This window comes from Caballeronia concitans (genome assembly GCF_001544615.1).
Taxonomy (GTDB): domain Bacteria; phylum Pseudomonadota; class Gammaproteobacteria; order Burkholderiales; family Burkholderiaceae; genus Caballeronia; species Caballeronia concitans.
In genome coordinates, this window is the sequence record NZ_FCNV02000005.1 from 113834 (window position 1) to 289802 (window position 175969).

Sequence of the window (175969 nt, forward strand, 5' to 3'; positions counted from 1 at the left end):
GCGACGCAAGCGGCCAGCCCAGCGCGATACGGCGCCCGAGCGCGCTACGCAGCGATCTCACCACGTCGATGTTGTTCGGCGTGCCTTCGGCCGCCCAGCCCGCGCGCACGTTCTTCCATGTGGGCACGGCGAGCAGTTGCGTCTTCACGAGGCGCGGCAGTTCGAGATCGTCGAAGAAGTACTGCATGAATTCTTCGCGCGAGAGTTCGAAGACGAAATCGTCCTGGCCTTCGCCCTCGTTGCTCGCACTCTTTCCGCCGCCGCCCGAGCCGCCCGGCGGACGCGGAATCTTGTCGCCGCGAATGTAGTCCGCGTTGCCCGGATGGACGTACTCGCGCTTGCCGCCCGGCCCGTGCCTGAACGACGGCTCCGCGATGTCCTTCTTCGGAATCGTGATGCTCTGCGTGCTTTGAATGTCTTTGATGCTGCGATCGCGCACCGCGTCGGAAACGGCGCGGCGGATGTAGTTCTTGACGCGTCGCAGGAAGCGCTCGCGGTTCGCGATGCTCTTGTTCTTGCCGGCTAGCCTGCGGTCGATGATTTGGTGCAGCACATCCAGTCTCCCGCGTAATTGGCGAGGTGCGAGGCGCTGCATGAGTCCTTGGCGCACCGCGCGCGGCTTCGCCAGCGTCTCTCACTCGCAACATGCCCGCCTTGTCGCCGGGTCCGGTGCTTGAACCGGGCGGCGCGGGCCTGAGACAACCTTTCTGCTTACGACTTACACTCGCGAACTTACGACGACTTGCGCACGCGCAGATACCAGTCGCACAACAGACGCACCTGCTTCGGCGTATAGCCCTTCGCGACCATGCGATTGACGAAGTCCTCGTGCTTCCTCTGCTCTTCCGCCGATCCCTTCGCATTGAACGAGATGACCGGCAGCAGTTCTTCGGTATTGGAGAACATCTTCTTCTCGATCACGACACGCAGCTTTTCATAGCTGATCCACGCGGGATTCTTGCCCCCGTTCGCGGCGCGCGCACGCAACACGAAGTTCACGATCTCGTTACGGAAGTCCTTCGGGTTGCTGATGCCCGCGGGCTTCTCGATCTTCTCCAGCTCCGCATTCAGCGCGGCGCGGTCGAAGCTCTCGCCGGTGTCGTGATCGCGGAATTCCTGGTCCTGAATCCAGAAGTCCGCGTACGTCACGTAGCGATCGAAGATGTTTTGTCCATACTCGGAATACGACTCCAGATACGCGGTCTGAATCTCCTTCCCGATGAATTCGGCATAACGCGAAGCGAGCACGTCCTTAATGAACGAGAGATACTTCTGCTCCGTTTCCGGCGGGAACTGCTCGCGCTCGATCTGCTGTTCGAGCACGTACATGAGATGCACGGGATTGGCCGCGACTTCGGTCGAATCGAAGTTGAAGACGCGCGACAGGATCTTGAACGCGAAGCGCGTGGAGACGCCCGTCATGCCTTCATCGACACCCGCGAAATCGCGATACTCCTGATACGACTTCGCCTTCGGATCCGTGTCCTTCAGGTTTTCGCCGTCATACACCTGCATCTTCGAGAAGAGACTCGAATTCTCCGGTTCGTGCAGGCGCGTGAGGACGGCCATCTGCGCCATCATCTTGAGTGTGCCAGGCGCGCAGACCGCATCCGCCAGCGAGGAATTGCGCAGGAGCTTCTCGTAGATCTTCACTTCTTCGCCATAACGCAGGCAGTACGGCACCTTCACGACGAAGATACGATCAAGCAGCGCCTCGTTGTTCTTGTTGTTGCGGAAGGCCTTCCATTCCGATTCGTTCGAGTGCGCGAGGATGATGCCGTCGAACGGAATCGCGCCGAAGCCTTCGGTGCCCTTGAAGTTGCCTTCCTGCGTGGCGGTCAAAAGCGGGTGCAGCACCTTGATCGGCGCCTTGAACATTTCGACGAATTCGAGCAGGCCCTGATTCGCGAGGCACAGACCGCCGGAATAGCTGTACGCGTCGGCGTCGTCCTGCGAGTAAGTTTCGAGCTTGCGGATATCCACCTTGCCGACGAGCGAGGAGATGTCCTGATTGTTCTCGTCGCCCGGCTCCGTCTTCGCGATGCCGATCTGGCGAAGTATCGACGGATAGCGGCGCACGACGCGGAACTTGCGGATGTCGCCGTTGTATTCATGCAGGCGCTTGACCGCCCACGGCGAGAGAATGCTTTTGAGGTAGCGCCGCGGAATGCCGTATTGCTCTTCGAGCACGGGGCCGTCTTCGTCGTAATCGAAAAGGCCGAGCGGCGATTCGTTGACGGGCGATCCCTTCAGCGAGTAGAACGGCACGCGTTCCATGAGTTGCTTGAGACGTTCGGCGATCGACGACTTGCCGCCGCCCACCGGGCCCAGCAGATACAGGATCTGCTTCTTCTCTTCGAGACCCTGCGCCGCGTGCCTGAAATACGACACCACGTTCTCGATCACCTCTTCCATTCCGTAAAACTCACGGAACGCGGGATACACCTTGATGACCTTGTTTGCAAACACACGCGACAGGCGCGGATCGAGACGCGTATCGACCATTTCGGGTTCACCGATGGCCGTCAGCATGCGTTCGCCCGCAGTTGCGTATGTGGCAGGATCTTCCTTGCAGAGCGCGAGATACTCTTCCAGCGAGAACTCTTCCTCGCGCGTTTTTTCGAAGCGGGTCGCGAAACTGCTGTAGATATCCATGCTACCTCCTCGCCGAAGTCAGAAAGCCTTGGTCGTCTCAACGCGCGTTATCGAAACGACATCGCTTGAATTCATCCTAAACCCTTTCGAATTTTTTTTCACGCACTAGCTAAGGTGATTTGCCAGGAAGCCGCTTGGAACTATCACTAGCTTGGTGAGTTATTTTCGTTCACCTACAATCCTCAGTCCCAATGTCGGTAACGTCGTGTTCGTTGTATCGCGCTTTCCATGCGTCTTTGCAGCGTCGTTCCGCCAAAGCCGCAACGTTGCGCGAATGCATCGCTCGCGATCGCTTCTAAAAGCCACTCGAGCAGCGCTCAATAAGTGTTCCCGATAGTGTTCCCGATACGCGCGAATGACATCGCTCAAGTCAGCACGAGTTCGAGTTCGCCGATGCGATCGATCGCGCCATGCACCATCGACGGTCCTTCCACGCGATACGCGCCCGTATAGGAACCGGTGGTGATGGTCCAGAAAGGCTCGACGGTCAATCCCATACGAGAACAATGGTTGACGAGCCAGGGCAGCAATTCGCGAGGATCGCCCGCGGGATTGCCCAAGGTAGCCGGAGCAATCCCCACGCCATCGAGCGTGAGTTCCAGTCGCGGCGCAAGAAAATCGAAGCCCGGCGCGACCACGTCGTAGGGTTCCATCCCGCTCGTGATCAGCGCGCCGTTGTTCTGCGCATCCGCAAGCTGCGCGAGCGGATCGAGATTGGGCCACTGCGCGAAACGGCTGTCGACCACTTCGAGCGCCACTGCAATGCCGCCGATCGCGGCGAGCACTTCGGCGCGCGTGTAAGCATCGGATTTCGGGGGCAGTGCGTACGCGAAGCGAAACGCGATCTCCAGTTCCACCAGCACGCGAAAGAAGCCGTTGCATGGCAGGCGCGCGGGCGACACGTACACGCTTTCGGCATCGATGGGCGCGCCCGTGGCGAGCGCATCCGGTGCGCGCGCGCCGATCTTCCATGCGCCGATGCGCGCTTTCATGTCGCGCAGGACTTCGTGCTGGATGGCGTAGGCGGTGTGCGCGTCGGGAGGAAGATCGCGCTCTTCGAGGGCGTCGATCAGTTGATGCTGACGCCGGGCTGCGGCGAGCTTCGCGGCGAGTGTCGATCCGGTCATGTCGCTAACCTCGTATGAACGATGACGCACAGTGCATCAGTGTACGGGCTAGCGGATCAAAGTTGCGTTTGCCCTTGCGAGCGTCATGTAGCCACACGTCGCACGGCGTGTGAAGGAACGATGACATCGCGGGAAACGGTCGCGTGAGACGCGCACGATTGCATGAGGTGCAACGAACGGCATCAGCCAAGCGTCGCGCCTTGCTGGAATGTGCGCGCTTACGCCGTCACTTCGGCGCGATGCGGAATGGACGGCTGCGCGCCTTCGCGCGTCACCGCGATGGCGGCTGCGCGCTGACCGAAGGCGATCGCATCGGCGACGGCGCTGCCGCGCGCGAGCTCTGCCGCGAACCCGCCTATAAAGGTGTCGCCGGCGGCGGTGGTATCGACGGCATCGACTTTCGGCGACGGAAGATGCTTGCCGTCGACGTCGCCGTCGAGCAGCGCGAACACGCCCTGCCCGCCGAGCGTGATGACGACATTGCGGGCGCCTCTCGCCTTCAGCGCATGCGCGGCGCGGCGGGCATCGTCGGGTGTGGCGATTGCCATGCCCGTGAGCGTGGCCGCTTCCAGTTCGTTCGGGATCAGGTAATCGATGAGCGCGAACCAGTCGCCGGGCAACGCGTTCGCCGCCGGTGCGGGATTGAGAATCGTCGTGCGGCCGAGCCTGCGTCCGGCGGCGAGCGCGGCGCGCACCGTTTCGGGCGGCGTTTCGAGCTGGCACACAATGACATCCGCGCGCGCGAGCATCGCTTCCTGTGCGTCGATGCTCGCGGGCGTGACTTCGGCGTTGCTGCCCGCGACGATGACGATCGCGTTCTGGCTCGCATCGTCGACGATGATGAGCGCCACGCCCGTCGGCGCATGTTCGCTCGTGGCGAGCGCCGCGCAGTCGATGCCCTCCGCTTCGAGGCTCGCGCGCAGCGTCGCGCCGTTCGCATCCTGGCCGACGCAGCCGATCATCGCGACCTGTGCGCCGAGGCGTGCCGCCGCGACCGCCTGGTTGCCGCCCTTGCCGCCCGGCACCTGCGCGAACGTGTGTCCCGCGAGCGTTTCGCCGGGCATCGGCAGACGCGGCGCGCGCGCGACGAGATCCATGTTGAGACTGCCGACCACGGTCACGCGGCCGCGCGGGGCCGCCTGCGTGGCGTTGCTGGCGTCGGTGGACTTGGCGTTGTCGCTCATCGCGCTGGTTTCCGTCGGGTTTCCGTCGATAAGAAAAATTATTCCGCGTTTTCCGCGACCGGACGGCAGCACGTGGCGTGCGCCTCCCGCACCACTGCGGTCGATTCGCGGCGCACGAGGCGCGGCGGCACCACACGGCGGCGCGTCGTGCCCGCGAGCTTGCCGATGATGCGCTCGATCAGCGTTTGCGCCGCCATCTCGCCGAGCGAGCGCACCGAATGGCCGACCGTCGACAGCGCGGGATACGTGTAGCGCGAAAGTTCGACATCGTCGAAACCGATGATCGAGCAATCGTCCGGCACGCGGATCTTGCGTTCCGCCGCCGCCCGCAGCGCGCCGATGCCCATCATGTCATTGCACGCAAAGATCGCCGTGGGCTTCATCGAGTCGAACAATTGCGAGGCCGCCGCGTAGCCGCCGGTCGCCGAGAAGTCGCTCTGGACGATCGCGTCGCGGCCAATCTCGACGCCGCGCTCCGCCATCGCGCGGATGAAGCCGTGCAGGCGCATCGCGCTCACCGCCGTTCCCGCCGGCCCGGTGATGCAGCCGATGTCCGAATGCCCGAGTTGCAGCAGATGCCGCGTGGCGAGATACGCGCCCTTTTCGTGGTCGATCTGCACGAGATCCGCCGAAATGCCCTCGATGTTGCGATCGACGATCACGAGCGGCTCGCGCGCGCTCGCGAGACACTGCGCGAGCACGGCATCTTCGCCCGCCGATGCGATCACCAGCCCGTCGATGCGCTTTTCCTGAAGCACGCGCAGATAATTGCGCTGCTTGGCGGGATCGTCGTCGGAATTGCAGAAGAACACGCAGTAGCCGTTCTTCGCGCAGCCGTCCTCGACACCGCGCGCCAGCTCCGCGAAGTACGGATTCGTCGCGTTCGGCACGAGCAGGCCGATGGTCGCCGTCGAGCGCGCCTTCAGCGAGCGCGCCACCGCGGACGGCACGTAGTCCAGCTCGCGGATCGCCCGCTCGACCTTCGCCCGCACGTCCGCGGACACCGGCCTCGAATTGTTCACTACGTGAGACACCGTCGTAAAAGACACCCCGGCAATCGCCGCCACGTCTTTGATCGTCGCCATACATCGTCCTTCGCTTTTCTGGTCCAACTGCTCTTGTCGATCGGATGCGTTCCGCGCGCACGGCCCTCCCGCGCGCCCTTGCCGCTCCCCGTTGCTTCCTTGCCGCAAAACGGATCGCCCGATCTCTCTTTTTGCCTGCTTCGCCGCCCGCTTTCCCGAGCCGAACGACGTCCTGCCTTTCATGCCGATGCTGCCGGCCCTGCCTTCATGCGCGCTTGCGCCTGCTGCGATACGTGTCCAGCACCACCGCGACCACGATAACCGCGCCCGTGATGATTCGCTTGGTCGGCTCGTTCGCGCCGATCTGCGCGAGTCCCGCCGCCAGCACGGAGATGATGAGAACGCCAAAAAAGGTGCTGATGACCGAGCCGCGCCCGCCCATCAGGCTCGTCCCGCCGATCACCACGGCCGCGATCACCTGCAGCTCCAGCCCCGCGCCCGCGTTGGGATCGGCGGCTTCGAGGCGTGAAATCTGAAACAGCGCGGCAAGCCCCGACAGCGCGCCCATCAACGCGAACACGATCACCTTGTACGGACGCGGATCGACGCCCGCGAGCCGCACCGCTTCCTCGTTCGTGCCGATGCCTACGAGATATCGGCCAAAAATCGTCCGGGTCAAGACCCAATGTGCAACGATCATCACCGCGACCGCGATCAGAAACGCCGGCGAAATGCCGAACGCGATCGGATTCGAGAGGAAATCGAAGGCATCGCCGATATAAGCGGTGCGCGAGTTCATCATCTGATACGCAAGCCCGCGCGCCGCTTCCAGCACGCCAAGCGACACGATGAACGACGGAATGCGCCACGCGACCGTCACGAGCCCCGTCACGGTGCCCGTCAGCGCGGCGGCGGCGAGACCGATCAGCGCAGCCGGCAGCGCGGGCCAGTGCCACTTGAGCGCCGCGACGCTCACCACCGATGCGCCCAGCGCCAGCACCGATCCCACCGACAGGTCGATGCCCGTGATGATCAGCACGAACGTCATGCCCACCGACATCACGACGAGATCCGGAATCTGGTTCGCGATCGTGCTGAACGTGTCGTACGTCAGAAAGTGCGAGCTGAGCACCGAAAACAGCGCGATCATCGCGGCGAGCGCGCCCGCGAGACCGAGATAATTCGAAAAGCCCAGGCGCGTGCCTGCGCCCTTGGCGGTCTTGGGTGCGTCGGCTGGGAGATTCGCTTCGGTCTGACCCGTCATTCAATGCTCCACGAGATCGTCTTGTTCGGGCGGCTTCGCGTCCGGCGCGAGCGGCTCGTGCAGAATTTCATCGCGCTTCGCATAGCCCGCGAACGCGGCGGCGAGCAGCGCGTCCTGCGTCCAGCTTTCGCGCTCGAAAATGCCGGTCATGCGCCCCGCCGACATGACGCCGATGCGGTCGCAGATCAGCATCAGCTCGCGCAGATCGCTCGACACGACCACGAGCGCGCGGCCTTCGCGGGCGAGCGCGCCCATGAGTCCGTAGATGTCGAATTTCGCGCCGACATCGATGCCGCGCGTCGGTTCGTCGAAAAGCAGCACGCGGCACGCTTGGCGCCCTTCGCGCGCGAGCCAGCGGCCGATCACCACTTTCTGCTGATTGCCGCCCGACAGTTCCGACACCGCCTGCGCCGGGCCGGACGTCCGCACGCGCATCGCGTCGATTTGTCCCTGCGCGACCGATGCCTCGCGGCGCGTGTCGATCACGCCGTGCCGCGCCACCGCGCCGACGTTGCCGAGTGAAACGTTCGCCGCGATCGGCAGGCCGAGCAGCAGGCCTTCGCCCTTGCGGTCCTCCGTGATCAGCGCGATGCCGTGCTTCACCGCATCCGACGGCGAACTCACGCTGACCGGCTGCAACGTTTGCCCGTCGCGTGCAATCGACACCGTGCCAGCATCCGCGCGATCCGCGCCGTAAATCAGGCGCATCAGTTCGGTGCGGCCCGCGCCGATCAGCCCGCTCACGCCGAAAATTTCGCCTGCGCGCACGTCGAAGGAAACGTCGCGCACCGCCTGACCGCGCGTCAGGCCTTCCACTTTCAGCGCGACGCCGCCCAGCCGCTTTTCTCCCAGATCGATGCGCTCGCCCAGCTCGCGGCCCACCATCAGCGTGACGAGTTGCTCGCTCGAGAGCGTGTCCATCGGGCCGATATGCACGAGGCGTCCGTCGCGCAGCACGGCCACGCGCTCCGCGATGCGCCGCAATTCATCGAGCCGGTGCGAGATGTACACGAGCGCCACGCCGCGCGCTTTCAGCCGCGCGATCTGCTCGAACAGCAGATCGACTTCGCGGGCGGTGAGCATCGCGGTGGGCTCGTCGAGAATCAGCACGCGGCAATCGCCGATCAGATTGCGCGCGATTTCCACCATCTGCTGATGACCGATGCCGAGATCGCCGACGAGCGTGTCCGGATCGATCGCATCGAGCCCGACTTGCGCCATCGCGTGACGCGCGTCGTCGGCAAGACGCTTGCGGTCGATCCAGCCGAATTTCAGGCGGCCTTTCTGCGGCAGCCGGTTCAGAAACAGGTTTTCCGCGACGGAGAGCGTCGGCAGCAGGTTCAGCTCCTGCATGACCATCCGCACCCCGAGCGCTTCCGCGTCCGTGCGGCTCGCGGGTGCGTACGGGCGGCCGGCGAGCGTCATCGTGCCCGTGCTCGGGTCCGTGAGTCCGCCGATGATCTTCGAGAGCGTGCTCTTGCCCGCGCCGTTTTCGCCCGTCAACGCGAGGACCTCGCCGGGCGTGAGCCCGAGCGAAACGTCGGCCAGCACCGGCTCGACGTAGGTCTTGCCGATGCCCGCGACTGTCAGCACGCTGGCGTGGTCCGCATCGTTCATGTTGGCGTTCGGTCGGTCAAGGCTGGGTGAGCCTCCTCGCGTTGAATACGTTCCGGGCGGCGGCTGTCGTCCGCGCTCGTTCGTGTCTTAACGGCACGATGACCGCGAACTTGAGGACGGACGGTTCGGCGCCCCACGCTCGCGGTCGCGGCCGGTCCTTCGCCGCGCCTGCTTTACTTCGTGACGAGATCGACCGGCGTTTCGACCACCGTCGACAACTGCGACTGCTTCTGATGCCCGGCGATCGCCTTCAGCGCCACGTCGATGCCGAACACCGCCTGCTTCGCCGCGTACTGGTCGGCGGTGGCGAGCACGCGGCCGTCCTTCAACATCGGCTTGATCGCGTTGATGTTGTCGTAGCCGACCACCTGTACCTTGCCCGCCTTGCCTGCCGCGCGCACCGCCGACACCGCGCCGATCGCCATGTTGTCGTTGCCGCACAAGAGCGCCTTCACGTTCGGATTCGCGTTCAGAATCTGCGACGCCACCGCGTTGCCCTTGTCGATTTCCCAGTCGCCGGATTGCAGCGCGACGACCTTCATGCCCGCCGCGTCCATCGCGTCCTTGAAGCCGGCGGTGCGCTGCTGCGCGTTGGTCGTCGTCGAGACGCCTTCGATGATGCCGACTTCATCGCCCTTCTTGAGCCGCTTGGCGAGATAGTCGCCGACCAGGCGCGCGCCCTTGCGGTTATCCGGGCCGACGAACGGCACGTTGAGGTCCTTCGACTTGAGCACGTCCTGGTCGAGCCGGTTGTCGATATTGACAACGATGATGCCCGCGTCCGCCGCCTTCTTGATGACCGGCACGAGCGCCTTGGAATCCGCCGGCGCGATGACGAGCGCATCGACCTTCGAGACGATCATCTGCTCGACGATGCGGATCTGCGCGGCGGTATCGGTTTCGTCCTTGATGCCGTTGGTGATGAGGTCGAACTTCGAGGAGTTTTTCTGCTGATAGTCTTTCGCGCCGGTTTCCATGGTCAGGAAGAACTCGTTGGCGAGCGACTTCATGACGAGCGCGACCTTCGGCTTGCCGCCGGCTTGCGCGAACGCGGGCGACGAGGCGAACGGGAACGCGGCGCACACCGCCAGCGCGACGGCAGCCGAGAGGACGCGGCGGCGAACGGTTGATTCCATGAGATCTCCTCCAGTGCTTTCGTTTGTGTTGTAAAACGGGCGGAGGGCGCGGGCGGGCGCGGTCATGACGCGTCGTCGTCGTCCTCGTGGCTGCGGGGTGCAACGTTTGCCCGCCGTCGATTCTCGTAGCTGCCACGCGCGCGGTCAAATGGGACTAACGTGTAGTGAATGCTGCAGAACGCGCTCAAAGATTCTCGACCGATTCGCCTTCGATCTCGTTGTCGATGATCTTTCTTCCATATTCGATGCCCGCGCGCGTCGCATCGATCGGGCTTTCGAACGGCTCCTGATCGGGCACGCCGAACATCGCCTCGCGGCCGCTCTCGCCCGCCGCGCTGCGCGAAATGGTGACGAAGATATCGAAGTGGCGCGGGCCGTCGTCGGGTTCGTCGCGCTCTTTCGCGCGGCGCATGGCCTGCACGCGGATTTCGAAGCCCTTGTAGTGATCGGCAAGCGGTGTGGACATGAGGTTCCTCGTTGAAAAGACGGCGCACGATGCGCCCGGAATCGATGTGTCGAGCTTAAAAACCCCTGCTCGCTTATTCCCGCGAAAGCACGATGCAAGCACGGCGTTGCGTCGGCGAGCAATGTGACCTTATCGCACACTTCGTGCTGACCCGGTTTGCCATAATGCGCGGGCGAGTCATCGATACTCGCTCTCCACACAAAACGTCACTTACTCAGGGAGCGTCCCATGAACATGCGAGCTACTGTCCTCGTCGCCGTGCTGAGTTTCACCTTCGGCGCGAATGCGGCTTTCGCGGCCAACACCCAGCAGTCGAAGATGACCGAATGCAACAAGCAGGCAGCCGATAAAAAAGGCGACGACCGCAAGGCCTTCATGAAGAGCTGCTTGTCGGCATCGTCGGCTGCGTCGGCGCCGGCAGCGGCTTCCACGCCGATGACCCAGCAGCAGCGCATGACCGCGTGCAACGCGCAGGCATCCGGCAAGAAGGGCGACGACCGCAAGGCGTTCATGAAGAGCTGCCTCTCGACGTCCGCCGCTCCGGCTGCCGCCGCTTCCGCACCGATGACGCAGCAGGAGCGCATGACGGCGTGCAATACGCAAGCGACCGGCAAGACCGGCGACGACCGCAAGGCGTTCATGAAGAGCTGCTTGAGCAACAAGGGCTGACGTCGCATCGTTGTAAAAGCGCGCCGCGTGCCCGCGCGGCGCGTTCTGCATCGCCCCTTTCCCGCCGATATTGCACTGCACCCAAGCAATTGATTCGCGCCGCTGCCTTTTTCTCCTAAGATGGCGCGAAGGCGGCCTTCCGACAATACAAGAAACACGCCATCGGCCGCCGCTCATGTAGCGGGGCGTCATGCTTCGCAAGGAGGCATCGGATGGCATGGAGACACAAGAACCGCTGGTTCCGCCGGTGGCTCGTCACGATCACGTTCTGGGCCGTGCCCGTGATGATCGTCGCCGTGAACGAGGCGCGCGAGGAAATGGCCTACAACACGGTCGATCTCCAGAAGTCGCTCTCCACCTGGGAGCTGACCGACGCGCAGCGCGCGGGCGGCGCGGCCGAACGCTGTCACGGCGTCCCCGACGAGGCGCGCGCGGCCGGGTGTCCCACGGAAATCCTTCTCGCCAACGCCGCGAAACATCAGGAAGCGCTCGACGAATACGCGCATCGCAAGGCGACGCTCGCAGATTATCTCTGGCATGCGTTCGTCGGCTACTGGATCGCGCCGGCGGCTTTTCTGCTCGTCGTCGGCATGACGATTGGCGGCATCAGGCGTGCGCTAAGACGGCCGCAGCCAGCCGCGCACAAGAGCGAACGCACTCATCCGACGGAAGTAAAAACGACGAGCCACCCGTGAGCGAACCCCGGGTACGGTCGTTGCTACTGCGTTTCGCGGCAGTACCGCAACATGCGCCACGGGTGCGGCGCAATTACTGCACGGCGTCACGCGACACGCGGGTTGAAATGGCCAGGCGGCTCTCGAGCTTTCAAACAGCGTTCGGAAAACTTGACGTTTCAGCGCTGTCGGCATGCAATGAATGGATGCTTCGATGTCCTGGCTTGCGTGTTGTTTTGCCGAATGGCCGAGTCTCGCGTTTCGTTGTCGCTGTGCTATAACTTGGCGTGCCTCACCCTCCCGCTCTATGGGGTTTCCCAATTCCACGATGGAGAACAATGATGCAAAGACGAAACTTCATGCTCAAGTCGACGGCTGTGTTGGCGCTGGGAGGCCTCGCGCTTGCCGGTTGCACGACCAACTCGAACACGGGCGCTGAAAAAGCCGCCGGCACCGCCGACGACCGCCGGTCCATCGACGCCGACGTCGACGGCACCATCCAGCGGCTCTACGCCACCGTTCCTGGCTCCCGCGAACTGGTCGCGAAGTCGCGCGGCATTCTCGTCTTCCCGTCTGTGATTCAGGCAGGCTTCATTGTCGGCGCCCAATACGGCAAGGGTTCGCTGCGCGTGGGCGGCAGCACGGTCGGCTACTACAGCACGACGTCCGGCTCGTTCGGCCTGCAGGCCGGCGCGCAATCGAAGGCGATCATCTTCCTGTTCATGACACAGGACGCGCTCGACAAATTCCGCAATTCCGACGGCTGGTCCGCCGGCGCGGATGCGTCCGTCGCACTCGTGAAGATGGGCGCGAACGGCGCGGTCGATACGACCACCGCCACCGCGCCGGTCGAAGCGTTCGTGCTGACCAACGCAGGGCTGATGGCCGACGTGTCGCTCCAGGGCACGAAGGTATCGCGCCTCAAGATGTAACACGCGTTCGATCTGTTTCGAGCGGGAAACAGGCCGCCGTGCGACGCGACTCGAGGATCGCGCCACACGGCGGTTTTTTATTGCTCAGGCGACCGCGCGACGGCTTAGGTCGCGGCGCTGTCGATCAGCTTGAAACGCGAGCGCTTTTGCGCACGCACGACGGCGCGATACGCTTCGAGATATTGACGCGCCATGCGATGCGACGTGAAGCGATCTTCGAAGCGCCGCCGCACGCCTTCGCGCGACAGCGTGTGCAGGCGATTCACCGCCGCGACCGCGCCAATCTCGTCCTCGACGATGAAGCCCGACACGCCCTCGTCCACCACTTCCGGCACCGCGCCGCGATTAAACGCGATGACGGGCGTGCCGCAGGCCATCGCCTCGATCATCGCGAGGCCGAAGGGCTCCGGCCAGTCGATCGGGAATAGCAAGGCCCGCGCGCCGGACAGGAAATCGGCCTTCTGACTGTCGTTGATCTCGCCGATGAATTCGACATACGGCAGTTCGAGCAGCGGCGCGATCTCGCGCTCGAAATATTCATGATCGGCGGCATCGACCTTGGCGGCGATCTTGATCGGCAGGCCGCAACGCCCGGCAATGCGAATGGCCGTATCGACGCGCTTTTCCGGCGAAATGCGCCCCAGAAACGCGAGATATTTGTGCTCGACGGGCTGCGGCATGTACAGCTTTTCCGGCAAGCCGTGATAGACCGTCGATACCCACTTCGCCTGCGGCAACGGATGCCGCTGCGAATCCGAAATGGATACGACCGGCGCCGTGTTGAACGTATCGAACACCGGCTGCTGCTCGGGCAAGTCGAGCCGGCCGTGCAGCGTCGTGACGAACGGCGTGTCCTGCCGGTTGAACAGCGAGAACGAATAGTAGTCCATGTGGAAATGCAGGACGTCGAACTCTTCGGCGCGGCGTCGCACGAGTTCCATCAGCAGCATGTGCGGCGCGATGCGGTCGCGGATCGCGGGATCGAGCCGCAGCGCGCGCGGCCAGACGGCTTCGAGCCTGGCCGTGGTTTGCGAATCGCCGGTTGCGAAGAGCGTGACTTCGTGTCCGAGCTCGACGAGCGCCTCGGTCAGATACGACACGACGCGCTCGGTGCCGCCGTACAGTTTCGGCGGCACGGATTCCGTGAGCGGGGCAATCTGGGCAATTCTCATCGTTCGTCTCCATGCGTATTCAACGTGTGCGACGTGGGCGACGTGTGCGCGCGTCGAGTATGACAGCACGCTGTAAGCGGGCTAACGAGGTTTTGCCCTAGTGCCTCGCCCGGCGCGGAATTCACGCGATGAGCCATTATCGGCGGCGATCGATGCCGAATCGCCGCTTCCTTGCACTTTCACGGCTCTGTTACACGCAGGAAACAGTCGTTTCGCGCGGCGGTTACTTGCGCCGCACGTTGCGAAGGTCCGCGAGAAAGTTGTCGCGCCATACGCCGAGATCGTACTTGCGCAGCGCGGCCATGTTCGCTTCGTAGCGCTGACGCCGCTCGGCGACGGGCATCGCGAGCGAGCGCGCCAGGGCGTCGCTCATGCCGACGACATCGTGTGGATTCACCATCACCGCGCCCGACAACTCACCCGCCGCGCCCGCGAATTGCGAGAGGACGAGCACGCCGGGATCTTCCGGATTCTGCGCGGCGACGTATTCCTTCGCGACGAGGTTCATGCCGTCGCGCAACGGCGTCACGAGCCCGATCTGCGATTCGCGGAACAGCGACATCAGCTTCCAGCGGTCGTATCGCTGGTTCAGATAGCGGATCGGCGTGTAGTCGAGGCCGGAGAAGCGCCCGTTGATGCGCCCCGCTTCGTATTCCAGGTTCTGGCGGATCTGCTGATATGTCTCGACGTCCGAGCGCGTCGGCGGCGCGATCTGGACGAGCGTGACATTGCCGCGCCATTCCGGCGACTTCTCGAGAAAGTGCTCGAATGCGCGAAAACGCTCGACGAGTCCCTTCGAATAATCGAGCCGGTCCACGCTCATGATGAGCTTGCGGCCTTCGAGGCTTTGCTTCAGGTCCATCACGTCCTGGCGCGCCTCGCCGCGCTCGGCCTGTTCCGCGATCTCGTCCGGAAACACGCCGATCCGATACACGCCCGTCTTCAGCTTGCGTCCGAACGCTTCGACCTGGCCGTCGTCGGTCGCGGTGCCGTGCGCGTGCCGCTTGATGTAGTCGTGGAACGCGATCTGATCGCCTTCGGTCTGGAAACCGACGACGTCGTAGCAACACAGCGACCGCACGAGTTCCTCATGCGGCGGAATGTTCAACAGGATCTGCGGCGACGGAAACGGAATGTGCAGAAAGAAGCCGATGCGGTTCGTGATGCCCGCGCTGCGCAATGCTTCCGCGAACGGGATGAGGTGATAGTCGTGGACCCAGATGACGTCGTCGGGTTCGAGCAGCTTGATGAGCTTGTGCGCGAGCCACGAATTCACGCGCCGGTAGCCCGCATACTCTTCGCGATCGTAGACGGCGAGATCGTTGCGATAGTGGAAGACGGGCCACAGCATCGCGTTGGAAAAGCCGCGGTAGTACTGGTCGTAGTCCTTCTTCGGCAGGCCGACGGTAGCGAAGGTGACGGCGCCGTCCTGCTCGAGCGACGGCCCCTGATTCGCGACGCTCTCGGTCACCACGTCCCCGCTCCAGCCGAACCAGACGCCGCCGCTGTCCTTCAGCGCGCCGAACACGCCGACGGCAAGCCCGCCAGCGGAGCCTTTGGTTTCGGTCGGCGTGGCGACCCGGTTGGATACGACGACGAGACGGCTCATATGCATTCCTCTTGCGTTTTATTGTCTGATTCCGGATACCGTTGCAGTCCCGGTTCTCGATTTTCGACTAGGAAATGCGGTTCGGGTTTCAATGCGATGAGCAACGCGCGCGAGGAATCGCGACGAATTGCGAGGAATCGCGGGGAGACGCCCGCAAGAGCGGGCACGCTGTGGAAGAAAGTAAAGAACGGCGCGGCGATCCTGAACGCCGCCAAGCCGCCCGCTATTTGAACCTCAACGCTCCGCCTTGCACGGAAACGCCTTGCCGAGCCCGAGCGATACCATCGTGGTCGCGTTGAAGCTCGCCTTGTCCGGGTTATCGGCGATGTACTTGCGCACTGCATCGGTCAATTGCTGCGGCTTCACGTCCGCCGGCAGGCAGAAGTACTGGCCGACCTGCGGGCCGGTGGTGCCGCCGATCGCTTCGATCGTGTTGTAGACGCCGTCCGCCGCGCCTTCGATATAAGCGGCGCAGGCCGTGCGCGAGTTGGGATCGGTTTTGGTACAGAGCGTGTTGAGATCGTTGCCGGTGAATGCAAACGCGCAAACCGGCGTTGCAAGTACACAGGCGATGACGAATTCCCGCAGCATGATCTTCCTTTTGTGTAAAGCGGCGGCTTGATGGACGAAGGCGGTCAGGCCTGACCGCCTTCGCCCGGATTAATGTCGGCGTGACGTTGCGGTGTGTCGATCCGCGTTATTTTGACCCATTTGCGCCGCTTTGCGGAGCGCCGCCTTGCATCGCGTCGAGGCGCGCCTGAAGCCCTTCCGCGACGTCGCGCTCGTTGTACTTGCGCGCGAAATCCACCGCCGTCATGCCGAGCTGATTCTTCACGCGCAGGTCCGCGCCTTCGTCGAGCAGCAGCTTGCAGGTCGACAGATGCCCGCCGCGCGCAGCCATCATCAGCGGCGTCGTGCCGTTCGGCGATCCGGCGTCGATATACGCCGAATGATCGAGCAGAATCTTGACGATGTCGTCATGGCCGTTGGTCGCCGCGTAATGCAGCGGCGTCCAGCCCTTCTTGTTCACTTCCGCCTCTTTCGCGATCAGCAGATTCACGAACGTGGCGTCGCCGTTGAGCGCGGCGAGCATCATCGCGTTTTCGCCGGCGGGGTCGACTTTTTCAAGGTCGATATTCGGGTTATCGGCAAGTAACTGGCCGACTTTATCCGACTTTTCGCGAGCCGCGATCACGAGGATCGGCGCGCCGGTGTTGTCGACGGTATTCGGGTCCGCGCCCTGCGCCAGCTGCTTCTTGACGGAGGATACGTCGTCGAACTTCACGGCCTTGATGAGCGAATCCACGGAAGCCGCCCACACCGGCTGCGCGAACGCGCACGCCGCGACGAGCGCGCCCGCGAAAAGCCCGCGCATGGCCGCGCGTTTGCGGCTGCCGGACGCGCGTGCGCCGTTGTGTTCGCTTGCCGTGGACTGAGTGAAAACGGTGGTGGATGTGTTCATGATGGACCTTCGAATTGCCTTTGAAACAGGGGTTCGCCGGGCGGCTTTCGTGCGCTCGTTGAAACGAAGCTCAGGCCGAAGCCGCAGGCCGCGCGATCTTGAAAAGCCGGAAGAAGTTGTCGGTGGTGGCTCGTGCGACCGCTTCGTCCGTCTGCTCGCGCAACTGCGCGATGAAACGTCCGACATAACTCACGTAAGCAGGTTCATTCGGCTTGCCGCGATACGGCACCGGCGCGAGATAAGGCGAGTCGGTTTCGATCAAGAGCCGGTCGAGCGGCACGCGCCGCGCGACGTCCTGCACGTCCGTCGCCTTCTTGAACGTGACGATGCCCGACAGCGAGATATGAAAGTTCTGCGCGAGCGCGGCTTCGGCCACGTCCCACGGCTCGGTGAAGCAATGCATGACGCCGCCCGGCACGCTCGCGCGTTCCTCTTCCATGATGCGCAGCGTATCTTCCGACGACGACCGCGTATGGATGATGAGCGGCTTGCCCGTCGCGTGCGCGGCGCGGATGTGCGTGCGGAATCGCTCGCGCTGCCATTCCATCTCCGCGATGCTGCGCCCGTCCAGCCGATAGTAATCGAGCCCGGTTTCGCCGATGGCGCACACTTTGGGATGCGCGGCCAGTTCGACCAGTTCCGCGACGCTCGGCTCTCTCGCGTCCTCGTGATCGGGATGCACGCCGACCGACGCGTACACGTTCTCGCATTGTTCGGCGATGGCGAGCACCGAGGGCAGCGTTTCGAGATCGACGGATACGCACAGCGCATGCGTCACGTCATGCGCGCGCATCTTGTCGAGCACGTCGGGCAGACGGTCGGCCAGGCCTTCGAAATTGATGTGACAGTGGGAATCGACGAACATCGGTGCTCCTTTCCTGCGAGTGCGTGTCAGGCTGCGGCGGCCATGCCGGGCTTCGCCGCGCCGTCGAGCCGCAAGCCGAGAATGACGAGATCGCGCTCGACGCCGTCCAGCATCGCGACGCGCGGCAGCGTGCCCCACGCCGTGAAGCCGAAGCTCGCGAAGAGCCGCATGCTCGGCTCGTTGTGGCCGAAGACGAAGCCGAGCACGGTATCCACGTTCAGCGACGGCGCCTTGTCGAGCGCCTCCTGCAGCAGTTTCTTGCCGAGGCCCTTGCCGCGCGCACGCTCGTCCAGATAGATGCTGACTTCGACGGTGCGCGCATACGCGGGCCGGCCGTAGAAATCTGAAAAACTCAGCCACGCGATCACTTCGCCGCCTTCTTCGACCACCCACAGCGGCCGCGCGTGCGGACCGTGCGAGTGAAACCACGCGAGACGGCTTTCGATGCTGACCGGATCCAGATCGGCCGTCACCTGGCGCGAGGCGACCGTCGAATTGTAGATGGCGACGATGGCGGGCAAGTCGTCGAGCGTGGCGTCGCGGTACGTGAGGCTCATGGGCGTGCGGGTCGGTGAAGGCAAGGTCAGGCGGCGAAAATGCCGCGATAAGCGAGGAACAGCTCCTCGAACACGAGCCGCGCGTTCAGCGGATGGTTCTCCACCGCGCGCTGGCGCGTGACCGTCTTGATGTAACGGGCGAGCGCGGCCGGATCGGCGGTTTGCGCGCAGCGCGCGAGCGCCTTGCCCGCGCCGGGGAAATAACGCGGCCGCCCGGCGGTGCGCTCTGCGAGCAGGTCGTACAGCCAGCGCTGCAGCCAGCCGAGCACGAGCGGCACCGGCAGTTTCTGCAGATTTTCGCCGCACGCGAAGGCATCGCAATTGGGGCCGGCGGCCAGTTGCGCGAGCGTGAAGTCGCGAAGCGGGCGATTTTCGTCCTTCGCCAGCGCAAGCGCGGCAAGCGGTGCGCCGCCCGCTTCGGCGAGCAGACCGGCGGCATCGTCGATGCCCTGCGCGGCGAGCCAGGCGCGCGCGTCGCCGGCGTTGGGGACGCTCATCGGCCATTGACGGCAGCGGCTGATGATCGTCGGCAGCAGTCGGTCGATGCGCGCCGACACCAGCAGGAACACGACGCCCGACGGCGGTTCTTCGAGCGTCTTGAGCAGCGCGTTCGCCGCCGCGACGTTGAGCGCCTCGGCGGGATAAAGCAGCACCACGCGCAAGCCGCCGCGATGCGAGCCGACGCCGCAGAAGTCGAGCAGCGCACGCACCTGCTCGATCTTGATTTCCTTGCTCGGCGCGCGCGATTTCTTGCTGTCGCCGTCGTCGGCTTTATCGGCGGAGGCGTCGTCGGCGGCGAGGCCCGCGAGCGCTTCGGGCAGCACGGCGCGGTAATCCGGGTGATTGCCCTGCGAGAACCACAGGCACGCGGGGCACGTTCCGCACGGCTCGCCGTTCGCGGCCGGCGTCTCGCACAAGAGGCCCTGCGCGAGATGCTGCGCGAAATGCAGCTTGCCGATGCCCGCTTCTCCGTGCAGCAAGAGCGCATGCGGCCAGTGCGCGCGCAGTTGCTGAAGGCGTTGCCAGTCGTCGGTTTGCCAGGGGTAGATCATCGTTGAATCGGAATAAGGAATCAGAGCGCCGCGACGACGTCTTCGAGCCGCTTGCGGATGGTGTCGATGGGCTGTGTCGAATCGACGATCACGAAGCGCTCCGGCGATTCCGCCGCGCGCCGCAGATATTCGGCGCGCGTGCGCTCGAAAAACGCCTCGGATTCGCTCTCGAACTTGTCCGGTGCGCGCGCAGCCGAGCGGCGTTCGCTCGCGGTCTCAGTCGGAACGTCGAAAAGCACGGTCAGATCCGGATGGAAACCGCCCTGCACCCAGCGCTCGAGCGCTTCGAGCTTGTCTCGCGGCAGGCCGCGCCCGCCGCCCTGATACGCGAAGGTGGCATCGGAAAATCGGTCGGACAGCACCCAGTCGCCGCGTGCCAGCGCCGGTTCGATCACTTGCGCGAGGTGCTCGCGGCGCGACGCGAACATCAGAAGCGCCTCGGTTTCGAGGTCCATCGGCTGATTCAGCAAAATGCCGCGCAGCGTTTCGCCGAGCGCGGTGCCGCCGGGTTCGCGCGTCATCACGACATGACGGCCGCTCGCGGCGATCTTGTCGTAGAGCTGCTGGCGAAACCAGTCGAGATGCGTGGTCTTGCCCGCGCCGTCGATGCCTTCGAATGTGATGAACTTGCCCCGCGCCATCATTGACCCCGGATGTACTTGTCGACGGCCTTGTTGTGGTCGCCCAGATTGTCGGAAAAGAAGCTGCTGCCGTCGCCGCGCGAGACGAAATACAGCGCGTTGCTCGCGGCGGGGTTCAGCGTGGCGGTCAGCGCGGCCACGCCCGGCAGCGCAATCGGCGTCGGCGGCAGGCCCATGCGCGTGTAGGTATTGTACGGAGTGTCCGTCTGCAGGTCTTTTTTCTTCAGATGACCGCCGTAGGCCGGGCCGAGCCCGTAGATCACGGTCGGGTCCGTCTGCAGCGGCATGCCGATGCGCAGCCGGTTCGCGAATACCGCCGCGACGAGCGGCCGGTCCGCCGCGCGACCCGTCTCCTTCTCGACGATCGACGCCATGATCAGCGCGTCATACGGCGTCTTGTACGGCAGATTCGGCGCGCGCGTGCTCCACGCTTCTTCGAGACGGCGCTGCATCGTGCGATATGCGCGCTTGTAGACGGCGAGATCGCTCGTGCCCTTGTCGAAGAGATAGGTGTCGGGGAAAAACAGCCCTTCGGCGGAAGTCTTGTCGGTTTCGGCCGCGCCGATCGCCTTCAGGATGTCGATGTCGCTCATGCCGGCGGTGTCGTGCGCGAGCGCCGGATTGCCGTCCAGCTCGCTGCGCATTTTCTGCAGCGTCCAGCCTTCGATGACGGTCGCCACGTACTCGTTGACATCGCCACGGGCGATTTTCTGCAGCACTTCGTAAGGCGTCACGCCGCTCTTGAACGCGTAGTTGCCGGATTTGAGCTGCGCGGACAGGCCGAGCGCGCGCGTCATCAGCACGAAAAGCTCGGGTTCCACGGGCACGCCGCCACGGTTCAGTTGCGCGCTCACGCTGCGCAGGCTGCTGTGCGGCTTGATCGTGACGTCGAGTTCGGCGGGCGTAAGCGTCATCGGCCGGTTGGCCCAGAAATAGACGCCGCCTGCGAGGGCCGCTGCGAGCATCGCGACGAACACCGCCGCCACGATGCATTTCTTCAAAAAAGTCATGCGAAACACGCTTGGAGTAAGACCAATATAATAACTTGCCCGCCTGCGCGGAGGCCGGATCGACCGGCCGCACCGCCGGCATCGACTCTTCCCGACACATGAATCTTCAGACCCCTTCCCTCGCCGCCGCCGATTTCGAAGCCGTCCGGACCGCGGGCGTCTACATTCCGCTCACGCAATTCGGCGTGATCGACGTCAGAGGCGAAGACGCCGCCACGTTCCTGCACAGCCAGTTGACGAACGACGTGCAGCACCTCGACGCATCGACCGCGCGGCTCGCGGGCTACTGCTCGGCCAAGGGCCGGCTGCTCGGCTCGTTCCTGATGTGGCGCACGTCCGACGCGTTCCGCATGCTGATTTCGAGCGATATCCAGCCGCCCGTGCAGAAGCGTCTGTCCATGTTCGTGCTGCGCGCGAAGGCGAAACTCTCCGACGCGACCGCCGAAGTCGCCGCCGTCGGCTTCGCGGGCGATGTACGCGCCGCATTGTCCGGCATCTTCGACGCGCTGCCCGATGGCGTCCACGTGAAGGTCGAAGGTCCGCATGGCGCGCTTATCCGCGTGCCGGACGCGGCGAATCGACCGCGTTTTCTGTGGGTCGGCCCGAAAGCGGATGTCGAAGCGCGGCTCGCGAGCCTCGGCAACACGCTGCATCGCGCGCCCGCGCAGTTGTGGGACTGGCTCGATATCCACGCGGGCGAGCCGCGCATCACGCAGGCGACGGTCGAGCAGTTCGTCCCGCAGATGGTCAATTTCGACGTGCTCGGCGGCGTTAATTTCAAGAAAGGCTGCTATCCGGGTCAGGAAGTGGTCGCGCGCAGCCAGTATCGCGGCACGATCAAGCGGCGCACGGCGCTCGCGCGCGCCGAAGCCGCGACGGCCGGCGCGGAGCTGTTCCATTCCGCCGATCCGGGGCAGCCGTGCGGACTCGTCGTGAACGCGGCGCCGTCGGAACGAGGCGGCGTGGATTGTCTCGTCGAGATCAAGCTCGCCGCGCTCGATGACGGCTCGGTGCACGTCGGTTCCGCCGATGGGCCCGCGCTCGAATTCCTGCCGCTGCCCTACGCTTTCCCGTCGGACGCTTGAGCGCATGTGCCTGATCGTCTTCGACTGGCAACCGGACGCCGCGCCGCACGGCGAACGCGCGTTGCTGACGCTCGCAGCGAACCGCGACGAATTCTTCCGCCGCGACGCCGAACCGATGCACTGGTGGACCGACGCCCCCGGCGTGCTCGCGGGCCGCGATCTGACGGGCGGCGGTACGTGGCTCGGCGTGAGCCGCGATGGCCGCTTCGCCGCGCTGACGAACTATCGCTCGCCCGCCGAGCTACGCGCCGATGCGCCCACGCGCGGCACGCTCGTGAGCGCGTTTCTGGCGGGCGAACGCATGGCGCCGCTCGACTATCTGACGCGCGTGGCGGAGCAAGGGCATCGCTATAATGGTTTCAATCTGCTTTGCGGCGATTTCACGCGGCGCGAACTCGGCTGGTACGGCAATCGCGCCGACACGCCGCCCGCGCTGCTCGAAGCGGGCGTGCACGGTCTTTCCAACAGCCTGCTGAACACGCCGTGGCCGAAGCTCGTCGCGCAACGCGAGGCGCTCGCCGATCTGATCCACGCCGACGAACAACCCGCGCTCGATGTGCTGATCGACACGCTGCGCGATCCGCGCATCGCCAACGACGACGTGCTGCCGTCGACGGGCATTTCGATCGAGCGTGAGCGCGTGCTGTCGGCGGCGTTCATAGAGACGCCCGAGTACGGCACGCGCAGCACGACGGCGTTGCGCGTCGCGCCGACTTCACGCGGGCTTGCGCTGGAAATCAAGGAACGCAGCGACGATGACGGCTCGCATCGCATCGTGCGGCCCGGACACTTCGAGCGGGCGTTCGATTTCGTGATCGAGCGATCAGCCTGAAACGCCGAACGCTTCCTTGAGCGCCCGCACCGCGTCCGCATGCGCGCGGGCCACTTCGGGCACGAAGCCGCCCATCTTGAAGAACTCGTGGATCATGCCTTCGTAGCGCGCGAGCGTCACGCGCACGCCGGCGGCTTCGAGCTTCGCGGCATAGGCCAGGTCTTCGTCGTAGAGCGGGTCGTGGTCCGCCGCCGCGATCCACGCCGGCGCGACGCCCGCGAAATCCGGCTGGCCGATGGCGCCATCGAGCGGTGCGAAGCGCCAGTCGTCGCGATCGCGTTCATCGCGCAGATATTGGGCGAAGAACCATTGGATCGTCTCGCCCGACAACAAGTAGCCCTCCGCGAGCCGCGCATGCGATGCGCTCTCCTGACGCGCGCTCGTGCCGGGATAAATTAGCAATTGCAGCCGTAAGTCGATGCCCGCATCGCGCGCGAGCACGGCGCAGACGGTCGCGAGCGTGCCGCCCGCGCTGTCGCCGCCGATCGCAAGCCGCGCCGGGTCGATGCCCAGAAGCGGCGCTTCGCGCGCGAGCCATTGGAGCGCGTCGAAGGCATCGTGGACGGCGACGGGAAACTTGTGCTCGGGCGCGAGCCGGTAATCGACCGATACGAGCGCGCAGCCCGCATCGTGCGCGAGCTTGCGGCACAGCGCGTCATGCGTCGCGATGCTGCCCACCGTGAAGCCGCCGCCGTGCAGATACAAGAGCGCCGCCGCCGGCTCCGCCCAGCTCGGCGCGGCCGGATGATAGACGCACACGCCGATCTCGCCGCCATCGCGCGTCGCGATGCGCATGGGCTCGACGCTGTGCATCGGCAGCGGCGCGATATCGAGAATCGGCGCGCTCATCGCATAGGCGGCGCGCGCCTGTTGCGGCGTCAGCGTGTGATACGGCGGACGATTGGCGCGCGCGACCATCTCGAGGATTTGCGCGATTTTCGGATTGAGCGGCATCGGTGAAAGAAGTCATGTAAGCGCACAAGGCGCACGATGATGCCACGTACACGCTAGTCCGGCCGTTTCGTCTCGCGCCTGAGCGACATCGGATCGGTCGGATTGCGCAATTGCGCGATGTCGTCGAGCCGCAGTTGGATCGACGGCATGATGTTCGGATGCGTGATGACGTAAAAGCGCCCTTCCCGCACGGCATCGAACGTGAGCAAGGCGACGTCGCGCGCCGAAAGCCGGCCGCCTTCCACCGCGCGCGTCAGTTGCCGCGCCGCCATTTTCTGCGATGCGGTCAGCGGCGCGTCGTTGGCGAGCGCGTCGGGGCGGTTGCGTTCGGCATCGGCGATGCCGGTCGGCACGAACGCCGGACACAGGAGCGAGACGCCGATCGGCGCGCCCGTGAGCCGCAGGTCGTGATAGAGCGTTTCCGTCAGCCCGACGACCGCGTGCTTCGATGCGTTGTAGACGCCCATCGCGGGCGCGGCGAGCAGGCCCGCCACCGACGCCGTGTTGACGATATGCGCGGGCTCGCCCTGCGCGAGCATGATCGGCGTGAAGGCGCGCAGGCCGTTGGCCACGCCCATCACGTTGACGCCGAACACCCATTGCCAGTCCTTCGCGCTGTTCTCCCACACGAAGCCGCCCGCGCCGACGCCCGCGTTGTTGAAGAGCAGATGCACGCCGCCATGGGCATCGAGCGCTGCGCGGGCGAGCGCATCGACCTGGCTCGCGTCCGATACGTCCGTCTGCACGCCGATCGCTTGCCCGCCCTGTGCGCGCACGGCGTCGACGGTGGCGGCGAGCGCGGCGGCGTCGATATCGGCGAGCACGAGCTTCATGCCGCGCGACGCGCCCTCGAACGCGAATTCACGGCCAAAGCCGCTGCCGGCGCCGGTGATGACGGCGACCTTGTTGTCGAAGCGATCCAACGGATTCTCCTGTCGGCGAGAGTGGGCGTACTGATGCAACCGCAGCGATGACTCTCCTGCGATGCATCGGCGGTCTAGCAGTGTACGCGACAGGGCGCGCGCGGGAGCGTCCGTTACGACGTGGCGCCGATAGCCGCGCGCAGCAGTTCGACGAGCTTTTCGTTTTCTTCGATGCGGGTCTGCTCGATCGCGATGTCGTCGGTGCTTCCGGCGTGTTCGGCCCAGCGCCGCCGTTGCTGCGCGAGGATGATGCGCTCGTGCACGGCGCGGATGGCGCTCCAGATGGCGTCCTCGGTGCGCTTCTCGTTGCCTTCTTCGAGCGACAGGCTCGTGAACGCGTGACCGGTATGGCAGCGAAAGCGCAGCGGACGCTCGTCCCGCATGCGCCAGAGCGCGCCGGAACAGTTGGGACAGGTGAGCGCGGAACGTTCGCCGATGCGGTCCAGTTCTTCGGGCGTGACCACGCCCCGGTTGCCGATCTGCGCTTCCTGGTCGAGGTCGGGGCGGATACTCACGGTAGCCTCCTCACTGCGTCTTGCGCCTTTCACGGCAGCGTCGATGGCGTGCGCGAGCCGGTCCGCGGACACGACGGCATCGGCGGACGTGGCGGCGAGCGCGCTGCGCGGCATCGATGGCGCTTCGCAATCGAGCGGGTCCTGCACGACGCAGTAGCCGCCGCGTGCGCGGACGGCGGCGAGTCCGGCGGCGCCATCGTCGAGATCGCCGCTCAGCACGACGCCGACGACGCGCGGTCCGTACTCCATGGCAGCGGAGCGGAACAGCGGATCGGCGGCGGGCCGTGCGAAGTTTTCGGCGGCGGTGTCGAGTAGACATATTTCGCCGTGCAGCAGTACCATGTGCCGATCCGGCGGCGCGACATAGACTTCGTGGCGCGCGAGTGCCTCCCCTGATGCGGGATGCCGGGCCGGCAAGGCGCCCCATTGGGACAACATGTCGGGCAAGACGCTTTTGTGCCGGCCTACGTGCAGGACGATGAAGATGGCCGCGGGAAAGTCACGGGGAAGCGCCGATACCAGTCGTTTAAGCACTGGAATGGCGCCACGGGATGCCGCGATGACCACAATGTCTCGATGATCCATACGCCCTCCTTCTTGGCTCTGCAGCAATCGCCGCGCCGCGGCCGCGGATCCTGGAGAAGTCTATGGTGAGCTTGCAGGAAGAACTCGCGAGGCTCGAGCAGGCGGACCGGCATATCGCGGAGGCGACGGTGCGGATTGCCACGCACGAGGCGCTGATCGGGTCCGGCGATCTGCCGGATGCTGAGAAGCGACGCGCCGAAGATTTGCTCGCCGCCATGCAGGCAACGCTTGCACAGTTTTTATTGCATCGCGAGGCTATTGTTGAGGTCGTCGGGCAGTTGATGAAGCAGTCGCACGAGGAGAAACGTGAATAGGGTTCTTTTCTAGGGTGTCCCTAGCGACCCTTTTTCCTTTTCTTATTTTCGTGTCGGTCTATTAGGTCGCCCCTCCCCGGGGCGGGGGTCACTTTCTTTGCTGCTGCAAAGAAAGTAACCAAAGAAAGCAGCTTTTCTGGCCCGAAGCACTGACTGTGTAATCACTCCGTAGAACCAGATTGGCACTCAGCTTGAAACAGCCTTGAATCACCTTCCACGCCCGCTGAGCGCCACCCCATGCGAGCCCCCGGGCTCGTCAACACCAGCGGTGTGCAACGCGCCACGCGACAGCCCAACTTCTAGAAAAGCCACCCGCCACCGCTAACGTATGCAAACCTAACTTGTTTGTCGACGGTTTGCTGCGCACGGTTCATAGTTCGTGGTTTTCAGTATGTGCTTTGTGATTGTCGTGGGGCGTCTTTTATTCACTGCGTGGGCGGTAGTGCCCGACGGTGTTGACGAGCCCGAGGGCTCGCATGGGGTGGTGCTCAGCGGGCGTGGAAGGTGATTCAAGGTTGATTCAAGCTGAGTGCCAACGTGGTTCTACGGAGTGCTCCGTTATCCAGAACAGCGGGCGAAAAAGCTGCTTTCTTTGGTTACTTTCTTTGCAGCAGCAAAGAAAGTGACCCCCGCCCCGGGGAGGGGCAACGCAGATAGACCGACGCGAATACAAGCTTCCCGAAACAAGAAGAGCCAGATAACCCCCACGCGGGTACCGCAAAATCACCGTGCGCTTTGAGAACGCTGATCATCCCGTGTAACGAACGAACACAACGTCTCGAGCAACTGATCGAAATCGAGCGGCTTGGCGAGATGCGCATCGAACCCCGCGTCCATCGCGGCCTTGACGTCTTCCTCACGGCTATGTCCCGTGAACGCCACCGCCGACACTGCCGCCCATCGGCGATCCGCCCGCATGCGACGCATCAGCTCATACCCGTCCATGCCGGGCAACGCAATATCCGACAGCACGACATCGATCGATTGCTCCACCTCCAGCCCGAGCGCCTCCGCCGCGTTCGTCACGCCCGTCACCGACGCGCCTTCGAGTTCTAGCAACGTAGTCAGTGAAGCAGCCGCTTCACGATCATCGTCGACGAGCAAGATCTGCAAGCCCGCAATCGACTCCCTGCCGGAATCGCGGCGCTCCGTATCCGCACCTTCTTCCTCGGCCCTCGGCAGCCACACGGTCATCGTCGCGCCGAGATTGGCGCCGCCCGAACGCGCCTGCACACGCCCGCCCTGCATCTCCGCCAGTTGCTTCACGAGCGCAAGACCAATCCCCAGACCATTGCGCGACCGGTCGCGCGTGCCCTGACGGAACATGTCGAAGATAAACGGCAAGGTATCCGCCTCGATGCCCTGCCCGCTATCGGTCACGTCGATACGATGCATGCGCCCCTCGCGGCTCAGACGCAAATCGATTCGCCCGCCGTGGTCGGTGAACTTGATCGCGTTCGAAACGAGGTTCCAGATGATCTGCTCGCAGCGCGTCGGATCGGCGATGGTCGTGGCAGGACGCGCCGGGATGTCCGTATTCAACGTGATGCCGCGCGCGTGAGCGTCCTGTTCCACGGTATCCGCCACGCTCACGAGTATCGCGGCCAGATCCACGCGGCTGAAGTTCAGCGCCAGCTTGCCCGTCTGGATGCGCGACCAGTCGAGCAGATCGTCGATGATCTGCGCCTGGCTGCGCACCGCCTGACGTATCCACCACGCGGCGTCGCGCACGGCCTCGATATTGCGCGTCTGCGGCAGCCGCGGCAGCATCTCCGCCTTCACGCCGATCAGATTGAGCGGATGCTTCAGCTCATGCGACAACACCGCGATGAATTCATCCTTCAACTGATTCGAATTCGACGCCTGTTCGCGCGCTGCCTGTTCCTGCATCAACGCTTCGCGGTTCGCGTCCTCGCTCAGCTTGCGTTCGGTCAGATCGCGGATGATCTTCGCGAAGCCGGTGAACGACGCATCGACGATCGGCGTCACCACGCCGCTGCAATAGATGCGGCGGCCGTCCTTCGTCTGATGCCAGCGTTCGTCGTCGGCGCGGCCTTCCCTCGCGGCGGTCTCGCGCTCGCGCGCGGGCATCATCGACTGGCGGTCGTTCGGCTCGTAAATGAGCGCGATGTCCTGGCCCGTCACCTCGCTTTCGCTGTAGCCGAAGATGCGTTCCGCGCCCGCGTTCCAGCTCACGATCACGCCGTTGCTGTCCTGCACGATGATCGCGTAGTCCTTCGTCGATTGCGCCACGAGCCGCAGGCGCTGCTCGTTCGCGCGTGCGGCTTCCTCGGCCTGATGGCGCGCGGTGACGTCGATCAGCGTGATCACCGCGCCGTCGATATGATCGTCCGCCGTTCGATACGGCAAGAGCCGCATCAGATACCAGCGGCCCGTCTCGCTCTGGATTTCGCGCTCGGTCAACTGCAGCGACTGGAACGACTGCCTGACATCGTCGGCGAGCGTCGGATAGCGCAGCGAATGCGTGATGTCGAAAAGCGAGCGGCCGAGGTCGCTGTCGATCAGCTTGAAAATAGCGGTCGCGTTCGGCGTGAAGCGCTTCACGCGAATTTCCTTGTCGACGAAAACCGTCGCGATCTCGCTCGACGCGATGATGTTGTGCAGGTCGTCGTTGGCCTTGGCCGTGTCCTCCATGCGCGCCTGCATTTCGGCGTTGGCGGTCGTGAGTTCCTCGTTGACCGATTGCAGCTCTTCCTTGCTGCTCTCCAGTTCCTCGGACGTCGATCTCAGTTCCTCGTTGATCGCCTGCAATTCTTCGTTCGACGCCTTCAGTTCCTCCACCGACGTTTCATACTGCTCGATGACCGTCGCCAGTTGCTCGCGGCTGTGCTGCAACTCGTGCTCGAGTTGCAGCAGGACGGGGTCCTGACCGGCTTCGGTCTGCTCGTCGTCGGTCATGTGGCCGGCGACTTCATCGAAGACGACGAGCAGGAATTCCGCGCCGGCGACCTGATCGAAGAACGGCCGCACCGCCATGCTGAGCCACGACACGCGCGAGTCGCGAACCCATTTCACCCGCCGCGCTTCGACGCTCGTACCGGTCTGAAGCGCGCGGAAAATCGCGGTGCGCAACTCGAGGCGCAAATCCGGCAGCACCAGCGCGATGATGTTGCTCGTCAACTCGCCGCCCGTATGCCGCAGGAACGCGCCCGCGTTGTCGGAGAGATGGACGAGGTTCGAATCGCGATCGATGACCACGCTCGGCGGCGCGTATTGCTCCAGCGCGCGCTGATGCAGTTCGGCGTACGAAAAGCTGCGCTGCGCGGGGCTCGGCGGCGGCTGCAGCAGCGTCGCGGCGCCGGCACGGTCTTCCGTGCGGACCGCTCCCGCCTGAAGCGGCGGGAAACTGACAGCCGGCTTCGCGCGGTTCGCGACGGCCTTCGCGCGATAGATCCGGTTCTTCTTGTCGACGACGGTGAAGAGGTCGTCGGCTGCATCGGCGGATTCGGCCGTGCCGAGAAACAGGAAGCCGTTCGGACGCAGCGCGAAGTGAAACAGTTCGAGAATCTGCCGCTGCACGGCGCGATCCAGATAAATCAGCACGTTGCGGCAGGAAATCAGGTCGAGATGCGAGAACGGCGGATCGCGCATGAGACTGTGCGCGGCGAACAGAATGCGCTCGCGCACCGCCTTGACGATCTGATAGTGGCTGCCCTCTCGCGTGAAATAGCGCTGCAGCAGATCGGGCGGGACGTCGCTCGCAATCGACGCCGGATAGGTCCCGGTGCGCGCCCGCACGATCGCGACGTCGTCGATATCGGTGGCGAACACCTGGATCGTCCGGCTCGACGAAGCGGCATCGCGCGCACGCGCCAGCTGCAGCGAGACCGAGTACGCCTCCTCGCCCGTGGAGCAGCCCGCCACCCACACGCGGACCTGCGTTTCGCCGGACTGCTCGTTGAAGAGCGTGCTGATGACATCGCGTTCGAGCGAATCGAATGCTTCGCGGTCGCGGAAGAACTGCGTCACGCCGATCAGCATGTCGGCGAGCAACGCGGTGGCTTCGTCGGAATTCGAGCGCAGGAAGTCGCGATACGCGAGCAGGTCGCGCTGGCCGTTGACCTGCATGCGCCGCTCGATACGCCTCAACACGGTCGCGCGTTTGTAAGGCCGGAAATCGTGGCCGGTGCGCACGCGCAGATGCATCAGGATGTCGGCGAGCGCGCGCTCCGGGCCTTCGATGATCGAACGGCGCGCGTCGGCCGGCGCGTCGAGCGCTTCCATCTGCTGCGAGCGGATGAGCTGGGCGTCGCTCCAGAGATCGAGCAGGCGTTGCGGCAATTCGGCGGCGGGCAATGCAATATCGACATGATTCGTCGCGATCGCGTTGCGCGGCATTTCCGGGTACTCGGCGTCGTTCGGCGTCTGGGCGAGCGTGATGCCGCCTGCTTCCTTCACGCGGCTCAGGCCCGAAGCGCCATCGGCTCCCGAACCCGACAGCACCACGCCGATCGCGTGCGCGCCGTGCGCGTTGGCCAGCGTGCGGAAAAAGTGATCGATGGTGAGCGGCGGCTTGTCCGATGCGTCGCGTTCGCTGACGCGCAGGCAGCCGTCGGACATCTCGAGCTGCTTGCCGGGCGCGATCACGTAAACGTGATTGTTTTCGATCGCCATCGTCGCGTCGACCTGATGCACCGGCATGCCGGTCGTGCGTTGCAGGATGTCGTGCAGATGGCTGACTCTTCGCGATGCCAGATGCACGATCACCACGAACGCCATGTTCATGGTGCTCGGCGCGTTCTCGAAGAAGGTCTGCAAAGCCTCGACACCGCCGGCGGACGCCCCGAGTCCGACCACCGGAAACGGCAGATCGCTCGTGACAACCTTCGGCTCGGCTTCGGTCCCTCGACCCGTCGGATTCTGACGTGCCATCCCTGCATCTCCTCGTTCGTATTCGTGCACCGCGCCGTGATCGCCTTAAGGCCGCGCCAAACGTTCGGCATCGGCGTCGCGCCGCCAACGTCCTGTATAAAGACGCGTGATCTTACCCCCTGGAACGGCGCGTTTCGGAAGTGCCCGTTTTCGCAGGAATTCTTTTCGTTATACGACTATGTTAGTTGGCGCAGGAATAACGTTGTCACCTTTCTGACGGGGGCGCGCGAATCGCCCGCGCAGCCTTTCAATGCCTTGCGCGGGCGGCAAGGCATTAAAAACCATACGATCGGTCGATGTCGTACGCGCGCGATGAAAAGTCGGCTTACTGTACGAAAGGTGTCCATCGGAATCGGCGCGTCATTCTGCGCGGTTCCGGCGTGCAGGAAGGTCAGGCGTCGCTCGGTCCGGGCGTCGCTTCAGGATCGGAACGCAGCTTCTGCCTGACGACATCCCGCCCGACCGCCAGCCGCTTCATGTACTTGAACGTTCCGAGCGCCTTCGCGACGAAATGCCCTTCGCTGTCGCGGATTTCGCCTTCGCAATAGGCCATCGTCGTCGAGCGATGCAGCACGCGTCCGTAACCGCGCAGCTCGCCGCGTCCCGGCTGCATGAAGTTGACCTTCATTTCGACGGTGACGACGCCGATGCCATCGCCCGCCAGACTGCGCGCCGCAATGGCGAGCGCGGCGTCGAGCAGCGTCATGGTCACGCCGCCGTGCGCAATGCCCCAGGTGTTCAGATGCGCGTTGCCGAGCGGCAGGCGCACTTCGCTTTCGCCATCGACGGCTTTCACGAGCTCCACGCCGAGCATGTCGATGAACGGGCTTTCGAGCGCCAGGCTGTGAGTTTTCGAGGGTTCGGTCATGGCGGTCACACCTCGTAGTCGACGCACTGGCGCGCTTCGCGGATCGCCGCGACGAAGTCCTTCAGGGCGACATGCTTCGGATGGTTCTGGTAAGCATCGAGCGAGGCTTTGTCGTCGAAATCCGAGACGAGCACCACGTCGTACGTGCAATCGAAGCCCGGTTGCGCCGTGCCGACTTCGAAGTGCCCTTGCCCTTTCACGATGCTCCGGCAGGTTTCGAGCTTCGCCTTGAGCTTCTGCGCGTTTTCCGCGCGGTCGGCGCCCTCGGCGAAGTCTTTCAGTTTCCACATGACGATGTGACGCAGCACGGCGACTCCTGTTCTTGAACGAAGCTGCAAGCGTAACAAATCCCCGGCGGCTATCGATGCGTCACGCCGCTTCGATCTGCGCCGACTGCACGCGTGCGACCCCCGCCGCGCGCATGTCGTTCCAGGCTTTTTCGAGCGAGCCGTTCAGATCGATCGCGCGGCAGGCGTCTTCGATCACGTTTGCCTCGAAGCCCGCGGCGCGCGCATCGAGCGCGGACCACGCGACGCAATAATCGGTGGCGAGGCCCGCGAGCCAGATGCGTTTCGCGCCCACTTCGCGCAAGTAGCCGGCGAGTCCGGTGGGCGTCGCGCGGTCCGCTTCGACGAACGCGGAATAGCTGTCCACGTGTTCGTGATGCCCCTTGCGCACGAGCAGGCGCGCGTGCGGCGCATCCAGATCGCGATGCAGCGCTGCGCCTTCGGTGCCCTGCACGCAATGAACCGGCCACAGCACCTGTTCGCCATAGGGCAGCGTGAGCGTTTCGAACGGCGCGCGGCCTTCGTGATTCGCCGCGAACGACACGTGCGACGCCGGATGCCAGTCCTGCGTCAGCACCACGTGCGAGAACGCGCGCGCGAGCCGGTTGATGACCGGCACGACTTCATCGCCATGCGCGACGGCAAGCGCGCCGCCGGGCATGAAGTCATATTGCACATCGACGATGAGGAGCACATCTTCCACGGGTTTCATATCGGCGGAAATCAGGCGTTGATCAGGCGTTGAAGCGGCCGTTGGAAGCCGCGAGTCGGGTGAGGCGCGCGGCCGGTTGCCATGCGTCGCCGTTGGCTTGGCCCGCGTAGTGGCGCACCGCGCGTTCGACGTTCGGCAGGCCGACGGCATCGGCATGGAACATCGGGCCGCCGCGCCAGAGCGGAAAGCCGTAGCCGGTCAGATAAACCATGTCGATATCCGACGCCTTGCTCGCGATGCCTTCGTCGAGAATCTTCGCGCCTTCGTTCACGAGCGCATACACGAGCCGCTCGACGATCTCGTCATCGCCGATACTGCGCCGCTCGATGCCCCGCTCCTTCGAATACGCGACGATCATGTCGTCGACCGCGCGCGAGGGCGTGGCGTCGCGCGAGCCGTCGCGATAGTCGTACCATCCCGCGCCGGTCTTCTGCCCGAAGCGGCCCGCTTCGCAGAGCCGGTCCGCGATGCCCGAGTAACGCATCTGCGGCTCGTCGCGATAACGCCGCTTGCGAATGGCCCAGCCGATGTCGTTGCCCGCGAGATCGCTCATGCGAAACGGCCCCATCGCGAAGCCGAACTGCTCGATCGCGCGATCGATCTGCGCGGGCAGCGCGCCTTCTTCGAGCATGAAAAGCGCCTGCCGCACGTATTGCTCGATCATCCGGTTGCCGATGAAGCCGTCGCACACGCCCGCGACCACCGCCGTCTTGCGTATCTTTTTCGCGAGTTGCATGACGGTCGCGAGCACGTCTTTTTCCGTCTTCGCGCCGCGCACCACTTCGAGCAGCTTCATGACGTGTGCGGGACTGAAGAAGTGCATGCCGATGACATCGCCCTGCCGCTTCGTGAATGCGGCGATGGCGTCGACATCGAGCGTCGATGTGTTCGTGGCGAGAATCGCGCCGGGTTTGGCGATGTCATCGAGTTGACGGAACACTTGCGCTTTCACGTCGAGCTCTTCGAAGACCGCTTCGACGATGAGATCGGCCTGCGCGAGATCGCCGTACGCGAGCGTCGGCGTGATGAGGCGCATGCGCGCATCGACTTGCTCGTGCGAGAGCTTGCCCTTGTTCGCTTGCGCTTCGTAGTGGCGGCGAATGTTGGCGAGGCCGCGATCGAGCGCGTCCTGCTTCGTTTCGAGCAGCACGACCGGCAAGCCCGCGTTGAGGAAGTTCATCGCGATGCCGCCGCCCATCGTTCCCGCGCCGATCACGCCGACGCGCTGAATGTTTCTCGTCGGCGTGTTCGATGGCACGTCGGCGATCTTGCCCGCCGCGCGCTCCGCGAAGAACGCGTGCCGCAGCGCGCGGCTCTCGGGCGTCTGCACGAGCGCCAGAAAACACTCGCGCTCGAACGCGAGACCGCGCTCGAAGCCTTCCTTCACGCCGCGCTCGATGGCATCGATGCACTTGTGCGGCGCGGGGAAATGCTTCGCCGTCCGCGCGATGTGTTCGCGCGCCGAGCGGATGAAGCCATCGGCATCGGCATGATCGATTTCGCGGTCACGCACTTTCGGATGCGGCCCATTGTGCGACGCGACGCGCGCGGCGAAGCGCACGGCGGCGTCGAGCAGATCGCCTTCGGCCATTTTGTCGAAGAGCGCGGTGTGCGCGAGCTTCTCGGACTTGACCGGCGTGCCCGACACGATCATCTCGAGCGCGGTTTCCAGCCCGACCGCGCGCGGCAGACGCTGTGTGCCGCCCGCGCCCGGCAAAAGCCCGAGCTTCACTTCGGGCAGCGCGATCTGCGCGCCGGGCGCGGCCACGCGGTAATGCGCGCCGAGCGCGAGTTCGAGACCGCCGCCCATCGCGATGGCGTGGATCGCCGCGACGACCGGCTTCCCGCTGCCCTCGACGGCCTTGATGACGGTCGCGAGCGTCGGTTCCTGCGTGGCTTTGGGCGTGTTGAATTCGGTGATGTCCGCGCCGCCCGAGAACGCCTTGCCCGCGCCGATCATGACGATGGCGGCGACGCCCGCATCGTCGCGCGCGCGCTCGATGCCTTCGACGATGCCCGCGCGCGTCGAATGTCCGAGCCCGTTCACGGGCGGGTTGTCGAGCGTGATGACGGCGACGTTGTCGCGGATGGTGTACTGCACGGCCATGAATGGCTCCTCTGTGTCTCGCACCGATGGCCCATTGTGGGCGATCGGTCGAGAATACACAAAGGAAAACGGGCGTTCAATTCGCGTCCGGGCGATTCCACTTCGATGCCGCTAGACCGCCTTTTCCGCGACGTCCGGCAGCACGTGCCCGCGATACAGCTCCCGCAAGCGCACCTTCTGCAGCTTGCCCGTCGCGGTGTGCGGCAACTCGTCGGCGAACACGACGTCGTCGGGAATCCACCACTTCGCGACCTTGCCTTCGTAGAACGCGATCAGCTCTTCGCGCGTGAGCGTTGCGCCGGGCTTGAGCACCGCGACGATCATCGGCCGCTCCGTCCACTTCGGATGCGAACACGCGATGCACGCTGCTTCCGCCACCTGCGGATGCGATACCGCGATGTTCTCCAGATCGATCGAGCTGATCCATTCGCCGCCCGACTTGATCACGTCCTTGCTGCGATCGGTGATGTTCATGAAGCCGTCGGCATCGATGGTCGCAACATCGCCGGTCGGGAACCAGCCGTCCACGAGCGGGGAATCGTCGCGGCGGAAATAACGGTCGATGACACACGGACCGCGCACATGGAGATCGCCGAACGACTGGCCATCCCACGGCAGTTCGCGGCCGTCGTCGCCGACCACTTTCATATCGACGCCGAAGAGCACGTGTCCCTGCTTCTCGCGTGAAACACGCTGCTCTTCGGGCGTGCGCTGCTTCTGCCGGAAACTCAGGCGCGCGAGCGTGCCGAGCGGCGACATCTCCGTCATGCCCCACGCGTGAATCACTTCGACGCCGTATTCGTCTTCGAACGTGCGCAGCATCGCGGGCGGACAGGCCGAGCCGCCGATCACCGTGCGCTTGAGCGTCGAAAAGCGCTTGCCCGCCTGCTTCACGTAAGCGAGCAAGCCGAGCCAGACCGTCGGCACGCCCGCCGAATACGTGACGCCTTCCGCTTCCATCAATTCATAGAGCGACTTGCCGTCGAGGTCCTTGCCGGGAAACACGAGCTTCGCGCCGACGAGCGGCCCCGCGTGCGGAATGCCCCACGCGTTGACATGGAACATCGGCACGACGGGGAGAATCGAATCGCTCGACGATGCGCCCATCGCGTCCGGCAGCGCGGCGCTATATGCATGCAGCACCGTCGATCGATGCGAGTACAGCGCGCCCTTCGGATTGCCGGTCGTGCCAGACGTGTAGCACAGAAACGAAGCCTGGCGCTCGTCGAGCAGCGGCCAGTCATAGACGCCGTCGTGCGGCGCGATGAGACTTTCGTAGCTCATCACCGGCACGCTCATGTCGCCGAGATGTTCGGCGATGCACGACGCGTCGCCGAGCGCGATCCAGCCTTTCACGTTCGGACATTGCGGCGCGATGGTTTCGACGAGCGGCCCGAAGGTCATGTCGAAGAACACGTAGGCGTCGTCGGCGTGATCGACGATGAACGCAATCTGATCCGGGAACAGGCGCGGGTTGATCGTGTGGCACACCGCGCCCATGCCGCTCACGCCGTAATAACACTCGAGATGCCGATAGCCGTTCCATGCCAGCGTGCCGATGCGCTCGCCCTGTTCGACGCCCAGCGCGACGAGCGCCTGCGCGAGCTGCTTCGCGCGTTTTTCGCAATCGCGGTAGGTGTAGCGATGAATATCGCCTTCGATGCGGCGCGACACGATCTCGGTGTCGCCGAAGTGGCGTGATGCGTGAGACAGGAGGGACGACGCGAGCAGCGGAACTTCCATCATCTGACCGTAAAGCGGTGCCGCCATAGGTGAATCCTCGACGAGTGGAATGCTGTTGGCTACCTGATCGGGGGCCGTCCTGCAGGCCCGCGGGCGCGGAATTACAATATCGTTTAACTCTGAGGCGCTCAATATGTCGTTTTCCCCAAGCAATGCGGTGCGCGTAACGACCGACGAAGCCGATGAACTTCAGCCGCGCGCCGCGTCCATGCAGGCAATCGCCGACGCGATCCAAAGCGGTCGCCCCGGCTCCTTCGCCGCGCTCGGCGACGCCTTCCTGACGCGCCTTCCGGCCACGCCGGTTCCCTCGCCGTATGTCGTCGCCGTGTCGCGCGAAGCGGCCGATTCGCTCGGCTTCGATGCGGACGTCGCGACCGGGCCTGAGCAGGCCGCGTTCGCCGCCTACTTCGCGGGCAATCCGACGCCCGACTGGCCGCGCGACGCCCTGCCCTATGCGGCCGTCTACTCGGGACACCAGTTCGGCGTATGGGCGGGTCAACTGGGCGACGGCCGCGCGATCACGTTAGGCGAAGTCGAACACGCGAAGGCGCGTCTCGAAGTGCAGCTGAAGGGCGCGGGCCGCACGCCGTATTCGCGCATGGGCGATGGCCGCGCCGTGCTGCGATCGTCGATCCGCGAATTTCTCTGCTCCGAGGCGATGCATCACCTCGGCATTCCGACGACGCGCGCGCTCGCCGTCATCGGCTCCGACTTGCCGGTGCGTCGCGAGACTATCGAGACCGCCGCGATCGCGACGCGTATCGCGCCGAGCTTCGTGCGCTTCGGCCACTTCGAGCATTTCTATTCGAACGATCGCGTCGTCGAACTGAAGGCGCTGGCCGATCACGTGATCGACCGCTTCTATCCACAGTGCCGCGACGCGGACGATCCCTACCTCGCGCTGCTCGACGAAGCCGTGCGCCGCACCGCCGAACTGATGGCGCAGTGGCAGGGCGTCGGCTTCTGTCACGGCGTGATGAACACCGACAACATGTCGATCTTGGGGCTCACCATCGACTATGGTCCGTTCGGTTTCATGGACGGCTTCAACGCGCATCACATCTGCAATCACTCGGACACGCAGGGCCGCTATTCGTATAGCCGTCAGCCGCAGGTCGGCTACTGGAACCTCTTCTGTCTCGCGCAGGCGCTCGTGCCGCTCTTCGGCGAAAACCTGCCGGAAGAAGGCCGCGCCGAGCGCGTGGTGGAGGAAGCGCAGAAGGTGCTCGAACACTACAAGACGGCGTTCGCGCCCGCGCTCGAAGCGAAGATGCGCGCGAAGCTCGGCCTCGAAACCGCGCGCGACGGCGACGACAAGCTCGCCAACGGCCTCTTCGAAATCATGCACGCGAACCGCGCGGATTTCACGCTGACGTTCCGCAATCTGTCGAAGGTATCGAAGACGGATGCATCGAACGATGCACCCGTGCGCGACCTCTTCCTCGATCGCGCCGCGTTCGATGCGTGGGCGGTGCAGTATCGCGAGCGTCTTGCGCATGAATCGCGCGATGACGCGTCGCGCGCGGCGGCGATGAATCGCGTGAATCCGAAGTACGTGCTGCGCAATCACCTGGCCGAACAGGCCATCCGCCAGGCGAACGAGAAAGACTTCACGGAAGTCGCGCGTCTTCTGGACGTGCTGCGCCGCCCTTACGACGAGCAACCGGAATACGAGGCCTACGCCGGCCTTCCGCCTGACTGGGCGAGCGATCTCGAAGTGAGTTGTTCTTCGTAGAAACGCCCCCACTTTCGCTGTCCAAGAGACGCACCGATCGACCACGGATCGACAAAGGAAACGATATGAACAGAGACGACACTCCCGGCACCACCGACTATCCGCTGAAGAAAGACGACGACGCCTACCGCAGCGAACTCAACGAAACGCAGTACCGCGTGACGCGCCACGCCGCGACGGAACGGCCGTTCACCGGCGAATACTGGGACCATTTCGAGCGCGGCGTCTACGACTGCGTATGCTGCGGCACGCCGCTGTTCGAGTCGGATACCAAGTTCGATGCAGGCTGTGGCTGGCCGAGCTATTTCAAGCCGATCAACGGCGAAGTCATCCAGGAAAAGACCGATCGCTCGCACGGCATGCTGCGCATCGAAGTGGTGTGCAAGAACTGCGGCGCGCACCTGGGACACGTCTTCGAGGACGGCCCCGCGCCGACCGGCCTGCGGTATTGCATCAACTCGGCTGCGCTACAATTCGAACCCAAGTAAAGGGCGCGCAGGCACCGATTTGCAACGCACACGCTCACGCGTGCATGCCGTTCCATACGACGCCCGCTTTCCGAGCGGGCGTTCGTTTTGATTGCCGGGTTCCCGCCTGCGCCCGCCCCTCCGATGCCATCACTTCCGGACGCCAATGAAATTTCTGTTCGATCTGTTTCCGATCATCCTTTTCTTCGTCGCATTCAAGATCTGGGGCATCTACACGGCGACGGCCGTCGCCATCGCGGCGACGCTCGTGCAGATCGCATGGGTTGCGTTCCGTCACCGCAAGGTCGATCCGATGCTGTGGGTCAGCCTGGGCGTGGTCATCGTGTTCGGCGGCGCGACGCTCGTCCTGCACAACGACACCTTCATCAAATGGAAGCCGACCGCGCTCTACTGGCTGTTCGCGTTCGCGCTGATCGTCGCGCAGATCGGCTTCAGGAAGAACCTCATCGAAGCGATGATGGGCAAGCAGATCGTGCTGCCGCATCGCGTTTGGGGACAATTGAACGTCGCGTGGGCGGTGTTCTTCGCGCTGCTGGGCGTCGTGAATCTGTTCGTCGCGTACAACTTCACCACGGATCAGTGGGTCAACTTCAAGCTCTTCGGCGCGACCGGGTGTCTCGTGCTGTTCATCGTCGCGCAGAGCTTCTGGCTTGCGAAATACATGAAGGAGGACAACCAGTGACCGACACCTTCGACTTCATGAGCGCGGGTGCGCAGGAAAAAATCGCGCATCTGGAAGCGCGTCTTTCGGCGGCGCTCGACCCGCAAGCGGTGCATATCGAAGACGACAGCGCGGCGCACGCGGGCCATGCGGGCGCGGCATCCGGTAGCCATTACACGGTGACGATCGTTTCGGAACGCTTTGCCGGCAAGGCGCGCGTGGCGCGGCATCGGCTGGTGTATGATGCGCTGGCCGATGAAATGCGGCGCGGCGTGCATGCGCTCGCCATCCGCGCCTTTACGCCGCAAGAGTTCGCAGAACAATTCGAATGAATTCGCGGCCTGCCGGTCCGCTCGGACCGGCGCCTGGTTTATCTTCGCTAATCTCGCCTTTTGAAGGCGTCAGTTTGCTCAGTTAGGAACCTCCGATGACTTTGAAAAAAACCCGCGTCTGGGTGTTGCTGGCTGCATTCGCGGCGGCTCCCGCGTTTGCGCAAAACATCGCCGTGGTCAACGGCACGCCGATTCCCACGTCGCGCGCCGATGCGCTCGTGAAGCAACTCGTCCAGCAGGGTCAGCAGGATTCGCCGCAATTGCAGCAGGCCGTGCGCGAGGAACTCATCAATCGCGAAATCCTGATGCAGGAAGCCGCGCGCGAAGGCATCGCGACGCGCCCCGACGTGAAGGCGCAGATCGCCGTCGCGCAGCAGACCGTGGTGCTGCGCGCGCTGATCGAGGACTACGTCAACAAGAACAAGCCGAGCGATGCCGAGATCAAGGCGCGCTATGACCAGCTCGTGAAGCAGACGGGCGGCGGCAAGGAACTGCATCTGCATCACATTCTCGTGGAAGACGAGGCTCAGGCGAAGGACCTGATCGCGAAGATCAAGGGCGGCGCGAGCTTCGAAGACCTCGCGAAGCAATATTCGAAGGACCCGGGATCGGGCAAGAATGGCGGCGATCTCGACTGGTCGTCGCCGTCGGCGTACGTGCCGGAATTCGGCGCGGCGGCGGAGAAGCTGCACAAGGGCGAAGTCACCGCGACGCCGGTGAAGACGCAGTTCGGCTGGCACATCATTCGTCTGGACGACAGCCGCGAGGTCGCCCCGCCGCCGTACGATCAGGTGAAGGCGCAGATCGCGCAGCAGATGCAGCAGCAAAAGCTGCAGGACTTCGAGGAGCAGTTGCGGAAGAAGGCGGTGGTGAAGTAAGGGCTGAACAGCTCCGCTTTAATTTCGCTCCTTCGACGCGCCCCAGATCGCGAGTTCTGGGGCGTTTCTTTTTGATGGTCTCATCTGCCGTTCGGCTAACCAAGCTTCTTTTCGGATAATTCGACTATCGCAGTTCCTGCGTCGTCCTGAAGATTGTTCCGTTAGCGTTGATGGGGTGCAAACGGTATGACAGACGAAAAATTCAAGATTGACCAGGAAGACGGCATGGATGCGATGGTCGTCGGCAGTTGGTCCGGCCACAAGCACGATATGCTGGTCGACTATGTTGGCGCATCTCGCGGAGCCAGGATGAGGTGGCCTCATGCGTCATACATCGATCTATTCTGCGGCCCGGGCAGAGTCGTTGAGCGGCAAACGAATGCATTTCGCGATGGCGGCGCGTTGGCAGCGTGGAAGGCGTCGTGCGCCAACGGTGGTCCGTCCTTCTCGGACGTATTCATTGGCGATCTGGACCAGCGGTCCGTGGAATTTTGCCGGAAACGGCTGGAGACGTTCGGCGCTTGCGTGCATGCCTATGTGGGTGCGGCGTCGGAGACGGTGCACCGGGTCATTTGCGATTTGCCTCGCGGATTGAACCTTGCTTTTCTCGATCCGTTTAGCGCGGAGCATCTCGACTTCGAGATCATCCTTGCGCTTTCCCGCCTTAATCGAATCGATATTCTGGTTCATTTCAGCGTCATGGACATTCAGCGGAACATCGAACGGGAAGCGGTCGCATCTGGCGCGCGACTCGAACGCATTGCCCCCGGTTGGCGGGAGGCGATCGAACTCAGTCACTTGCCGAAGAGCGCCTTCATCAACGCCTTCCTTGACTATTGGAAGGCTCTCGTTGAACGGACGGCGAATATGACTGCTGCAGACATGATGCCGTTGATAAAAAATAGTAAGAATGGTCCCTTGTATCGCCTGATCATGTTGAAACGTCATCCTCTTGCGGAGAAGTTATGGAACGACGTAGGACGAGACGACAAGGCGCAAAAGGACTTGTTCTAGGAGGGACAGGCTCCTACACTCCGTCGAACTAACCTAGGCAGGCAATCCGATGGCGACCAAGACAGGAATCGAGTGGACAGAGATGACGTGGAATCCCGTTACGGGATGTGTGAAGATCAGTCAGGGCTGCAAGCATTGTTATGCTGAGCGGATGGCCAAGCGGCTGAAAGCGATGGGCAGCGCGCGCTATGAGTTCGAGTTCGCCCCGACGCTGCATGAAGACTTGATCGGTTTGCCTCTGAAATGGAAGAAGCCGCGCACCGTGTTCGTTAACTCGATGAGCGATCTCTTCCAAGATGCCGTTCCACTCGATTTCATTCAGCGCGTCTTCGAGACGATGGTGGCGACACCGCAGCACACCTATCAAGTGCTGACGAAGCGCTCCCGTCGTCTATTTGAGCTTGCCCCTCTTCTTCCATGGCCTTCGAACGTCTGGATGGGGGTTAGCGTGGAAAATGAGCGGGTGGTCGAGCGTGTCGATCACCTGGCAGCCACCCCTGCAATGGTCAAGTTCTTGTCGTGTGAGCCGCTGATAGGACCTCTTGATAACCTGCCGCTTGCTGGCATCGACTGGGTAATCGTCGGGGGCGAATCAGGCCCCGGAGCGAGACCTATCAACGAAAAATGGGTCCAATCCATTCGTCGACAGTGCCATACGCAGCGCGCAGCATTCTTCTTCAAGCAGTGGGGGGGCGTACGAAAGGACAGAACCGGGCGGCTGCTCAACGGGCGCACGTACGACGCGATGCCTCAGAACAAGGGCATTTTGCTTACGCTCGTGACCTGATTGCTTCGGTGGTGGAATGCTGGGGCGAATAGCAGCAGCGTCGCCCCGCACCAGCAAAAACACCCCGAAGCGCAAGCTCCGGGGTGTCTTCGATCTACTTCACGTCAGCGCCCGACATTACCCCAGGAACCGCCGCGCATTCTGGAATACGCGCAGCCACGGGCTCGCGTCGGTGGCCCAGTCATCCGGCGTCCAGCTCATCTGCACATTGCGATGCACGCGCTCCATATGCGGCATCAGCACGGTGAAGCGGCCATCGGGCGTCGTCACCGACGTAATGCCCTGCGGCGAGCCGTTCGGGTTGAACGGATAGCTTTCCGTCGCGTTCCCGCGATGATCGACGTAACGCATCGCCACGAGCGCGTGGTTTGCATCGCCCTGTTGCGAGAAGTCCGCGAAACCTTCGCCGTGCGCGACCGCGACCGGAATGCGCGAACCTTCCATGCCCGCGAAGAAGATCGACGGCGAGTTCTGCACTTCGACGAGTGAGAAGCGCGCCTCGAACTGCTCCGACTTGTTGCGCGTGAACTTCGGCCACGCTTCCGCGCCCGGAATGATCGACGCCAGGCTCGACATCATCTGGCAGCCATTGCAGATGCCCAGCGCGAAGGTGTCCGGGCGGCCGAAGAACGCCGCGAACATGTCCGCGAGACGCGGATTGAAGCGGATGGTCTTCGCCCAGCCCTCGCCCGCGCCGAGCACGTCGCCGTACGAGAAGCCGCCGCACGCCACCGCGCCCGCGAAATCCGCGAGCGTCGCGCGGCCTTCGAGCAGATCGCTCATGTGGACGTCGTGCGCGTCGAAGCCGGCGCGATCAAACGCGTACGCCGTTTCCAGATGCGAGTTGACGCCCTGCTCGCGCAGGATCGCCACGCGCGGGCGCTTGTTCGTCGCGATGAAAGGAGCCGCGACGTCATCCGCCGGATCGAAGGTCAGCACCGGCGAGAGGCCCGGATCGGCCGCATCGAGCAGCGCGTCGTATTCGGCGTCGGCGCACGCAGGGTTGTCACGCAGACGCGCGATGCGCCAGCTCACCTCGCTCCACGCGCGATACAGCTCCACGCGCGGCGCACCGTAGATCTTCTTCGCGTCGCGATAGATTTCGATCGCGTCGTTCTCGTTCGGCTTGCCGATCACATGCGAGCACGCCGACAGCCCATGCGCGCGCAACGCGCCGAGCACCGCGTCGCGGTCCGATGCGCGCACCTGCACCACCGCGCCCAGTTCCTCGCTGAAGAGCGCGCGCAGCGTGCGATCGTCGCGGCGGCCGCTCGTCTGCTTGGCCCAGTCCTTCGCGTCGCCGTAATCGGATTCGTGGTTCGCGTCGAGCGTCAGCATGTCGACGTTCAGCGACACGCCCACGTGCCCCGCGAACGCCATTTCGCAGACCGTCGCCCACAGGCCGCCGTCGGAGCGGTCGTGGTACGCGAGCAGCTTGCCATCGGCGTTGAGCGACTGGATCGCGGCGAAAAAGCGCTTCAGGTCTTCGGGATCGTCGACGTCGGGCGTCGCGTCGCCGACTTGCTGCGTCACCTGCGCGAGAATGCTGCCGCCCAGGCGATTGCGCCCGCGGCCTAGATCGATCGCGATCAGCACGGTGTTCGTATCGGCGGCCAGTTGCGGCGTCAGGTGGCGGCGCACGTCCTCGACCGGCGCGAACGCCGAGATGATCAGCGACACCGGCGACACCACTTCCTTCTGCGCGCCGCGCGCGTCCTGCCACTTCGTGCGCATCGACAGCGAATCCTTGCCGACCGGAATGCTGATGCCGAGCGCCGGGCACAGTTCCATGCCGATGGCCTTCACCGTGTCGTAGAGCGCGGCGTCCTCGCCCGCGCTGCCGCACGCGGCCATCCAGTTCGCTGACAGCTTGAGCTTGCCCAGCGACTCGATCGGTGCCGACGCGATGTTCGTCACCGCTTCGCCGACCGCCATGCGGCCGGACGCGGGCGCGTCGATGACGGCGAGCGGCGTGCGCTCGGCCATCGTCATCGCTTCGCCGCGGAAGCCCGCGTAGTCCATCGTCGTGATCGCGCAATCGGCGACCGGCACTTGCCACGGACCGACGAACTGATCGCGCGCGGTCGTGCCGCCCACCGAGCGATCGCCGATGGTGATGAGGAACGACTTGCTCGCGACGCTCGGATGCTTGAGCACATCGACCGCGACTTCCGACAGCATCAGGCCGGTCACATCGACGGGCTCGAAGCGCGCCGTTTCGCGCGTCACGTCGCGATGCATCTTGGGCGGCTTGCCGAGCAGCACGTCCATCGGCATGTCGACGGGTTCCTGGCCTTCGTTTTCATCGTCGATGAGCTTGAGCTGACGCTCGTCGGTCGCGACGCCGACGACCGCCACCGGGCAGCGCTCGCGCTCGCAGATCGCCTCGAACGCGGGCAGATCGGCCGGCGCGATGGCCAGCACGTAGCGCTCTTGCGCTTCGTTCGACCAGATTTCGCGCGGCGACAGACCGGTTTCCTCGAGCTGAACCTTGCGCAACTCGAAGCGCGCGCCCTTGCCCGCGCCATCGACGAGTTCCGGGAACGCGTTCGAAATGCCGCCCGCGCCGACGTCGTGGATCGAGAGAATGGGGTTGCGCTCGCCTTGCTGCCAGCACGCGTTGATCACTTCCTGCGCGCGGCGCTGAATTTCAGGATTGCCGCGCTGGACCGAATCGAAATCGAGTTCGGCGGTGTTCGCGCCGGTCGCCATCGACGATGCCGCGCCCCCGCCCATGCCGATGCGCATGCCCGGCCCGCCGATCTGGATCAGGAGCGTGCCGGCCGGCAGATCGTGCTTGTGAGTGTGCTGGTCCGAGATATTGCCGATGCCGCCCGCGATCATGATCGGCTTGTGATAGCCGCGCACGCGGCCCGCCACGTTCTGCTCGTAAGTGCGGAAGTAGCCGCCGAGGTTCGGGCGGCCGAATTCGTTGTTGAAAGCGGCCGCGCCGATCGGGCCGTCGATCATGATCTGCAACGGCGACGCGATGCGCTCCGGGCGGCCATACGGCTCGTGCTGATCGGCGGGATTGCGCGACGGCAGCGGCGTGGCGCTGTCGCGGGCGTTTTCCCACTTCTGACGCGCGTCGGGCAGATCGAGGTTCGACACAGTGAAGCCCGCGAGACCGGCCTTCGGACGCGCGCCGCGTCCCGTCGCGCCTTCGTCGCGGATTTCGCCGCCCGAGCCCGTCGCCGCGCCCGCGAACGGCGAAATGGCGGTCGGGTGGTTGTGCGTCTCGACCTTCATCAGCGTGTGCGTCAGTTCGACGTGACGCTCGTAGTGCTCACTGTCGCCGCGCGGGAACCAGCGCTCCGCGATGCCGCCCTGCATGATCGCCGAGTTGTCCGAATAAGCGACGATCGTCCCTTCGTGATTCAGCTTCTCGGTGTTGCGGATCATCTGGAACAGCGACATGTCCTGCTTGTCGCCGTCGATGGTCCATTCGCCGTTGAAAATCTTGTGGCGGCAGTGCTCGCTGTTGGCCTGCGCGAACATCATCAGCTCGACATCGGTCGGATTGCGCTTCAGGCTTTCGAACGCATTCACCAGATAGTCGATCTCGTCTTCGGCCAGCGCGAGCCCGAGTTCCGTGTTCGCGGCTTCGAGCGCCTTGCGCCCCGTGCCGATGATATCGACCGTCTGCAACGGCTTCGCGGGCAGTTCATCGAAGAGATGCAGCGCCTGATCGCGCGAGGCGACGACGTTTTCCGTCATGCGGTCGTGCAGCGCGGCGGCCACGCGGGCGCGCGCTTCGTCGGTCAGCACCTTCTTGCCGCCGAGCAGACCGCTCTTCACGATGACCGAGTACTCGACGCCACGCTCGATGCGCCGCACCGTCGCAAGCCCGCAATGATGCGCGATGTCGGTCGCCTTGCTCGCCCACGGCGACACCGTGCCGAAGCGCGGCACGACCATGAACGTCTCGACATGGCCGCGTTCCTTCGGCTCCTCGAACGGTGCGCCGTAGTGCATCAGCGCGTGGATGCGGTTCGTTTCCTCGTCGGCGAGCGGCTCGGACGAGTTGACGAAATGCAGGAATTGCCCGCGCACGCCGACGATATTCGCGTCGATCTTGACGAGCGTTTCGAGAAGACGGGTCTGACGGAAATCGGAGAGGGCCGAAGCGCCGGGGAAACACGAGAAGTGGGCCATTGTGACGATGCGTCGATGACGTCTGTGAGCCGCTCGACGGCACTCGGAGCGCCGAGTGTGCAAAGCGGCGTGAGGCGAAAAGGAAGACCGCGATTATAACCCGGATACGTCTCGAAATCGGACGGGGCCGGTGCGGCCGGCCCGTCGCGTCCGCGCGCCGCGCGTAGCGCTTCTTTCATGCCTTATCCTGAAATGCCGGTGGGCCGGGAAAGCGTGCGCGCGGCGTCCCGGCCGGCGGTCCCTTTGCGGCGAATTTGGCGCTATCATGGCGCGCTTTCTTCGGGCGCGGCACGCCGCCGCGCCTGCCGTTTTACCGTGAGAACATGCGGCTCTCCGGCGCCTTTTGCGTCGTTCCGCCGTGCAATGTCCCGCCTTCGGGCACGAAAAAGTCATGGATGTCATCGTCATCGGCGGAGGAATCGCCGGCATCGCCACTGCCTATCAGTTACACGCGGCCGGGCATCGCGTCTGCGTGATCGAACGTCACGCGACCGTTGCCCAGGGCGCGACCTATGGCCAGGGCGGCGCCTTGCTGCCCTCGCCGCTCGACGTCTGGTTCGGTCCGACGTTCATGGCGTCGAATCGCGCCAAGCAGAGCGGGATGCTCGTCAAGACCGGTTTCGACGGCACCGCGCGCGCTTTCCTGAAGCAGCTCGGCCGGCTGCGCGACAAGGACGCGTTCGCCGCGCAATGTGGGCTGTTGCGGCCGCTCGTCGAAGTTTCGCATCGTGCGATCGTCGAGATGGAAACGACGCACCAGCTCGATTGCGAGCAGCGCGCCGGCATGCTGCACGTGTTCCGCCATGCGCGGGAACTGGAAGAGGCGCAGCCGGCCATCGACCTGCTCAAGAGCTTCGGCGTGCCATACCGGCTGTTGTCGCCGGAGGAATGCGTCGCGGCGGAGCCTTCCGTGCCCGACGATCCCGCGTTCGCCGGCGGCGTGCTGCTGCCCGAGGCGCGCACGGCCAACTGCCCGCTATTCACGAAGCAGATCAAGCAGATTCTCGACGACGGCGGCGTGCAGTTCCACATGAATCGCGAAGTGGCGTCGGTGCGGCTGGAGGAACGGCGCGCGGTGATCCAGCTGTCGGGCGCGAAGGACGACAAGAAGCGCGCGAGCGACGTCGAAACCATCGCCGCCGACGCGATCGTCGTTGCCGCAGGCGCCGACACGCCCGCGCTGCTGAACGGCTCGAAATCGATGTCCGCGCTGTATCCGCTGCGCTTGCACACGCTCACCGCGCCCGTCGCGTACGAGGAGCGCGCGCCGCACACGACGGTCGTGGATTCGGTGAAGCGCATCACGATGACGCGTGTGAACCAGCGCCTGCGCGTGGGCGGCGCGGGCGTCTTTCAGAGCGTGTCCAAGGCCGACAAGCCGATCGACGCCGCCCTCGCCCGCCGCGCGCTCGACGTGCTCAGCCAGGGCACGCACGACTGGATTCCGGGCGCGGCGCGCGTATCGGCCGCGCGCGCGTGGGACGGCTTGCGGCTGCTTTCCGTCGATGGCCTGCCGGTCGTCGGCGCGACGCGGCATCCGCGTCTTTTCGTGAACGCCGCGCACGGCCCGGCCGGCTGGGGCCTCGCGTGCGGGTCTGCTAAAGTGGTCGCGGATCTCGTCTCCGGTCTCACGCCCGATATTCCCGCCGATGCGCTCGCGGCGCTCAGCATCGAACGCTTCTGACGCGCGGGGTGGCACGAATGGTGCGGGCCGGAGCGCTCGCCGATTCGTCGATCATTGACCCACGCCCCCGCGCCAACATGACCGCTCCCTACTTAACGCCCGACGACGACGCCATCGCGCTCTTCACGCTCGCCGAACTGCGCACGATCGAGGCGCGCGCCGCTTCCGCGCTGCCGCCGCATACGCTGATGGGGCGCGCGGGCGCGGCGGCGGCGCACTATCTGCTCGACGCCATCGCGCGAGATCCCGATTCGCCCGCGCTGCCCGTCTGGATCGCGGCGGGCCCCGGCAATAATGGCGGCGATGCGCTCGTCGTCGCGGAGCAACTGCATCGCGCGGGCGTGGCGGTGCGCGTGTGCATGCCCATCGAAGTCAAACCCGACGACGCGCGCTGGGCGCTCGAAGCGGCGCGCGCGGCGGGCGTGAGCATCGAAGGACAGCCGCCCGCATCGTTCGATGAATACGGCTGGCTCGTCGACGGCATGTTCGGCATCGGCCTCACGCGCGCGCTCGACGGCGTGTTCGCGACTATCGCGGCCCGCATGGCACGTCGCGCCCGCGGCTCGGGCCGCGTGCTCGCGCTCGACATTCCGAGCGGCCTCGACAGCGATACCGGCGCGCGCGTCGGCGGCGGCGAAGCGGTGCGCGCGAACGTCACGGTGACGTTCATCGGCGCGAAGCCGGGCCTGATGACCGCCGAGGGGCGCGATCTGTGCGGCGAACTGAAAGTCGCGACGCTCGATGTCGAACCGCTCGCCGCGCCGTCCGTCGTGCTAAACGCGACGTCGCTGTTTCGCGGGCACATGCCGCCGCGCGACTACGCGACCAACAAGGGCACGTTCGGCACGCTGGCGGTCGTCGGCGGCGATACGGGCATGTGCGGCGCGCCGATTCTCGCCGCGCGCATGGCGCTCTACGGCGGCGCGGGCAAGGTGCACGTCGCGTTTCTCGGCGAAGGCGGCCCGCCCTACGATCCGCCGCATCCGGAACTCATGCTGCATCACGTCGACGGCTTCGCGCTCGACAAGATGGATGCGCTCGCCATCGGCTGCGGAATGGGCAAAAGCGATCGCGCGAAGAAAATCCTCGCGGACGTGCTCAAGCTCGACATGCCGAAGCTTCTCGATGCCGACGCGCTCAATCTCGTCGCCGAGGACGACGCGCTCGCCGCCGAAGTCGCCGCGCGCGGCCAGGCGGGCGATCCGTGCATTCTGACGCCGCATCCGCTCGAAGCCGCACGCCTCCTGGAGACGGACGCCAAGGCCGTGCAAAGCGATCGCATCGATGCCGCGCGACGGCTTTCGGCGCGCTTTGCCGCCGTCGCCGTGCTGAAAGGCTCGGGTACGGTGATCGCATCGCCGGACGGCCGCGTCGCCGTGAATCCGACGGGCAATGCCGGGCTCGCGACCGGCGGCACCGGCGACGTGCTCGGCGGATTGATCGGAGCATTGCTGGCCCAGAAACTTCCCGCGTACGAAGCCGCACTCGCGGGCGTCTATCTCCACGGGCTGGCGGCACAGACGCTGACCGCGCAAGGCATCGGTCCCGCGGGTCTGACTGCGGGCGAGCTTGCGCCCGAAGTGCGCAGTCTCATCAATCGCCGTTTTTATGCGGACCGCGCGTGACGCGTTGCAAGCATCCGTTCACGCATCGTCGCTATACTCCCTTTTGATTCGGGCAACCGCAGCGGCGCCGGCTGCATTCGACGAACATCCGATGATCGTCGCACGCCGCCGCGCCGAACCGCATTCGCACGGACGTTTTCTCCTGTCACTCTCGACTATCAGACCGCTATGACGCTCAATTCGCTTCCTGCCTGGTCGGCGCTCCAATCGCATTACGATGCCATCTCCGGCGAGCGCCTGCGCGACTGGTTCGCGCCGCAAAACGACACCGCGCCGACGCGCGCCGAGCGCCTGACGTTCGAAGGCGGCGGACTCACGATCGATTTCTCGAAGAACCGCATCACCGACGCCACGCTCGAGCTATTAATCCAGCTCGCCGAAGAAGCCGGCGTCACGAAGCGCCGCGACGCGATGTTCAATGGCGATATCGTCAACATCACGGAAGGACGCGCGGTGCTGCATACCGCGTTGCGCGCGCAGTCGCCTGACGCGCCCTTCCACGAACAGGTGCAGAAAGAAAAGGCGAAGATGGCCGCGTTCGCCGACAAGGTGCGCGACGGCGCGTGGACCGGCTATACCGGCAAGCGCATTCGTCACGTGGTGAACATCGGCATCGGCGGATCGGATCTCGGGCCGAAGATGGTCGTGCACGCGCTGCATCATCTCGCGTCGAAGGAACTGGATACGCATTTCGTTTCCAACGTCGATGGCGCCGATCTTTACAACGTGCTCGAGCAGATCGACGCCGAAGAGACGCTCGCGATCGTCGTCTCGAAGACCTTCACCACGCTCGAAACCATGACCAACGCGCACTCGATGCGCAACTGGTTCATCCAGCAAGGCTGCCCGGAAGATCAACTGTCGAAGCATTTCGTCGGGGTGTCGGCGAATCCGGCGGAAGTCGTGAAGTTCGGCATCGCGAAGGAGAATGTCTTCGAGATGTGGGACTGGGTCGGCGGGCGTTACTCGCTGTGGTCGGCGGTCGGTCTGTCGATCATGCTGTCCGTCGGTCCGAAGAACTTCGATGCGCTGCTCGAAGGCGCGGACCAGATGGACCGCCATTTCCGCGAAGCGCCGCTCGCCGAGAACCTGCCCGTGCTGATGGGCATGATCGGCATCTGGTATCGCAATTTCTTCGGCTCGCAAAGCGATCTGATCGCGCCGTATTCGCAGGCGCTGCACTATCTGCCGTCGTATCTCCAGCAGCTTGAGATGGAAAGCAACGGCAAGTCCGCGACGCTCGACGGCGGCATGGTCGACTACCCCACCGCCGCCGTGATCTGGGGCGAGCCGGGCACGAACGGCCAGCACGCGTTCTTCCAGATGCTGCATCAGGGACCGACGCTCATCCCGATCGACTTTATCGCCGTGCTGACGCCGGAGCATCCGCTCGTCGATCATCATGCGAAGCTGCTCGCCAACTGCTTCGCGCAAAGCGAAGCGCTGATGCTCGGCCGCACGCTCGAAGAAGCGAAGAAGGTCGCGGGTCCGGGCAAGGAAGAACTCGCGACGCATCAGAGCTTTCCCGGCAACCGGCCGACCACGACCATCATGCTCGACGCGCTCACGCCGCAAACGCTGGGCGCGCTGATCGCGCTCTACGAACACAAGGTGCTCGTGCAGGGCACGGTCTGGAACGTCAACTCGTTCGATCAGTGGGGCGTGGAGCTGGGCAAGATTCTCGGCAAGGTCGTCGAAGCGGATATCACCGCGGCGAGCGTCGATGCATCGAAGCACGATTCGTCGACGTCCGCGTTGATCGAGCGCGCGCGCAAGGCGCTCAAGCGCTGAATTGGGAACGGTTCGTTGATGGCTAGACGCTCAGGCCGTTGACGAGCCGCCCTGCTTCGATCGTCACCGTCGCATCGCAGCGTTCGGCGAGTTCGGGATCGTGCGTGACGAGGACGAGCGTCGCACCGTTGCGCTTGTTCATCTCGAACATCAGATCGATGATCGCGTAACCCGTGGCGGCGTCGAGGCTGCCGGTGGGTTCGTCGGCGAACAGCACCGCCGGATGCGTGACGAACGCGCGCGCGAGCGCCACGCGCTGCTGCTCGCCGCCCGACAGCAGCTTCGGATAATGCCGCGTCCGCGCGGCAAGGCCGACTTGGTCGAGCAGCGACCGCGCGCGCTCGGCAATCTGATCGTGCGGCATCTCGGCGCGCAATTCGAGCGGCAGCATCACGTTCTCGAGCGCGGTCAGATGCGGCATCAACTGGAACGACTGAAACACGAAGCCAACCGCGCCGCTCCTGAGCGCGGCGCGCTGGTCTTCATCGAGCGTCGATAGCTCCTTGCCCAGCAGGCGAACCGAGCCCTCGCTCGCGCTGTCCAATCCCGCGAGCAGGCCGAGCAGAGTCGACTTGCCCGAGCCCGATGCGCCGACGATCGCCACGCTGCTGCCCTTCGCGATGGAAAGATCGATCTGGTCGAGAATCGTGAGCTCGCCCGTTGCGTCCTTCACCCGCTTGCTTAATCCCCGTACTTCGATGACCGGCTCGATATTGTTTTGCATGGACACCTTGAAAAAGAACTGGAGCGCGCGCGGTTTCATCCGGGCCGCCATGACGAGCGCGATGCTCGCGGCGGCGGCGTCGAACGTCGATGCAGCCGAGGCGCAGGCGGCGCTTGCGCCTCAAACGAAGCCCGCGATCGTCGTGCTGGGCGACAGCCTCTCGGCCGAATATGGCTTGCCGCGCGATACGGGCTGGGTCAATCTGCTGCGCGAGCGGCTGGCAAAAGAGCGCTTCGATTATAGCGTCGCCAATTCGAGCATCAGCGGCGACACCACGAGCGGTGGACGCGCGAGGCTCACTGCCGTGCTGACGCGCATCAAGCCGGCGGTCGTGATCGTCGAACTCGGCGCGAACGATGCATTGCGCGGTGTGCCGCTCGCGACCACCGAGACGAACCTTCGCGGCATCGTCGATGCGTCGCTCGCCGCGCACGCCAAGGTTCTGCTCATCGGCATGTACGTTCCTTCCAATTACGGCCCGGACTATTCGCAGAAGTTCCACGCGGTGTATGAGCGCATCGCAAAAGACAAGAAGGTGGCGCTCGTGCCTTTTCTGCTGGCGGGCATCGCGGACAAGCCCACGATGTTCCAGTCCGACCAAATTCATCCGACGGTGCAGGCTCAGCCTTTGCTATTGAACAATGTCTGGCCAACGTTGAAACCTTTGCTGGGCGCCGGCGCGTCCCAATAACCAGGACGCCGGCCGCGTCAGCGCTTCGACTAAACGCGGAAAGACGGCCACGATTCAGTTATCTGAGACTTTCGCGTCACTCTAATAACCCCGCTCACCAGAGAGCGAATCATTAAGGAGGTCACGTGAAATACTTCTCCCTGCTCGCATTGACCGTCGCGATTTCGGCTTGTGCGGCCCAGCCGCCTGCGGGCGTGCAGCAAGTCGGCACGAGCCAGAAAGCGCCGAAGGCGGTCGCGCAATGCATTTCCGAGAAATGGGCGCAGAAGTCGCAACAGCAGGTCATTTCGCAGGACACGCTCGCGAACGATCAGGCGCTCGACGTGTTCGTGCCCGGCCAGCAGCCGCCGAACGGCGCAGCGGCCGTGGTGCGTCCGTCGTGGTCGGGTCCGGGCACGTGGGTCGGCTTCCGCGCGGCGGGTGCAGCCGGCAGCGACGCCACCGGCGATATCCAGGGCTGCCTGTAAGCACAGCGATACCCGCGCGCCGGTGTTCCGAGACATCGGCGTGCGCGGTTCAGGCGTGCTGCAAAACAAAAACCCCGCTTCGTTTCCGAAGCGGGGTTTTTTACGCTGATGCGATCACGCCTTAGTTTGTCGACGCCACGGACGCGTGACTCAGCTTCACCTTCGAACGCGCCTTGAGCGCATCGAGATACGCGTCCATCTCGGCTTCCGCGTAGCGCTGCGCGATCTGCTGCTGCGCGCCCGCGAGACGGTCCGCCGCGACGGGCGCCGCCTTTTCGATACCGTTCACGCGATAGATCGCGTAACCGTCCGCGCCGAGATCGACGCCCACGTAAGTCGGCAGCTTCGATGCGTCGGCCTTGAAGACGGCGCTCAGCGCCGCGGGCGGCAGGCCTTGCGCGTCGTTGCGCGAAACCGTGATCGGCGACGTAAAGCCTTCCGTCGACTTCGACTTCTGCAGGTCGGCCAGCTTCGCCTCGCCTTCCTTGCGCGCCTGGGCGCTCGCCATTTCGGCGACGACCTTGCCGCGCACCGCGTCCTTCACCGCGTCGAACGCGGGCACGGTGGACGCCTTGTAGTCGGTCACGCGCGCCGCGATCAACGTGTTGTTGCCGACGTCGATGGCTTGCGTGTTGTTGTGCTCCTTCACCGAATCCGGCGCGAAGACGGCGGCGAGGAACTTCCCGTTGTTGAGCGGGTTGTCCTGCGGCAGTTGCGGATTCGCTTTCGGCGTGACAGTCGCGGTCTGGATCGTCAGCTTGTACTTGTCGGCGGCGGGCTGCAGCGACTTCGCCTTCTCGTAGACGATATCGTTCAGGCCTGTCGCGGCGGCTGCGAACGCGTTCGAGCCTTCCTGCGCGGCGTAGTCCTTGGCGATCGAATCCTTCACTTCGTCGAACGGCTTGGTGACGGCCGGCTTTACGTCCGTCGCCTGGATGATGTGATAGCCGAAATCGGATTCGACGATGTTGCTGACCTCGCCCTTCTTGAGGCCGAACGCGGCGTCGTCGAACGCCTTGCCGCCCGCGATCTGCCCGCGCGCGAAGTAGCCCAGATCGCCGCCCTTGCTCGCCGAGCCGGGATCGTCCGAATTCTTCTGCGCGATTTCCGCGAACTGGTCCGGATGCGCCTTCACTTGCGCGAGCAGCGACTCGGCCTTCTGCTTGGCCTTCGCCTTGTCGGCGGCGCTGGCGTCCTTCGGCGCGTTCACGAGAATATGGCTTGCGCGCACCTGGCCTTCCGTGCGATAGCGCTGGATGTTGTCGTCGTAGAACTTCTTGAGATCGGCGTCGCTCGGCTTGGATGCCGCCGCGAGCGTCGCCGGCGACAGCACCAGATACTGGATCGTGGCCGTCTCGGGCGTCGCGAATTCGTTGCGATGCGCGTCGTAATAGGCGTGCAACTGCGCGTCGGTCGGCTGCACCTTGGCGGCGTAATCGGCGGTGCGCAGCAACATGCCCTGCACGGCGCGGCGCTGCTCGGCAAGCTCGGTCAGGCTCTGCGCCAGCGACTTGGACGTGAACGAACTCTGCTGAATGCTCGCCGGAATCTGCTGATTCGCGATGGTGTAGCGCATGCGCTCGTCGTACTGCGCGGGCGTCATGCCCTGCATCGCGAGGAGCTGCTTGTAGCGATCGACGTCGATGGTGCCGTCCGGCTTGCGCAGCGACGCGATGCCGGGGTCGGCCAGGAGCGCGCGGCGCACGGCGTCGTCCGAAGCGGTGAGATGCAGCCGCTGCGTCTCGTCCGACATGGCGCGCTGCTGCACGAGGCTGTCGACCATCGCGCTACGCGTTTCGGGCGTATCGAACATTTTGGGATCGAACTGCGCGCCGAGCATGGAGCGGGCGCGGTCTACTTGCTGCCTGAAGGCGCTGTCGTATTCGGCGCGCGTGATCTTGTGACCGTTCACGCTGGCGACGTAAGCGCGTTCGTCGAAGAAGTTGCTGAAGCCCTGAATCCCGACGATACCCAGTCCGGGCACGATCAGGAGGATCAGCAAGGCCATCATCAGGCGCTGGTGATTGCGGAAAAAGTCGAGCATGCTGAGCGCTGCGTGTAGACAAAACGCTCGATATTACAACAGTGGGCGAGGAAAAGGCGAAAGGCGGGGTGGAATTGCGTCTGTGTCGCTTCGAGGAGGCTCGCTGGCGGCATCGGTCGCTTGCGTTTTCAGAGACTTGCTGATCGATTGACGGACGATTTACGCAGCGTTCTTGCGAACGGAATAAGCGCATTCGTTAGGACATTTAACGATGCGCTCGCAAAACAAAAATCCCGCGAGCCGCGAGGCCAACGGGATTTCTGATTGATTCTGGCGGAGCGGACGGGACTCGAACCCGCGACCCCCGGCGTGACAGGCCGGTATTCTAACCGACTGAACTACCGCTCCTGAACTGACGCGCAGCGAAACGATGAATGGGAAACTGGTGGGTGCTGAGAGGCTCGAACTCCCGACCTACGCCTTGTAAGGGCGCCGCTCTACCAACTGAGCTAAGCACCCGTTCCGCCATTCTTTCGGCTTGCGCCTGCTGCCTTCGCTTGCTGCTCTCGCTGACGGACTCGGTTAGAAGTTCCGTATCCAGCGAGTCAGCTAGTTTAGCGCATCGTTCAGCGCTTTGCCAGCGCGTCATGGGAATTTTTGCTGCCTTCGTAGCAAGCGAGCCGTCACGCGATTGCACATGCCCTTGAAATAAAAAAACCCGCGGACGATGCCGCGGGTTTTCATCCCTGCTCTTTCCGCAACGCGGCGTTCAACCGCGCTGCCGACGATGCCTCAGTGCTTCACGACATCGCCCGAAGCGGGCTGGTCCTTCTGCGTTTCCGCAGCGACCGGCGTCGCCTTCGCTTCCTCTTCCGGCAGCGGCTCCGGCGAGCGCTCGAGCGCAAGCTCCAGCACACGGTCGATCCACCGCACCGGCACGATCTCGATGGCGTTCTTCACGTTGTCGGGAATGTCGGCCAGATCCTTCGTGTTTTCCTCAGGGATCAGCACGAGCTTGATGCCGCCGCGATGCGCTGCCAGCAGCTTCTCCTTCAACCCGCCGATCGGCAGCACTTCGCCGCGCAGCGTGATTTCGCCCGTCATCGCGACATCCGCGCGGACCGGAATACCGGTCAGCACCGACACCAGCGCCGTGGTCATCGCGATACCGGCGGACGGACCGTCCTTCGGCGTCGCGCCTTCAGGCACGTGGATGTGAATGTCCTTCTTCTCGAACGACTCGTCCGTGATGCCGAGACGACGCGAACGCGAACGCACCACCGAGCGCGCCGCTTCGACGGATTCCTTCATCACGTCCCCGAGCGAACCGGTGCGGATCACGCCGCCCTTGCCGGGCATCACCGCCGCTTCGATCGTCAACAGATCGCCGCCGACTTCCGTCCACGCGAGACCCGTGACCTGACCGATCTGGTTCTCCTTCGCGGCCAGACCGAAGTCGTACTTGCGCACGCCGAGGAAGGTGTCGAGATTCGAGCCGTCGACCTTCACCGCGCCTTCGGCCTTCTTCAACAGCAGCATCTTCACGACCTTGCGGCAGATCTTCGACACTTCACGCTCGAGCGAACGCACGCCCGCTTCACGCGTATAGTAGCGAATGATGTCGCGGATGGCTTGTTCCGTGACGTCGATCTCGCCTTCTTTCAGGCCGTTGTTGCGCTTCTGCTTCGGCAACAAATAACGCTGCGCGATGCTGACCTTCTCGTCTTCCGTATAACCCGAGAGACGGATGACTTCCATCCGGTCGAGCAGCGGCGGCGGAATGTTCAGCGAGTTCGACGTCGCGACGAACATCACGTCCGACAGGTCGAAGTCCACTTCGATGTAATGGTCCGCGAACGTGTGGTTCTGTTCCGGATCGAGCACTTCGAGCAGCGCGGATGCCGGATCGCCACGGAAATCCATGCCCATCTTGTCGACTTCGTCGAGCAGGAAAAGCGGATTGCGTACGCCGACCTTGGCCAGGCTTTGCAGAATCTTGCCCGGCATGGAGCCGATATACGTGCGGCGGTGACCGCGAATTTCCGACTCGTCATGCACGCCGCCGAGCGCCATGCGCACGAACTTGCGGTTCGTCGCGCGCGCGATGGACTGCCCGAGCGACGTCTTGCCGACGCCCGGAGGCCCGACAAGGCACAGAATCGGCGCCTTCACCTTCTCGACGCGTTGCTGAACCGCGAGATATTCGAGAATGCGTTCCTTGACCTTTTCGAGACCGAAGTGGTCTTCGTCCAGCACGCGTTCCGCATTCGAGAGGTCGTTGTTGACCTTGCTCTTCTTGCGCCACGGCAAGCCGATCAGCGTGTCGATGTAATTGCGCACGACGGTCGCTTCAGCGGACATCGGCGACATCAGCTTGAGCTTCTTCAGCTCGGCATCGGCCTTCTTCTTGGCTTCCTTGGGCATGCGCGCGGCGGTGATGCGCTTCTCGAGTTCTTCGAGATCCGCGCCCTCTTCGCCTTCGCCCAGTTCCTTCTGGATGGCCTTGACCTGCTCGTTCAGGTAGTACTCGCGCTGGCTCTTCTCCATCTGACGCTTCACGCGCCCACGGATGCGCTTCTCGACCTGGAGGATGTCGATTTCGGCTTCGAGCTGCGCGAGCAGATGCTCGAGACGCTCGATGACCGGGAACATCTCGAGGATGTGCTGCTTCTGATCGAGCTTGAGCGGCAGATGCGCGGCGATGGTGTCCGCCAGACGACCCGCCTCGTCGATACCCGACAGCGACGTCAGGATCTCGGGCGGAATCTTCTTGTTGAGCTTCACGTACTGATCGAACTGCGAGACGATCGCGCGGCGCAGCGCTTCGGTTTCGGCGCTGTCGGCGTGGTCCGGTTCGAGCGGCATCACATCGCAGGAAAACTGCGTTTCCTGTTCTTCGATGGACAGCGTCTTCGCGCGCTGCAAGCCTTCGACGAGCACCTTGACCGTGCCGTCGGGCAGCTTCAGCATTTGCAGGATGTTGGCGACACATCCCACTTCGTACATGTCTTTTTCGGTTGGCTCATCCTTCGCCGCGGTTTTCTGGGCGACGAGCATGATGTGCTTGCCGCCTTCCATCGCGGCTTCGAGAGCCTTGATCGACTTGGGCCGCCCAACGAAGAGCGGAATCACCATGTGCGGGAACACGACTACGTCGCGCAGCGGGAGCAGCGGCAGCGTGATGCGTTCCTGCGGGAGGAGTTGGGTTCCTGACATTTCATTTCCCCATGAATGGAATCGGTTCGTTCGTAAGTAAGGCCGTTAAGAGCTATTGCAAGCCTTTATCGGAAGTGAAAAGTCGGTAGTCCAAGATCGTCAGCAAACGTCCACAAGATAAACCGAAAAAATAAACAAAGGCCGTTCACGTCGCCATGAACGGCCTTTCGCCGACACACAGCCCGAGTTAGTTCGACCCTGCTACTTTCGGCGCATCTTCGTAGATGAGCAACGGCTTGCCGTCGCCGTCGATGGTATTGTCATCGACGATCACCTTCGAAACGCCTTTCATTGTCGGCAGTTCGTACATAACGTCGAGCAACGCCTGTTCCAGAATCGAACGCAGCCCGCGCGCGCCGGTCTTGCGGCGAATCGCCTTCTGCGCGATGGCCTGCAACGCAGCCGGACGAATCTCCAGTTCCACGCGCTCCATGGCGAAGAGCTTGTGATACTGCTTCACCAGCGCGTTCTTCGGCTCGATCAGGATCTTGACGAGCGCGGCTTCGTCCAGTTTGCCGAGCGTCGCCACGACGGGCAGACGGCCGATCAGTTCCGGAATCAGGCCGAACTTGATCAGATCTTCCGGCTCGACTTCGCGCAGCACTTCGCCTGCGTCGCGGTCCTGCTTGCTCTTCACGCTCGCGCCGAACCCGATCCCGGTCTTCTCGGTGCGATCCGTGATGACCTTCTCGAGCCCGTCGAACGCGCCGCCGCAGACGAACAGGATGTTGGTCGTATCGACCTGGATGAAATCCTGGTTCGGATGCTTGCGACCGCCTTGCGGCGGCACCGACGCCATCGTGCCCTCGATCAGCTTCAGGAGCGCCTGCTGCACGCCCTCACCGGACACGTCGCGCGTGATCGACGGGTTGTCCGACTTGCGGCTGATCTTGTCGATTTCATCGATATAGACGATGCCGCGCTGCGCCTTGTCGACTTCGTAGTTGCAGTTCTGCAGCAGCTTCTGAATGATGTTCTCGACGTCTTCGCCGACATAACCCGCTTCGGTGAGCGTGGTCGCGTCCGCGATGACGAACGGCACGTTCAGCATGCGCGCGAGCGTCTGCGCGAGCAGCGTCTTGCCGGAGCCGGTCGGCCCGATCAGCAGAATGTTGCTCTTCGACAGCTCGATGTCGTCCTTCTTGTCGAGATGCTTGAGCCGCTTGTAGTGGTTGTACACGGCCACCGCGAGAATCTTCTTCGCGCGTTCCTGGCCGATCACGTACTGATTCAGGATATCGCTGATTTCCTGCGGGCTCGGCAGGTCGGACTTGGTCAGCCCGGCCTCTTCCGCCGCGCCGGCCGCCTCATCGCGAATGATCTCGTTGCACAGGTCGATACATTCATCGCAGATGAATACCGACGGCCCAGCGATGAGTTTTTTCACCTCATGCTGGCTCTTTCCGCAAAACGAGCAATACAGCAGCTTTTCGCTGCTGGAACCTTTTTTGTCCGCCATAAAAGTGTAAGCCTCCGGACACTGTCATTACATGATACGCCCTTCGATCCGGCCACGCAGATTAGCCCGCGTGGCCCGGCCGAAGCACGTTTTGGCGTTGCGCCGCATGCGCCATCCGCATTTGACCGGCCCTGTTTCACAGGCCCGGTGCGGCGCCGCTCCGGACGCCTTCAGGGACGCTTGTGCAGCACCTGGTCGACGATGCCATAGGCTTGCGCGTCGTCGCCGGACATGAAGTTGTCGCGATCCGTGTCGCGCGCAATGCGCTCGACCGGCTGACCGGTGTGATGCGACAGCAACTGGTTGAGACGTTCCTTCAGGTACAGGATTTCCCGCGCCTGAATTTCGATATCCGACGCCTGGCCGCGCGCGCCGCCGAGCGGCTGGTGGATCATCACGCGGGCATTGGGCAGCGCGACGCGCTTGCCCTTCGCACCCGACGCCAGCAGGAAAGCGCCCATGCTGGCAGCAAGTCCCATGCACAGCGTGGAGACATCCGGCTTCACGAACTGCATCGTGTCGTAGATGGCCATGCCGGCCGAAACCGAGCCGCCCGGGCTGTTGATGTACAGGCTGATGTCCTTGTCCGGATTCTCGCTTTCGAGGAACAGCAACTGCGCGACAACGAGATTCGCCGACTGGTCATTGACTTCGCCAACGAGGAACACCACGCGCTCCTTCAGGAGGCGGGAGTAGATGTCATAGGCACGCTCGCCGCGGCCGCTCGTTTCCACGACCATCGGAACGAGGCCGAGCGCCTGGGCTTCGAAGTCCCGCGGAGCATGGGACGCCAGCGTGTCGAGCAATTCAGCGCGAAAGGTCATGCAATTTCCTTGTTCGGAATAGGGGTACTGAACGACGAAGGAACAGCCATTCAAACGGCATGGGCAAGCTCAAACTTTAATGCAAAAAAGGCGTGCGGGCCGCCATCGACGACACCGCACGCCCCTCGGCCATTCGCGTCAGGCTTGCGCCGTTGCGCTGGCCAGTTCCTCGAAGCTGACTTCCTTGTCGGTCACCTTGGCCTTGCCGAGCACGAATTCGACGACGTTGCTTTCCACGACGTACGCTTCCATTTCGGCGAGGCGCTGCTGGTTCGAATAATACCAGCGGACGACTTCCTTCGGGTCTTCGTAGCTTTTCGCGAATTCGTCGACTTCAGCGCGAATCTGCTCGGGCTTTGCCTGCAGTTCGTTGGCCTTCACCAGCTCGGCGAGAACGAGGCCCAGCTTCACGCGACGCTCGGCTTGCTCGGCGAACATTTCGGCCGGGATCGGGGCGTCGGCCGCGTTCGGCACGCCGCGCTGTTGCAGGTCCTGACGAGCCATGTCGACGAGACGCTGCTGGTCCTGCTCGACGAGCGCCTTCGGCACGTCCAGCTCGGAAATCTTCAGCAGCGCGTCCATCACCTGGTTCTTCACGATCTGCTGCGTGCGGCGCTTGGCTTCGCGCTCGAGGTTGTCCTTGATTTCGGCGCGCATCTTCGTGAGATCGCCGTCTTCGATACCGAGCGACTTCGCGAAATCGGCGTCGACTTCCGGCAGATGGGGCCATTCGATCTTTTTCACAGTGATCGTGAATTGCGCCGTCTTTCCGGCGACATCCTTGCCGTGATAGTCGTCCGGGAACTTGAGGTCGAATTCGCGCGTTTCGCCGACCTTCAGGCCCGTCGCGGCTTGTTCGAATTCCGGCAGCATGCGGCCTTCGCCGAGCACGAACGCGAAGTCTTGTGCGCTGCCGCCTTCGAATTCGACGCCATCCAGCTTGCCGACGAAGTCCAGCGTGACGCGGTCGCCGTCCTTGGCTGCCGTGTCCGCGCCGCCGTCGCCGTGCTCGCCGCTTTCGCCGCGTGCGTGGAAATGGACGCGCTGCTTGCGCAGGATGTCCAGCGTGCGATCCACTTCCGCTTCGGAGATGGTCGTCACGGTGCGCTCGATTTCAGCGGTCGCTACATCGCCCAGCTTCACTTCCGGATAGATTTCGAAGGTCGCGTCGAAAGCGTAGGCGTCGGCCGCGGCTTCGGTCTTCGGGGCAAAGCTCGGCTGGCCCGCGACGCGCAGGTTTTCAGCGCGCGTGACATCGAAGAACTCCTTGCCGACCTTGTCGCTCAGCACTTCGGCCTCGACCTGGCCGCCGTACTGCTGCGTGACCATCTTGAGCGGCACCTTGCCCGGGCGGAAACCCGGCATGCGCACGTTCTTGGCCAACTGGCGGATGCGCGAATCCACTTCCTTCTGCACCGTGTCTTTCGGCAGGGAAATGGTCAGGCGGCGTTCGAGCTTGCCGAGGTTTTCAACTACGTTAGCCATGGCTTCAATCGTCCTAGAGTAAATCGATGTTCGGTGTTCGGTTCTTCCGCGGTTCTAAAGGCGCGGGTCCGTTGGGGGCCGCTGGCGCTCCGCCGAGCGAAGCCCGATGTTCAGGAGAGCGCTGCAGCGCGCCTTCCGAAGAACGCCCGGACCGTCGCCGAGCGAGTCAGCCAACAGAGCCAGCCATTCTAGCAAACAAATCAGACGGCCCTCGCTTTACAGGACGTGCATGCTGCGTTTCACGCCGTTTGCCCGCGATTTTGGCCGTTTTAGGGCCGGGTTTTGGCGTAAATCCGCGTTTTCGCGATGAACGCCGCGGACGCACAATTCCCGCTATCGAAGCGCGGCTATTTTGCCGCGCGCGGGGCGCTGATAAGCTGGACCGTTCAGCTTGATCGCGCAAGCCGCGTGCATTGCCTCGATGAATTGCCGGTATGCCGGAATGGCATACATGAGGCGTCGCCGCGGCTTTTCAACCATCGTTTTTCGTCCACTATCAGAACATTCGAGACACCATGCCTAACGTCATGCCAGCCGCGCCCGCTCCCGTAGTCGTCATCGCTCCCGATTCGTTCAAGGGATCGCTCTCCGCCGAAGGTGTCGCGAATGCGATCGCGGAAGGCATCAGACGCGCGCGGCCGGACGCCGAAATCCGCATTCGCCCGATGGCCGATGGCGGCGAAGGCACCCTCGACGCGATGCTCGCCGCGGGCGGCGAACGGCGCCTCCTGAATGTGCGCGGCGCGGGGTCGGCGCGTCGCGACGCCGCGACGGGCCTGCTCGCCGACGGCAGCGCGATCATCGAAACGGCGGAAGTGGTCGGCATCACCGATCCAGACGGTATGGCCGTGCCGGTCACCGAACGCAGCACGCTCGGCATGGGCGAAGCGATCCGCGCGCTGCTCGATTCGGGCGCGCGGCGCTTTTTCGTCGCGCTCGGCGGCAGCAGTACGAACGATGGCGGCGCGGGCCTGCTCGTCGGCCTCGGACTCAAGCTCTTCGACGCGGACGGACAGGAGCTTGCGCCGGTGCCGTCGTCGCTCCCGAAGATCGAGCGGATCGACGCTTCGGGGCTGGATCCGCGCCTGAAAGAAGTGGAATTCGTCGGCATGTCCGATGTCGATAATCCGCTCAACGGCGAGCACGGCGCGACGGCCATTTTCGGGCCGCAAAAAGGCGTGACGCCCGAACAGATCGAGGTCATCGACGCCGCCCTCGCCCACTTCGCGGATCGGCTCGAACCGGCGATGGGCGTCGCCAAGCGAAACGAACCGGGCGCGGGCGCGGCGGGCGGCCTCGGCTTCGCGCTGCACATGCTCGGCGCGCGGTTCGAAACGGGCGCGGAAGTGGTGGCGCGCGAGATCGGTCTAGACGCTGCGCTCGAAGGCGGGAACTGGATGATCACGGGTGAAGGACGCTCCGATGTGCAGACGCTTCACGGCAAGGCGCCGTTCATCGCCTGCAAGCATGCACGCGCGGCGGGCGTGCCGGCGTCGCTGCTCTCCGGCGCGGTGGATGCGGCCGCGCTGCCGCGTCTGTCCGAATATTTCAGCGGATGCTTCTCGCCCGCGCCGGGTCCCATTTCGCTCGATGTCGCCATCCGCGACGCCGCGCGGCTGCTCGCGAACGAAGCGGAACAGCTCACGCGGCTGCGGTTCGGGACGGTCTAAGCGGCTTGGTGGGCGCGTGCGCGGTGCTTCAGGCCTGCGCCTGCGCGCCCGACTGCCTTCCGAACGTGATCCGATCCAGACACCACACCGCGAGCATCGTCATGCCCATCAGCGGAAAAGCGATGCCGACGAGCGCCAGCCCGCTGCGCCAGGCGCGCATCGGCGGGCGCTTTGCCGGACGCGACGGCGCGCCGAGCTTGCGCGAGGGGCGGCGCTTGAGCCACATCACGAAGCCCGTCACGGATAGCGCCGCCAGCCCGAGCGAGATCGCGGAACAGACGATCTGATTCGCCATTCCGAAGTAGCGTCCCATGTGCAGCGACGTGCCATACGAGATGGCTTGCGCCACCGCGCCGTAGCTCCCGTACGAGATGTCCGAGAGCACGCGGCCGCTGTACTGGTCGATATGCAGCGTGCGCTCGTCGCGCGGATCGGCGGGGAAAGAGGACACCGTGTACACGCCCGTCGGCGATGCCGGCAGCGCGATGCCGTAGTCATCGGCGACACCTTGCTTCGCCGCGAGCGCGACGACGTCATCGAGCGATACGCGCGACGCCGCCGCGCTGTCCGCGCTACTCGGCACGGCGGTCGCGCCCACGGCCCACGGCGTTTGATGCAGCGGCAAGTCGTCCAACTTCATCGCCGGATCGTTCCCGTGCATTGCGTGCATCGCGTGTTCGCCGCCTTCTTGCGATGCGTTGCCCGGCGCGGTCGAATGCACATGCGCCTCGCCCCACGCGCCTTTCGGATATCCGAGCGATGCCGTCGTCGCGAGCGCCTTGAACTGCTTGCCCCACGATCCCGACCACGGCAGTCCGCTCAGCACGAAAAACAGCGCGCCGATGGCTAGCCATGCGCCGCCCACCGCGTGCAGGTCGCGCCACCACGCGCGCCCTTTCAACGACACACGCGGCAGCCACACCCCGCTCGCGCGCCGGTTCTTCCCGCCCCACGGCCACCACAGCGCGATGCCCGTGCCGATCATCACGAGCGTCCAGCATCCGGCGAGTTCCATGAGCAGTTCGCCGGTCTTGCCGAGCATCAGCCCGCGATGCAGATTGCGAATCTGCTTCATCAACCGATGCTCGACGCTCAGCGTCCCGAGCACGGTCCCGTCGTAGGGATTGATGTAGACGCTCTCGCTCTCGCCGGATCGCAGGCGGAACACGAATTCGGCGCTGCGCGTGCGGTCGGTTTCGATCTGCGCGAGCGTCGGCTTTGCATCGCGCGGCTCGGCGGCGATCGCCTTCGCGAGCAGCGCGTCCTGCGAAAGACGCGGGCCGTGCGTATCGGCGACGATCATGCGATCGCGATACAGCATCGGCTCGATCTGCGGCTGGAAGCAGTACAGCGTGCCGGTGATCGCCAGCACGATCAGAAGCGGCATCACGAAGAGCCCGGCGTAGAAATGCCAGCGCCAGAGCGTGCGGCGTTCGGCGATCACGTCGCCATCCGGCGATGCGGGCGTGGATTGAGGTGCGTACATGGCGTGTCCTGTCGAAAGTGAATGGAGAACCGCCCGGCATCAGATGCCGATGCGCCCTTCCACGTAAAACGTGCGTCCCGGATACGGATGGAACACGTAGTAGCGCCGGTCGAACAGGTTGTCCACGCCCACGCCCAGTTCCGTTTTCTTCGACGGCTTGTAGGTGAACTTGGCATCGACGACGGCATACGTGCTCGTGCCGCCATACGTGTTCGGATTGACGTCGGTGTTGGTGAGCGTGTTGTACTGGCGCCCCGAATAACGCAGCGCAAGCGTGCCGGCCATCTTCGCCGTCGCGCGATACGTCGCCACCGCATTCACGCGCCACAGCGGAATGCGATAAAAGTACTTGCCCACCGACGCCGGATTGTTGCTGTTCTCGATGATCTTCGACTGCGTGTACGCGACGTTCGCGGCGAGATCGAGTCCGCGAATGAGCACGTCTTCGCCCTCATAACTCGCTTCCGCGCCGCGCGATCGCACCTTGCCGATGTTCTGGAAGTTCGTCACGTTCGGAATGACGGTCGTGTTCGTCTGGCTCAGGATCGTGTTCTTTACGTCATCCTGAAAGAGCGTGAAGCGATAGACGCCGTTCCCATGCATCCATTCGGCGGTGAGCTCTTTCGACAGATCGTCTTCCGGCTGCAGATTTGGATTGCTGTTGACGATCGACACCCCGTTGATCTGCCCTTGAAACAGTTCGCCGACGGTCGGAAAGCGATACGCGCGACCGATCGATGCACGCAGCGTCAGCTCGTTGGTGGCATCGAACGAAAGCGATGCCTTCGGCGACCAGTGGCTCTGGCTCACATCGCCATAGGCAAGCGATGTCCCGCCGAGCGCGCGCGAGCCGTCATACGCGTTCCAGTTCTCGTAACGCACGCCGTACGTGAAAGCCCAGCGCGGCAGGAAGCGCCACGCGTCCTGCGCGTAGACGGCCTGCGTGCGCGTGCGCCCGGTGAACGCATTCGCGAAGGAAGCGCCCGCGCCATCGCGCCATGCGTCCGTGTTCGACGTGACGTTGTCGAGGAAATAGTTGTCGTAGTGATAGCCGAACGACAGCGCGTGCGCCGCGAGGCCGGCGCTTTGCGTCGGCGTCCAGCTCGTGCGCAGATCGAGCGACTTCCATCCCGAGCCGGAACCGTCCGTGAGCGTGCCGGGGCCGTCGCCGGGCACGCCGGACTTCGCCGTGCGCGCGATGCTCTGCGTGATGTCGAAGTACGACGCGACCGCCTCGGCGTTCCACCCGCTGTCGTTATGCGTGCGCAGCGACAGGCCGTAGAGGAAATTTTCGCTCGACCCCATGCTCGGCGCGAACGTCGCGGCCGGAATGTTGTATTCGAAGCCTTCGATGTTCACGCGTCCGCTGTACACCGGATTGCCGGCGGCGTCGCGCAGGAAGCTTGTGGTGTCGCTGTTGTACTTCTGATGCCAGTAGCCGAGCGCGAAGCCGGCCTGCAGCGTGTTCGTGAGATCGTAGGCGAGCTTCACGCGCAACTGGTCCTGAAACGTGCGCTCGATGCCCTCCGCCTGCGTGCCGAGCACCGCCGTGCGCGCGTTGAACTGATCGTTGTAGAAGCGCGCGCCGGTGACGGGCGTATCGGCGGCGGTCGCGGGCGTCCTCGATTGCGCGAAGGTCGCGAATTGCAGCGGCTGGCCGGTGTTTTCCAGATGATCGAAGCCGATCAGAAACGAGAACTTGCCGATGCGGTCGCCGACGGTCGCGGTCGTGTTCGTGCCGTTGAAGTTGCGGTCGATGCCGAAGAGATCGAAGTGCTGCGTGTAGGCCTGCACCTTCGCGTCGGCTTCGAATTGCGTCGGCATGCGTGTCGTGATGGCGACGGTCGCGCCGATCGAGTTGCCTGGATAGAGCGCGGAATACGGGCCGTAGAACACGTCCGTGCGGGCGATGTCGTCGGCGAAGACCATCGACCAGCGCGGCGCGAACGTCCACGTATTGCCGAGAAAGTTGCTGAGCAAGAGGCCGTCCGCGTACACGAGACCGCGCGCGGTCTGCGCGTTGCTCGTGCCGCGCACGGCGATGGTCGCGTTCGGATCGCCGATGAAGCGCTTGCGCACGGCCAGGTTCGGCGCGTACTTCAGCACGTCTTCAGGCGTCGTGACGTTCCAGTACTGGGACTGGTCGGGGGTCACGGTCGTGACGGTGGCGGGCAGGTTCGGATCGAGCGGCGAGCGCACGGGCGCCACCGACTGCGCCGTCACCACGACGGGCGCGAGCGCGGTTTCGGTTTCGGACGCGGGTGAATCGGCGGCGGCGGCCGCGGCGACGGGCGTGGCGGACCAGGCCGCATGCGCCATCAGCGACAACGGCAAGGCTGCGCGCAAAGGCGTGACGGCGCGACGGCGCGGATGCCGGCGCGCTCGCTTGAGGAGCGTGAACATCGTGGATTCCTGAATGAACTGACGAGCGAGCGCATCGCCCGCGCGCTCATGCGCCGGACGAACGACTATGCGATCGGACGGGAAGCGGCTTCAGGAAAGGACGGGAGGCGCGCGGGCAGACGCGGCGTTGAACGACTTCGTGACGACGACGTCGTCGGATGCGACCGGCGCGACGCGCGACACGCGCTCGACGCTCGCGGCAGCATGCGAAGTTGCGAGAACCACCGGCAGATGATGCGCGAGCAGCCCGCAATACGAGCAGGCGTCGAAGTGGCCGCCGGCGCTGTGACTACCGGCGTGCTCGTCGGCGTCTGCGTGAACGTTTGCTTCCGTGCCGGCATCGTCGTGGTGATGGGCGTGCGCGTTGGGAAGCGCTTCCACGTCGCACAGCGCGGCTTGCGGATCGAGCGCGGCGTTGTGTGCGGCGATGCTCTGGCTGATGACCGGCGCGACAATGGCAAGCCACATGGCGGCGATGCCGAGCCATGCGACGAAGCGATTGCGCGCGTTACGAGTCATGAGAGCGTGATGTCTGCCGAAGCACAGGATTGACGTGATTCTAGGCAGACCTCGGTCGAGTCGCAATCGTAAAGCGCATATGGGGGAAATCGGCTGCTATTTTGTCCTTTCGCGACCTATGCAGCCGATGGATGCGCGCGACGCAAATTCGCAGACATCGTGAGACGAATGGGTTAGAATGCGCGGCTTGGCACAGTGGACCGGTGCCGACACGGCGCTCGCAAAGCCGCCGTGCTGCGAGGATGGCGAAATTGGTAGACGCACCAGGTTTAGGTCCTGACGCCAGCAATGGTGTGGGGGTTCGAGTCCCCCTCCTCGCACCAAACGAAACCCCTTCGATTCCGCCAAGGGGTTTTTTCTTTTCCGGCGTCTACGAACGGCTACAGCACCAGGTCGGCCAGTTCCACCATCATCACTTCGCCCTTCGCCTGCGACCGCCCCGCGAAGTCGACGCCCGTCTGTCCCATCAGCTTCCTGATTTCCTCCGGTATGCGTTCGCTCGCGCGCGCGGCGGCGATCGGTCTGTCGAGATGCGACAGAAACCGCCGTACGCTCGACGGCTCCCAGTACACGAACACGTTGAGCGGATACGACAGCTTCGCGTCCGCCTGACGCGCAGCCGTGATGTGCAGCCCGAGCGTCGGCGAGACGCTCATCTGGCGCGGACACACCCGAAAGTCGAAGCCGAAGTCCGTCGCCACGCTTCGCACGAGCAATGGCACGCATTTGTCGCCGAACTGCCTGTTTTCCGTTTTGCTAAGGGGCATCGCCGTCTCCGATGGTCTCGCGCATCTGCACGTTTCGCGCAGTGTTGCGCGCGGAAAACGCGTCGTCGGTGGGTCGGCGCACATGTCTTCGTGGCAATCGCACACGCGGAGCATCCGACGATGCGGCTGCGAAGCATCGCCCGGACGGATAAAATGAGCGGCTGCGTCGCCTCGTTGCGGCTTTATGCCTGAGCGCGGCCTGCACGCGAAGACACAAGACAAACTCGCTTCGCCACCCTTGCCCACCCCACACATCCCCTTCGTGAATTTCGACGACTACTGCCAGGAAAAGGCCGCCCCCGAAGGCTCCAGCACGTACTACGCGCTGCGACGCGCGCCGGCTGCGCGCCAGCCGCTCGTCACCGCGCTCTACGCGCTGTATCGCGAGCTGGAAGAGACCGTGAAGGAAACCAGCGATCCGACCATCGGCCGCACGAAGCATGCGTGGTGGCAAAACGAGCTCGGCAAGCTGGACGCCGGCGAGCCGACGCATCCGGTCACGAAGGCGCTGCAGGCGCACAGCCCGCCCGGCACTTCACTCGATGCGACCGTGCGTGCATCGCTTCCGACGCTCGTCGATGGCTTCCGCATGGATCTGGAACAGGCGCGCTACCTCGACTGGCCGGGCCTGCGGCGTTATATCGATCAGACGGGCGGCGCGCTGGGAACGGCGGTCGCGCGAGCCACGGCGCGCGATCCGGACGCGGCCGCGTCATGGGCCGAGCCGCTCGGTGCCGCGTTGCTGCTGGCGGAGCGCGTGCAGGACATCGGCGACGACGCGCGCAATGGCCGCATCTACGTGCCGATCGACGAGTTGCAGCGCTTCGGCGTGACGGCGGCGGACATCATCAATCGCAAGTACAGCGATGCATTCACCGACCTGATGCGCTTTCAGACCGAACGCGCCCGCCGTTCGCTCGACGACGCGCTCGCCGCCATTCCCCCCGCCGAGCGCGCATCGCAACGCGTGTTGCGCGCGCAGGCGGCGCTGTCGCAGGCGCGTTTCGACGAGATCGAACGGGAAGGCTTCCAGGTGCTGCATCAGCGCATTTCGCTCACGCCGATCCGCAAGCTCTGGATCACCTGGAAAACGCGCTAGACGACGCTACGCGCGCACGAAAGGCAGCGGTTCGAACGCCCGCCCGATGACCGGCGCCGATGCGACGTTCCAGCACGCATCGAGCACGGTCGCGCACAGCCTTCTGAAGTCGACGGAAGCCGGCACGCCGCCGTCGGCATCCAGCCGATCCAGCGCGGGCGCTTCGCCGAACAGCCCGCCACGCACCGCGCCGCCGAGCACGAAATGCGGCGCAGCCGCGCCGTGGTCCGTGCCGCGCGCGTCGTTCTCGCGTGCGGATCGTCCGAACTCCGAACGAGTCGTCACGAGCGTGCGGCGCCAGTCACCGCTTGCGATCAGCGCCTGGCGCAGGGATGCGATGCCATCGGCGAACTGCGCGAGCAGCGACGCGTGACGCGCCGCCTGAAGCTCGTGCGTATCGAAACCGTTGAGCGCGAGGCGAATCACCGTGACGCCCGCTTGCTTGCGGTTCGCCGCGATCACGCGCGCAGCCGCCTTGCACGATGCGGCAAACGATCGCAGGTCGAACGGCGAACTCAGTTGCGTGACGATGTCGCCGGCCGGAAACGGCCCCGCTTCCGCCGTGCCGAACGTGTGCGTGCGCGATGCGATCGACCGCGCGAGCCAGCCGTCGCGCCGATAATCGTCGGCATCCGACGCCGTGTTCCAGATCTGCTGCGACCGGTAATGCGAGCGGCTCGGCTGCGCGTAACCGACGCCCTGCACGATCGCCCATTCGCCCGCCTGCCACGCGGGCATCAACGGACGCAGCGACGGATGAAGCCCCGTGCGCTCGTCGATGTTCAAAGCCTGATCGCGGGGAATATGAAGCGTCGGCCTGAGCGCGCGATACCGCTCGTCCGCGATGGGCACCACCGTGTTGAGGCCATCGTTGCCGCCGGTGAAGTCGACGAGAATCAGCGTCTTGATCGCGCCGTCCGTGCGCACTGAAGCGTGCGCGCTGGCGAAGGGAATCGGCCCGGTAACCAGCGCGCCCGCGATCGACAGGAATCCACGTCGGTTCATCGCGTTCGCCCCGGGTCCGGATCAGCGTTTGTAGAGATCGCGCACGGCCTCTTCGATGTGCTGACGCAAGAGGCGGCGCTCATCGGCGGTCATGACGGTGTGGCGCGGCGGACGCGCGGGCGGGGTGTCGTCGACTTGCTGGACGGGTTGGAGCGCAGGCGGCTTGGTGTCGCGGTCGCGCTTCGACGCGGCTTTGCCGCTGCGCTGCTGCGCGCGGATGATGTGTCCTTCGTACCGGCTATCGGACGTATGCACGGCACGGTCGAACCCATTGGAGGAACCGGAGAAGGCGGAAGGTTGCGCGTAGGCCTGCGGCGCGCTCAGTACAGCGTACAGCGCACTTGCGAGTAGCGTCTTTCTGTTGATGCGCCTGGTGAGCGCCGGTCCGCGCTGCCGCGCTCCCTTCATGTTGTTCCCTTCGTTGCTCGACAACCGGACAGCCTCATTCTTTTCACGCTTCGCGAAAGGCCGGACAAGCCGCGCGACGCATTGGTGTAATGGAGTATCTACCGAATGCCGGGCCAAGGTAAAGCAGTGTACGCACGGATGATAAGAGGCGTGCCACAAGCCCCGTAAAGTTTGTAACTAACTGTTACACTCGCTTTTGTTACAAACTCGGTGTATGGACAAACGCGCTAAGATGCCCCTATGGAAACCAAGAACCCTTCAAAAATCCTCGTAGTCGACGACGATCCTCGCCTGCGTGATCTTCTGCGGCGCTATCTCGGCGAACAGGGCTTCAATGTGTACGTCGCGGAAAACGCGCCGTCGATGAACAAGCTGTGGGTGCGCGAGCGTTTCGACCTGCTCGTGCTCGACCTGATGCTTCCTGGCGAAGATGGCCTCTCCATCTGCCGGCGTCTGCGCGGCAGCAATGACCGCACGCCGATCATCATGCTCACCGCGAAGGGTGAGGACGTCGACCGCATCGTCGGGCTGGAAATGGGCGCCGACGACTACTTGCCGAAGCCGTTCAATCCGCGCGAACTCGTCGCGCGCATTCACGCGGTGCTGCGCCGTCAGACCCCGTCTGAATTGCCGGGCGCGCCGTCCGAAACCACTGAAGTCTTCGAATTCGGCGAATTCGCGCTGAACCTCGCCACCCGCACGCTCACGAAGAACGGCCAGGAAATTCCGCTGACCACCGGCGAATTTTCGGTGCTGAAGGTGTTCGCGCGGCATCCGCGTCAGCCGCTTTCGCGCGAAAAGCTCATGGAGCTCGCGCGCGGCCGTGAATATGAAGTGTTCGACCGTAGCCTCGACGTGCAGATATCGCGTCTGCGCAAGCTGATCGAGCCGGACCCGAGCAGCCCGCGCTTCATCCAGACCGTGTGGGGTCTCGGCTACGTGTTCATCCCCGACGGCGCGGCCTAAATATTCATACGCTCTTCAAGCGAGTTCGATACGCTTTATCTCCTTCAACGAGCGGAACGCGATAGACCCATGCGCATCGACAGGCGGCTACTGGCGCTTGCGTTCGGCGGCCTGTTCTGGCGAACCTTCGCGCTGATCGCGCTGCTGATCGCGGTCAGCCTCACCGCATGGTTCCAGAGCTTTCGGGTGATCGAGCGCGAGCCGCGCGCGCAGCGCGTGGCGCTTCAGCTCGTCGCCGTCGTCAAGCTGACGCGCACCGCCCTCCTCTATTCCGATCCCGATCTGCGCCGCGCGCTGCTTCAGGACCTCGAAAGCAACGAGGGCGTGCGCGTGTATCCGCGCGAGACGACCGACAAATACAAGCTCCAGCCGGACGAATCGCTCAATCGGCTGATCGAGCGGGACGTGCGCGGACGGCTCGGCAACGACACGATCATCGCGCAGTCGGTGAACGACATTCCCGGCGTGTGGATCAGCTTCAAGATCGACGACGACGATTACTGGGTCGCGCTCGACCGCGATCAGCTCGATACCGTCACCGGCCTGCAATGGGCCGGCTGGGGCGTGTTCGCGCTGGCGCTGTCGCTGTTCGGCGCGGCGTTCATCACGAGTCTCGTGAACCGGCCGTTCGCGCGCCTCGCGCTCGCGGCGCGCAAGGTCGGCTCGGGGCAGTCGCCCGAACCGCTGCCCGATCGCGGCATGGGCGTTGCTGCCGAAACGAATCGAAGTTTCAATCAGATGGTGCAGAACCTCGAGCAGCTGGAGGCGGATCGCGCGCTGATGCTCGCGGGCATTTCACACGATTTGCGCACGCCGCTCGCGCGCCTGCGGCTGGAAACGGAAATGAGCCCGTCGGACGAAGCGACGAAACTCGCGATGATCGACGACATCGAGCAGATGGACATGATCATCGGGCGCTTTCTGGACTATGCGCGGCCGATGCAGCGCATGCCCGAAGCCGTCGATCTCTCGATGATCGCGAGCGAACTCGCCGCGCGCTTCCAGGCCGACGACGGCGTCGTGATGCGCACCGACTTGGCGCCTGGCGCGATCATCGAAGGCGATCCGACCGATGCGCGCCGCGTCGTCGGCAATCTGCTGGAGAACGCGCGCAAGTACGGCCGCAGCGAACGCGACGACATCGCGCGAATCACGCTGCAAACGCGCGTCGCGCATGGGAGAGTGGAATTGTCGGTGATGGACGAAGGACGCGGCATCCCCGACGACCAGGTCGGGCTCATCACGCGGCCGTTTTATCGTGTGGACGCGGCACGCACGCAGGCGAACGGCACGGGTCTCGGCATGGCGATCGTTCAGCGGCTCGTCACGCGCCAGCGCGGCACGCTGCGGCTGCGTAATCGCACGCCGCTGCCGGGCTTCGAGGTGACGATCGACTTTCCGCAAATGAAGGGCGCCCGGTTCGACGGTCCGCGCGACTGAGCGCTGCGCCATTTGGAAAAGCTATCCCGTTCATTGGCCTAAACTTTTGAAGCAGCTAATTCGTGCGGTTATGATGATCCGATTCGATGCGCGGTGAACGTCCCGGCACTGTCATCATCGCGTTAAGGCTTTCCGGTAGTTTGACTTGAGCTGTCCATTCAACGAACACAGGAGCGTTTGCATGAAGACCGTTGGCGATAAAGTCGAAGCATTCACCGTCACCGCTGCGAAGCCGGGTTTCAACAACCACGAAGAGAACGGCCAGTCCGCGTTCGAGGAAATCACCGAGCAGTCCTTCCCGGGCAAGTGGAAGATCATCTACTTCTATCCGAAGGACTTCACGTTCGTCTGCCCGACGGAGATCGTCGAATTCGGCAAGCTGGCGAAAGACTTCGAAGACCGCGACGCCGTGCTGATGGGCGGCAGCGTCGACAACGAATTCGTGAAGCTCGCATGGCGCCGTGAGCACAAGGACCTGAACAAGCTGAACCACTACTCGTTCGGCGACGTGAAGGGCGAACTCATCGACCAGCTCGGCGTGCGCGACAAGGAAGCCGGTGTCGCGCTGCGTGCGACGTTCATCGTCGATCCGGACAACGTCATTCAGCACGTGTCCGTGAACAATCTCAACGTGGGCCGCAATCCCGAAGAAGTGCTGCGCATTCTCGACGGCCTGCAGACCGACGAACTATGCCCGTGCAACCGCGCGGTCGGCGGCTCGACGCTCTAAGCGCACCGTAGATTCAGCCTCATGCATGAAGCCCGTCCGCTTTCGAGTGCACACTCGGAAGCAGGCGGGCTTTTTCATCGCCATCGAAAAGGAGATGTCAATGGAATTTCTTTCCTCGATCAAGGAACTGGTCCCGGATTACGCAAAAGATATACGCCTGAACGTCGACGGCACGATCGCGCGTTCGTCGCTTCAGGGCAATGACGCGGTCGGCGTCGCGCTCGCCGCCGCGTATGCCGCGAAGGCGTCGAGACTCGTCGAGATCATCCGCAACGCGGGCGTGCTGTCGCCGGAAGAAACGAATGCCGCGCTCACCGCCGCCGCGCTGATGGGCATGAACAACGTGTGGTATCCGTATCTGGAAATGGCCGACAACGCCGACCTCAAGACGCAGCCCGCCGGCTTGCGGATGAACGCGTATGCGTCGCATGGCGGCGTGGACAAGCGGCGCTTCGAGATGTATGCGCTCGCGGCGTCGATCATCGGCAAGTGCCACTTCTGCGTGAAGTCGCACTACGAGAATCTCGTGACCGAAGGCATGACGACGACGCAACTGCGCGATGTCGGCCGCATCGCCGCGGTGATCGGCGCGGTCGCGCTGACGCTCGCGGCGGAAGGAAAGTAACTGCTCGGACGCCGCGCTTGTCGGGCGCGGCGTGCATCGATCTCGATCAGGCGTCGATGGACGTGCGGCGCAGCAGCACCGCCGCCTGCGCCTCGATGCCTTCCTTGCGGCCGAGATAGCCGAGCTTCTCGTTGGTCTTCGCCTTCACGTTCACGCGATCGACCGACAAATCCAGATCCGCCGCGATGTTCGCGCGCATCGCTTCGATATGCGGCGCGAGCTTCGGCGCCTGCGCGATCACGGTGCTGTCCACGTTGGCGATCGCAAAGCCCGCTTCCGACACGCGCTTGGCCGCTTCACGCAGCAGCACGCGGCTGTTCGCGCCCGCGAATTCGGTCGCCGTGTCCGGAAAATGACGGCCGATGTCGCCGAGCGCGGCCGCGCCGAAGAGCGCGTCGGTGATGGCGTGCAGCAGCACGTCGGCATCCGAATGGCCGAGCAGGCCGAGTTCGTACGGAATCTTCACGCCGCCGATGATGAGCTCGCGTCCTTCGACGAGCTGGTGCACGTCGTATCCCTGTCCGATTCTGAAATCCATCGATGCAACCTTGCAGTAGAGTGTGAGCGGTCCGCCGCGCCTCAGGCGGACGCGGTAAGGATCGCGCTGGCGAGACCGAAGTCTTCCGGATAAGTGACCTTGAAGTTGCGCAGGCTGCCCTGCACGAGCTTCGGCGAGTGACCGAGCCATTCGATCGCGCTGGCTTCGTCGGTAAGATCGTGGCCGTCGTGACGCGCGCGCTCGATCGCCTCGCGCAACATGCCGACGCGGAACATCTGCGGCGTCTGCGCCTGCCACAAGCCGTCGCGCGATTCCGTGCGCGCCACGCGCGGGCCGCTCGACGGCGCATCGGGCATGCTCGGTGCGACGCGTTTCAGCGTATCCGCGACGGGCAGCGCGAGAATGCCGCCAACCGGATCGTCGCGCACTTCGGTGACGAGCTTGCGAATCAGCTCCGGCGTGATGCCGGGGCGCGCGGCGTCGTGCACGAGCACCCAGTCGTCGTCGCGCGCGCCGAATTCGCGCAGCGCGACGAGCCCGTTGTACACCGACGCCTGCCGCGACGCCCCGCCCTTGCGCTGCACCGCGAAGCGCAGTCCCGCGAAGCGGCGCGCGTCGAAATGATGATCGTCCGGTGCGAGCACGACGAGTGTCTGCGAGAATTCGGAGCACGCGTCGAACGCGGCGAGCGTGTAGCCGAGCATCGGCCGGCCTGCGATCGTCTGATATTGCTTCGGCATGGGCGCGCCGGATCGGCTGCCGGTTCCGGCGCAGGGAATCAGCGCGAACAGGCGCGCAGTGGTAGACGGGGCGGCGGGCGAAGTCACGAGAGAATCAGGTGGCCAAGTCAAAGTGAAGCCCGGATTTTATAATAGGTCTTTCGCGACCACGTCCGGCGCGCGGCTTTCCGTGCTGCGCGAGGACGGTTCAATGCACACCTTATGTCTTCCAAAGCCGTCAAAGCGCAGTCCAGTTCCCCCATCGCGCTCGTCAAGCCAGGTCAGCGTTTCGTTTTCGACGGCGCTTCCGGCTCGTCGGACGCGCTCGCCATCGCGCGCTATTTCGCCGCTCATCGTGAAGCCGTTCCGCTGTTGACGGTCGTTTGCGCGAGCGCCGTCGATGCCCAGCGCCTCACCGCCGAACTGCCCTACTTCGCGCCCGATGCCCGCGTGCGTCTCTTGCCCGACTGGGAGACGTTGCCCTACGACACGTTCTCGCCGCACCAGGACCTCGTCTCCGAGCGGCTGGCCACGCTGCACGATCTGGGCGAAGGACGGTGCGACATTCTCATCGTTCCCGCGACGACGGCGCTGTATCGCATGCCGCCAGCGTCGTTCCTCGCGGCCTACACGTTTTCGTTCACGCAGGGCGAGCGTCTCGACGAAGCGAAGCTGAAGGCGCAATTGACGCTCGCGGGTTACGAGCACGTGAGCCAGGTCGTGCGGCCGGGCGAGTATTGCGTGCGCGGCTCGCTGATCGACCTGTATCCGATGGGCTCGCCGCTGCCGTATCGCATCGACTTGTTCGACGATCAGGTCGATTCCATCCGCGCGTTCGATCCCGACACGCAGCGCAGCCTCTACCCCGTGCGCGACGTGCGCCTGTTGCCGGGCCGCGAATTTCCGTTCGACGAAGCCGCGCGGACCGCCTTTCGCAGCCGCTGGCGCGAAGTCTTCGAGGGCGATCCGAGCCGCTCGCAGATTTACAAGGACATCGGCAACGGCGTGCCGTCGGCGGGCATCGAATATTATCTGCCGCTCTTCTTCGACGAAACCGCCACGCTCTTCCACTATCTGCCGGAAGGCTCGCAGCTTGCGTTCGTCGGCGATCTCGACGCGGCCATCAAGCGCTTCACGCACGACACGAAGCAGCGCTACGACTTTCTCTCGCACGACCGCGAGCGTCCGCTGCTGGAACCGCGGCGGCTTTTCCTGACCGACGACGACTTCTTCACGTTCGCGAAGCCCTTCGCGCAACTGAAGTTTCCGGCGACGCCCGAAGGCGGCTGGGCCGTCCCGCTGCCCGGCCTCGCGATCGACCGTCATGCCGACGAGCCGCTGCTCGCGCTGCGTCACTATCTGGATCAGACGGAAAACCGCGTGATGCTCGTCGCGGAATCGGCGGGACGGCGCGAGACGATCCAGCAGTTGCTCGCGGATAACGGTTTGCGCGGCGAATTGCGCGATACATTCCAGGAATGGCTCACCGCCGACGCGAAGTTCACGCTGGGCATCGCGCCGCTCGCGAACGGCTTCGCGCTACCGGCCGAAAAACTCGCGATCATCACCGAGACCGAGCTTTACGGGCCGCTTGCGCGGCGCGCGGGACGGCGTCGCCAGGAACAGGCGAGCAATGTCGATTCGATGGTCCGCGATCTCGCCGAACTCAAGGTCGGCGATCCGGTGGTTCATGCGCAGCACGGCATCGGCCGGTACATGGGCCTCGTGTCGATGGATCTCGGCGAAGGCGAAACCGAGTTCCTGCACCTCGAATATCAGAACGAATCGAAGCTGTACGTGCCGGTCGCGCAACTGCATGTGATTTCGCGCTATAGCGGCGCGGATCCGGAAAGCGCGCCTCTGCATCAACTCGGCTCCGGCCAGTGGGAAAAAGCCAAGCGCAAGGCCGCGCAGCAGATTCGCGACACGGCCGCCGAGCTTCTGAACCTTTATGCGCGGCGCGCGGCGCGCGAGGGTTTCGCGTTCAAGCTCGAACCGCGCGATTACACGAAGTTCGCGGAGAGCTTCGGCTTCGAGGAAACGCCGGATCAGGCGGCCGCGATTGCGGCGGTCATCACGGACATGACGAGCGGCAAGCCAATGGATCGTCTCGTGTGCGGCGATGTCGGCTTCGGCAAGACGGAAGTGGCGTTGCGCGCGGCGTTCATCGCGGTGATGGGCGGCAAGCAGGTCGCGATTCTGTCGCCCACGACGCTGCTCGCCGAGCAGCACACGCAGACTTTCACCGACCGTTTCTCGGACTGGCCCGTGCGCATCGCGGAGTTGTCGCGCTTTCGGACCGGCAAGGAAGTATCGACGTCGGTGCAGCAGATCAATGAAGGAAGCGTCGATATCGTCATCGGCACGCACAAGCTCTTGTCGAGCGATGTGAAGTTCAAGCGGCTGGGGCTTGTGATCATCGACGAGGAGCATCGCTTCGGCGTGCGGCAGAAGGAGGCGCTGAAGGCGTTGCGCGCGGAGGTCGACGTGCTCACGCTCACCGCGACGCCGATTCCGCGCACGCTCGGCATGGCGCTCGAAGGCCTGCGCGATTTTTCCGTGATCGCGACGGCGCCGCAGAAGCGGCTCGCCATCAAGACCTTCGTGCGGCGCGAGGACGAAGGCGTGATCCGCGAGGCGATGCTGCGCGAGCTGAAGCGCGGCGGACAGGTCTACTTCCTGCACAACGAAGTGGAGACCATCGAGAATCGCCGCACGATGCTGGAAGCGCTCGTGCCGGAGGCGCGTATCGCGGTGGCGCACGGACAGATGCACGAGCGCGAACTGGAGCGCGTGATGCGCGATTTCGTCGGCCAGCGCGCGAACGTGCTGCTGTGCACGACGATCATCGAGACGGGCATCGACGTGCCGAGCGCGAACACGATCATCATGCATCGCGCGGACAAGTTCGGGCTTGCGCAGTTGCATCAGTTGCGCGGGCGCGTCGGGCGTTCGCATCATCAGGCGTACGCATATCTGCTCGTGCATGATCCGCAGGCGCTGACGAAGCAGGCGCAGCGTCGGCTGGAAGCGATTCAGCAGATGGAGGAACTCGGTTCGGGCTTCTACCTGGCGATGCATGACCTGGAGATTCGCGGCACCGGCGAAGTGCTCGGCGACAAGCAATCGGGCGAGATACACGAGATCGGCTTCCAGCTTTATACGGACATGCTCAACGATGCGGTGCGCGCGCTGAAGGATGGCCGCGAGCCGGACCTGAACGCGCCGCTTGCCGCGACGACCGAGATCAATCTGCACGCGCCGGCGATTTTGCCTGCCGATTATTGCGGCGATGTGCAGGAGCGTTTGTCCTTGTACAAGCGGCTGGCGAATTGCGAATCGAGCGATGCGATCGACGGCATTCTCGAAGAGCTCGTGGACCGCTTCGGCAAGCTGCCGCCGCAGGCGCATGCGCTGGTGGAGACGCATCGGTTGCGGCTCGCGGCCAAGCCGCTGGGCATTTCGAAGATCGATGCGGCGGAGGTTTCGATCTCGCTGCAGTTCGTGCCGAATCCGCCGGTGGATGCGATGAGGATCATCGAGATGGTGCAGAAGCATAAGCACATCAAGCTGGCGGGACAGGACAAATTGCGCATCGAGTCGCGTAGTCCTGATCTTGCGGTGCGGATCGCTACCGTTAAGGAGACGCTGCGCGCACTGGGGGGGCCAGTTCGGCAACCGGCCGTTGCTGGGCGGTAAGTTTTTTTCGTTTCCCTTAGCCGGGGGCTTTTTCGGGGAGCTTGTTTTCGCGTCGGTCTATTAGCACGCCCCTCCCCGGGGCGGGGGTCACTTTCTTTGCTGCTGCAAAGAAAGTAACCAAAGAAAGCAGCTTTTCGGGCCCGAAGCACTGACTGCGTGATCACTCCGTAGAACCAGATTGGCACTCAGCTTGACACAGCCCTGAATCACCTTCCGCGCCCGCTGAGCGCCACCCCATGCGAGCCTCCGGGCTCGACAACACCGATCGCGCACAACGGTCCGTGCCGACAGAAAAGCACGTTGCAACCCTAGCCGAACCAACGGCGCGCGCGGGCGCGCACTCGCGCCCTCCTCGCCTACGGCATTGGTTTCTCGTTGGGCTTGTCTTTTAGTGGGGCGAAGTGCCCCACTGGTGTTGTCGAGCCCGGGGGCTCGCATGGGGTGGCGCTCGGCGGGCGTGGAAGGTGATCCAAGGTTGATTCAAGCTGAGTGCCAACGTGGTTCTACAGGGTAGTCAAGCATGGCGTGCTTCGGGCCAAGAAAGCTGCTTTCTTTGGTTACTTTCTTTGCAGCAGCAAAGAAAGTGACCCCCGCCCCGGGGAGGGGCGAGCTAATAGACCGACACGAACAAACGAAGAACTAAAACCAGCGCGCCAAACCAAGACGGCGCCCCCGTGCGTTCAGTAAAAATTCTTTTGCGCTATGATCGAACCCTACCCGCAGGAGTGAAAACATGTCACAGATCGCTGATCCGGCGCATCTCGAAGTCTCATCCTCGTCGGAAAATCCGAAATCCTTGCCGTGGATCGAACGGCTCGTCTCTTTCGATACCGTCAGCCGCAATCCCAACCTTGGTCTGATCGAAACCGTGCGCGACGAACTGCGCGCCGCAGGCATCGAATCGACCATCACGACCGATCCGCGCGGCCAGTGGGCCAACCTCTTCGCCACCGTACCCGCCCACGACGGGCAAACGAACGGCGGCATCGTCTTGTCAGGTCATACCGATGTCGTTCCCGTCGACGGCCAGGACTGGGCGAGCGATCCCTTCAAGCCCGAAGTCCGCGACGGCCTCCTCTATGGCCGCGGCGCCTGCGATATGAAAGGCTTCATCGGCGCAGCGCTTTCGATGCTTCCCACGATGCAGGCCACCAAGCTCGCCAAGCCCATTCACTTCGCGTTCTCGTTCGATGAGGAAATCGGCTGCGCCGGCGCACCGCTCATGATCGCGGACCTGCAAAAGCGCGGCGTGCGGCCCGACGGCTGCATCGTCGGCGAACCGACATCGATGCGTCCCATCATCGCGCACAAGGGCATCAACACGTACCACTGCTGCGTGCGCGGCGCGGCGGCGCATTCATCGTTGACGCCGAAGGGCTTGAACGCCATCGAATATGCCGCGCGCCTCATCTGCCATATTCGCGATCTCATCGACGAGTTCCGCGCCAAGGGCCCCTTCGACGAACTCTACGACGTGCCCTTCACCACCGGTCAGACGAGCACGATCAAAGGCGGCAACGCGATCAACACCGTGCCGGCCGAATGCAACTTCGAGTTCGAATTCCGCAATCTGCCGACCATTGACCCGGACCAGATCTTCAGGCGCATCGAAAGCTACGCGCACGAGACGTTGCTGCCGAAGATGCTGAAGGAGCACGGCAACGCGGCAATCGAGTTCTCGAAGATCGCATCCGCGCCGGGCCTCGACGCCACCGAACAGGCCGCGATCACGCAACTCGTGCGCGCGCTCACCGCGAACCAGGAGAAGCGCAAGGTCGCCTACGGCACCGAAGCGGGACTCTTCGCGCTCGCCGGCGTGCCGAGCATCGTGTGCGGGCCGGGCAACATCGAGCAGGCGCACAAGGCGAACGAATACGTTTCGCTCGAGCAGCTTGCCGCGTGCGAAGCCTTCCTCGGCAAGTTCATTCACAGCATGTCGGTCGAAGCGCAAGCGCGCTGAACCTTCGCGATCACACGAGCCATGTCCGCAGCCACGCAGCATTCCGACAATACGATCGACGGCACGCCGATTCCCACGCTCGACGACATCGCCGAGCAGCACATGGCGCTCACGCCGTGGGTCGCGCGCACGCCCATCTTCGAACGGCACGACTTTCCGACGCTCGAAGGCACGCCCGTCACGTTCAAGTTCGAACTGCTGCAGGCGAGCGGCACGTTCAAGGCGCGCGGCGCGTTCTCCAACATCCTTGCGCTCGATGCCGACGAGCGCACCGCGGGCGTCACCTGCGTATCGGCGGGGAATCACGCGGTCGCGGTCGCGTATGCGGCGCATCGCATGGAGGTGGGCGCGAAGGTCGTCATCACGAAGAACGCGAGTCCCGCGCGCGTCGCGCTATGCCGGCGCTTCGGCGCGGAAGTCGTGCCGGCGGACAACGTGGCGGAAGCGTTCGAAATCGTGCGGCGCATCGAAGCCGAAGAAGGCCGGTTCTTCGTGCATCCGTTCAACGGCTATCGCACGGTGCTCGGCACCGCGACGCTCGGCTACGAGTGGACGTCGCAGGCGCCCGATCTTGAAGCGGTGATTCTGCCGATCGGCGGCGGCGGGCTGGCGGCGGGCGTATCGACCGCGATGCGCCTCGCCAATCCGTCGCTGCACGTGTACGGCGTGGAGCCGGAGGGATCGGACGTGATGAGCCGCAGCTTCGCCGCGAATCACACGGTGAAGATGGGCGCGATGCACAGCATCGCCGATTCGCTGATGGCGCCGCATACCGAGCAGTACAGCTACGAGCTGTGTCGTCGGCATATCGATGAAGTCGTCACCGTGTCCGACGACGCATTGCGGCACGGCATGCAGCAGTTGTTCAGCGAACTGAAGCTGGCGGTCGAACCGGCGTGCGCGGCGGCGACCGCCGCCCTGCTCGGCCCGCTGCGCGAGCGGCTGCAGGGCAAGCGCGTGGGTGTGTTGCTATGCGGGACGAATACCGATCCCGCGACATTCGCGCGGCATATGGCGAACGTCTGATACAAAAACGGCCCGTATAAAACGGGCCGCTGTGCTTTTACGACACCGCCCCGAGCCGCCTTCTCTCACTGCGCTGCATGAAATAATTCGCGGCGATCACGCCCACCGTCACGAGCGCGATGAACAGCGTCGCGAGCGCGTTCATCTCCGGATTCAGCCCGAGACGCACGCGCGAGAACACGACGAGCGGCAGCGTCGTCGATCCCGGTCCGGACAGGAACGCCGACAGCACGAGATCGTCGATCGACAGCGTGAACGACAGCAGCCAGCCCGCGACGAGCGCCTGCGAAATCAGCGGCAGCGTGATCGAGAAGAACACGCGCAATGGCGTCGCGCCGAGGTCGAGCGCGGCTTCTTCCAGCGACGGATTCAGCTCCCGCACGCGCGATTCCACGATGATCGCTACATACGAGATGCACAGCATCACGTGCCCGATCCAGATCGTGAAGAGACCGCGGCCCGCCGGCCAGCCGATCAGCTTCGCCATCTCGACGAACAGCAGCAACAGCGAAATGCCCTGAATGACCTCGGGAATCACGAGCGGCGCGTTGATCATGCCGGTATAGAGCGTGAAACCGCGAAAGCGCCCCATGCGCGCGAGCACGAAGCCCGCCCAAGTGCCGATCACGACCGACGCGCACGCCGTCAGAAACGCGATGCGCAGCGACAGCCACGCCGCGTTGATGAGCTCGTCGTCGGTCACGAGCGCGCGATACCACTTCAACGAAAACTCGGTCCACACGGTAACGAGCGGCGAGTCGTTGAACGAATAGACGATCAGGCTGATGATCGGGATATACAGGAACGCAAACCCGATCCCGAGCGACGTCATCTGCAGCGAACGGCTGGGCTTGATCATCGCTTTTCCTCCAGTTGCTTCGCCTGGAAGTGCTGGAAGAGCGCCATCGGCACGAGCAGCAAGAGCACCATCGCGCAGGTGACGGCGGAGGCCATCGGCCAGTCGGCGTTATCGAAGAACTCGTTCCACATGACGCGGCCGATCATCAGCGTGTCCGCGCCGCCAAGCAGCTCCGGAATCACGTACTCGCCCACCGCTGGAATGAACACGAGCAGACAGCCCGCGATAATGCCGTTCTTCGACAGCGGCAACGTGATCTGCACGAACGCCTTCCACGGCTTCGCGCCGAGGTCGTAGGCGGCTTCGAGCAAGGTGAGGTCCATCTTCACGAGGTGCGCGTAAAGCGGCATCACGAGAAACGGCAGATACGAATACACCATGCCGATATAAACCGCGATGTTCGTGTGATACAGCTCGATCGGCGTATGAATCACACCAATCGACATCAGGAAGTTGTTCAGCAGACCGTTGTTCTTGAGAATGCCGATCCACGCGTACACGCGGATCAGGAACGACGTCCAGAACGGCAGCATCACGGCCATCATCAAGAGATTGCGCGTGGCCGGATTCGATCGCGCGATGTAATACGCCATCGGATAGCCTATCAAAAGGCACAGCACCGTCGATACCGCCGCGACCAGCAGCGAGTTCATGTAGGTCGCGAAGTACAGGCTGTCCGTCAACAGGAACGCGTAGTGCGAGAAATCGAGCGCGATGTTCATCACGCCCTCTTTCAGCGTCAGCAGTTCCGTGTACGGCGGAATGCCCAACTGGCTGTCCGCGAAGCTGATCTTCACCACCAACAGAAACGGCACGAAGAAGAGCAGCAGCAGCCACAGATACGGCCCCGCGATGACGGCGGTGCGGCCCGAAAGCCCGAGACGTTCGGCGATCTTCATGACGTCAGCACCACGCCCGCCGACGCGCTCCAGCGCACATAGACTTCGTCGCCGAACGTGGGCGAATCGATCTCGCCGAGCGCGAGGCTCGTCACGTTCGCGACCACGGTCTTGCCGCTTTCGAGCGTCACGTGATAGAGCGAATAGCCGCCCATATACGCGATGTTCGTCACCTTGCCGCGTCCCCAGTTGAACGCGCCTTCGGGCGGCTTGCGCGTGAGCGCGATGCGCTCCGGCCGCACGGAAATGGTCACCGGCATGCCGAGCGGCCCGGTGATGCCGTGGCTCACATACAGACGCACGGGCAGTTCCGGCGATTCGACGAAGACGTGATCCGGCTCGTCCTCGACGACGTTGCCATCGAACAAATTCGTCGAGCCGATGAACTGCGCCGAGAAGCGGCTGTTCGGATACTCGTAGACTTCATGCGGCGTGCCGAGCTGCACGATCTGGCCTTCGCTCATCACCGCGAGGCGATTGGCCATCGTCATGGCTTCTTCCTGATCGTGCGTGACCATGATGCACGTGACGCCCACTTGATCGAGAATGTTGACGAGTTCGATCTGCGTGCGCTGGCGGATCTGCTTGTCGAGCGCGGACATCGGCTCGTCGAGCAGCAAGAGCTTCGGGCGCTTGACGAGACTGCGCGCGAGCGCCACGCGCTGCTGCTGGCCGCCGGAAAGCTGATGCGGCTTGCGCTTCGCGTACTGCGCCATCTGCACGAGCTGCAGCGCGTCGTGCACGCGATCTTTCAGCTCGCCGCCCTTCACGCCTTCCTGCTTCAGCCCGAACGCGACGTTCGATTCCACGCTCATATGCGGAAAGAGCGCATACGACTGGAACATCATGTTCACTGGCCGGCGATACGGCGGCATCTTCGCGAGATCCTCGCCATCGATCAGAATCTGCCCTTCGGTCACGGACTCGAGGCCCGCGAGCATGCGCAGCAGCGTCGACTTGCCGCAGCCGGAACTGCCGAGCAGCGCGAAGAGTTCGCCCTTTCTCACCGACAGATTGACGCCCTTCACGGCCACCGTTTCGCCGAATCTCTTCACGACATCGACGATTCGCACGAAGTCGTCGCCCGTGCTCTGTCCGGATGACGCATTTCCCGATTGTGGCGCTGCCTTCAACGCGCTCGACTGCTCACTCATGATTGCCTGTTCGACTCCTGCATCTCGCGTTCGCGGTTCCATCGCGTGCGACGGATCACGAACAAAGCCCCCGGAGGTCCGAGGGCTTCGTCTTTCATTGAATAACCGGCTGTTCCACTCAGCGGCCGGACTTGAATTCGGTCCACAGCCGCGTCTGCAGGCGCTGAATCTCAGGCGGCAACGGCTTCAGAAGGAACAGGGTCTTGATGACGTCCTGCGGCGGATACACGGCCGGATCGTTCGCCACGTCCTTGTCCACGTACTTGCGCGCTTCGAGGTTCGCGCTCGGGTAGTACACGGCATTCGTGATCGCCGCGTGCACCTGCGGCGTCTCGATGTAGTTGATCCACTCGTGCGCGGCTTCCTTGTTCTTCGCGTCCTTCGGAATGGCCATCACGTCGAACCACACGGGCGCGCCGCCCTTCGGAATGTAGTACTCGATCTTGAACGGCTTCTTCGCCTCGATGGCGCGATGCTTCGCGATCACGACGTCGCCCGACCAGCCGTACGCGAAGCAGATGTCGCCGCCGACCATGTCGTTGATATAGCCCGACGAGTTGAACTGCGTGATGTACGGGCGGATCTTCTTGAGCATCGCGAGCGCTTCGCGATAGTCGGCGGGATTCGTGCTCATCGGGTCCTTGCCGATGTAATGCAGCGCGGCCGCGAACATCTGGTCGGGCGCGTCGAGCACGGACACGCCGCAGGCCTTCAGCTTCGAGATGTTCTCGGGCTTGAAGAGAATGTCCCAGTTGTTGAGCGCGGTGTTCGCGCCGAGAATCTGCTTCGCCTTGTCGACGTTGTAGCCGAGACCGGTCGTGCCGTACGCCCAGGGCACCGAGTACTGATTGCCGGGATCCGCGCCCGCGACGAGCTTCATCAGCTCGGGATCGAGATACTTCAGGTTCGGCAGCTTGGACTTGTCGAGCGGCGAGAAGATGTTCGCGGCGATCTGCTTGCCGGCGTAGTTGCTCGTCGGCACCACGATGTCGTAGCCCGAGTTGCCCGTCAGCAGCTTGGCCTGGAGGGTGTCGTCGCTATCGTAGTTGTCGTACTTCACCTTGACGCCGGTCTGCTTGGTGAAGTTGGGAATCGTGTCCTTGGCGATATAGTCCGACCAGTTGTACACGTTGAGCTGCGTATCTTTCGCCGATGCCGCGAGCGGCAGCAGCGTCGCCGTGCATGCGAGCGCGCCCGCGAGTTTCGCCAGCTTGGCCGTGCGCGTCGACGCGCGAGCCGCCAGTTTTCCGTTCATCTCGATTCTCCCTTGTTCCGACTTCTCGACGACGTCGCCGCGCGTTTCGGTCGTGCGCGTGCGGCCCGCGGTTCCCTTAAAAACCCGAAAACTACCATTAAACCGAAGTGCGACAAAAAATAATGCGCGGCCTGTCGCGCAAAGCACACGGCTGAGCGCCTGTCGCGCGGCTTTCGATGTCGCGCCATCGCGCGCGGCACGTTCCGCCGCCCGGAAAGTGCGCGCATTTTAGCCCTTAATTCGCCCCGGCGACACCTCATAAAACCACACTCGCTCCAGTGGAGCGTCGCGGCTCCGGCGCATGGCGATGTCATTATTCGTGACGGCCGTTCGTACTGCGCCGCGCCCCGTCGACGGCATCGCCGACAAGGGAAATGCGCGCGCCGCGAAACGAATGCGCCCGCCTGACGAATAGCCAGCGGAACAGTCGTTGCTAGCCATTTCGACGTGCGTCGCGAGAAGCGTCGCCATTCTGCACCCGCAACGCACGCTGCCGTGGCACGGCTTCGAAGGCCGCGCCCTCGTGCGTCGTTGCACCGCTATTCGAGGCCAACGTCCGCATGAACAGCAATCCGTCCGCGCTTGCCGAGCTTTCCGGCAGAAGGTCCGGCCCGCCGTCGTCCTTGCCGGCGAAGCGCGACGAACGTCCGCGCCCGCCCCGTGGCCGCTGGTACTCGTTCGCGGGCGCAGGCGCGCTGGTCGCGGTCGGCTACATGGACCCCGGCAACTGGGCGACGGCGCTGTCGAGCGGCGCGCGCTACGGCTATCGGCTGCTCTTCGTCGTGCTGCTCGCGAGCCTGATGGGGATGCTCCTGCAATGGGTCGCATCGCGCGTGGGCGTCGTCACCGGGCGCGATCTCGCGCAGCTTTGCCGCGAGCGTTACAGCCGGCGCACGACCACTCTGCTGTGGCTCGCGTGCGAAGTCGCGATCATTGCGTGCGATGTGGCCGAAGTCGTCGGCAGCGCGGTCGCGTTGCAGATGCTCTTCGGCCTCTCGCTGACCGCGGGCGTGCTGTCCTCTGCGATCGGCACGTTCGCGATGCTCGCGCTGCAGCGCGGCGGCAAACGGCCCCTTCAACGCGCCGTGACCGCGCTGGTTCTCTTCGTGAGCTTTTGCTTCGTGGTTCAACTCGCGCTCGCGCATCCGGCGTGGCGCGAAGTGCTGACGGGCCTCGCGCCCTCGCCCGCGTTGCTGCGCGATGCCGGCATGCTGTGGCTCGCGGCCGGCGTGCTCGGCGCGACCGTGATGCCGCATAACCTCTATCTGCATTCGTCGCTGGTGAAGGACCACGCTCCGCAACGGGACGATGAAACTATCGGCGATGCGCTCAAGGGCGTGAACATCGACACGTTCGCCTCGCTCGGGCTGGCGTTCGTCGTGAACGCGTCGCTTTTGATCGTGGCGGCGGCGGTGTTTCATGCGGCCGGTCATACGGACGTCGATGATCTCGCCGATGCGCACCGGCTCATCGCGCCGCTCGTCGGCAGCCATTGGGCGGGGATCGCGTTCGCGACGGCGCTGCTCGCGTGCGGGCTGAACGCGACCGTTACCGGGACGCTCGCCGGCCAGGCGGTGATGGAAGGCTTTCTGCAACTGAAGATGGCGCGCTGGGCGCGGGCGCTGCTCACGCGCGGGCTCGCGATCGGCCCGGCGCTCGCGGCCGTCGCGAGCTTCGGCCAGCACGGCTCGAACGCGCTGCTCGTCGCGACGCAAGTGGTGCTGAGCCTGCAATTGCCGCTCGCGGTGATTCCGCTCGTGCGCTTCGCCTCCGATGCCGACCTCATGGGCCGCTGGCGCGTCGCGCGCGTGCCGCTCTCGCTCGCCTGGACATGCGCCGGACTGATCGTGGTGCTGAACGGCGCGATGCTGTGGCAGTCGATCTTCGGGCAGTGACGTGCGCTGTCGGGATCAGGCGGGTTCCGTCTTGCGCGGTTACGATGACGCCTCGTCGCGCAACGCCGCTTTTCCGAAAAGGATGTCCGCCTGATGGCTCCCGCTTCACGAATGGTCTCGTTCGCGCGTGAGCGCAATCGCGCGAATCTGGCGCTCGCGCTTCTCGCGCTCACGACGGGCGCGCATGCGACGGTCGCCGTGCTGCAACCGCCACGCGAAGCGGCTGCGGCCCAGCCGCTCGAACTCACGCTGCTCTATACCGACGACGACAAGAAGCCCCTCACCGTCGACGTGCCGAAACAACTCACCGTGCAACTGACCAACGGCGATTTGCCGCCGGCGCCGCTCGTGCTGAATCGCGACCCGGCGACGCCCGATCGTCTGCGGCTCGCGCCGGGGCAGTATCGCCGGGTGCGCTATGCCGCGCCGTGGCCCGAATCCGCGCGCGGCACGGTCAAGATCGATCCGGTCGGGTTCGATGCATCGCCGATGCTCGTCACGCTGAATCGCGGCGAGAACCAGGCGCAGGTCGCTGCCGCCGAGAAGCGCGAAACGCAGGCGGCCACGCCCGCGCAGCTCGCGAGCGCCGCCGCCGAAGCCGATGCATCGCCGACGACCGTCCCGACGATGCTCTCCGGCCGCTTCAGCACCTTCGAGCCGATTTATTTCGCCGACGGCAAGAACGGCGACAACCTCGCCAAGTTCCAGTTCAGCTTCAAGTACCGGCTGCATCTGCCGGACGATCCGCGCTCGCGCGGCTTCCTCGACAATCTGTACTTCGCGTACACGCAGACATCGATATGGAATCTGTCCGCTCCGTCCGCGCCGTTTCGCGACACCAGCTATCAGCCGCAGCTTTTCTACTACGTGCAGGACACCGGCTGGAAGAGCCCGCTCTTCACGCGCATGGGCGTGACGGCGGGCATCGGGCATGAATCGAATGGCAAGAGCGGTGACGAGTCGCGCGCGATCAACATCGCGTTCGTGCGTCCGACGTGGGACTTCGGCGATCTCGCCAGCGATCACCTGACGCTGTCGCCGAAGTTCTACTATTACTTGTCGAAGAGCGGCAACGAGGACATCGCGGACTATCGCGGCTATGTCGATTTTCTCGTCAAATACGGCAGCCCGGACGGCTGGCAGCTCGCGACGACGCTGCGCAAAGGCACGAAGCACTGGTACGGCAGCGTGGACTCGAATCTGACTTATCCGCTCGCGAAGCTCTTCGGCAGCGCGTGGGGCGGATATGTGTTCGTGAGCTATTTCAACGGCTACGGCGAGGACATTCTGGATTACAACCAGCGGCATCACTGGATCGCGCGGATAGGCTACAGTATTGCCCGCTGATTCTTATTTTCCGACTACTCCGCTCATGTCCTCGATTCTCCACGACCTTCCCGACAGCCCTTGCATCGGCGTGTGTTCCACCCTCTTCGATGAAATCTGCAAAGGCTGCGGCCGCACGGCGGGTGAAGTATCGAACTGGGTCTTTCTAAACGATGAAGAGAAGCGCGCGATCTGGGAGCGGATCACGCGCGAAGGCACGGCAATGCGCTTCCGGAACGACAAAGTCTGAGTTCGCGAAGCAGCCCCGGCGCACACAAAAAAGCCGCACCTGAGTGCGGCTCTTCGATACGTCGACGGCAATGACCGTTACTGAATCCCCTGGCTCGCCAGGAAATCCTCGTAGTTCCCGCCGAAGTCGCGCAGCGTGCCGTCCGTACGCACTTCGATGATGCGATTCGCCAGCCCGCTCACGAACTCGCGGTCATGCGACACGAAAATCAGCGTGCCTTCGTACTTCTCGAGCGCGATCTGCAGCGATTCGATGGACTCCATGTCCATGTGATTGGTCGGCTCGTCCATCAGCAGCACGTTGTGGCGGCCGAGCATCAGCTTGCCCCAGATCATGCGGCCCTTCTCGCCGCCCGACAGCACCTTCACGTTCTTCCTGATGTCGTCCGCGTTGAAGAGCAGACGCCCGAGCGTGCCGCGCACCATCTGATCGTCGTCGCCTTCCTGACGATACTGATCGACCCATTCCGTGAGCGTTTCGTCCTTCGGAAACTCTTCGTACGTGTCCTGCGGCATATAGCCGACGTTCGCGTTCTCCGCCCACTTGACCGAGCCGCCGTCCAGCTGCAGCGCGCCCTTCAGCGACTTCAGCAGCGTGGTCTTGCCCGCGCCGTTCTCGCCGATGATCGCGATACGCTCGCCCGGCTGCACGCTCAGGCTGAAGTTCTGGAAGATGGTCCGGTCGTACTTCTTCGTGATGCCTTCGGCCACGACCGCGATGTTGTGCAGCTTCTTCTCGAAGTCGAAGCGGATGAACGGATTCTGCCGCGACGACGGCTTGAATTCCTCGATCTTGATCTTGTCGATCATCTTGAGACGGCTGGTTGCCTGACGCGCCTTCGACTTGTTCGCCGAGAAGCGGCGCACGAAGTCCTGCAGGTCGGCCACGCGCTCTTTCGCCTTCGCGTTCGCGGCCTGCTGGCGTTCGCGCGCCTGCGTGCTTGCGAGCATGTAGTCGTCGTAATTGCCTGGATAGACCTTCAGCGTGCCGTAATCCATGTCCGCCATGTGCGTGCAGACCTGGTTCAGGAAGTGTCGATCGTGCGAGATGATGATCATCGTCGAGTTGTACTGGTTGAGCACGTCTTCCAGCCAACGGATCGAGTTGATGTCGAGGTTGTTGGTCGGCTCGTCGAGCAGCAGAACGTCGGGCTTCGAGAACAGCGCCTGCGCGAGCAGCACGCGCAGCTTCCAGCCCGGCGCGATGTTGCTCATCGGCCCGTTGTGATCCGCGATGTTGATGCCGATGCCGAGCAGCAGCTCGCCCGCGCGCGATTCGGCCGTGTAGCCGTCGTATTCCGCGAACTTCGCTTCGAGTTCGGCGGCGCGCATGTAGTCGTCGTCGGTGGCGTCCGGGTTCGCGTAGATCGCGTCGCGCTCGGTCATCGCGGCCCACATTTCGGTGTGGCCCATCATAACGACGTCGAGCACGCGCATGTCTTCATACGCGAACTGGTCCTGGCGCAGCTTGCCGAGGCGCACGTTCGGCTCGAGCATGACGTTGCCGGAACTCGGTTCGAGATCGCCGCCGAGGATCTTCATGAAGGTCGACTTGCCGCAGCCGTTCGCCCCGATCAGTCCATAGCGGTTCCCTTCGCCGAACTTGACCGAAATGTTCTCGAAGAGAGGCTTCGGCCCGAATTGCATGGTGATATTGGCGGTAGACAGCACGGCGCGTCCTTTTGAATGATGTACGACGAAAAACCTAAGATTTTAGCAGCTTTTAGCCGGGATTTCCTGCGGCGATGCGGGCAGCGCCGGCCGGACGTCCCGCGCGCGATCCAAAGCGGCGCGGGGCGCGGCCCTCGATCAGGCCGCGCCCCGCGCTGAGCATCCGCGAAAGGGAAAACTCAGGTTCGCTCGGCGATGAACGCCTTCACCACGGCTGCATCTGCCGGAACGATATCGAACCTTTGTGGCAGTTTTTCAAGTCCCACGAACGCCGCCGGACGCTCCGGCTCCCGATGAAGCGCCTCGCGGATCGTCTCGCCGAATTTGATCGGCTGCGCGGTTTCGAGCACGATCATCGGCACGCCCGGCTTCAGGTTTTCGCGCGCGACCTTCACGCCGTCGGCGGTGTGCGTGTCGATCATCGTGTCGTAACGCTCGAACACGTCGCGGATGGTGTCCACGCGATCGTCGTGGCTGCTCTTGCCCGATACGAAGCCGAACTCCTTCACGCGCGCGTAATCGCCGCTCGCCGCGAGATCGAAGCCGCCCTTCTCTTCGACATCGCGGAAAAGCTGCATGACGCGCGCCGGATCGCGGCCGAGCAGGTCGTACACGAAGCGTTCGAAGTTAGACGCCTTCGAAATGTCCATGCTCGGCGACGTCGTGTGATACGTCTCCGCCGCGCCGCGCACGCGATACACGCCGGTCTTGAAGAACTCGTCGAGCACGTCGTTTTCGTTCGTCGCGACGACGAGCTGGTCGATCGGCAAGCCCATCATGCGCGCGATATGCCCCGCGCACACATTGCCGAAGTTGCCCGACGGCACCGTGAAGGACACGCGTTCGTCGTTGCTCTGCGTCGCGGCGAAATAGCCCTTGAAGTAGTAGACGACTTGCGCGACCACACGCGCCCAGTTGATCGAATTGACCGTGCCAATCTTGTGCTTTGCCTTGTACGCGTGATCGTTCGATACGGCCTTCACGATGTCCTGGCAGTTGTCGAAATTGCCTTCAACCGCCAGATTGAAGATGTTCGGATCTTGCAGCGAGAACATCTGCGCGGTCTGGAAGGCGCTCATCTTCTTGTGCGGCGAGAGCATGAAGACGCGCACGCCGGCCTTGCCGCGCATCGCGTATTCGGCGGCGCTGCCCGTATCGCCCGATGTCGCGCCGAGAATGTTCAGCGTCTCGCCGTGCCTGGCCAGCGCGTACTCGAACAGATTGCCGAGCAGTTGCATCGCCATGTCCTTGAAGGCGAGCGTCGGTCCGTTCGACAATTCCAGCAGCGACAGCGGCGCGCCGTTCTCGACACCGAGCGTCTTCAGCGGCGTGATCTGCACCGCGCTCTCTTCGTGGCGCACGTTGCTGTAGACCTGCGCGGTGTACGTCTTGCGCGTGAGCGAGCGCAGGTCGTCGGCGGGAATGTCGTCGCTGAACTTGGAGAGCACTTCGAACGCGAGATCCGCGTACGAAAGCGTACGCCAGCGTGCGAGTTCATCGGCGGAAACGCGCGGATACTCGGCGGGCAGATACAAGCCGCCGTCCTTCGCGAGACCGCCCAGCAGAATGTCCGAAAACGTGTGGCGCTCGTTCGAGCCAGCGCCGCGCGTCGAAATGTAGTTCATGTCACGCCCTGGTTTAGTTCAGCACTGCCATGCGCAGCTTCGTCACGTTTGAAACGACCGTGGAGAGCGCTTCGATCTCCGCGATCGCCGCGTTTGCGTTCTTCTCCACCGTTTCGTGCGTGATGAGAATGATGTCCGTCTCGCCCCTGTTGCCGCCGTCGACCTGCTCCGATTCCTTCTGCAGCAACGCGTCGATGGAAATGCCCTTGTCCGCGAGAATGCGCGTGATGTTGGCGAGCACGCCCGTCACGTCCGCCACGCGCAGGCGCAGGTAATAGCCGCTCGTGATTTCGTCGATCGGCAGGATCGGCGTGTTGGAGAGGCTGTCCGGCTGGAACGCCAGATGCGGCACGCGATGCTCCGGATCGGCGGTATGCAGGCGCGTCACGTCGACGAGATCGGCGACCACGGCCGACGCCGTCGGCTCCGCGCCCGCGCCCTTGCCGTAGTACAGCGTGGTGCCGACCGCATCGCCCTGAACGACGACCGCGTTCATCGCGCCTTCCACGTTCGCGAGCAGGCGCTTTTCCGGCACGAGCGTCGGATGCGTGCGCAACTCGATGCCCTTCTCCGTGCGGCGCGCGATGCCCAGCAGCTTGATGCGATAACCCAGTTCACCCGCGTAGCGAATGTCGATGGCCGCGAGCTTGCTGATGCCTTCCACGTACGCGCGATCGAACTGCACCGGCACGCCGAACGCGATGGCGCTCATGATCGTGACCTTGTGCGCGGCGTCGACGCCTTCGATGTCGAAGGTCGGATCTGCTTCCGCATAGCCCAACTCTTGCGCGCCCTTGAGCGCGGTCGCGAAGTCGATGCCGCGATCGCGCATCTCCGAAAGAATGTAGTTCGTCGTGCCGTTGATGATGCCCGCGATGGCCTCGATGCGATTCGCGGTCAGCCCTTCGCGCAGCGCCTTGATGATCGGAATGCCGCCCGCGACGGCCGCTTCGAACGCGACCATCACGCCCTTCGCGCGGGCCGCTTCGAAGATTTCGGTGCCGTGGACCGCGAGCAGCGCCTTGTTGGCCGTCACGACGTGCTTGCCGTTGGCGATCGCGCGCAACACCAGTTCGCGCGCGAAGCCCGTGCCGCCGATCATCTCGCACACGATGTCGATGGAAGGATCGTCGACGACGGCGTGGAAGTCATCCGTGATCGCGACGCCTTCCGCGGCCTGCGCCTTCGCCGGCGTGCGCACGGCAACGCGCGTGATTTCGATGCCGCGTCCCGCGCGTCGTTTGATTTCTTCCTGGTTGCGCCGCAGCACCGTGAAAGTGCCGCTGCCCACCGTGCCGAAGCCCAAGAGTCCTACTTTGATCGGTTCCATACTGCGCGAGTCTTTATAGAGAAATTAAGCGGAGTGCCGTTTGCGATAGCCGTCGAGGAAGCGCGCGATGCGGTTGATCGAATCGGCGAGATCGTCGACGTTCGGCAGGAAGACCACGCGGAAGTGGTCCGGCGTCGGCCAGTTGAACCCGGTGCCTTGCACGAGCAGCACGCGCTCTTCGAGCAGCAGGTCGGTGATGAACTGCTGGTCGTCGGCGATCGGGTACATCTTCGGGTCGAGCTTCGGGAACATGTAAAGCGCGGCTTGCGGCTTCACGCACGTAACGCCCGGAATGGCCGTGAGCATCTCATACGCGAGGTCGCGCTGCTTGAAGAGGCGTCCGCCCGGCACGATCAGGTCGTTGATGCTCTGATAGCCGCCGAGCGCCGTCTGAATGGCGTACTGGCCGGGCACGTTCGGGCACAGGCGCATCGACGCGAGAATGCCGAGCCCTTCGAGATAGTCCTTCGCGCGGCGGCGGTTCTCTTCGATCAGCCCGGAAATCGCCATCCAGCCCGCGCGATACCCGCACGAGCGGTAGCTCTTCGACAGGCTGTTGAACGTGACCGTGATGACGTCTTCGGAGAGCGCGGCCATCGACGTGTGCGTCTTGCCGTCGTAGACGATCTTGTCGTAGACCTCGTCGGCGAAGATGATGAGCCCGTGCTCGCGCGCAATGCCGATCAGTTCCTGCAGCAGTTCGTCCGAATACAGCGCGCCGGTCGGATTGTTCGGGTTGATGACGACGAGCGCCTTCGTGTTCGGCGTGATCTTCGCGCGGATGTCGTCGAGATCGGGCATCCAGCCGTTGCCTTCGTCGCACATGTAGTGGCGCGGCGTGCCCGCCGAAAGGCTAACGGCCGCCGTCCACAGCGGATAATCCGGCGCGGGCAGCAGCACTTCGTCGCCGTCGTTGAGCAGCGCCTGCATGGCCATCACGATCAATTCGGACGCGCCATTGCCGATGAAAATGTCGTCCAGTTCCACGCCCGCCACGCCCTTTTGCTGCGTGTAATGCATGATCGCCTTGCGCGCCGCGAACACGCCCTTCGAATCCGAATAGCCCGACGAACTCGGCAGATTGCGGATCATGTCCTGAATGATCTCGTCCGGCGCGTCGAAACCGAACGGCGCGAGATTGCCGATATTCAGCTTGATGATGCGATGCCCTTCTTCCTCGAGGCGCTTCGCGTGTTCGAGCACGGGTCCGCGAATGTCGTAACAGACGTTTTGCAGCTTATTGGATTTGAGGATCGGTTTCACGGCGGGCGGCTCTGGTGATGGACGGATGCGATGTGGTTCTTGCGACGTTGCTCGGGACGTCCGATGCAGGCGGCCGGATACGGCTGCGACAACCGGCGCACCGCTCGGAAGTATCGACGAAAACGGGTGTTACGGGGTTGTGCGGAGCCGACACGGCTTTGGGTTTGCGCCTTCCGGCGTGGCGGGTAACGCTTCGCCAGATAGGGCGCGGGCGCTGCCGGCCGGATTGCGTGTCGATGGCGGCTTGTGGCGGCACGCGAGCGCAACGGTTGCCGCCCAAGCAGGACCGGCGGCCGGAAAGTTATAATTTACCGATTATGGCCCGGTTCCGCAATGCACCAAAGCGCGGCGCGAAATCCGCCGCGGCGGCGTCCAGCCGGGGCCGTGTCTGCCCTTCCTCTCTTGCCGGATCTTCGTTTTGAAACTTCACCAGGAATCGAGCGGCGCACTCAATACGATCACGAGCTACGGAGACGACTTCGTCGCGATCAATCTTCAACGGCACGAAGGCAGCGTCATCGTGATACCGGACGCGCCCGTCGAAAGCTGGCCGGTCTCGTCGTTCGACGCGCTCACGCCCGAGCATTTCGACGCCCTCGTGCAAGCCGCGCCCGAGGTCGTGATCTTCGGCAGCGGAGCGAAGCTGCGTTTTCCGCATCCGCGGCTCGTCGCGCAACTGGCGAAGCATCGCATCGGCGTGGAGACGATGGACTTCGGCGCGGCCTGCCGCACCTACAACATCCTGATGTCCGAAGGCCGGCGCGTCGCCGCTGCGCTGCTGATCGAGGCGTGAGCCGCGCGCCTGGGCGTCGCTTAAGCGTTCGCTAAGCTTCCGTTAAGGCGAAATCGGCGACACTCGCGCGTCGCGGCGGGACGAAGCCCGGAGCCGGTGCGCCAAAATGCCGAATCCGGCGACGCGTGCGATACACTCCCGCCCGGCGTCCGTCACGCCTCGCGCGAGCGGCCGGCGGACGCAGCGGCGCGAAGCCGCTTTCACCGGGCTTTCCGTTGCGTTTTTTCCGTCCTGGCGACCCGCGCGAGAACTTGCGCCGCACTTTGGTGCCTGAACCAGGTCGCGAGGACGCGGACACGCTGGCCGCGCCTTCCCGCGCGCCACGACGCCGCAAAAAGCCCATTTCGATTCACTAGCGCCGCATCGCGGCATCGGACAGGTCGACTTCATGAACGATACGCCTTCGCGGCTACCGCTCACACGTCTTTCGCTCACGCTTCTCGTCATCGCGCTCGCGATCGTATGGTTCGCGCCGCTCGGACTGCGCCATCTGGTTCCGAGCGACGAAGGCCGTTACGCGGAAATGGCGCGTGAAATGTTCCTCACCGGCGACTGGATCACGCCGCGCTACAACGGCTACAAGTACTTCGAGAAGCCGCCGCTGCAAACCTGGGCCAACGCGCTCACCTTCGCGTGGTTCGGCATCGGCGAATGGCAGGCGCGGCTTTATACCGCGCTGACGGGCTTCGCCGGCGTGCTCCTGATCGGCTTCACCGGCAAGCGTGTCTTCAACGCGATGACCGGCTTCGCCGCCGCCGTCATCCTCGCGACGTGCCCATACTGGAGTCTGCTCGCTCACTTCAACGTGCTGGACACGGGCCTCGCGTTCTGGATGGAAGTCACGCTGTGCGCCCTCCTGCTCGCGCAGCGCCCCGGCCTGCCCGCCCGTCAGGTGCGCCTCTGGATGTGGCTCTGCTGGGCCGCGATGGCCGCCGCCGTGCTCTCCAAGGGACTCGTCGGGCTGATTCTGCCGGGCGCGGTGCTCGTCATCTATTCGCTCGTTTCGCGCGACTGGGCGCTGTGGAAGCGGCTCTACATCGGCAGCGGGCTGATCGTCTTTCTGATCGTCGCCGGGCCGTGGTTCGTGCTGGTGCAGATGAAGAATCCCGAGTTCTTCAACTTCTTCTTCATCGTCCAGCAGTTCAAGCGTTATCTGACGCCCGAGCAGAATCGCCCGGGGCCGGTCTATTACTTCGTGCCGGTGCTGATCGTCGGGTTCCTGCCGTGGCTGTCGGTTGCGTTCCAGAGCGTGCGCCACGCCGTGAAGACGCCGCGTCAGCCCAACGGCTTCGCACCCGTGACCATGCTGCTGGTCTGGTCGGTGTTCATCTTCCTGTTCTTCAGCGCGTCGCATTCGAAGCTGCTTTCCTACGTGCTGCCCATCGCGCCGGCCATCGCGCTCGTGATCGGCCTGTATTTGCCCTCGCTCACGAAGAATCAGTACCGCATGCATCTGATCGGCTATGCGGTGTTTCTCATCGCGGCGGCGTTCGGCGCGATCTTCATCGGCCGGGCGGGAAGCGCGAACACGCCGAACGCGCTGTATCGCGCGTTCCAGGTCTGGGTCTATGCGGGTATCGCGGTGGCGTTCGTCGTGACGATCTTCGCGCTCTGGCTCAACCGGCGCGGCGTGCTCGCGGGCGCGGCGGGCTTGGGCGCGGCGTGGCTGCTGCTCGGCACGATCGCGGGCACCGGCCACGACGTCTTCGGCGTGGAAAGCTCGGGCGTGAAACTCGTGCCCGCCGTGAAGGCCGAGATGGCGAAGCTCCCGCCCGACACGCCGTTCTATTCGATCGCGAAGCTCGATCACACGATGCCCTTCTACCTCGGCCACACGATGATCATGGTGCAGGAAGCCGACGAACTGAGGTTCGGCGTCGCGACCGAGCCGCAGAAATGGCTGCCGACCATCGACGACTGGGTGAAGCGCTGGAACGCCGACCGCTACGCGCTGGCGCTCCTGCCGCCCGCGCGCTATGACGAAATGCTCGCGCGCGGCGTGCCGATGAAGGTCATCGCCCGGGACGCGCGGCGCGTGATCGTCGAAAAGCCGCAGCCGTGATGGCCGAGACGGCGCACATCCCGCATGCGGGCGTGCGCCGGTGAACCGAGTATCCTTATTCCCCAACCGATGAACCCGATTTCCTTCACTTGCATCGTCATCGGCGTATTGTTGAACGCGTGCGCCCAACTGCTGCTCAAAGCGGGCGTGAACGCCGTCGGCCATTTCGATATGACCCCGACGAACATCCTGCCCGTCGGCATCAAGATCGCGACCCAGTGGCCGATCATCGGCGGGCTCGCGTGCTACGTGGTGAGCGTGGTCGTGTGGATCGTCGGGCTGTCGCGCGTCGACGTGTCGGTCGCCTATCCGATGCTGTCCCTCGGCTACGTCGTCAACGCATTTGCGGCATGGTATTTGTTCGGCGAAGTGCTGTCGGTGCAGCGGCTCGTCGGCATCGGCATCATTCTCGTCGGCGTGGCCGTGCTCGCGCGCGGCTGATCCCGGTTCACTCCCTTTTGTTAAGCAATCATTCCATGACTCAGACATCGCGGCCGTTCCTGCCCTTCGTCAAGCCAGAGATCGACGAGGAAACCATTCAGGGCGTCGTCGACGTGCTGCGCTCCGGCTGGATCACCACTGGCCCGCAGAATCAGCAATTCGAAGCCGAGCTGTCGGCGTACTTCGGCGGCCGTCCGGTGCGCGCGTTCAATTCCGGCACCTGCACGATGGAAATCGCCTTGCGCATCGCGGGCGTCGGTGCGGGCGACGAAGTCATCACCACGCCGATGACCTGGGTGTCGACCGCGAACGTCATCCTGGAAGTGGGCGCGACGCCGGTTTTCGTCGATATCGATCCGGCCACGCGCAACATGGACCTGAACTTGCTTGAAAAGGCCATCACGCCGCGCACCAAGGCGGTCATGCCGGTGTATCTCGCGGGGCTGCCCGTCGACATGGACCGGCTCTACGAGATCGCGCGCGCGCACAAGCTGCGCGTGATCGAGGACGCCGCGCAGGCGTTCGGCTCGACGTGGAAGGGCAAGCGCATCGGCTCGTTTGGCGATCTCGTCTCGATCAGCTTCCACGCGAACAAGAACGTGACGTCGATAGAAGGCGGCGCGCTCGTCATGAACAACGAGGACGAAGCGGAGCTGGCGCGCAAGTACCGGCTGCAGGGCATCACGCGCACGGGCTTCGACGGCATGGATTGCGACGTGCTCGGCGGCAAATACAATCTGACCGATGTCGCGGCGCGCGTCGGTCTCGGGCAGTTGCGGCAGGTCGAACGCTTCACGGAAAAGCGCCGCGAGCTTGCGCGCGCCTATTTCGACGCGTTCGATGGCGGCGCGGCCGTGCGCCTCGGCGTCGGGCTGCCGCCGCGCAATTTCACCGACAGCAACTGGCACATGTTCCAGATCGCGCTGCCGCTCGACACGCTGCAGCTCACGCGCGCGCAGTTCATGGAGCAGTTGAAGGAGCGCGGCATCGGTTCCGGCGTGCACTATCCGGCGCTGCATCTGTTTTCGCTGTATCGCGCGCGCGGGTTCGGAGAAGGCATGTTCCCGCACGCCGAACGCTACGGCGCATCGACGGTCACGCTGCCGCTCTTCACGCTGATGACCGCGGACGATGTCGCGCGCGTCGTCGCCGCGGTAGACGAAATCTGCGAGCAATATGGCCCCAACCGCTAACGACATGCTCAGGAAATGCACAGCCACATGAGTCCTACGGATTTTCCGGCGCGTTCGCCCGAAGTCTCGATCATCATCCCGGTGTACAACGAGGCGGAGGGCCTAGCCGCCCTCTTCGAGCGGCTTTATCCGGCGCTCGATGCGCTCGGTACGTCGTATGAAGTGATCTTCATCAACGACGGCAGCCGCGACAAGTCGGCGGCGCTGCTCGCGCAGCAGTTTCACGTGCGCCCGGACACCACGCGCGTGATTCTTCTCAACGGCAATTACGGCCAGCACATGGCGATTCTCGCGGGCTTCGAGCAGTCGCGCGGCGAGATCGTCGTCACGCTCGATGCCGACTTGCAGAATCCGCCGGAAGAAATCGGCAAGCTCGTCCAGAAGATGCGCGAAGGCTACGACTACGTCGGCACCATCCGCCAGCAGCGCCAGGACAGTCTGTGGCGCAAGAAGGCGTCGCGCGCGATGAACCGCCTGCGCGAGCGCATCACGAAGATCAAGATGACGGATCAGGGCTGCATGCTGCGCGCGTACAGCCGGCACATCATCGACACGATCAACCGGTGCGGCGAAATCAACACGTTCATTCCCGCGCTCGCGTACACCTTCGCGCAGAACCCGATCGAAGTGGACGTCGCGCACGAAGAGCGCTTCGCGGGCGAATCGAAGTACTCGCTCTATAGCCTGATCCGCCTCAATTTCGACCTCGTCACTGGCTTCTCGGTGGTGCCGCTGCAATGGCTGTCGTTTATCGGCGTGATCCTGTCGGTCGGCTCGGCCGGCCTCTTCCTGCTGCTGTTGATTCGCCGCTTCATGTTCGGCGCGGAAGTCCAGGGTGTGTTCACGCTGTTCGCCATCACGTTCTTCATGCTCGGCGTCATCATCTTCGCGCTCGGGCTGCTCGGCGAGTACATCGGACGCATTTATCAGCAAGTGCGCGCGCGGCCGCGATACCTCGTGCAGACGATTCTCGAACAGCGCGACGGGCTGCCGATTGCCGCGCAACAGGCGCCCGACGTGATTCAGCCGGTGCAGCCGGTGGCTGCGGTCGTGAGCCGCGAGGACAACGGCCGATGAAGCCGCGCGCCGTCGTATTCGCCTATCACAACGTCGGCGTGCGCTGCCTGCAAGTGCTGCTCGCGCGCGGCGTCGATGTCGCGCTCGTCGTCACGCACGAGGACAGCGCGAGCGAGAACATCTGGTTCGGCAGCGTCGCGCAGGTCGCGGCGGAACATGGCATCGACGTCATAACGCCCGCCGATCCGAAGTCGCCCGACGTGCACGACGCCGTCGCCAAAGCCGCGCCGGACTTCATCTTCTCGTTCTATTACCGGCACATGCTGCCGGTCGCGCTGCTCGCGCTTGGCAAGCGCGGCGCTTACAACATGCACGGATCGCTGCTGCCGAAGTATCGCGGCCGCGTGCCGACCAACTGGGCGGTCATCAACGGCGAAACGGAAACCGGCGCGACGCTGCACGAAATGGCGGCGAAGCCGGACGCCGGCGCGATCGTCGCGCAGACGCCCGTGCCGATTCTCCCCGACGACACCGCCGCGCAAGTCTTCGACAAAACCGTGGTCGCCGCCGAGCAGACGCTCTGGCGCGTGCTGCCCGCCCTGCTGGCCGGCGAAGCGCCGCATCTGCCGAACGATCTCGCCGCCGGCAGCTATTACGGCGGGCGCAAGCCGGAAGACGGCCGCATCGACTGGACGCAGCCGGCACAGCGCGTCTACAACCTCATCCGCGCCGTCGCACCGCCTTATCCGGGCGCGTTCACCGACATTGGCGAGCACCGCTTCGTCGTCGCCCGCGCGCGGCTCGTGCCCGAAACCGGCGCGCCGGGCGCAACGCCGCAGACGCTCGCGGCGCTGCGGAGTTTGCCGCCGGGCCTAAGGGTGACGGATAATGCGCTGTTTGGCGTCTGCGGCGACGGCCGCGTCATCGCCGTGCACGAACTGCGCCATCGGCTCCTGGACGCCGCGTCGCACGCTTTCGGCGAAGAACGCGCCGTCGATCCCGCCGAATTCGGCCGACTCATTCAATCCACTCGTCATTCATGAAAAAAGTTCTGATCCTCGGTGTCAATGGCTTCATCGGCCATCACCTGTCCAAGCGCATCCTCGAAACCACCGACTGGGAAGTCTTCGGGATGGACATGCAAACCGATCGCCTGGGCGAGCTCGCGAATCACGAGCGGATGCACTTCTTCGAAGGCGACATCACGATCAACAAGGAATGGGTCGAGTATCACGTCAAGAAGTGCGACGTGATCCTGCCGCTCGTCGCGATCGCCACGCCCGCCACGTACGTGAAGCAGCCGCTGCGCGTGTTCGAGCTGGACTTCGAGGCGAACCTGCCGATCGTCCGCTCGGCCGTGAAGTACGGCAAGCATCTGGTGTTTCCGTCGACCTCCGAGGTCTACGGCATGTGCACCGACGAGCAGTTCGACCCGGAAAACTCCACGCTCTCCTACGGCCCCATCAACAAGCCGCGCTGGATCTATGCGTGCTCGAAGCAGCTGATGGACCGCGTGATCTGGGGCTACGGCATGGAGGGCCTCAACTTCACGCTGTTCCGTCCGTTCAACTGGATCGGCCCGGGCCTCGACTCCATCTACACGCCGAAGGAAGGTTCGTCGCGCGTGGTCACGCAGTTCCTCGGCCATATCGTGCGCGGCGAGAACATCAGTCTCGTCGACGGCGGCGCGCAGAAGCGCGCGTTCACGGACATCGACGACGGCATCGGCGCGCTGATGAAGATCATCGAGAACAAGGGCGGCGTCGCGACGGGCAAGATCTATAACATCGGCAATCCGAAGAACAACTTCTCGGTACGCGAACTGGCCGGCAAGATGCTGGCGCTCGCCAACGAGTTCCCGGAGTACGCGGAAACCGCGAAGCAGGTGCAGCTCGTCGAGACGTCGTCGGGCGCGTACTACGGCGCGGGCTATCAGGACGTGCAGAACCGCGTGCCGAAGATCGACAACACGATGCAGGAACTCGGCTGGGCGCCGCAAGCCACCATGGACGACGCGCTGCGCAAGATTTTCGAGGCGTATCGCGGAATCGTGGGCGAAGCGCGCAAGCTCGTCGAACAGGCCGATCAGGACTGAGGGACGACGGGTGGCTCGCATCGTCCTGAAGATCGACGTCGATACGCTGCGCGGCACGCGCGAAGGCGTGCCGAACCTCGGGCGTCTGCTCGACAAGTACAGCGCCCGCGCAACGTTCCTTTTCAGCCTCGGCCCGGATCACACCGGCTGGGCGCTGCGCCGCGTGTTCCGGCCGGGCTTCCTGCAGAAGGTGTCGCGCACGTCGGTGGTCGAGCATTACGGCATCAAGACGCTCATGTACGGCGTGCTGCTGCCGGGGCCGGATATCGGCAGGCAGGCGGTGTCGGAGATGCGCGCGATCCACGAAGCCGGCTTCGAATGCGGCATCCATACGTGGGATCACGTCTACTGGCAGGACAACGTGCGCTCACGCGACCGCGCGTGGACAGTCGCGCAGATGCAGCAAAGCCATGCGCGCTTTATCGAGATCTTCGGTGCGCCGCCCGTCACGCACGGCGCGGCGGGCTGGCAGATGAACGGCTACGCGTTCGAACAGATCGATGCGTGGGGCATGCGGTATGCATCCGATGGACGCGGACACACGCCCTACATTCCCGTCCTCGACGGCCGCACGCTCGATCACATCCAGATGCCGACCACGCTGCCGACGCTCGATGAAATTCTTGGCGTGGATGGCGTCGATGAAAGCAACGTCGCGGCGCATCTGCTGCGTCATACGATGAACAATCCGCACGATCAGGTGTTCACGCTGCACGCGGAGCTGGAAGGCCAGAAGCTCGCGCCGGTGTTCGAGCAGTTGCTCGCCGGCTGGCGCGCGCAGGGACACAGCTTCGCCACGATGGGCGACTATCATGCGACGCTCGACCGTTCCACGCTGCCCTCGTACCCGGTGACATGGGGCGAGATTCCGGGCCGCGCGGGCGAACTGATCGTTCAGCCGGGCTGAGCAGAATTAACGGGAGCGCCGCGCGCGCTTGCCTTCCACCAAGATCAACGACAACAGGAGAAAACTACGTGCCAGTCGCCGTCGACCAGCCCGTTCCCGACTTCACCGCGCCCGCGACGGGCGGCGAGTTCACGCTTTCGAGCCTGCGCGGCCAGAAGGTCGTGCTGTTCTTCTATCCGAAGGACAACACGCCCGGCTGCACGACGGAAAGCCTGGGCTTTCGCGACCACTACGAGCAGTTCAAGGCGGCCGGTGCGGAGATCGTCGGCATCTCGCGCGACAGCGTGAAGTCGCACGACAACTTCAAGGCGAAGCTCGAACTGCCGTACACGCTCGTTTCCGATTCCGACGAAGCCATCTGCTCGCTCTTCGATGTCATCAAGATGAAGAAAATGTACGGCAAGGAAGTGCGCGGCATCGAACGTTCGACGTTCCTGCTGGATGCCGACTGCGTGCTGCGGCGCGAGTTTCGCGGCATCAAGGTGCCGGGGCACGTCGAGGCTATCGTCGAGGCTGTACAAGCGATTTGAGGCACGTTATATTGGTTCGCAATGAGCGCCTGTCCACCCCATTCCCTTTGCCTTTGCGCGAGCCGCCGTGCGCCTTTCGGTGCGGTCGGCATGGACCCGGGCTACGTGGGACGGGCACGGCGCAGGCGCTCTGAAAGAGAAGTCAGCCGCTGGTTCCGGTAGCCCGGACGGCGGCTTTTTTATTTGCGTCGCGCGGCGGCCAGCGTGATCGGCTGAAGGCGCGTCGTGAGCCACGCATCGAGGAGCAGATCGAAACCTAGGCGAACCGGCGTTTTCGACAACGAAGCGCGCCACCCGGCGCAAACTGCGGGATACCTAGCGCTTAACGCTGTATGGGCAAACGAGCAGGATGCGACAGGCGGCGCACGACACATGACCCGATTCCTTCTGAGGGAACACCATGCCTTTGCCTACCGCCCCGGCCAAGCTCGGCCATCTCCTTCCGGCCGAAGAGTACAAGGCCAAAGCCAGGCCATCGAAGCAGTCGAAGAAGACTGCAACGAGCGATGACGACGCCAGCGGCTCCGTCGAAACCGTCGCTGCGGAGCGTCCGCAAGCCGCGAATGCCGCGCATACGCTGCGCGCCATCGCGAGCGATGTGCTGACGCAAGTGCCGCTGGAAGCGCCGGTGGAATCGGCTGTTCCCGCTCCCGCGCCGCGCGGCCGTCGGACCAAACAGACCGCGGCGCTCTTGCAGCCCGTGCCGAGCGCGCGCGCGAAGCCTGACGAAGCGCAACCCGGAACGCAGCCCCAGAGCCGCGAGGAAGCACGTCCCGCGAAACGCGAAGCACGCACCGAAGCGCCCGCGACGACGCCCGCCGCTCCGGCCACCGCGCCCGCGAAAGACGCGCGCGTCCAACAGAAGCGCCGTCAGCGCGGCGCGGTCGAAGAAGAGCTGCGCAAGCTCTTCGTGCTCGACACCAACGTGCTGATGCACGATCCGAGTTCGCTCTTCCGCTTCGAGGAACACGACGTCTATCTGCCGATGATGACGCTCGAGGAACTCGACAACCACAAGAAGGGCATGTCGGAAGTGGCGCGCAATGCGCGTCAGGTGAGCCGCACGCTCGATGCGCTCGTCGCGAACGGCGGGCAGATGTCGGAAGGCATCGCGCTCGCCGCGCAAGGCAATCGCGATGCGCTCGGCCGCCTGTACTTCCAGACGACGCTCACGGATATCGAGCCGGTCGAAGGCCTGCCCGTCGGCAAGGCGGACAACCAGATTCTCGGCGTCGTGCGCGCGTTGCAGAAGGAAAGGCCGGATCGCCAGGTCGTGCTGGTGTCGAAAGACATCAACATGCGGATCAAGGCGCATGCGCTCGGCTTGCCCGCCGAGGACTACTTCAACGATCAGGTTCTCGAAGACAAGGACCTGCTCTATTCCGGCGTGCGCGCGCTGCCGCAGGACTTCTGGACGAAGCACGCGAAGGGGATGGAAAGCTGGCAGGACACGAAAACCGGCACCACGTACTATCGCGTGACCGGGCCGCTCTGCCCGTCGATGCTCGTCAACGAGTTCGTCTATCTGGAGCCGCAGAACGGCGAGCCGTCGTTCCACGCGGTCGTGCGCGAGCTGAACGGCAAGACGGCGCTGCTGCAAACGCTGCGCGACTACGGGCACCACAAGAACAACGTGTGGGGCATCACGGCGCGCAATCGCGAGCAGAATTTCGCGCTCAACCTGCTGATGAACCCGGAAGTCGATTTCGTCACGCTGCTCGGCCAGGCGGGCACCGGCAAGACGCTGATGGCGCTCGCCGCCGGACTCGCGCAAGTGCTCGACGACAAGCGCTACAACGAGATCATCGTGACGCGCGCGACGGTGCCGGTCGGCGAGGACATCGGCTTTCTGCCGGGCACCGAGGAAGAGAAGATGCAGCCGTGGATGGGCGCATTCGACGACAACCTCGAAGTCCTGCAGAAAACTGACGACGCCGCCGGCGAATGGGGCCGCGCCGCGACGCAGGAGTTGATCCGCTCGCGCCTGAAGGTGAAGAGCATGAACTTCATGCGCGGACGCACGTTCGTGGACAAGTACGTGATCATCGACGAAGCGCAGAACCTGACGCCCAAGCAGATGAAAACGCTCGTCACGCGGGCGGGTCCGGGGACGAAGATCGTGTGCCTGGGGAACATCGCGCAGATCGACACGCCGTATCTGACCGAGGGCAGTTCGGGTCTCACCTACGTGGTGGACCGGTTCAAGGGATGGTCCCACAGCGGCCACGTGACGCTCGCGCGCGGCGAACGCTCGCGTCTGGCGGATTACGCATCGGACATTCTCTAAGACTACGGGCGCGTTTTGTGATCAGCCCGGCGGAGCGATCCGCCGGGCTTTTTTTCGTCCCCACGTTCCGCCGGTGTGACAGTTATGGCACAAACTTAAAGTGAAATATCACGATTTCTTGCCGCACGGCCGTGCGACGGCTACTATCGGCGGAATTATCCGTTCTGGCGAGCGCTGCTCGCCGCCTGCTCGAAATGCGTCGAATCTGGCTGCCGTTCGTTGTCACCCTTCTGCTCGCCGCGTGTGGAACCGCGCCGCAGCAGGCAGCGCGCAAGCCGGCCGTTTCTGCGAGCACCGTCCCGCGCGCGTATGCGCCGCCGTCGGGCTTCCCGAATTTCGTCGATCACAGCGTCGGGCGTGAAGAAATCTCCATTCAGGCGATGTCGCTCGTCGGCGTGCCGTATCGTTGGGGCGGCAACACACCCGACGCCGGTTTCGACTGCAGCGGCCTCGTGCGCTATGTCGTCGATCGCGCCGCATCCGTTAATCTTCCGCGCACGACCGGTGAGATGAGCGGGCGCGGCGAGTCGATCGAGCCGGATGAAATCGCGACTGGCGACCTCGTTTTCTTCAATACGACGGGCCGGCCGCATTCGCATGTCGGCATCTATGTGGGCAAGCTGCGCTTCGTGAATGCGCCGTCGACCGGCGGCACCGTGCGGCTCGACTACCTGACGAACCCGTACTGGGCGAAGCGTTTCGACGGGATTCGACGCGTCGCCCCGGCGAAGGCCGCGCCGACGCCGTTCGACGGACCGACTTATCTGGCGTCCGGAGCGCAATCGGTGACGGCGGCGCAGGTTTCCGCTTCGAGGCCGCAAGCGCCTGTAGCGGCGGAAGCGCCCCCTTCGGTACGTCAAACCGCCACCGCCGATGCTTTCGAGCCACCGCCCGCATCGCTGAGCGCGGCGCAACGGCAATCGTCCGCCGCGCGTCGATCCGCTACCGCTGACGCCTTCGAACCGCCGCCTGCGTCGATGAGCGCCGCGCAGCGCCAGGCGCAATCGGCTGTCGCAGGCAACGCCGCGCCCGATCCGATCCAGGCCGCCGCCGATGCCTTCGAGCCGCCCCCGCCCACGTGGCGCGCGGCACGCAGTCAGGCGCAGGCGGCAAAGGCCGTCGCGCCGTCAGAGCCCGCCGAGCCGCCCGTGCACATCATGCGCGCCTCCACCGGTTCGCTGACCGCGCCCCGTCCGGCCTCGACCGACGATCCCATCGCCCGCTTCGCCGCCGGCAGCAACTGACGCCTGCCGCGCCTCTCTGCTATCGTGTTCCGATTCATCCCACAGCGGCACCAAAGAACCGATAGGAGCGAACCATCATGGACCTGGGTCTTGCCGGCAAGGTCGTCCTGATCACGGGCGGCAGCAAGGGCATCGGCTTTGCCTGCGCGAAGGCGTTCGCGCGTGAAGGCGCGAAAGTCGCGATCGTCTCGCGCGACGCCGCCAATCTCGCGCGGGCGCGCGAACAGCTTGCGGCCGACGGCCATCACGTTCACCTAGCCCGCGCGGACCTGCACGAAGCGCACAGCGCCGAGGACGTCGTCGAGGAAGCGAGCGCGGCGCTCGGCGCCATCGACATTCTGATCAACAGCGCAGGCGCCGCGCGCCGCTACGATCCCGATTCGCTCGACGCCGCCGCTTACAAAGCCGCGATGGACGCGAAATATTTCTCCTACGTCTACCCGCAGCAAGTCGTGCTGAAGCGCATGGCCGAGCGCCGTCGCAACGAGCCGGACGCGGAGCCGGGCGCGATCGTCAATATCGTCGGGATGGGCGGGAAAATCGCGACGGACATCCACATCGCGGGCGGCGCGGCGAATGCGGCGCTGATGCTCAATACGGTCGGGCTCGCGCATCATTACGCGAAGCTCGGCATCCGCATCAACGCGATCAACCCCGGCGCGACGCTGACCGAGCGCGTCGAGGAAGCGCTCGAACTGGAGGCGCAACGGCAAGGCGTCACACGCGATCAGGTGCTCGCCGACAGTCAGGCCAAAGTGCCGCTCGGCCGTTACGCGAAACCGGAGGAAATCGCCGACGTCGCGCTCTTCCTGGCGAGCCGCCGCGCGAGTTACGTGTCGGGCGCGATCATCCCGATGGACGGGGTATCGTCGCCGATCATTTGAAGCGCTGCGGCCCGCGCATTGGCGGGCCGCAGGCGAAGCAGGACGCTCAGAAGATGTGGTGGCCGATCCACCAGCCCGCAGCAGCGAGCGCCGCCGATGCGGGGATCGTCAGCACCCACGCCCACACGATATTCCCCGCGACGCCCCAGCGCACCGCGCTGAACTTCTGTGTCGCGCCCACGCCGACGATCGCGCCGGTGATGGTGTGCGTCGTGGAGACGGGAATGCCGAGCATCGACGCGAGGAACAGCGTGATCGCCCCGCCCGTCTCCGCGCAAAAGCCGCCGACGGGCTTCAGCTTCGTGATCTTCTGCCCCATTGTGCGGACGATACGCCAGCCGCCGAACAGCGTGCCGAGACCCATCGACAGATAGCACAGCGCGATCACCCAGATGGGCGGCGCGTCGGCGGTGGACGAGGCGTAGCCGGTGGCGATCAACAGCATCCAGATGATGCCGATGGTCTTCTGCGCGTCGTTGCCGCCGTGGCCGAGCGAATACAGACCCGCCGACACGAGCTGCAGGCGGCGGAAACGCCGGTCCACCTTCGACGGCGGCGTGCGGAAATACATCCACGACACGAGCAGCATGAAAAACGAGCCGAGCACGAAACCGAGCAGCGGCGAGATGAAGATGAACGCGACGGTTTTCAAGAGCCCGTCCCAGTTCAGCGATCCCCAGCCCGACTTGGCGAGCGCCGCGCCGACGAGCCCGCCGATCAGCGCATGCGACGAACTCGACGGAATGCCGTACACCCACGTCACGATGTTCCAGCCGATCGCCCCGACCAGCGCGCCGAAGATGACGTAGTGATCGACGATTTGGGGGTCGATCGTCCCCTTGCCGACCGTGGCGGCCACCTTCAGGTGAAAGATGAAATACGCAATGACGTTGAACGCGGCCGCGAACGCGACGGCTTGCTGCGGCTTGAGCACGCCGGTCGAAACGACCGTGGCGATGGAGTTGGCAGCGTCGTGGAAGCCGTTCATGAAGTCGAACACGAGTGCGACTATGACGAGCGTGGCGACGGCCCAGAGGGCGAGTTGAATCGAATGCATCAGTTGGTGTTGTTTTGACCGGGCTTGAAGTGCGGCCCCGTCTGTGTCGTCAGCACCCGCCGCGCGCGATCCAATGCTGCGCGAGCGCGGGCTCGGGCGGCATGATCAGGCGTTTTCCAGCACGATGCCTTCGATGATGTTGGCGACGTCCTCGCACTTGTCGGTGATCGTCTCGAGAAGCTCGTAGATCGCCTTGAGCTTGATGAGCGTCTTCACGTCGTCTTCCTCGCGGAACAGCTTCGACATGGCCGAGCGCAAGACGCGGTCCGCGTCCGACTCCAGACGGTCGATTTCCTCGCAAATCTTGAGGATTTCGCTCGCGCGCTTCATGTCTTCGAGCAGGCTGACGGCGTTCTGCACGCGCAGGCACGTGGCCGTGCAGATGTGCGCAAGCTGGCTCGCCTCGGACGTCACGGCGCGCACGTCGTACAGCGAAATGGCCGTGGCGACGTCCTCCATCAGATCGAGGATGTCGTCCATCGTGGTGATCAGCTTGTGGATTTCGTCGCGATCGAGCGGCGTGATGAAAGTCTTGTGCAGCAGATCGATGGTTTCGTGCGTGAGCTTGTCAGCGCGCTTTTCGTTGGCCTGCACGTTCTGCTTGTGGACCTCGGCTTCGTGGAGGTTGTCTATCAGCAGTTCGAGTTCCCGGCTTGCATCGACCATGCATTTCGCATGCGCGTTGAAGATCTCGAAAAATTTGCCCTCGGTGGGCATGAAACGACCGAACATGAAATTCCCGCTAAATGGGTCAATGAGGCTGTCATCAAACTGACGTATTGTACCTGCGTGCCGAACCCCGCGCACCGCGCCATCCAGACGCGTGAACACGAGTGTCGCAACGATATGACAGTTTGAGCGCGGCGCTTATTCGCCGCCGTAGAAGCTTTGGACGCCCGCGAAGTTGTCGAACTTCGTGTACTGCCCGTGGAAGGTGAGGCGCACCGGACCGATCGGGCCGTTACGCTGCTTGCCGATGATGATTTCCGCCGTTCCTTTGTCCGGGCTGTCGGGGTTGTAGACTTCGTCGCGATAGATGAAGAGGATCACGTCCGCGTCCTGTTCGATAGCGCCGGATTCGCGCAGGTCCGACATGATCGGGCGCTTGTTCGGGCGCTGTTCGAGACCGCGATTCAGCTGAGACAGCGCGATCACCGGCACGTCCAGTTCCTTTGCGAGACTCTTGAGCGAGCGCGAAATCTCGGAGATTTCGGTGGCGCGGTTCTCGCCGCCGCCCGAGCCGGACATCAACTGCAGATAGTCGACGATGATGAGCCCGAGCTTGCCGCACTGCCGCGACAAGCGCCGGGCGCGCGAACGCAGTTCCATCGGATTCAGACCACCGGTTTCGTCGATGAAAAGCTGCGCCTCGCTCATTTTCTGCACGGCGTGCGTGAGCTTCGGCCAATCTTCGTCGGTCAGGCGGCCCGTGCGCATGCGATGCTGATCCAGCCGTCCGACCGAACCGAGCATACGCATGGTCAACTGCGTGCCCGGCATTTCCATCGAGAACACGGCGACCGGCAACCCGTACTCCACCGCGACGTATTCGCCGATGTTCATTGAGAAAGCGGTTTTACCCATCGACGGCCGCCCCGCCACGATGATCAGCTCGCCGCCGTGCATGCCCGATGTCATGCGGTCGAGATCGACGAAACCGGTCGGCGTGCCGGTCACGTCGCTCGGATTGGCGGTGTGGTAAAGCGTGTCGATGCGCTCGACCACCTGCGTCAGCAGCGGCCCGATTTCGAGGAAGCCCTGCGTGCCGCGCGCCCCGTCTTCCGCGATGGAAAACACGCGCGACTCCGCCTCGTCCAGAATCTGGCGCACTTCCTTGCCTTGCGGATTGAACGCGTCGGCGGAAATTTCATCGGCGACGGACACGAGGCGGCGCAACACCGCGCGGTCGCGCACGATTTCGGCATAACGGCGGATGTTCGCCGCGCTCGGCGTGTTCTGCGCCAGCGCGTTCAGGTACGCGAGCCCGCCCACTTCCTCGGCCTTGCCGGCCATGTTGAGGGCTTCGTAGACGGTGATCACGTCGGCCGGGCGCGTCGCCGCGATCAGCTTGCCGATGTGCTCGTAAATGATGCGATGGTCGTAGCGATAGAAGTCGCTCTGCGCCATCACGTCGGCGATGCGGTCCCACGCCGCGTTGTCCAGCAGGAGACCGCCGATCACCGATTGCTCGGCTTCGATCGAGTGCGGCGGGACCTTCAGCGCGTCGAGTTGCGGATCTTTGGACGGTGCGTTCATGGGGTGGAATTATCGATGAATGGCGCGGCGTGGACAATAAAAAAGGCAGGAACCGATGGAGGTTCCTGCCCTTCTTTTCCTGCTCGCGAGGCACGAGGCCTCGCTGTGACTTACGCGTGCTCGCCGAGCACCGACACGGTCACGTCGACGAGGACGTCCGTGTGCAGCGCCACTTGAACCGGATGGTCGCCGACCATCTTCAGCGGGCCTTGCGGCAGGCGCACTTGTGCCTTTTCAACTTCAGCGAAGCCTTGCGACTTCAGCGCTTCAGCGATGTCCGCGTTCGTGACCGAACCGAACAGACGGCCGTCCACGCCAGCCTTCTGCGAGATCTGAACCGTGAAGCCGTTCAGCTTTTCGCCTTGCTTTTGCGCAGCGGTCAGCTTTTCTGCGGCGACCTTTTCGAGTTCGGCGCGGCGAACTTCGAATTCGGCGATTGCGTCCTTGGTCGCGCGGCGAGCCTTCTTGCCGGGGATCAGGAAGTTGCGTGCGTAGCCGTCCTTGACCTTGACGATGTCGCCGAGGTTACCCAGATTGACGACCTTTTCCAAAAGAATGATTTGCATTTTTGGCTTGTCCTTAGTGCGTCGTCTGAATTAGGCCTTGTGCAGGTCGGTGTACGGCAGGAGCGCGAGGAAACGCGCGCGCTTGATTGCCGTGTCGAGCTGGCGCTGATAGTGCGCCTTCGTGCCAGTCAGACGAGCCGGCGTGATCTTGCCGTTTTCGCCGATGAAGTCCTTCAGCGTTTCCGTGTCCTTGTAGTCGATGTACTCGACACCGGCTGCCGTGAAACGGCAGAACTTCTTGCGCTTGAAGAGCGGGTTTTGTTGCTGACGACGCTTGTCGAATTTCTTACCAGTCGGGCGGGGCATGTTCAGTCCTTTCCAATGTCCTGCAATTCTGTGATGTGAAACACCAGGGTTCGCGCGTTACGGCTTCGTTTCGCCAGAAAGCCGGTGAAGCGTGTTTCGACGCCCATCGGACAGCTTTCCAGCTTGCCGCTCGCCTCTCCGGCCGCGACCGCCTGCAGGGTCAGTTCGATCTTGCGGACGATGCCCGCTTCGACGACTTCCGCGGCGTGTTGCAATGTGCAGCTTGCGATCGGGATGCCGGCGGGCGTGTACCGCACCGGTTCGCGTTCCACGACGCTTGCTGTCAGTTGCAGCCGGTTCACTTAAACCTTGGTGGCTGTGACGAATGAATTCGCCTTAAGCCTGCGCTTCGGTCGGCTGAGCAGCCGCCTTCTTGGCTTCTTCGCGCTGCACTTCCTTCATCATCGGCGACGGGCCGGTTTCGGCCTTCTTCATCTTGACGATCAGATGGCGCAGAACGGCGTCGTTGAACTTGAACGCGTGTTCCAGTTCTTCGAGCGTCGCCTGGTCGCACTCGATGTTCATGCAGACGTAGTGAGCCTTCGCGAGTTTCTCGATCATGTAGGCCAGTTGGCGGCGGCCCCAGTCCTCGATGCGGTGGATCTGGCCACCGTGCGACGTGATCGTGGTCTTGTAGCGCTCGATCATGGCGGGCACTTGCTCGCTCTGATCGGGGTGCACGATAAAGACGATTTCGTAATGACGCATATTCACTCCTTGTGCTGACTTATGGATAGAAGCCGCCCGGGCGTCGGACCGGTGCGGCAAGTGAGAAGCCGAAGATTATAGCTTTTTGTCTGCGCTCGTGCAAATTGAATTTCGAGCGCGTTTTCAAGCAGTTAGCGGACGTGCGCGGCGGCTGCGGGCGCTCCCGCCGACTCGCCCGGCAGCGTGAGCCGGCGGCTCCAGTAGCCCGGCTGCGAGTAAATTTCCTTCAGATAATCAATGAAGTAGCGAACGCGCGCCGGAATATAGCGCTGCTGCGGGTAGACGGCGAGGATGTCGTAGGCCGGCAGTTCGAATTCGTCGAGCACGGTTTCCAGCTCACCCGCTTCCAGTTGCCGCTGGATTTCCCACGTCGATCGCCAGCCGAGCCCCAGCCCTTCCGATACCCAGCGATGCAGCAATTCGCCGTCGTTGCAGTCGAGGTTGCCGGTGACGCGCACGGTCGCCAGCTTGCCGTTGCGCTGGAAATACCAGCCGCGGTTCTGGCCGCCCTGTAGGTTAAACGCGAGACAGTTGTGATTCGGCAGGTCGTCGAGCGTCTTCGGCTTGCCGTGCTTTTTGAAATACGCGGGCGTGCCGCAGACCACGCGCCGGTTGCCCGCGAGCTTCACCGCGACGAAATTCGGATCCACCGCCCCGCCGATACGAATCGACAGATCATAACCCTCGCGCACCAGATCGACGACGCGATCGGTCAGATTGAACGACATCTGCAATTCCGGCTTGTCGGCGACGAACGCGGGCGCGTGGGGCGCGACGTGCATGCGCCCGAACGCCGCCGGCGCCGACACGATCAGATGCCCGCCCACCGCGCGACGCCCCGCCGCAAGCTCGTTCTCCGCCTGATCCCACTCCGCGAGCAGGTTCTTGCAGCGATCGAGAAACGCCGCGCCCTCTTCGCTCACGACGAGCCGCCGTGTCGAGCGATACATCAGCTTGACGCCGAGCCGCTTTTCGAGCGCATCAATGCGCCGTCCGAGGATCACCGGCGATACGCCCTCTTCCAGTGCCGCTGCCGCGAGACTGCCGGCTTCGGCCACGCGCACGAAAGTCTCGATCTGCTTGAAGCGGTCCATGTCCGTGTCTCCGTTGTAAGCCGCGCAGCATCTCAATTCGATACTTTTAGTTTGGGAAAAAGCGACTCGCGATGATCTTATCAAACCTTTTTCACGATCCTAAAGTGCAACGGAACCCTGCTTCGATGCAGACAGCATTCACGGATTGAGACACACGAAGGAGACATTCATGGCCAAGATGAGAGCCGTCGACGCAGCCGTTCTCGTGCTGGAAAAAGAAGGTATCGATACCGCGTTCGGCGTGCCCGGCGCCGCGATCAACCCGTTCTACTCGGCGATGAAAAAGTCGGGCGGCATCAGCCACGTGCTGGCGCGGCACGTCGAAGGCGCGTCGCACATGGCCGAAGGTTATACCCGCGCCGCTCCGGGGAACATCGGCGTTTGCATCGGGACGTCGGGGCCTGCGGGCACGGACATGATCACGGGCCTCTATTCGGCCCAGGCGGATTCGATTCCCATTCTCGCGATCACCGGCCAGGCGCCCCGCGCGCGCCTGTACAAGGAAGACTTCCAGGCGGTCGATATCGAATCGATCGCGAAGCCGGTCACGAAGTGGGCCGTCACGGTGCGCGAACCCGCGCTCGTGCCGCGCGTGTTCCAGCAGGCGTTCCATCTGATGCGCTCGGGCCGTCCGGGTCCGGTGCTGGTCGACTTGCCGATCGACGTGCAGCTCGCCGAGATCGAATTCGACATCGACACGTACGAGCCGCTGCCGGTCTACAAGCCGAAAGCGACGCGCGCACAGATCGAAAAGGCGCTCGCGATGCTCAACGACGCCGAGAAGCCGTTGATCGTCTCCGGCGGCGGCGTGCTGAACGCGGCGGCGGAAGACCTGCTCGTGCAATTCGCGGAGACGCTCGGCGTGCCCGTCATTCCGACGCTGATGTCGTGGGGCGCGATCCCCGACGATCACCCGCTCATGGCCGGCATGGTCGGCTTGCAGACGTCGCATCGCTACGGCAACGCGACGATGCTCGCATCGGACTTCGTGCTCGGCATCGGCAATCGCTGGGCGAACCGTCATACCGGCAGCGTCGAGGTTTATACGAAGGGCCGTAAGTTCGTGCACGTGGATATCGAGCCGACGCAGATCGGCCGCGTGTTCGGACCGGACCTCGGCATCGTGTCGGATGCGAAGGCCGCGCTCGAACTCTTCGTCGAGGTGGCGAAGGAATGGAAGGCCGCGGGCAAGCTTAAGGATCGCGGCGCGTGGGTCGCGGACTGCCAGCAGCGCAAGCGCACGTTGCAGCGCAAGACGCACTTCGACAACGTGCCGATGAAGCCGCAGCGCGTCTACGAAGAGATGAACCTCGCGTTCGATCGCGACACCTGCTTCGTGACGACGATCGGTCTCTCGCAGATCGCGGGCGCGCAGTTCCTGCACGTGTTCAAGGCGCGCAACTGGATCAACTGCGGTCAGGCCGGCCCGCTCGGCTGGACGATTCCCGCCGCGCTCGGCGTGCGTGCGGCGGACCCGCAACGCAAGATCGTCGCGCTGTCGGGCGACTACGACTTCCAGTTCATGATCGAAGAGCTTGCGGTCGGCGCGCAGTTCAAGCTGCCGTACGTGCACGTGGTCGTGAACAACTCGTATCTCGGTCTGATCCGTCAGGCGCAACGCGGCTTCGACATGGACTACTGCGTGCAGCTCGCGTTCGACAACATCAACGCACCTGAACTCGAAGGCTACGGCGTGGATCACGTCGCGGTGGCCGAAGGCCTCGGCTGCAAGGCGCTGCGCGTGTTCAAGCCGGAAGACATCGCGGGCGCGCTTCGGAAGGCGCAGGCGATGGCGGCGGAACATCAGGTGCCGGTCGTCGTCGAGATGATTCTCGAACGCGTGACGAACATCGCGATGGGCACCGAGATCGATGCGATCAACGAGTTCGAAGAGCTGGCCGAAAGCAAGGCCGACGCCCCGACCGCCGTGACGCCGCTCGACTGAACCACGCACTTCCACTGACCGACCATCAGGACCAACACATGCCGAAATTTGCCGCGAATCTGACGATGCTGTTCAACGAAGTCCCGTTCCTCGACCGCTTCGCCGCGGCCGCGAATGCGGGCTTCAAGGCGGTCGAGTTCCTGTTTCCCTACGCGTTCTCGATCGGCGACATCAAGACGCGCCTGAAGGACAACGATCTGCAAATCGTCCTGCATAACCTGCCCGCCGGGAACTGGGATGCGGGCGAGCGCGGCATCGCGTGCCTGCCCGATCGCGTCGCCGAGTTTCGTGAAGGCGTGGCCCGCGCGATCGAATACGCGAAGGCGCTGAACGTGCCGCAACTGAACTGCCTCGTCGGCATTCCGACGGCGGGCGTATCGGCGGATCAGGCGCGCGCGACGATCATCGAGAACCTGCGCTTCGCCGCCGATGCGCTGAAGAAAGAAGGCATCAAGCTGCTCGTCGAGCCGTGCAACAGCTACGACATTCCGGGCTTCGCGCTGAACCGTTCGGGCGAAGGACTGGATGTCATTCGCGCGGTCGGATCGGACAATCTGTTCTTGCAGTACGACATCTATCACATGCAGCGAATGGAAGGCGAACTCGCCGCGACCATCAAGAAGAACCTGCCGTCGATTGCGCATATTCAGCTTGCCGACAACCCCGGACGCAATGAGCCGGGCACGGGCGAAATCAACTACCCGTTCCTGTTCGAACTGCTCGATTCGATCGGCTATGAAGGATGGATCGGCTGCGAATACAAGCCGCTCAACGGCACCGAAGCGGGCCTCGGCTGGCTTCAGTCGATCGGCGGCGTCAAGCAACGCGCAACCGCCTAAACCAGACACACAGGAGGAGCTAGAAGTATGGCAACGATCGGTTTCATCGGACTCGGCATCATGGGCGCGCACATGGCGCGCAATCTCATCAAGGGCGGCCACTCGCTCGTCGTGAACGGCAAGTTTCCGGTACCCGACGACATCCGCGCGCAAACGAAGGTCGTCGCCGATTCGACGGCCGTTGCGCAAGCAAGCGAGATCATCATCACGATGGTGCCCGACACGCCGGATGTCGCGAACGTGCTGTTCGCCGATGACGGCGTCGCCAAAGGTCTGACGAGCGGCAAGCTCGTGATCGACATGAGCTCGATCAATCCGCTCGATACGCAGGAGTTCGCGAAGAAGATCAACGCGCTCGGCTGCGATTACCTCGACGCACCCGTGTCCGGCGGCGAAGTCGGCGCACGCGAAGCCACGCTGACGATCATGGTCGGCGGCCCGCAGAAGTCGTTCGACATCGCGAAGCCGCTCTTCGATTTGATGGGCAAGAACATCTCGCTCATCGGCGACAACGGCGCGGGTCAGACGACCAAGGTCGCCAATCAGATCATCGTTGCGCTGAACATCGAAGCGGTCGCGGAAGCGCTGCTGTTCGCGTCGCGCTCGGGCGCCGATCCGGAACGCGTGCGCAAGGCGCTGATGGGCGGCTTCGCGGCATCGCGCATTCTCGAACTGCACGGCGAGCGCATGACGAAGCGCACGTTCAATCCGGGCTTCAGGATCGAGCTGCATCAAAAGGATTTGAATCTCGCACTCGACGGCGCCCGCAAGATGGGCCTCGCCCTGCCCCACACGGCAAGCGCGCAGCAGTTGTTCAGCGTGTGCGCGGCGAACGGCGGCAAGGCGTGGGATCACTCGGCGCTCGTGCGCGCGCTCGAAATCATGTCGAACTTCCAGGTGGCGGAAGAGCCGCAGCAAGCCAAGGCTGCATGAGGCTTCGCACCTGAACCGTGGGGCGTCCCGCGTATGGGCACGCGGGACAAATGCCGCTCTGGGCTGAGGGCGGCAAGTGGGGTCCGAGAGCGGCATCCGGCGGCGCGCCGGGTAAGCCTTGGTCGGTCAGACGGTTTGCCGTCGGGTGTCCGCGTCGGATTGCTGCGAGTGATGCTTCATCGATGCCGTGCGCGCCGCGCGGCACATTCCCTTGTCGAAACTCAGAACTATCTGGTGGCGAGCGCGCCTAATGTGCCTAGACTCCGCAAGCGGCACCACCCTAGTTGATTCAAGGAGCTGAACAATGGGAATCCTCAGTTTCATCAAGGAAGCAGGCGAAAAACTGTTCGGCGCAACCACGCCGTCCGCTCAGGCCGCGCCGGCGAGCGCGCCCGTCGATGTCGCCGCGCTCAATCAGAAAGCCGGCGAAGCCATCGCCACGTATATCCGCTCGCAAGGGCTCAATGCCGACAATCTCCAGGTCAAGTACGATGGCGCCTCGCATACCGTCACCGTGTCGGGGCAGGCGCCCGATCAGGCCACCAAGGAGAAGATCCTCGTCGCGGCGGGCAACGTGCAGCATGTCGATAAGGTCGACGATCAGTTGACCGTGCCCAATGCCGCGCCTGAATCGCAGTATCACACGGTCGCGTCGGGCGACAATCTGTGGAAGATCGCGGAGAAGTACTACGGCAACGGCGCGAAGAACGAGCTGATTTTCGAAGCCAACAAGCCGATGCTGAAGAGCCCGGACAAGATCTATCCGGGTCAGGTGCTGCGCATTCCGCCGGCAAACTGATTGCTATTGCTCACGCCGCTTGTGGATGAAAAAAGCGCGAACTTCGGTTCGCGCTTTTTTGTTTCTAGTGGGATGGCGTGCCGGGCGCTGCTCTCAGTACATATCGAACACCCGCTGCACGCCGCGCGCATCATTCACGCCCGCCGCTAGCGCCAGCATCAGCAGCACGCGCGCCTTGTACGGATTCAGCGTGCCCGCGCTGACGCTGCCGAGTGCATCATCGGATGCGGCGCCGTTTCGCATCACATGGCCCGACCCCACGCGCGACGCACGCACCACCGCGACGCCCGCCTTCACCGCGTCGACGAGCGCTTGCGTGATGCTCGCGTGCACCGAACCGTTGCCCGTTCCCGCCACCACGATGCCCTTCACGCCGGCTGCCACAAGCGCATCGACCGCCACGCGCGACGCGCCCGCGTAGCTCGCGACGATCTCGACCATCGGCCATTCATCGACGATCGCGAACTCGCTTGCGAGCGTATGCGGCTTCGTGACCGCGCGCTGAAACTCCACGCGGCCGTCCTGCACGAAACCGAGCGCGCCGGTTTCGGGCGAGCGGAACGCATCGACGGCGTAGGTGCTCGTCTTCGTCACATCGCGCGCGGTATGAATCTGATTGTTGAACGCGACGAGCACGCCCTGCCCCTTCGCACGCTCGCATGCCGCGACCGTGACTGCGTTGAGCAGATTGAGCGGTCCATCGGCGGAAAGCGCGCTCGATGGACGCATCGCGGCCGTCAGCACGACGGGCTTCGCGGTCTTCACCGTCAGATGCAACATGTACGCCGTTTCTTCGAGCGTATCCGTGCCATGTGTCACGACGATGCCGCTTATGTCGCCCTGCGCGGCGAGTTCGTCGATGCGCTTCGCGAGCGTCGTCCAGAGCGCGTGGCTCATGTCCTTGCTGTCGATGCTCGCGATCTGCTCCGCATGAATGCGCGCGACGTTGCCGAGCGCAGGCACGGCGTCGAGCAGATCGTTCACGCCGACGACGCCCGCCTTGTAGCCCGCCGTCGATGCTGCATCGCCTGCGCGTCCGGCGATGGTGCCGCCCGTTGCGAGGACGGCGATGAGAGGTAGAGAGTCGGTTTTCATGCCGGCGATTGTAAATCAGCCGGCAGCGTTCACGCCGTCTCGCGCAGTTGCGCGGCGATCTGCGTTTCGTCGAGTTGCGGCGCGAACATTTCGATCAGACGGTACGCATACGCGCGCAAGAACGCGCCTCTGCGCAGGCCGACGCGCGTCGTGCTGGCTTCGAACAGATGCTGCGTATCGAGCGCGACGAGTTCGGTGTCGCGCTTCGCGTCATACGCCATCGCAGCGACGATGCCGATGCCCATGCCCAGTTCCACATACGTCTTGATGACGTCCGCGTCGATCGCGGTCAGCACGATATCGGGCATCGCGCCGGCGCTCGCGAACGCCTGGTCGACGTGCGAACGGCCGGTGAAGTCATTGTCGTAAGTGACGATCGGATATTCCGCGATCTGCTCCAACGTGATGTTCTCGCGTCCGACGAGCGGATGATCCTTCGGCACGACCACCGTGTGATGCCACGAATAGCACGGAAACGTGACGATGTCCGGATAACGGTCGAGCGCTTCGGTGGATATGCCGATATCCGCTTCGCCGTTGATGATCATCTGCGCGATCTGCTGCGGGCTGCCCTGCCGAAGCGCAAGATGCACTTTCGGAAATACTTCGGTGAACTGACGGATCACTTTCGGCAGCGCATAGCGAGCCTGCGTATGCGTCGTCGCGACGACGAGGTGCCCGTTGTCCTGATCCGCGAACTGACGCGCCACGCGCCGCAGGTTCTCGGCATCGAGCAACATGCGCTCGATCAGTTGATGCACCTGCTTGCCCGGCTCGGTCAGTCCCGTCAGACGCTTGCCGCGTCGAATGAAGATATCGACGCCGAGTTCGTCTTCGAGGTCCTTGATCTGTTTGGATACGCCGGATTGCGACGTATAGAGCACGTTGGCGACTTCCGTCAGATTCATGTTCTGACGCACCGCCTCGCGCACGAAGCGCAGTTGCTGGAAGTTCATTTTCTGCCTCTCTTGTCTGCTGTCGTTTTTCTATGCCGGCGTCATTGCGCCGGAAACACACGCAGCGCGCGCGGCACGGCGCGCACGCCATCGCCGATATCGAGCTTCAGCGCGCGCCATGTTTCGCGGTCCAGTTCGGCTTCGAGCACGCCGCCCGCATCGCCTTCGAGCTCGACGCGCACCGAGCCGCCCAGCGTCACCACGCGCCGCACGCCGACCACGATGCCATCGGGATGTGCGACGCCTTCCGCATCGTCGGCGCGATAGAGCGCGAGATCGTGCGGACGCACATAAGCGAGCGCGCGGCCGCTGAAATGCGCCTGCGCCGTGATGGCTTTCGCGGCGCCATCGGCGACGAAGCCGTTCGCATCGACGTTGCCTTGCAGACGGTTGGCCGCGCCGAGAAATTCATAGACGAACGATGTCTGCGGATGATCGTACACATCTTGCGGACTTCCCACCTGCTCCACGCGTCCATGATTCATCACGACGATGCGGTCCGCCACTTCGAGCGCCTCTTCCTGATCGTGCGTGACGAAGAGCGTGGAGATATGCAGATCGTCGTGCAGACGGCGCAGCCAGCTACGCAGTTCCTTGCGCACCTTGGCATCGAGCGCGCCGAACGGTTCGTCGAGCAGCAGCACTTTCGGTTCGACGGCGAGCGCACGCGCGAGCGCGATACGCTGCCGCTGCCCGCCCGACAGCTCCGACGGAAAGCGCTGCGCGAGCCAGTCGAGCTGCACGAGCTTGAGCAGCTCATGCACCTTCTCGCGGATCGCCGCTTCGCTCGGACGCTCGCGGCGCGGCTTCACGCGCAGCCCGAACGCGACGTTCTCGAACACCGTCATGTGCCTGAAGAGTGCGTAATGCTGGAACACGAAGCCCACTTGCCGGTCGCGCGCGCCGACGTTCGCCACGTCCTCGCCATTCAACACGACCTGGCCTGCATCGGCATGTTCGAGGCCCGCGATCACGCGCAGGAGCGTGGTCTTGCCGCATCCCGACGGCCCGAGCAGCGCGACGAGTTCGCCTGCGGGAAAGTCGAGCGTGACGTTGTCGAGCGCGGTGAAATCGCCAAAGCGCTTCTGCAAATTGCGAACGATGATGCTCATGATGATGTGATCCTTAGCCTTTAGTGCTGTGCGCTTTTCTTTGCATCGTCGAGCGATTGCGACATGCGCCGCTCCGCGATGAGCTTCAGCCCGAGCGTGACGAGCGCGAGCAACGCGAGCAGCGACGCCACCGCGAACGCGGCCGAGAAGTTGTATTCGTTGTAGAGGATTTCGACGTGCAGCGGCATCGTGTCGGTCTGGCCGCGAATATGGCCCGACACCACCGATACCGCGCCGAATTCGCCCATCGCCCGCGCATTGCAGAGAATCACGCCGTAGAGCAGGCCCCACTTCACGTTCGGCAGCGTCACGCGGCGAAAGATCTGCCAGCCGGATGCGCCGAGCACGTGCGCGGCCTCTTCCTCGTCGTTGCCTTGCGCCTGCATCAGCGGAATCAGTTCGCGCGCGACGAACGGGAACGTGACGAAGATCGTCGCGAGCACGATGCCCGGCACCGCGAAGATGATCTGCACGTCGTGCGCGGCGAGCCACGGACCGAACCAGCCTTGCGCGCCGAACATCAGCACGTAGATGAGGCCGGAGATGACGGGCGATACCGAGAACGGCAAGTCGATGAGCGTCGTCAGCAGCGCCTTGCCGCGAAAGTCGAACTTCGCGATCGCCCACGACGCCGCCAGCCCGAACACGAGATTCAGCGGCACCGCGATGGCCGCGGTCATCAGCGTGAGCTTGATGGCGGACCACGCGTCCGGGTCTTTCAGCGACTCGAAGTAGTAATCGATGCCCTTCGCGAACGCCTGCGCGAATACCGCGACGAGCGGCACGACGAGAAAGAGCGCGAGAAACACGAGCGCGATAGCCGTGAGCAGCCAGCGTATCGCGCGCGGCTCGGTCACGGGATTGAGCGTGTGGACATCGCGCTGCGCGGCGGTGTTCATCGCGATGCTGCGGCTATCGGGCGTGCTCATGCCTGACCTCCCTGCACATGCAGCGTCGAGGCCGGCGGCGCCACCGTCCTGCTCGTGCGCCTTTGCAGGAACCATTGCAGCGTGTTGATGAAGAGCAGCATCACGAACGACACGCACAGCATCACGACGGCAAGCGCCGTCGCGCCGGCATAGTCGTACTGTTCGAGCTTCGTGATGATGAGCAGCGACGTGATCTCGGACTTCATCGGCACGTTGCCCGCAATGAAGATGACCGACCCGTATTCGCCGAGCGCACGCGCGAACGCGAGCGCGAAGCCCGTCAGCAGCGCGGGGAACAGCGACGGCAGCACGACGCGGCGAAACGTCAGCCAGCGCGTCGCGCCGAGGCATGCGGCGGCCTCTTCCTGCTCGCGCTCGAACTCTTCGAGCACGGGCTGCACCGTGCGCACGACGAACGGCAAGCCGATGAACGTCAGCGCGACCAGCACGCCGAGCGGCGTGAACGCCACCTTGATGCCGAGCGGCGCGAGAAATTGCCCGATCCAGCCGTTGCCCGCGTAGACGGCGGCGAGCGAAATGCCCGCGACGGAAGTGGGCAGCGCGAACGGCAGATCGACGATTGCATCGACCAGACGTTTGAACGGGAACGTGTAGCGCACGAGCACCCACGCGACGAGAAAGCCGAACACGGCATTGATGAGCGCACCGCCGAGCGCCGCGAAAAACGTCAGCCGATACGACGCCAACACGCGCGGCGACGTGACCGCGCGCACGAATTGCGCCCAGTCGAGCGTCGCAGTCTTGGCGAAAGTGGCCGCGAGCGGTATCAGCACGATGAGGCTGAGATACGCGAGCGTGATGCCGAGCGTCAGGCCGAAGCCCGGCAGCGCGCTCGGCTTGCGCAGGTTGAAAGTGGTCATGCTCGGGTCATCCTGTTCCAGTGCGCCGGGGTGGGCGCTCGTTGCTGCATGTGCTGATAGCGGCGTCATGGCGCGCCGCTTGTCGGTTTGCCGGTCCGGCCCGATGCTCCATCATCGGACCGTCCGGCTTCTGCTTGCTGCGTTTCTGCTGCCGTTATTGCGGTTGATAGATCGAATCGAACACGCCGCCGTCCGCGAAATGCGTCTTTTGCGCTTTCGTCCAGCCGCCGAACGTATCGTCGATGGTGTACAGCTTCAGCTTCGGAAACTGCTTCGTCAGCTCGGCCGGAACCTTGTCCGAACGCGGACGATAGAAATTGCGCGCGGCGATCTGCTGGCCTTCGTCGCTATAGAGGTACTTCAGATACGCCTCGGCGAGCTTGCGCGTGCCGTGTTTGTCGACGACCTTGTCCACCACCGCGACGGGCGGCTCCGCGAGAATGCTCGCCGACGGCACGACGATCTCGAACTTCTCGGGGCCAAACTCCTTCAGCGACAGAAACGCTTCGTTTTCCCACGCGATCAGCACGTCGCCCTGCCCGCGCTGCACGAAGCTCGTCGTCGCGCCGCGCGCGCCGGAATCGAGCACGCCGGCGTTCTTGTAGAGCTTGGAAACGAAGTCCTTGGCCGTCTGTTCGTTGCCGCCCGGCTTGTGCTGCGCATACGCCCACGCGGCGAGGTAGTTCCAGCGCGCGCCGCCCGAGGTCTTCGGATTCGGCGTGACGATGGACACGCCCGGCTTCGCCAGATCGTCCCAGTCCTTGATGTGCTTCGGGTTGCCCTTGCGCACGAGAAACACGATCGTCGATGTGTACGGCGATGCGTTGTCCGGCAGGCGCTTTTGCCAGTCGCTATTGACGAGGCCCTTGCCTGCGATCGCATCGATGTCGTACGCGAGCGCGAGCGTCACGACGTCGGCTTGCAGGCCGTCGAGGACGGCGCGCGCCTGGCCGCCCGAGCCGCCGTGCGACTGTTTGAACGTGACGGTTTCGCCGGTCTCCGCTTTCCACTTCTTCGCGAACGCCTGGTTGAAGTCCTGATAAAGCTCGCGAGTCGGGTCGTAGGAGACGTTCAAAAACGACGTCTGCGCGTGCGCCTGAACGCTCATGCCCACCGTCGCGCCGATACCCGCCGCTGCTAGCGCGACCGCGGTCAGCAGTTTCTTCGTGGCGGTCCCCAATCCCGCTTTCTTGCTTTGCATTCCCCGTTCTCCGTCTTATCCAATTGACGGAATCAGTCTATCGGCGCCGCTATATGATTAGAAATAATCGTTTTTCATCTTTTTATACGCAAAGCTGCTAACGAAGCCGACGGGGTCGTCTGCGTGCGGCGACGGACGCCCGCAACACGAACTTAAAGTAATGCTTGAAAAGCGCGAAATACTGTATAAAAATACAGGCATCTGTTCATCCATACAGCGCAGCAGGGGCCAAGCCAGTGACTAGAACCTCAAAACTTACCGCGCGGCAACAGCAGGTTTTCGAACTGCTCCAGCGTGCGATCGAGCGCACCGGCTTTCCGCCCACGCGCGCCGAGATCGCCGCCGAGCTTGGCTTCAGCTCCGCCAATTCGGCCGAAGAACATCTGCGGGCGCTGGCGCGCAAGGGCGTGATCGAACTGGCGGCGGGGTCGTCGCGCGGTATTCGGCTGATCGGCGACATCGCCCGGTCGGAAGAACTTCCGCATCAGTTCACGCTGCCGCATCCGAGCATCATGCAGTTGTCGTTGCCGCTCGTCGGCCGCGTGGCTGCGGGTAGTCCTATCCTCGCGCAAGAGCACATCTCGCAGCACTACGCGTGCGATCCGGCGCTCTTCTCGAGCAAGCCCGATTACTTGCTGAAAGTGCGCGGGCTTTCCATGCGAGACGCCGGCATTCTCGACGGCGACCTGCTCGCGGTACAAAAGCGCACGGAGGCGAAGGATGGTCAGATCGTGGTTGCGCGTCTGGGCGACGACGTTACCGTGAAGCGCTGGAAGCGCCATGCCGACGGCGTCGAACTGATCGCCGAGAACCCGGATTACGAGAACATCTTCGTGCGCCCAGGCAGCGGTGAATTCGCGCTCGAAGGCATCGCGGTCGGTCTCATCCGCTCGGGCGAGTTCTAGCGCCTCTCTTCTCTCACGCCACGCACGGCGCGGCGCGTTTCACCCACATCAAAGCATGACGGCAGCCGGTCGCGGCTCGCCGCAGTGCGTCCTATCGTCTGGAGAGTCATCATGGAACGTCGTTTCGCCCGTTTGTTGCCCTTCCGCCAGTTTGGCCGCCTGCGTCATCTGCGTGCGTTGATTTCCTGCGGCGTCGCGGCTCGACCGCATGTCGAAGCTGCACCCGATCTCTTCGATGAAATGCCTGCGCTGCCGTCGCGCCAGCCCGCGTTTGCGCGCGTATCCCTGGCGCACAATGTTCACGCCGAAGCGGCACAGCGCGCCCCGGTGCGGGTGTATCGCAGCGAATCGCGGGTCATCATGGTGGGCAAGATCAGCGAAGTGTCGCGCATGATCGACCGCTGCATCGACGAAGAACGCGCGGGCGTTGCCGGCGGCATTCTGGCGTGAGCGTCGCTAAAGGCGAAGCCGGGAATCAATCGCGCGTCGGCATGGTCAATCTGAAGTCGATTCACGTTTGAGAGGCCTGGCTTCCGCATGTCCCGCACTACGCGCTTTGTCGTCGTCACGCTCGCTGTCGTGCTGATCGGCGCGGCGCTGGGCTTCCTGTATGCGTCGCCGTATATCGCGCTGGATCGCGTGAAGCGTGCCGCCGACGCCCGCGATGCGCAGACGGTCAACGAATACGTCGATTTCCCCGCGCTGCGCAGCAGTCTCAAGGAGCAGGTCGCCGCGCTGCTCACGCGCCGCGTCGATATGCAGAAGAGCGGAAATCCACTTGCGATCATCGGAGCGATGATCGGCGCGGCGCTCGTCGGACCGCTCGTGGATTCCTATGCGACACCGGATGGCGTCGCCGCCATTCTGAACGGCATTCCGCCACGCGGCCTTCCCGGGGAACGCCCGCCGTCCGTGCCGGCAGGGGCCGCCGCGTCCGGTGCGGCGACACAGGCACCGCAGCCGCCGCAGCCGCCGCAGCCGCCGCAGACGACCGCCGGATATCGCGGCATCAACACCTTCGTCGTGACCTATCAGCACGGCGCCGGCGATGCCCGCTATTCCGCCATTTTTCACCGCAGCGGTCTGGTGTCGTGGAAGCTCGTCGCCGTCGATCTCAACGGCTGACGCGCCTCCAGCCCGCTCACGCGCCCGCTTCGGCCTTTACCGGCTTGGCGGCATACGCGGCGGCGTCTTCCGCTTCGGCGGATTCGCCCGCCTGACAGACCGCCACCAGAATGCTGCACGACACGCGATCCAGGAGCGGCGTGTTGCCCGCGCCCATCCACCAGCGCGCGAGGCCGCTGCGGCATCGATGCCCCACCACGACCAGATCCACCTTCAGCTGGTCGGCGAGCGCCGCGATTTCGTCGATCGGATGCCCGAACGCGAAATGCCCCTGCGCCTGCAGGCCGCGCTCGCGCAACCACTCGACGCCCTCCTGCAGAATGTCGCGCGCCGCATCCTCGAACCGTCCGCAGGCCACATCCGTCAGCAATCCGGCGCTTTGCGCGATGCTCGACCGCATGTCCACCACGGCGAGCACGTGCGTTTCCGCGTTGAGATCGAGCGCGAGGTTCGCGCCCTGGCGCAGCGCCTTGCGGCCTTCTCTGGAGCCGTCATAGCAAAGCAGAATCTTTCTATAGCTTGTCATCATGCCTCCCTGCCGCATCCCCATGACCGCGGCGCAACTTGATGATCCTGTGCCGCGACGGACGTCGCAACGATGGAAAACGCTAATCCTTGGCAACGAGAGCACGCAGTAGCTTTCACCGTGCCAGATACCGCAGCGGCCCGGCGCACAAGGCTCCGCGTGATTCGCCCGAATCACGCGTGCGCTCGCCGGCACTCGTTTGACTCGCTCGCGCCGCATGCCGTTGCACGCAAAGCGCCGCGCTGGTGCATTGGATTACACTAGCCCGCTGGATTCCCCTTCCAGGCTTCATGCATGGCAACCCTCGCATCCGAAGATCGCGTCGCGCCCGCGATCGAATTCAGCGAAGTCAGAAAGCACTACGGCGCGAGAAACGTCGTCGACGGACTCTCGTTCGACGTGCGTCCGGGCGAATGCTTCGGACTGCTCGGGCCGAACGGCGCGGGCAAGACGACGACGCTCAAGATGCTGCTCGGCATCACGTCGCCGGATAGCGGGACGATCCGGCTCGTCGGAGAGCCGGTGCCATCGCGCGCGCGCTTTGCCCGGCAGCGCGTGGGCGTCGTGCCCCAGTTCGACAACCTCGATCCCGACTTCACCGTGCGCGAAAATCTTCTTGTCTTCGGCCGCTATTTCGGCCTGACGGGCGCGCGCATGGAGGCGCTGGTGCCGTCGCTGCTGGAGTTCGCGCGGCTCGAAAACAAGGCCGATGCGCGTGTCGGCGAGTTGTCGGGCGGCATGAAGCGGCGGCTGACGCTGGCGCGCGCGCTCGTCAACGACCCCGACGTGCTCGTGATGGACGAGCCCACCACCGGCCTCGATCCGCAAGCGCGGCATCTCATCTGGGAGCGCTTACGATCATTGCTTGCGCGCGGCAAGACCATTCTGCTGACGACGCATTTCATGGAAGAAGCCGAGCGCCTGTGCGACCGTCTGTGCGTGATCGAGGAAGGACGCAAGATCGCGGAGGGCCGGCCGCACGATCTGATCGCGTCGGTGATCGGCTCGGATGTCATCGAGATTTACGGACCGGACACGCGCGCGCTCGCGGCCGAGCTTGCGCCGCTCGTGGAGCGGATCGAAGTGAGCGGCGAGACGCTTTTTTGCTACGTCGACGATCCGCAGCCGGTGCATGCGCGCGTGAAGGGACGCGCGGACGTGCGCTATCTGCATCGTCCGGCGAATCTCGAAGACGTGTTTCTGCGCCTGACCGGGCGCGAGATGGTGGATTAAAAACGATGGATACTTTCGACCAATCGGGCGTCCAGGCAAACAAGCCGCGCGCTAAGGCGGACAACCTCACGCCGCTTTCCAGCGCCCTGCCCGCCAACGCCACGCACTGGATGTCGGTATGGCGGCGCAATTACCTCGTGTGGAAGAAGCTCGCGGTCGCGTCGATGATCGGCAATCTCGCCGATCCGATGATCTACCTTTTCGGCCTCGGGCTCGGTCTCGGGCTGATGGTCGGCCATGTCGACGGTGTCTCGTATATCGCGTTTCTCGCGGCGGGCACGGTGGCGTCGAGCGTGATGATGTCCGCGAGCTTCGAGGCGATGTACTCCGGCTTTTCGCGCATGCAGGTGCAGCGCACGTGGGAAGCGATCATGCACACGCCGCTCACGCTCGGCGATATCGTGCTGGGCGAAATCGTGTGGGCCGCGAGCAAGTCGGTGCTCTCGGGCGCGGCGATCATGCTGGTCGCGGGCGCGCTCGGCTATGCGAGTTTTCCGTCGATGCTGCTCGCGCTGCCGGTCATCGTGCTGACGGGACTGGCGTTCGCGAGCACGGCGATGATCGTCACCGCCATCGCGCCGAGCTACGACTTCTTCATGTTCTATCAGACGCTCGCGCTCACGCCGATGCTCCTGCTCTCCGGCGTGTTCTTCCCGGTGACGCAGCTTCCCGCGCTCGCGTTGCACGCGACGCAGGCGCTGCCGCTCTTTCACGCGGTCGAGCTGATTCGTCCGGCGATGCTCGGGCGCGCGCCCGATGGCATTGCGCTGCATCTGGGCGTGCTGATCGCCTATACGGTGCTGCCGTTTTTCGCGTGCGCGTGGCTTTTCAGGCGTCGCATCATGAAATGAAAAACGGCGATGGACCTCCATCGCCGTTCGTCTTGAAACACACGCGCTTACTTCACCGGAAACTCCTTGTGGCCGCCAAAGCCGAAGCGCATGGCGGACAACATCCGCTCGGGGAACATGTCGGCGTCGCGCGAGCGGAAGCGCGTGTAAAGCGCCGCCGATAGCACTTGCGCCGGCACCGCTTCCTCGATGGCCGCTTCGATCGTCCAGCGCCCTTCGCCGCTGTCGGCCACCTCCGTCGAGAATCGTTCGAGGCCCGCGTCGCTCGCCAGCGCGCCCGCCGTCAGGTCTAGCAGCCACGACGACACGACGCTGCCCCGCCGCCACACTTCCGCGATATCCGCGAGATCGAGCGTATAGCGCTCGTTCTCCGGCAGTTCCGCCGACTCCTTGTGCCTGAGGATGTGAAAGCCTTCCGCATAGGCCTGCATCAGCCCATATTCGATGCCGTTGTGCACCATCTTCACGAAGTGCCCCGAGCCGACCGCGCCGCAATGCATGTAGCCGTTCTCGACGCGCGGATCGCGTCCTGCGCGGCCCGGCGTTTCGGGGATGTCGCCGCGTCCGGGCGCGAGCGTCGCCAGAATCGGATCGAGCCGGCGCACGACGGCTTCGTCGCCGCCGATCATCATGCAATAGCCGCGTTCCAGTCCCCAGATGCCGCCCGACGTGCCGACATCGACGTAATGCACGCCCAGCTCGCGAAACCGCGCGGCGCGGCGGATATCGTCTTTGTAGAAGCTGTTGCCGCCGTCGATCACCACGTCGTCCGCCTGCAGGATTTCGTGAAGGTCGTTCAACGTGTCCTCGGTGATCTTGCCGGCGGGCAGCATCAGCCAGATCACGCGCGGCCCGGCGAGCTTCGAAACGAGATCGCCCAAATTCTGCGATCCGGTCGCGCCTTCGGCCGCAAGGGCGTCGGTCGCCTGCGGGTTGTGATCGTAGACGACGCAATCGTGCCCGCCTCGCATCAGGCGCCGGCCGATGTTGCCGCCCATGCGCCCCAGTCCAACGATGCCGATCTGCATGGTGTGCTCACTCCTTGCCGTTGGCCTTGACGCGCTCGATCTGCTTCTTCGCGGCTTCGTAGACGCCTTCCAGCGTGAAGCCGAACTTGGTCTTCAGCGCCTTGAGCGGAGCCGACGCGCCGAAGGTGTGCATCACGATCTGCGCGCCGAGACGGCCGGTGTAGCGGTCCCAGCCGAGCGTCGCGGCCTGCTCGACGGCCACGCGCGCGTGGACGCCGGTCGGCAGCACCGATTCCTTGTACGCCTCGTCCTGCTGCTCGAAGATGTCCCACGACGGCATCGACACCACGCGCGCCGCGATGCCCTCGCTCTTCAGCTTCTCGTACGCGTCGACGCACAGCGACACTTCGCTGCCCGTCGCGAGCAGCAGCACTTCGGGCTTCTTGCCGTCGGGAGCGTCCGCGAGCACGTACGCGCCGCGCCGCACGCCTTCCGCCGACGCGTACTTCGTGCGGTCGAACGTCGGCAGCGGCTGGCGCGTCACGACGATGCACGACGGCTCCTTCGAATGCGACAGCGCCACGCGCCACGCTTCGCTCACTTCGTTGGCATCGGCGGGGCGCAGCGTCGTCAGGCCGGGGACCCCGCGCAGCGACGCGAGCTGCTCGATCGGCTGATGCGTCGGGCCGTCTTCGCCGACGCCGATCGAATCGTGCGTGAACACGTAGATCACCGGCACTTCCATGATGGCCGAGAGGCGGATCGGCGGCTTCATGTAGTCGCTGAAAATCAGGAACGTCGATGCAAACGGCCGCAAGCCCGACAGCGCGAGGCCGTTCGCAATCGCGCCCATGCCGTGCTCGCGGATGCCGAAGTGCAGATTGCGCCCGCCGTAGTTGTCGTGCTCGAAGCTGCCCGCGCCTTCGAACTTGAGGTTCGTTTTCGTCGATGGCGCGAGGTCCGCCGCGCCGCCGAGCATCCACGGAATGCGCTGCGCGATCGCGTTCAGCACCTTGCCCGACGATTCGCGCGTCGCGATGCCCTTTGCGTCCGCGTCGAAGGTCGGGATATCCGCGTCCCAGCCCTCGGGCAGCTTGTTCTCGAGCATCAGCCACGCTTCTTTCGCGAGTTCGGGATTGGCTTTTTCGTAGGCGTCGAAACGCTGCTTCCACTCCGCGTGCGCCGCCTTGCCGCGCGCGCCCATGCCGTCGGCGAAATGCTGCATCACGCCATCGGGAACGAGAAACTGCGCGTCTTCCGGCCAGCCGTAGAACTTCTTCGCGAGCTTGATTTCCGCGTCGCCGAGCGGCTCCCCATGCGCGCTCGCCGTGTCCTGCTTGTTCGGCGCGCCCCAGCCGATGATGCTCTTCACCACGATCAGCGTCGGCCGGTCGGTCGTGGCCTTCGCTTCGTTGATCGCGGCTTCGAGCGCGGCGGCGTCGTTGGCGTCGTCGACATGCAGCGTGTTCCAGTTGTAGCCGCGAAAGCGCGATTCGACGTCGTCGCTGTACGCGAGATCCGTGTGGCCTTCGATCGTCACGCGGTTGCTGTCGTAGATCCAGATGAGATTCGACAGCTTCAGATGCCCCGCCATCGACGCCGCTTCGTGCGAAATGCCTTCCATCATGTCGCCGTCGCCGCAGAGCGCGTACACGCGGTAATCGAAGAGCGCCGCGTCCGGCTTGTTGAAGTGCGCTTCCTTCCAGCGCGCGGCCATCGCCATGCCGACGCTGTTGCCGAGACCTTGCCCGAGCGGACCGGTCGTGGTTTCGACGCCCGTGGTCATGCGAAATTCGGGGTGGCCGGGCGTCTTGCTGTCGAGCTGGCGGAACTGCTTGATGTCGTCGATCGACACGGCCGGCTGTCCCGTCGGCTTGCCGTCCTCGTCGACTTCCTTCACGCCCGCGAGATGCAGCAGCGAATACAGCAGCATCGACGCATGCCCGACCGACAATACGAAGCGGTCTCGATTGGGCCACAGCGGCGCGTCCGGATCGTAGCGAAGATGGTTCTGCCAGAGATGAAACGCGACGGGCGCGAGCGCCATCGGCGTGCCGGGGTGGCCGGAGTTGGCCTTCTGCACGGCGTCCATCGAAAGCGTGCGGATCGTGTCGATCGTCAGGCGATCCAGATCTTGGGATTGCGGCGTTGCTTGAGACATGAGCGACGACTCCTTTTGCGAAGAGCGCGCTGTGGCGAGAGGCGCCGCAGCGGGCAACCAGGACCATCGAGCAAGTGCGGTGCCTTACACGCCTTTCGGCGGCATCGCACGCGAGTCAGACGGAAAGCGCGCGGCGAGACGCAGCGGCTTTCGGATGCGGCAGGTCACAACGAAACGGCGCGCGCGATGTTTGCGCGTCCGGTAATACCGCCGGGCGATGTCGTCGCGACGCATCGCCCGGCAACCCTTCCATGCTGACACATTCGCGGTCCGATTACTCGAACCGCGCCACGCCAGCCGATTTACGGCGCGGGATTCGGCTGACGCTCGTGCAGGGCTTCGATTTCCGCGAGGATTTCATCAGACAGTTTGATGTCCACGCTCGCGATATTCTCCTGCAACTGCGCCATCGACGTCGCGCCGATCAGCGTGCTCGTCGTGAACGGCCGCGTGTTGACGAACGCGAGCGCGAGTTGCGTCGGCGTGAGGCCGTGGCGCTTCGCGAGTTCGACGTAGGACGACGTCGCGGCGATCGCCTGCGGCTTGCTGTAGCGCTGGAATCGCTCGAACAGCGTGATGCGCGCGCCCGCCGGACGTGCGCCGCCTTCGTACTTGCCCGAGAGCCAGCCGAACGCGAGCGGCGAATACGCGAGCAGCCCCACGCCTTCCTTGTGCGTGAATTCGGACAGCCCGGTTTCGAACGTGCGATTCACGAGGCTATACGGATTCTGGATGCTGACGATGCGCGGCAGCCCCGCTTTCTCGGCCGCGCGCAGGAATTGCGCGACGCCCCACGGCGTTTCGTTCGACACGCCCACGTAGCGGATCTTCCCCGCCTTCACGAGGTCGCCGAGCGCGGCGAGCGTTTCCTCGATCGGCACCGTGTATTCGTCGTCGATATACGGATACGCCGGGCGGCCGAACGTCATCGTGCTGCGGTCGGGCCAGTGCAGTTGATATAGATCGACGTAATCCGTTTGCAGGCGCTTCAGACTGCTGTCGATCGCTTCGTTGATGTTCTTGCGGTCGAACTGATTGCCCGCGCCGCGAATGTGACGCGGATTGTGCGGCTGACGCGCGGGCCCGGCGATCTTCGTCGCGAGCACGATATCGCCGCGCTTGCCCGCGTTCTTCGCGAGCCACGTGCCGATGTATTCTTCCGTGCGGCCCTGCGTTTCGGGGCGCGGCGGGACCGGGTACATTTCGGCGGCATCGATCAGATTGACACCTTGCGCGAGCGCGTAGTCGATCTGTTCGTGCGCTTCGCTCTCGGTGTTCTGCTCGCCCCAGGTCATGGTGCCGAGCCCGATCAGACTCACGTCGACGCCCGAATCGCCCAGTTTCCGATACTTCATCGCTTGGTTCCTTGTATTGACGCCTTCTGGCGAACTGTCCACGGCAGACATTGCCGACCAACCGCAGAAACTACCATAGGCGTGCAAGGTCTGCTCCCGTGGATAGAATGGCGTGCCTCGCCTTACGCTTTCGCTTCGACGCGCCACGCAGCAACGGCTGCCAGGCTTTCGGATACCTTGACGCACTCACGCGTCTCACGCGACCAGACCGATGTCTTCATCTACTGCTTCCAGCGAACCCGAGCGCGCGAAACGCGGTTCCTCGATCATCGTCATGCTCGTCGCCGCGACGTTCTTCATGGAGAACCTCGACGGCACCATCATCGCGACCGCGCTGCCTCAAATGGCGCGCTCGTTCGGCGTGCATCCGGCCGACATGAGCCTCGGCATCACGGCGTATCTGCTCACGCTCGCGGTGTTCATCCCGATCAGCGGATGGGCCGCCGACCGCTTCGGCCTGCGCACCGTGTTCGGCAGCGCGATCGCCGTGTTCACGGCGGCGTCCGTGCTGTGCGCGACGACATCCACGTTGCCCGCGTTCGCGGCGGCGCGCGTGCTGCAAGGCATCGGCGGCGCGATGATGGTGCCGGTCGGACGCCTCGCCGTGCTGCGCGCGACGCCGAAGGACGGCCTGATGCGCGCGATCGCCATCATCACGTGGCCGGGACTCGTCGCGCCGGTCATCGGGCCGCCGCTCGGCGGATTCATCACGACATATTCGTCCTGGCGATGGATCTTCTATTTGAACGTGCCGCTCGGTCTCATCGGCTTGTTGCTGACGCTGCGTTATGTGGACAACGTGCGCGAGGACGCGAAACGCCGCTTCGATTTCGCCGGCTTCGTGCTGTGCGGCGTCGCGTGCGTGACACTGCTCTACGCGATGGAACTCGTCGGCCGCAACGACGCGCCGTGGCCGCTCGTGGGCGGGCTCGTCGCAGTGGGCGTGGCCGCGGGCGTCGCATCCTGGCGGCATCTGCGGCGCGCGGCGCAACCGGTCGTCGATCTGTCCGCGCTCAAGGTGAAGACCTTCGCCGTCGCGATGGGCGGCGGTTCGCTCTTTCGAATCGCGATCAGCGCGGCGCCGTTCCTGCTGCCGCTCATGTTTCAGGTGGGCTTCGGCATGAACGCGTTCGATTCGGGCCTGCTCACGCTTGCCGTGTTCGCGGGCAATCTGTCGATGAAAGTCGTGACCACGCCCGTCATGCGGCGATTCGGATTCCGGCCGGTGCTGATCGTCAACGGCGTGATCGCGGCGCTTTCCCTGGCCGCGATGAGCCTGCTCGCGCCATCGACGCCGAAGCTCGTGATCGTCGCCGTGCTGTTCGCGAGCGGCCTCTCGCGCTCGCTGCAGTTCACGGCGCTCAACACGCTCAGTTTCGCCGATGTCCCGAAGGCGCAGATGAGCGGCGCGTCGGCGCTCTCGAGCACGCTCTTTCAGATGACGATGGGCGTCGGCGTCGCGATCGGCGCGATTGCGCTGCGTATCGGCGAATGGCTGCATGGCCACGACGCGCATTCGATCGCGCCGGAGGATTTCGGCGTCGCGTTTCTGATCGTCGGATTCGTGGGGCTGGTCGGCGTGATCGATCTGGTCGGGCTGCCGAAGGACGCGGGCGCGCTGGTGTCAGGGCATCGCAAGGAAAGGGATTCGCGGACCTAAACCTTGCGCGTTTCGTGCCGTAAGACACGGTATGAACATGCAAAGTCTGGAATCGATCGCCGCGATGAGCGAAGCGGTCGCCGCCATCCGCCACGCGCGCGGCCTTCAAAATCCGAACGATCTGCCCGCCGGCACGCCCGAATGGAAAGCCGCGAGCGATGCCTTCGCCGACGACTTCCTGCGCGCGCTCGCAGGCGAGCCGAGCGTGCGAGCGTGGTGGTCGTTTTGACGCGCGCTAGCGCCTGAGCCAGTCGAGCCATCCCAGCGCGATCGCCGCGTTGATGATGACGCCCGCCGTTGCGGCGAGCGCCGCGATCATCGTCCAGAACGCCGAGCGGCGCGATGCCTGCGCGGAATCGCGGGCCAATTGCGCCGCGTCGTTCGCCGACGACACCGACGCGAACATCGCCCGGAACTGTTCGTCCTGCCGCGCGGCGTCCTTCGTGCGCAGCCATGCGCGCTTGGACGCGGCTTCGGGATCGGCGGAATCGGCTTCGGGGGTTTCCTCCAGATCCGCGCGGATCGATGCTTCGCCCGCGGCTTCGTAGCGGCGAAAGCGGGCTTCCCGTGCGGCGCGCCGGTCGGGCTCGTTATTGTCGTTGTCGGTCATCGTCGTGGATGCGCGTTGCGCGCATGACGCTCCACGCGCGGCGCGAAGCCGTGCGCGAGCATTCAGCCGGAGTCGGAAAGGACGTCAGCGGTCGTTCGACATCGCCTTGAGGCGGTCGTTGCCGGCGTCGCGGGCGGCATCGGCGGTGGCGAAGTTTTCTTCCGAGACCATCGCGCGCTTGACTTCCTGCGCCGCGAAATCGACGAGCGTGAGGACCCACACGAAGCCGCCCGCCTGTTCCGCCGTCTGCACGAACGCGCGCAGCTTGCCTTCATTCGACGATGCCATCTTCATCTCCCAGTTCGTGATGTCCTTCGAAGCCGGCGACGCGTCCGGACGCTCAAGCCTCGAAGTCGAGCCCGCCGAACAGCACCGACGGCTCCGCCTGCGAGCGCGTGACGAAATCCACGTCGCGCGCGCCTTCCCACGCGGCGAACTTCGCGGCGAGCGAATCCAGATAACGCTGAAAGCGCGCCTCTCCGTCGGGGCGTAACAGGCGCACGATTTCGTCGTCGTCCCAGGTAAGGAACACGTTCAGATCGAACGGATATTGACGCGCCCGCTCGCCGTTGTCATGCGGCGGCGCAGTGATGTGCAGCCGCGTGGGCGCGCACGGATGTTCGTTCGGCACGATGTCGATACGCAACCCGCGACCGATCTGCCGCGTGACGCTCTCGGCGATGCGCGGCACGAATTCGGTTTCGAACCTGAGCGCCTGTTCCCGATTCAATGCATTTTCTCCACAGCTCGCCCAAGCCGTGCCGGTCAGACGGGCGGCAAATCCTCGAGCGATTTTTCGATTTGCCCGTCCTGCACGCGCGCCTCGATGCCGACGTGGCCGTTCGCGTAAGGCAAGGCGCTGACTTTGGGTCCGAGAAACGTTCGTCCGCCGAGGGTGAAGAGCGTGCGGACTTCCTTGCCGCTCTTGATGGTGTCCACGACTTGCCGGACGTCCACGATGCTGGTGGGAGCCGCCCATTCGTTCCTGGCGGAATCGAAACTGCCCCAGCGCACGTTGGTCACGCGGTCGTTGACCCAGCGCACGCCGTCGATCGCCAAAGTAGCCATAGCTGCCTCCATGGTCGTCGTTATGGGGAGAATGATCAATGTAGCACGGTGAGGAGAGTGCCTGCGAGAGGCGCGCCGGAAAGTGGAAAGCACGAATCTCGAATGGATTCTCGGTCCTGCTCTTGCCCGGTTATGGGGCGCCGACGAAAGCAAAGCTGGAAACCCGTTGTAAAAGGGAATGCTGTGACACGACTGTCGCCCCGAATAAGTCGCCCGGCCACTCGGCACCGAGCGCGCCACCGCTTGCGAATGCGTGCTCGCACGGCAGCGAGTGACACCGCAAAAAAATGCTCGAAAGGACTAGGCAACTGGAAAGCCAGTTCGTATAATCTCGCTTCTCGATCGGCAGGCAATTTCGCTGAAGCGAGAAAGCAGTAATTCTGTTGTTCAGTGGTGGCTGTAGCTCAGTTGGTAGAGTCCAGGATTGTGATTCCTGTCGTCGTGGGTTCGAGTCCCATCAGCCACCCCAGAAATTCAAGCAAAAAGCCCAGTCTTCGACTGGGCTTTTTGCTTTCGCGAAGCTGCGGGGCACTCTGGTATGGCGCTCAGTCACAAGCGGACGGCGCGCCGATACAGATTCCCCGCGCCGTTCAAGCCTCGACCGCCTCCACGCCATCGCGCAAATGACTGCGCGCCTCGTCGAAGATGCCGAGATCGCCCTTCGCGAGCCGCTTGCTATCGGATAGCACCCGCCGCCATCCCCGCGCACCCGCGACACCGCGATACAGCCCCAGCGCATGCCGCGTCACCGCACCGAGATACGTGCCGCGCGCGACTTCCGCCCGCGCATACTCGATCAATTCCGCCTCGATTGCCTCGCGCGTCGGAACCGGCGTGGTCGCGCCATAGAAGCGCGTATCGACGCCCGCCAGCACGTAAGGATTGTGGTACGCCTCGCGCCCGAGCATCACGCCATCGACGTGCTTCAGGTGCTCTTCCACTTCATCGAGCGTCTTGATGCCGCCGTTGATCGAGATTTCCAGATGCGGAAAATCGCGCTTGAGCTGATACGCGTATTCGTACTTGAGCGGCGGAATCTCGCGATTTTCCTTGGGGCTCAGACCCTTCAGGATGGCGTTGCGCGCGTGGACGATGAACACCTCGCATCCGGCGTCCGCGACCGTGCCGACGAAATCGCGCACGAACGCATAGTCTTCGACCGCGTCGACGCCGATGCGATGCTTGACCGTCACCGGAATCGACACTGCGTCGCGCATGGCCTTCACGCAGTCCGCGACGAGCTTCGGTTCCTTCATCAAACATGCGCCGAATGCGCCGCGCTGCACGCGCTCGGACGGGCATCCGCAATTCAGGTTGATTTCGTCGTAGCCCCACTGCTCGCCGAGCTTCGCGCTCTTCGCCAGGTCCTCGGGTTCGCTGCCGCCGAGTTGCAGCGCGACCGGCGCTTCGTCGGGCGTGAACGCGAGATGCCGCGCGACGTCGCCGTAAAGCAGCGCGCCCGTCGTCACCATTTCGGTGTACAGCCACGCATTGCGCGACACCAGCCGATGCAGCGAACGACAATGGCGATCCGTCCAGTCCATCATCGGGGCGACGGACACGCGGCGGGGGCTGATCTTGGGCACGGCTGACATGGTTTTGAGCGGATTTGGCGGACGGCGACGAATCGGCCATTTTACCGCAGCGGCGCGAAACGGTCGGCGGGCGCATCCCTTGCGGGGATGAGCGAATCTTCGATGCCAACGCTTGTCAGACTTAGGTCGCCGAGCATCGACGGTGTCCGAGGAGACTGACCATGACGAAACGACTGATCGCGGCAAGCGCCCTCTTCTGCGCCGCCTTCGCCGTGCATGCGCAAGGCACGCAGGCCGCGCGCCCGGACGATAACGCATCGATGGTCAAGCCGCCCGGCGCGCCCGGTTCGCCCGCCGCGAGCGCGACGCGTCCGCACAATCCAGACAACATGCCGGTCAAGCGCCCGAATCCGCCGCCGAACAGCGACCGCATGCTGCACAACAGTCCCGCGAGCGACGCCATCGCGAAGTAAGTGCAACGGCACCGGCTGGCCCGCGCGCGCCCCTATAATGGCGCTCGTCACGATAACCGAGCGAGCCGCGGTCTCGCCCGCACGCGGTCCAGCCAATGCAAAAACTTATTCTGCCGTTAGTTTCCGGATTTCTCGCCGCACTGTTCTTTCGTGAATCGACGTACGCGCTTCTGCACGCAGCCGGCCTGATCGATACGGCCGGCTTCTCCACCGCGCCGTTCCTGCCGATCGGCATCCCCGAATTCATCGCCAATGCGCTATGGAGCGCCGTCATCGCCATTCTGATGGCCTGGCTGCTGCGCGTCGCGCCCGAGAACCGCGCACCGTGGATCGGCGCGCTCGTGTTCGGCGGCATCGTGCTGACGGCGGTGAGCGCGTTCGTGATCGATCCGGCTCGCGGCATCTGGCCGGCCGGCAACATGCTGCCGCGCCTCGCGCCGAACTTCATCGCGAACGGCATCTGGGGCTGGGGCGCGCTCGTCTTCATGCGCGCGTTCATGGCGCGCGGCGAAGCACGCTAACGCATCGAATACGCGGGCGCCTGCCCGCGCCGTGCGTCAATCTTTCAGCAGCCGCAGCGGATGCGTCGCCGGCGTCCACGCGCTGTCGAACATCCGCTCGACCTCGTTCGGCTCGACATCTTCCGCCCGCGCGATTCTCCAGGCCGGCTGATTGTCCTTGTCGACGATACGCGCCCGGATGCCCTCCGCCACGTCGCCGCGCTCGAACGCCGAACGCGTGAGATCGAGATCGCGGCGCAGCGTTTCGGCCATCGTCGAGAAGCGCGCGCGGTCCACTTGCTGAAGCGAAACATCGACGGAAAGCGGCGAGCGTTCGCGCAACTCCGCCGCCGTAGCCCGCGCCCACTCGTTGCCGGACGCGTCCGCTTCGCGTTCGAGCGAAGCCAGGATCGCCGCGCCGTTGCCCGCCGCGAAATGCTTGTCGATGAGCGTGCGCGCTTCGGCGAGCGCGCTGGCGTCGGGAATCGGCGAGACCTTGTACTTCGTCGTTTCGTTTTCGACGAAGCGCATGATGTCCACGCCATCCAGAAAGCGCTGATGCCGCAGCGATTCGATCAGCCCGGGCAGCGCGCCGTCGTCGAGATAGGCGTCGGCCATGCGGGCGTAAAGCGCATCGGCGGCGCCCATGCTCGCGCCCGTCGCCGCCAGATAACGGCCGATCGCGCCCGGCGCGCGCGCCAGGAACCAGCTCACGCCGACATCCGGAAAGAGCCCGATGCGCGTCTCCGGCATTGCCATCTTCGTGGACTGCGTGACGATGCGCAGGCCGCCCGTATGATGCGCGCCTTGCGATATGCCCATGCCGCCGCCCATCACGACGCCGTTCACCACCGCGACGTACGGCTTCGGGAACGTGAAGATGGCGTGATTGAGCTTGTATTCGTCGATGAAGAATGCGTCGATGGCGTCGCGGTCGCCCGCCTTCGCCGCGTCGTATAGAAAGCGAATGTCGCCGCCCGCGCAGAACGCGCGTACGTGCGGGCTGTAGATCACGACGGCGCGGATCGCCTGGTCGTGACGCCATGCCCGCAACGCTTCGCTGATCGCGCGCAGCATCGGCGGCGTCAGCGCGTTGAGCGCCTTCGGACGATCGAGCGCAATGAAGCCGATGCCGTTGGCGGTGTCGATACGGATGTCTTCAGTGGTCATCGTGTTGAGAGTCGGAACGTTCTGTCGGTCAATCACCTGAGCCAGCGGCGAGCCACGCATCGAGCGACAACTCGACGAGCGCCGCTACCGGCGCGCCCGGCGGCGCCGCGCCGCTCAGTTCGAGCGCGACGATGCCGTGCAAGTTCGCCCATAACGCCTGCGCGCACGCAGCCGGGTCGGCAGCGTGCAACGCGGCGAACGTATCGGCGAACACCGAAAGCAAGCTTGCGTCATCGCGGCCGCCCGTTGCATCGACTGTCTCCATGAACATTAGCCGATACATCTCCGGCTCGCCGAGGCCGAACGCCACATACGCACGGCCCAGCGCTTTCAGGCGCGCGGCGGCATCCGCGATACGCGCGTGCGGCACGAAAGCCGCGCGCAGTTGCGCATGCCCTTCTTCGCGCAACGCTCGCGCAATTTCTCCGCGGCTTCTGAAATGAAGATAGAGCGCCGCGGGCGAGTAGTCGATCGCGTCGGCCAGCTTGCGCATGGAAAGCGACGCGATGCCCTCGTTCCTCACGATGCCACGCGAGACTTCGAGTATGCGCTCACGCAACGCGTCGCGCTGCTGCTTCGTATGCAGGCGCAATCGGCGTGTCCGCTCTTCATCGAGACCCATGCGAGGCATTGTCGGCACCGCCACTTTGCAAGTCAATTTTGAAACCGGGCGGCGGCGATGCCGCGATCAGCGACGCCGCTCAGACGATCATCGATCCGTCGTCATCCCTGCGCGAGGCCGGGCCCGCGTGATAGAGCGGCTCGTCCGAGTCGCCCAGCACGACCGAAGCAAACAGGATGCAGAAGCCAAGAATCAGGACGCCGACGGCCGCCCAGATGAGCCAAAGTGCGTTGGACTCGACGAGCGAGTGAAGAAAGGATTGAAGCATACGACCCCGCGCGATTTTTATAATGGATTGCTCTCTGCAGCCTTTCGGCGGGAGCAAGTTATATGCCGAGCGAATCGCATCGCGTGCGGCAGAATGTGACGATGTTACTCCGAGGCGCGGGCGGGCGAAAGGACATCATTCACAGGCGCGCGTGATTCGCATGCCTGCGTTGAAGGACTTACATCGCTTGCTTGTAAGACGGATAAACGAAGAGCCGCCCGTCTCATTCGACGGTGACGCGCCCCGGCGGAAAGTGCCCGCTTTTCAGAAGCACGGGCATGCCGTTCGTGACTTGCAGATGCTCTCGCGCAACCGCTTCGATGCGCCCGCGCCCTGCATCGAACGCGTCGATCCAGCCGGCGCTGTCGTAGGTTTGCGCGCCGAAGTGGTCTTCGAGCGCCTCGACGGAAATGGCGCACGGCACGCGCCGGCCATCGACGAGCGCGGCGAATTCGATCGTCAGGTTGGAATCGCGATAATCCGGCGCGTCGGGAAGAAAACGAATATCCATGATTGTCTCGTTGCTCGGCATCTTTCTCGCTCGATGACCTGCGAAAAAAGGCTCGTGAGCGTACGCACGAACCGATCCGGGCGACCATGGTACTCGTGCATGCGCCGCCGGGTCCAGCGCGCGCGTCACGCGTCGAGCACGTCTTCTTCCACGTCCACGACGAGCAGCGAGCTTGCGCGCGGATCGGCGTAATTGAAATCGAGGTAGCGGCTCAACTCACGCACACGCTGGCAGACGCGTTCGCGTGCATCGTTCGACAGGTTCGGATAGTCCCGCAACACGCGGGCGTCGAACCGGTAATGCACGCCCCAGGCAATATTGCCCGCATGATTCGCCACGCCGCCCGTGCGCCAGCTCACGAAGAGCGCGGGCGTCGGGTCGCCGCCGATCTCGGCGATGTCCGCGCCGCTCGGAAAGAGATCGACGAGACAGTTCGCAATGTCGTAAAGCACGGCGTGGCGCAGATGGATGGCTCGCATCATGTCGATTGCAGCAATCGGTCGATGTAATCGCGCGCCGCCTGCTCGACGTGTGCGAGCGCTTCTTCCTCGGTGGCGAAGCGTCGGGCGGGGCCGAGGTCGACGAGCGCCTCGAAGTGGCGCGCGTTGTCCGGTCCGTCCTGCCCGAGGCTCACCGAACCGACATAGATGCCCGCACCGGGCTGATCGCCTTCGGCCTCGTGCGTCTGAACGAGCCGCGCCGATGCGCTGATGTAATAGCCTCGATACGGTCCCGTGACTCTTTCCGCCATTTGTTCTTGCCTCCTTTGCGTTGGGTCATGTCGTGCGTGACTGCCGCGCGAATGCAATTCAAACCGATTTCGAATCGATTAAGGCGTTCGATTCGGCAAATAGTTCATCGCTTAAGGATGCCTTCAGTTCATGCACGGCTTCTCGCAAGGGCCGCGCCCGCGCCCTGTTTGCGGCGTATGGGACAATGCGCATCTCAAAAATGCGTGGCGACGACCTGCTTTCGTTTCGCTGTCGTCGCATCGCAAGTCAGAAATCACGAGGTAAAGATGAAGCAATCCGATCGGCGCACGCGCCGACTCTTCGCCCTATTGAACGCATTCCGCGGCACGCGCGCGGTCGTGGTGGGCGCGGCTGCGGTGGTGGTGTCGGGACTTGGCGCGTGCGCATCGTCGAACGATGCATCGCTCATCAACCTGCCCGATGGACAGACCGGATACGCGGTGAACTGCAGCGGCGCCGACGCCGGATCGAGCTGGGCGAGCTGCTACGTGCTCGCCGGCAAAGCGTGCGGCGCGACGGGCTACGACATCGTGTCGAAGGACAACGAGGAAGGCGGCCCCACGGGCGGCGGCATCAGCAACGTGATATCGGCGAACGTGAAGAATCGCTCGATGATCATTCGCTGCAAATAAGCGACGCTTGCTCAACAAGCGAGGCGTCGCTCGAGTGGATCAGTGACGGTCGAGCGCGAGCGCGGCGAAGCTCTGGCCGAGGACCGCGCACAGCGCTTCGACGACCATTTCGTGATCGCTGCGCTGCGGCAGTCCCGACACCGCGACCGACCCGATGACGCCTGCATTCGCGACGCGAATCGGGAACGCCCCGCCGTGTGCGGCGTACTGGGCGGGATCCAGACCGAACTTGTCGGCGAGCGTCGCGCCCGACTGTTGCAGCGTCAGGCCGACGCCATACGAGCTGCGGCGAAAGTGCTCCACCGTCTTCGACTTGCGTTCGGCCCAGCGGGCGTTGTCGGGCGTGGCGCCGTCGAGCGCGGCGAAGAAGAGCCGCTGCCCGAATGTGCGAACGTCGATCGCGACGGCGGCGCTGCGTGCCAGCGCCATTTCGCGCAATTGCGACCCGAGTTGCCATGCGTGTTCGGCGTGGAACTGCGGGAACACGAGTGTGTTTTCCTGATGCGCGATAGCCTGAAGGTCGTGCGGGATGTCCATCGGGGGCGGCTCCGTTTGCGTGGCTTGGAATCGGTTGAAGGCGATGGGGGATTTTGACACGGGCGGGAAGCACTGTGGCCGATCCGTTATTTCGATAGGATCGCTAACTGTTTTTCAGCGCCTTTACGGCGCGGAAAAACAGAAAGGGGTTACAGGCAAGAACCTGTAACCCCTTGAATGCTTGGTTGCGGGGGTAGGATTTGAACCTACGACCTTCGGGTTATGAGCCCGACGAGCTGCCAGACTGCTCCACCCCGCGTCCGTCGAAGAAAAGATTATAGGACATCGGGCAGACATGCGCAACGATTAGTTGAATGTTTCTGCATGAGCCAGAGCAACGTACTGCGTCGGATAGTCTCGCTCGCTAATGCGCTCCATCGCGAAAGCGCTATAGGGCGCGTGGCATAATCGCCGGGACCAGCAATCATCATCGGCATCAAGAGCGCGGCATGCAGCGTTTGCAGCGGGGAATCATGAGTAGAGTCGGCGGGATCGTCGCCCTGTGCGCGATGCTCATGCTCTCGCTCGCGCCCGCCGCGTCGCAATGGCTGAACGCCAAGCGCGTCGATGCCCCGCTCGCTTCGGTATGCGCATCGGGCATCGAGCGGACCGCGCTTTCATCGCATGCCGATGACCACGCCTTGGGCCATCTCGCGGCCTGCGGTTATTGCGACCTCCTCGCGCACGCGCCCACGCCGCCCATCTTCCCACTGGCGTTCGCGTCGATACACAGGCAGCGCGCATCGTTCAGTGCGACCGATGCCGCCAGCGCGGTGCATCGGCTCCGCTTCGACGACGCGCAACCGCGCGCGCCACCCGCCCTCGCCTGACCCGCTTCCCATTCCGCACGCCGATACGTCGCATCGAACGACGTGGAAGCGCCGCGTCATCACGCATCACGCATCACGCATCACGAAAGGACACCACCATGACGTTCAAATCCGCATTGCGCGGCGCGCTCGCGCTCGGGCTCATCGCGTCCGCGCAACTTGCGTTCGCTCACGCACTGCCCAAAGTGCAGCAGCCCGGCCCCGGCGCGACGGTCAGCGCGCCGCACGAAGCGTCGATCGTATTCGGCGAAGCGCTCGAACCCACCTTCAGCTCGATGCTCGTCACCGACGCTCACGGCACGCAGGTCAACACCGCAAAATCCGTCGTCGATACGAACGACAAGAAGCACATGAGCGTCGCGTTGGGCACGCTTGCGCCGGGCGTCTATAAAGTGCAGTGGACGGCGGTTGCCGCCGACGGCCATCGCACGCAAGGTCACTACAACTTCACGGTCAAGTGAGGCCGCAATGAAAAAAACCGCTGTACTCGCAGGCGCGCTCGCGTGCGCGTCTGCCCTGCCGTTCGTCTCCGCCGCTCATGCGGCCACGCTCGAAGCGCGCGATTGCTGGGTTCGCGCGATGCCGCCGAATCTGCCGTCGTCGGGCTACTTCGTGGTCGCCAACAACGGCGACAAGCCCGCGACGCTCACCGCCGCCGACACGCCCGCCTTCAACATGGCGATGATGCACAAGTCGGAAAACAAGGGCGGCACGGCGACGATGTCCGCCGTCGATAATGTCGATGTCCCCGCGCACGGCACGCTCGCCTTCGCGCCGAAGGGCTATCACCTGATGCTCGAGGGGCCGGGTGAGTCCGTGAAGGTCGGCGCGACGATTCCGCTCACGCTCACCTTCGCCGACAAGAGCACGGTCAAGGTGGATTGCGCAGTAAAGTCGGCGGCGACGCTCGGCAAGTAACTCGCCATCAAGCAAGGCGCGCCGGGGTCGAGAGACGCCCGGCGCGCTTTTTTCATGCGCTCGATGCTTCGGTCACGTCACGGCTTGTTGAACATGTCCATGATCTGGCGGCGCTCATCGTTGGTCACTTGCGGCACCGGCGGCGCCTGCATGCCCGCCGGTCCGACGCCGCCTGTCGTGGTCGAATCGCCTGCCATCGGATTGCTGTTGTCGAGGCCGATGCTCGCGACAAAGCCCGCGCCCGGCGTATGGTCGGCGAAGAACAGCTCGCCGTCGACAGTCGTGATGCCATCGGGCATCGGCATCTGCTGTTGCGGGATGCCGCGCAACGCGCGTCCCATGTACTCGACCCAGATCGGCAACGCGAGCTGCGCGCCGAACTCCTTGCTGCCGAGCGACTTCGGCTGGTCGTAACCCATCCACGCAACCGCGACGAGCTGGCGCTGATAGCCGGCGAACCAGCCGTCCTTCGCGTCGTTGGTCGTGCCGGTCTTGCCCTGCAGGTCGTTGCGCTTGAGCACGTTGGTGCCCGCGCCGGTGCCCGACGTCGCCACCGTATGCAGCAGACTGTTCATTACATACGCGTTGCGCGGATCGAGCGTCTGCGGCGCGTTGCTGCCCGCCGTGAGCGGATCGGCGCGCGAAATGACGGTGCCGCGCGCATCGGCGACCTGCGCGATCAGATACGGATTGATGCGATAGCCGCCGTTCGCGAATACCGAATACGCGCCGCTCAGCTGCAGCGGCGTGACGAGCCCGGCGCCGAGCGCGAGCGGCAAATACGGCGGCGTCTTGTCCTTGTCGAAGCCGAACTTCTGCGTCACGAAGTCCTGCGCGTAGTTCGTGCCGATGTACGACAGAATGCGGATCGACACCAGATTCTTCGACTTCTGCAGGCCGGTGCGCATCGACATCGGGCCGTCGGGCTGATCGTCGTCCTTTGGCTCCCACGGCTCGCCGCCCGCCGGCGCGGGGAAGTACAGCGGCGCATCGTTGATGATCGTCGCCGGTCCGAGGCCCTTGTCGAGCGACGCCGAATAGATGAACGGCTTGAAGCTCGATCCCGGCTGACGCCAGGCTTGCGTCACGTGATTGAACTTGTTCTTGTTGAAGTCGAAGCCGCCGATGAGCGCGCGAATCGCGCCGTCCTGCGGCGTCATCGAGACGAGCGCGCCTTCCACTTGCGGCAGTTGCGTGATCTGCCAGTTGTTCTTCGCGTCCTTCGTCAGGCGGACGATGGAACCCGGCTTGATCGCGAGCGCCTTCGACGCGTTGCTGCGCAGCGCCGCCGCGACGAAGCGCAAGGCGTCGCCGGAAATGGCCGCGCTCTCGCCGCCGACGAACTGCGCCGTCACCTGCTTCGGCGTCACGGATGTCACCACGGCCGCGACGAGATCGCCGTTGTCGGGATGATCGACGAGCGCGTCTTCGATGGCTTCGGCGCGGTCATCGGATGCCGAGGGCAGATCGATATGCCCCTCCGGCCCGCGATACCCGTGGCGGCGCTCATAGTCCATCACGCCCTTGCGCACGGCGCGGTAGGCGGCGTCCTGATCGGCGGAATCGATCGTCGTCGTGACGGTGAGGCCGCGCGTATAGGTCTCTTCCTTGTACTGCGCGTACATCATCTGCCGGACCATTTCCGCGACGTATTCGGCATGCACGCCGTACTCCGTTCCCGACGACTTCGTGTAAATCTCCTCGGCGATGGCCTGATCGTACTGATCGCGCGTGATGAAGTTGAGGTCCATCATGCGCTTCAGGATGTACTGCTGACGCACCTTCGCGCGCTTCGGATTCACCACCGGGTTATACGCCGACGGCGCTTTCGGCAGGCCCGCGAGCATCGCGGCTTCGGCGAGCGTGATGTCCTTCAGGTCCTTGCCGAAGTACACGCGCGCCGCGGCGGAAAAGCCGTACGCGCGCTCGCCCAGATAAATCTGGTTCATGTACAACTCGAGAATCTGGTCCTTGGTCAGCGCGCGCTCGATCTTGTATGCGAGCAGCATTTCGTAGATCTTGCGCGTGTAAGTCTTTTCGCTTGAGAGGAAGAAGTTGCGCGCGACCTGCATGGTGATCGTGCTTGCGCCCTGCGATGCGCCGCCGTGCATCAAATCGGTCACGCCCGCGCGCAGAATGCCGACGAAATCGACGCCGCCGTGATCGTAAAAGCGGTAGTCCTCGATCGCGAGCACCGCTTTCTTCATCTGGTCGGGAATGTCCTGAAAGCGCACGAGACTGCGGCGTTCTTCGCCGAATTCGCCGATCAGCACGTGATCGGCCGTGTAGACGCGCAGCGGCACCTTCGGCCGATAATCGATGAGCGCGTTCAGCGACGGCAGATTCGGCTCCATCACGACGAGCGCGTAGCCGACGATCAGCGCGCCGACCACGGCGGCGATCGCGGCGAGGCTCGCGAACCACAGCGCGATGCGCCCGAACACCGAGCGTCCGCCGCCTCCGCCACGGCCATTGCGTCCGGCGCGATTATTCCGATCGTTGCGGTCATTGCCGCCGTTTCCGCCGTTGCGGCCGCCGCCGTCGCGGTTTCCGCCCGAATCGTTGCGTGAGTCGTTCCAGCGTGGCTCGCGATCGTATCGCGATGAATTCGAAGAGTCGGGACGTTTGATAATAGGCATGACTGGGATGGTTCAGCGCGCCTGAAAGCGCGCAGTGCGTCGCTTAACCGATGCGCGGACCGAAGCGTGAATGCGAACGCGGCAAAGACGAGACGAAGCGGATAAGCGGACCGGCTTCGACCGAGGGTAACAGCGCATTTTAAAGAATTCGGAAACGCCGCTGCCAAACGTGGCGGATTTTTTTGTAAGTAAGTGCCGCCGCGCGCCCCGGGCGGGCCGCTCGGGGAAAACGTGCGGTTACCCACAGAAAGTGTTGAGAGCCTTGTGGACAACCCTATGAGAAAATAGCCAACTCCTTGATCGCACATGTTTTTCGTATCGAGCGCACGGACTGTCCACGCAGCCGTAACATGCATGGGAATACGCGGTGGCGAGCGCGCACAGCGGTCCCGCGAACCGATATGATGGATGCACGTTTTGCCTGCCGTTTTGCTTCGCACGACCGCCGTAAAGCAGTGACGCCGTTTCGATAATCAGGACCGCGCTTGCGTTGTTTGCAATCGCCTTACTGTCTGCGAGCCGCTCATGACGACCAAGCCTACAGAACGTATCGTTGTATTCGTGACTCCCGCGCAGAAGCTCGCCATCAGCAGGACCGCGGACGAACTCGGCATCAGCGTGAGTGAGCTGATGCGCCGCGCGGTGCTCAACTTCAACGCGACGAGCGAGCAGATCAAGGTCGCGGGCATCGTCGATCGTTTGCGCGCGCCCAAGACGCCCGATCCGCTCGATGTCGCCCTGCGAAGCGTCGCTGCCAAGGCCGCGGCCCGCGAAGCGCGCGACGCCGCCAACGCCGGCAAGCGCGCGGTGCGAACGCCGACCGTATCGACCGTTGTCGAGCCCGTTCATCCCGTCGATGCCGAAGACGCCGAGCGCGCCGGCGAAGACACCTCACTGACCGGAGACGAACGCACTGGCCGCTGAAAACCGCGCGTTTCGGCGCGGCTTTTCGTTCGCGGCAGGCGGTCATGCGCCGTTACACTCCTTAACGTTGCTTAAGTCCAAGTTAAGTCGCGTCGTGCTCTAATAGACGGGGTAAACCCGCGCACGAATGTGACCCGCATAAGGCTTGCAATACCGCTCGATGCGCCTCACATTCGACGCGCGCATCCACGCATCACGCATACACGCGCTCGTACGCGTCACGCACGCAGCGGTTTCATCAAGGAGAAATACATGTCGCTTTTCGATTCCATCTCGCGCACGGTCAAAGGCCTGTTGAACGATGCCGCCGACACGATGCAGGACCCTTCGCGCGACGCGCGCCAGATCGTGCGCGAACTCGACGACAGCATCGGCAAGGCCGAGAACTCGCTGATCGAAATCGAGGCGCAGGTCGCCACGCAGCAAAGCAAGCGCGACGCCGCCGCCGACAAGGCGAAGAAGTACGAAGACGGCGCGAAACGCGCGCTGCAGTCCGGCGACGAAGCCCTTGCCCGCGAAGCGCTCGCGGCGCAAGCGAACGCCGAAACGGAGCGCGACGCGCTCGCGGCCGAACTGCTGACCCTCGTGCCTTCGGTCGATCACTTGAAGCAGCAGATCGCCGACATGCGCCAGCGCCGCAACGACCTCAATGCGCGCTCGAACATCCTTCAGGCGAAGCAGCAAATCGCGCAGGCGAAGGACACGGCGGCGACGGCGCTCGGCGGCATCGGCGGAAAGAATCTGTCCGAGGACTTCCAGAAGCTCGAAGACAAGGTGCAGCTCGCCAACGCCCGCTCGGACGCGCGCCTGAATTCCGCCGATCAGACGTCGGGCAAGGCGCTCGACGACAAGCTGGCGGCGCTCAATCGCGGTCCGTCGGTGGAAGACCGGCTCGAAGCGTTGAAGAAGCAGTTGAACACGCCCGCGCAGTAATGGGGCGATGACCGGCGCGGCGGGTATCCGTCTTGCGTCGGTCCGGTAATCGATGAACCGCATGGGACCGGATCAGACCGTTCCGGTCCACAAAGGAGACGGGCGTTTATCGCGTCCGGCCCGCTCATGAAAAAAACTCTGACGGCTCTTGCCTTATCGATGTCGATCGCGCTGTCCGTCGCATCGCCGCTCGCGTTCGCGGTGCCGACGGCGCAGCAGGTCGAGCAATCGATGGCGCAGGGCAACTGGCGGCAAGCCGACGCGCAGTTGAACGAAGTGCTCGAAGCGCATCCGAAGAACGCGCACGCGCATTATCTTTACGCGCAGGTGCTGGATCGCGAAGGCCGCTACAGCGACGCCCTTTCGCACTTGCAGCAAGCCAAATCGATCGATCCGTCGCTCAGCTTCACGGACCCGACGCGGTTCGCATCGACCGAAGCGCGCATCCGGAACGACGCGAGTCGCGCCAGCACAACCGTGAATCCGTCGACGAATCCGTCGATGAACCGCAGTTCGAATGGCTCCGTCGCGCAGAATCCGTTCAATCAGGGACAGGTGGCCGAGCCGCGATCGCATGGTCCGTCGATGGGCATGTGGATCGGACTCGCGGTGCTGATCGCGGCGATCGCGCTCGTGCTGCGCTGGGGCCTAAGGCGCGCCCGCGCTCGTGACGATGGCCGCGCCGACGACGATCGCCGTGCGCAGATGAAGCGCGCGACCGAGTTGCTGAACGACATCCGCACGCTCAAGCTCGATGTGAAGCTGTCCACCGCGCCCGGTCACGACGCGCTGCTGCGCGATGTCGAAGGCACGGAAACGCAGCTGCGCGAGATGGTCGAGGCGTTGTCGAATTCGAAGAATCCGGTGCCGCCGTACGCGATCGAAGATCTCGAGAATCAGGTCGAAAGCCTCAAGGCGCGCGCCGAAGGCCGGCCCGATCCCAATGCAGCGACCGCGGCGCAGCCCGGCATGCAGGGTCAATCGCCGTACGCGCAGGAAGCCGAGCGTTTCGGGCGCAATTCGCAACAGCCGTATCCGCAGCAAGCGCCTTATCCGCAACAAGGGCAACAGCCGCCCGTCATCATTCAGCAAGGCGGCGGCGGGTTTGGCGGCGGAATGGGCGGACTGCTGACCGGCGTGCTGCTGGGCGAAGCGCTTTCGCACGGACGCGATCGCGTGATCGAGCGCGAAGTGCCTGTCGAGCGTCGGAATGACGACGGCGGCGTCGGCGGTTTCGACTTCGGCAAGGACGGCTTGGGCGACAATGGCGGCGGCGGTGGCGGCCTCGATTTCGGCAGCGGCTCGAACGACTGGAACGACAACGGCGGCGGCGTCGACCTCGGCAGCAACGACGACAACTGGCGCGATTCCTGATCGGGAAAGCGTCGCCTCATCAGGCATCAAGTATCAAGGCTCGAGCCCCGCTTTCGCGGGGCTTTTTACATGCGTGCGCGATCCGTCAGCGCGTCAGCCTCCGCCGAGCAGCTTCAACAGCGCCCAGAGGAACTTGAAGAAGCCGACGATGAACGCCCAGATGCGCTCCAACTGATCCCAGTTCGCCGTGCTGAGCAACGTCCGGACGATCATGCGGCTGTGCTTCGAAAAGACATCGTGAAAAAACAAGGGCGGCTTTCGCCGCCCTGCTGCGATTGCAAAGATCGCATGATAACAACCTGCCGACAGCGAGCCGCGTCAGCCGCCCGCTTTCCCATCGTCCTGCGCGGGCGGGACCTCATCCGTCAGCGCGTCTTCCAGCCCTTCGATGATCCGCTGCGTCGCGCCGCGCGCCTGAAGCGCGAAGAGCAGCAGCGAGCGGCCCGTCACCTGGTAGACATCGCCGCTATCGAACTGCGGCAGCTCCTCGCGAATGGGCGCGTTCGTATCGATCAGACAGCTCCACTGATCCGGCCCGGGAATATCCGGCAACGTGAAATCGACGACATCGTGATACGCGTTCATGATCAAGAGCAGCGTCGCGTCCGATGCGGGCTTGCGGATGCCCGTCGCCTGCGCGCGGCCATCGATGACCAGCCCGAAGCAATGCATGCCCGGATCGTCCCACTGTTCCGGCGTGAGCGTGTCCCCGCTCGGACTCAGCCACTTCACATCGGCGACATCCATGTCCTCGCGATATTCACCGGTCAGGAAACGCTGACGCCGCAGCACCGGCAGCGTGTGGCGCAGCGTCGTCAGCTTGCGCACGAAGTCGGTCAGCGCGCGGCCGTCGTCGTCGATGTCCCAGTTGACCCAACTGATCTCGTTGTCCTGACAATATGCGTTGTTGTTGCCCTCCTGCGTGCGGCCGAATTCGTCGCCCGCGAGAATCATCGGCGTGCCTTGCGAGAACAGCAGCGTCGCGAGCATGTTGCGCTTCTGGCGCTCGCGCAGCGTGCGGATTTCCGGATCGTCGGTGGGGCCTTCGACGCCGCAGTTCCACGACTTGTTGTCCGAATGGCCGTCCTTGTTGTCTTCGCCGTTCGCCTCGTTGTGCTTGTCGTTGTAGGAGACGAGATCGTTCAGCGTGAAGCCGTCGTGCGCGGTGATGAAGTTCACGCTCGCCCACGGACGACGCCCGCGCTTGTTGAACTTGTCGCCCGATGCGGTGATGCGTTTCGCGAGATCCGCCGCCTCGCCCTCGTCGCCCTTCCAGAACCCGCGCACGGTATCGCGATAGCGGTCGTTCCACTCGGCCCAGCCCGGCGGGAAGCCGCCGACCTGATAGCCGCCGGGGCCGCAATCCCACGGCTCCGCGATGAGCTTGACGCTCGAGAGAATCGGGTCTTGCCGGCAACTGTCGAGAAAGCCGCCGCCTTCGTCGAAGCCGTACGGTTCGCGGCCGAGAATCGTCGCGAGATCGAAACGGAAGCCGTCGACGTTCATCTCCGTCACCCAGTAGCGCAGGCTGTCGGTGACCATTTGCAAGACGCGCGGATGCGAGAGATTCAGCGTGTTGCCGGTACCGGTATCGTTGATGTAGTAACGCGCCTGCTCCGGCATCAGCCGATAGTACGACGCGTTGTCGATGCCGCGGAACGAGAGCGTCGGCCCGCGCTCGTTGCCTTCAGCAGTGTGGTTGTAGACCACGTCGAGGATCACTTCGAGGCCGGCTTCGTGCAGGCGGTCGACCATCTCCTTGAACTCGGCGACCACGCCGGCGCCGCGCGCGAAGAAGCGCGGATCGGCCGCGAAGAAACCGATCGTGTTGTAGCCCCAGTAGTTCGTGAGGCCCTTGTCGAGCAGATAGCTGTCGTTGACGAACGCGTGGATCGGCAACAGCTCGACGGAGGTGACGCCAAGGCTCTTGATGTAATCGACCACTTCCTTCTGCCCGAGCCCCTCGAACGTGCCGCGCATGTGCTCCGGAATCGCCGGATGCCGCTTCGTGTAGCCGCGCACGTGCGTTTCGTAGAAGATCGTGTGCTCCCAGGGCACGCGCACGCGCGTGGCGTGGGTCCACGTGAAGCTCTGATCGACGACCTGGCATTTCTGCATGAACGGCGCGCTGTCGCGTTCGTCGAAGGTGAGATCGTCGCCTTCCGCGTTGAGCGTGTAGCCGAATACGGCCGGGTCCCACTTCAGTTCGCCGACGTGCGCCTTCGCGTACGGATCAAGCAGCAGCTTGTTCGGATTGAAGCGATGGCCGGCTTCCGGCTCATACGGCCCATGCACGCGATAGCCGTACACGGCGCCCGGCGCGAGGCCATTCACATAGACGTGCCACACTTCGTCGGTGTATTCAGGGAGTTCGATGCGCTGCAGTTCCTTCTCGCCCTTGTCGTCGAAGAGACAGAGTTCGACCTTGGTCGCGTTCGCGGAGAACAGGGCGAAGTTCACGCCCTTCCCGTCCCACGTCGCGCCGAGCGGAAACGGGGAGCCTTCGGCAATGCGATATTCGTTCGGCATGAATGATGTTTCGATAGAAGATGACGCGTGCGGCGTCGGGAAAGAAGGTGTGCCGCATGGCAGGGCATAATCGGATCGCGGCTGATCGGATCAGCTTGAAGCAAAGCGCATACCCGGTGCGTCGTTCGGGCGCCATCCGCCGTCTCTGGCGCGATAGATGCTGCACTGCTGCAAATCGTGCTTTACATCGTGCCTGAAATCGTTCCGCTCGCCGAAGGAGAACACGCTTGTCCTCGCGCCCTACCTCCATCTCGACGACGTCCACCGGTACGGCTGAGCAAAGCCGTGCGACCGGCCGTTCGCTTCGCGACGCCATTCCGTTCGAAGCGCACGGCGCGTGGCAGCCGGAACCCGACCGGCCCGATCCCGTCGAGCGCGTGCTCGCCGGCAACGCGGGCCGCCAGGAGCGCCTGTTGCCGCTGCGGATGGCGCGCATGGCCGAATCGCCGTTCGCCTTTCTGCGCGGGTCCGCGACCGTCATGGCGTGGGATCTCGCGAGGTCGCCGTCGATCGGGCACAACGTGATCATCGACGGCGACGCGCACATCAACAATTTCGGGCTTTTTCGCACGCCGCGTCAGGACGTCGTGTTCGATCTGAACGATTTCGACGAAACCCTTGTCGGTCCGTGGGAATGGGACCTGAAGCGCCTGACCGCGAGCATCAACGTCGCGGCGCGCGAAAACGGCGTCGACGTCCAGGGCCGCGAGCGCGCGGTGCGTTCCGCGTGCGCGGCGTATCGCACGACGATGGAAAAGCTGTGGCGCGTCAGCCCCTACGATCTCTGGAACATGCGCTCATACGCGAGCGCGCTCCACGTCGATGCGCCCACGGAACTCACCGACGACGAGAAAGCCACGATTCAGAAGACCGTCGAGCGCGCGATGAAACGCTCGCACGCGACCATGCTCGCGAAAGTCGCGGAGCCGGTGGGCAAGAGCTGGCGCTTCATCGTCGATCCGCCGATTCTCACGAAGCTCGACGCCGCCGAGAAGAATCACGTCTCCGACGGCATCAAGGCGTATCTGCAGACCATCGCGGGCGAGTGGCGCATGATGCTCGAACGCTACGATGTCGTGGATGTCGCGCATCGCGTCGTCGGCGTGGGCAGCGTCGGCACGCGCGCGTATCTCGTGCTGATGCTCGGCCGCGCGCTCGGCGATCCGCTGTTCATCCAGGTGAAGGAAGGCATCGTGCCTGCCGCCGCGCCGTTCGTGCCGCCGCTCGAGGAGCCGTATCGGCATCAGGGAAGGCGCGTCGTGCACGGACAACGGCTGATGCAAAGCTCGTCCGACGCCCTGCTCGGCTGGACCACCATTGCCGGACGCGATTTCTACGTGCGCCAGATGAAGCAGATTCGCGGCTCCATTCCGGTCGATTGGCTGCACGGCGCAACCTTCGATTTCTACGCGTGGTGCCTCGGGTTGCTGCTCGCCCGCGCGCACGCCCGCACCGGCGACGCCGCGCTCATCGCCGGCTATTGCGGCAACTCGGACAAGCTCGACGCCGCCTACGCGATGTGGGCCGAACGCTACGGCGCGCAGACGGTGGCCGATCACGCGGCGTTTTGCGCGGCGATCAGCGTAGGCCGCGTGAAAGCCGCCTGATCGCAAAGCCGTCGGATTGCATGTGAACCGGCACGGAACCGGCACGAATTCGACGATTCGCAGTTCAATTGACTATCATGGCGATGTCGCGCCCGACCGTTCGCATCGATGGCATCGCCGTTGCTGCCGCGCGTCGCCGGTGCGTTGCTCGAGGGAAATCGTTCGGACTTTAAAAGGAGGAAGCCGCGCATGAGCATGATGCAGGAATTCAAGAACTTCGCCCTCAAGGGCAACGTCATGGACCTCGCGGTCGGGGTGATCATCGGCGGCGCGTTCTCGACGATCGTGAACTCCGTCGTCAAGGACCTGATCATGCCGGTGGTCGGTCTCGCGACGGGCGGCCTCGACTTCTCGAATCTCTTCGTCCGCCTCGGTCACATACCGCCGACGTTCAAAGGCAATCCCGATTCCTACAAGGACCTGCAAACCGCGGGCGTCGCGGTGTTCGGCTACGGCTCGTTCATCACCGTGCTGATCAACTTCATCATCCTCGCGTTCATCATTTTTCTGATGGTCAAGTTCATCAACAATCTGCGCAAGCCGCACGAAGAAGCACCGAACGCGCCGACGCCGGAAGACGTGCTGCTGCTGCGCGAAATCCGCGATGAACTGAAGAAAACGCCGCGCGTCTAGACGGATATTCCCGCGCCATCCTGCTTCGAGCAGGCCGACTCGCTTCCCCCATGCGGCGCGTGCATGAAAGGCACGCGCCGCTTCGTTCGCACGACCGCTTTTTTCTTCGCGGAGGCTATTCGCACGGCTAGTAGCAGGACTATTATTGAGATAGAAGTCAGATAGACATCCAGGGGAATGCCGAGGGGATACCAGCGGGCCGCCAAGGTCATCGGCACGATTCGTGCGCCTCACGTGCGTATCGGCAACCAGCCGGTCGAACGTCCGGACGGCCCGATTCACCGTGACCTGATCACATCGATGCGCTATAAAAGATCGACGTGCGGCACGCAAGACGGGAGTGGCCGCATGAGGACGCTGCGTTTCTTGCAATTCTTTTTCAGGCGAATTTTTATGTCCTTCCCGAAAAAGCGTGGACGCGTGAAGGCTGATGGCGACGAATCGTTTCTCGCCGTGCTGCGGCATTTCAAGCCGTTTGGCCAGCTCGATACCAAGATTGCACGCGCTCGCGCGCAGGATGAACCGGTGCTCTACGCACACGTGCTGCCGGGACTCGATGTCCTCTTGTGCAGCGTGCGCGGCGCGCAACCGCCCTATCCGGCCATCGACGAGTTGCACAGGCGATGCGTCGAATCCATCACGAATGCACTGGAGCAGCCGCTCGACGGACTGGAGAACGGCGGCTACTGGTACGAAGCGAACGGGTTCGGCTTCCTCGTGTTCGCGAGCCGCGCCCGCACGCAGATTCTGAGCGAGTTCGGTGCGACCGCATCGACGCGCGCGCGTCGCGGCACGCGCCGTCAGGATGCGGGCGATGCGGCCTCGCGCCCGCTGCGTTGATTACCGGTCGAATCGATTTCCCTGTCGTTCGTCGCCGATGCCCCTCGTGAATCCGGGCGCGGCAGCGGCGCGTCCGAGCGGTCCGGATGTCTCGGCGTGGCGCATGTCTTGCTGCGGTGCGGCTTCGGACACATCACAAGGAGAACATCATGTCGGAACACGTGTATAAGCAGATCGAACTCACCGGATCGTCCACCCAGTCGAGCGACGACGCGGTGCGCGTCGCGCTGGCGAAGGCATCGAAGACGCTGCGCAACATGCACTGGTTCGAAGTGACGGAAACGCGCGGACACATCGAGAACGGCCAGATTCTGCACTGGCAGGTGACGATCAAGGTCGGCTTGCGCATCGAGGACTGAACGCGCGCGCCTTTCGCCGTTCGACGCTGCAAAAAAAACCGCGCCTCGAAAGCGCGGTTTTTCATTGCGACGATGCAGCCGAACGCCTCACTTCGGCAGCGAGCCGTCCACGCCTTCCACGTACCAGTTGATGCGCTGCAGTTCCGGATCCGTCAGCGTCTTGCCGGCCGGCACCTTTTCCGCGCCCGACTGATCCTTGATCGGACCCGTGAACACATCGCGCTTGCCGCTATGCAGTTCCTCGCGCTGGGCGGCGACGGCCTGCATCGCCTTCGCGGGAATCACGCCGCTGTTCAGGTCTTCCAGGTCCACCGCCTTCTGCGGAATGCCGAGCCACACCGGATCGTTCTTCCACTTGCCGTCCATGACCTTCTGGATCACGTCGTTGTAGTACACGCCCCAGTGCGCGACGACCGAGCCCAGATGCGCGTTGGGACCGAACTTCTTCATGTTCGAATCCCAGCCGAACGCATAGACGTGCTTTTCGTTCGCGGTGTTGAGCGTCGCGTTCGAGTCGGTGTTCTGCAGCAGCACGTCCGCACCCTGCCCGATCAGCGTTTCAGCTGCCTGCTTTTCCTTGCCCGGATCGAACCAGCTGTTGATCCAGATGACCTTCGTGTGGATCTTCGGATTCACCGAACGCGCGCCCAGCGTGTACGCGTTGATGTTGCGCACCACTTCCGGAATCGGCACCGACGCCACGAAGCCGAGCGTGTTCGTCTTCGTCACGTAGCCGGCGGCGACGCCCGCGAGATAGGCGCCCTGATACATGCGCACGTCGTACGTGCCGAAGTTCTTCGCTTTCTTGAAGCCCGTTGCCGACAGGAACACCGTGTCGGGGAAGTCCTTCGCGACCTTCAGCGCGAAGTCCTGATAGCCGAAGCTCGTCGCGAAGATGATCATGTTGCCCTTGTTCGCGAGATCGCGGAACACGCGTTCCGAGTCCGCGGATTCCGGCACGTTCTCCACGCGCGTGATCTTGATCTTGCTGCCGTACTTCGCTTCGGCTTCCTTCGATCCGGCGTCGTGCGCGAAAGTCCAGCCCGCATCGCCCGGATTGCCGAGATAAACGAACGCGACGCCCGGCGCGTCCGCGGCTTGAACGCTTGCGGCGGCGAGCGTCGCCGACAGTGCGACCGTGGCCGCGATCGCCTTCAGCCCTGCTTTATTCATTGCGTGATTCTCCTTTTGGATGTTGTATGCAAAACGGAAAGCGGTTCGCCTGAAGTTTCATCGGCCAAAAAAGCCGGCGTAACCCGGGCGCGCGCGGTGCGGCAAGACAGCAACAGACGCGTCGTTGATCGTATCGCGCGGCATTTTGAATGCGGCACTTTGCATGCAACGCGTTGCATGCAAAGAACCAGGACCCGCGTGCATCAGCTCGCGGCGAAAAACGGCTTGCCGAGCGACGCCGGCGCGTTCAGCTTGATCGTGTTCGGATTGCGCGAGATCAGCACCAGCACGACGATGGTCGCGAGATACGGCAGCATCGCGAGAAACTGCGTCGGCACCGGCACGCCGATGGCCTGCGCGTAGAACTGCAGCGCCATCACCGCGCCGAAGAGCAGCGCGCCGATCAGGAGCCGGCCCGGACGCCAAGTCGCGAACACGACGAGCGCAAGCGCGATCCACCCGCGCCCCGAGGTCAGCTGTTCCTGCCACACGTGCAGATAGACGATCGAGTAGTAGCCGCCCGCGATGCCCGCCATCGCGCCGCCGAAGAGCGTCGCACCGTAGCGCACGCCGACCACCGGAAAGCCGACCGAATGCGCGACCGCCGGCGATTCGCCGACCGAGCGCAGCACGAGCCCGGCGCGCGTCTTGTACAGGAACCAGCCGATCAGCGCGAACATCGCGAATGCGAGATAGCCTAACAGCGTCAACGAGAAGATCGCCGGGCCGAGCACCGGAATGCTGGAAAGACCGGGAATCGGCATCACGTCGATGCTCGCGCGCACCGCCGCCGACGTGTACGGCTTGCCGACATATGCCGAAAAGCCGATGCCGAAGATCGTGAGCGAGAGGCCCGTCGCGACCTGATTCGCAAGCATCGTGATGGTGAGAAAGCCGAAGAGCAGCGCCATCGCGAGTCCGGCGAACACCGACGCGACGATGCCGAGCCACGGGCTGCCGGTGATCGCGGTGACCGCGTAACCGGTGACCGCGCCCATCAGCATCATGCCTTCGACGCCGAGATTGAGCACGCCCGACTTTTCGGCGACGAGTTCGCCCGCGCCCGCGAACATCAGCGGAATGGCCGCGACGACCGCGCTCGATGCGAGATTGCTGGCTTGATTGATGTCCATCTGTGTCTCTCTTAAGCGGCGTGATGCGCCGGCGTGCGACGCCTGATGCGGTAATTGACGAAAAGATCGCAGCCGAGCAGACAGAACAGCAGCAAACCCTGAAACACGCCCGCGAGCGCCTGAGGCAATTGCAGCGACGTTTGCACCGCTTCGCCGCCGAGATACAGGAGCGCCATCAAGAGACTCGCGAGCACGATGCCGACCGGATGCAGCCGCCCGACGAACACGACGATGATCGCCGTGAAGCCGTAGCCCGGCGACCAGCTCGCCTGAAGCTGTCCGATGGGACCGGCCACTTCGCCCATGCCGGCAAGCCCCGCGAGACCGCCCGAAAGGAGCAGCGACGTCCAGATCGTTTTTTTGTCGGAGAAGCCCGCGTAGCGCGCGGCCAGCGGCGCCAGCCCGCCGACGTTCATCCGGAAGCCCGCGAAACTCTTGCGCATGAAAAGCCACACGAGCGGCACCGCGATCGCCGTCAGAAACACCGACGCGTTGATGCGCGTGCCCTTGAGCCAAGTCCAGTGCCAGTCGCCGTAGAGACGCGGGAACAGCGCATCGTCGACGAACATCGCGGAAATCGGGAAGTTCATGCCCTCCGGATCGCGCCACGGGCCGCTCACCAGATAGATGAGCAACTGCGTCGCGACGTAGGTGAGCATGAGGCTCGTGAGAATCTCGTTCGTGTTGAAGCGGCTCTTGAGCAGCGCGGGGATCGCGGCCCACGCCATGCCGCCCGCGACGCCGCCCGCCATCATCAGCGGCAGCGTCCACCAGCCGGAGGCGTCGCCCGCATGAATGGCGATGCCGCCCGCGACGATGCCGCCGAGCAACATCTGCCCTTCCGCGCCGATGTTCCACACGTTCGCGCGATAGCCGACCGCGAGCCCGAGCCCGATGAGGCACAGCGGCGAGGCTTTCAGCACCAGTTCCGACCAGCCGTTGATATTCGAGAGCGGCTCGATGAAGAACGCGTGCATCGCGCGCAGCGGGTCCTGGCCGACAATGCTGAAAATCAGGAAGCCGATCACGAGCGTCGCGACAGCGGCGACGACCGGCACGGCGAGCTGCATGACGCGCGACGGCGTCGGGCGCGCTTCGAGTCGATAGGGAAAGATCATGCTTTGTGGCTCAAGGAGTCGAGTTCGGCGGCGGACGTGCGTTTGCCGTCGAAGAGGCCCGCCATGAAGAGGCCGATTTCCTCGGCGTTGGTCTCGCCCGTCGCGCGCACCGGCGAGAGCTTGCCTCGCGCGAGCACGGCGAGGCGGTCGCAGATGTCGAAGAGTTCTTCCAGTTCCTCGGAAATCACAAGAATGGCGACGCCGCGCGCCGCGAGATCGAGCAGTTGCTGGCGGATGAAACCCGCCGCGCCGACATCGACGCCCCAGGTCGGCTGCGCGACCACGAGCACCTTCGGCGCCTGCAATATCTCGCGTCCGACGATGAACTTCTGCAGGTTGCCGCCCGAGAGACTTTGCGCGAGCGCGCCGCTGCCGCCGCAACGCACGTCGAAGGCTTCGATGCAGCGGTCGGCGAACGCTTTCATCGCGCCGGACCGGATCCAGCCGCCCTGCACCAGCTTCTGCCGATGCGCGGTGAGCAAACCGTTGTCGGCAAGCGACATCGCCGGGACCGCGCCGCGTCCGAGCCGCTCTTCGGGCACGAATGCGAAGCCGAGGCGCCGCCGTGCGCCTGCCGTTAGACGCGCGGCGGGCGTGCCGCAGATGGAGACGGCATCGGGCGCGGCCTGACGATCGCGGATTTCGCCGGACAGCGCCGCGAGCAGTTCCGCCTGGCCGTTGCCCGACACGCCCGCGATGCCGAAGATTTCGCCCGCGCGCACGCCGAATGACACGTTTTCCAGCGACGTGCCGAACGGATCGGGACTCGCCACGGAAAGATCCTTCACCGCGAGCAGCACGTCGCCGGGCGTATGCGCGCGCCGCGTGTAGTCCGGCAGGCTGTGGCCGACCATCAGCTGCGCGAGCGACGCGTGCGTTTCCTTGCGCGGATCGACGTTGCCGGTCACGCGGCCACCCCGCATCACGGTGGCGTTCTCGCAAAGCGACTGGATTTCGTCGAGCTTGTGGCTGATATAGAGAATGCTGCAGCCTTCCGCCGCGAGCCGGCGCAAGACCTTGAAGAGCTTCTGAACCGCTTGCGGCGTCAGCACCGAAGTCGGTTCGTCCATGATGAGCAGACGCGGATTCTGCAGCAGGCATCGCACGATCTCGACGCGCTGCCGCTCGCCCACCGTCAGGCTGTGAACGTGCCGCTGCGGATCGACATCGAGGCCATAGTCCGCCGATACCTCGCGAATGCGCTTGGACAGCGCCTTCATGTCGAATTTATCGTCGAGCGCGAGTGCGATGTTTTCAGCGACCGTCAGCGTCTCGAACAGCGAGAAATGCTGAAACACCATGCCGATGCCGAGCTTGCGGGCCGCCGCCGGACTGCCGATCTCGACGGCCTCGCCCTGCCAGCGGATCTCGCCTTCATCCGGCCGCACGGCGCCGTAGATGATCTTCATCAGCGTGGATTTGCCCGCGCCGTTTTCGCCGAGCACGGCGTGAATCTCGCCCGGCATCACGACGAGGTTCACTCCGTCGTTGGCCTTGACGGACGGATACTGCTTGCTGATGCCGGACAACGCCAGGCGCGGTGGCGTTGTCGAGTTCGAAATGGCGTCGCTCATTGAGCTCAGAGATTACGTCCGGCCACCGAGCAGGCCGGACTGGGAAAAGTTACCGCGACAGCGAACGACACCCGAGCGTCGCGCATATTCATGCCGCGGGCAGAATTTACAGAATTCGCGCCCTCAAGTCGATAACTCAAAATTGACTGTCGCTTCTCGCACAGCGCCTGTTTGCGGGTTAGCCACACCTTGACGCAATTCTTGTGTCATATTAAAAATGATATGTAGTCACCCCGCATCGATCAGCCAGAACATATAGTGGAGATAACATGAGTCAGCAACGCGAGGCGATCGATACGTACTTATTGCGCGTCTTGCATACCCTGCTGATGGAGCGCAGCGTCACGCGCGCGGCCGTCAAGCTCAATCAGTCCCAACCCGCCATCAGCGCCGCGCTGCGCCGCCTTCGCGACATCACCGGCGACCCGCTCCTCGTGCGCGGCAAGTCCGGCATGGTGCCGACCGAATACGGCCTGCGCCTGCTCGAACCGACGCAGAACGCCTTGCGCGAAATCGAGCGCATCAAGGTCCAGCAACATAACTTCGATCCGTCGACGTCCGTGCGGTGCTATCGCATCGGCTGTCCCGACTATCTCAACGTGCTCTTCGTGCCGACCGTCGTCGAGCGGTTTCGTCAGGCCGCGCCGAACGCCACGCTCGAGTTTCATTCGCTCGGGCCCGCATTCGACTACGAACTCGCGCTCGAAGACGGCAAGCTCGATATCGTCGTCGGCAACTGGCCGGAGCCGCCCGAGCAACTGCATCTGTCGAATCTCTTCGTCGACAAGATCGTCTGCCTCGTGAGCAACACGCATCCGTTCGCCAAGCGCGGCGGGCTCACGCTCGATCAATATCTCAATGCGCCGCATCTCGCGCCGACGCCCTATTCCGTTGGACAGCGCGGAGCAATCGACGTGCACCTCGCGCGCGAGCGTCTGAAGCGCCATGTCGTCGTCACGCTGCCGTACTTCAATCTTGCGCCTTACGTGCTGATCAAGTCCGATCTCGTGTTCACGACCACGCGCCTCTTCGCCGATCATTACGCGCGGTTCCTGCCGCTCGCGGTCGTGCCCGCGCCGCTCGATTTTCCGCCGATGCAGTATTACCAGCTGTGGCACGAGCGCTGCCATTACTCCGACGAAGTCCGCTGGCTGCGCGGGCTCGTCGCCGAAGCGACGCGCTCGCTGATCGACCAGCCCTGACGTTTCGCCGTGCTATCGCGCGCGGTCCGCGAGATCGCGCGCGAGCGTGTTGTGCCGCTCGACGACCGCGCGCACATCCACCGTCGTCAACCGCCCTTCCTTCACGACCAATTTTCCATCGATCACGCTCGTCGCCACTTGCGACGGCGCGCAGAACACGAGCGCCGCGACGGGGTCGTGCAACGCGCCCGCGAACGCCGGCTGCGACAGGTCGAACGACACGAAGTCCGCCGCCATGCCGGGCGCGAGCGCGCCGATGTCATCGCGGTTGAGTACTTTCGCGCCGCCGAGCGTCGCGATTTCGAGGGCTTCGCGCGCCGTCATCGCCTCGGGACCGAAGCCGACGCGCTGCAGCAGCAACGCCTGCCGCACTTCCGCGACCATCTGCGCGCCATCGTTGGACGCCGAGCCGTCCACGCCCAGGCCCACCGGCACGCCCGCATCGCGCATGGCACGGATCGGCGCAATGCCCGACGCGAGCCGCATGTTCGAGCACGGACAATGCGCAACGCCCGTCCCCGTGCGCGCGAACAGCGCGATGCCCGGCTCGTCGAGCTGCACACAGTGCGCGTGCCACACATCGCGGCCGACCCAGCCGAGGTCTTCCGCGTACTCGGCGGGCGTCATGCCGAACTTCTCGCGGCTATACGCGACATCGTTCACGTTCTCGGCCAGATGCGTGTGCAGCGACACGCCGTATTCGCGCGCGAGCGCCGCGCTGTCGCGCATCAGTTCGCGGCTCACCGAGAACGGCGAGCACGGCGCGACGACCACGCGCAACATCGCGTAGCGGCCTTCGTCGTGATAGGTCTCGATGAGGCGCTGCGAGTCCTTCAGGATCGCGTCTTCCTTTTCGACGACCGAATCCGGCGGCAGACCGCCATCCTTCTGGCCGACGCTCATGCTGCCGCGCGCCGCGTGAAAGCGCATGCCGATCTCGCGCGCCGCCGCGATGCTGTCGTCGAGCCGGCTGCCGTTCGGATAGATATACAGGTGATCGCTCGACGTCGTGCAGCCCGAGAGCAGCAGCTCGGCCATCGCGGTCGTCGTCGAGACGTGGATCATTTCGGGCGTGAGATGCGCCCAGATCCTGTAGAGATTCGTGAGCCAGCCGAACAGCTCGGCGTTCTGCGCGGCGGGAATCGCGCGCGTCAGGCTCTGATACATGTGGTGATGCGTGTTGACGAGGCCCGGAATCACGAGATGCCCGCGCATGTCGAGCACGTCGTCGGCGGTTTGGGGCAGTTCGCTCGTCGGGCTGACCGCGACGATGCGGTTGTCTTCGATGAACAGCCCGCCATCGGCGATTTCGCGGCGTTGCGCGTCCATCGTGACGAGCATGCGGGCGTTCTTGACTAGCAGTGTGGACATCGTTTCTCCGTCGACGGTTCGGTGAATGGCATGAGAACCCCGGTTACCCAGCGTCGATCGCCGTCTTCGGGACGCGGCATGGTTGCCGCACTGGCACTGTCCGCAGCCAAAAACATCGCCGCAATCAGCCGGGCATCATAGTCGTCTTCACGCCCTCGATATATGCGCGAATTTTGGCGCGGGTAGCATCGCCGGAAAAGAGGCCGCTTGCGCCGCGACGATCAGGGTACGCCCTCATGCGCCCGGCATTATCTTTCTTATCGCGGGCGCACGGCGCGTCGCAAATTTCTAAAATGCTGTACACGGCGCGCATCTGAAACGCCGACGGGTATGTAGCCACTGACGTGGAGCCTCGATCCGCCGCCGCCGCACACTCCCCCGTGCGGATTTCGGATCGATGCGCGAGCCGGACATCGCACAACACAAGGAACATGCGAATGGGCAAGCTCACCACCCACGTCCTCGACACCGCGCACGGCCGCCCCGGCGCGAACATCAAAGTCGAGCTGTTCGCGCTCACCGGCGACACCCGGCGCGCGATCAAGACCACCCTCACCAACGACGACGGCCGTTGCGATTCCCCGCTGCTCGAAGGCGCGGAACTCGGAACCGGCGAGTACGAACTCGTCTTCCACGCGGGCGATTATTTCGCCGCGCTCGGCGTGAAGGTGCCCGAGCCGCGCTTCGTGGATCGCGTGGTCTTGCGCTTCGGCATCGCGGACGCGGCGTCGCACTATCACGTGCCGCTGCTCGTCTCGCCGTGGGCGTACAGCACGTATCGCGGCAGCTGAATCGCGAACACGCATACACACATACATCAGCACAACGTGCGCATAACGAATCGGTAGTGGAGGAGTACATGGAAGGCTTTATCACCGACTGGCTCAATCTGGCCTTGCGCTGTCTGCACGTGATCGTGGCGATCGCGTGGATCGGCGAATCGTTTTACTTCGTCGCGCTCGACAACAGCCTGAAACCGCCGCAGGACCCGAACGCGCGCCGACGCGGCGTGTTCGGCGACTTCTGGCACGTGCACGGCGGCGGGTTCTATCACATGCAGAAGTATTCGGTCGCGCCGCAGGACATGCCCGAGAACCTGCACTGGTCGTTCTGGCCGTCGTACACCACGTGGATGTCCGGTTTCGGCCTCTTCCTCGTGCTGTATCTGCTCTCGCCGAGCACGTATCTCATCGACAAGAACGTGCTCGACATGGGGCCGGTCGTGGCCGTGGCATCGGCGATCGGCTTTCTGCTGGCGGGCTGGATCGTGTATGACTCGCTGTGCCGCCTGCTCGGCACCAAGGACAAGCTGCTCGGCATTTGCGTCGGCATTTACGTGCTGATCGCGGCGTTCGTCGCGTGTCACGTGTTCTCGGGCCGCGCGGCGTATCTGATCACCGGTGCGATGCTCGCGACGATCATGTCGGCCAACGTGTTCTTCGTCATCATTCCGGGGCAGCGCAAGATGGTCGCGTCGATGCTCAAGGGCGAAACGCCGAACGCCATCTACGGCAAGCGCGGCAAGCAGCGCTCCGTGCACAACACGTACTTCACGCTGCCCGTCGTCTTCGCGATGCTCTCGAACCACTACGCGATGACCTACACGCACAAGTACAACTGGGTGATCCTCGTGCTGATCATGCTGGCCGGCGCGCTGATTCGCCAGTTCTTCGTGATGCGGCATCGCGGGCAAGTGCTGTGGTACATGCCCGTCGCGGGTCTCGTGCTCGTGCTCGGCGCATTTGCGTGGACGATGCCCGCGCCGAGCGTGCCGGTCGCGCAGGCCGCCGGCGCGCCGACGCTCAAGGTCGCCGATATCCAGCCGATCATCCAGCAGCGTTGCGCGACGTGCCACTCGGCGCATCCGTCGATGATGGGCAGCGCGCCCGCCGGCGTCGTGCTCGATACACCCGCCGAGATCAAGCAGAACGCGCAGCGTCTACATCAGCAGGCGGTCACGCTGAAGGCGATGCCGCTCGGCAATGTCACGCAGATGACGGACGCGGAGCGTCAGAAGATCGCCGCGTGGTTCGATGGAGGCGCGGTGCAGTAAGGCTTCGCGCTCAAGCGAAATGGCCCGACCGGTTTCAAGCCGGTCGGGCCATTCGCGTTTAGTGGGCCGCGAAGTACGCCTTCACGGCATCGATGACGGTATCGATATCCTCGGGCAACACATCGCGATGCGTGACGAATCGCGATGCATACAGCATCTGCGTAAGGATGCCGCGCTCTTTCAGCCACGCTTCGAGCCGCTCGCAGTGCGCCTGCGGAATCTGCGCGAAGACCATGTTGGTCGCCTGCGATTGGATCGAGATGCCGTCGATCCGCGCGAGCCCCGCGGCGAGACGCGCGGCGTTGTCGTGATCCTGCGCGAGTCCATCGACATGATGATCCAGCGCATACAGACACGCCGCCGCGAGCAGGCCGGCTTGCCGCATGCCGCCGCCGAGCACCTTGCGCCAGCGCGCCGCGACGTCGATGAGCGCGCGGCTCCCGACCAGCACCGATCCCACCGGCGCGCCCAGTCCCTTCGAGAAGCAGATGGACACCGTATCGAACGGCGCGCACAGCTCGCTCACCGGACGGTCCGACGCGACGGCCGCATTGAACACGCGCGCGCCGTCGAGATGCGTCGAGAGTCCGAGATCGCGCGCGAGCTTCGTCGCTTCCGTCACGTACGAAGCCGGCAGCACCTTCCCGCCGATGGTGTTCTCCAGCGCGAGCAGCTTCGAGCGCGCGAAGTGATTGTCGATCGGCTTGATGGCCGCCGCGATCTTCTCGAGCGGCAGCGAGCCGTCGGGCGCGTTTTCGATCGGCTGCGGCTGGATGCTGCCGAGCACGGCCGCGCCGCCGCCCTCGTATTTGTACGTGTGCGCCGCCTGCCCGACGATGTATTCGTCGCCGCGCGCACAGTGCGCCATCAGCGCGGCGAGATTGCTTTGCGTGCCGCTCGGGAAGAACAGGCCCGCTTCCTTGCCGGTGCGTTCGGCAAGCGTGGACTGAAGCCGGATGACGGTCGGATCGTCGCCCCAGACGTCGTCGCCGACTTCGGCTGCGGACATGGCCGCGAGCATGGCCTGGCTCGGGCGGGTGACGGTATCGCTGCGTAGATCGATCATGCGTGCGGGCATCGTGGAATCGCTCGTCGGAAAGGAACCGTCTATGGTAGCCGTTTCGCGCGCCGCAAAGAAAAAGACCGGCGCTATTCGCGCCGGTCTTTCGGGTCAGCCTTGAGGAAGAGCCGCTATCGCAACGCGTCTTCCGTGAGCCATACCGATTCTCTCAGGTCCTGCTCGTTGAGGTTGTGCCCCTCTCCTCCGCGATCGACGACGATGAAATCGCTCACCTTGCCGAGCGCGAGCAACGGATGATGCCAGACGCCCTTCGCATAATTGACGCCTTGCCAGCCGCGCGTGACGAACGCGCGGATCTTCGATTCGTCGAGATCGCCCGCCGGCGCGACCACGACGAGATACGGCCGGTCATCGAGCGGCACGAACGCCTGGCTGCCGAGCGGATGCCGCTCCATCATCTTGCATTCGAACGGCAGCGTGCGCGGCTGCCCGCGAAACAGATTGACGATCGCGCGGCCGCCTTCGTCGGTCACGTCCACGTTGCAGAGATCGTGGAAGCGGATCGTCGTGCCGAGATTGATCGGAATCTGCTTCGCGCCTTCCAGTTCGATCACGTCGCCGAAAGGCTCGAACGCAGCGCGCGTCAGCGGTTCGATGGCCAGCTTCTTCATCATGCGAGCGTTCCGAAAAGACGCAGGCGCGACACGCCGCCGTCCGGGTAAATATTGAAGCGCACGTGCGTCACCGGCCCGAGCGCCGCCAGTTCCGATTCGAAGAAATGCTGCTTGTCCATCTGCAGCTTCTGCTCGCCGAGCAGCACCGGCCAGAACATGGCCTGCGTGACGAGCGAGCTGTCCGTGCCGCCCGTGACATACGCGGCCTGCAGCGAGCAGCGGTCGGGGAAATTGCCCTTGAAGTGCGCGGTATCCACTTCGACCTTCTTGATGATGCCCGGCTGCGCCAGCGCGACGATACACCAGTCGTTGCCCGGTTCGCGGCGACGGCGCGTTTCCCAGCCATCGCCCATGTTGACGCCGCGGCCCGGCATCAGAAGCGTCGAGGCGAGCCCGAAGTGCTGGTTGTTCGTGCCGACCATGTACGCGCCGTTTTCCATCGCGCCGAGATCGACGAGCTGGTTACGGTCCGCGTTGCGCCAGTCGAGCTGCGGCTGGCCGTACACACGCAGACGCGCGATGCCGCCGTCCGGATAGATGTTCACGCGCAGGTGCGTGAACGGCTGTTCCGCGCTGACATCGAGATAGTGGTGGCTATTGCCCTGCAGCGTCATCGACGGCACGATTTCGGTCCATTGCGTGGACTGGTTCGGCGAGCCATCGGCGACATGCGCGCCTTCGATCGACGCCGCCGGCGGGAAATTGCCCGTGAAGTGGCTCGTGTCGAGATCGATGCCCTTGATCACGCCCGGCCGCGCCAGCTTGACGACGCACCAGTCGTAGCCCGTCGTGCGCTTGCGGCGCGTTTCCCAGCCGTCCATCCACTTGCCGTGATCGTCGAATTTGCCGGGGATGAACACGGCCGGCTCGGGGTTCAGCATGCGTTCCTTCGGCGCGAAGAAATCGTCGCTCGCCTCGAGCGCCTGCGCGCCGAGACGCGGGTCCGCGAGATTCACATAACGGCGCGTGAAGTCGGGCGCGTTGGGATCGAGTGTCGGAATTGCCATTGTCTTCGTCCTTGTTAAACGGGTGAAAGGATCATGCCGCGATGAGGTCGTCCAACCTGAAGCGGGCGATCCGGTAAATCTGATCGAGGCTCGTGCGAAGCTCTTCGGCGCGGTCGTGATTCACGCGCTTTTCGAAGTTCGCGATGATGCCGTGACGGTCATAGCCGCGCACGGCGAGAATGAACGGAAAGCCGAATTTCTCGCGATACCGCGCGTTCAGCGATTGCAGCTTGTCGAACTCTTCCTGCGTGCAGAGGTCGAGGCCGGCGCCGCTCTGCTCGCGCGTCGATTCGGCCGTCAGTTCGCCGCGCACCGCCGCCTTGCCCGCGAGTTCCGGGTGCGCGTTGATGAGCGCGAGCTGCTTTTCGTCGCCGGCTGTTTCGACCGCTTTCGACATCGCCGCATGCAGCGCGTCGATGCTCGCGAACGGGCGCTGCTTCGCCGCGATTTCCGCGACCCACGGCGAGTGTTCGAAGATGCCCGCGAGCACGGTCACGAAGGCATCGGCGGGCATGGCGTTGAGTTGATCGAGTGTGGTTTGCATCGCTTTCATGCCGCCGTCCCGTTGTTGGTTTCGCGCTTGGTTTCACTCTTCGTCTGATACGGATGATGCTCGCGCCAGTGCCGCGCGATATCCACGCGCCGCGTCACCCAGACGCGATCATGCTTCTCGATGTGATCGAGGAACCTCTGCAGTCCGCGGAAGCGCCCCGGACGCCCGAGCAGCCGGCAATGCATGCCGATGGAAAGCATCTTCGGCGCTTCGTCGCCTTCTTCGTAGAGCACGTCGAAGGCATCGCGCAGATAAGTGAAGAAGTGATCGCCCGTGTTGAAGCCCTGCGGCGTGGCGAAGCGCATGTCGTTGGTATCGAGCGTGTACGGCACGATCAGTTGCGGCGTGGTCTTGCCGCCCGTCACTTCGACGTCCATCCAGAACGGGAGGTCGTCGCCGTAATAATCGGAGTCGTAGAGAAAGCCGCCGTATTCCGCCACCAGCCGATGCGTGTTCGGGCTGTCGCGCCCGGTGTACCAGCCGAGCGGCCGCACACCGGTGACGCGCTCGATGGCTTCCATGCCGAGCCGCATGTGCTCCGCTTCGCGCTCGGGCGACATGTCCTGATAGTGAATCCACCGATAGCCGTGGCACGCAATCTCGTGCCCCAGTTCGACGAACGCCTTCGAGAGTTCCGGATGCCGTTCCATCGCCATGCCGACGCCGAACACCGTGAGCGGCAAGCCGCGCTTCTCGAACTCGCGCAGGATGCGCCACACGCCCGCGCGCGATCCGTATTCGTAGATCGATTCCATGCTCATGTGACGCGACGGATACGCCGCCGCGCCGACGATCTCGGACAGAAACTGCTCGGAGCCGGGATCGCCGTGCAGCACGCAGTTTTCGCCGCCTTCTTCGTAATTGAGCACGAATTGCACGGCGACGCGCGCGCGTCCCGGCCAGTTCGCCTGCACGGGGTGGCGGCCGTAGCCGATCAGGTCGCGCGGATAGTTCGGATCGAAAGACATGGCTGGGTCAGGAGCTGGGCGTTGAAGATCGGATTGTCGACGATTCAGTGTAGCGAAAACGCTTCGGCGCGCCCATACAGCGGCGCAGATATCCGCGATCAGCGCGGGCTGAAATCGACGAGCACGCCGTCGTAGCGTTTGGCGAGCGGCCGCGCGAAATCGCCCCGTTTCGCCGTGTGCAGCTTCAGCGCGACGAGCGCCTCCGCCCACTTGACCGCCGCCGTCACGCCTTCGACGACCGGCGCGCCGATCGCGTCCTCCACTTCGCGGCAGAACTCCGCCATGCCCGCGCAGCCGAGCACGATGGCGTCCGATCCGTCTTCGTCGAGCGCGCGCCGGCACTCGTCGATGATCGTTTCCCGCGCCGCCGATCCCGGTTCGTCGAGTTCGAGCACGGCGACATCCGTCGCACGCACGTTCTTGCAGAAGCGCGACATGCCGTAGCGCTCCGCGAGATGCCACGCCATGCCGCACGTGCGCTCGAGCGTCGTCACGACGGAAAAGCCCGGCGCGATGACGCTCGCCGCATGCATCGCCGCTTCCGCGATGCCGATCACCGGGCCGCGCGCCAGTTCGCGGGCTGCGTACAGCGCGGGATCGCCGAAGCACGCGATCACGTAGGCATCGACGCCCTGCCGCTCGCCCGCTTCCACCTCGGCGAGCAGACCGAGCGACGCGAGCGCTTCGTCGTAATAGCCTTCGATGGACGGCGGACCCATCGGCGGGCTGACCGCGATGATCTCGGTGCCCGGCGCGGCGACGTCGCGGGCGCAGCGAGCCATCGAATCGGTCATGCGCTGCGTCGTGTTCGGATTGATGAGTTTGATGCGCATTGCTGTCTCCTTTCTTCCTGCCATCCGCCGCGGCGCTTCGTCGAGCGTCCTGTCGGCGGTTCTGTGTATCGTCTCTCAGGTTCTCTTCGCGCTCAGACGGCGCGCTTGCGGTCCGCCAGCATCCAGTAGAACAACGCGCCCAGTCCCGCGCCGATGAACCACGAGAAGTTCGCGGAGGCTTCGAGCGACGGCAGCATCACGCAGAGAATCGCGATCACGGCGGCGGGCAGGAGCGCCATCACCGCACGACGATTCACGCCCTTCGTGTACCAATACTTGCCAGTTTCCGACGTGGTGTAGAGATCGTCCACCGCGAGCGTGCCGCGCTTGACCAGATAGAAGTCAATGATCAGGACACCATACAATGGTCCGATGAAGCTGCCGAGAATATCGAGCGTGTAGTGAATCACGGCCGGGTTGTTGAACAGGTTCCACGGCGTGATGAAAATCGATGCGGTCGCGGCCAGCATGCCGCCCATGCGCCAGCTGATGAGACGCGGCGCGACGTTCGAGAAGTCGAAAGCCGGCGACACGAAGTTGGCCACGATATTGGGCGGATTCAAACGGTCGTCGCAACACTGGATTGTTGAACAGATTTCAGGTACTCGTCTAGGGCTTCCGCAGGTGTC

161 protein-coding genes, 5 tRNA genes and 3 pseudogenes (1 of these 169 only partly in view) are annotated in these 175969 nt (G+C 64.0%); 72 read left to right on the forward strand and 97 right to left on the reverse strand.

The genetic code is table 11. The features are described 5' to 3' along the window. The 9 genes from AWB72_RS14760 to AWB72_RS14800 form a co-directional block, all read right to left on the reverse strand. A protein-coding gene (locus AWB72_RS14760) for a YeaH/YhbH family protein (protein WP_040048478.1) crosses the window boundary here: on the reverse strand, positions 1-553 show its 5' portion. The gene continues 713 nt to the left of window position 1, outside the view; 553 of the gene's 1266 nt are visible here — the first part of the coding sequence; it begins with the start codon at positions 551-553; its stop codon lies beyond the left edge, outside the window. Positions 554-732: 179 nt separating this feature from the next. Continuing rightward, complete coding sequence (locus AWB72_RS14765; RefSeq protein ID WP_040048479.1) at positions 733-2655, reverse strand: PrkA family serine protein kinase; 1923 nt, start codon at positions 2653-2655, stop codon at positions 733-735. Positions 2656-3020: 365 nt separating this feature from the next. Further along, a complete protein-coding gene (locus AWB72_RS14770) occupies positions 3021-3782 on the reverse strand; it encodes a hydratase (RefSeq protein ID WP_040048480.1) in 762 nt (253 codons plus the stop codon). A 218-nt stretch (positions 3783-4000) separates the two neighbouring features. Next, entirely contained in the window at positions 4001-4966 is a 966-nt protein-coding gene (gene rbsK, locus AWB72_RS14775; RefSeq protein ID WP_052449650.1) for a ribokinase, read from the reverse strand. A gap of 38 nt (positions 4967-5004) precedes the next feature. After that, on the reverse strand, positions 5005-6051 hold the full coding sequence (locus tag AWB72_RS14780) for a LacI family DNA-binding transcriptional regulator (protein ID WP_087128148.1): 1047 nt from the start codon (positions 6049-6051) through the stop codon (positions 5005-5007). A 205-nt stretch (positions 6052-6256) separates the two neighbouring features. After that, entirely contained in the window at positions 6257-7255 is a 999-nt protein-coding gene (locus AWB72_RS14785; protein ID WP_040048481.1) for an ABC transporter permease, read from the reverse strand. After that, on the reverse strand, positions 7256-8872 hold the full coding sequence (locus AWB72_RS14790; RefSeq protein WP_040048482.1) for a sugar ABC transporter ATP-binding protein: 1617 nt from the start codon (positions 8870-8872) through the stop codon (positions 7256-7258). It abuts the gene before it with no gap. Positions 8873-9045: 173 nt separating this feature from the next. Further along, positions 9046-10008, reverse strand: coding sequence for a sugar ABC transporter substrate-binding protein (locus AWB72_RS14795; RefSeq protein WP_040048483.1), 963 nt, complete (start codon positions 10006-10008; stop codon positions 9046-9048). Between the two features lie 184 nt (positions 10009-10192). Then, positions 10193-10474, reverse strand: coding sequence for a hypothetical protein (locus AWB72_RS14800; RefSeq protein ID WP_040048484.1), 282 nt, complete (start codon positions 10472-10474; stop codon positions 10193-10195). 228 nt (positions 10475-10702) lie between these two features. On the opposite strand from AWB72_RS14800, the pseudogene AWB72_RS14805 reads away from it, so the two are divergent. The 4 genes and pseudogenes from AWB72_RS14805 to AWB72_RS14815 all read left to right on the forward strand — a co-directional run. Beyond that, positions 10703-11002 (forward strand): annotated as a pseudogene (locus AWB72_RS14805) (PsiF family protein); the annotation flags it as partial. A 48-nt stretch (positions 11003-11050) separates the two neighbouring features. Continuing rightward, positions 11051-11143 (forward strand): annotated as a pseudogene (locus AWB72_RS29875) (PsiF family protein); the annotation flags it as partial. A 212-nt stretch (positions 11144-11355) separates the two neighbouring features. Beyond that, a complete protein-coding gene (locus AWB72_RS14810; RefSeq protein WP_040048485.1) occupies positions 11356-11838 on the forward strand; it encodes a hypothetical protein in 483 nt (160 codons plus the stop codon). A gap of 320 nt (positions 11839-12158) precedes the next feature. Further along, positions 12159-12749: a BPSL1445 family SYLF domain-containing lipoprotein gene (locus AWB72_RS14815; RefSeq protein ID WP_040048595.1), complete on the forward strand. Its 591-nt coding sequence runs from the start codon at positions 12159-12161 to the stop codon at positions 12747-12749. 104 nt (positions 12750-12853) lie between these two features. Here the strand turns inward: AWB72_RS14815 and AWB72_RS14820 are convergent, their stop codons facing one another. From AWB72_RS14820 to mltG, 9 genes are all read right to left on the reverse strand, one after another. After that, positions 12854-13921 (reverse strand): glycosyltransferase family 4 protein, encoded by a 1068-nt coding sequence (locus AWB72_RS14820; RefSeq protein ID WP_040048486.1) that lies wholly within the window; start codon positions 13919-13921, stop codon positions 12854-12856. Between the two features lie 223 nt (positions 13922-14144). Continuing rightward, the gene (otsA, locus tag AWB72_RS14825; RefSeq protein ID WP_040048596.1) at positions 14145-15530 is read right to left on the reverse strand and encodes an alpha,alpha-trehalose-phosphate synthase (UDP-forming); all 1386 of its coding nucleotides are present in this window, start codon (positions 15528-15530) and stop codon (positions 14145-14147) included. 234 nt (positions 15531-15764) lie between these two features. Further along, positions 15765-16121: a Rap1a/Tai family immunity protein gene (locus AWB72_RS14830; protein ID WP_040048487.1), complete on the reverse strand. Its 357-nt coding sequence runs from the start codon at positions 16119-16121 to the stop codon at positions 15765-15767. 106 nt (positions 16122-16227) lie between these two features. Next, the gene (locus AWB72_RS14835) at positions 16228-16992 is read right to left on the reverse strand and encodes an ankyrin repeat domain-containing protein (RefSeq protein ID WP_040048488.1); all 765 of its coding nucleotides are present in this window, start codon (positions 16990-16992) and stop codon (positions 16228-16230) included. 70 nt (positions 16993-17062) lie between these two features. Beyond that, a complete protein-coding gene (locus AWB72_RS14840) occupies positions 17063-17857 on the reverse strand; it encodes a TatD family hydrolase (RefSeq protein ID WP_040048489.1) in 795 nt (264 codons plus the stop codon). 26 nt (positions 17858-17883) lie between these two features. Then, positions 17884-18414 (reverse strand): GNAT family N-acetyltransferase, encoded by a 531-nt coding sequence (locus tag AWB72_RS14845; RefSeq protein WP_040048490.1) that lies wholly within the window; start codon positions 18412-18414, stop codon positions 17884-17886. Between the two features lie 26 nt (positions 18415-18440). Further along, positions 18441-19466, reverse strand: a complete 1026-nt coding sequence (locus AWB72_RS14850; RefSeq protein WP_040048491.1) for a DNA polymerase III subunit delta' — start codon at positions 19464-19466, stop codon at positions 18441-18443. Positions 19467-19486: 20 nt separating this feature from the next. After that, positions 19487-20107, reverse strand: coding sequence for a dTMP kinase (tmk, locus tag AWB72_RS14855; protein WP_040048492.1), 621 nt, complete (start codon positions 20105-20107; stop codon positions 19487-19489). Further along, the gene (mltG, locus tag AWB72_RS14860; protein ID WP_040048493.1) at positions 20107-21117 is read right to left on the reverse strand and encodes an endolytic transglycosylase MltG; all 1011 of its coding nucleotides are present in this window, start codon (positions 21115-21117) and stop codon (positions 20107-20109) included. Before mltG ends, tmk begins: the two co-directional genes overlap by 1 nt. Before the next feature lie 98 nt (positions 21118-21215). On the opposite strand from mltG, the gene ygfZ reads away from it, so the two are divergent. Both ygfZ and AWB72_RS14870 read left to right on the forward strand, forming a co-directional pair. Continuing rightward, positions 21216-22202, forward strand: a complete 987-nt coding sequence (gene ygfZ, locus AWB72_RS14865; protein WP_040048494.1) for a CAF17-like 4Fe-4S cluster assembly/insertion protein YgfZ — start codon at positions 21216-21218, stop codon at positions 22200-22202. Positions 22203-22206: 4 nt separating this feature from the next. Then, complete coding sequence (locus AWB72_RS14870) at positions 22207-23034, forward strand: NRDE family protein (RefSeq protein WP_040048495.1); 828 nt, start codon at positions 22207-22209, stop codon at positions 23032-23034. On the opposite strand, the gene AWB72_RS14875 is transcribed toward AWB72_RS14870, so the two are convergent. The 3 genes from AWB72_RS14875 to AWB72_RS14885 form a co-directional block, all read right to left on the reverse strand. Continuing rightward, a complete protein-coding gene (locus AWB72_RS14875) occupies positions 23026-23988 on the reverse strand; it encodes an alpha/beta hydrolase (RefSeq protein WP_040048496.1) in 963 nt (320 codons plus the stop codon). The genes AWB72_RS14870 and AWB72_RS14875 overlap by 9 nt on opposite strands. 53 nt (positions 23989-24041) lie before the next feature. After that, the gene (locus AWB72_RS14880; protein ID WP_040048497.1) at positions 24042-24911 is read right to left on the reverse strand and encodes an SDR family oxidoreductase; all 870 of its coding nucleotides are present in this window, start codon (positions 24909-24911) and stop codon (positions 24042-24044) included. Between the two features lie 113 nt (positions 24912-25024). Beyond that, positions 25025-26011, reverse strand: coding sequence for a chemotaxis protein CheB (locus AWB72_RS14885; RefSeq protein WP_040048498.1), 987 nt, complete (start codon positions 26009-26011; stop codon positions 25025-25027). A 62-nt stretch (positions 26012-26073) separates the two neighbouring features. Between AWB72_RS14885 and AWB72_RS14890 the strand changes: the two genes are divergently transcribed. After that, positions 26074-26325, forward strand: a complete 252-nt coding sequence (locus AWB72_RS14890; RefSeq protein WP_244285636.1) for a hypothetical protein — start codon at positions 26074-26076, stop codon at positions 26323-26325. A 723-nt stretch (positions 26326-27048) separates the two neighbouring features. Here the strand turns inward: AWB72_RS14890 and AWB72_RS14895 are convergent. The 6 genes from AWB72_RS14895 to AWB72_RS14920 form a co-directional block, all read right to left on the reverse strand. Continuing rightward, a complete protein-coding gene (locus AWB72_RS14895) occupies positions 27049-31218 on the reverse strand; it encodes a CheR family methyltransferase (protein WP_040048499.1) in 4170 nt (1389 codons plus the stop codon). Positions 31219-31609: 391 nt separating this feature from the next. After that, positions 31610-32086 (reverse strand): PaaI family thioesterase, encoded by a 477-nt coding sequence (locus AWB72_RS14900; protein ID WP_040048500.1) that lies wholly within the window; start codon positions 32084-32086, stop codon positions 31610-31612. 5 nt (positions 32087-32091) lie between these two features. After that, positions 32092-32394 carry a Dabb family protein gene (locus AWB72_RS14905; protein WP_040048501.1) on the reverse strand — a complete coding sequence of 101 codons (303 nt, stop codon included), beginning with the start codon at positions 32392-32394 and terminating at the stop codon, positions 32092-32094. Between the two features lie 61 nt (positions 32395-32455). Continuing rightward, the gene (gene pncA, locus AWB72_RS14910; RefSeq protein ID WP_040048502.1) at positions 32456-33085 is read right to left on the reverse strand and encodes a bifunctional nicotinamidase/pyrazinamidase; all 630 of its coding nucleotides are present in this window, start codon (positions 33083-33085) and stop codon (positions 32456-32458) included. A gap of 22 nt (positions 33086-33107) precedes the next feature. Next, the gene (locus AWB72_RS14915; protein WP_040048503.1) at positions 33108-35192 is read right to left on the reverse strand and encodes a 3-hydroxyacyl-CoA dehydrogenase NAD-binding domain-containing protein; all 2085 of its coding nucleotides are present in this window, start codon (positions 35190-35192) and stop codon (positions 33108-33110) included. A 111-nt stretch (positions 35193-35303) separates the two neighbouring features. Next, positions 35304-36962, reverse strand: coding sequence for a 3-(methylthio)propionyl-CoA ligase (locus AWB72_RS14920; protein ID WP_040048504.1), 1659 nt, complete (start codon positions 36960-36962; stop codon positions 35304-35306). Between the two features lie 106 nt (positions 36963-37068). On the opposite strand from AWB72_RS14920, the gene AWB72_RS14925 reads away from it, so the two are divergent. From AWB72_RS14925 to AWB72_RS14955, 7 genes are all read left to right on the forward strand, one after another. Then, positions 37069-38670, forward strand: coding sequence for a protein adenylyltransferase SelO (locus tag AWB72_RS14925; RefSeq protein ID WP_040048505.1), 1602 nt, complete (start codon positions 37069-37071; stop codon positions 38668-38670). Positions 38671-38735: 65 nt separating this feature from the next. Continuing rightward, positions 38736-39158, forward strand: coding sequence for a peptide-methionine (R)-S-oxide reductase MsrB (msrB, locus tag AWB72_RS14930; RefSeq protein WP_040048506.1), 423 nt, complete (start codon positions 38736-38738; stop codon positions 39156-39158). Positions 39159-39303: 145 nt separating this feature from the next. After that, positions 39304-39840, forward strand: a complete 537-nt coding sequence (locus AWB72_RS14935; RefSeq protein WP_040048507.1) for a septation protein A — start codon at positions 39304-39306, stop codon at positions 39838-39840. Then, positions 39837-40151 carry a BolA family protein gene (locus AWB72_RS14940; protein WP_040048508.1) on the forward strand — a complete coding sequence of 105 codons (315 nt, stop codon included), beginning with the start codon at positions 39837-39839 and terminating at the stop codon, positions 40149-40151. The genes AWB72_RS14935 and AWB72_RS14940 overlap by 4 nt, the downstream gene beginning before the upstream one ends. Positions 40152-40246: 95 nt before the next feature. Next, positions 40247-41029, forward strand: coding sequence for a peptidylprolyl isomerase (locus tag AWB72_RS14945; RefSeq protein ID WP_040048509.1), 783 nt, complete (start codon positions 40247-40249; stop codon positions 41027-41029). A 186-nt stretch (positions 41030-41215) separates the two neighbouring features. Further along, entirely contained in the window at positions 41216-42043 is an 828-nt protein-coding gene (gene tcmP, locus AWB72_RS14950) for a three-Cys-motif partner protein TcmP (protein WP_244285637.1), read from the forward strand. Positions 42044-42092: 49 nt separating this feature from the next. Further along, the gene (locus tag AWB72_RS14955) at positions 42093-42830 is read left to right on the forward strand and encodes a DUF5131 family protein (protein WP_040048510.1); all 738 of its coding nucleotides are present in this window, start codon (positions 42093-42095) and stop codon (positions 42828-42830) included. A gap of 117 nt (positions 42831-42947) precedes the next feature. Here the strand turns inward: AWB72_RS14955 and purL are convergent, their stop codons facing one another. After that, complete coding sequence (purL, locus tag AWB72_RS14960) at positions 42948-46985, reverse strand: phosphoribosylformylglycinamidine synthase (RefSeq protein WP_040048511.1); 4038 nt, start codon at positions 46983-46985, stop codon at positions 42948-42950. Between the two features lie 391 nt (positions 46986-47376). Between purL and AWB72_RS14965 the strand changes: the two genes are divergently transcribed. The 3 genes from AWB72_RS14965 (at position 47377) to pgi (ending at position 52085) form a co-directional block, all read left to right on the forward strand. After that, a complete protein-coding gene (locus tag AWB72_RS14965; protein ID WP_087128152.1) occupies positions 47377-48669 on the forward strand; it encodes an FAD-dependent oxidoreductase in 1293 nt (430 codons plus the stop codon). 77 nt (positions 48670-48746) lie between these two features. Then, positions 48747-50294, forward strand: coding sequence for a bifunctional ADP-dependent NAD(P)H-hydrate dehydratase/NAD(P)H-hydrate epimerase (locus tag AWB72_RS14970; protein WP_040048599.1), 1548 nt, complete (start codon positions 48747-48749; stop codon positions 50292-50294). A 168-nt stretch (positions 50295-50462) separates the two neighbouring features. Continuing rightward, positions 50463-52085, forward strand: a complete 1623-nt coding sequence (gene pgi / locus AWB72_RS14975; protein ID WP_040048513.1) for a glucose-6-phosphate isomerase — start codon at positions 50463-50465, stop codon at positions 52083-52085. A 22-nt stretch (positions 52086-52107) separates the two neighbouring features. On the opposite strand, the gene AWB72_RS14980 is transcribed toward pgi, so the two are convergent. Beyond that, a complete protein-coding gene (locus AWB72_RS14980; protein WP_040048514.1) occupies positions 52108-52809 on the reverse strand; it encodes an ABC transporter ATP-binding protein in 702 nt (233 codons plus the stop codon). Between AWB72_RS14980 and AWB72_RS14985 the strand changes: the two genes are divergently transcribed. Both AWB72_RS14985 and AWB72_RS14990 read left to right on the forward strand, forming a co-directional pair. Then, positions 52808-53500: an arylesterase gene (locus tag AWB72_RS14985; RefSeq protein ID WP_040048515.1), complete on the forward strand. Its 693-nt coding sequence runs from the start codon at positions 52808-52810 to the stop codon at positions 53498-53500. The genes AWB72_RS14980 and AWB72_RS14985 overlap by 2 nt on opposite strands. Positions 53501-53625: 125 nt before the next feature. Next, positions 53626-53967, forward strand: a complete 342-nt coding sequence (locus AWB72_RS14990; protein ID WP_040048516.1) for a hypothetical protein — start codon at positions 53626-53628, stop codon at positions 53965-53967. Between the two features lie 121 nt (positions 53968-54088). On the opposite strand, the gene AWB72_RS14995 is transcribed toward AWB72_RS14990, so the two are convergent. The 7 genes from AWB72_RS14995 to tig form a co-directional block, all read right to left on the reverse strand. Continuing rightward, positions 54089-56011: a SurA N-terminal domain-containing protein gene (locus AWB72_RS14995; protein WP_040048517.1), complete on the reverse strand. Its 1923-nt coding sequence runs from the start codon at positions 56009-56011 to the stop codon at positions 54089-54091. A 271-nt stretch (positions 56012-56282) separates the two neighbouring features. Further along, a tRNA-Asp gene (locus AWB72_RS15000) sits at positions 56283-56359 on the reverse strand. A gap of 35 nt (positions 56360-56394) precedes the next feature. Continuing rightward, a tRNA-Val gene (locus AWB72_RS15005) sits at positions 56395-56470 on the reverse strand. Positions 56471-56743: 273 nt separating this feature from the next. Beyond that, positions 56744-59167 carry an endopeptidase La gene (gene lon, locus AWB72_RS15010; RefSeq protein WP_040048518.1) on the reverse strand — a complete coding sequence of 808 codons (2424 nt, stop codon included), beginning with the start codon at positions 59165-59167 and terminating at the stop codon, positions 56744-56746. A 187-nt stretch (positions 59168-59354) separates the two neighbouring features. Then, positions 59355-60626 carry an ATP-dependent Clp protease ATP-binding subunit ClpX gene (gene clpX, locus AWB72_RS15015; protein ID WP_008349753.1) on the reverse strand — a complete coding sequence of 424 codons (1272 nt, stop codon included), beginning with the start codon at positions 60624-60626 and terminating at the stop codon, positions 59355-59357. A 170-nt stretch (positions 60627-60796) separates the two neighbouring features. Continuing rightward, positions 60797-61450, reverse strand: coding sequence for an ATP-dependent Clp endopeptidase proteolytic subunit ClpP (gene clpP / locus AWB72_RS15020; RefSeq protein WP_014191278.1), 654 nt, complete (start codon positions 61448-61450; stop codon positions 60797-60799). Between the two features lie 138 nt (positions 61451-61588). Next, positions 61589-62935 (reverse strand): trigger factor, encoded by a 1347-nt coding sequence (gene tig, locus AWB72_RS15025; RefSeq protein ID WP_040048519.1) that lies wholly within the window; start codon positions 62933-62935, stop codon positions 61589-61591. A gap of 527 nt (positions 62936-63462) precedes the next feature. Between tig and AWB72_RS15030 the strand changes: the two genes are divergently transcribed. Continuing rightward, positions 63463-64605 (forward strand): glycerate kinase, encoded by a 1143-nt coding sequence (locus AWB72_RS15030; RefSeq protein WP_208863149.1) that lies wholly within the window; start codon positions 63463-63465, stop codon positions 64603-64605. A 28-nt stretch (positions 64606-64633) separates the two neighbouring features. On the opposite strand, the gene AWB72_RS15035 is transcribed toward AWB72_RS15030, so the two are convergent. The 3 genes from AWB72_RS15035 to AWB72_RS15045 form a co-directional block, all read right to left on the reverse strand. After that, a complete protein-coding gene (locus AWB72_RS15035; protein ID WP_040048521.1) occupies positions 64634-66091 on the reverse strand; it encodes a PepSY-associated TM helix domain-containing protein in 1458 nt (485 codons plus the stop codon). A 39-nt stretch (positions 66092-66130) separates the two neighbouring features. Further along, positions 66131-68494 (reverse strand): TonB-dependent receptor, encoded by a 2364-nt coding sequence (locus AWB72_RS15040; RefSeq protein WP_040048522.1) that lies wholly within the window; start codon positions 68492-68494, stop codon positions 66131-66133. A 90-nt stretch (positions 68495-68584) separates the two neighbouring features. Beyond that, on the reverse strand, positions 68585-69013 hold the full coding sequence (locus AWB72_RS15045) for a DUF2946 domain-containing protein (RefSeq protein WP_040048523.1): 429 nt from the start codon (positions 69011-69013) through the stop codon (positions 68585-68587). 236 nt (positions 69014-69249) lie between these two features. On the opposite strand from AWB72_RS15045, the gene AWB72_RS15050 reads away from it, so the two are divergent. Continuing rightward, positions 69250-69336, forward strand: a tRNA-Leu gene (locus tag AWB72_RS15050). Positions 69337-69393: 57 nt separating this feature from the next. Here AWB72_RS15050 and AWB72_RS15055 read toward each other — a convergent pair. Then, complete coding sequence (locus AWB72_RS15055) at positions 69394-69780, reverse strand: DUF5594 family protein (protein ID WP_040048600.1); 387 nt, start codon at positions 69778-69780, stop codon at positions 69394-69396. Between the two features lie 262 nt (positions 69781-70042). Between AWB72_RS15055 and AWB72_RS15060 the strand changes: the two genes are divergently transcribed. Continuing rightward, positions 70043-70879: a squalene/phytoene synthase family protein gene (locus AWB72_RS15060; protein WP_040048524.1), complete on the forward strand. Its 837-nt coding sequence runs from the start codon at positions 70043-70045 to the stop codon at positions 70877-70879. Positions 70880-70885: 6 nt separating this feature from the next. On the opposite strand, the gene AWB72_RS15065 is transcribed toward AWB72_RS15060, so the two are convergent. After that, entirely contained in the window at positions 70886-71884 is a 999-nt protein-coding gene (locus tag AWB72_RS15065) for a DUF1501 domain-containing protein (protein ID WP_040048525.1), read from the reverse strand. A gap of 21 nt (positions 71885-71905) precedes the next feature. Next, positions 71906-72292, reverse strand: coding sequence for a hypothetical protein (locus tag AWB72_RS15070; RefSeq protein WP_040048601.1), 387 nt, complete (start codon positions 72290-72292; stop codon positions 71906-71908). 240 nt (positions 72293-72532) lie between these two features. Here AWB72_RS15070 and ompR point away from each other — a divergent pair, with 240 nt between their 5' ends. From ompR to AWB72_RS15090, 4 genes are all read left to right on the forward strand, one after another. Next, the gene (ompR, locus tag AWB72_RS15075; protein ID WP_008349770.1) at positions 72533-73258 is read left to right on the forward strand and encodes a two-component system response regulator GluR; all 726 of its coding nucleotides are present in this window, start codon (positions 72533-72535) and stop codon (positions 73256-73258) included. Positions 73259-73327: 69 nt separating this feature from the next. Beyond that, positions 73328-74698, forward strand: a complete 1371-nt coding sequence (locus AWB72_RS15080) for a two-component system sensor histidine kinase GluS (RefSeq protein ID WP_040048526.1) — start codon at positions 73328-73330, stop codon at positions 74696-74698. A gap of 181 nt (positions 74699-74879) precedes the next feature. Continuing rightward, a complete protein-coding gene (locus AWB72_RS15085; protein WP_087128155.1) occupies positions 74880-75428 on the forward strand; it encodes a peroxiredoxin in 549 nt (182 codons plus the stop codon). Positions 75429-75528: 100 nt separating this feature from the next. Continuing rightward, positions 75529-76053 carry a carboxymuconolactone decarboxylase family protein gene (locus AWB72_RS15090; RefSeq protein WP_040048602.1) on the forward strand — a complete coding sequence of 175 codons (525 nt, stop codon included), beginning with the start codon at positions 75529-75531 and terminating at the stop codon, positions 76051-76053. Between the two features lie 46 nt (positions 76054-76099). Here the strand turns inward: AWB72_RS15090 and ispF are convergent, their stop codons facing one another. Both ispF and ispD read right to left on the reverse strand, forming a co-directional pair. Next, positions 76100-76591: a 2-C-methyl-D-erythritol 2,4-cyclodiphosphate synthase gene (ispF, locus tag AWB72_RS15095; protein ID WP_040048528.1), complete on the reverse strand. Its 492-nt coding sequence runs from the start codon at positions 76589-76591 to the stop codon at positions 76100-76102. 41 nt (positions 76592-76632) lie between these two features. Beyond that, the gene (gene ispD / locus AWB72_RS15100) at positions 76633-77292 is read right to left on the reverse strand and encodes a 2-C-methyl-D-erythritol 4-phosphate cytidylyltransferase (RefSeq protein ID WP_244285638.1); all 660 of its coding nucleotides are present in this window, start codon (positions 77290-77292) and stop codon (positions 76633-76635) included. 201 nt (positions 77293-77493) lie between these two features. Here ispD and mfd point away from each other — a divergent pair, with 201 nt between their 5' ends. The 3 genes from mfd (at position 77494) to AWB72_RS15115 (ending at position 83956) form a co-directional block, all read left to right on the forward strand. Beyond that, positions 77494-80970 carry a transcription-repair coupling factor gene (gene mfd / locus AWB72_RS15105; RefSeq protein WP_040048530.1) on the forward strand — a complete coding sequence of 1159 codons (3477 nt, stop codon included), beginning with the start codon at positions 77494-77496 and terminating at the stop codon, positions 80968-80970. Between the two features lie 733 nt (positions 80971-81703). Beyond that, entirely contained in the window at positions 81704-82930 is a 1227-nt protein-coding gene (argE, locus tag AWB72_RS15110) for an acetylornithine deacetylase (protein WP_040049500.1), read from the forward strand. A 21-nt stretch (positions 82931-82951) separates the two neighbouring features. Further along, the gene (locus AWB72_RS15115; protein WP_040049499.1) at positions 82952-83956 is read left to right on the forward strand and encodes a threonine/serine dehydratase family protein; all 1005 of its coding nucleotides are present in this window, start codon (positions 82952-82954) and stop codon (positions 83954-83956) included. A 37-nt stretch (positions 83957-83993) separates the two neighbouring features. Here AWB72_RS15115 and AWB72_RS15120 read toward each other — a convergent pair whose 3' ends face one another. From AWB72_RS15120 to AWB72_RS15135, 4 genes are all read right to left on the reverse strand, one after another. Beyond that, positions 83994-84812 (reverse strand): ABC transporter permease subunit, encoded by an 819-nt coding sequence (locus AWB72_RS15120; RefSeq protein WP_040049552.1) that lies wholly within the window; start codon positions 84810-84812, stop codon positions 83994-83996. Continuing rightward, positions 84812-85714 (reverse strand): ABC transporter permease subunit, encoded by a 903-nt coding sequence (locus AWB72_RS15125; protein WP_040049498.1) that lies wholly within the window; start codon positions 85712-85714, stop codon positions 84812-84814. The genes AWB72_RS15120 and AWB72_RS15125 overlap by 1 nt, the downstream gene beginning before the upstream one ends. After that, a complete protein-coding gene (locus tag AWB72_RS15130; RefSeq protein WP_040049497.1) occupies positions 85711-86868 on the reverse strand; it encodes an ABC transporter ATP-binding protein in 1158 nt (385 codons plus the stop codon). Before AWB72_RS15130 ends, AWB72_RS15125 begins: the two co-directional genes overlap by 4 nt. Before the next feature lie 118 nt (positions 86869-86986). Then, positions 86987-88123 (reverse strand): polyamine ABC transporter substrate-binding protein, encoded by a 1137-nt coding sequence (locus AWB72_RS15135; RefSeq protein ID WP_244285639.1) that lies wholly within the window; start codon positions 88121-88123, stop codon positions 86987-86989. A 560-nt stretch (positions 88124-88683) separates the two neighbouring features. On the opposite strand from AWB72_RS15135, the gene AWB72_RS15140 reads away from it, so the two are divergent. From AWB72_RS15140 to AWB72_RS15150, 3 genes are all read left to right on the forward strand, one after another. Continuing rightward, positions 88684-90018 (forward strand): Nramp family divalent metal transporter, encoded by a 1335-nt coding sequence (locus AWB72_RS15140; protein ID WP_040049496.1) that lies wholly within the window; start codon positions 88684-88686, stop codon positions 90016-90018. A 93-nt stretch (positions 90019-90111) separates the two neighbouring features. Further along, the gene (locus AWB72_RS15145) at positions 90112-91365 is read left to right on the forward strand and encodes a phospholipase A (protein ID WP_244285640.1); all 1254 of its coding nucleotides are present in this window, start codon (positions 90112-90114) and stop codon (positions 91363-91365) included. Positions 91366-91390: 25 nt separating this feature from the next. Beyond that, on the forward strand, positions 91391-91594 hold the full coding sequence (locus AWB72_RS15150) for a DUF1289 domain-containing protein (RefSeq protein ID WP_040049495.1): 204 nt from the start codon (positions 91391-91393) through the stop codon (positions 91592-91594). A 77-nt stretch (positions 91595-91671) separates the two neighbouring features. Here AWB72_RS15150 and AWB72_RS15155 read toward each other — a convergent pair whose 3' ends face one another. The 4 genes from AWB72_RS15155 to AWB72_RS15170 form a co-directional block, all read right to left on the reverse strand. Beyond that, positions 91672-93264 (reverse strand): ABC-F family ATPase, encoded by a 1593-nt coding sequence (locus AWB72_RS15155; RefSeq protein ID WP_040049494.1) that lies wholly within the window; start codon positions 93262-93264, stop codon positions 91672-91674. Positions 93265-93443: 179 nt separating this feature from the next. Continuing rightward, the gene (gene thrC, locus AWB72_RS15160) at positions 93444-94889 is read right to left on the reverse strand and encodes a threonine synthase (RefSeq protein ID WP_087128157.1); all 1446 of its coding nucleotides are present in this window, start codon (positions 94887-94889) and stop codon (positions 93444-93446) included. Between the two features lie 13 nt (positions 94890-94902). Continuing rightward, positions 94903-96219, reverse strand: coding sequence for a homoserine dehydrogenase (locus AWB72_RS15165; RefSeq protein WP_040049492.1), 1317 nt, complete (start codon positions 96217-96219; stop codon positions 94903-94905). A gap of 24 nt (positions 96220-96243) precedes the next feature. Further along, entirely contained in the window at positions 96244-97482 is a 1239-nt protein-coding gene (locus AWB72_RS15170) for a pyridoxal phosphate-dependent aminotransferase (protein ID WP_167550962.1), read from the reverse strand. Between the two features lie 418 nt (positions 97483-97900). On the opposite strand from AWB72_RS15170, the gene AWB72_RS15175 reads away from it, so the two are divergent. The 12 genes from AWB72_RS15175 (at position 97901) to AWB72_RS15230 (ending at position 110935) form a co-directional block, all read left to right on the forward strand. Further along, positions 97901-98275, forward strand: a complete 375-nt coding sequence (locus AWB72_RS15175; RefSeq protein WP_040049490.1) for an Mth938-like domain-containing protein — start codon at positions 97901-97903, stop codon at positions 98273-98275. A gap of 388 nt (positions 98276-98663) precedes the next feature. Next, positions 98664-100337, forward strand: a complete 1674-nt coding sequence (locus AWB72_RS15180) for a glycosyltransferase family 39 protein (RefSeq protein ID WP_040049489.1) — start codon at positions 98664-98666, stop codon at positions 100335-100337. A 69-nt stretch (positions 100338-100406) separates the two neighbouring features. After that, positions 100407-100778: an SMR family transporter gene (locus AWB72_RS15185; RefSeq protein ID WP_040049488.1), complete on the forward strand. Its 372-nt coding sequence runs from the start codon at positions 100407-100409 to the stop codon at positions 100776-100778. Between the two features lie 35 nt (positions 100779-100813). Further along, complete coding sequence (locus tag AWB72_RS15190; protein ID WP_040049487.1) at positions 100814-101971, forward strand: DegT/DnrJ/EryC1/StrS family aminotransferase; 1158 nt, start codon at positions 100814-100816, stop codon at positions 101969-101971. A 27-nt stretch (positions 101972-101998) separates the two neighbouring features. Further along, positions 101999-103048 carry a glycosyltransferase gene (locus AWB72_RS15195; RefSeq protein ID WP_040049486.1) on the forward strand — a complete coding sequence of 350 codons (1050 nt, stop codon included), beginning with the start codon at positions 101999-102001 and terminating at the stop codon, positions 103046-103048. Next, a complete protein-coding gene (locus tag AWB72_RS15200; RefSeq protein ID WP_040049485.1) occupies positions 103045-104031 on the forward strand; it encodes a formyltransferase in 987 nt (328 codons plus the stop codon). Before AWB72_RS15195 ends, AWB72_RS15200 begins: the two co-directional genes overlap by 4 nt. Continuing rightward, on the forward strand, positions 104028-105083 hold the full coding sequence (locus tag AWB72_RS15205) for a bifunctional UDP-4-keto-pentose/UDP-xylose synthase (RefSeq protein WP_052449766.1): 1056 nt from the start codon (positions 104028-104030) through the stop codon (positions 105081-105083). The genes AWB72_RS15200 and AWB72_RS15205 overlap by 4 nt, the downstream gene beginning before the upstream one ends. A 10-nt stretch (positions 105084-105093) precedes the next feature. Next, complete coding sequence (locus AWB72_RS15210; RefSeq protein WP_040049484.1) at positions 105094-105990, forward strand: polysaccharide deacetylase family protein; 897 nt, start codon at positions 105094-105096, stop codon at positions 105988-105990. A 68-nt stretch (positions 105991-106058) separates the two neighbouring features. Further along, a complete protein-coding gene (locus AWB72_RS15215; RefSeq protein WP_040049483.1) occupies positions 106059-106520 on the forward strand; it encodes a peroxiredoxin in 462 nt (153 codons plus the stop codon). Positions 106521-106920: 400 nt separating this feature from the next. Next, positions 106921-108807 (forward strand): PhoH family protein, encoded by a 1887-nt coding sequence (locus tag AWB72_RS15220; RefSeq protein ID WP_040049482.1) that lies wholly within the window; start codon positions 106921-106923, stop codon positions 108805-108807. Between the two features lie 194 nt (positions 108808-109001). Further along, complete coding sequence (locus tag AWB72_RS15225) at positions 109002-110051, forward strand: C40 family peptidase (RefSeq protein WP_040049481.1); 1050 nt, start codon at positions 109002-109004, stop codon at positions 110049-110051. A 77-nt stretch (positions 110052-110128) separates the two neighbouring features. Then, positions 110129-110935, forward strand: coding sequence for an SDR family oxidoreductase (locus AWB72_RS15230; RefSeq protein WP_040049480.1), 807 nt, complete (start codon positions 110129-110131; stop codon positions 110933-110935). Positions 110936-110981: 46 nt separating this feature from the next. Here the strand turns inward: AWB72_RS15230 and AWB72_RS15235 are convergent, their stop codons facing one another. The 8 genes from AWB72_RS15235 to AWB72_RS15270 all read right to left on the reverse strand — a co-directional run bounded on the left by AWB72_RS15235 (position 110982) and on the right by AWB72_RS15270 (position 116922). Beyond that, positions 110982-111992, reverse strand: coding sequence for an inorganic phosphate transporter (locus AWB72_RS15235; RefSeq protein WP_040049479.1), 1011 nt, complete (start codon positions 111990-111992; stop codon positions 110982-110984). A gap of 105 nt (positions 111993-112097) precedes the next feature. Beyond that, positions 112098-112724 carry a DUF47 domain-containing protein gene (locus AWB72_RS15240; protein WP_040049478.1) on the reverse strand — a complete coding sequence of 209 codons (627 nt, stop codon included), beginning with the start codon at positions 112722-112724 and terminating at the stop codon, positions 112098-112100. Positions 112725-112859: 135 nt separating this feature from the next. Beyond that, entirely contained in the window at positions 112860-114248 is a 1389-nt protein-coding gene (locus AWB72_RS15245; RefSeq protein ID WP_040049477.1) for a replicative DNA helicase, read from the reverse strand. Between the two features lie 110 nt (positions 114249-114358). After that, positions 114359-114814 (reverse strand): 50S ribosomal protein L9, encoded by a 456-nt coding sequence (gene rplI, locus AWB72_RS15250; RefSeq protein WP_040049476.1) that lies wholly within the window; start codon positions 114812-114814, stop codon positions 114359-114361. A gap of 30 nt (positions 114815-114844) precedes the next feature. Next, entirely contained in the window at positions 114845-115120 is a 276-nt protein-coding gene (gene rpsR / locus AWB72_RS15255; RefSeq protein ID WP_007000150.1) for a 30S ribosomal protein S18, read from the reverse strand. A gap of 2 nt (positions 115121-115122) precedes the next feature. Next, on the reverse strand, positions 115123-115422 hold the full coding sequence (priB, locus tag AWB72_RS15260; protein ID WP_014191232.1) for a primosomal replication protein N: 300 nt from the start codon (positions 115420-115422) through the stop codon (positions 115123-115125). Positions 115423-115456: 34 nt separating this feature from the next. After that, positions 115457-115828 (reverse strand): 30S ribosomal protein S6, encoded by a 372-nt coding sequence (gene rpsF / locus AWB72_RS15265; protein WP_040049475.1) that lies wholly within the window; start codon positions 115826-115828, stop codon positions 115457-115459. Between the two features lie 131 nt (positions 115829-115959). After that, positions 115960-116922, reverse strand: a complete 963-nt coding sequence (locus AWB72_RS15270; RefSeq protein WP_040049474.1) for a LysR family transcriptional regulator — start codon at positions 116920-116922, stop codon at positions 115960-115962. Positions 116923-117091: 169 nt separating this feature from the next. Here AWB72_RS15270 and gcl point away from each other — a divergent pair, with 169 nt between their 5' ends. From gcl to lysM, 4 genes are all read left to right on the forward strand, one after another. Further along, complete coding sequence (gene gcl / locus AWB72_RS15275) at positions 117092-118867, forward strand: glyoxylate carboligase (RefSeq protein ID WP_040049473.1); 1776 nt, start codon at positions 117092-117094, stop codon at positions 118865-118867. A gap of 38 nt (positions 118868-118905) precedes the next feature. Further along, on the forward strand, positions 118906-119706 hold the full coding sequence (hyi, locus tag AWB72_RS15280; protein ID WP_040049472.1) for a hydroxypyruvate isomerase: 801 nt from the start codon (positions 118906-118908) through the stop codon (positions 119704-119706). Between the two features lie 27 nt (positions 119707-119733). Beyond that, a complete protein-coding gene (locus tag AWB72_RS15285; protein ID WP_040049471.1) occupies positions 119734-120639 on the forward strand; it encodes a 2-hydroxy-3-oxopropionate reductase in 906 nt (301 codons plus the stop codon). Between the two features lie 304 nt (positions 120640-120943). Continuing rightward, positions 120944-121438 carry a peptidoglycan-binding protein LysM gene (gene lysM / locus AWB72_RS15290; protein WP_040049470.1) on the forward strand — a complete coding sequence of 165 codons (495 nt, stop codon included), beginning with the start codon at positions 120944-120946 and terminating at the stop codon, positions 121436-121438. 93 nt (positions 121439-121531) lie between these two features. On the opposite strand, the gene AWB72_RS15295 is transcribed toward lysM, so the two are convergent. The 6 genes from AWB72_RS15295 to AWB72_RS15320 all read right to left on the reverse strand — a co-directional run bounded on the left by AWB72_RS15295 (position 121532) and on the right by AWB72_RS15320 (position 127612). Then, positions 121532-122533: an asparaginase gene (locus tag AWB72_RS15295; protein WP_040049469.1), complete on the reverse strand. Its 1002-nt coding sequence runs from the start codon at positions 122531-122533 to the stop codon at positions 121532-121534. A 29-nt stretch (positions 122534-122562) separates the two neighbouring features. Next, a complete protein-coding gene (locus tag AWB72_RS15300; RefSeq protein WP_035969617.1) occupies positions 122563-123489 on the reverse strand; it encodes a CysB family HTH-type transcriptional regulator in 927 nt (308 codons plus the stop codon). A 41-nt stretch (positions 123490-123530) separates the two neighbouring features. Continuing rightward, positions 123531-124601 (reverse strand): sulfate/molybdate ABC transporter ATP-binding protein, encoded by a 1071-nt coding sequence (locus AWB72_RS15305; protein ID WP_040049468.1) that lies wholly within the window; start codon positions 124599-124601, stop codon positions 123531-123533. A 20-nt stretch (positions 124602-124621) separates the two neighbouring features. Further along, the gene (gene cysW / locus AWB72_RS15310) at positions 124622-125500 is read right to left on the reverse strand and encodes a sulfate ABC transporter permease subunit CysW (protein ID WP_087128177.1); all 879 of its coding nucleotides are present in this window, start codon (positions 125498-125500) and stop codon (positions 124622-124624) included. Between the two features lie 26 nt (positions 125501-125526). Next, positions 125527-126411, reverse strand: a complete 885-nt coding sequence (gene cysT, locus AWB72_RS15315) for a sulfate ABC transporter permease subunit CysT (RefSeq protein ID WP_040049466.1) — start codon at positions 126409-126411, stop codon at positions 125527-125529. 154 nt (positions 126412-126565) lie between these two features. After that, complete coding sequence (locus tag AWB72_RS15320; RefSeq protein ID WP_040049465.1) at positions 126566-127612, reverse strand: sulfate ABC transporter substrate-binding protein; 1047 nt, start codon at positions 127610-127612, stop codon at positions 126566-126568. Between the two features lie 236 nt (positions 127613-127848). Here AWB72_RS15320 and lexA point away from each other — a divergent pair, with 236 nt between their 5' ends. The 3 genes from lexA to AWB72_RS15335 all read left to right on the forward strand — a co-directional run bounded on the left by lexA (position 127849) and on the right by AWB72_RS15335 (position 129642). Further along, positions 127849-128517 (forward strand): transcriptional repressor LexA, encoded by a 669-nt coding sequence (gene lexA / locus AWB72_RS15325; RefSeq protein ID WP_040049464.1) that lies wholly within the window; start codon positions 127849-127851, stop codon positions 128515-128517. A 111-nt stretch (positions 128518-128628) separates the two neighbouring features. Beyond that, the gene (locus tag AWB72_RS15330) at positions 128629-128967 is read left to right on the forward strand and encodes a hypothetical protein (RefSeq protein ID WP_040049463.1); all 339 of its coding nucleotides are present in this window, start codon (positions 128629-128631) and stop codon (positions 128965-128967) included. Positions 128968-129054: 87 nt separating this feature from the next. After that, positions 129055-129642 (forward strand): DUF2939 domain-containing protein, encoded by a 588-nt coding sequence (locus AWB72_RS15335; RefSeq protein WP_040049462.1) that lies wholly within the window; start codon positions 129055-129057, stop codon positions 129640-129642. A 16-nt stretch (positions 129643-129658) separates the two neighbouring features. Here the strand turns inward: AWB72_RS15335 and AWB72_RS15340 are convergent, their stop codons facing one another. Next, positions 129659-130168: a universal stress protein gene (locus tag AWB72_RS15340; protein ID WP_040049548.1), complete on the reverse strand. Its 510-nt coding sequence runs from the start codon at positions 130166-130168 to the stop codon at positions 129659-129661. A 294-nt stretch (positions 130169-130462) separates the two neighbouring features. Here AWB72_RS15340 and nodI point away from each other — a divergent pair, with 294 nt between their 5' ends. After that, the gene (gene nodI / locus AWB72_RS15345) at positions 130463-131401 is read left to right on the forward strand and encodes a nodulation factor ABC transporter ATP-binding protein NodI (protein WP_052449765.1); all 939 of its coding nucleotides are present in this window, start codon (positions 130463-130465) and stop codon (positions 131399-131401) included. Between the two features lie 5 nt (positions 131402-131406). Continuing rightward, entirely contained in the window at positions 131407-132252 is an 846-nt protein-coding gene (gene nodJ / locus AWB72_RS15350) for a nodulation factor ABC transporter permease subunit NodJ (RefSeq protein ID WP_040049461.1), read from the forward strand. 47 nt (positions 132253-132299) lie between these two features. Here nodJ and gnd read toward each other — a convergent pair whose 3' ends face one another. The 3 genes from gnd to AWB72_RS15365 form a co-directional block, all read right to left on the reverse strand. Next, positions 132300-133280, reverse strand: a complete 981-nt coding sequence (gnd, locus tag AWB72_RS15355) for a phosphogluconate dehydrogenase (NAD(+)-dependent, decarboxylating) (protein WP_040049460.1) — start codon at positions 133278-133280, stop codon at positions 132300-132302. 7 nt (positions 133281-133287) lie between these two features. Beyond that, positions 133288-135381 carry a transketolase gene (gene tkt, locus AWB72_RS15360; protein WP_040049459.1) on the reverse strand — a complete coding sequence of 698 codons (2094 nt, stop codon included), beginning with the start codon at positions 135379-135381 and terminating at the stop codon, positions 133288-133290. Between the two features lie 302 nt (positions 135382-135683). Then, a complete protein-coding gene (locus tag AWB72_RS15365) occupies positions 135684-136736 on the reverse strand; it encodes an NADP(H)-dependent aldo-keto reductase (RefSeq protein WP_040049458.1) in 1053 nt (350 codons plus the stop codon). Between the two features lie 211 nt (positions 136737-136947). On the opposite strand from AWB72_RS15365, the gene AWB72_RS15370 reads away from it, so the two are divergent. Together AWB72_RS15370 and AWB72_RS15375 are read left to right on the forward strand one after the other, a co-directional pair. Beyond that, the gene (locus AWB72_RS15370; RefSeq protein WP_040049457.1) at positions 136948-138396 is read left to right on the forward strand and encodes an MFS transporter; all 1449 of its coding nucleotides are present in this window, start codon (positions 136948-136950) and stop codon (positions 138394-138396) included. 31 nt (positions 138397-138427) lie between these two features. Then, entirely contained in the window at positions 138428-138625 is a 198-nt protein-coding gene (locus AWB72_RS15375) for a hypothetical protein (RefSeq protein WP_052449764.1), read from the forward strand. A gap of 6 nt (positions 138626-138631) precedes the next feature. Here the strand turns inward: AWB72_RS15375 and AWB72_RS15380 are convergent, their stop codons facing one another. From AWB72_RS15380 to AWB72_RS15395, 4 genes are all read right to left on the reverse strand, one after another. Next, positions 138632-139006 carry a hypothetical protein gene (locus AWB72_RS15380; RefSeq protein WP_040049455.1) on the reverse strand — a complete coding sequence of 125 codons (375 nt, stop codon included), beginning with the start codon at positions 139004-139006 and terminating at the stop codon, positions 138632-138634. A gap of 84 nt (positions 139007-139090) precedes the next feature. After that, a complete protein-coding gene (locus AWB72_RS15385) occupies positions 139091-139294 on the reverse strand; it encodes a hypothetical protein (RefSeq protein WP_040049546.1) in 204 nt (67 codons plus the stop codon). 52 nt (positions 139295-139346) lie between these two features. Further along, positions 139347-139736: a DUF5594 family protein gene (locus AWB72_RS15390; RefSeq protein ID WP_087128158.1), complete on the reverse strand. Its 390-nt coding sequence runs from the start codon at positions 139734-139736 to the stop codon at positions 139347-139349. Positions 139737-139771: 35 nt separating this feature from the next. Further along, positions 139772-140074 carry a hypothetical protein gene (locus AWB72_RS15395; RefSeq protein WP_040049453.1) on the reverse strand — a complete coding sequence of 101 codons (303 nt, stop codon included), beginning with the start codon at positions 140072-140074 and terminating at the stop codon, positions 139772-139774. 393 nt (positions 140075-140467) lie between these two features. Here AWB72_RS15395 and AWB72_RS15400 point away from each other — a divergent pair. Beyond that, a tRNA-His gene (locus tag AWB72_RS15400) sits at positions 140468-140543 on the forward strand. Positions 140544-140664: 121 nt separating this feature from the next. Here AWB72_RS15400 and dusA read toward each other — a convergent pair. Then, positions 140665-141669, reverse strand: coding sequence for a tRNA dihydrouridine(20/20a) synthase DusA (gene dusA, locus AWB72_RS15405; RefSeq protein WP_040049452.1), 1005 nt, complete (start codon positions 141667-141669; stop codon positions 140665-140667). Positions 141670-141830: 161 nt separating this feature from the next. Here dusA and AWB72_RS15410 point away from each other — a divergent pair, with 161 nt between their 5' ends. After that, a complete protein-coding gene (locus tag AWB72_RS15410) occupies positions 141831-142082 on the forward strand; it encodes a hypothetical protein (RefSeq protein ID WP_040049451.1) in 252 nt (83 codons plus the stop codon). Positions 142083-142177: 95 nt separating this feature from the next. Further along, positions 142178-142603, forward strand: coding sequence for a hypothetical protein (locus tag AWB72_RS15415; protein ID WP_040049450.1), 426 nt, complete (start codon positions 142178-142180; stop codon positions 142601-142603). A gap of 36 nt (positions 142604-142639) precedes the next feature. Here AWB72_RS15415 and AWB72_RS15420 read toward each other — a convergent pair whose 3' ends face one another. From AWB72_RS15420 to AWB72_RS15445, 6 genes are all read right to left on the reverse strand, one after another. Next, the gene (locus tag AWB72_RS15420) at positions 142640-143752 is read right to left on the reverse strand and encodes an enoyl-CoA hydratase/isomerase family protein (RefSeq protein ID WP_040049449.1); all 1113 of its coding nucleotides are present in this window, start codon (positions 143750-143752) and stop codon (positions 142640-142642) included. A 28-nt stretch (positions 143753-143780) separates the two neighbouring features. Beyond that, the gene (locus AWB72_RS15425) at positions 143781-144383 is read right to left on the reverse strand and encodes a TetR/AcrR family transcriptional regulator (RefSeq protein WP_244285646.1); all 603 of its coding nucleotides are present in this window, start codon (positions 144381-144383) and stop codon (positions 143781-143783) included. A 70-nt stretch (positions 144384-144453) separates the two neighbouring features. Continuing rightward, entirely contained in the window at positions 144454-144642 is a 189-nt protein-coding gene (locus tag AWB72_RS15430) for a hypothetical protein (protein WP_040049448.1), read from the reverse strand. A 223-nt stretch (positions 144643-144865) separates the two neighbouring features. After that, positions 144866-145153, reverse strand: coding sequence for a DUF1488 family protein (locus AWB72_RS15435; protein WP_040049544.1), 288 nt, complete (start codon positions 145151-145153; stop codon positions 144866-144868). Positions 145154-145278: 125 nt separating this feature from the next. Beyond that, positions 145279-145635, reverse strand: a complete 357-nt coding sequence (locus AWB72_RS15440; RefSeq protein WP_040049447.1) for a hypothetical protein — start codon at positions 145633-145635, stop codon at positions 145279-145281. Next, positions 145632-145904 (reverse strand): hypothetical protein, encoded by a 273-nt coding sequence (locus AWB72_RS15445; protein WP_040049446.1) that lies wholly within the window; start codon positions 145902-145904, stop codon positions 145632-145634. Before AWB72_RS15445 ends, AWB72_RS15440 begins: the two co-directional genes overlap by 4 nt. Positions 145905-146171: 267 nt before the next feature. Between AWB72_RS15445 and AWB72_RS15450 the strand changes: the two genes are divergently transcribed. Next, positions 146172-146537: a hypothetical protein gene (locus AWB72_RS15450; RefSeq protein WP_040049445.1), complete on the forward strand. Its 366-nt coding sequence runs from the start codon at positions 146172-146174 to the stop codon at positions 146535-146537. Between the two features lie 39 nt (positions 146538-146576). On the opposite strand, the gene AWB72_RS15455 is transcribed toward AWB72_RS15450, so the two are convergent. Together AWB72_RS15455 and AWB72_RS15460 are read right to left on the reverse strand one after the other, a co-directional pair. Then, entirely contained in the window at positions 146577-147074 is a 498-nt protein-coding gene (locus AWB72_RS15455; RefSeq protein ID WP_040049444.1) for a heme-degrading domain-containing protein, read from the reverse strand. Between the two features lie 182 nt (positions 147075-147256). Next, positions 147257-147333: transfer RNA gene (locus AWB72_RS15460), tRNA-Met, on the reverse strand. A 214-nt stretch (positions 147334-147547) separates the two neighbouring features. Here AWB72_RS15460 and AWB72_RS15465 point away from each other — a divergent pair. The 3 genes from AWB72_RS15465 (at position 147548) to AWB72_RS15475 (ending at position 148822) form a co-directional block, all read left to right on the forward strand. Then, a complete protein-coding gene (locus AWB72_RS15465) occupies positions 147548-147904 on the forward strand; it encodes a DUF2946 domain-containing protein (RefSeq protein WP_244285641.1) in 357 nt (118 codons plus the stop codon). Positions 147905-148002: 98 nt separating this feature from the next. Further along, entirely contained in the window at positions 148003-148365 is a 363-nt protein-coding gene (locus tag AWB72_RS15470) for a copper resistance protein CopC (RefSeq protein ID WP_040049442.1), read from the forward strand. Between the two features lie 7 nt (positions 148366-148372). Continuing rightward, positions 148373-148822, forward strand: a complete 450-nt coding sequence (locus tag AWB72_RS15475) for a copper chaperone PCu(A)C (protein WP_040049441.1) — start codon at positions 148373-148375, stop codon at positions 148820-148822. Between the two features lie 77 nt (positions 148823-148899). Here the strand turns inward: AWB72_RS15475 and AWB72_RS15480 are convergent, their stop codons facing one another. After that, the gene (locus tag AWB72_RS15480; protein WP_040049440.1) at positions 148900-151461 is read right to left on the reverse strand and encodes a penicillin-binding protein 1A; all 2562 of its coding nucleotides are present in this window, start codon (positions 151459-151461) and stop codon (positions 148900-148902) included. Positions 151462-151986: 525 nt separating this feature from the next. Between AWB72_RS15480 and AWB72_RS29790 the strand changes: the two genes are divergently transcribed. The 3 genes from AWB72_RS29790 to AWB72_RS15495 all read left to right on the forward strand — a co-directional run bounded on the left by AWB72_RS29790 (position 151987) and on the right by AWB72_RS15495 (position 154692). After that, positions 151987-152385: a plasmid mobilization protein gene (locus AWB72_RS29790; RefSeq protein ID WP_040049439.1), complete on the forward strand. Its 399-nt coding sequence runs from the start codon at positions 151987-151989 to the stop codon at positions 152383-152385. A gap of 252 nt (positions 152386-152637) precedes the next feature. Further along, the gene (locus tag AWB72_RS15490; RefSeq protein ID WP_040049438.1) at positions 152638-153318 is read left to right on the forward strand and encodes a PspA/IM30 family protein; all 681 of its coding nucleotides are present in this window, start codon (positions 152638-152640) and stop codon (positions 153316-153318) included. A gap of 126 nt (positions 153319-153444) precedes the next feature. After that, positions 153445-154692, forward strand: coding sequence for a tetratricopeptide repeat protein (locus tag AWB72_RS15495; protein WP_040049437.1), 1248 nt, complete (start codon positions 153445-153447; stop codon positions 154690-154692). Between the two features lie 318 nt (positions 154693-155010). Here the strand turns inward: AWB72_RS15495 and glgX are convergent, their stop codons facing one another. After that, positions 155011-157221 (reverse strand): glycogen debranching protein GlgX, encoded by a 2211-nt coding sequence (gene glgX, locus AWB72_RS15500; protein WP_040049436.1) that lies wholly within the window; start codon positions 157219-157221, stop codon positions 155011-155013. A gap of 227 nt (positions 157222-157448) precedes the next feature. Here glgX and AWB72_RS15505 point away from each other — a divergent pair, with 227 nt between their 5' ends. From AWB72_RS15505 to AWB72_RS15520, 4 genes are all read left to right on the forward strand, one after another. Beyond that, the gene (locus tag AWB72_RS15505; RefSeq protein WP_040049435.1) at positions 157449-158828 is read left to right on the forward strand and encodes a DUF2252 domain-containing protein; all 1380 of its coding nucleotides are present in this window, start codon (positions 157449-157451) and stop codon (positions 158826-158828) included. 189 nt (positions 158829-159017) lie between these two features. Next, positions 159018-159461 carry a large conductance mechanosensitive channel protein MscL gene (gene mscL, locus AWB72_RS15510; RefSeq protein ID WP_040049543.1) on the forward strand — a complete coding sequence of 148 codons (444 nt, stop codon included), beginning with the start codon at positions 159018-159020 and terminating at the stop codon, positions 159459-159461. A 348-nt stretch (positions 159462-159809) separates the two neighbouring features. Beyond that, positions 159810-160301 (forward strand): hypothetical protein, encoded by a 492-nt coding sequence (locus AWB72_RS15515; protein ID WP_040049542.1) that lies wholly within the window; start codon positions 159810-159812, stop codon positions 160299-160301. A 149-nt stretch (positions 160302-160450) separates the two neighbouring features. Then, positions 160451-160660, forward strand: a complete 210-nt coding sequence (locus AWB72_RS15520) for a dodecin (protein ID WP_040049434.1) — start codon at positions 160451-160453, stop codon at positions 160658-160660. Positions 160661-160747: 87 nt separating this feature from the next. On the opposite strand, the gene AWB72_RS15525 is transcribed toward AWB72_RS15520, so the two are convergent. From AWB72_RS15525 to AWB72_RS15540, 4 genes are all read right to left on the reverse strand, one after another. Beyond that, positions 160748-161833 (reverse strand): BMP family ABC transporter substrate-binding protein, encoded by a 1086-nt coding sequence (locus AWB72_RS15525; protein ID WP_087128161.1) that lies wholly within the window; start codon positions 161831-161833, stop codon positions 160748-160750. A 203-nt stretch (positions 161834-162036) separates the two neighbouring features. Continuing rightward, positions 162037-162966: an ABC transporter permease gene (locus AWB72_RS15530; RefSeq protein WP_040049432.1), complete on the reverse strand. Its 930-nt coding sequence runs from the start codon at positions 162964-162966 to the stop codon at positions 162037-162039. Between the two features lie 11 nt (positions 162967-162977). Continuing rightward, the gene (locus tag AWB72_RS15535) at positions 162978-164084 is read right to left on the reverse strand and encodes an ABC transporter permease (RefSeq protein ID WP_040049431.1); all 1107 of its coding nucleotides are present in this window, start codon (positions 164082-164084) and stop codon (positions 162978-162980) included. Continuing rightward, positions 164081-165658 (reverse strand): ABC transporter ATP-binding protein, encoded by a 1578-nt coding sequence (locus tag AWB72_RS15540; RefSeq protein ID WP_040049430.1) that lies wholly within the window; start codon positions 165656-165658, stop codon positions 164081-164083. The genes AWB72_RS15535 and AWB72_RS15540 overlap by 4 nt, the downstream gene beginning before the upstream one ends. 269 nt (positions 165659-165927) lie before the next feature. On the opposite strand from AWB72_RS15540, the gene AWB72_RS15545 reads away from it, so the two are divergent. Then, positions 165928-166860: a LysR substrate-binding domain-containing protein gene (locus AWB72_RS15545; protein WP_008349998.1), complete on the forward strand. Its 933-nt coding sequence runs from the start codon at positions 165928-165930 to the stop codon at positions 166858-166860. A 12-nt stretch (positions 166861-166872) separates the two neighbouring features. Here the strand turns inward: AWB72_RS15545 and AWB72_RS15550 are convergent, their stop codons facing one another. After that, positions 166873-168231 carry an 8-oxoguanine deaminase gene (locus AWB72_RS15550; protein ID WP_052449761.1) on the reverse strand — a complete coding sequence of 453 codons (1359 nt, stop codon included), beginning with the start codon at positions 168229-168231 and terminating at the stop codon, positions 166873-166875. Positions 168232-168668: 437 nt separating this feature from the next. Between AWB72_RS15550 and uraH the strand changes: the two genes are divergently transcribed. Together uraH and AWB72_RS15565 are read left to right on the forward strand one after the other, a co-directional pair. Beyond that, positions 168669-169022, forward strand: a complete 354-nt coding sequence (gene uraH, locus AWB72_RS15560) for a hydroxyisourate hydrolase (protein WP_040049427.1) — start codon at positions 168669-168671, stop codon at positions 169020-169022. 68 nt (positions 169023-169090) lie between these two features. Next, positions 169091-170284 (forward strand): urate hydroxylase PuuD, encoded by a 1194-nt coding sequence (locus tag AWB72_RS15565; RefSeq protein ID WP_040049426.1) that lies wholly within the window; start codon positions 169091-169093, stop codon positions 170282-170284. A gap of 58 nt (positions 170285-170342) precedes the next feature. On the opposite strand, the gene ltaE is transcribed toward AWB72_RS15565, so the two are convergent. The 7 genes and pseudogenes from ltaE to AWB72_RS15600 all read right to left on the reverse strand — a co-directional run. Then, entirely contained in the window at positions 170343-171350 is a 1008-nt protein-coding gene (gene ltaE / locus AWB72_RS15570) for a low-specificity L-threonine aldolase (protein ID WP_040049425.1), read from the reverse strand. A gap of 125 nt (positions 171351-171475) precedes the next feature. Further along, positions 171476-171976 (reverse strand): ureidoglycolate lyase, encoded by a 501-nt coding sequence (locus AWB72_RS15575; protein WP_040049541.1) that lies wholly within the window; start codon positions 171974-171976, stop codon positions 171476-171478. Next, the gene (gene alc / locus AWB72_RS15580) at positions 171976-172986 is read right to left on the reverse strand and encodes an allantoicase (protein WP_040049424.1); all 1011 of its coding nucleotides are present in this window, start codon (positions 172984-172986) and stop codon (positions 171976-171978) included. Before alc ends, AWB72_RS15575 begins: the two co-directional genes overlap by 1 nt. 31 nt (positions 172987-173017) lie before the next feature. Beyond that, on the reverse strand, positions 173018-173539 hold the full coding sequence (gene uraD / locus AWB72_RS15585) for a 2-oxo-4-hydroxy-4-carboxy-5-ureidoimidazoline decarboxylase (RefSeq protein WP_040049423.1): 522 nt from the start codon (positions 173537-173539) through the stop codon (positions 173018-173020). Then, a complete protein-coding gene (puuE, locus tag AWB72_RS15590) occupies positions 173536-174507 on the reverse strand; it encodes an allantoinase PuuE (protein ID WP_040049422.1) in 972 nt (323 codons plus the stop codon). Before puuE ends, uraD begins: the two co-directional genes overlap by 4 nt. 98 nt (positions 174508-174605) lie before the next feature. Then, complete coding sequence (locus tag AWB72_RS15595; RefSeq protein ID WP_040049421.1) at positions 174606-175340, reverse strand: aspartate/glutamate racemase family protein; 735 nt, start codon at positions 175338-175340, stop codon at positions 174606-174608. Positions 175341-175432: 92 nt separating this feature from the next. Beyond that, positions 175433-175891 (reverse strand): annotated as a pseudogene (locus AWB72_RS15600) (cytosine permease); the annotation flags it as partial. Positions 175892-175969: the final 78 nt, after the last annotated feature.

Excerpts from the sequence above, each read along its gene's own strand:
- AWB72_RS14765 (WP_040048479.1), bottom strand. The coding sequence starts at position 2,655 with ATGGATATCTACAGCAGTTTCGCGACCCGCTTCGAAAAAACGCGCGAG.
- AWB72_RS14770 (WP_040048480.1), bottom strand. The coding sequence starts at position 3,782 with ATGACCGGATCGACACTCGCCGCGAAGCTCGCCGCAGCCCGGCGTCAG.
- rbsK (WP_052449650.1), bottom strand. The coding sequence starts at position 4,966 with ATGAGCGACAACGCCAAGTCCACCGACGCCAGCAACGCCACGCAGGCG.
- AWB72_RS14780 (WP_087128148.1), bottom strand. The coding sequence starts at position 6,051 with ATGGCGACGATCAAAGACGTGGCGGCGATTGCCGGGGTGTCTTTTACG.
- AWB72_RS14785 (WP_040048481.1), bottom strand. The coding sequence starts at position 7,255 with ATGACGGGTCAGACCGAAGCGAATCTCCCAGCCGACGCACCCAAGACC.
- AWB72_RS14790 (WP_040048482.1), bottom strand. The coding sequence starts at position 8,872 with ATGAACGATGCGGACCACGCCAGCGTGCTGACAGTCGCGGGCATCGGC.
- AWB72_RS14795 (WP_040048483.1), bottom strand. The coding sequence starts at position 10,008 with ATGGAATCAACCGTTCGCCGCCGCGTCCTCTCGGCTGCCGTCGCGCTG.
- AWB72_RS14800 (WP_040048484.1), bottom strand. The coding sequence starts at position 10,474 with ATGTCCACACCGCTTGCCGATCACTACAAGGGCTTCGAAATCCGCGTG.
- AWB72_RS14810 (WP_040048485.1), top strand. The coding sequence starts at position 11,356 with ATGGCATGGAGACACAAGAACCGCTGGTTCCGCCGGTGGCTCGTCACG.
- AWB72_RS14815 (WP_040048595.1), top strand. The coding sequence starts at position 12,159 with ATGCAAAGACGAAACTTCATGCTCAAGTCGACGGCTGTGTTGGCGCTG.
- AWB72_RS14820 (WP_040048486.1), bottom strand. The coding sequence starts at position 13,921 with ATGAGAATTGCCCAGATTGCCCCGCTCACGGAATCCGTGCCGCCGAAA.
- otsA (WP_040048596.1), bottom strand. The coding sequence starts at position 15,530 with ATGAGCCGTCTCGTCGTCGTATCCAACCGGGTCGCCACGCCGACCGAA.
- AWB72_RS14830 (WP_040048487.1), bottom strand. The coding sequence starts at position 16,121 with ATGCTGCGGGAATTCGTCATCGCCTGTGTACTTGCAACGCCGGTTTGC.
- AWB72_RS14835 (WP_040048488.1), bottom strand. The coding sequence starts at position 16,992 with ATGAACACATCCACCACCGTTTTCACTCAGTCCACGGCAAGCGAACAC.
- AWB72_RS14840 (WP_040048489.1), bottom strand. The coding sequence starts at position 17,857 with ATGTTCGTCGATTCCCACTGTCACATCAATTTCGAAGGCCTGGCCGAC.
- AWB72_RS14845 (WP_040048490.1), bottom strand. The coding sequence starts at position 18,414 with ATGAGCCTCACGTACCGCGACGCCACGCTCGACGACTTGCCCGCCATC.
- AWB72_RS14850 (WP_040048491.1), bottom strand. The coding sequence starts at position 19,466 with ATGATCTACCCCTGGCAAACCGACGACTGGCAACGCCTTCAGCAACTG.
- tmk (WP_040048492.1), bottom strand. The coding sequence starts at position 20,107 with ATGGCGCGGGGCAAGTTCATCACATTCGAAGGCATCGACGGCGCGGGC.
- mltG (WP_040048493.1), bottom strand. The coding sequence starts at position 21,117 with ATGACTTTTTTGAAGAAATGCATCGTGGCGGCGGTGTTCGTCGCGATG.
- ygfZ (WP_040048494.1), top strand. The coding sequence starts at position 21,216 with ATGAATCTTCAGACCCCTTCCCTCGCCGCCGCCGATTTCGAAGCCGTC.
- AWB72_RS14870 (WP_040048495.1), top strand. The coding sequence starts at position 22,207 with ATGTGCCTGATCGTCTTCGACTGGCAACCGGACGCCGCGCCGCACGGC.
- AWB72_RS14875 (WP_040048496.1), bottom strand. The coding sequence starts at position 23,988 with ATGCCGCTCAATCCGAAAATCGCGCAAATCCTCGAGATGGTCGCGCGC.
- AWB72_RS14885 (WP_040048498.1), bottom strand. The coding sequence starts at position 26,011 with ATGGATCATCGAGACATTGTGGTCATCGCGGCATCCCGTGGCGCCATT.
- AWB72_RS14890 (WP_244285636.1), top strand. The coding sequence starts at position 26,074 with ATGGTGAGCTTGCAGGAAGAACTCGCGAGGCTCGAGCAGGCGGACCGG.
- AWB72_RS14895 (WP_040048499.1), bottom strand. The coding sequence starts at position 31,218 with ATGGCACGTCAGAATCCGACGGGTCGAGGGACCGAAGCCGAGCCGAAG.
- AWB72_RS14900 (WP_040048500.1), bottom strand. The coding sequence starts at position 32,086 with ATGACCGAACCCTCGAAAACTCACAGCCTGGCGCTCGAAAGCCCGTTC.
- pncA (WP_040048502.1), bottom strand. The coding sequence starts at position 33,085 with ATGAAACCCGTGGAAGATGTGCTCCTCATCGTCGATGTGCAATATGAC.
- AWB72_RS14915 (WP_040048503.1), bottom strand. The coding sequence starts at position 35,192 with ATGGCCGTGCAGTACACCATCCGCGACAACGTCGCCGTCATCACGCTC.
- AWB72_RS14920 (WP_040048504.1), bottom strand. The coding sequence starts at position 36,962 with ATGGCGGCACCGCTTTACGGTCAGATGATGGAAGTTCCGCTGCTCGCG.
- AWB72_RS14925 (WP_040048505.1), top strand. The coding sequence starts at position 37,069 with ATGTCGTTTTCCCCAAGCAATGCGGTGCGCGTAACGACCGACGAAGCC.
- msrB (WP_040048506.1), top strand. The coding sequence starts at position 38,736 with ATGAACAGAGACGACACTCCCGGCACCACCGACTATCCGCTGAAGAAA.
- AWB72_RS14935 (WP_040048507.1), top strand. The coding sequence starts at position 39,304 with ATGAAATTTCTGTTCGATCTGTTTCCGATCATCCTTTTCTTCGTCGCA.
- AWB72_RS14945 (WP_040048509.1), top strand. The coding sequence starts at position 40,247 with ATGACTTTGAAAAAAACCCGCGTCTGGGTGTTGCTGGCTGCATTCGCG.
- tcmP (WP_244285637.1), top strand. The coding sequence starts at position 41,216 with ATGACAGACGAAAAATTCAAGATTGACCAGGAAGACGGCATGGATGCG.
- AWB72_RS14955 (WP_040048510.1), top strand. The coding sequence starts at position 42,093 with ATGGCGACCAAGACAGGAATCGAGTGGACAGAGATGACGTGGAATCCC.
- purL (WP_040048511.1), bottom strand. The coding sequence starts at position 46,985 with ATGGCCCACTTCTCGTGTTTCCCCGGCGCTTCGGCCCTCTCCGATTTC.
- AWB72_RS14965 (WP_087128152.1), top strand. The coding sequence starts at position 47,377 with ATGGATGTCATCGTCATCGGCGGAGGAATCGCCGGCATCGCCACTGCC.
- AWB72_RS14970 (WP_040048599.1), top strand. The coding sequence starts at position 48,747 with ATGACCGCTCCCTACTTAACGCCCGACGACGACGCCATCGCGCTCTTC.
- pgi (WP_040048513.1), top strand. The coding sequence starts at position 50,463 with ATGACGCTCAATTCGCTTCCTGCCTGGTCGGCGCTCCAATCGCATTAC.
- AWB72_RS14985 (WP_040048515.1), top strand. The coding sequence starts at position 52,808 with ATGGACACCTTGAAAAAGAACTGGAGCGCGCGCGGTTTCATCCGGGCC.
- AWB72_RS14980 (WP_040048514.1), bottom strand. The coding sequence starts at position 52,809 with ATGCAAAACAATATCGAGCCGGTCATCGAAGTACGGGGATTAAGCAAG.
- AWB72_RS14995 (WP_040048517.1), bottom strand. The coding sequence starts at position 56,011 with ATGCTCGACTTTTTCCGCAATCACCAGCGCCTGATGATGGCCTTGCTG.
- lon (WP_040048518.1), bottom strand. The coding sequence starts at position 59,167 with ATGTCAGGAACCCAACTCCTCCCGCAGGAACGCATCACGCTGCCGCTG.
- clpX (WP_008349753.1), bottom strand. The coding sequence starts at position 60,626 with ATGGCGGACAAAAAAGGTTCCAGCAGCGAAAAGCTGCTGTATTGCTCG.
- clpP (WP_014191278.1), bottom strand. The coding sequence starts at position 61,450 with ATGACCTTTCGCGCTGAATTGCTCGACACGCTGGCGTCCCATGCTCCG.
- tig (WP_040048519.1), bottom strand. The coding sequence starts at position 62,935 with ATGGCTAACGTAGTTGAAAACCTCGGCAAGCTCGAACGCCGCCTGACC.
- AWB72_RS15030 (WP_208863149.1), top strand. The coding sequence starts at position 63,463 with ATGCCAGCCGCGCCCGCTCCCGTAGTCGTCATCGCTCCCGATTCGTTC.
- AWB72_RS15035 (WP_040048521.1), bottom strand. The coding sequence starts at position 66,091 with ATGTACGCACCTCAATCCACGCCCGCATCGCCGGATGGCGACGTGATC.
- AWB72_RS15040 (WP_040048522.1), bottom strand. The coding sequence starts at position 68,494 with ATGTTCACGCTCCTCAAGCGAGCGCGCCGGCATCCGCGCCGTCGCGCC.
- AWB72_RS15045 (WP_040048523.1), bottom strand. The coding sequence starts at position 69,013 with ATGACTCGTAACGCGCGCAATCGCTTCGTCGCATGGCTCGGCATCGCC.
- AWB72_RS15055 (WP_040048600.1), bottom strand. The coding sequence starts at position 69,780 with ATGCCCCTTAGCAAAACGGAAAACAGGCAGTTCGGCGACAAATGCGTG.
- AWB72_RS15065 (WP_040048525.1), bottom strand. The coding sequence starts at position 71,884 with ATGAACCGACGTGGATTCCTGTCGATCGCGGGCGCGCTGGTTACCGGG.
- AWB72_RS15070 (WP_040048601.1), bottom strand. The coding sequence starts at position 72,292 with ATGAAGGGAGCGCGGCAGCGCGGACCGGCGCTCACCAGGCGCATCAAC.
- ompR (WP_008349770.1), top strand. The coding sequence starts at position 72,533 with ATGGAAACCAAGAACCCTTCAAAAATCCTCGTAGTCGACGACGATCCT.
- AWB72_RS15080 (WP_040048526.1), top strand. The coding sequence starts at position 73,328 with ATGCGCATCGACAGGCGGCTACTGGCGCTTGCGTTCGGCGGCCTGTTC.
- AWB72_RS15085 (WP_087128155.1), top strand. The coding sequence starts at position 74,880 with ATGAAGACCGTTGGCGATAAAGTCGAAGCATTCACCGTCACCGCTGCG.
- AWB72_RS15090 (WP_040048602.1), top strand. The coding sequence starts at position 75,529 with ATGGAATTTCTTTCCTCGATCAAGGAACTGGTCCCGGATTACGCAAAA.
- ispF (WP_040048528.1), bottom strand. The coding sequence starts at position 76,591 with ATGGATTTCAGAATCGGACAGGGATACGACGTGCACCAGCTCGTCGAA.
- ispD (WP_244285638.1), bottom strand. The coding sequence starts at position 77,292 with ATGCCGAAGCAATATCAGACGATCGCAGGCCGGCCGATGCTCGGCTAC.
- mfd (WP_040048530.1), top strand. The coding sequence starts at position 77,494 with ATGTCTTCCAAAGCCGTCAAAGCGCAGTCCAGTTCCCCCATCGCGCTC.
- argE (WP_040049500.1), top strand. The coding sequence starts at position 81,704 with ATGTCACAGATCGCTGATCCGGCGCATCTCGAAGTCTCATCCTCGTCG.
- AWB72_RS15115 (WP_040049499.1), top strand. The coding sequence starts at position 82,952 with ATGTCCGCAGCCACGCAGCATTCCGACAATACGATCGACGGCACGCCG.
- AWB72_RS15125 (WP_040049498.1), bottom strand. The coding sequence starts at position 85,714 with ATGAAGATCGCCGAACGTCTCGGGCTTTCGGGCCGCACCGCCGTCATC.
- AWB72_RS15130 (WP_040049497.1), bottom strand. The coding sequence starts at position 86,868 with ATGAGTGAGCAGTCGAGCGCGTTGAAGGCAGCGCCACAATCGGGAAAT.
- AWB72_RS15135 (WP_244285639.1), bottom strand. The coding sequence starts at position 88,123 with ATGAACGGAAAACTGGCGGCTCGCGCGTCGACGCGCACGGCCAAGCTG.
- AWB72_RS15140 (WP_040049496.1), top strand. The coding sequence starts at position 88,684 with ATGAACAGCAATCCGTCCGCGCTTGCCGAGCTTTCCGGCAGAAGGTCC.
- AWB72_RS15145 (WP_244285640.1), top strand. The coding sequence starts at position 90,112 with ATGGCTCCCGCTTCACGAATGGTCTCGTTCGCGCGTGAGCGCAATCGC.
- AWB72_RS15150 (WP_040049495.1), top strand. The coding sequence starts at position 91,391 with ATGTCCTCGATTCTCCACGACCTTCCCGACAGCCCTTGCATCGGCGTG.
- thrC (WP_087128157.1), bottom strand. The coding sequence starts at position 94,889 with ATGAACTACATTTCGACGCGCGGCGCTGGCTCGAACGAGCGCCACACG.
- AWB72_RS15165 (WP_040049492.1), bottom strand. The coding sequence starts at position 96,219 with ATGGAACCGATCAAAGTAGGACTCTTGGGCTTCGGCACGGTGGGCAGC.
- AWB72_RS15180 (WP_040049489.1), top strand. The coding sequence starts at position 98,664 with ATGAACGATACGCCTTCGCGGCTACCGCTCACACGTCTTTCGCTCACG.
- AWB72_RS15185 (WP_040049488.1), top strand. The coding sequence starts at position 100,407 with ATGAACCCGATTTCCTTCACTTGCATCGTCATCGGCGTATTGTTGAAC.
- AWB72_RS15190 (WP_040049487.1), top strand. The coding sequence starts at position 100,814 with ATGACTCAGACATCGCGGCCGTTCCTGCCCTTCGTCAAGCCAGAGATC.
- AWB72_RS15195 (WP_040049486.1), top strand. The coding sequence starts at position 101,999 with ATGAGTCCTACGGATTTTCCGGCGCGTTCGCCCGAAGTCTCGATCATC.
- AWB72_RS15200 (WP_040049485.1), top strand. The coding sequence starts at position 103,045 with ATGAAGCCGCGCGCCGTCGTATTCGCCTATCACAACGTCGGCGTGCGC.
- AWB72_RS15205 (WP_052449766.1), top strand. The coding sequence starts at position 104,028 with ATGAAAAAAGTTCTGATCCTCGGTGTCAATGGCTTCATCGGCCATCAC.
- AWB72_RS15220 (WP_040049482.1), top strand. The coding sequence starts at position 106,921 with ATGCCTTTGCCTACCGCCCCGGCCAAGCTCGGCCATCTCCTTCCGGCC.
- AWB72_RS15225 (WP_040049481.1), top strand. The coding sequence starts at position 109,002 with ATGCGTCGAATCTGGCTGCCGTTCGTTGTCACCCTTCTGCTCGCCGCG.
- AWB72_RS15230 (WP_040049480.1), top strand. The coding sequence starts at position 110,129 with ATGGACCTGGGTCTTGCCGGCAAGGTCGTCCTGATCACGGGCGGCAGC.
- AWB72_RS15235 (WP_040049479.1), bottom strand. The coding sequence starts at position 111,992 with ATGCATTCGATTCAACTCGCCCTCTGGGCCGTCGCCACGCTCGTCATA.
- AWB72_RS15240 (WP_040049478.1), bottom strand. The coding sequence starts at position 112,724 with ATGTTCGGTCGTTTCATGCCCACCGAGGGCAAATTTTTCGAGATCTTC.
- AWB72_RS15245 (WP_040049477.1), bottom strand. The coding sequence starts at position 114,248 with ATGAACGCACCGTCCAAAGATCCGCAACTCGACGCGCTGAAGGTCCCG.
- rplI (WP_040049476.1), bottom strand. The coding sequence starts at position 114,814 with ATGCAAATCATTCTTTTGGAAAAGGTCGTCAATCTGGGTAACCTCGGC.
- rpsR (WP_007000150.1), bottom strand. The coding sequence starts at position 115,120 with ATGCCCCGCCCGACTGGTAAGAAATTCGACAAGCGTCGTCAGCAACAA.
- rpsF (WP_040049475.1), bottom strand. The coding sequence starts at position 115,828 with ATGCGTCATTACGAAATCGTCTTTATCGTGCACCCCGATCAGAGCGAG.
- AWB72_RS15270 (WP_040049474.1), bottom strand. The coding sequence starts at position 116,922 with ATGGACCGCTTCAAGCAGATCGAGACTTTCGTGCGCGTGGCCGAAGCC.
- gcl (WP_040049473.1), top strand. The coding sequence starts at position 117,092 with ATGGCCAAGATGAGAGCCGTCGACGCAGCCGTTCTCGTGCTGGAAAAA.
- hyi (WP_040049472.1), top strand. The coding sequence starts at position 118,906 with ATGCCGAAATTTGCCGCGAATCTGACGATGCTGTTCAACGAAGTCCCG.
- AWB72_RS15285 (WP_040049471.1), top strand. The coding sequence starts at position 119,734 with ATGGCAACGATCGGTTTCATCGGACTCGGCATCATGGGCGCGCACATG.
- lysM (WP_040049470.1), top strand. The coding sequence starts at position 120,944 with ATGGGAATCCTCAGTTTCATCAAGGAAGCAGGCGAAAAACTGTTCGGC.
- AWB72_RS15295 (WP_040049469.1), bottom strand. The coding sequence starts at position 122,533 with ATGAAAACCGACTCTCTACCTCTCATCGCCGTCCTCGCAACGGGCGGC.
- AWB72_RS15300 (WP_035969617.1), bottom strand. The coding sequence starts at position 123,489 with ATGAACTTCCAGCAACTGCGCTTCGTGCGCGAGGCGGTGCGTCAGAAC.
- AWB72_RS15305 (WP_040049468.1), bottom strand. The coding sequence starts at position 124,601 with ATGAGCATCATCGTTCGCAATTTGCAGAAGCGCTTTGGCGATTTCACC.
- cysW (WP_087128177.1), bottom strand. The coding sequence starts at position 125,500 with ATGAACACCGCCGCGCAGCGCGATGTCCACACGCTCAATCCCGTGACC.
- cysT (WP_040049466.1), bottom strand. The coding sequence starts at position 126,411 with ATGACCACTTTCAACCTGCGCAAGCCGAGCGCGCTGCCGGGCTTCGGC.
- AWB72_RS15320 (WP_040049465.1), bottom strand. The coding sequence starts at position 127,612 with ATGCAAAGCAAGAAAGCGGGATTGGGGACCGCCACGAAGAAACTGCTG.
- AWB72_RS15330 (WP_040049463.1), top strand. The coding sequence starts at position 128,629 with ATGGAACGTCGTTTCGCCCGTTTGTTGCCCTTCCGCCAGTTTGGCCGC.
- AWB72_RS15335 (WP_040049462.1), top strand. The coding sequence starts at position 129,055 with ATGTCCCGCACTACGCGCTTTGTCGTCGTCACGCTCGCTGTCGTGCTG.
- AWB72_RS15340 (WP_040049548.1), bottom strand. The coding sequence starts at position 130,168 with ATGACAAGCTATAGAAAGATTCTGCTTTGCTATGACGGCTCCAGAGAA.
- nodI (WP_052449765.1), top strand. The coding sequence starts at position 130,463 with ATGGCAACCCTCGCATCCGAAGATCGCGTCGCGCCCGCGATCGAATTC.
- nodJ (WP_040049461.1), top strand. The coding sequence starts at position 131,407 with ATGGATACTTTCGACCAATCGGGCGTCCAGGCAAACAAGCCGCGCGCT.
- gnd (WP_040049460.1), bottom strand. The coding sequence starts at position 133,280 with ATGCAGATCGGCATCGTTGGACTGGGGCGCATGGGCGGCAACATCGGC.
- tkt (WP_040049459.1), bottom strand. The coding sequence starts at position 135,381 with ATGTCTCAAGCAACGCCGCAATCCCAAGATCTGGATCGCCTGACGATC.
- AWB72_RS15365 (WP_040049458.1), bottom strand. The coding sequence starts at position 136,736 with ATGAAGTATCGGAAACTGGGCGATTCGGGCGTCGACGTGAGTCTGATC.
- AWB72_RS15370 (WP_040049457.1), top strand. The coding sequence starts at position 136,948 with ATGTCTTCATCTACTGCTTCCAGCGAACCCGAGCGCGCGAAACGCGGT.
- AWB72_RS15375 (WP_052449764.1), top strand. The coding sequence starts at position 138,428 with ATGAACATGCAAAGTCTGGAATCGATCGCCGCGATGAGCGAAGCGGTC.
- AWB72_RS15380 (WP_040049455.1), bottom strand. The coding sequence starts at position 139,006 with ATGACCGACAACGACAATAACGAGCCCGACCGGCGCGCCGCACGGGAA.
- AWB72_RS15385 (WP_040049546.1), bottom strand. The coding sequence starts at position 139,294 with ATGGCATCGTCGAATGAAGGCAAGCTGCGCGCGTTCGTGCAGACGGCG.
- AWB72_RS15395 (WP_040049453.1), bottom strand. The coding sequence starts at position 140,074 with ATGGCTACTTTGGCGATCGACGGCGTGCGCTGGGTCAACGACCGCGTG.
- dusA (WP_040049452.1), bottom strand. The coding sequence starts at position 141,669 with ATGTCAGCCGTGCCCAAGATCAGCCCCCGCCGCGTGTCCGTCGCCCCG.
- AWB72_RS15410 (WP_040049451.1), top strand. The coding sequence starts at position 141,831 with ATGACGAAACGACTGATCGCGGCAAGCGCCCTCTTCTGCGCCGCCTTC.
- AWB72_RS15415 (WP_040049450.1), top strand. The coding sequence starts at position 142,178 with ATGCAAAAACTTATTCTGCCGTTAGTTTCCGGATTTCTCGCCGCACTG.
- AWB72_RS15420 (WP_040049449.1), bottom strand. The coding sequence starts at position 143,752 with ATGACCACTGAAGACATCCGTATCGACACCGCCAACGGCATCGGCTTC.
- AWB72_RS15425 (WP_244285646.1), bottom strand. The coding sequence starts at position 144,383 with ATGCCTCGCATGGGTCTCGATGAAGAGCGGACACGCCGATTGCGCCTG.
- AWB72_RS15430 (WP_040049448.1), bottom strand. The coding sequence starts at position 144,642 with ATGCTTCAATCCTTTCTTCACTCGCTCGTCGAGTCCAACGCACTTTGG.
- AWB72_RS15435 (WP_040049544.1), bottom strand. The coding sequence starts at position 145,153 with ATGGATATTCGTTTTCTTCCCGACGCGCCGGATTATCGCGATTCCAAC.
- AWB72_RS15440 (WP_040049447.1), bottom strand. The coding sequence starts at position 145,635 with ATGATGCGAGCCATCCATCTGCGCCACGCCGTGCTTTACGACATTGCG.
- AWB72_RS15445 (WP_040049446.1), bottom strand. The coding sequence starts at position 145,904 with ATGGCGGAAAGAGTCACGGGACCGTATCGAGGCTATTACATCAGCGCA.
- AWB72_RS15450 (WP_040049445.1), top strand. The coding sequence starts at position 146,172 with ATGAAGCAATCCGATCGGCGCACGCGCCGACTCTTCGCCCTATTGAAC.
- AWB72_RS15455 (WP_040049444.1), bottom strand. The coding sequence starts at position 147,074 with ATGGACATCCCGCACGACCTTCAGGCTATCGCGCATCAGGAAAACACA.
- AWB72_RS15465 (WP_244285641.1), top strand. The coding sequence starts at position 147,548 with ATGAGTAGAGTCGGCGGGATCGTCGCCCTGTGCGCGATGCTCATGCTC.
- AWB72_RS15470 (WP_040049442.1), top strand. The coding sequence starts at position 148,003 with ATGACGTTCAAATCCGCATTGCGCGGCGCGCTCGCGCTCGGGCTCATC.
- AWB72_RS15475 (WP_040049441.1), top strand. The coding sequence starts at position 148,373 with ATGAAAAAAACCGCTGTACTCGCAGGCGCGCTCGCGTGCGCGTCTGCC.
- AWB72_RS15480 (WP_040049440.1), bottom strand. The coding sequence starts at position 151,461 with ATGCCTATTATCAAACGTCCCGACTCTTCGAATTCATCGCGATACGAT.
- AWB72_RS29790 (WP_040049439.1), top strand. The coding sequence starts at position 151,987 with ATGACGACCAAGCCTACAGAACGTATCGTTGTATTCGTGACTCCCGCG.
- AWB72_RS15490 (WP_040049438.1), top strand. The coding sequence starts at position 152,638 with ATGTCGCTTTTCGATTCCATCTCGCGCACGGTCAAAGGCCTGTTGAAC.
- AWB72_RS15495 (WP_040049437.1), top strand. The coding sequence starts at position 153,445 with ATGAAAAAAACTCTGACGGCTCTTGCCTTATCGATGTCGATCGCGCTG.
- glgX (WP_040049436.1), bottom strand. The coding sequence starts at position 157,221 with ATGCCGAACGAATATCGCATTGCCGAAGGCTCCCCGTTTCCGCTCGGC.
- mscL (WP_040049543.1), top strand. The coding sequence starts at position 159,018 with ATGAGCATGATGCAGGAATTCAAGAACTTCGCCCTCAAGGGCAACGTC.
- AWB72_RS15515 (WP_040049542.1), top strand. The coding sequence starts at position 159,810 with ATGAGGACGCTGCGTTTCTTGCAATTCTTTTTCAGGCGAATTTTTATG.
- AWB72_RS15520 (WP_040049434.1), top strand. The coding sequence starts at position 160,451 with ATGTCGGAACACGTGTATAAGCAGATCGAACTCACCGGATCGTCCACC.
- AWB72_RS15525 (WP_087128161.1), bottom strand. The coding sequence starts at position 161,833 with ATGAATAAAGCAGGGCTGAAGGCGATCGCGGCCACGGTCGCACTGTCG.
- AWB72_RS15530 (WP_040049432.1), bottom strand. The coding sequence starts at position 162,966 with ATGGACATCAATCAAGCCAGCAATCTCGCATCGAGCGCGGTCGTCGCG.
- AWB72_RS15535 (WP_040049431.1), bottom strand. The coding sequence starts at position 164,084 with ATGATCTTTCCCTATCGACTCGAAGCGCGCCCGACGCCGTCGCGCGTC.
- AWB72_RS15540 (WP_040049430.1), bottom strand. The coding sequence starts at position 165,658 with ATGAGCGACGCCATTTCGAACTCGACAACGCCACCGCGCCTGGCGTTG.
- AWB72_RS15545 (WP_008349998.1), top strand. The coding sequence starts at position 165,928 with ATGAGTCAGCAACGCGAGGCGATCGATACGTACTTATTGCGCGTCTTG.
- AWB72_RS15550 (WP_052449761.1), bottom strand. The coding sequence starts at position 168,231 with ATGTCCACACTGCTAGTCAAGAACGCCCGCATGCTCGTCACGATGGAC.
- uraH (WP_040049427.1), top strand. The coding sequence starts at position 168,669 with ATGGGCAAGCTCACCACCCACGTCCTCGACACCGCGCACGGCCGCCCC.
- AWB72_RS15565 (WP_040049426.1), top strand. The coding sequence starts at position 169,091 with ATGGAAGGCTTTATCACCGACTGGCTCAATCTGGCCTTGCGCTGTCTG.
- ltaE (WP_040049425.1), bottom strand. The coding sequence starts at position 171,350 with ATGATCGATCTACGCAGCGATACCGTCACCCGCCCGAGCCAGGCCATG.
- AWB72_RS15575 (WP_040049541.1), bottom strand. The coding sequence starts at position 171,976 with ATGAAGAAGCTGGCCATCGAACCGCTGACGCGCGCTGCGTTCGAGCCT.
- alc (WP_040049424.1), bottom strand. The coding sequence starts at position 172,986 with ATGGCAATTCCGACACTCGATCCCAACGCGCCCGACTTCACGCGCCGT.
- uraD (WP_040049423.1), bottom strand. The coding sequence starts at position 173,539 with ATGAAAGCGATGCAAACCACACTCGATCAACTCAACGCCATGCCCGCC.
- puuE (WP_040049422.1), bottom strand. The coding sequence starts at position 174,507 with ATGTCTTTCGATCCGAACTATCCGCGCGACCTGATCGGCTACGGCCGC.
- AWB72_RS15595 (WP_040049421.1), bottom strand. The coding sequence starts at position 175,340 with ATGCGCATCAAACTCATCAATCCGAACACGACGCAGCGCATGACCGAT.